The 228,542-nt window shown below is 65.7% G+C and carries 199 protein-coding genes, 1 tRNA gene, 1 other RNA gene and 1 pseudogene (2 of these 202 cut by a window edge); 75 read left to right on the forward strand and 127 right to left on the reverse strand.

The window, feature by feature from the left end; all coding sequences use genetic code 11:
* From proB to rplU, 5 genes are all read right to left on the reverse strand, one after another.
* Window positions 1–1,049, reverse strand: partial view of a glutamate 5-kinase gene (gene proB / locus ACSUZJ_RS20055; RefSeq protein WP_499411092.1) — the 5' portion only. The gene continues 79 nt to the left of window position 1, outside the view; the window shows 1,049 of its 1,128 coding nt (coding positions 1–1,049); its start codon is at window positions 1,047–1,049; its stop codon lies off the left edge, out of view.
* Window positions 1,050–1,059: 10 nt separating this feature from the next.
* Window positions 1,060–1,494, reverse strand: a complete 435-nt coding sequence (locus tag ACSUZJ_RS20060) for a hypothetical protein (RefSeq protein WP_499411094.1) — start codon at window positions 1,492–1,494, stop codon at window positions 1,060–1,062.
* A complete protein-coding gene (gene obgE, locus ACSUZJ_RS20065; RefSeq protein WP_499411096.1) occupies window positions 1,484–2,599 on the reverse strand; it encodes a GTPase ObgE in 1,116 nt (371 codons plus the stop codon). The genes ACSUZJ_RS20060 and obgE overlap by 11 nt, the downstream gene beginning before the upstream one ends.
* A 197-nt stretch (window positions 2,600–2,796) precedes the next feature.
* On the reverse strand, window positions 2,797–3,069 hold the full coding sequence (gene rpmA, locus ACSUZJ_RS20070; RefSeq protein ID WP_312551045.1) for a 50S ribosomal protein L27: 273 nt from the start codon (window positions 3,067–3,069) through the stop codon (window positions 2,797–2,799).
* A gap of 40 nt (window positions 3,070–3,109) precedes the next feature.
* On the reverse strand, window positions 3,110–3,421 hold the full coding sequence (gene rplU / locus ACSUZJ_RS20075) for a 50S ribosomal protein L21 (protein ID WP_082493710.1): 312 nt from the start codon (window positions 3,419–3,421) through the stop codon (window positions 3,110–3,112).
* Between the two features lie 277 nt (window positions 3,422–3,698).
* On the opposite strand from rplU, the gene ispB reads away from it, so the two are divergent.
* The 5 genes from ispB (at window position 3,699) to ACSUZJ_RS20100 (ending at window position 7,279) form a co-directional block, all read left to right on the forward strand.
* On the forward strand, window positions 3,699–4,688 hold the full coding sequence (ispB, locus tag ACSUZJ_RS20080) for an octaprenyl diphosphate synthase (RefSeq protein WP_499411099.1): 990 nt from the start codon (window positions 3,699–3,701) through the stop codon (window positions 4,686–4,688).
* Window positions 4,689–4,742: 54 nt separating this feature from the next.
* Window positions 4,743–4,819: transfer RNA gene (locus tag ACSUZJ_RS20085), tRNA-Pro, on the forward strand.
* Between the two features lie 203 nt (window positions 4,820–5,022).
* Window positions 5,023–5,517: a flavin reductase family protein gene (locus tag ACSUZJ_RS20090; RefSeq protein ID WP_499411101.1), complete on the forward strand. Its 495-nt coding sequence runs from the start codon at window positions 5,023–5,025 to the stop codon at window positions 5,515–5,517.
* Between the two features lie 15 nt (window positions 5,518–5,532).
* Window positions 5,533–6,894: an MBL fold metallo-hydrolase gene (locus ACSUZJ_RS20095; RefSeq protein ID WP_499411103.1), complete on the forward strand. Its 1,362-nt coding sequence runs from the start codon at window positions 5,533–5,535 to the stop codon at window positions 6,892–6,894.
* 139 nt (window positions 6,895–7,033) lie between these two features.
* Complete coding sequence (locus tag ACSUZJ_RS20100) at window positions 7,034–7,279, forward strand: hypothetical protein (RefSeq protein WP_499411105.1); 246 nt, start codon at window positions 7,034–7,036, stop codon at window positions 7,277–7,279.
* Between the two features lie 166 nt (window positions 7,280–7,445).
* On the opposite strand, the gene ACSUZJ_RS20105 is transcribed toward ACSUZJ_RS20100, so the two are convergent.
* From ACSUZJ_RS20105 to ACSUZJ_RS20135, 7 genes are all read right to left on the reverse strand, one after another.
* Complete coding sequence (locus ACSUZJ_RS20105) at window positions 7,446–10,130, reverse strand: molybdopterin-dependent oxidoreductase (protein ID WP_499416619.1); 2,685 nt, start codon at window positions 10,128–10,130, stop codon at window positions 7,446–7,448.
* Window positions 10,131–10,141: 11 nt separating this feature from the next.
* Window positions 10,142–11,368, reverse strand: a complete 1,227-nt coding sequence (locus tag ACSUZJ_RS20110) for an NAD(P)/FAD-dependent oxidoreductase (protein WP_499411107.1) — start codon at window positions 11,366–11,368, stop codon at window positions 10,142–10,144.
* Complete coding sequence (gene nirD, locus ACSUZJ_RS20115) at window positions 11,365–11,706, reverse strand: nitrite reductase small subunit NirD (RefSeq protein ID WP_499411109.1); 342 nt, start codon at window positions 11,704–11,706, stop codon at window positions 11,365–11,367. Before nirD ends, ACSUZJ_RS20110 begins: the two co-directional genes overlap by 4 nt.
* 12 nt (window positions 11,707–11,718) lie before the next feature.
* Entirely contained in the window at window positions 11,719–14,244 is a 2,526-nt protein-coding gene (gene nirB / locus ACSUZJ_RS20120; RefSeq protein WP_499411111.1) for a nitrite reductase large subunit NirB, read from the reverse strand.
* Between the two features lie 22 nt (window positions 14,245–14,266).
* Complete coding sequence (locus ACSUZJ_RS20125) at window positions 14,267–15,574, reverse strand: MFS transporter (RefSeq protein WP_499411113.1); 1,308 nt, start codon at window positions 15,572–15,574, stop codon at window positions 14,267–14,269.
* Window positions 15,575–16,061: 487 nt separating this feature from the next.
* Window positions 16,062–17,216: a CmpA/NrtA family ABC transporter substrate-binding protein gene (locus ACSUZJ_RS20130; RefSeq protein ID WP_499411115.1), complete on the reverse strand. Its 1,155-nt coding sequence runs from the start codon at window positions 17,214–17,216 to the stop codon at window positions 16,062–16,064.
* A gap of 18 nt (window positions 17,217–17,234) precedes the next feature.
* Entirely contained in the window at window positions 17,235–17,870 is a 636-nt protein-coding gene (locus ACSUZJ_RS20135) for an ANTAR domain-containing response regulator (protein WP_499411117.1), read from the reverse strand.
* Between the two features lie 491 nt (window positions 17,871–18,361).
* Between ACSUZJ_RS20135 and ACSUZJ_RS20140 the strand changes: the two genes are divergently transcribed.
* The 3 genes from ACSUZJ_RS20140 (at window position 18,362) to ACSUZJ_RS20150 (ending at window position 23,597) form a co-directional block, all read left to right on the forward strand.
* A complete protein-coding gene (locus tag ACSUZJ_RS20140; RefSeq protein WP_499411119.1) occupies window positions 18,362–20,722 on the forward strand; it encodes a S9 family peptidase in 2,361 nt (786 codons plus the stop codon).
* 122 nt (window positions 20,723–20,844) lie between these two features.
* Complete coding sequence (locus ACSUZJ_RS20145) at window positions 20,845–23,088, forward strand: hypothetical protein (RefSeq protein ID WP_499411121.1); 2,244 nt, start codon at window positions 20,845–20,847, stop codon at window positions 23,086–23,088.
* Between the two features lie 317 nt (window positions 23,089–23,405).
* Complete coding sequence (locus tag ACSUZJ_RS20150) at window positions 23,406–23,597, forward strand: YqaE/Pmp3 family membrane protein (RefSeq protein ID WP_312550409.1); 192 nt, start codon at window positions 23,406–23,408, stop codon at window positions 23,595–23,597.
* Window positions 23,598–23,628: 31 nt separating this feature from the next.
* Here the strand turns inward: ACSUZJ_RS20150 and ACSUZJ_RS20155 are convergent, their stop codons facing one another.
* From ACSUZJ_RS20155 to ACSUZJ_RS20165, 3 genes are all read right to left on the reverse strand, one after another.
* Window positions 23,629–23,787, reverse strand: coding sequence for a hypothetical protein (locus ACSUZJ_RS20155; RefSeq protein ID WP_499411123.1), 159 nt, complete (start codon window positions 23,785–23,787; stop codon window positions 23,629–23,631).
* A gap of 111 nt (window positions 23,788–23,898) precedes the next feature.
* Window positions 23,899–24,117: a hypothetical protein gene (locus ACSUZJ_RS20160; RefSeq protein ID WP_499411125.1), complete on the reverse strand. Its 219-nt coding sequence runs from the start codon at window positions 24,115–24,117 to the stop codon at window positions 23,899–23,901.
* A 36-nt stretch (window positions 24,118–24,153) separates the two neighbouring features.
* Window positions 24,154–25,383, reverse strand: a complete 1,230-nt coding sequence (locus tag ACSUZJ_RS20165) for a urate hydroxylase PuuD (RefSeq protein ID WP_499411127.1) — start codon at window positions 25,381–25,383, stop codon at window positions 24,154–24,156.
* Window positions 25,384–25,502: 119 nt separating this feature from the next.
* Here ACSUZJ_RS20165 and ACSUZJ_RS20170 point away from each other — a divergent pair, with 119 nt between their 5' ends.
* Together ACSUZJ_RS20170 and ACSUZJ_RS20175 are read left to right on the forward strand one after the other, a co-directional pair.
* The gene (locus tag ACSUZJ_RS20170) at window positions 25,503–26,441 is read left to right on the forward strand and encodes a LysR substrate-binding domain-containing protein (RefSeq protein WP_499411129.1); all 939 of its coding nucleotides are present in this window, start codon (window positions 25,503–25,505) and stop codon (window positions 26,439–26,441) included.
* A 61-nt stretch (window positions 26,442–26,502) separates the two neighbouring features.
* Entirely contained in the window at window positions 26,503–26,988 is a 486-nt protein-coding gene (locus tag ACSUZJ_RS20175; protein WP_499411131.1) for a GNAT family N-acetyltransferase, read from the forward strand.
* 3 nt (window positions 26,989–26,991) lie between these two features.
* Here ACSUZJ_RS20175 and ACSUZJ_RS20180 read toward each other — a convergent pair whose 3' ends face one another.
* From ACSUZJ_RS20180 to aptA, 9 genes are all read right to left on the reverse strand, one after another.
* Window positions 26,992–27,870, reverse strand: a complete 879-nt coding sequence (locus ACSUZJ_RS20180) for a DMT family transporter (protein WP_499411133.1) — start codon at window positions 27,868–27,870, stop codon at window positions 26,992–26,994.
* Window positions 27,871–28,040: 170 nt separating this feature from the next.
* Window positions 28,041–28,379, reverse strand: a complete 339-nt coding sequence (locus ACSUZJ_RS20185) for a hypothetical protein (protein ID WP_499411135.1) — start codon at window positions 28,377–28,379, stop codon at window positions 28,041–28,043.
* Window positions 28,380–28,468: 89 nt separating this feature from the next.
* On the reverse strand, window positions 28,469–29,710 hold the full coding sequence (locus ACSUZJ_RS20190) for a Zn-dependent hydrolase (RefSeq protein ID WP_499411137.1): 1,242 nt from the start codon (window positions 29,708–29,710) through the stop codon (window positions 28,469–28,471).
* 142 nt (window positions 29,711–29,852) lie between these two features.
* Complete coding sequence (gene hydA / locus ACSUZJ_RS20195) at window positions 29,853–31,232, reverse strand: dihydropyrimidinase (protein WP_499411139.1); 1,380 nt, start codon at window positions 31,230–31,232, stop codon at window positions 29,853–29,855.
* A gap of 11 nt (window positions 31,233–31,243) precedes the next feature.
* Window positions 31,244–32,758: an NCS1 family nucleobase:cation symporter-1 gene (locus tag ACSUZJ_RS20200; RefSeq protein ID WP_499411141.1), complete on the reverse strand. Its 1,515-nt coding sequence runs from the start codon at window positions 32,756–32,758 to the stop codon at window positions 31,244–31,246.
* A 99-nt stretch (window positions 32,759–32,857) separates the two neighbouring features.
* Window positions 32,858–34,204: an NAD-dependent dihydropyrimidine dehydrogenase subunit PreA gene (gene preA / locus ACSUZJ_RS20205; protein ID WP_499411143.1), complete on the reverse strand. Its 1,347-nt coding sequence runs from the start codon at window positions 34,202–34,204 to the stop codon at window positions 32,858–32,860.
* Window positions 34,192–35,562 carry an NAD(P)-dependent oxidoreductase gene (locus ACSUZJ_RS20210; RefSeq protein ID WP_499411145.1) on the reverse strand — a complete coding sequence of 457 codons (1,371 nt, stop codon included), beginning with the start codon at window positions 35,560–35,562 and terminating at the stop codon, window positions 34,192–34,194. Before ACSUZJ_RS20210 ends, preA begins: the two co-directional genes overlap by 13 nt.
* 306 nt (window positions 35,563–35,868) lie before the next feature.
* Entirely contained in the window at window positions 35,869–37,371 is a 1,503-nt protein-coding gene (locus ACSUZJ_RS20215) for a CoA-acylating methylmalonate-semialdehyde dehydrogenase (protein WP_499411147.1), read from the reverse strand.
* Between the two features lie 13 nt (window positions 37,372–37,384).
* The gene (gene aptA, locus ACSUZJ_RS20220; protein ID WP_499411149.1) at window positions 37,385–38,701 is read right to left on the reverse strand and encodes an omega-aminotransferase AptA; all 1,317 of its coding nucleotides are present in this window, start codon (window positions 38,699–38,701) and stop codon (window positions 37,385–37,387) included.
* A 326-nt stretch (window positions 38,702–39,027) separates the two neighbouring features.
* On the opposite strand from aptA, the gene ACSUZJ_RS20225 reads away from it, so the two are divergent.
* The 4 genes from ACSUZJ_RS20225 to ACSUZJ_RS20240 all read left to right on the forward strand — a co-directional run bounded on the left by ACSUZJ_RS20225 (window position 39,028) and on the right by ACSUZJ_RS20240 (window position 41,627).
* Complete coding sequence (locus tag ACSUZJ_RS20225; protein WP_499411151.1) at window positions 39,028–39,615, forward strand: GNAT family N-acetyltransferase; 588 nt, start codon at window positions 39,028–39,030, stop codon at window positions 39,613–39,615.
* Between the two features lie 96 nt (window positions 39,616–39,711).
* Complete coding sequence (locus tag ACSUZJ_RS20230) at window positions 39,712–39,963, forward strand: hypothetical protein (protein ID WP_499411153.1); 252 nt, start codon at window positions 39,712–39,714, stop codon at window positions 39,961–39,963.
* Between the two features lie 3 nt (window positions 39,964–39,966).
* Entirely contained in the window at window positions 39,967–40,857 is an 891-nt protein-coding gene (locus tag ACSUZJ_RS20235) for a sensor histidine kinase (protein WP_499411155.1), read from the forward strand.
* Window positions 40,854–41,627, forward strand: a complete 774-nt coding sequence (locus tag ACSUZJ_RS20240) for a LytR/AlgR family response regulator transcription factor (protein ID WP_499411157.1) — start codon at window positions 40,854–40,856, stop codon at window positions 41,625–41,627. Before ACSUZJ_RS20235 ends, ACSUZJ_RS20240 begins: the two co-directional genes overlap by 4 nt.
* A gap of 1 nt (window position 41,628) precedes the next feature.
* Here the strand turns inward: ACSUZJ_RS20240 and ACSUZJ_RS20245 are convergent, their stop codons facing one another.
* The 12 genes from ACSUZJ_RS20245 to xapA form a co-directional block, all read right to left on the reverse strand.
* Entirely contained in the window at window positions 41,629–42,672 is a 1,044-nt protein-coding gene (locus tag ACSUZJ_RS20245; protein WP_499411159.1) for a DUF6708 domain-containing protein, read from the reverse strand.
* 9 nt (window positions 42,673–42,681) lie between these two features.
* Window positions 42,682–43,968 (reverse strand): hypothetical protein, encoded by a 1,287-nt coding sequence (locus ACSUZJ_RS20250; RefSeq protein WP_499411161.1) that lies wholly within the window; start codon window positions 43,966–43,968, stop codon window positions 42,682–42,684.
* Window positions 43,969–43,971: 3 nt separating this feature from the next.
* A complete protein-coding gene (locus ACSUZJ_RS20255) occupies window positions 43,972–45,159 on the reverse strand; it encodes a T6SS effector BTH_I2691 family protein (RefSeq protein ID WP_499411163.1) in 1,188 nt (395 codons plus the stop codon).
* Window position 45,160: 1 nt separating this feature from the next.
* Entirely contained in the window at window positions 45,161–46,039 is an 879-nt protein-coding gene (locus ACSUZJ_RS20260) for a DUF4123 domain-containing protein (RefSeq protein WP_499411165.1), read from the reverse strand.
* 12 nt (window positions 46,040–46,051) lie between these two features.
* Window positions 46,052–48,853 (reverse strand): type VI secretion system Vgr family protein, encoded by a 2,802-nt coding sequence (locus ACSUZJ_RS20265; protein ID WP_499411167.1) that lies wholly within the window; start codon window positions 48,851–48,853, stop codon window positions 46,052–46,054.
* 330 nt (window positions 48,854–49,183) lie between these two features.
* Window positions 49,184–50,089 (reverse strand): PEP-CTERM sorting domain-containing protein, encoded by a 906-nt coding sequence (locus tag ACSUZJ_RS20270; protein ID WP_499411169.1) that lies wholly within the window; start codon window positions 50,087–50,089, stop codon window positions 49,184–49,186.
* Window positions 50,090–50,360: 271 nt separating this feature from the next.
* Window positions 50,361–50,765, reverse strand: a complete 405-nt coding sequence (locus ACSUZJ_RS20275; RefSeq protein ID WP_499411171.1) for a cytidine deaminase — start codon at window positions 50,763–50,765, stop codon at window positions 50,361–50,363.
* A gap of 10 nt (window positions 50,766–50,775) precedes the next feature.
* Window positions 50,776–52,101, reverse strand: coding sequence for a thymidine phosphorylase (gene deoA, locus ACSUZJ_RS20280; protein WP_499411173.1), 1,326 nt, complete (start codon window positions 52,099–52,101; stop codon window positions 50,776–50,778).
* 213 nt (window positions 52,102–52,314) lie between these two features.
* Complete coding sequence (locus ACSUZJ_RS20285) at window positions 52,315–54,693, reverse strand: aldehyde dehydrogenase family protein (RefSeq protein WP_499411175.1); 2,379 nt, start codon at window positions 54,691–54,693, stop codon at window positions 52,315–52,317.
* A gap of 18 nt (window positions 54,694–54,711) precedes the next feature.
* Window positions 54,712–55,668 (reverse strand): deoxyribose-phosphate aldolase, encoded by a 957-nt coding sequence (gene deoC, locus ACSUZJ_RS20290; RefSeq protein ID WP_499411177.1) that lies wholly within the window; start codon window positions 55,666–55,668, stop codon window positions 54,712–54,714.
* Entirely contained in the window at window positions 55,665–56,858 is a 1,194-nt protein-coding gene (locus ACSUZJ_RS20295; protein ID WP_499411179.1) for a phosphopentomutase, read from the reverse strand. The genes deoC and ACSUZJ_RS20295 overlap by 4 nt, the downstream gene beginning before the upstream one ends.
* A 21-nt stretch (window positions 56,859–56,879) precedes the next feature.
* Window positions 56,880–57,725, reverse strand: coding sequence for a xanthosine phosphorylase (xapA, locus tag ACSUZJ_RS20300; RefSeq protein ID WP_499411181.1), 846 nt, complete (start codon window positions 57,723–57,725; stop codon window positions 56,880–56,882).
* A 318-nt stretch (window positions 57,726–58,043) separates the two neighbouring features.
* Here xapA and ACSUZJ_RS20305 point away from each other — a divergent pair, with 318 nt between their 5' ends.
* The 4 genes from ACSUZJ_RS20305 to ACSUZJ_RS20320 all read left to right on the forward strand — a co-directional run bounded on the left by ACSUZJ_RS20305 (window position 58,044) and on the right by ACSUZJ_RS20320 (window position 63,020).
* Window positions 58,044–59,144, forward strand: coding sequence for a carbohydrate kinase (locus tag ACSUZJ_RS20305; RefSeq protein ID WP_499411183.1), 1,101 nt, complete (start codon window positions 58,044–58,046; stop codon window positions 59,142–59,144).
* 9 nt (window positions 59,145–59,153) lie between these two features.
* Window positions 59,154–60,068, forward strand: coding sequence for a pseudouridine-5'-phosphate glycosidase (locus ACSUZJ_RS20310; RefSeq protein ID WP_499411185.1), 915 nt, complete (start codon window positions 59,154–59,156; stop codon window positions 60,066–60,068).
* A gap of 13 nt (window positions 60,069–60,081) precedes the next feature.
* Window positions 60,082–60,984, forward strand: a complete 903-nt coding sequence (locus tag ACSUZJ_RS20315; RefSeq protein ID WP_499411187.1) for a LysR family transcriptional regulator — start codon at window positions 60,082–60,084, stop codon at window positions 60,982–60,984.
* 98 nt (window positions 60,985–61,082) lie between these two features.
* Window positions 61,083–63,020 carry a bifunctional diguanylate cyclase/phosphodiesterase gene (locus tag ACSUZJ_RS20320; RefSeq protein WP_499411189.1) on the forward strand — a complete coding sequence of 646 codons (1,938 nt, stop codon included), beginning with the start codon at window positions 61,083–61,085 and terminating at the stop codon, window positions 63,018–63,020.
* Here the strand turns inward: ACSUZJ_RS20320 and pcp are convergent.
* From pcp to ACSUZJ_RS20340, 4 genes are all read right to left on the reverse strand, one after another.
* The gene (pcp, locus tag ACSUZJ_RS20325) at window positions 63,017–63,673 is read right to left on the reverse strand and encodes a pyroglutamyl-peptidase I (protein ID WP_499411191.1); all 657 of its coding nucleotides are present in this window, start codon (window positions 63,671–63,673) and stop codon (window positions 63,017–63,019) included. The two genes, ACSUZJ_RS20320 and pcp, sit on opposite strands and share 4 nt — an antisense overlap.
* A gap of 2 nt (window positions 63,674–63,675) precedes the next feature.
* The gene (locus tag ACSUZJ_RS20330) at window positions 63,676–64,632 is read right to left on the reverse strand and encodes a DUF979 domain-containing protein (protein WP_499411193.1); all 957 of its coding nucleotides are present in this window, start codon (window positions 64,630–64,632) and stop codon (window positions 63,676–63,678) included.
* A complete protein-coding gene (locus ACSUZJ_RS20335; protein WP_499411195.1) occupies window positions 64,629–65,321 on the reverse strand; it encodes a DUF969 domain-containing protein in 693 nt (230 codons plus the stop codon). Before ACSUZJ_RS20335 ends, ACSUZJ_RS20330 begins: the two co-directional genes overlap by 4 nt.
* 184 nt (window positions 65,322–65,505) lie before the next feature.
* Window positions 65,506–65,808, reverse strand: a complete 303-nt coding sequence (locus ACSUZJ_RS20340; RefSeq protein ID WP_499411197.1) for a YciI-like protein — start codon at window positions 65,806–65,808, stop codon at window positions 65,506–65,508.
* Between the two features lie 171 nt (window positions 65,809–65,979).
* Between ACSUZJ_RS20340 and ACSUZJ_RS20345 the strand changes: the two genes are divergently transcribed.
* From ACSUZJ_RS20345 to ACSUZJ_RS20375, 7 genes are all read left to right on the forward strand, one after another.
* Window positions 65,980–67,152 (forward strand): NHL domain-containing protein, encoded by a 1,173-nt coding sequence (locus ACSUZJ_RS20345; protein ID WP_499411199.1) that lies wholly within the window; start codon window positions 65,980–65,982, stop codon window positions 67,150–67,152.
* Between the two features lie 84 nt (window positions 67,153–67,236).
* Complete coding sequence (locus ACSUZJ_RS20350; RefSeq protein WP_499411201.1) at window positions 67,237–67,776, forward strand: DUF2231 domain-containing protein; 540 nt, start codon at window positions 67,237–67,239, stop codon at window positions 67,774–67,776.
* A 186-nt stretch (window positions 67,777–67,962) separates the two neighbouring features.
* The gene (locus ACSUZJ_RS20355; RefSeq protein ID WP_499411203.1) at window positions 67,963–68,832 is read left to right on the forward strand and encodes an alpha/beta hydrolase; all 870 of its coding nucleotides are present in this window, start codon (window positions 67,963–67,965) and stop codon (window positions 68,830–68,832) included.
* A 388-nt stretch (window positions 68,833–69,220) separates the two neighbouring features.
* Window positions 69,221–70,216, forward strand: coding sequence for a BMP family lipoprotein (locus ACSUZJ_RS20360; RefSeq protein ID WP_499411205.1), 996 nt, complete (start codon window positions 69,221–69,223; stop codon window positions 70,214–70,216).
* A 91-nt stretch (window positions 70,217–70,307) separates the two neighbouring features.
* Entirely contained in the window at window positions 70,308–71,837 is a 1,530-nt protein-coding gene (locus tag ACSUZJ_RS20365) for an ABC transporter ATP-binding protein (RefSeq protein WP_499411207.1), read from the forward strand.
* 5 nt (window positions 71,838–71,842) lie between these two features.
* On the forward strand, window positions 71,843–72,928 hold the full coding sequence (locus tag ACSUZJ_RS20370) for an ABC transporter permease (RefSeq protein WP_499416621.1): 1,086 nt from the start codon (window positions 71,843–71,845) through the stop codon (window positions 72,926–72,928).
* Window positions 72,929–72,930: 2 nt separating this feature from the next.
* Entirely contained in the window at window positions 72,931–73,896 is a 966-nt protein-coding gene (locus ACSUZJ_RS20375) for an ABC transporter permease (protein ID WP_499411209.1), read from the forward strand.
* Between the two features lie 125 nt (window positions 73,897–74,021).
* Here ACSUZJ_RS20375 and ACSUZJ_RS20380 read toward each other — a convergent pair whose 3' ends face one another.
* The 11 genes from ACSUZJ_RS20380 to xdhA all read right to left on the reverse strand — a co-directional run bounded on the left by ACSUZJ_RS20380 (window position 74,022) and on the right by xdhA (window position 91,015).
* Window positions 74,022–75,404, reverse strand: coding sequence for a hypothetical protein (locus ACSUZJ_RS20380; protein WP_499411211.1), 1,383 nt, complete (start codon window positions 75,402–75,404; stop codon window positions 74,022–74,024).
* A 90-nt stretch (window positions 75,405–75,494) separates the two neighbouring features.
* A complete protein-coding gene (locus ACSUZJ_RS20385) occupies window positions 75,495–76,337 on the reverse strand; it encodes a MipA/OmpV family protein (RefSeq protein WP_499411213.1) in 843 nt (280 codons plus the stop codon).
* Window positions 76,338–76,479: 142 nt separating this feature from the next.
* Window positions 76,480–77,532, reverse strand: a complete 1,053-nt coding sequence (locus ACSUZJ_RS20390) for a S1/P1 nuclease (RefSeq protein WP_499411215.1) — start codon at window positions 77,530–77,532, stop codon at window positions 76,480–76,482.
* A gap of 23 nt (window positions 77,533–77,555) precedes the next feature.
* The gene (locus ACSUZJ_RS20395; RefSeq protein ID WP_499411217.1) at window positions 77,556–79,259 is read right to left on the reverse strand and encodes a bifunctional metallophosphatase/5'-nucleotidase; all 1,704 of its coding nucleotides are present in this window, start codon (window positions 79,257–79,259) and stop codon (window positions 77,556–77,558) included.
* A 187-nt stretch (window positions 79,260–79,446) separates the two neighbouring features.
* On the reverse strand, window positions 79,447–81,846 hold the full coding sequence (locus tag ACSUZJ_RS20400) for a TonB-dependent receptor (RefSeq protein ID WP_499411219.1): 2,400 nt from the start codon (window positions 81,844–81,846) through the stop codon (window positions 79,447–79,449).
* A 523-nt stretch (window positions 81,847–82,369) separates the two neighbouring features.
* Window positions 82,370–83,881: an adenosine deaminase gene (locus tag ACSUZJ_RS20405; protein ID WP_499411221.1), complete on the reverse strand. Its 1,512-nt coding sequence runs from the start codon at window positions 83,879–83,881 to the stop codon at window positions 82,370–82,372.
* Window positions 83,882–84,049: 168 nt separating this feature from the next.
* Complete coding sequence (locus ACSUZJ_RS20410) at window positions 84,050–84,598, reverse strand: PEP-CTERM sorting domain-containing protein (protein WP_499411223.1); 549 nt, start codon at window positions 84,596–84,598, stop codon at window positions 84,050–84,052.
* Between the two features lie 187 nt (window positions 84,599–84,785).
* On the reverse strand, window positions 84,786–86,096 hold the full coding sequence (gene guaD, locus ACSUZJ_RS20415; protein ID WP_499411225.1) for a guanine deaminase: 1,311 nt from the start codon (window positions 86,094–86,096) through the stop codon (window positions 84,786–84,788).
* Window positions 86,096–87,187, reverse strand: a complete 1,092-nt coding sequence (gene xdhC / locus ACSUZJ_RS20420; protein WP_499411227.1) for a xanthine dehydrogenase accessory protein XdhC — start codon at window positions 87,185–87,187, stop codon at window positions 86,096–86,098. Before xdhC ends, guaD begins: the two co-directional genes overlap by 1 nt.
* Window positions 87,187–89,538, reverse strand: a complete 2,352-nt coding sequence (gene xdhB / locus ACSUZJ_RS20425) for a xanthine dehydrogenase molybdopterin binding subunit (RefSeq protein ID WP_499411229.1) — start codon at window positions 89,536–89,538, stop codon at window positions 87,187–87,189. The genes xdhC and xdhB overlap by 1 nt, the downstream gene beginning before the upstream one ends.
* A 10-nt stretch (window positions 89,539–89,548) precedes the next feature.
* Window positions 89,549–91,015, reverse strand: coding sequence for a xanthine dehydrogenase small subunit (xdhA, locus tag ACSUZJ_RS20430; protein WP_499411231.1), 1,467 nt, complete (start codon window positions 91,013–91,015; stop codon window positions 89,549–89,551).
* A gap of 469 nt (window positions 91,016–91,484) precedes the next feature.
* Here xdhA and ACSUZJ_RS20435 point away from each other — a divergent pair, with 469 nt between their 5' ends.
* The 6 genes from ACSUZJ_RS20435 to ACSUZJ_RS20460 all read left to right on the forward strand — a co-directional run bounded on the left by ACSUZJ_RS20435 (window position 91,485) and on the right by ACSUZJ_RS20460 (window position 99,075).
* Window positions 91,485–92,042, forward strand: coding sequence for a ClpP family protease (locus tag ACSUZJ_RS20435; RefSeq protein WP_499411233.1), 558 nt, complete (start codon window positions 91,485–91,487; stop codon window positions 92,040–92,042).
* A 342-nt stretch (window positions 92,043–92,384) separates the two neighbouring features.
* A complete protein-coding gene (locus ACSUZJ_RS20440; protein WP_499411235.1) occupies window positions 92,385–93,611 on the forward strand; it encodes a hypothetical protein in 1,227 nt (408 codons plus the stop codon).
* Window positions 93,612–93,621: 10 nt separating this feature from the next.
* Entirely contained in the window at window positions 93,622–94,029 is a 408-nt protein-coding gene (locus ACSUZJ_RS20445; protein ID WP_499411237.1) for a hypothetical protein, read from the forward strand.
* Window positions 94,030–94,128: 99 nt separating this feature from the next.
* Window positions 94,129–95,697 carry a methyl-accepting chemotaxis protein gene (locus ACSUZJ_RS20450; RefSeq protein WP_499411239.1) on the forward strand — a complete coding sequence of 523 codons (1,569 nt, stop codon included), beginning with the start codon at window positions 94,129–94,131 and terminating at the stop codon, window positions 95,695–95,697.
* A gap of 405 nt (window positions 95,698–96,102) precedes the next feature.
* Window positions 96,103–97,827 carry a type IV-A pilus assembly ATPase PilB gene (gene pilB, locus ACSUZJ_RS20455; RefSeq protein ID WP_499411241.1) on the forward strand — a complete coding sequence of 575 codons (1,725 nt, stop codon included), beginning with the start codon at window positions 96,103–96,105 and terminating at the stop codon, window positions 97,825–97,827.
* Window positions 97,828–97,839: 12 nt separating this feature from the next.
* Window positions 97,840–99,075: a type II secretion system F family protein gene (locus tag ACSUZJ_RS20460; RefSeq protein WP_499411243.1), complete on the forward strand. Its 1,236-nt coding sequence runs from the start codon at window positions 97,840–97,842 to the stop codon at window positions 99,073–99,075.
* 43 nt (window positions 99,076–99,118) lie between these two features.
* Here the strand turns inward: ACSUZJ_RS20460 and ACSUZJ_RS20465 are convergent, their stop codons facing one another.
* The 4 genes from ACSUZJ_RS20465 to ACSUZJ_RS20480 form a co-directional block, all read right to left on the reverse strand.
* A complete protein-coding gene (locus ACSUZJ_RS20465; protein ID WP_499411245.1) occupies window positions 99,119–100,432 on the reverse strand; it encodes a carbohydrate porin in 1,314 nt (437 codons plus the stop codon).
* 149 nt (window positions 100,433–100,581) lie between these two features.
* Window positions 100,582–103,011, reverse strand: a complete 2,430-nt coding sequence (locus tag ACSUZJ_RS20470; RefSeq protein ID WP_499416623.1) for a glucose/quinate/shikimate family membrane-bound PQQ-dependent dehydrogenase — start codon at window positions 103,009–103,011, stop codon at window positions 100,582–100,584.
* Between the two features lie 161 nt (window positions 103,012–103,172).
* On the reverse strand, window positions 103,173–104,306 hold the full coding sequence (gene lldD / locus ACSUZJ_RS20475; protein WP_499411247.1) for an FMN-dependent L-lactate dehydrogenase LldD: 1,134 nt from the start codon (window positions 104,304–104,306) through the stop codon (window positions 103,173–103,175).
* A gap of 88 nt (window positions 104,307–104,394) precedes the next feature.
* Window positions 104,395–105,201, reverse strand: coding sequence for a FadR/GntR family transcriptional regulator (locus tag ACSUZJ_RS20480; RefSeq protein ID WP_499411248.1), 807 nt, complete (start codon window positions 105,199–105,201; stop codon window positions 104,395–104,397).
* A gap of 223 nt (window positions 105,202–105,424) precedes the next feature.
* Here ACSUZJ_RS20480 and ACSUZJ_RS20485 point away from each other — a divergent pair, with 223 nt between their 5' ends.
* From ACSUZJ_RS20485 to glcF, 4 genes are all read left to right on the forward strand, one after another.
* Window positions 105,425–107,080 (forward strand): L-lactate permease, encoded by a 1,656-nt coding sequence (locus ACSUZJ_RS20485; protein ID WP_499411250.1) that lies wholly within the window; start codon window positions 105,425–105,427, stop codon window positions 107,078–107,080.
* A gap of 26 nt (window positions 107,081–107,106) precedes the next feature.
* Entirely contained in the window at window positions 107,107–108,594 is a 1,488-nt protein-coding gene (locus ACSUZJ_RS20490) for an FAD-linked oxidase C-terminal domain-containing protein (RefSeq protein ID WP_499411252.1), read from the forward strand.
* 121 nt (window positions 108,595–108,715) lie between these two features.
* Complete coding sequence (glcE, locus tag ACSUZJ_RS20495; protein ID WP_499411254.1) at window positions 108,716–109,792, forward strand: glycolate oxidase subunit GlcE; 1,077 nt, start codon at window positions 108,716–108,718, stop codon at window positions 109,790–109,792.
* Between the two features lie 11 nt (window positions 109,793–109,803).
* Window positions 109,804–111,069 (forward strand): glycolate oxidase subunit GlcF, encoded by a 1,266-nt coding sequence (glcF, locus tag ACSUZJ_RS20500; RefSeq protein WP_499411256.1) that lies wholly within the window; start codon window positions 109,804–109,806, stop codon window positions 111,067–111,069.
* Here glcF and ACSUZJ_RS20505 read toward each other — a convergent pair.
* The 4 genes from ACSUZJ_RS20505 to ACSUZJ_RS20520 form a co-directional block, all read right to left on the reverse strand.
* On the reverse strand, window positions 111,005–111,451 hold the full coding sequence (locus ACSUZJ_RS20505; protein ID WP_499411258.1) for a C40 family peptidase: 447 nt from the start codon (window positions 111,449–111,451) through the stop codon (window positions 111,005–111,007). The genes glcF and ACSUZJ_RS20505 overlap by 65 nt on opposite strands.
* 45 nt (window positions 111,452–111,496) lie before the next feature.
* Entirely contained in the window at window positions 111,497–111,751 is a 255-nt protein-coding gene (locus tag ACSUZJ_RS20510; protein WP_499411260.1) for a peptidoglycan-binding domain-containing protein, read from the reverse strand.
* A gap of 115 nt (window positions 111,752–111,866) precedes the next feature.
* A complete protein-coding gene (locus tag ACSUZJ_RS20515; RefSeq protein WP_499411262.1) occupies window positions 111,867–112,823 on the reverse strand; it encodes a hypothetical protein in 957 nt (318 codons plus the stop codon).
* Window positions 112,824–113,007: 184 nt separating this feature from the next.
* A complete protein-coding gene (locus ACSUZJ_RS20520; RefSeq protein WP_499411264.1) occupies window positions 113,008–114,192 on the reverse strand; it encodes a pyridoxal phosphate-dependent aminotransferase in 1,185 nt (394 codons plus the stop codon).
* Between the two features lie 381 nt (window positions 114,193–114,573).
* Between ACSUZJ_RS20520 and ACSUZJ_RS20525 the strand changes: the two genes are divergently transcribed.
* From ACSUZJ_RS20525 to yidD, 5 genes are all read left to right on the forward strand, one after another.
* Complete coding sequence (locus ACSUZJ_RS20525; protein WP_499411266.1) at window positions 114,574–115,437, forward strand: prepilin peptidase; 864 nt, start codon at window positions 114,574–114,576, stop codon at window positions 115,435–115,437.
* A 4-nt stretch (window positions 115,438–115,441) separates the two neighbouring features.
* Window positions 115,442–116,089, forward strand: a complete 648-nt coding sequence (gene coaE / locus ACSUZJ_RS20530; RefSeq protein ID WP_499411268.1) for a dephospho-CoA kinase — start codon at window positions 115,442–115,444, stop codon at window positions 116,087–116,089.
* A gap of 64 nt (window positions 116,090–116,153) precedes the next feature.
* Complete coding sequence (zapD, locus tag ACSUZJ_RS20535) at window positions 116,154–116,909, forward strand: cell division protein ZapD (RefSeq protein ID WP_499411270.1); 756 nt, start codon at window positions 116,154–116,156, stop codon at window positions 116,907–116,909.
* A gap of 18 nt (window positions 116,910–116,927) precedes the next feature.
* On the forward strand, window positions 116,928–117,113 hold the full coding sequence (gene yacG, locus ACSUZJ_RS20540; protein ID WP_499411272.1) for a DNA gyrase inhibitor YacG: 186 nt from the start codon (window positions 116,928–116,930) through the stop codon (window positions 117,111–117,113).
* Between the two features lie 2 nt (window positions 117,114–117,115).
* Entirely contained in the window at window positions 117,116–117,595 is a 480-nt protein-coding gene (gene yidD, locus ACSUZJ_RS20545) for a membrane protein insertion efficiency factor YidD (protein WP_499411274.1), read from the forward strand.
* A 212-nt stretch (window positions 117,596–117,807) separates the two neighbouring features.
* Here yidD and ACSUZJ_RS20550 read toward each other — a convergent pair whose 3' ends face one another.
* The 4 genes from ACSUZJ_RS20550 to argJ all read right to left on the reverse strand — a co-directional run bounded on the left by ACSUZJ_RS20550 (window position 117,808) and on the right by argJ (window position 122,000).
* Window positions 117,808–119,109 carry a D-amino acid dehydrogenase gene (locus ACSUZJ_RS20550; RefSeq protein WP_499411276.1) on the reverse strand — a complete coding sequence of 434 codons (1,302 nt, stop codon included), beginning with the start codon at window positions 119,107–119,109 and terminating at the stop codon, window positions 117,808–117,810.
* 33 nt (window positions 119,110–119,142) lie between these two features.
* On the reverse strand, window positions 119,143–119,553 hold the full coding sequence (locus ACSUZJ_RS20555; protein ID WP_499411278.1) for an NUDIX domain-containing protein: 411 nt from the start codon (window positions 119,551–119,553) through the stop codon (window positions 119,143–119,145).
* 316 nt (window positions 119,554–119,869) lie between these two features.
* Window positions 119,870–120,754, reverse strand: a complete 885-nt coding sequence (locus tag ACSUZJ_RS20560; RefSeq protein WP_499411280.1) for an ATP-binding protein — start codon at window positions 120,752–120,754, stop codon at window positions 119,870–119,872.
* 7 nt (window positions 120,755–120,761) lie between these two features.
* A complete protein-coding gene (argJ, locus tag ACSUZJ_RS20565) occupies window positions 120,762–122,000 on the reverse strand; it encodes a bifunctional glutamate N-acetyltransferase/amino-acid acetyltransferase ArgJ (protein ID WP_499411282.1) in 1,239 nt (412 codons plus the stop codon).
* 146 nt (window positions 122,001–122,146) lie between these two features.
* Between argJ and ACSUZJ_RS20570 the strand changes: the two genes are divergently transcribed.
* On the forward strand, window positions 122,147–123,235 hold the full coding sequence (locus ACSUZJ_RS20570) for a glycosyltransferase (RefSeq protein WP_499411284.1): 1,089 nt from the start codon (window positions 122,147–122,149) through the stop codon (window positions 123,233–123,235).
* A 234-nt stretch (window positions 123,236–123,469) separates the two neighbouring features.
* Here ACSUZJ_RS20570 and secA read toward each other — a convergent pair whose 3' ends face one another.
* Window positions 123,470–126,253 (reverse strand): preprotein translocase subunit SecA, encoded by a 2,784-nt coding sequence (gene secA, locus ACSUZJ_RS20575; protein ID WP_499411286.1) that lies wholly within the window; start codon window positions 126,251–126,253, stop codon window positions 123,470–123,472.
* A gap of 277 nt (window positions 126,254–126,530) precedes the next feature.
* Between secA and ACSUZJ_RS20580 the strand changes: the two genes are divergently transcribed.
* Window positions 126,531–127,001 (forward strand): DciA family protein, encoded by a 471-nt coding sequence (locus tag ACSUZJ_RS20580; protein WP_499411288.1) that lies wholly within the window; start codon window positions 126,531–126,533, stop codon window positions 126,999–127,001.
* Between the two features lie 140 nt (window positions 127,002–127,141).
* Here the strand turns inward: ACSUZJ_RS20580 and ACSUZJ_RS20585 are convergent, their stop codons facing one another.
* From ACSUZJ_RS20585 to ACSUZJ_RS20610, 6 genes are all read right to left on the reverse strand, one after another.
* The gene (locus tag ACSUZJ_RS20585; protein WP_499416505.1) at window positions 127,142–128,464 is read right to left on the reverse strand and encodes an IS4 family transposase; all 1,323 of its coding nucleotides are present in this window, start codon (window positions 128,462–128,464) and stop codon (window positions 127,142–127,144) included.
* Window positions 128,465–128,760: 296 nt separating this feature from the next.
* A complete protein-coding gene (lpxC, locus tag ACSUZJ_RS20590; protein ID WP_499411290.1) occupies window positions 128,761–129,696 on the reverse strand; it encodes a UDP-3-O-acyl-N-acetylglucosamine deacetylase in 936 nt (311 codons plus the stop codon).
* 93 nt (window positions 129,697–129,789) lie between these two features.
* Window positions 129,790–130,632: a DMT family transporter gene (locus ACSUZJ_RS20595; protein WP_499416625.1), complete on the reverse strand. Its 843-nt coding sequence runs from the start codon at window positions 130,630–130,632 to the stop codon at window positions 129,790–129,792.
* Window positions 130,633–130,741: 109 nt separating this feature from the next.
* On the reverse strand, window positions 130,742–131,242 hold the full coding sequence (locus ACSUZJ_RS20600) for a peroxiredoxin (RefSeq protein ID WP_499411292.1): 501 nt from the start codon (window positions 131,240–131,242) through the stop codon (window positions 130,742–130,744).
* Between the two features lie 63 nt (window positions 131,243–131,305).
* On the reverse strand, window positions 131,306–132,058 hold the full coding sequence (locus tag ACSUZJ_RS20605; RefSeq protein WP_499411294.1) for a LytR/AlgR family response regulator transcription factor: 753 nt from the start codon (window positions 132,056–132,058) through the stop codon (window positions 131,306–131,308).
* The gene (locus ACSUZJ_RS20610) at window positions 132,055–133,191 is read right to left on the reverse strand and encodes a sensor histidine kinase (protein WP_499411296.1); all 1,137 of its coding nucleotides are present in this window, start codon (window positions 133,189–133,191) and stop codon (window positions 132,055–132,057) included. Before ACSUZJ_RS20610 ends, ACSUZJ_RS20605 begins: the two co-directional genes overlap by 4 nt.
* A gap of 153 nt (window positions 133,192–133,344) precedes the next feature.
* Between ACSUZJ_RS20610 and ACSUZJ_RS20615 the strand changes: the two genes are divergently transcribed.
* Window positions 133,345–134,232, forward strand: a complete 888-nt coding sequence (locus ACSUZJ_RS20615) for an RNA polymerase sigma-70 factor (RefSeq protein WP_499411298.1) — start codon at window positions 133,345–133,347, stop codon at window positions 134,230–134,232.
* A gap of 87 nt (window positions 134,233–134,319) precedes the next feature.
* Complete coding sequence (locus ACSUZJ_RS20620; RefSeq protein WP_499411300.1) at window positions 134,320–134,784, forward strand: carboxymuconolactone decarboxylase family protein; 465 nt, start codon at window positions 134,320–134,322, stop codon at window positions 134,782–134,784.
* Window positions 134,785–134,908: 124 nt separating this feature from the next.
* Here ACSUZJ_RS20620 and ftsZ read toward each other — a convergent pair whose 3' ends face one another.
* The 15 genes from ftsZ to mraZ all read right to left on the reverse strand — a co-directional run bounded on the left by ftsZ (window position 134,909) and on the right by mraZ (window position 152,074).
* Window positions 134,909–136,108 carry a cell division protein FtsZ gene (gene ftsZ / locus ACSUZJ_RS20625; RefSeq protein WP_499411302.1) on the reverse strand — a complete coding sequence of 400 codons (1,200 nt, stop codon included), beginning with the start codon at window positions 136,106–136,108 and terminating at the stop codon, window positions 134,909–134,911.
* A gap of 147 nt (window positions 136,109–136,255) precedes the next feature.
* On the reverse strand, window positions 136,256–137,488 hold the full coding sequence (gene ftsA / locus ACSUZJ_RS20630; RefSeq protein WP_499411304.1) for a cell division protein FtsA: 1,233 nt from the start codon (window positions 137,486–137,488) through the stop codon (window positions 136,256–136,258).
* Between the two features lie 12 nt (window positions 137,489–137,500).
* Window positions 137,501–138,322 carry a cell division protein FtsQ/DivIB gene (locus ACSUZJ_RS20635; protein ID WP_499411306.1) on the reverse strand — a complete coding sequence of 274 codons (822 nt, stop codon included), beginning with the start codon at window positions 138,320–138,322 and terminating at the stop codon, window positions 137,501–137,503.
* A gap of 4 nt (window positions 138,323–138,326) precedes the next feature.
* Window positions 138,327–139,205: a D-alanine--D-alanine ligase gene (locus ACSUZJ_RS20640; protein WP_499416627.1), complete on the reverse strand. Its 879-nt coding sequence runs from the start codon at window positions 139,203–139,205 to the stop codon at window positions 138,327–138,329.
* A 74-nt stretch (window positions 139,206–139,279) separates the two neighbouring features.
* A complete protein-coding gene (murC, locus tag ACSUZJ_RS20645) occupies window positions 139,280–140,710 on the reverse strand; it encodes a UDP-N-acetylmuramate--L-alanine ligase (protein WP_499411308.1) in 1,431 nt (476 codons plus the stop codon).
* 13 nt (window positions 140,711–140,723) lie between these two features.
* On the reverse strand, window positions 140,724–141,791 hold the full coding sequence (gene murG, locus ACSUZJ_RS20650; RefSeq protein ID WP_499416629.1) for an undecaprenyldiphospho-muramoylpentapeptide beta-N-acetylglucosaminyltransferase: 1,068 nt from the start codon (window positions 141,789–141,791) through the stop codon (window positions 140,724–140,726).
* A 20-nt stretch (window positions 141,792–141,811) separates the two neighbouring features.
* Window positions 141,812–143,032, reverse strand: a complete 1,221-nt coding sequence (gene ftsW, locus ACSUZJ_RS20655) for a putative lipid II flippase FtsW (protein ID WP_499411310.1) — start codon at window positions 143,030–143,032, stop codon at window positions 141,812–141,814.
* A complete protein-coding gene (murD, locus tag ACSUZJ_RS20660; RefSeq protein WP_499411312.1) occupies window positions 143,032–144,528 on the reverse strand; it encodes a UDP-N-acetylmuramoyl-L-alanine--D-glutamate ligase in 1,497 nt (498 codons plus the stop codon). Before murD ends, ftsW begins: the two co-directional genes overlap by 1 nt.
* Before the next feature lie 16 nt (window positions 144,529–144,544).
* Window positions 144,545–145,714 (reverse strand): phospho-N-acetylmuramoyl-pentapeptide-transferase, encoded by a 1,170-nt coding sequence (gene mraY, locus ACSUZJ_RS20665; RefSeq protein WP_499411313.1) that lies wholly within the window; start codon window positions 145,712–145,714, stop codon window positions 144,545–144,547.
* Between the two features lie 2 nt (window positions 145,715–145,716).
* A complete protein-coding gene (locus tag ACSUZJ_RS20670; protein ID WP_499411315.1) occupies window positions 145,717–147,087 on the reverse strand; it encodes a UDP-N-acetylmuramoyl-tripeptide--D-alanyl-D-alanine ligase in 1,371 nt (456 codons plus the stop codon).
* Window positions 147,088–148,623, reverse strand: coding sequence for a UDP-N-acetylmuramoyl-L-alanyl-D-glutamate--2,6-diaminopimelate ligase (locus ACSUZJ_RS20675; RefSeq protein ID WP_499416631.1), 1,536 nt, complete (start codon window positions 148,621–148,623; stop codon window positions 147,088–147,090).
* A complete protein-coding gene (locus tag ACSUZJ_RS20680; protein WP_499411317.1) occupies window positions 148,623–150,398 on the reverse strand; it encodes a peptidoglycan D,D-transpeptidase FtsI family protein in 1,776 nt (591 codons plus the stop codon). The genes ACSUZJ_RS20675 and ACSUZJ_RS20680 overlap by 1 nt, the downstream gene beginning before the upstream one ends.
* The gene (ftsL, locus tag ACSUZJ_RS20685) at window positions 150,395–150,667 is read right to left on the reverse strand and encodes a cell division protein FtsL (RefSeq protein ID WP_499411319.1); all 273 of its coding nucleotides are present in this window, start codon (window positions 150,665–150,667) and stop codon (window positions 150,395–150,397) included. The genes ACSUZJ_RS20680 and ftsL overlap by 4 nt, the downstream gene beginning before the upstream one ends.
* A complete protein-coding gene (gene rsmH, locus ACSUZJ_RS20690) occupies window positions 150,664–151,638 on the reverse strand; it encodes a 16S rRNA (cytosine(1402)-N(4))-methyltransferase RsmH (RefSeq protein WP_499411321.1) in 975 nt (324 codons plus the stop codon). The genes ftsL and rsmH overlap by 4 nt, the downstream gene beginning before the upstream one ends.
* A 7-nt stretch (window positions 151,639–151,645) precedes the next feature.
* The gene (gene mraZ, locus ACSUZJ_RS20695; protein WP_499411323.1) at window positions 151,646–152,074 is read right to left on the reverse strand and encodes a division/cell wall cluster transcriptional repressor MraZ; all 429 of its coding nucleotides are present in this window, start codon (window positions 152,072–152,074) and stop codon (window positions 151,646–151,648) included.
* 454 nt (window positions 152,075–152,528) lie between these two features.
* Here mraZ and ACSUZJ_RS20700 point away from each other — a divergent pair, with 454 nt between their 5' ends.
* Together ACSUZJ_RS20700 and ACSUZJ_RS20705 are read left to right on the forward strand one after the other, a co-directional pair.
* A complete protein-coding gene (locus ACSUZJ_RS20700) occupies window positions 152,529–153,479 on the forward strand; it encodes an AAA family ATPase (RefSeq protein ID WP_499411325.1) in 951 nt (316 codons plus the stop codon).
* A gap of 66 nt (window positions 153,480–153,545) precedes the next feature.
* On the forward strand, window positions 153,546–154,244 hold the full coding sequence (locus ACSUZJ_RS20705) for a fumarylacetoacetate hydrolase family protein (protein ID WP_499411327.1): 699 nt from the start codon (window positions 153,546–153,548) through the stop codon (window positions 154,242–154,244).
* A gap of 52 nt (window positions 154,245–154,296) precedes the next feature.
* Here the strand turns inward: ACSUZJ_RS20705 and ACSUZJ_RS20710 are convergent, their stop codons facing one another.
* The 11 genes from ACSUZJ_RS20710 to ACSUZJ_RS20760 form a co-directional block, all read right to left on the reverse strand.
* On the reverse strand, window positions 154,297–154,827 hold the full coding sequence (locus tag ACSUZJ_RS20710) for a PH domain-containing protein (RefSeq protein WP_499411329.1): 531 nt from the start codon (window positions 154,825–154,827) through the stop codon (window positions 154,297–154,299).
* 21 nt (window positions 154,828–154,848) lie between these two features.
* Entirely contained in the window at window positions 154,849–156,336 is a 1,488-nt protein-coding gene (gene glpK, locus ACSUZJ_RS20715) for a glycerol kinase GlpK (protein ID WP_499411331.1), read from the reverse strand.
* Between the two features lie 101 nt (window positions 156,337–156,437).
* A complete protein-coding gene (locus ACSUZJ_RS20720) occupies window positions 156,438–157,325 on the reverse strand; it encodes a lysylphosphatidylglycerol synthase transmembrane domain-containing protein (protein ID WP_499411333.1) in 888 nt (295 codons plus the stop codon).
* Window positions 157,318–158,247: a glycosyltransferase family 2 protein gene (locus ACSUZJ_RS20725; RefSeq protein WP_499411335.1), complete on the reverse strand. Its 930-nt coding sequence runs from the start codon at window positions 158,245–158,247 to the stop codon at window positions 157,318–157,320. Before ACSUZJ_RS20725 ends, ACSUZJ_RS20720 begins: the two co-directional genes overlap by 8 nt.
* Entirely contained in the window at window positions 158,248–159,708 is a 1,461-nt protein-coding gene (locus ACSUZJ_RS20730; protein ID WP_499411337.1) for a glycosyltransferase family 39 protein, read from the reverse strand. It abuts the gene before it with no gap.
* Window positions 159,709–159,710: 2 nt separating this feature from the next.
* Complete coding sequence (locus ACSUZJ_RS20735; protein ID WP_499411338.1) at window positions 159,711–160,760, reverse strand: NAD-dependent epimerase/dehydratase family protein; 1,050 nt, start codon at window positions 160,758–160,760, stop codon at window positions 159,711–159,713.
* Entirely contained in the window at window positions 160,757–162,124 is a 1,368-nt protein-coding gene (locus tag ACSUZJ_RS20740) for a UDP-glucose dehydrogenase family protein (protein ID WP_499411339.1), read from the reverse strand. Before ACSUZJ_RS20740 ends, ACSUZJ_RS20735 begins: the two co-directional genes overlap by 4 nt.
* A gap of 373 nt (window positions 162,125–162,497) precedes the next feature.
* An RNA gene (rnpB, locus tag ACSUZJ_RS20745) (RNase P RNA component class A) lies at window positions 162,498–162,849 on the reverse strand.
* A gap of 71 nt (window positions 162,850–162,920) precedes the next feature.
* Window positions 162,921–163,331 (reverse strand): energy transducer TonB, encoded by a 411-nt coding sequence (locus tag ACSUZJ_RS20750; protein WP_499411341.1) that lies wholly within the window; start codon window positions 163,329–163,331, stop codon window positions 162,921–162,923.
* 25 nt (window positions 163,332–163,356) lie between these two features.
* Window positions 163,357–163,965 carry a PH domain-containing protein gene (locus ACSUZJ_RS20755; protein WP_499411343.1) on the reverse strand — a complete coding sequence of 203 codons (609 nt, stop codon included), beginning with the start codon at window positions 163,963–163,965 and terminating at the stop codon, window positions 163,357–163,359.
* Window positions 163,966–164,027: 62 nt separating this feature from the next.
* Window positions 164,028–164,708: a hypothetical protein gene (locus ACSUZJ_RS20760; RefSeq protein ID WP_499411345.1), complete on the reverse strand. Its 681-nt coding sequence runs from the start codon at window positions 164,706–164,708 to the stop codon at window positions 164,028–164,030.
* A gap of 203 nt (window positions 164,709–164,911) precedes the next feature.
* On the opposite strand from ACSUZJ_RS20760, the gene ACSUZJ_RS20765 reads away from it, so the two are divergent.
* The 8 genes from ACSUZJ_RS20765 (at window position 164,912) to rpoH (ending at window position 173,903) form a co-directional block, all read left to right on the forward strand.
* Window positions 164,912–166,612 carry a thiamine pyrophosphate-binding protein gene (locus ACSUZJ_RS20765; RefSeq protein ID WP_499411347.1) on the forward strand — a complete coding sequence of 567 codons (1,701 nt, stop codon included), beginning with the start codon at window positions 164,912–164,914 and terminating at the stop codon, window positions 166,610–166,612.
* Window positions 166,613–166,870: 258 nt separating this feature from the next.
* Window positions 166,871–167,656: a hypothetical protein gene (locus ACSUZJ_RS20770; protein ID WP_499411349.1), complete on the forward strand. Its 786-nt coding sequence runs from the start codon at window positions 166,871–166,873 to the stop codon at window positions 167,654–167,656.
* 326 nt (window positions 167,657–167,982) lie between these two features.
* Window positions 167,983–168,750: a DUF4261 domain-containing protein gene (locus ACSUZJ_RS20775; RefSeq protein ID WP_499411351.1), complete on the forward strand. Its 768-nt coding sequence runs from the start codon at window positions 167,983–167,985 to the stop codon at window positions 168,748–168,750.
* 87 nt (window positions 168,751–168,837) lie between these two features.
* On the forward strand, window positions 168,838–169,614 hold the full coding sequence (locus ACSUZJ_RS20780; RefSeq protein WP_499411353.1) for an NYN domain-containing protein: 777 nt from the start codon (window positions 168,838–168,840) through the stop codon (window positions 169,612–169,614).
* A 161-nt stretch (window positions 169,615–169,775) separates the two neighbouring features.
* Complete coding sequence (ftsY, locus tag ACSUZJ_RS20785) at window positions 169,776–170,897, forward strand: signal recognition particle-docking protein FtsY (RefSeq protein ID WP_499411355.1); 1,122 nt, start codon at window positions 169,776–169,778, stop codon at window positions 170,895–170,897.
* A 6-nt stretch (window positions 170,898–170,903) separates the two neighbouring features.
* A complete protein-coding gene (locus tag ACSUZJ_RS20790; protein ID WP_499411357.1) occupies window positions 170,904–171,605 on the forward strand; it encodes a cell division ATP-binding protein FtsE in 702 nt (233 codons plus the stop codon).
* Entirely contained in the window at window positions 171,602–172,531 is a 930-nt protein-coding gene (ftsX, locus tag ACSUZJ_RS20795; RefSeq protein WP_499411359.1) for a permease-like cell division protein FtsX, read from the forward strand. Before ACSUZJ_RS20790 ends, ftsX begins: the two co-directional genes overlap by 4 nt.
* A gap of 481 nt (window positions 172,532–173,012) precedes the next feature.
* Entirely contained in the window at window positions 173,013–173,903 is an 891-nt protein-coding gene (gene rpoH / locus ACSUZJ_RS20800) for an RNA polymerase sigma factor RpoH (RefSeq protein WP_499411361.1), read from the forward strand.
* Window positions 173,904–174,880: 977 nt separating this feature from the next.
* Here rpoH and pstS read toward each other — a convergent pair.
* Window positions 174,881–175,924: a phosphate ABC transporter substrate-binding protein PstS gene (pstS, locus tag ACSUZJ_RS20805; protein WP_499411363.1), complete on the reverse strand. Its 1,044-nt coding sequence runs from the start codon at window positions 175,922–175,924 to the stop codon at window positions 174,881–174,883.
* A gap of 146 nt (window positions 175,925–176,070) precedes the next feature.
* Here pstS and ACSUZJ_RS20810 point away from each other — a divergent pair, with 146 nt between their 5' ends.
* Both ACSUZJ_RS20810 and ggt read left to right on the forward strand, forming a co-directional pair.
* Window positions 176,071–176,457 carry a hypothetical protein gene (locus ACSUZJ_RS20810; RefSeq protein ID WP_499411365.1) on the forward strand — a complete coding sequence of 129 codons (387 nt, stop codon included), beginning with the start codon at window positions 176,071–176,073 and terminating at the stop codon, window positions 176,455–176,457.
* A gap of 39 nt (window positions 176,458–176,496) precedes the next feature.
* On the forward strand, window positions 176,497–178,260 hold the full coding sequence (gene ggt / locus ACSUZJ_RS20815) for a gamma-glutamyltransferase (protein ID WP_499411367.1): 1,764 nt from the start codon (window positions 176,497–176,499) through the stop codon (window positions 178,258–178,260).
* 15 nt (window positions 178,261–178,275) lie between these two features.
* On the opposite strand, the gene ACSUZJ_RS20820 is transcribed toward ggt, so the two are convergent.
* The 7 genes from ACSUZJ_RS20820 to ACSUZJ_RS20850 all read right to left on the reverse strand — a co-directional run bounded on the left by ACSUZJ_RS20820 (window position 178,276) and on the right by ACSUZJ_RS20850 (window position 188,973).
* Window positions 178,276–179,703 carry a hypothetical protein gene (locus ACSUZJ_RS20820; RefSeq protein ID WP_499411369.1) on the reverse strand — a complete coding sequence of 476 codons (1,428 nt, stop codon included), beginning with the start codon at window positions 179,701–179,703 and terminating at the stop codon, window positions 178,276–178,278.
* The gene (locus ACSUZJ_RS20825) at window positions 179,700–180,572 is read right to left on the reverse strand and encodes an ABC transporter ATP-binding protein (RefSeq protein ID WP_499411371.1); all 873 of its coding nucleotides are present in this window, start codon (window positions 180,570–180,572) and stop codon (window positions 179,700–179,702) included. Before ACSUZJ_RS20825 ends, ACSUZJ_RS20820 begins: the two co-directional genes overlap by 4 nt.
* Window positions 180,569–180,967 (reverse strand): GntR family transcriptional regulator, encoded by a 399-nt coding sequence (locus ACSUZJ_RS20830; RefSeq protein ID WP_499411373.1) that lies wholly within the window; start codon window positions 180,965–180,967, stop codon window positions 180,569–180,571. Before ACSUZJ_RS20830 ends, ACSUZJ_RS20825 begins: the two co-directional genes overlap by 4 nt.
* A gap of 386 nt (window positions 180,968–181,353) precedes the next feature.
* Window positions 181,354–183,330, reverse strand: a complete 1,977-nt coding sequence (locus ACSUZJ_RS20835; RefSeq protein ID WP_499411375.1) for a peptidase U32 family protein — start codon at window positions 183,328–183,330, stop codon at window positions 181,354–181,356.
* Between the two features lie 278 nt (window positions 183,331–183,608).
* The gene (locus ACSUZJ_RS20840) at window positions 183,609–184,757 is read right to left on the reverse strand and encodes a glutathione-independent formaldehyde dehydrogenase (RefSeq protein ID WP_499411377.1); all 1,149 of its coding nucleotides are present in this window, start codon (window positions 184,755–184,757) and stop codon (window positions 183,609–183,611) included.
* A gap of 298 nt (window positions 184,758–185,055) precedes the next feature.
* Window positions 185,056–186,045, reverse strand: coding sequence for an acrylyl-CoA reductase (NADPH) (acuI, locus tag ACSUZJ_RS20845; RefSeq protein WP_499411379.1), 990 nt, complete (start codon window positions 186,043–186,045; stop codon window positions 185,056–185,058).
* Between the two features lie 129 nt (window positions 186,046–186,174).
* The gene (locus ACSUZJ_RS20850; RefSeq protein WP_499411381.1) at window positions 186,175–188,973 is read right to left on the reverse strand and encodes an EAL domain-containing protein; all 2,799 of its coding nucleotides are present in this window, start codon (window positions 188,971–188,973) and stop codon (window positions 186,175–186,177) included.
* Between the two features lie 328 nt (window positions 188,974–189,301).
* Between ACSUZJ_RS20850 and ACSUZJ_RS20855 the strand changes: the two genes are divergently transcribed.
* The 4 genes and pseudogenes from ACSUZJ_RS20855 to ACSUZJ_RS20870 all read left to right on the forward strand — a co-directional run bounded on the left by ACSUZJ_RS20855 (window position 189,302) and on the right by ACSUZJ_RS20870 (window position 191,779).
* Entirely contained in the window at window positions 189,302–189,496 is a 195-nt protein-coding gene (locus tag ACSUZJ_RS20855) for a DUF1059 domain-containing protein (protein WP_499411383.1), read from the forward strand.
* 377 nt (window positions 189,497–189,873) lie between these two features.
* Window positions 189,874–190,209, forward strand: a pseudogene (locus ACSUZJ_RS20860) (L-dopachrome tautomerase-related protein); the annotation flags it as partial.
* A gap of 83 nt (window positions 190,210–190,292) precedes the next feature.
* The gene (locus tag ACSUZJ_RS20865; protein ID WP_499416682.1) at window positions 190,293–190,805 is read left to right on the forward strand and encodes an L-dopachrome tautomerase-related protein; all 513 of its coding nucleotides are present in this window, start codon (window positions 190,293–190,295) and stop codon (window positions 190,803–190,805) included.
* A gap of 140 nt (window positions 190,806–190,945) precedes the next feature.
* Entirely contained in the window at window positions 190,946–191,779 is an 834-nt protein-coding gene (locus ACSUZJ_RS20870; RefSeq protein WP_499411385.1) for an aldo/keto reductase, read from the forward strand.
* Window positions 191,780–191,813: 34 nt separating this feature from the next.
* On the opposite strand, the gene ACSUZJ_RS20875 is transcribed toward ACSUZJ_RS20870, so the two are convergent.
* A complete protein-coding gene (locus tag ACSUZJ_RS20875) occupies window positions 191,814–192,986 on the reverse strand; it encodes a zinc-dependent alcohol dehydrogenase (protein WP_499411387.1) in 1,173 nt (390 codons plus the stop codon).
* An 18-nt stretch (window positions 192,987–193,004) separates the two neighbouring features.
* Complete coding sequence (locus ACSUZJ_RS20880) at window positions 193,005–193,748, reverse strand: SRPBCC family protein (RefSeq protein WP_499411389.1); 744 nt, start codon at window positions 193,746–193,748, stop codon at window positions 193,005–193,007.
* Window positions 193,749–194,059: 311 nt separating this feature from the next.
* Between ACSUZJ_RS20880 and ACSUZJ_RS20885 the strand changes: the two genes are divergently transcribed.
* Window positions 194,060–196,876 carry an EAL domain-containing protein gene (locus ACSUZJ_RS20885; protein ID WP_499411391.1) on the forward strand — a complete coding sequence of 939 codons (2,817 nt, stop codon included), beginning with the start codon at window positions 194,060–194,062 and terminating at the stop codon, window positions 196,874–196,876.
* Window positions 196,877–197,021: 145 nt separating this feature from the next.
* On the opposite strand, the gene ACSUZJ_RS20890 is transcribed toward ACSUZJ_RS20885, so the two are convergent.
* The 4 genes from ACSUZJ_RS20890 to ACSUZJ_RS20905 form a co-directional block, all read right to left on the reverse strand.
* Window positions 197,022–197,603, reverse strand: a complete 582-nt coding sequence (locus tag ACSUZJ_RS20890) for a TerD family protein (RefSeq protein ID WP_499411393.1) — start codon at window positions 197,601–197,603, stop codon at window positions 197,022–197,024.
* A gap of 16 nt (window positions 197,604–197,619) precedes the next feature.
* Window positions 197,620–198,315, reverse strand: coding sequence for a TIGR00266 family protein (locus tag ACSUZJ_RS20895; protein ID WP_499411395.1), 696 nt, complete (start codon window positions 198,313–198,315; stop codon window positions 197,620–197,622).
* Between the two features lie 58 nt (window positions 198,316–198,373).
* Window positions 198,374–198,949, reverse strand: a complete 576-nt coding sequence (locus ACSUZJ_RS20900; protein ID WP_499411397.1) for a TerD family protein — start codon at window positions 198,947–198,949, stop codon at window positions 198,374–198,376.
* Window positions 198,950–199,225: 276 nt separating this feature from the next.
* Complete coding sequence (locus ACSUZJ_RS20905; protein ID WP_499411399.1) at window positions 199,226–200,293, reverse strand: DUF475 domain-containing protein; 1,068 nt, start codon at window positions 200,291–200,293, stop codon at window positions 199,226–199,228.
* A 105-nt stretch (window positions 200,294–200,398) separates the two neighbouring features.
* On the opposite strand from ACSUZJ_RS20905, the gene nhaR reads away from it, so the two are divergent.
* The 4 genes from nhaR (at window position 200,399) to ACSUZJ_RS20925 (ending at window position 205,210) form a co-directional block, all read left to right on the forward strand.
* Entirely contained in the window at window positions 200,399–201,307 is a 909-nt protein-coding gene (gene nhaR, locus ACSUZJ_RS20910; RefSeq protein ID WP_499411400.1) for a transcriptional activator NhaR, read from the forward strand.
* A 46-nt stretch (window positions 201,308–201,353) separates the two neighbouring features.
* Window positions 201,354–202,700 carry a hemolysin family protein gene (locus ACSUZJ_RS20915; RefSeq protein WP_499411401.1) on the forward strand — a complete coding sequence of 449 codons (1,347 nt, stop codon included), beginning with the start codon at window positions 201,354–201,356 and terminating at the stop codon, window positions 202,698–202,700.
* Between the two features lie 120 nt (window positions 202,701–202,820).
* Window positions 202,821–203,630 (forward strand): alpha/beta fold hydrolase, encoded by an 810-nt coding sequence (locus ACSUZJ_RS20920; RefSeq protein WP_499411403.1) that lies wholly within the window; start codon window positions 202,821–202,823, stop codon window positions 203,628–203,630.
* A complete protein-coding gene (locus ACSUZJ_RS20925) occupies window positions 203,627–205,210 on the forward strand; it encodes a hybrid sensor histidine kinase/response regulator (protein ID WP_499411404.1) in 1,584 nt (527 codons plus the stop codon). Before ACSUZJ_RS20920 ends, ACSUZJ_RS20925 begins: the two co-directional genes overlap by 4 nt.
* On the opposite strand, the gene ACSUZJ_RS20930 is transcribed toward ACSUZJ_RS20925, so the two are convergent.
* The 6 genes from ACSUZJ_RS20930 to ACSUZJ_RS20955 are packed head-to-tail and all read right to left on the reverse strand — an operon-like array spanning window position 205,207 to window position 210,322.
* On the reverse strand, window positions 205,207–206,286 hold the full coding sequence (locus ACSUZJ_RS20930) for an AI-2E family transporter (protein ID WP_499411405.1): 1,080 nt from the start codon (window positions 206,284–206,286) through the stop codon (window positions 205,207–205,209). The genes ACSUZJ_RS20925 and ACSUZJ_RS20930 overlap by 4 nt on opposite strands.
* 35 nt (window positions 206,287–206,321) lie before the next feature.
* Window positions 206,322–206,909: an SCO family protein gene (locus tag ACSUZJ_RS20935; RefSeq protein WP_499411407.1), complete on the reverse strand. Its 588-nt coding sequence runs from the start codon at window positions 206,907–206,909 to the stop codon at window positions 206,322–206,324.
* Between the two features lie 2 nt (window positions 206,910–206,911).
* The gene (cyoE, locus tag ACSUZJ_RS20940) at window positions 206,912–207,802 is read right to left on the reverse strand and encodes a heme o synthase (RefSeq protein WP_499411409.1); all 891 of its coding nucleotides are present in this window, start codon (window positions 207,800–207,802) and stop codon (window positions 206,912–206,914) included.
* Complete coding sequence (locus ACSUZJ_RS20945) at window positions 207,799–208,947, reverse strand: COX15/CtaA family protein (RefSeq protein ID WP_499411410.1); 1,149 nt, start codon at window positions 208,945–208,947, stop codon at window positions 207,799–207,801. The genes cyoE and ACSUZJ_RS20945 overlap by 4 nt, the downstream gene beginning before the upstream one ends.
* 3 nt (window positions 208,948–208,950) lie before the next feature.
* On the reverse strand, window positions 208,951–209,559 hold the full coding sequence (locus ACSUZJ_RS20950; RefSeq protein WP_499411412.1) for an SCO family protein: 609 nt from the start codon (window positions 209,557–209,559) through the stop codon (window positions 208,951–208,953).
* Window positions 209,552–210,322 carry an SURF1 family protein gene (locus tag ACSUZJ_RS20955; RefSeq protein WP_499411413.1) on the reverse strand — a complete coding sequence of 257 codons (771 nt, stop codon included), beginning with the start codon at window positions 210,320–210,322 and terminating at the stop codon, window positions 209,552–209,554. Before ACSUZJ_RS20955 ends, ACSUZJ_RS20950 begins: the two co-directional genes overlap by 8 nt.
* Before the next feature lie 35 nt (window positions 210,323–210,357).
* Here ACSUZJ_RS20955 and ACSUZJ_RS20960 point away from each other — a divergent pair, with 35 nt between their 5' ends.
* The gene (locus ACSUZJ_RS20960; protein WP_312548384.1) at window positions 210,358–210,558 is read left to right on the forward strand and encodes a twin transmembrane helix small protein; all 201 of its coding nucleotides are present in this window, start codon (window positions 210,358–210,360) and stop codon (window positions 210,556–210,558) included.
* A 68-nt stretch (window positions 210,559–210,626) separates the two neighbouring features.
* Here the strand turns inward: ACSUZJ_RS20960 and ACSUZJ_RS20965 are convergent, their stop codons facing one another.
* From ACSUZJ_RS20965 to ACSUZJ_RS20995, 7 genes are all read right to left on the reverse strand, one after another.
* Window positions 210,627–211,484: a cytochrome c oxidase subunit 3 gene (locus ACSUZJ_RS20965; protein ID WP_499411415.1), complete on the reverse strand. Its 858-nt coding sequence runs from the start codon at window positions 211,482–211,484 to the stop codon at window positions 210,627–210,629.
* Between the two features lie 79 nt (window positions 211,485–211,563).
* Complete coding sequence (locus tag ACSUZJ_RS20970; protein WP_499411416.1) at window positions 211,564–211,788, reverse strand: DUF2970 domain-containing protein; 225 nt, start codon at window positions 211,786–211,788, stop codon at window positions 211,564–211,566.
* A complete protein-coding gene (locus ACSUZJ_RS20975; RefSeq protein WP_499416633.1) occupies window positions 211,788–212,267 on the reverse strand; it encodes a cytochrome c oxidase assembly protein in 480 nt (159 codons plus the stop codon). The genes ACSUZJ_RS20970 and ACSUZJ_RS20975 overlap by 1 nt, the downstream gene beginning before the upstream one ends.
* Before the next feature lie 76 nt (window positions 212,268–212,343).
* The gene (locus ACSUZJ_RS20980) at window positions 212,344–212,463 is read right to left on the reverse strand and encodes a cytochrome oxidase small assembly protein (RefSeq protein ID WP_499411418.1); all 120 of its coding nucleotides are present in this window, start codon (window positions 212,461–212,463) and stop codon (window positions 212,344–212,346) included.
* The gene (gene ctaD / locus ACSUZJ_RS20985; protein ID WP_499411419.1) at window positions 212,460–214,073 is read right to left on the reverse strand and encodes a cytochrome c oxidase subunit I; all 1,614 of its coding nucleotides are present in this window, start codon (window positions 214,071–214,073) and stop codon (window positions 212,460–212,462) included. The genes ACSUZJ_RS20980 and ctaD overlap by 4 nt, the downstream gene beginning before the upstream one ends.
* 21 nt (window positions 214,074–214,094) lie before the next feature.
* The gene (gene coxB / locus ACSUZJ_RS20990; protein ID WP_499411421.1) at window positions 214,095–215,282 is read right to left on the reverse strand and encodes a cytochrome c oxidase subunit II; all 1,188 of its coding nucleotides are present in this window, start codon (window positions 215,280–215,282) and stop codon (window positions 214,095–214,097) included.
* A 522-nt stretch (window positions 215,283–215,804) separates the two neighbouring features.
* Window positions 215,805–216,695, reverse strand: a complete 891-nt coding sequence (locus tag ACSUZJ_RS20995) for a methyltransferase domain-containing protein (RefSeq protein ID WP_499411423.1) — start codon at window positions 216,693–216,695, stop codon at window positions 215,805–215,807.
* A gap of 89 nt (window positions 216,696–216,784) precedes the next feature.
* Here ACSUZJ_RS20995 and ACSUZJ_RS21000 point away from each other — a divergent pair, with 89 nt between their 5' ends.
* The 4 genes from ACSUZJ_RS21000 to ACSUZJ_RS21015 all read left to right on the forward strand — a co-directional run bounded on the left by ACSUZJ_RS21000 (window position 216,785) and on the right by ACSUZJ_RS21015 (window position 221,420).
* Window positions 216,785–217,531, forward strand: a complete 747-nt coding sequence (locus tag ACSUZJ_RS21000; RefSeq protein WP_499411425.1) for a phosphoribosyltransferase family protein — start codon at window positions 216,785–216,787, stop codon at window positions 217,529–217,531.
* Window positions 217,532–217,549: 18 nt separating this feature from the next.
* On the forward strand, window positions 217,550–218,020 hold the full coding sequence (gene trmL / locus ACSUZJ_RS21005) for a tRNA (uridine(34)/cytosine(34)/5-carboxymethylaminomethyluridine(34)-2'-O)-methyltransferase TrmL (protein ID WP_499411427.1): 471 nt from the start codon (window positions 217,550–217,552) through the stop codon (window positions 218,018–218,020).
* A gap of 68 nt (window positions 218,021–218,088) precedes the next feature.
* Window positions 218,089–219,318 (forward strand): ABC transporter substrate-binding protein, encoded by a 1,230-nt coding sequence (locus ACSUZJ_RS21010; RefSeq protein ID WP_499411429.1) that lies wholly within the window; start codon window positions 218,089–218,091, stop codon window positions 219,316–219,318.
* A 2-nt stretch (window positions 219,319–219,320) separates the two neighbouring features.
* The gene (locus ACSUZJ_RS21015) at window positions 219,321–221,420 is read left to right on the forward strand and encodes a hybrid sensor histidine kinase/response regulator (protein WP_499411430.1); all 2,100 of its coding nucleotides are present in this window, start codon (window positions 219,321–219,323) and stop codon (window positions 221,418–221,420) included.
* 40 nt (window positions 221,421–221,460) lie between these two features.
* Here ACSUZJ_RS21015 and ACSUZJ_RS21020 read toward each other — a convergent pair whose 3' ends face one another.
* From ACSUZJ_RS21020 to ACSUZJ_RS21035, 4 genes are all read right to left on the reverse strand, one after another.
* Window positions 221,461–222,225 carry an alpha/beta hydrolase gene (locus ACSUZJ_RS21020; protein ID WP_499411432.1) on the reverse strand — a complete coding sequence of 255 codons (765 nt, stop codon included), beginning with the start codon at window positions 222,223–222,225 and terminating at the stop codon, window positions 221,461–221,463.
* 33 nt (window positions 222,226–222,258) lie between these two features.
* Window positions 222,259–223,482, reverse strand: a complete 1,224-nt coding sequence (locus ACSUZJ_RS21025) for a DUF819 family protein (protein ID WP_499411434.1) — start codon at window positions 223,480–223,482, stop codon at window positions 222,259–222,261.
* A 289-nt stretch (window positions 223,483–223,771) separates the two neighbouring features.
* Window positions 223,772–224,248, reverse strand: a complete 477-nt coding sequence (gene rfaE2, locus ACSUZJ_RS21030; RefSeq protein ID WP_499411435.1) for a D-glycero-beta-D-manno-heptose 1-phosphate adenylyltransferase — start codon at window positions 224,246–224,248, stop codon at window positions 223,772–223,774.
* A 19-nt stretch (window positions 224,249–224,267) separates the two neighbouring features.
* Window positions 224,268–225,458, reverse strand: a complete 1,191-nt coding sequence (locus ACSUZJ_RS21035; protein ID WP_499411437.1) for a PilT/PilU family type 4a pilus ATPase — start codon at window positions 225,456–225,458, stop codon at window positions 224,268–224,270.
* A gap of 186 nt (window positions 225,459–225,644) precedes the next feature.
* Between ACSUZJ_RS21035 and ACSUZJ_RS21040 the strand changes: the two genes are divergently transcribed.
* The 5 genes from ACSUZJ_RS21040 to ACSUZJ_RS21060 form a co-directional block, all read left to right on the forward strand.
* Window positions 225,645–226,586, forward strand: a complete 942-nt coding sequence (locus ACSUZJ_RS21040; protein WP_499411438.1) for a hydrogen peroxide-inducible genes activator — start codon at window positions 225,645–225,647, stop codon at window positions 226,584–226,586.
* A gap of 277 nt (window positions 226,587–226,863) precedes the next feature.
* Complete coding sequence (gene ubiA, locus ACSUZJ_RS21045; RefSeq protein ID WP_499411440.1) at window positions 226,864–227,718, forward strand: 4-hydroxybenzoate octaprenyltransferase; 855 nt, start codon at window positions 226,864–226,866, stop codon at window positions 227,716–227,718.
* A gap of 73 nt (window positions 227,719–227,791) precedes the next feature.
* Window positions 227,792–228,106, forward strand: a complete 315-nt coding sequence (locus ACSUZJ_RS21050; RefSeq protein ID WP_499411441.1) for an ElaB/YgaM/YqjD family protein — start codon at window positions 227,792–227,794, stop codon at window positions 228,104–228,106.
* A complete protein-coding gene (locus tag ACSUZJ_RS21055) occupies window positions 228,106–228,486 on the forward strand; it encodes a phage holin family protein (protein WP_499411443.1) in 381 nt (126 codons plus the stop codon). The genes ACSUZJ_RS21050 and ACSUZJ_RS21055 overlap by 1 nt, the downstream gene beginning before the upstream one ends.
* On the forward strand, window positions 228,476–228,542 hold the start of the coding sequence (locus ACSUZJ_RS21060; RefSeq protein ID WP_499411445.1) for a YqjK family protein. The gene runs 275 nt beyond the window's last position; only the first 67 of its 342 coding nucleotides appear in the window; its start codon is at window positions 228,476–228,478; the stop codon falls past the right edge of the window. The genes ACSUZJ_RS21055 and ACSUZJ_RS21060 overlap by 11 nt, the downstream gene beginning before the upstream one ends.

Raw genomic sequence — 228,542 nt, forward strand, 5'->3', positions numbered from 1 at the left:
GAGTGACGCATGATGCGGCGTACTTCGCTGGCTGTATAGCTGGTCAGGCCGCGCGCCACCGGTACGCCGTCCTCGCTCACGCAGGTGATCACCTGGCCGCGCCCGAATTCGCCACGCACGGCGACGACGCCGATCGGCAGCAGGGACTTGCCTTCCTGCGTGAGCTTCTGCACGGCGCCGGCGTCCAGCACCACCTCGCCGGAGGTGTGGAGGTGGTCGACCATCCACTGGCGGCGCGCGGTCAGGCGCGTGGTCGCCGCTTCGAGTTGGGTGCCGATCGCCTCGCCGGACGCCAGGCGCGTGAGCACGTCCGGCTCGCGGCCCCAGGCGATCACGGTGTGGGCGCCCGAGCGCGCGGCGCGACGCGCAGCCAGCACCTTGGTCAGCATGCCGCCGCGGCCGATGCTGCTGCCGGCGCCGCCAGCCATGGCCTCCAGCGCCGGATCCCCGGCCGGCGCCTGCTGGATCAGGGTTGCGTTCGGGTCCTTGCGCGGGTCGGCCGAGTACAGGCCGCGCTGGTCGGTGAGGATAACGAGGGCGTCGGCCTCGATCAGGTTGGCGACCAGGGCGCCCAGGGTGTCGTTGTCGCCGAACTTGATCTCATCGGTGACGACGGTGTCGTTCTCGTTGATGATCGGGACCACGCCCAGGCGCAGCAGGGTCGTGAGGGTGGCGCGCGCGTTCAGGTAGCGTTCGCGGTCGGCCAGGTCGGCGTGGGTCAGCAGCACCTGGGCTGTTTTGACGCCGTGGGCGGCGAAGCTGGTTTCGTAGATCTGGGCCAGGCCCATCTGGCCGACGGCGGCGCAGGCCTGCAGTTCGTGGATGTCGTGCGGGCGGGCAGTCATGCCCAGGCGCAGCATGCCTTCGGCGATCGCGCCGGAACTGACCAGCACGACTTCCTTGCCGAGGCCGCGCAGGGCGGCGATTTGAAAGGCCCAGCGCGCGATCGCGCCGTGGTCGAGGCCGCGGCCTTCGTTGGTGACGAGGGAGGAGCCGACCTTGACGATGATGCGGCCGGCGTTCTGGATGACGGAATTCGGGGAATTCATGGCGGAAGTCTCATGGTGTGAGTCTGTCCTTCCGCGGGCGCAGGGCCAGCAGGGCCAGGCCCGCCAGCAACTCGATCCCGCAGACGACGAACAGGAACCCGCGCGGCAGGCCGATCGCGAATGCCGCGACCATGCGCCCGGCCGGTTGGGCCAGCAGGAACAATGCAACGAGGTCGCCGAGGATGGGCTGGTCGCCCCGCCTTGCCGCCAGCAGAGCCAGCCCCGCGGTGGCGAGACGCACTCCGACATAGATGGCGTAGAACTGGCTGTAGCCGTTCACGCCGACGAGAAACAGGCCCATGGCGGTCGCGACCCGGTCTGGGTCGAGCATGGCCACGAGCGCCGCCAGCGAACTGGCGGTGGCCACCAGCTGCAGCAGCTGGGTGCGCGCCCAGGCCCGTGTGAAGCCCTGGCGCTGCCTGATGATGGGATCCTTAGTCTTCAAGGATCTTGAAGCGGGGATCGTCCGGATCGATCGAGTTGATGCCGCGTGCTTCCTCGGTCATCTGGGTCGTTTCGTCCACGCGGACCTCGGTAGCGCGCTTTTCTTCCAGGTGCAGGTAGATCGCGTTGATCAGCTCCTGACAGCCTTCGCGGTTCAGAGCCGAGATCTCGAAGACGGGACCCTTCCAGGCCAGCTTCTTGAGGAAATCCTTGACCTTCTTCTTGCGCTCTTCTTCCGGCAGCATGTCGAGCTTGTTGAGCACGAGCCAGCGCGGCTTGTTCAGCAGCTCTTCGTCGTACTTTTCCAGCTCCTTGATCAGGGCCTTGGCTTCCTTCACCGGATCGACCGTCGCCTCGAACGGCGCCAGGTCGACGATGTGCAGCAGCAGGCCGGTGCGCGACAGGTGGCGCAGGAACTGGTGGCCCAGGCCCGCGCCTTCGGCCGCGCCCTCGATCAGGCCCGGGATGTCGGCGATCACGAAGCTCTTCGCGTGCGAGACACGCACCACGCCGAGGTTCGGATGCAGGGTCGTGAACGGATAGTCCGCGATCTTCGGCCGGGCGTTCGAGACGGCCGTAATAAAAGTAGACTTGCCGGCGTTCGGCATACCCAACAGGCCGACGTCGGCCAGCACCTTCAGTTCCAGGCGCAGCTCGCGGCGTTCGCCTGGTTTACCGTCGGTCTTCTGGCGCGGCGCGCGGTTGGTCGAGGTCTTGAAATGGATGTTGCCCCAGCCGCCCTCGCCGCCCTTGGCGAGCAGTTCGGTCTGGCCGTGTTCGGTCAGGTCGGCGATGATCTCGCCGCTGACGTTATCGACGATCAGCGTACCGACCGGCATGCGCAGGACGACGTCGTCCGCGCCCTTGCCGTAGCAGTCCGAGCCGCGGCCGGCTTCGCCGTTGCGCGCGGTGTGCACTTTCGAATAACGAAAGTCGACCAGGGTGTTGATGTTACGGTCGGCAACCGCCCAGATCGAGCCGCCCTTGCCGCCGTCGCCGCCGTCGGGTCCGCCGAAGGGGCGGAACTTCTCGCGACGGAACGAGGCGCACCCGTTGCCGCCGTCGCCGGCGATGACTTCAATTCTTGCTTCGTCGATAAACTTCATGATGACCGCCAAAAAACGATAGCGCCTAACAAAGCGCTCAGGGCAAGGCGCAGTGTCGAAGACAGTACGCTTAGAACGGCGAACGCCGCCATGAGGACTTTGTTAGGCGCTAAAAAGGCCCTACCGTGGGCAGAGCCTCTTGATGGAAGGCTTGCGCCTTACAAGGAAGCGCCGCTGGGCGGCGCTTGCGTAGCCAATTAGGCTGCGACTGCTTCGTTCGCGACGACGGTGACGTACTGCTTCGAACCGACGCCTTGCTTGACGAACTTGACCGTGCCGTTCACCAGGGCGAACAGGGTGTGGTCCTTGCCGAGGCCGACGTTGACGCCCGGACGAACCTGGGTGCCACGCTGACGCACGATGATGCCGCCGGCGTTGATCGCCTGGCCGCCGTACACTTTCACGCCGAGGCGCTTGCTTTCTGAATCACGGCCGTTACGGGTAGTGCCGCCGCCTTTTTTGTGTGCCATGGATGTACTCCTTGATGACTTTGAAAATTAGACCGGGCAATTAGCCGTTGATCGAAACCACTTGGATTTCGGTGAAGTTCTGGCGGTGGCCCTGACGCTTCTGGTAGTGCTTACGACGACGCATCTTGAAGATACGAACCTTGTCGTGGCGACCGTGGGAAACGACCTTCACCAGAACCGTAGCACCTTCGACCAGCGGAGCACCAAACTTGATGCTTTCGCCCGCGCCAACGGCGAGGACCTGATCGATCGTGAGTTCGGAACCAATGTCTGCCGGTATCTGTTCTACTTTGAGTTTTTCGCCAGCGACAACTTTGTATTGCTTGCCACCGGTTTTTATGACCGCGTACATGATTGAAACCTCATCAAATGTTTAAAGAATTCCCGCCGGCGACTTGCGCTGGGCTGGTCTGATGCCGGGGAACAGAGGATTATACATGGATCGACCGAAGGCGTCAAAAGCCGGGATCGGTCCTTGATGAGTGTGGCAGCCCGGCAACGACGTCCCAAGGGACGCTCTGCCGGCACAGGAAAGCCATGGCTTTTCGGTACAGTTGGGCAAATGGCACGGCTTATGCATGCTTGTCGTATAATCGCCGCACTCAACGCACACTTATCGCAGGTTCGCCTTGTCCGCCGCTACCCAACACGCCCAACAGAACAACATTACCCAGACGATCGCCGACGACATGGCGGCGGTGAACACGGTGATCCGCCAGCGCCTGCATTCCGAAGTCAGCCTGGTCAACCAGATCGCCGAATATATCATCAGCGCCGGCGGCAAGCGCATCCGCCCCGTGCTGGTGCTGCTGCTGGCGAACGCCTATGGCTACCGGGGCACGGCGCACCACGAACTGGCGGCGGTCGTCGAATTCATCCACACCGCAACGCTGCTGCACGACGACGTCGTCGACGAATCCTCGATGCGCCGCGGCCGCCAGACCGCCAACGCGCTGTTCGGCAATGCGGCCTCGGTGCTGGTCGGCGACTACCTGTATTCGCGCTCGTTCGAGATGATGACCAGCCTGGACAACATGCGCGTGATGCAGATCCTGTCGCGCGCCACCACTGTCATCGCCGAAGGCGAAGTGCTGCAGCTGCTGAACATGCACGACCCGGACGTGACCCACGAGAGCTATCTCACCGTGATCCGCTCGAAGACCGCCAAGCTGTTCGAGGCCGCCGCCGAGCTGGGCGCCCTGATCGCCGGGGCCAACGACGTCCAGATCGACGCCGCGGGCGAATACGGCCGCTCGCTGGGCACGGCGTTCCAATTGATTGATGACGTGCTCGACTATGCCGGCGACGCCACCGAGATCGGCAAGAACGTCGGCGACGACCTGCGCGAAGGCAAGCCGACCCTGCCGCTGATCTACCTGATGGAACACGGCACCCCGGAACAGCGCGAACTGGTGCGCACCTGCATCGAACAGGGCGACGAACAGCATTTCGACGCGGTGCTTGCCGCCGTGACCTCGAGCGGTGCGCTCGACTACACCCGCCGCGAAGCGGAGACCGCGGCACGCCGCGCCGCCGAGGCCATTTCCGACCTGCCGGAGAGCGTCTACAAGCAAAGCCTGCTGCAATTGTGCAGCTTTGCTGTTGACAGGAACCATTAAGGCAACTATAGTAATGCCTTCCCGAGATTTCGGCTCCCGAGATCTCAAACCCGTCGGGGTGTAGCTTAGCCCGGTAGAGCGCTACGTTCGGGACGTAGAGGCCGGAGGTTCGAATCCTCTCACCCCGACCACAGAATTCGTGTTACACAACACCATCAACAGCGGACAATTGTCCGCTGTTTTTGTTTGTACCTGGTCCTCGGGCGCTGCCACTGGCACGGCGGCAAGGAAGTGCTCAGCAGCATTTCATATCCTCGTCCGCTTGTGGCGAATCAGCGTTGCCCTGAGCGGATGGGCTACGCTGGTCGGCAAGTCCACCATGCCGGCTACGCCTATGTCCGCACTCTGCGCCCTCCCCCCGGATTTCGACTCCACCTATTTTCGCAGCGCGCTCTCGCAGTTCGCCACCGGCGTCACGGTTGTCATTACCCGTGGCGCCGATGGCGCTTTCCACGGCCTGACGGTCAATTCGTTCAGCTCGGTCTCGCTGGAGCCGCCGCTGGTGCTGTGGAGCCTGGCCAACAAGGCACGCAGCATGCCGGCCTTCCAGGAATGCTCGCATTACATCATCAATGTGCTGGCCGAGCACCAGGTCGACCTGGCCCTGCGCTTCTCGCGCCAGGTCGAGAACCGTTTCGAGGCGCTCGCGTTCAACACCTCGCGCACCGGCCTGCCCATCCTGGACGGCGTCGCCGCCTGGTTCGAGTGCCAGAACCGCAGCCGCTACCAGGAAGGTGACCATGTGATTTTTGTCGGCCAGGTCGAGCGTTGCCAGATGAAACCGAGCCGCATGCTTGGTTTCCTTGGCGGCCGTTTCGTTGCCATCTAACCCGGGGAGTCATCCATGAGCCGCAATACCCTGACGTTCGTGAACCACGCATGTTTCCAGGTGCAGAACGACAGCGCGCTGCTGCTGGTCGATCCCTGGCTGGAAGGTCCTGTCTTCAACAACGGCTGGAGCCTGATCGACCAATCGACCAGCAATGCAGCGATGGTCGAGCAACTCAACCGTGCGGGCGTGCCCATCTACATCTGGTTCTCGCACGAGCATCCGGACCATTTCTCGATTTCCTTCATCAAGAAATTCAAGGAAGCCTTCCACGGCGTCGCCACCTTCCTGTACCGCCACACGCTCGACAAGCGCGTTGTCGACTTCCTGCGCCGCAACGGACTCGAGGTGAAGGAGTGCGAGGAAGGCAAGCCGGTGGCGCTCGGAAACGACATGCGCCTCACCGTGTTTCCCTACAGCGAAGGCGATTCCTGGTGCGTGATCGAGTCGGGCGGGCGCACCATCCTCAACCTGAACGATTGCGTGGTCAACTCGGCGGCCCGCTGCCAGGCAGTCAAGGCAAAACTCGACACGGTCTCCCCACGCGTGGACCTGATGCTGACGCAATTCGGCTACGCCAGCTGGGTCGGTAATCCCGACGAGCTGGCGAAGCACCAGGCCGCCGCTGCCGACAAGATCGAACGCATCGCGCTGCAGATCGACCATCTGCAGCCGGCGCTGGTGGTGCCCTTCGCCTCGTTCGTATATTTCAGCCATCCCGAGAACGCCTACCTGAACGAAGGGCAGAACTCGCCGCGCGCCATCGCCGACGCGCCGCGTCTGGCGCGCCACACCTCGCTGATACGCTTCCTGCAGCCAGGCAGCGTGGTCGACCTCGACAATGACACCCCCGCCAGTCTCGCGAACGAGCACGAACGCGCGCTGGCGCACTGGATGGCGCTGAAGGAAAAGGGCCACGCACTCTTGCCCACCCCGCCGGTGGCAGCGCTGGACGAGGTCGAGGCGGCATTCATGAAGTACCGCGAGACGCTCGGGACCAGCCTGCACGGGCTGCCGCGCCTGCTGGAAATGACGCGCCGCATCATGCCGCTGGTGATTCATCTGTCCGACCTGCAGCAGACAGTGAAATGTTCGTATCGCGAGGGCATGACCAGGCTCGATCGCAACGCTCCCTGGCATGTGTCCATGAGCTCGGGTAACGCGATTTTCCTGTTCAAGAACGAATACGGCTTCGACACCACCATGGTGAACGGCCGCTTCCGGATTGGCCAGCCGGGCGCCGCGTCAAGCTTCAGCCGCTTCTTCCTGCCCCAGCGCATGGCCAAGAACGGCTACTACAAACGCCACCCGCTGGCGACGCTGCGTTACCTCGTCGCCAGCGTGCTGGCGCGGATGGGCCGGCAGGCGACGGGGTAATGGACTCTTGCTGCGTTGTGATATCTGCGTGCCAATCATTCGAAAAACGTATCGCCGGTATCACAAACCGAAAGTTTATTTATAGCTCCAAAGAATTTATACTGCACCGCAACATCACACAGTATTTACGGAGCTAATCATGACCGCAGCAACGATCACCCAGGCGCAGAGCAAGGGACTGCGCCACCAATCCGGCCTGTTCGCCACCATCCGTGGCTTCTGCGAACAGCTCTACGTCGCCCATGGCGGCTGGCTCTTCGGCGCGCGCAAGGACGCCGCCAAGCAAGCCATGATCGCCCGCAGCGAACTGCTGTCGCTGGCGGCGCAATCGGAAGCATACTCGCCGAACCTGGCCGCCGAACTGCGCCACCTGGCCAACCGCTAAGCAACACCTGCCTGCGGCAACGCCGCGGCCGTGCATCGGTACCATACCGCGTGGACACAGGTGTCCACCCTACGAACCCTGCTTTTGTAGGGTGGACACCTGTGTCCACGCGGTCGTACTTCTGCAAACCACCAAAGTCCTTCGCGCAGACGCCAGCAGCGCGCCGCTACTCCCCCGTCACCGCCGCCAGCAAACTGCCGATCTCCGGCAAACACGACCCGCAATTGCTCCCCGCCTTGAGACAGGCGCTCACCTCCGCCCTCGTCTTCAAACCCCGCTCCCGGATCGCCGCACAGATCGTATTGCGCCCCACCCCGAAGCACGCGCACACGGTCGCCCCCGGATCGACGCCCCGGCGCGGCGCGCGTCCCGCAAGCAGGGTAGCGCGCTCCACCGGCGTCAGGGCCTCCGCGGCAAACAGGCTGCCCAGCCAGTCGCGCGGCGGCAGCGCGCCGCGCTGGCCCACCAGCACGCAGGCCTGCAGGCGGCCCTGCGCCAGCGCTGCCGCGCGGTAGACGCCCGCGCCGCGATCCTCGTATTCGATCCAGTCGGCGCCCTCCTCTACCTCCAACAGCGCGCGCGCCCAGGCGCCGTCTACCTTTCCGCGTCCGCCCAGTTCGTAGCGCAAGTAACCATCGCCCTGCACCCGGGTCCAGTACGCGACCACATCCAGGGTCAGTGGCGTGCGGCTCAGGACAAAGGCATGCCATTCGACGACGAAAGGCGCGACCCGCACCGGGGTATGCTTGAATTCCGGCTCGCCCGAGACCGGGTCCACCACCGGATTCACCAGCGCGCCGACGCGCGCGTCCGAGGCATTCGACGCACTCCAGTGGATCGGCACGAAGACCTCGCCGCGCGCGATGCCGCCGCCGTGCACGACGCGGCCGACCATCTCGCCCCAGGGGCTCGTCACCCGCGCCAGCTCGCCCTCGCGCACGCCGCACAGCAGGGCGTCGTGGGGATGCAGGTCCACGAAGGGCTCGGGCACGTGGCCGGCCAGGCGCGGCGCCTTGCCGGTGCGCGTCATGGTGTGCCACTGGTCGCGCACGCGGCCGGTGTTCAATGCCAGCGGATACGCGGCATCCGGCGCGTGCACCGGCCCGCGCGGCACGGTCGCGACAAAGCGTGCACGGCCGCCGGCATGGGCGAAACGGCCGTCGCCGAACAGGCGCCGTGTCCCCCCCGGCGCGGCGGATGTTACCGGCCACTGCACCGGTTCCAGCTCGTCATAGCCCTGCGCGTCGAGACCGGCCAGCGCCGACACGTCGAACAGGCGCGCATGCTCGCCCGCGTTGCGCCAGCCCGACAGGCGCGCGTGCTCGTCAAAGATCTCGTGCGCGGATGCGTAGTCGAAGCCTTGATAACCCATGCGCTGCGCCACCTCGCAGACGATGCGCCAGTCCGCTTTCGCCTCGCCCGGCGCCGGCAGGAAGGCGCGCTGGCGCGAGATGCAGCGCTCGGAATTGGTGACGGTGCCGTCCTTCTCAGCCCAGCCCAGGGCTGGCAGCAGCACGTCGGCAAAGCCGTTGGTGTCCGTCGCGCCGGTGATGTCGCTGACGACGACCAGCTCGCACTTTTCCAGCGCACGGCGCACCTGGTCGGCGTCCGGCAGGCTGACCAGGGGATTGGTCGCCATGATCCACACCGCTTTCACCTTGCCCTCTTCCACCGCGCGGAACAGGTCGACGGCCTTGAGGCCAGGCTTCTCCGCCATGCGCGGTGCGTCCCAGAACGTGCGTAGCGCCTCCCGGTGCGCGGCGTTGTCCAGCTCCAGGTGCGCGGCCAGCATGTTGGCCATGGCGCCGACCTCGCGCCCGCCCATCGCGTTCGGCTGGCCGGTCAGCGAGAACGGTCCCATGCCGGGCTGGCCGATGCGGCCGGTGAGCAGGTGGCAGTTGATGATGCTGTTGACCTTGTCGGTGCCGCTCGAGGACTGGTTCACGCCCTGGGAATAGGCGGTGACCACCTTGCGCGTGGCGGCGAAGCTTTCGTAGAAGGACAGCAGCGCATGCACCTCGACGCGGCAGGCGCGCGCCACCTCTGCCGGATCGGCGCAGTCCACCTCGGCCGCGGCCAGGGCGGCGTCCAGGCCCTCGGTGCGGGCGGCCACGAAGTCCCTATCTGCGGCGCCGTGGCGCGCCAGGTAGCTGAGCAGGCCGTTGAACAGCCAGACATCGGCGCCGGGCTTCACCGGCAGGTGCAGGTCGGCCAGCTCGCAGGTCGCGGTACGGCGTGGATCGATGACGACGATGCGCAGCGACGGCCGCGCTTCCTTCGCACGCAGGACGCGCTGGAACAGGGTCGGGTGGCACCAGGCGGCGTTCGAGCCGACCAGCACGATCATGTCGGCCAGCTCGAAGTCTTCATAGCAGCCCGGCACGATGTCCTCGCCGAAGGCGCGCTTGTGGCCGGCCACGCTGGACGCCATGCACAGGCGCGAATTGGTGTCGATGTTGGCGCTGCCGATCCAGCCCTTCATCAGCTTGTTGGCGACATAATAATCTTCGGTCAGCAGCTGGCCTGAGACGTAGAGCGCCACCGCATCCGGTCCGTGTTCGGCGACGATGTCCGCCAGCCCGCCGGCGACACGGCCGAGCGCCTCGTCCCAGCTGGCCTGGCGCAACTGCCCGTTCTCGCGCAGCTGCGGATGCAGCAGGCGCCCCTCCATTCCCAGGGTTTCGCCGAGCGCCGCGCCCTTCACGCACAGGCGCCCGCGGTTCGCGGCATGTGCGCTGTCGCCGGCGATGACGGGAATCGTCCCGGGGCGCACCGTCGCGGTGACGCCGCAGCCCACGCCGCAGTAGGGGCAGGTGGTGCGTACCGTCGCTGTTGGCAGTGTCATGTCCATCATTCATCCTTTCAGGCCGGCTCGCAGAGCGCGCGGCCGAACAGCAACTGGTCGCGGATCGCCGAGATGTCGGCGCCGCGCTGGATCAGGTCGAAGTACCAGGGACCGTCGCCGACGTCGCCGTAGAGCACGGCCCCGGTCACGCGCGCGCCGTCGAGCACCAGGCGCTTGTACACGCCGCCCGCGCCGTCGCGCAGCACCAATTCCTCGTTGCCTGCCCCGCCACCGATGTCGCCGGCCGAGTAGAGATCGACCCCGCTCACCTTCAGGCGCGTCGCGGTGGCGGCCTGCACGTAGCGCCGATGGCCGCTGCCGGCCAGGTGGGCCGCGCACACGCGCGCCTGCTCCCATACCGGCGCGACCAGTCCGAAGGTGGCGCGGCGGTGCTGCACGCATTCGCCGACGGCATAGATACGCGGATCGTAGCTCTGCAGGGTGTCGTCGACCACGATCGCGCGCTCGCAATGCAGGCCCGCCGCGCGCGCCAGCGCCACGTTCGGACGCACGCCTGCCGCCATCACCACCAGGTCGGCCGGCAGCTCGCTGCCGTCGTGCAGGCGCACCGCGCGCACCCTGCCCTCGCCCGCGATCTCGCGGGTCTCGGCACCGAGCAGGATGCGCAGTCCCGCGCGCTCGAGCGATTCCTTCAGCAGGCGGCCGGCCTCGGGGTCGAGCTGCTGGTTCATCAAGCCTGGCGCCAGGTGCACGACGGTGACCTCCATGCCGCGCCGCTTGAGCGCGTGCGCGGCTTCCAGCCCCAGCAGGCCGCCGCCGATGACCACCGCGCAGCCGCCGCGGCGCGCCGCCGCCAGCATGGTGTCGACGTCGTGCAGGTCGCGAAAGCCCACCACGCCATCGAGCTCGCTGCCGGGTACTGGCAGGATGAAGGGCGTCGAGCCGGTGGCCAGCAGCAGGCGGTCATATTCGGCCTGGCGTCCGGAGCGTGCGGTCACGACGCGCCTGCTGCGGTCGATGGCCACCACCGGGTCGCCCGCGTGCAGGACAATGCCATGCTCTTCATACCAGGCGCGCGTGTGAATCATGATCTCGTCCACCGCCTTGTCGCCGGCCAGCACCGGCGAGAGCAGCACCCGGTTGTAGTTCCCGTGCGGCTCGGCGCCGAACACGGTGATCTCGTACAGGTCCGGCGCCAGCTTCAGCAGTTCCTCGACGGTGCGCATGCCGGCCATGCCGTTGCCGACCACGACCAGGCGGGGCTTGTTCGACTCGCTCGTCATGCCGCCACCCACACCCTGCCGTCCTGCAGGCGCACCGGGTAGCTGGCCACAGAGTGCGTCGGCGCTTCCAGGCATTCGCCGGTGTGCAGGTCGAAGTGGTGCTTGTAGATGGGCGAGGCGACGACCACGCGTTCGCCCAGGCTGCCGACCAGGCCGCGCGCCAGGACGGCCGCGCCGGCGTTCGGGTCGACATTGTCGATCGCAAACAGGCGGGATTCGCCGACGCGGAACACGGCCACCTGACGACCGCCCAGCAGTGCGCACACGCCGGTGTCGGGCAGGATGTCATCCAACGCGCACACGGCGCTCCAGTTCTGCAGTTCGATATCGCGATGCATGGCTCTTCTCCTTCAGGCCGACTGCACGATCGGGATCGTGCGGCGGCGTTCTTCGATCGTGGCCGGGCGGATCTGGCCGCGCTCGGGCATGAACACGACGTTCGCATCGCGCGCGTCGCTGTTGACGAAATGGCGGAAGCGCCTGCGCACCGCCGGGTCCTCGACCGCGTTCTTCCACTCGCAGGCATAGGTGTCGACCACGCGTTGCATGTCCGCCTCGAGCTCGGCGCCGATCCCCAGGCTGTCCTCGACCACCACCTGCTTCAGGTAGTCCAGGCCCCCTTCCAGGTTCTCGCGCCAGGTGCTGGTGCGCTGCAGGCGGTCGGCGGTGCGCACGTAGAACATCAGGAAGCGGTCGACCAGCTTCACCACCGCCGCTTCGTCCAGGCCGCTCGCCAGCAACTCGGCGTGGCGCGGCTTCATGCCGCCGTTGCCGCAGACGTAGAGGTTCCAGCCCTTCTCGGTGGCGATCAGGCCGACGTCCTTGCCCTGCGCTTCGGCGCATTCGCGGGTGCAGCCGGATACGCCGAACTTCACCTTGTGCGGCGTGCGCAGCCCCTTGTAGCGGTTCTCCAGGGCGATGGCGAAGCCGGCGCTGTCGCCCACGCCGTAGCGACACCAGGTCGAACCGACGCAGGATTTCACCGTGCGCAGCGCCTTGCCGTAGGCATGGCCCGACTCGAAGCCGGCGGCGATCAGTTCTTCCCAGATCAGCGGCAGCTGCTCGACGCGCGCGCCGAACAGGTCGACCCGCTGGCCGCCCGTGATCTTGGTGTACAGGCCGTACTTTTTCGCCACCTGGCCGACCGCGATCAGGCCGTCAGCCGTCACCTCCCCGCCCGGCATGCGCGGTACCACGGAATAGGTGCCGTCCTTCTGGATATTCCCGAGGAAGTAATCATTCGAATCCTGCAGGCTCGCATGCTCGGGCTTCAGCACGAAGTCGTTCCAGGTCGAGGCCAGGATGTTGGCGACGACGGGTTTGCAGACCTCGCAGCCCAGGCCGGAACCGTGGCGCTGCAGCAGCTCGCCGAAGCTGCGGAGTCGTTCGACGCGCACCAGGTGGTGCAACTCCTGGCGCGAGTACGCGAAGTGTTCGCACAGGGCCCGGCTCACGGCCACGCCCTGCTTCGCCAGCTCGGCATTGAGCACCTGGGTCACCAGCGGCACGCAGCCGCCGCAGGCGGTGCCGGCGCCGGTGCATTTCTTCAGCGCGCCGATGCTGGTGGCGCCGCCGGCAACCGCTTCGCACAGGGCCCCTTTCGAGACGTCGTTACATGAGCAGACCTGGGCGCTGGCCGGGAGCGCCTCGACGCCCAGGCCACGTTGCGGCATGCCTTCAGGCTGCGGCAGGATCAGGAATTCGGGCGCGGCCGGCAGTTCGATGCCGTTCAATGTCATCTGCAGCAGCGTGCCGTACTGGGCCGCGTCGCCCACCAGCACCGCACCCAGCAGGCGCTTGCCGCAGCTGGATACGACGATCTTCTTGTAGGTCTGCTTGCGCTCATCCAGGAACTGGTAGCTGCGGCTGCCTTCGCTGGCGCCGTGGGCGTCGCCGATGCTGGCCACGTCCACGCCCATCAGCTTCAGCTTGGTGCTCAGGTCGGCGCCGGCAAAGCCGCCTGGCGCGCCCAGCACATGACGCGCGCAGGTACGCGCCATGTCGTAGCCGGGCGCCACCAGGCCGTACAGCTGGCCGTTCCAGGCCGCGCATTCGCCGATGGCATAGATGTGCGGATCGGAGCTCAGGCAGTCGGCATCGATGGCGACGCCGCCGCGTGGGCCCAGCGCCAGGCCGGCGCCGCGCGCCAGCTCGTCGCGCGGACGGATGCCGGCCGAGAACACGATCAAATCGGTCTCCAGCGCGCTGCCGTCGGCGAACTCCATGCGGTGGGTGGCCTGGTCGCCGTCGACGATGGCGAGCGTGCTCTTCCCGGTATGGGCGCGCACGCCGAGCTCCTCGATCCGCCCGCGCAGCACGCGCGCGCCCTGCTCGTCGACCTGGGCCGCCATCAGGCGCGGCGCGAATTCGACCACGTGGGTCTCGAGCCCGAGGTCGCGCAGCGCCTTGGCGCACTCCAGCCCCAGCAGGCCGCCGCCGACCACCACGCCGCTGCGTGCGCGCTGGCCGCAGGCGCGCAGCGCTTCCAGGTCCTCGATAGTGCGGTAGACGAAGCAGTCGCGGCGCTCGCGTCCGGGCACCGGCGGCACGAAGGGCATGGAACCGGTCGCCAGCACCAGCTTGTCGTAGGCGAGCACCTCGCCGCCCGCAAGCGTTACCGTGTGTTCGGCGCGGTCGATGCTGACGACTTTCGCGTTCAGCTTCAGCGCCAGGTTGGACCGGTCGAAAAAGCCTGGCGCGACCAGCGACAGGTCCTCCGCCGTCTTCCCGGCGAAAAATTCGGACAGGTGCACGCGGTCGTAGGCCGGGCGCGGCTCTTCGCCCAGCACCGTGATCTGCAGGTGCGGCGCCGCCGCAGCCAGGGTCTCGACGAATTTGTGGCCCACCATGCCGTGGCCGATGACGATGATCTTCATGCTGTTCTCCTTACTTTCTTGCTCAAGCCCGGTTCAGGGCCGGTACGGTCGCTGCTGCGCTGCCGAAGCGAGCCCCGAGCGCGCACAAACTCGACGCCACCACCAGCGCGCCGAGGATCATCAGGGTCTGGCGCAGGTCGCCGGTGCCCTTCATCAGGAAGCCCGCCAGCACCGCGCCGACGTTCCCTCCGGCGCCGACGATGCCGGCCACGCCGCCCAGCGCCTGCGGCGCAACAAACGGCACCAGGGCATAGGTGGCGCCGCAGGCCATGTGGGTGAACAGGCCGAAGCAGAGCATCGCGACCAGCGCCCAGGCCACGCCATCGGCGTTCGCGAACCACAGCAGGCCGATGCCCTCGCCGATCATCAGGATGAAGAGGACGGTGACACGGCTGTTCAGGCTGCCGCGCGCTGCGCTGCGGTCCGACACCCAGCCGCCCAGCGCGCGCGCGAACAGCGCCAGCAGGCCGAAGGTCCCCGCCGCCAGTCCGGCCGCGCCGAGCGAGAGACCGAAATGCTCGACGTAATAGATGGCGGCGATGTTGTGGATGAAGATCTCGATGCCGAAGCAGGCGCCGTAGGTGACGAAGAGCAGCCAGGCGCGGTGGTTGCGGCAGGCGGCGCGAAAGCTGGCCCAGCCGCCCTTGCCGCCACCCTTGCCATCGTCACCAAGCGGCAGCCCGGCCGCGCGCAGTTCGCTGTAGTTGCCGGCCGGGCAGTCCTGGGTGTAGCGCCAGTAGACGAAGGCCATGACCAGCATCGCCAGGCCCGGCACGACCAGCGCGATGCGCCAGCCCAGGGTTTCGCTGACGCCGGCCATGACCAGGGCGCCCAGCAGCAGCGGCATCAGGGCCTGCGCTGCGCCGCCGCCGCTGTTGCCCCAGCCGGCCGCGGTGGCGTTTGCGGTGCCGACCACCTTCGGCGCGAACATCACCGAGGTGTGGTATTGGGTGATGACGAAGCTGGCGCCGACCGCACCGATGCCGAGCCGGAACAGCAGGAAGCTTTCGTAGCTCTGGGCCAGGGCCACGCCAAGCACGGGAACCGCGCCGAGCACGAGCAGGCCGGTATAGGTCTTGCGCGGGCCGTAGCGGTCGCACAGGGGGCCGACGACCAGGCGCACCAGGATCGTGATGGCCACCGCCGCGATGTTGATGTTGGCGACCTGCTCCACCGAGAGGCCGAATTCCCCCTTGATCACCGGCATCAGCGGCGCGCAGGCGAACCAGGCGAAGAAGCACACGAAGAAGGCCACCCAGGTCAGGTGGAAGGCCCGCATCTGCGGGGTGTTGAAGGAAAAGAGCTGGATACTGCTTGCTTTGCTGGCCATGTCGTCCCTCGTTTCTGAAAACAAAAAGGCGTCCGCGTCCCATCGCTTGCAGCGCGGGAGGCGGACGCCGTTGTCCGGGTGCCGGCCCATCGTTGGGCTGGCGGAATATGGAAGGGATCGCCGTTGATCCTGTTTCAGGTAATTGCAAGACACGTGCCAGCGGCGGCGCGGGGCAGGCGCCCAGCGACGCCCGGCCGCTACGCCCTGTTGCAGTGCACCAAGCGCGAAAATGATGCGGCCAGGTGCACCGGGAGCGCGCCTGACTACATGTCGTGGATCGCGAATGAGCTGGCATAGGCTTGTAGGGTGGGCACTCCGTGCCCACGCGTTACGCACGTTGCCGATGGACACGTGCGGCGATGTACCGCCCGCAACGTATGCGATGGACGCGAACCGGGCTGGAATCGACGTTAGCGGGCGATCAGTTCCAGCTAACGCAGAAAGGATGCGCACGTAACGCGTGGGCACGGGGTGCCCACCCTACGATTTACCGGAGGTCGTGGATGGGGAAGGACCGCGCATAGCCGCTCGGGTCGCTGCCATCCCAGACCTTGCCGTCGATCAGCGTGGCGCTGCGCAGCACTGAAGCCGGAGTCTCGACGCCGGCCAGCAGCGCCGCTTCCCGATACAAACCGACGTAATTGACGGCCCCGGCCACGGCCAGGTAGTCAGGATCGGCGCGCAGCAGTCCCCAGCGCCGCTGCTGGGTCAGGAACCACATGCCGTCCGAGAGCCAGGGGAAGGTCGCCTCGCCCCCGCCGAAGAAGCGCAGCAGGGGCCAGTCGCCGCGGCGCGGCAGCAGGCATTCGCGCAGCAGCCGGGTGTCGGCGTTGACGTAGGCCGCGCCGGCCAGCACTTCGGCGGCCGCTTCGCGGTTGACGGGCGAGGCGTCGAGCCAGCGCGCGGTGTCGAGCAGGGCCGCCACCAGGGCGCGGCAAGCGTTCGGGTGGCGCGCCACGAAATCAAGACGTGCGCCCAGCGCCTTGCCGGGGTGGTCCGGCCAGACCTGGCTGCTGGGGGCGGCGAGCAGGCCGGCGCCGTCCAGCACGGCGCGCCGGCTCCAGGGTTCGCCCGCGCAGAAGCCGTCCATGTGCCCTGCCTCCAGGTTCGGCGCCATCTGCGCTGGCGGCACCGTGACCAGCTTCGTCTCGCGCAGCGGATCGATGCCGGCCGCGGCCAGCCAGTAGCACAGCCACATTGCGTGATTCCCGGTCGGGAAGGTGTGGGCGAAGGTATAGCGGCGCGGTTCCCGGCGCATCACCGCGGCCAGGCCTGCGCCGTCGCTGGCGCCGCGTTCGGCCAGCGCGCGCCCCAGCACGATGGCCTGGCCGTTCTGGTTCAGGTTCATCAGGACCGCCACGTCGCAGGGCGCCGAGCCCACGCCCATCTGCAGGCCGTACAGCAGGCCGTAGAGCGCCTGGGCGGCGTCCAGCTCTCCGCCCGTCAGGCGGTCGCGCATCGCCGACCAGGAGTGCTGGCGCTCGAGCACAAGCTTGATGCCGTACTTCTCGTCGAAGCCCAGCACCGACGCCATGACCAGCGGCGCGCAATCGGCCAGCGGCATGAAGCCGACCCGCAGTGTGTCCTTCTCGGGCCGGTCCGATCCGCCCGCGTATGCGCCCTGTCCAGCCAAGCCTGTCATATGCTTCCTTTTGCCGGGTCAGCCCAGCAAGTCCTCGACGTCCAGGATGCGCTGCGCGATCTCGGCCAGTCTCATGTTCTTGTTCATCGCCATGCTGCGCAGGCGTCCATAGGCTTCCTCTTCGCCCAGCCGGTGGCGCGCCATCAGCACACCTTTCGCGCGCTCGACCACCTTGCGTTCGGCCAGCTTCTGGCGCGTGTCGGCCAGCTCGCCGAGCAGCTTCTGCTCGCGCCGGAAGCGCGCCAGCGCCACGTCGAGCACGGGCCGCACGCGCTCGGCCTGCAGGCCGGCCACGATATAGGCCGATACGCCGGCCGCCACCGCGGCTTCCATCGCCTGGGCGCTGTCGTCCTCGGTGAACAGGACGATGGCGCGGCGCGCATCGCGGGTGGCGATCACGATGTGCTCGAGCACGTCACGGGCGTCGGACTCGCTGTCGACGATGATCAGATCCGGCTGCAGCTGGGCGATGCGCTCGGGCAGGAAGATGTCCGGCGGCAGCGAGGCGACGATGTCGTAGCCCGATTCGAGCAGCCCGATGCGCAATGCCGTGTTGCGCTGCGCACGCGCCGTGCACGCCTGGTCGCCGCCGGCGCCGGGGTCGGCCGTGACGACGACGATGCGTAGCTTGGGTGGCTTGTCGGTGGAGGTCATGCCCGTAGCGAATGCAAGAACCGGGCCATACCCCGTACATACGACCAGCCCGCAGTCGGGATATTCCCGAGTTAAATATCTCTTGGTGCCAGAGCAACAAAATCATTCATGAAATTTATCGCCGGCATCACAAACGAAAAGTTTATTTATGTCTGGGTCCAATTTATACTGCACCGCAACATCACACCAATTAAGAGGAATTGATCATGGAAGCATTCGAATACCTGCCGGTCGCTATCGCCATCGTTGCCGTCGTTGCACGCATCACCCTGTTCCTGCCGCGCCAGCGCAACACCGCAGGCCGCGCCGCCTGAACGCTGCGGCGCAACAGCCGCTTTTCTCTCCCGCGCTGGCGTAAGTACTTACGCCAGCAGCGTTTTCTCCTGCGGATAAATCCCCCGCAGACCTCCCCGTCGCATGGTGGCTGAGCTAGAATGCATTCGCATTTTTTCTAGCCAGAAAGCTATTTCGTTCACCCACCACTATCCACGATGCGACTTCCTGCACTTACGATCTTTGCCGCGTTCGGCGCCTTGTCTGCCGCCGCTGCGGCCGCGCCCACGCCCGTCACCCTCGACCAGGCCATGGCCCACCCCGACTGGATCGGCAACCCCGCCGAACAGGCATGGTGGAGCTGGGACGGCAAGCAGGTCTTCTTCAAGCAGAAGCGCACCGGCTCGCAGCTGCGCGACACCTTCGAGGCGGTCCAGGGCGGCCAGCCGCGCCGCGTGGCGGACGCGGAGCTGGCAAAGCTCGACAGCCCGAACGTGGTCTACGATCGCGCCCACACCCGCGCCATCCTGGTGCGTAATGGCGATCTGTTCGAACGCGACCTGAAGAACGGCGCCCTGGTCCAGATCACGAAGGGCGTGAAGGCCGAAGATCCGCAATTCTCGAGCGACGAGCGCGCGGTGCAGTTCCGCGTCGGCCACGAGTGGTTCAGCTGGGACCGCGCCAGCCGCGTGCAGGGTCCGGTGGCGCTGCCGCGCGCCGCGAAAGACCCGGCAGCCTCGGACCCGGATGCGCTGCGCGAAATGCAGCTGCGCCTGATCGCCACCCTCAAGCGCGCCAAGGACGACCGCGACGCCGCCCGCGCCCGTCTTGATGAAGAGCGCCGCGCCGATCCGACCCGCGCACCTGGCCCGATCTACCTGGGCGACAAGGTCACCATCGAAGGCAGCGCCCTGTCCCCGGACGGCCGCTGGCTGGTCGTCGTCACCGCGCCGAAGGGCGGCGACAAGGGCCGCGTCGGCAAGATGCCGCGCTACGTGACCGAATCGGGCTACGAGGAAACCGACGACGAGCGCACCCGCGTCGGCCGCAACAACCCGGCGCCGCATGCGCTGAAGCTGATCGACCTCGCCAGCGGCAAGGTCCAGGACATCCCCTTCGACAACCTGCCCGGCATCGCCGCCGACCCGCTGGCCCAGCTGCGCGCCGCCGCCAAGCTCGACCCGCTCAAGGGCAACCGCCCGCTGCGCATTGCCGACCGCGCCGACGCCGTGCGCTGGACCGCGGATGGCAAGCAGGCCGCGGTGATGCTGCGCGCGGTCGACAACAAGGACCGCTGGATCGCCACCATCGACCTGGGTGCCGCCAAACTCAAGCCCATGCACCGCCTGACCGACGAAGCCTGGGTCAACTACGACAACACCGACTTCGGCTGGCTGCCGGACAACCGCACGCTGTGGTACCTGTCGGAAGAAAGCGGCTATTCGCACCTGTACACCATGGACGCGAACGGCCATGCACGCGCGCTCACGAACGGCAAGTGGGAAGCCGGCGACGTGCAGTGGAACTATGAGGGCACGACCGCCTACATGACCTGCAACCGCAAGAACCCCGGCACCTACGAGGTGTGCGCGGTGAACGCGAAGGATGGGGCCACGCGCGAAGTGACGGGCCTGGAAGGCGTGGAGCGCTTCGCGCTGTCGCCGGACAACCGCAAGCTGCTGGTGCACTACTCCTCGAGCTACATGCCGACCCAGCTGGCCACCGTGCCGGTCAGCGGCGGCGCGGCCGTGAAACTGACCGACACCCGCACGCCCGAGTACAAGGCGCGCGAGTGGATCCAGCCCGAGTACGTGGCCGTGCCGTCGAGCGACGGCGGCGACCCGGTATGGTCGAAGCTCTACCGCCCGGCGAAGCTGGAGCCCGGTAAAAAATACCCGATCGTGATGTTCGTGCACGGCGCCGGCTACCTGCAGAACACCACCAGGCGCTTCCCGACCTACTTCCGCGAGCAGATGTTCCACAACCTGCTGGTCGAGCGCGGCTACATCGTGCTGGACATGGACTACCGCGCCTCGAAAGGCTATGGCCGCAACTGGCGCACGGCGATCTACCGCCAGATGGGCCACCCGGAACTGGTCGACTACAAGGACGGCGTGAACTGGATGGTGCAGAACCTGCAGGGCGACCCGCAGAACGTCGGCATCTACGGCGGCAGCTATGGCGGCTTCATGACCTTCATGGCGCTGATGCGCGCACCGGAGATGTTCAAGTCCGGCGCGGCCCTGCGCCCGGTGACCGACTGGACCAGCTACAACCACGAGTACACCGCCAACATCCTGAACACGCCCGACCTCGACCCGCAGGCCTACAAGGTCTCCTCGCCGATCGAGTACGCCGAGAACCTGCGCGGCAACCTGTTGATCGGCCACGGCATGGTCGACGACAACGTGTTCTACCAGGACTCGGTGCGCATGGCCCAGCGCCTGATCGAACTGCGCAAGGATAACTGGGAACTGGCCAGCTACCCGCTGGAGCGCCACGCCTACACCCAGCCGGAAAGCTGGTTCGACCAGTACCGCCGCATCCTGAAGCTGTTCGAACGCACCCTGAAACAGTAAACAACACGAAGTAAGCGAGCGCCCTGCGGGGCGCTTTTTGTTTTACTGTTCGCTATTGCCCAGACCGGTAGCGCCGTCCTCGCTATCATGCGGCCATCGCTACGCGTATTTCATTCACGATCATGATGCCTGCCTTCGCTGCTTCACCACTTCGCTTCGCCGTCCTCCTCGCCCTCGTCTCGCCTTTCCTGCATGCCCAGGAGGGAAAGCAAGACAAGGCGCCCGGCTTCGTCGGCCTGCCGAACACCGGCAGGATCGACGCCAGCCAGGTGGTCGCCGAGCGCCACGGCGCTGCCGCAGCGAACGCCGCACCGAACGCCACGATCAAAGGCTCAGCGGGCGTTTCGCGCAAGGCCGTCATTCCCGCTGGCGGCATCACCGGCGTGGTGGTGGAGAACACGGGCGGAGAGCAGACCCGGGTGCCGCTCACCTTCGGCCAGGTGTTCGCGCCGGGCGACCTGCCGCGCGGCGCGGGCCTGGCCGGCAAGCTGGCCGACGGCAGCACCCTGCCCCTGCAGGTGGACGTGAAGGCGACCCACGCCGATGGCTCGGTGCGCCACGCGGTGATCTCGGCGCTGCTGCCACGGCTGGGCAAGGGCCAGCTGGCCGGCATCGCCCTGGTCAGGACAGCTGCACGCGGCAGCGATGACGGCGCAGGCAAGCCCGAAGTCGACTCCGCTGCGACGGTGTCGATCACGCTCGACGGCGAACGCTATACCGCATCCAGCGAGCGCCTGCTCAAGGACCAGAAACCCCAGGTGTGGCTGGACGGCCCCGTGGTCACCGAAGTGCAGGTGGCCGCGCCCCTGCGCAACGCGAAGGGGGAAGAACATCCGCACCTGGCGGCGCGCTTTGCGATCCGCTCCTATCCCGGCGCAAAGCGTGCGCGCGTCGACGTCGTCATCGAGAACAACTGGGCCTACGAGCCATCGCCGCGCAATTTCACCTACGACGTCGAGATCGAGGCCGGCGGCGAGACCGTGTACGCGAAGAAGGACCTGACCCACCTGCACCATGCGCGCTGGCGCACGCTGGCCTGGATTGGCAACGCACCCGCCGTGCACCTGCGCCATGACACGCATTACCTGATCGAGACGCGCGCCCTGCCAAACTACGACCGCTCGGTGGTGGTGCCGGACGGCGCGCTGGCGGCGCTGGCCGCGAAATGGAATGGCCCGCGCAGCGAACCGATGGGCGTCGGCGCGGCATCGCCGGCCATGCCGAATACGGGCGGGCGCAACGACATCGGACTGCTGCCGGGATGGGCGGCGATGTACCTGCTGAGCATGGATGCGCGCGCCAAGGAGGTCACGCTCGGCACTGCCGATCGCGCCGGCAGCTGGTCCGCGCACTACCGCGACAAGCGCACCGGCCTGCCCGTCAGCCTGATGGACTACCCCTACATGACCCTGCTCGGCAATCCGGGCGACACGCGCAACCCGAAGACCGGCAAGCAGGAGGCCTTCCCGCGCTGCCCGCGCGACGCCTGCAAGACGCCGTATAAAGTCGACAGCGCGCACCAGCCGGGATTTGCCTACCTGCCCTACCTCGTCACCGGAGACTATTACTACCTGGAAGAGCTGCAGTTCTGGGCGATGTGGAACGTGTTCGCCACCAATCCGGGCTACCGCAAGAACATCCAGGGCCTGCTGATGTCGCACCAGGTGCGCGGCCAGGCCTGGAGCCTGCGCACCCTGGGCGAAGCGGCCTACATCACGCCCGACAGGCACCCGCTGAAGGATGATTTCACCACGCTCCTGAAGAGCAACCTGGCGTGGTACAACGACAGCTACAGCAACAATCCGGCCGCCAACGGGCTGGGCGTGATCGACGACAAACCAGCCGTGATCTACAAGGGCAAGACCGCGGTCGCGCCCTGGCAGGACGACTTCTTCACCCAGGCGGTCGGCCACGTCGCCGAACTCGGTTTCAAGGAGGCGCAGCCACTCCTGAAATGGAAGGCGAAGTTCCCGATCGCGCGCATGGTCGGCGAAGGCGCCTGCTGGGTCGACGGCGCCAACTACACCATCACCGTGCGCGACTCGCCCACCGCGCCGACCTACGACACGATGGCCAAGGCCTATGCGCGCACCGTCGGGCCGGAACTGGCCGCCCTGCCCTGCGGCGGCCCCGAGCTGGCCGCCGCCACCAAGCGCAAGCCGGGCGACATGGGCGGCTATTCGAGCGCCGCGATGGGCTTCCCCTCCAACATGCAGCCGGCGCTGGCCTATGCGGCCGACGTCGGCGGCGAGGCCGGCAGGAAAGCGTGGGAACGCTTCATGTCGCGCAGCGTCAAGCCGGACTACGGGCCGGCGCCGCAGTTCGCCATCGTGCCGCGTTCGATCGATGGCGTTAACGCTCGTTAAGCAGGATTTCAAGGACGACAAGGAGGAGGCGGGCGACATGGGCGCCGGCCACACTGTCACCGCCATCCACGAGATCACGCCGGCCCTCGAAGCCGACAGGCTGGTCGATCCGCGCGCCGAGTTCGTGCGTCTGGTGCGGATGGCCGAAGCAGGGCAAGACGAGTCCGGCCGGGCAGCCGTAGCCGGGTCGTTTCAGGGGGCGTTGCGGGGTCGGCAACGGTGCGATGAGCCCGATAGTGCCTGTTATATGATAGACACTTCGGATGGACAGACACTCCGGGCCGCCCCGGCCGATGCACCACTATCCAGGAAACCGTATGCGCCTGCTCATCGCCCTCATCCTCCCCTGGCTCACCTTCTTCACCATCGGCCGACCGATTGCCGGCATCATCTGCCTGATCCTGCAGGTGACGCTGATCGGCTGGCTGCCCGCCGCCATTTGGGCGGTCTACGCGCTCAGTCAATACAACACCGACAAGAAAATCGAGCGCGCCTACAGGGAACGCTGAGGTGTTTTCACGCCGGCACGGCGCCGGCGGCTTACTTCGCGCGCGTGCGCGGGGTCTCGACTTCGGCGCGCAGGTCGGCCAGCTGGGCGTCCTTGCCATCGCTCGCCAGCCGGTCCTTGGCTTTGCCGACCAGGGCGTCCATCGCGACCTGGCGTGCGTTGCGCAGCTCGGCGTTCAGGCGCTCGATCATTTCGCTGCGCTCGCACTGGCATCGCGCACGGCCTCGAGGGTGACGGGCTTGCCGTCGTTTCAACGACAGGCCCGTCAGTCTCATTGGAAAGACGGCGTCTCCGTGATTGCCTCAGCGCCGCCGCGTCCTGGCCGAAGCCTTGCCCATCTTGTCGCCGCCGTCTTCCACCAGCGCATCGACCGCCACACCCGCGTCCCGGGCAATCGCCAGGATCTGCTCGCGCGCTTTTCGGATCTCCTGCCGCTCGCGCTTCCTGAGCTCCTGCTCGATGTCGAACTGAAGTCCCTTCAGTTCGCCCAGGTTATAGGTCGATAAGTCGATCTGCGCCATCTCGTGCTCCGCCGTGGTTCGTGCCCGCAAGCCTACTCAGTTCTTTCCGTTCCTGGCGCCGGCTTCGAACCATGCCTTGATCTGCGCCCGTTCGGCATCGGTCATGTTGGTGAGGTTCGCCAGCGGCATGGCCTTCAGTTGCACGGTCTGCTGGTAGATGCGCGCCGCGTTCTGCTGGATCGACTCGGGCGACTCCAGCATCACGCCGGCCGGCGCCGTGGCAAAGCCGGGCTGGGTCGGTTTGGCCGCATGACAGCTCACGCAGCGCTGGTCGACGATGTGCTTCACTTGCGTGAACTGGGCCATGCTGTCGACGCCGGGCTGCTGCACGCTGGGCGCCGGCGGCGCGATCAGCACCGCCAGCACGGCCAGCAGCGCCACGCCCGCCGCCGGGTACTTCCATTCGATGCGACCCTTGTGGCGCAGGTTGAAGAAGTGGCGGATCAGCACACCGGCCGCCATGATCACGCCCAGCACCGCCCAGGCATGCGGGTGCCGGTAGGTCATCGCGTAGTGGTTGCTGATCATGAGGAAAAGCACCGGCAGTGTGAAGTAATTGTTGTGCACCGAACGCTGCTTGGCCTTGATGCCGTAGCTGGGATCGGGCTTCTGGCCCGCCATCATGGCCTTGACCATCTTGCGCTGGCCGGGAATGATCACGTGGGCCACGTTGGCGACCATGATGGTGCCGATCATCGCGCCGATGTGCAGGTAGGCCGCACGGCCGCTGAGCAGGTGGGTAAGCACATAGGCGCTGCCGACCAGGAAGGCGAAGATGACGAGACCGAAAGCCAGGTCGTGCTTGCCGAGCGGCGACTTGCACAGCAGGTCGTACACCAGCCAGCCGACCACCAGGCTGCCCAGGCCGATGCCGACCGCCTGCCAGCTCGACAGGTCGGCCACGCTGCGGTCGACCATCATCGCCTGCGCGTTCAGGTAGTAGACGATGAACAGCAGCGCGAAGCCGGACAGCCAGGTCGAGTAGGCTTCCCACTTGAACCAGTGCAGTTCCTTCGGCAGCTCGGGCGGGGCGACGAGGTATTTCTGCGGGTGGTAGAAGCCGCCGCCGTGCACGGCCCACAATTCGCCGGCCACGCCCTTCTTCGCCAGCTCGGAGCCGGGCGGCGGCGGTTTGATGGTGTTGTCGAGCCAGACGAAATAGAAGGAGGCGCCGATCCAGGCGATGCCGGTGATGATGTGCAGCCAGCGTACGAGCAGGTTGAGCCATTCGAGGCCGTAGGGAGCCAGGTATCCGAACACGTCCATGCACAGTTCCTCATCTTCGTCGTGGCAGTCTTTCAACGACGATAAACGGTTTTCATTTTCTACAACATGAAATATACCGTATATTCCACATAATCGAACCGATATACACCAGATACCCCATGGCCAGCCTGCCCCAGCATCTCGACCTGCACCTGATCCGCATCCTCTACCTCTTGCTCGTGGAGAAGAATGTCTCGCGCGTGGCGCTGAAACTGAACCAGCCCCAGCCATCGATCTCGGCTTCGCTGCGCAAGTTGCGCGAGCTGACCGGCGACCCGCTGCTGGTGCGCGGCGCGCGCGGCATGGTGCCGACCCAGCACGGCGAAAGCCTGCTGAAACCCGCCAAGCGCATCCTCGACGAGACCGAGAGCCTGTTCGTCAAGAAGTCGCCCTTCGTGCCGGAGGAGACGGCGCGCACCTTCCACATCGCCGCGCCCGACTACCTCGACACCCAGTTCCTGCCCAGCGTCGTGGCATCGATCCGGCGCGGCGCACCCAACAGCCGGGTGGCGATCCACAGCCTGGGGCCGGGCACCGACTACCTGCGCATGCTGTCGGACGGCGAAATGGACCTGGTGATCGCCAACTGGGACGAGCCGCCGGCGCACCTGCACATCTCCAAGCTGTTCGAGGACCCGATCGTCTGCACCATGCGCGCCGACAGCCCCTACGCCAAACGCACGGCAAGCGACGCCATGACGATCGAGGATTACCTGAACCTGCCGCACGTGGCGCCTTCGCAGATGCTGCCCGGTTACCACGGCGTGATCGACTCCTTCCTGGCGCGCGAAGGGCACCACAGGAAGATCGCGGTCGAGTCGCCCTACTTCGGCCTGATTCCCTACATGCTGACCCAGACCGACCTGGTGCTCACCACCGGCCGCCAGTTCATGCGCTTCTACGAGAAGACGCTGCCGCTGAAGACCTTCACCATGCCGATCAAGTTTCCGCCGATGCGCTTCTACCAGCTGTGGCACCAGCGCGTGCACCAGTCGTCGGAACACAAGTGGCTGCGCGACCAGGTCAGTCAGGCGGCGCGCGCGCTGGCGCAGAACTAGCTGCCGACGACAGCGCGCTTGCCGACCAACGCCATCCGCACCCGACCATGGAGAGTTGAAGATGACAGTGACGCACGCGATCACCCTGCGGGCCGCAAGCCCTGACGATCTCCCCGTCCTCTGGGAGTTGAGGACACGCGCGGTCGCGCATGGCTGCGCGGCGCATTATCCCGAGTCCGTGCTGGCCACCTGGCTTGCCACGCCGGCGCCGGCGTCCCTGCCCCGCCTGCTCTCGACGGGCGGCGGCGTGGCGGCCCTGGAAGCCGGACGCATGCTCGGCTATGCGGTGCTGGACGCCGCCAGCGGCGAAGTCGATGCGGTCTTCGTCGAGCCGGCCGCGCAGGGCCGCGGGGTCGGCGCGATGCTGCTCGAAGCCCTGGAACAGATGGCGCTGCGGGCCGGCCGCGAACGCCTGTTCCTGTCGGCCTCGCTCAATGCCGTTCCCTTCTACCGGCGCGCGGGCTTTCAGGCGGTGCGCGAAGAGCTGTACCCGCACCGCTCGGGCATCGCGATCGCCTCGGTCTACATGGCAAAGCAGATCGCCTGATGCCTACTGCGCGCCCTGCTTCTTCGTGCGCACCGCCAGCACGAGGGCAATCCCGCCCAGGATCGCCACCGAGGCCAGCGCCAGGCGCAGCGTCACCGGCTCGGCCAGGAACACGACCGCGCCGACGGCCGTGATCAGCGGCACCGACAACTGCACCGTCGCCGCACGCATCGCGCTCAGCTCGCGCAGGGCCGTGTACCAGAGCGCATAGCCGACCCCGGAAGTGACGGCGCCGGACGCGACGGCCAGCGCGATGCCGGCAAGGCTGGCATGCGCCATCCCGACGAAAGGCAGCCAGAGCAGGAGCGCCAGGGGCGTCGCGCGCAGGAAGTTGCCGGCGGTCGCGCCGAGCGGATCGGGCGCGCCGCGCCCGCGCAGCGAATACACGCCCCAGGCCGCCCCGGCCAGCGCCATCAGCGCGGCGCCGAGGACGGGCGGCGCGCTCACGCCCGGCAGCACCAGGTAGACCAGCCCCGCCGCAGCCATGCCCAGCCCGCCCCAGGCCTGGGGCGCGAAGCGCTCGCCGGCGCGCAAGGCCGAGCCGAACATGGTCAACTGGACGGCGCCGAACAGGATCAGGGCGCCGGTGCCGGCCGCCAGGCTGACATAGGCGAACGAGAAGAAGGCGACATAGGCGAACAGCATCGCCGCCGACATCCAGTCGCCGCGCGCAGCCGTGGCCCCGGCTGCGCGCCAGCGCACGATCAGCAGCAATGCCAGCGCCCCGGAAGCGATGCGGACGGCGCCGAAGCTGGCCGGATCGATGCCGCCCGTTTGCAGCGCCAACCGACACAACAGCGAGTTGGCGGCAAAGGCGAGCATGGCCGCCGCCGTGAAGGCCAGCGTGGCCAGTCGCGGGCGTCCAGCGGCCAGGTCACGCATGGCGGCCTCCCTGTGGATGGCGTTCCGGACGATAGCGCATGACAAAGCTCCTCGTGACAAACTGCGCCCGCTTCCTACAAGGTAGGCCGCGATGCAGGGTCCAGACAAGCGCGGCAGGTTGCAGACGGCAGCAGCGGCAGCAAGGGCTTGCGGGACGTCGACAGCGACGCCTACCCTGCCTGATCCTCCAGCCGGGCCAGCCCGCGCCTTGCCTGCTTCCTCGACCTCAGCCAGTCGCGCCCGCCCCGCTCCAGCGCGGCATCGATCACGCCCTGGGGCAGGCTGTACACCGTGGCCCAGGTGGCGCGGCCATCGGCAGCGTTGGCCGGAAAGCTGTGCGTCTCGATCGGCCAACCGTACTTGCGCTTGAGGGTCCGCACGATGGCGGCCAGGGTCACGCGGCCCTGCAACGGTTCGGCGCCCGTCTGGTCTTCGTTCGACAGCAGCACCGCCAGCACGGCGCCGCGCGCGGTCAGGGGGCCAGGGAAAGTGGGAAGTTTGCTCGGCATGCGGGCATTCTAGCCGCGTTTACCGATGGGCAGCATTGGCTGCGCAATTGTTCCCCGCGTCCTCCCTGCCCCACCCCTGCTCCACCGGATCAACCGGCGACCTGGGCGCGCTCCAGCATCGCGTGCAGCAGCACATTGCAACCGGCTTCCAGGTGCTCGGGCCTGGCGTCCTCGATCTCGTTGTGGCTGATGCCGTCCTTGCAAGGCACGAAGATCATGCCGGACGGGGCGACGCGGGCGGCGTAGATGGCGTCGTGGCCGGCGCCGGAGACCACGTCCATGGTCGAGTACCCCAGCCTGTCGGTGGCGGCGCGCACGGCGTTCACGCAATCCGGATGGAACGGGCAAGGCGGATAGTAGGAAACGCGCTCGATCTCGATGCCCAGGCCGGTGTCGGCACGGGTCTTCGCAACAAAGGCCAGCATTTCCTCGTGCATGGTGTTGAGCAGCTCATCGTTCACGTTGCGCAGGTCGATGCTGAATTTCACCTGGCCCGGGATCACGTTGCGGCTGTTCGGGAACACCTGCACCATGCCGACCGTCCCGCGGCCATAGGGCGGATAGCGGTTCGCGATCGCCACCGTCTCCTGCATGATGGTGGTCGCCACCTGGAGCGCGTCGCGGCGCAGGCCCATCGGCGTCGGCCCGGCGTGCGCTTCCATGCCGGTAACAAGGCAGTCGTACCACGACAAACCCATCACGGCCGGCACCACGCCGATGACCTTGTCGGCATCCTCCAGCACCGGTCCCTGCTCGATGTGGGTCTCGAAATAGGCGCCAATCGGATGCCGGCCGGGCTCTTCCTCGCCCAGGTAGCCGATCCGTTCGAGTTCCTCCCGCACCGTCTTCCCGTCGACATCCTTGGCCGCATAGGCGGTCTCCAGGCTGAAGGCGCCGCAGAACACGCCGGAGCCCATCATGACGGGCACGAAGCGCGAGCCTTCCTCGTTGGTCCAGAAGGCGACCTCGATCGGCGCGCAGGTAGCGATGTTGTTGTCGTTCAGGGTGCGCACGACTTCAAGTCCGGCCAGCACGCCGTAGTTGCCGTCGAACTTGCCGCCGGTGGGCTGGGTGTCGACGTGGCTGCCGGTGACGATCGGGGCGAGTTCCGGGTTGCTGCCCTCGCGGCGCATGAAGACGTTGCCGATCTTGTCGACCGTGATGGACATGCCGGCTTCGCGACCCCATTGGACCACCAGGTCGCGGCCCTGGCGGTCGAGGTCGGTCAGGGCGAGGCGCTTGACGCCACCCTTGTCGGTGGCGCCGATCCGGGCCAGTTCCATCAGGGAGTGCCACAGGCGTTGGCCGTTGATACGTAGGGTGTCGGGCATGGTGTTCTCCGGTTGTTGTCGTGGCGACGGTCGTGAACGTAGCGGTCGGACGTCCGGTCGTACCGCGACGTGCATGCGATTGTTGAACGCGTGGACGGCGGAGCCGTCCACCCTACGGGTCGGACAGATACGGTGCGGTCGGTCAGGCGAACGCGGGGCGGTCGACGTGGCGGCCGGCGCCTTCTTCGGCGCACAGTTCACCGCGCTCGAAGACCAGCTTGCCGGCGGCGACCGTGTGGGTCGGGATGCCACGCACGGTGCGCCCCTCGAACACGTTGAAGCCGCCCTTGGCGAACTGGGTCTTGCTGGAGATCGTGCGCGTGCCGTTCGGGTCCCAGACCACGATGTCGGCGTCCGCCCCGACCGCGATCACGCCCTTGCGCGGGTACATGTTGAAGATCTGGGCCGCGTTGGTCGAGGTCACGCGCACGAATTCGGATGGCGTGAGGCGCCCGGTGGTTACGCCGGCGTCCCAGACCACCGCCATGCGCTCCTCGACCCCGCCGCAGCCGTTCGGGATGCGTGTGAAGTCATCCTTGCCGGCGGCCTTCTGCTCGGCGCAGAAGGTGCAGTGGTCGGTCGCGGTGGTGTGCAGGTTCCCGCCCTGCAGCCCCTGCCAGAGCGCGTCCTGGTGGTGGCGGCTGCGAAACGGCGGGCTCATGACGTGGCCGCGCGCGAAGTCCTCGTCCTCGCTCTGGTAGACGCTGTCGTCGATCACCAGGTGGCCGGCCAGGGCTTCGCCATAGACGCGCTGGCCCTTGGCGCGGGCGCGCACGATGGCGTCGAGCGACTCGGCGCAGGACACGTGCACGATGTAGATCGGGGTGCCGAGCACGTTGGCGATGGCGATCGCGCGGTTCGCCGCTTCGGCCTCCACTTCGGGCGGGCGCGACAGTGGATGTGCTTTCGCGCCGCGGATGCCCCTGGCCAGCAGCTCCTGCTGCAGCTGGAACACCAGTTCGCCGTTCTCGGCGTGCACGGTCGGGATGGCGCCCAGTTCGAGCGCGCGGCGGAAGCTCTTCACCAGCGTCTCGTCGTCGGCCATGATGGCGTTCTTGTACGCCATGAAGTGCTTGAAGCTGTTCACGCCATGCTCGCGCACCAGGGTGCCCATCTCGGCGTGCACCGAGTCGTCCCACCAGGTCACGGCCACGTGGAAGGTGTAGTCGGCGGCCGCCTTGCGCGCCCAGCCGCGCCAGGTGCGGTAGGCGTCCAGCAGCGACTGCTTCGGGTCGGGAATGACGAAGTCCATGATGGTCGTGGTGCCGCCCGCCAGGCCCGCCGCGGTGCCGGTGAAGAAGTCGTCGGCCGTCACCGTGCCCATGAAGGGCAGCTGCATGTGGGTGTGGGTGTCGATCCCGCCCGGCATTACGTACAGCCCGCCCGCATCGATCACCGTGGCGTTGGCCGGCGCGTCGATACTCTCGCCGACGGCCACGATCTTGTCGCCGTAACAGAGCACGTCGCCGCGGAATGCACGGTCGGCGTTCACGATGGTGCCGCCACGGATAATCGTCGTCATGGACACTCCCTTCAGGTTGGATAGTTGTTCGCCCTGCTGTTCGCCGCGCTGTTGGCAGCATCGAGCGCCGGCGCCGTGCGGCCCTTCATCATCAGGCCGTACACGATTGCCGCGATCACCACGCCGACGAACCAGGCATAGGTATAGATGCTCTTGAACATGTCGCTCACGTCCGGGAACGAGGCAGGCAAGGCCGCGTTCAGGAAGCCCGGAATGTTCGGCAGCACGCCGGCCGCGAAGGCCACGACGGCGGCGATGTTCCAGCCGCCCTTGTACGAGTAGGTCCCACCTTCGCGGTAGAGCTGATCGACGTCGAGCCTGGTCTTGCGGACAAAATAGTAGTCGATGATCATGATGCCGGCGATCGGCCCGAGCAGCGCCGAGTAGCCGGTCAACCAGATGAAGATGTAGTTCTGGGTCGTCTCCAGGATCTTCCACGGCATCATGGCCAGCGCGATGCCGGCGGTGATGTAGCCGCCCACGCGGTAAGAGATGCGCTTGGGCGACAGGGCCGAGAAGTCATAGGCCGGACCGACCAGGTTGGCGGCCAGGTTGACGCTGGCAGTGTCGATCAGGAGGATCAGCAGGGCGACGAGCACGGCCACGCCGGTCATGCGGCTGGCCACGTCGACCGGGTCCCACAGGGCTTTGCCGTAGAGGACGATGGTGGCCGAGGTGACGGTGACGGCCAGCGCGGCCAGCAGGCCCATGGGCAGCGGCAGGCCCAGGGTCTGGCCGACCACCTGGTCGCGCTGGGTTTTCGCAAAGCGCGTGAAGTCGGGGATATTCAGCGCCAGCGTCGCCCAGTAGCCGATCATGGCGGTCAGCGAAGGCCAGAACACCGACCAGAACAGGCCGGCCTTGGGGCCGCCTTCGACAAAGTGCGAGGGCTGGGCCAGCAGCGGGCCGAAGCCGCCGACCTTGTCGTACACCCACCACAGCAGAAGAAAGCAGATCGCGATCTTCAGGGGTGCGGTATAGGTCTCGAGCTTCCTGATCGATTCCATGCCGTGCACGATGAAGTACATCTGGATCGCCCAGAAGCCCAGGAAGCATGCCAGCTGGCCGCCATTGATGCCCAGGCCCGGCAGGTTCGCGCCACCGATCGGGCCGCCCAGCAGCACGCCGAGCAGGGTATAGATCATGCTGCCGCCGAACCAGGTCTGGATGCCGTACCAGCCGCAGGCGACGACCGCGCGCAGGAAGGCGGGAAGCCGGGCGCCGCGGGTGCCGAAGGAGGCGCGCGCCAGCACGGCGTAGGGAATGCCGTACTTGGTGCCGGCGTGGCCGATCAGGAGCATCGGCAGCAGCACGATCACGTTCGCCAGGAACACCGTCACCACTGCCTGCCAGGCCGACATCCCGCTTTCGATCAGGCTGGATGCGAGCATGTAGGCGGGAATACTGATCACCATCCCGACCCAGAGCGCGGCGAAGTGATACCAGCGCCAGGTGCGCTGTGCGACGCCGGTGGGGGCGAGGTCGTGGTTCCAGAGGTCTTGACTGGCGTCTTGTGGTGCGGTCACAGTGTGTTTCTCCAATAGGTTGCTGTTGCAACCCAGTGTAGCGCAAACGTACGTACGGACGCGAGCATCAAAGCCCGCATCCGCAAGCCAGCAAGCCTGTCAGGCCGGCAGCTCGGCCGCCAGCGGCGCTTGCGTTTCGGCCGCCACCGGCGCAGCCGCGGTCTCCGGAACCGGCCGCGTTTCGGCGCGCGGGTTGCGCGGGTCCTGCGTCCAGTTCATGTAGGGCTTGCCGGTTTGCTGCGGCAGCATCGCGATGCAGCCCTCGACCGGACAGGTGATCTCGCACAGGTTGCAGCCGACGCACTCGGCCTCGATCACCTCGTAGCGGCGCGCGCCGTTCTCGAGAACCTGGCGGCCGATGGCCTGGTGCGAGGTATCCTCGCAGGCGACGAAGCACTTGCCGCACCCGATGCACTTGTCCTGGTCGATGTGCGCGATCACCTGGTAGTTCATGTCCAGGTACTTCCAGTCCATGGTGTTCGGCACCGCCTTGCGCGAAAACGCGGCGACATTCGCGTAGCCCTTGCTGTCCATCCAGCGCGACAGGCCATCCTTCATCTCCTCGACGATGCGGAAACCGTGCAGCATCGCGGCCGTGCACACCTGCACGCAGCCGGCGCCCAGTGCGATGAATTCCGCCGCATCGCGCCAGTTGCCGATGCCGCCGATGCCGGAGATCGGCAACCCGGCGGTGACCGGATCGCGCGCGATCTCGGCCACCATGTTCAGCGCGATCGGCTTGACCGCCGAACCGCAGTAGCCGCCATGGGTGCTGGCGCCGCCGACGATCGGATACGCGACCATGCGATCGAGGTCCAGGTGGGTGATCGAGTTGACCGTGTTGATGAGCGAGACCGCGTCCGCCCCGCCTGCCAGCGCGGCGCGCGCCGGCGCCCGCACGTCGGTGATGTTCGGCGTGAGCTTGACGATGACGGGCAGGCGCGTGTGCTGCTTGCACCAGCGCGTCACCATCTCGACGTACTCCGGCACCTGCCCCACCGCCGCCCCCATGCCTCGCTCGGGCATGCCGTGCGGGCAGCCGAAGTTCAGCTCGATGCCGTCGGCGCCGGTGGCTTCCACCAGCGGCAGGATCGCGGCCCAGGGCGCCTCCTCGCAGGGCAGCATCAGCGAGACGATCATGGCGCGGTCGGGCCAGGCCTTTTTCACGGCGGTGATCTCGCGCAGGTTGATGTCCAGGCTGCGGTCGGTGATCAGCTCGATGTTGTTGAAGCCGATGACTTCGCGGTTCCTGCCGTAGTGGGCCGAATAGCGCGAGGACACGTTCACCGCCGGCGGGTCTTCGCCCAGCGTCTTCCACACCACCCCGCCCCAGCCCGCCTCGAAGGCGCGCACCACGTTATAGGCCTTGTCGGTCGGCGGCGCGGAGGCCAGCCAGAAGGGATTCGGCGCTTTGATTCCGCAGAACTCGATGCTCAGGTCGGCCATGCTGCCCCCGCTTGGAAGTCGTTGTGGATCGCCAGCGCGGCCAGCTTGCCGTGCTGGACCGCCTGCACCGTCAGGTCCTGGCCCAGGGCCACGCAGTCGCCGCCGGCGTAGATGCCCGGCACCGCCGTGCGCAGGGCCGCATCGACGCGGATGCGTTCGCCGTCGCGCCACAGGCCTTGCGCGAGCGTGTCGGACTCGGGCGGCGGCGCGATGGCCTGGCCGATGGCCTTGAACACGGCGTCGGCGCCCATGTCGATGAAGGCGCCGGTGCGGGCCAGGCGGCCCTCGTCGAGGCGCGTCTCCTCGAAGCGCATGCCGGCCACGCGGCCCGCGTCGTCGAGCAGCACTTCCAGCGGCGCAGCCCAGGTGCGGATGCGCACCCCGTTGATTTTCGCGATCTCGATCTCGTGGCCGGTCGCGCTCATCGCCTCGAAGCCTCGGCGGTAGACCAGGGTCACCTCGTCCGCGCCCAGGCGCTTGAGCTGTACCGCCATGTCGATGGCCGTGTTGCCGGCGCCGACCACGATGGCGCGGCGCGGCACCGGCAGGCGCGACAAGTCCTCGGCCTGGCGCAGCGTGGCGATGTAGTCGGTGGCCGCCATCAGGCCGGGCGCGTCTTCGCCTACCAGGCCCAGGCGGCGGCTCGCGCCCAGGCCGATGCCAAGGAAGACGGCGTCGAAGCGGGTGTGCAGGTCGCGCAGCTGCAGGTCTTCGCCGAGCGCCTGCCCGTACTGGATATCGATGCCGCCCACCGAAAGCAGGAAGTCGACTTCCTGCTGGGCGAAGTCGCCGGGCAGCTTGTACTTGGCGATGCCGTATTCGTTCAGGCCCCCGGCCTTGGGGCGGGCCTCGAAGACCACCACGTCGTGCCCCAGCATGGCGAGGCGGTGCGCGCAGGACAGGCCGGCCGGGCCGGCGCCAACCACGGCGACCGTCTTGCCGGTGGAGGGTGCGCGCAGGAAGGGGTGATGGGTGAAACCGGCGTTGTCGATGGCGTGGCGCTGCAGCAGGCCGATTTTTACTGGCTCGCGTTCGGCGGCATTGTTGCGCACGCAAGCGTCCTCGCACAGGATCTCGGTCGGGCAGACGCGCGCGCAGCTGCCGCCGAAGATGTTCTGCTTCAGGATGCCGACCGCTGCGCCCGTGATGTTCTGGTCGTGGATGTTGCGGATGAAGCTGGCCACGTCGATGCCGGTCGGGCAGGCGCGCGTACAGGGCGCGTCGTAGCAGTACAGGCAGCGGGCTGCTTCGATGGCGGCCTGGCGCGCGGTCAGTGGGGGCGCCAGGTCGGTGAACTGGGCCGCGAGCGCGCCGTGCGAATCGGCTGCCGGCGGCAGATGCTGGAGAGTCTCGATCATGTGCATCCCTTCTTGTTGTAGAGTGAAATGCTGGTGCTCGAACTTCTGCTGCGGGTGGTGCTACTACGTGTGTTGAAATCCGTCTGTTTGTTTATTTGTTCGTTTATCGAAGGGCGTAGGGTGGGCACCTGTGCCCACGCGGTCGTGCCCATGAATACCGCACCGTGATTTCTGGCCCGGCGGTCAGCATATCGGACGCAGGCAAGACCACGTTGATCGACCGATCACCGTTGCACCGCGTGGACACAGGTGTCCACCCTACGCCCTCCGATTACTCCTCGCGAAATCAAACGTTGCGGGCTTCGCTCACTTCATCTGCGGAAACGCGAACTCCACGCCGGCACTCGCCGTATTCGGCCAACGCTGCATCACCGCCTTGTGGCGCGTATAGAAGCGCACCCCTTCCGGCCCGTACGCGTGATGATCGCCGAACATGCTGCGCTTCCAGCCGCCGAAGCTGTTAAAAGCCATCGGCACCGGCAGCGGCACGTTGACGCCGACCATGCCGACCTGGATCTGGCGCACGAACTCGCGCGCCACGCCGCCGTCGCGCGTGAACACGGCCACGCCATTGCCGTACTCGTTGGCGTTGATCAGCTCCACCGCGCTGCCCACGTCCGGCAGGCGCACCACGCACAGCACCGGGCCGAAGATCTCTTCCTGGTAGATGCTCATCTCGGGCTTCACGTGGTCGAACAAGGTGCCGCCGACAAAGAAGCCGTTCTCGCGCCCTTCGACCTGGTAGCCGCGGCCGTCGACCACGAGCGTCGCACCCTGCTCCACGCCTTCGCCGATCAGGCGCTCGATGCGCTGGCGCGCTGCCTGGGTGACGACCGGCCCCATTTCCGCGCCCTCGCTCATGCCGTCGCCGATCTTCAGTTTTGCAGTGCGTTCGGCCAGCGCGGCCACCAGTTTGTCGCCGGCGTCGCCGATGGCCACCGCCACCGAGATCGCCATGCAGCGCTCGCCCGCCGAACCGTAGGCCGCGCCGATCAGGGCGTCGACCGCCATGTCCATGTCGGCGTCCGGCATGACGACCATGTGGTTCTTGGCGCCGCCCAGGGCTTGCACGCGCTTGCCGGCCGCGCTGCCGCGGGCGTAGATGTACTCGGCGATCGGGGTCGAGCCGACGAAACTGATCGCCTGCACGTCGCGATGGTCGAGCAGCGCGTCGACCGCGACCTTGTCGCCTTGCACCACGTTGAACACGCCGTCCGGCAGTCCGGCTTCCTTCAGCAGGCGCGCGTGCAGCAGCGAAGGCGACGGGTCGCGCTCGGATGGTTTCAGCACGAAGGTGTTGCCGCAGGCGAGCGCCACCGGGAACATCCACATCGGCACCATCACCGGGAAGTTGAAGGGCGTGATGCCGGCCACTACGCCCAGCGGCTGGCGCATCGACCAGGCGTCGATGCCGCGCGCGATCTGGTCGGTGAATTCGCCCTTGAGCATCTGCGGGATGCCGCACGCGAACTCGACCACCTCGATGCCGCGCGCGACTTCACCCTGCGCATCGCTGAAGGTCTTGCCGTGCTCGCGCGTGATCATCGCCGCGAATTCGTCGGTGTGCTGCTGGCACAGCTGCAGGTATTTGAACAGGACGCGGGCCCTGGCCAGCGGTGGCGTCGCCGCCCAGGCCGGGAAAGCGGCGTTGGCCGCGAACACGGCGGCGTTGACTTCATCGACGCTGGCCAGCGTGACGCGGGCGCAGGGCTCGCCCAGGGCCGGGTTGAACACGTCGGCGTAGCGCTCGCCGGCGCTCTCGACCACATGGCCGCCGATGAAGTGGCCGATGATCTCAGTTTGATTCATGGTGTTGTCTCTTCTAGTCCAGGTTTTTCAATACGTTGGCCAGCTTGCCGAACAATTCGTCGATATGCTGCTTTTCGAGGATGAGGGGCGGCGACAGCGCGATGATGTCGCCGGTGGTGCGGATCAGGATGCCGTCGGCAAAGGCGCGCTTCAGGGCCTGGTAGGCGCGCGCCCCGGGTTTACCCGGAATCGGTTCGAGCTCGATGCCCGCGATCAGGCCGATGTTGCGCAGGTCGATCACGTGCGGCAGGCCCTTCAGGGCATGCACGGCGTCTTCCCAGTAGGGTTGGATCTCCTTCGCATGATCAAGGATCTGCTGCTCGCGGAACACCTCGAGCGTGGCCAGCGAGGCCGCGCAGGCCACCGGGTGGCCGGAATAGGTATAGCCGTGGAACAGTTCGATGCCGGCCGGCGCCTCCATGAAGGCGTCGTGGATGTGGCGCTTGGTGAAGACCGCGCCCATCGGGATCACGCCGTTGGTCAGGCCCTTGGCGGTGGTCATCATGTCCGGCTCGACGTCGAAGTAATCGGCCGCGAAAGGCGTCGTCAGGCGCCCGAAACCGGTGATGACTTCGTCGAAGATCAGCAGGATGCCGTGCTTGTCGCAGATCTGGCGCAGCTTCTTGAGATAGCCTTTCGGCGGTACCAGGACGCCGGTGGAACCGGACACCGGTTCGACGATGACGGCGGCGATGGTCGAGGCGTCGTGCAGCGTCACCAGGCGTTCGAGTTCGTCGGCCAGTTCGGCGCCGAAGTCCGGCTCGCCGCGCGAGAAGGCATTCTTCAGCAGGTTGTGCGTGTGCGGCAGGTGGTCCACGCCCGGCAGCAGCGGACCGAAGCTCTTGCGGTTCGGACCAATCCCGCCCACCGACAGCCCGCCGAAACCGACGCCGTGGTAGCCACGCTCGCGTCCGATCAGGCGGGTGCGCCCACCCTCGCCGCGCGCCTTGTGGTACGCGAGCGCGATCTTCAGGGCGGTGTCGACCGCCTCGGAACCGGAGTTGGTGTAGAAGACGTGGCCGAATTTGTGGCCGGTGTAGTCCATCAACTGCTCGGCCAAATCAAAAGCGGCCGGATGGCCCATCTGGAAGGTCGGTGCGAAGTCGAGCTGGCCGATCATCTCGCGCACCGCGTTCACGATCCGGGGCTGGGCATGGCCGCAGGGGACGCACCACAGGCCCGCGGTGCCGTCGAGGATCTGGTTGCCGTCGACATCCTTGTAGTACATGCCTTCGGCCGAGACCAGCAGGCGCGGATCGACCTTGAAGTCGCGGTTGTTCGTGAAGGGCATCCAGAATGCGGACATCGACTTGGGTCTGGACTCGTTCATGCAGGCTCTCCCTTTGTTTGCAGCCCAATAATGGACCGGATGGCAAAACGATGAGGCAATCATAGCAATGTGCGCGTCCGCGCCGCGAAAGTAAAGCCGGCAGGCGCCAGACCCCTCAGCTTGCACAGGGTAGTGCGTTGCAAAAATGCAAAACGAGCTGACGATCCGTTAATATAAACGCGCGCCGTGGACTCGTCATATGCAATTGCATATAAACGAAGTCGACAGCGATAACTGGACAATGCTAAAGCAGTTGACTGCTCGCCAGTGCCAACATGCCGCGGCGTTTGATCCAACGCAAACCCAACCATCGCCCGGAGACCGTCATGTCCGACTCCCTGCCCCCTGTGCTGCGCACCGCCCGCCTGGCCCTGCGGCCTTTCGCCGACACCGACGCCGGGGACCTGCTGCGCATCTTCGCCGACCCCGAGGTGGTGCGTTACTGGTCGAACGGCGCCTGGACCGACATCGCCCAGGCCGAAGCGATGATCATGGAAACCCAGCAAGCTTACCGGGAGGGCGGCCTGTACCGCTACGCCATCGCCCTGCGCGAGACCGACCGCCTGATCGGCATCTGCAACCTGCGCGGCTTTTTCGAGCAGAACCGGCGCTGCGAGCTCGGCTATGCCCTGGCACGGGAGCACTGGGGACGCGGCTACGCGGCCGAGGCGCTCGAAGCCCTGCTCGGCCATGCTTTCCACGAGCTCGACATGAACCGGATCGAGGCCGACATCGACCCGCGCAACGACGCCTCGGCGCGCCTGCTCGAACGGCTGGGCTTTCGCCGCGAAGGTTACATGCCCGAGCGCTGGATCGTACACGGCGAGAAGGCCGACACCGCCTTCTACGGCCTGCTGAGAAGCTACTGGAACGAACGTGAAAGCTCCCGTTCGTCCGCCCACGCTACCGGTTAAGCCATGAATTCCACAGTTCGTCGCGCCGGGCTCGCACGGACACGACGGTGGGCCTAGAGTGCAGCTATCCGAACTTCTTTTGACAGGAGCAGTCGCATGAAAACCACCACCTTCCGCAGCTTCGCCGCCGAACTCGAAGACGCCGCCGAGGCCTGCTTGCGCACCGTCCGCGGCGGCCTGCGCACCTTCGCCGCCCTGCCCTGGCCGGCCCTGCTGCTGGCCGCCGTGCTGGTGGCCTGTGCGATCACGGTCATCCCGCTGGCCTTGACCCTGTTCGCAATTTTCCTGGCGGTGAAATACGCGGTCCTAGCCATCAACAACGACAAGAAGACACCGATCGAGGATTAACAAGTGCAGGCAAGCCAGATCAACCGGGCGCTCGACCTCATGCGCGAAGCCTTTGCCGAAGCGAGCAAGCTCTGGTGGGCGTTCTTCGACTGGCTTGCCGTCGTCGAGTGGCGCCAGCTCTACCTCACCTGGTTCCTCGCGATCGTGTTCTTCATTATCGTGAACACGCCCGAGCCCGCGTTCTGGTATGTCTTCATCTCCTTCGGCGTCAAGGTGCTGGCCGGCGGCAAGCGCCGCGCCGAACTGGTGGCGCGCGACGCCACCCTGAAGGCCGACGTCGCCACCCTCGAGCGGCGCCTGACCGAAGCGCAGATGGCCGCGCTCCAGGCCCAGGTCGAGCCCCACTTCCTGTTCAACACCCTGGCCCTGATCGGCCGCCTGATCGAGACCGACCCGCCCGAAGCGGCCAAGGTGCACGCTCACCTGATCGCCTACCTGCGCTCGGCGCTGCCGCAGATGCGCTCCTCCGGCGGCGCCACGCTCGGCAAGCAACTCGAGCTATCGAAGGCCTATCTCGCCATCATGCAGGCGCGCATGAAGGAACGCCTGGCCGTGCGCTTCGAGGTGCCCGACTTCCTCGGCAGCGCCCCCTTCCCGCCGATGATGCTGCAAACCCTGATCGAGAACGCCATCAAGCATGGCCTGGAGCCGAAGATCGAGGGCGGCACCATCCTGGTCCGCGCCCGGGTCGACGGCGCCACCCTGGTGGTGGACGTCTGCGACGACGGCGTCGGCATCGACCTGCATGCCGACGAGGGCGTGGGCCTGGCCAACATCCGCGAGCGCCTGCAGCTGCTGTATGGCGCGCAGGCCGAACTCGTGATCGAAGCGCCGCCCGGCGGCGGCGCCTGCGCCTCGGTGCGCATACCGTACAAGATGATGGAGGATGCATGATGGCTTCTGCCCCTACCGCGTTGATTGCCGACGACGAGGCGCCAATGCGCGAGCAACTGCGCGCGCGGCTGCAGGAGGCCTGGCCTGGACTCCAGATCGTGGCCGAAGCGGCCAACGGCGTCGAGGCCGTGGAGCTCGCCACGCGTTTCAAGCCGCAGATCGCCTTCCTCGACATTCGCATGCCCGGCATGGGCGGCATCGAAGCGGCGCGCCAGCTCTACAACCGCTGCCACATCGTCTTCGCCACCGCCTACGACCAGTACGCGGTCGACGCCTTCGAGCACGGCGCCATCGACTACCTGCTGAAGCCGGTTACGTCCGAACGGCTGGCGACCACCTGCGAACGCCTGCGCAAGCGCCTGCCGCAAGCGCCGCAGGACATCGGTTCGCAACTGGCGCAATTGAGCTCGCTGCTGCAACAGCAAGGCGCCGCGCCAAAGCGCAGCTACCTGCGCTGGATCCAGGCGCAGGTCGGCGGCAGCCTACGCATGATCAGCACGCGCGAGATCCTGTTTTTCCAGTCCGACGAAAAGTACACGCGGGTGCAGACTGCGACTGCCGAACTGCTGATCCGCAAGACGCTCAAGGAGCTGGCGGACGAACTCGACCCGGACGAGTTCTGGCGCATTCACCGCTCGACCCTGGTACGGGTGGATGCGATTGCCGAGGTGTCGCGCGATATGCGCGGGCGGCAGATGCTGAGGGTGCGGAATTATCCGCATGAGCTGGAGGTGAGCAGGAATCACTCGCATTTGTTTCAGCAGATGTGATTCAACAGTGGGGGGTCCTATCAGATTGATTCCAAGCGCTGGTCTTTTTGGTAGCGCCTGGAAACAGGTCTACTCGTTCGCCTGCTGAGTTCCCTTCAAACGCGTAAGGGTCACCAATTTCCATCTGGCAGCTCATCTCAACATCATCGGGCCACCGTGGAATTTTGCTGGTACGCATTGCAATCAGCCTAAAAAAACTTATCGCTACGCAGACTGGGAAAAGCAGCCAATAAAAAATCAATGGAGCTCCGGAAATGTTAGCAAATATTCGCTCGATACTTACACGAACTTTCTCATGCCGATCATTAACCGGCATACAGAATTCGACCTGCTCCGATACCGCTTCCGGCCCCTCTTCCATATAGCGCCGAATGAATTCCCAATGCGCCCGCACGAAATCTCTGGGAGAAAATTCGGTAGCTCCAGGTATGGCATCTTTTGCATCAAGCGAACCAACGTAACTCAGGGCAAAGGTTTCTTTAACGGTAACACCGTCCGCCTCTAGGACATGCCCGCGCACCTCCCATTCGTCCCAAGGCGGCATTTTCACTAACGTAAAAAACACCTTATCCCAAGAAGTAGAGAGTATGGTTCCATCTGTGCGAAACACGTGAATAGTACGCGTTTTTCGGTTAAACCGTATCGGATAATGGGTATAGGCGAACGATTCTTTACGTAGGAGCCAAATAGCTCCCCAGTCCAGACAAACGACAACCGCAGCCATACCAATCCCATTTGCGTAAAGGAACTCGGAACTAAATGGGGATGGCAGAACTCCAGCGGCCTCGAGAATCCATTTGAACGCCCCCCATCCCAACGTTGCATTAACCATGACCAAGACGACAAGGGCGAACATCGTGACCATTCCCTTCCAAGGGAACCACTTGTCCACCGACTCCAAGTACGTCGAGTTCATTCTGATAACACTCAGTTGATAACGTGGCTCCAAAGATAATCTCTGCTTTTGTCGAAGCTGAAATCCGAAAGCAGTTTGCGAAAGCTGGTGCCCGACCGGATAGCGCGTAATTAACCCAGAGAATTCCATCTTCGCCTCTTATTTCAGGGCCAGCAATAATTGAGCCTGCTCAGTTGCCATATCTGGATAACGTTGAGAACTGAGCATCCCCCAAGGGCAACGCTCTAACCAATCCTGTATCGGGTTATCTTTAATATTTTCGACAAGAAGTCCGATACCAACACACAATAAGATCAAAAGACCTATTACTGGAATTGCCGCCGCACCCAAAATGGCAGGACAAAACAATACAAATGCAAGGGCTAGCCCAGAAATGGCTGAGGCACCATATAGCCATGCCAAGCCTGGTTGATTTTCATTTCGCGCCTCAGTGTACTTCCCCATATCAAGATAGGCCATGTACAAACCTCCCCCAAGACCTGTCACGCGCCCTATAATCGCCGTATATCTTCCTACGTTGGCAACTATTCCTTGTCCAAACCGCATTCCGAGCACAGCTCGGTTTTTTAGAAAATTTCCAAGCGCTTCAGATGTAGATCCAGCTATTGCGCACATCCCAGCCTCGACCCTGCCGGACGCGTCCCCCCTTTCGTTTGCCAGACTCTTTTCCTTATCTGCCAACAGTTTTGTTAAAGTAATTGTTTGCAAGATGGCAGCGACAATACCCGAGCCCATTTCTTGGTTTATAACGGATCGCCACCGATTAAGATTTATGTTTTCAAGCGCCTCGACAGTTCTAAAAGAAGAAACCAAATGATTCGCCATTTGCTGCTGACTAAGCCCGCTCGGTATATTCCGAAGTGTCAATTGATCCAAATTCAAAGCAAAACGCATCCGGGCATTTCCTTCAAGGCGAACACCACGGATCTGCTGTCGTTTTAGCTCAGCTGCCACAGCTTTTCCCAGTACTTTATTACTGACTGCCTGCCCACTGGCGCGCAGCAATTCTCGAATTGCCAGTTTGCGAAACTCTTTCCGGCTACCAGTCACCTCAATGAAGATCACGGGATGGCCCGACACTAATCCAGTAGCCATGATTGCAGCTCTAAAACCCGCACTACCGTCCAACACCTTGTTAAAAACCCTCGCTAATGGACCACCAATCTGAACAATAAGTCGTGCAGCAGCATCTTGGGCCCCTGCCGCAAGCAGCGCACCGGCAGTGTTATATGCAGCAAAGATATTATCCCATGGTATCTGGCGAAGATCGGCACTCACCTTTATTGCAGCTTTCATGGCCTCTTCAGTAATTTTTTGATTTCCAATCATCGCCCGCAATAAGATGTTTCCCTTATCCGAGATATCGCCCCCGAGCCATTCTTCATACAACCTCGAGCATGCTTGCTTATCTTGTGTGGCGGTCACACATTAAGCGACGACCATGGTATACACGGTACCAGAGTCCACACTATGGACGTCGTAATTGCACTCAAAATATGCAGCAAGCGCTTCAGTTTTCATCCAGGCCGCATGACTCAATGCCAAAGGGGCAATGTAATCCTTGTTAAAATTTTCGAACCTTTGACTGAAGGGTTTTAGCCAAGCCTGACGGCTTTTGTTATCAAATTTGCTGGCATATTTCTTCCACCCATCGTTCGAAGCGCGATCCAATTGGTTAGATGTGACTTCTCGCAGGCGCTCTGTTTTTTCGCGAGTCGATACGGAAAACCAGTGCCCGAACGGGTTTTCCGCGATTTGCTCGTCTGCCAACTGCTCCGTTGCGACAATTTCAGTATCTTCAAAACTTTTTCGGTACGCTTCTTCGATACGGTCGATCGCGGCGCTGGCTGCCAGATTGCGTTGGTCTACGGGATTCTTGGATATGAATGACTTGATTTTCCATTCCATCAGAAGTGCAAGTTCCTGTATAATACCCGCCGGATCTGGCAGCGTTACAACTAACCCCTTTTCAGGAGCAAGCGCATTGCATTCCTGAACGAGACTTTCGGCTCGTCCGTAGCGCGTTTCGAAGCTGAAAGGGCTTGCCGAAAAGGCGGCTTTTGCATCTTTTGGTGTCATCGCATATTCGGCAACTATAGTTTTGATTTGCGCCATCGGCCTGTGTAGCGCTTGTTTCCCTTTAAGTGCTCCCTGCACGTCAATTTCTACCATGTGTCGCTTGCGATATGTCAGGTCATCATTTGCTTTGCGTACTGCCTCAGTCCACAACACATCGCTAAACCCTATCCATACTTTAGACGCATTTTTCGGGTCCGAAATGGTGATGCAACTTGCCACTGCCCGATGAGATTCATCTGGACAATTGAAGGGTTTCGAGGGAACGACAGGGGCGATACCAGGCGTTTGCAGCAGCTTGAAGAAGTAACCATCGGCCGTAACGAAATAAGCTTCCCATCGCCGTCGAGCTTCGTCGTAGACGTTGACATAACCACTGCGAAGCAATCGCTTGGTATAGTGCGCTGTCGTTGGCGCAAGCTCTATCGGCAAGCTTGGTGCCAGCGGAGCCCCCGCTCCTGCGGCAGCGACGGCATCACGCACGAGTAACAGTGGCAAACCACGCTTGTCGCAGAATTCGCATTTGGTCGACGTCGTCATTTCAGAATTCTCCCTGCATCGGCTTGGTTTGGCGAAGTTCGGTCCATACATGGTCCGGGATTAATGCGAAGCGGTCTGACAAACTGGAATCCCCGTCAGGCGATGGTCGTATGGCCCGGGTGACAACCGGGTGATCGTCAAACCCGGGACTGGTGAGCAGTCCGCGGGTCGCAAACTCGACCAAATCTGCCTGTTCAACGAGCCCATGCTTGATGGCGCGCTCGATGAATTGCTCAGCTAACGCCCCTTGGCTCGTCAAGGCCGCTGCCCCGACTACGCCGGCATCATGAAGAGCCCGATTCACAAGACCGATACGTTCGATCCGTCCCCAATTCCAGGTCATGGGCCATGCTGCAGAAGGCGACGAGAAGTCGCTTCCGGCAGTGTGAATGGGCAAGCCATCCATTTCCCGCGTGGCTGACACCCAAGCTCCGCCGACCCAATAGGTGAATGCTTGCGACGACCCGAGAAGCTTCCTACGCTGCGTCAAGCTGAGCACACGTAACATTTGGTGCAGGACACGTGGATCATGCAAACGTAGCCACCACCTGACTCCCGGCCGGAGCTCAACCAATTGCACTGCATTCCAATGACGTACAACGGTCATTGCGCTGGCGCTTGTTCTGATCAGCAGCGCTACGGGAGGCAGCGAGTGACTATCAGCTGACAGTTCGGACATACACTCAAACAAGGCGTCCGAGCAGGCCCGTGGAGTACGCTTCAGGTTGATCAGCGTCGGCATCAAATGCGCACTTGCTGCCAGCCTCTTCGGCACAAGCGCTTCGGCCGCTAGCCCAGCCGGAAGGTGCTCGACCATCCCTGCATCGGCAACGGCAAATGCATGTTCCTGAAACGTCTGGTAATCGAGAACTTTAGTCATGACGATCCTTTATCAGGACAATGGCACGGTACTGTCTCCTGCCGCAGAAGCACCGGCCGCGCGCAGTTCGCACAACTTGAGCTCACCCGGCTTCGGCAAACGCGCCTCACCGTTTGCACTCTGCGGCCCGGTCAGCTCCTTCTTGCTGGCCTTGAAATCAACCTTACCCGGCGCATGAACCTCTATATTTCCACCCTCGAGCCTGATATACGCCCCCTGCGCCGTCAGCAGCACGTGCTTCTTCGGCGCGCTGATCGACACCATCTTGGTGACACTCGCCACCGTCACGGTTTTATCGGCGACAAAAGAGGTCAAGCCGGACTGGCTCTGACTGCTCCACTTCCCACTCGCCGCATGCAGCTTGAGACCCACCTCCTGGTTCGGCTTGGCCTTGTTCCCGGCCTTCCCATAGCTGAACAGACTGATACCATGCGCCACCGTCGTGAGCGTATTCCCCTGCGCCACAACATCGATATCCTGCCCAGCGCTCACGCTCCCCGTCGTCCCCGCCGCAAGCACGGCGTTGGCCGGCGTCCCCGCAACGATCCCTGCCGGGCTCGACATCTGCAGGTGAGGCTGCTCATACGCATTCACCTTGCCCTGTCCATCCGCACCAGCAGCCAACGCCGAGACCACCTCCAGGCTGTGCGCCATCTCCTTCAAAGCCGGCATCTCTGCCGGCTCCGGCTCATCCTTGATCTTCGCGTTATGCTTCTGCGCCTGCGTCGCCAATCCAATCTGGAGCTGATTGCTTTCCTCGATCTGCCCCTGCGCCTCCCGCGAATCGAGCTGGCTCCCGCTACCGCCCCGGCGCGCGTCGGACGACAGCAGCAAACCCTGCCCTGCCCGCACGCCCACGCTATGCGCCGTCTTCAACTCCGCGCCAAACCCGGCGGGCCCGAGCCGCCCGTTGTCACTCTGGTGCCGCAGATGCCCGAGATTCAGCTCCGCCGAGCCATCGTGCGCTTTGCCATGGCGCTGCAGGACCACGCGCGACTGGCCCGCGCTGTCGTCGAACACCAGCTGGTTGTAGGCGCCCGCGCCCGTCTGGCTGTCGCGCATCGCCTGCGACTTAAAGCCCGACAGCACGGCCGGGTGCGCATTTGCACCGCTTTCGCCCGGAAACCATGGCGACGCGTTGCCTGTTGCTGCGCCCGGCCCCTGCGCGACCTGGTTGTGCTGGGCATCGGGCTGCCCGCGCCCGTTGTACAGGCACCCGATCACCACCGGCCGGTCGATGTCCCCCTCCAGGAAATCGACCAGCACTTCCTGGCCAACGCGCGGCACCATGTTGCTGCCCCAGTTCGCGCCCGCCACCGGCGTCGCGACGCGCACCCAGGTCCCGGCCATATCGTTGCCGGGCGCCCCGGTGTGCCCATCGGGATGCGGGTGGCTCATCCGGCTGTGGCTGTTCAAACCGCGTTGCCAGTGGAACTGGACCTTGATGCGGTGATCGCGGTCGGTGTGGATGACCGCGCCGGACGGTCCGACCACGATCGCGGTCTGCTGGCCCTGCACGGTCGGACACGGATGCAGGATCCGGCCGTGCGCATCCAGCCCGCTGCTGCGGTAGGGGACGCTGGCCGGCAAGGCGTCGATCCGGTTGCGGTAGAGCGGGCGTTCGCCGGCACCCTCCCCGACGGCATACTGGCCGGGCTCCGCGTCCACGGCCGCCGCCACATCACCTTTCCCCAGCAGTCGATGCGCGCTGCCCAGCACCTCGGCCGACAGGTTGTTGTGCATCAGGTGCACCACGCGCGTGATCGTGAAGCTGCGGTCGGCGTCGGTCCGCGCTTCATCGAAGCGGGCATGGCCATGGAGCGAGAACGTCGTCCCGGGCGCGAAGCTGCGCACGGTCCCGGCGGCGACGTGCACCTGGCGCGTAGCCTCCAGCGCCTCGATCTGGTTGGTGGCGATGCGCTGGCCCTGTTCGCGGTCCGGCCAGGCATAGGCGCCGGGTGCGTCGCGGCTCGTCAGCGAAGCCGCCTGCTCGCCCACGCCGGCGGCGCCCGCCTGACGCTGGCGCAGCGTGCGGTAATCCCAGCTCCCCATCTCGACCGCATTGGTGCGCAGGCGCGACTCGGTACGCCAGCGGTCGATACTGTCCGCCCGCATGACGGCGCCCGGACGGGTGAATTGCACTGGCCCCTGTGCGTTCGGCCTGAAGGCGCCATTGTGGTCGGCGATCACCATCGCATGGCTGCCGAGCGAAGGGTTGTCCGGGTCGCCAGTGTGTTCGAAGAAGTAGAACAGGCCCTCCTCGTGCATCAGGCGTTCCACGAAGGCCAGGTCGCTTTCCTGGTATTGCGTGCACAGGCTGCGCTTCGGATACAGGCTCCGGTCGGCGATCTCGTAACGCCATACGGGCATCAGCCTGCCCCGGCCCTGCCAGGCGGCGAAGACGGCGTCGAGGATGTCGAACACCGTCATGTCCTGGAACACCCGGCTATCCCGGCCGTATCCGAGGAAGGCGCTCCAGGGCTGGAGCCGGAGGTGATAGCGGGCGAGACCGCCGTTGGCGCCGCTCATCCGCACCGCCGTGATGTGACCGTGGAAGGGACGCAGCGCAGCGCGGCTGGTCGCAGTCAACAATTGCAGGAGGGCCGGCTGGCCGGCCAGGGTCTTCAGCTGGAGGTGCGAGTCCTCGCTCAAGGCGTCGATGCTGAAGGAATACCCCTGGCTGATCCCTTCCTCGCCGCGCACGCATTCCGCCAGCAGTGCGTCGCCCAGCGGGGTCGTCAGCCTGAGCAGGCGCGTGTCCTGCGTGTAGCGGCTGAACGACGCGAGAAGACCTGCGTGGACGTGCTGCGGCATTGTCGACCTCCCATGGCATGCTTTGGTGCACAAGTGCACCGTGAACCCAGCGATTACACTACGAGTCGGCCATCCTGCTCTTGCGAAGGATCAGGTCAGTTGCCACTGCAACATAGATCGGCATACCGAAGCGAGACGCGTCCGCGCCGCGGTCGGCATCCTGGAAGAATCAGCTCGGAGAAATCCGAACGCGAACCCGACAGACGAAAAAAAGCGCTGCTCCGCTTTCGCGTGCAGCGCTTCGCCTCGAAGGAGGAAGGCGCCCCGGGCGTGTAGCGGCGGGCCCTGCGGTCGATGGTCCGCGCCAGCCGCAAGGCGCATCGCGACCGGCTATACCGCGCGGCTGCCCCGCCGGCGACCCAGCGCCATGCCGGCCACGCCCGCGGCCAGGAGCGCAATGCCGGCCGGCTCCGGCACCTCGTTCGGCGACCATGCCGGCAGGCCGAGACCGGCGAAACCGTAGCCGAAGGCCGGCGCCGGATGCATGTCGTCCCCGGTCAGGTTCCCCGTCGTATAGGTGAATGCCTCGATGCCGACCGACTTGAAGGCATCCATCAGTTCGCTCACCGAGTCGGTGGCGCCGATGTACATGTCGAAGCTGATCGACTCGCTGCGCCCGAGGTCGCCGAACGACAGGACGAAATAGCTGCCGAGGTCGCCGCCGCGGTCGGTCAGGTTGACGTTCTGGAGTTCGGGACGCAAGACCATCGGATCGGGCGCGCCGACCGGATTCGCCGAGGTCGACAGCACCGGTCCGGCCGGGCCATTGGGCGAGCCGCCGTAGATGGTCGTGTAGTTGTCGTCGAAGAATCCGGGCGCGACGTCCAGGTCGAGGGTGCGCGCGTAGCGCACGTCGCGCAGGGTCTGGAGCTCCACGTTCCAGAGTGTCACCTGGACCCGGAACAGCCGGCCGTCGGCGACGGACGTGTAGGCGTGCGACACTTCGAGGCCGTTTTCCAGCGTCGCCAGGCTGCGCCCGTACAGCGGAAAGCCGGGCAGGTTCGAGACCGCATTGGCGCTGCGAATATTGCTGGTTACGCCGCCATAGGTATAGGCGGATACGGAATCGGCCGACGCGCCCCATCCCTCGCACAGGCAACCGCGCATGACCGCGTCTCCGCCCGGGCCGATCAGCCCGACACCGCCCCCGCCAAGGCCGCCGTACTCGTCGATGCCGATTGTGATACGGCCGTTATCGAGTACGAAGGGATCGGCCTGGGCAGACATCGATGCCATGGCAAAGCTTGCCGCCAGAAGAGTCTGGAAAATCCGTTTCATCTGCTTGTTCCCCCAAAGGTAGGCGCCCCGGAAGAGTCAGGACTGCCGCGAGGCGCGGTCGGCCCTCTTGAACAAGCAAACCTTGTGCCGCTTGGCGAAACGCAAGGCAAATCAGCGATTTAGGGAGAAAGGCGGGAGGAAAGCCGCGTAGGCTGTAAGACAAACCGACAGCGGCGTGCAGAGTGATGCAGGAGGAATGCGGGCAAGGCGCCCAGGCCGGGCGCCTTGCCTACTTGTTCAGGTCCCAGCCGCCAAACGCGCTCGGCAGCTGGCCGGCCGCCGTGGTCTCGTGGATGTCACCCTTCAGGTTGGTCAGCACGACCGGCAGCTCGTTGCCGCCCAGTTCCAGGATCACCTGGCGGCAGGCGCCGCAAGGGGCGATCGGGCCGTCGGTCTGGCCGATCACGGCCAGCGCGGTGAAGTCGCCCGGCTTGTAGCCGTGGGCGATCGCCGAGAAGAAGGCGGTGCGCTCGGCGCAGTTGCACAGGCCGTAAGAGGCGTTTTCGACGTTACAGCCGCGGAAGATGCGGCCGTCCTTGCACTCCAGGGCGGCGCCGACCTGGAACTTCGAATAGGGCGTGTAGGCCAGCTCGCGCGCAGCGCGGGCTTCCTCGATCAGTTTTGCGTATTTCATGGGGCCTCGTTTATTGCGGACGGATGACACGGTGGATCATCGGCTCGGCGGCCGGCTTGTTGGCGCCGATCCGGTAGGCCGCCTGCACCTGGCGCACGGCCTGCTCGGCTGCCTCCTGGGTACGCGCATGGACCATGCCCAGCGGCTGGCCGACCTCGATGCGGTCGCCCAGTTCGACCAGCCCAGTCAGGCCGACGGCGAAGTCGATCGCATCCTGCGGACGCACGCGGCCGCCGCCCAGCGCGACCACGGCCAGGCCCAGGCCGCGGGTGTCGACCGAGCTCGCATAGCCGGCCTGCAGTGCCGGCACCGGCACGATGACCGGTGCGGTTTCCAGGTAGGCGTCCGGCTTGTCCATCAGGTCGGCCGGGCCGCCCAGTGCGGTGACCATGCGCGCGAAACGCTCGGCGGCTTCGCCCGAGTCGAGCGCGGCCTGCAGTTTGGCGCGGGCCTCTTCTTCGGATTTGGCCAGGCCCGAGATGACCAGCATCTCGGCGCACAGCGCCATCGTCACTTCGTGCAGGCGCGCCGGGCGCGATTTACCCGTCAGGTAGTCGATGGCGACGCGCACTTCGACCGCGTTGCCGGCGGCGTGGCACAGCGGCTCGTTCATGCCGGTCAGGATGGCCGAGGTGCGCGTTCCCGCGCCATTGCCGACGCTGACGATGCTCTCGGCCAGTTCGACCGACTTCTCGTAGGTCGGCATGAAGGCGCCGCTGCCCACTTTCACGTCCATGACGAGGGCGTCGAGGCCTGCCGACAGCTTCTTCGAGAGGATGGAGCCGGTAATCATTGCCACCGATTCCACGGTCGCCGTGGTGTCGCGGATGCTGTAGAAGCGCTTGTCGGCCGGCGCTAATTTGGATGTCTGGCCGATGATGGCCACACCCACGTCCTTGACGACCTTGCGGAACAGCTCGGGATCGGGCACGGTGCTGTAGCCCGGGATCGAATCGAACTTGTCGAGGGTGCCGCCGGTGTGGCCCAGGCCGCGGCCCGAGATCATCGGCACGAAGCCGCCGCAGGCGGCGATCATCGGGCCGAGCATCAGCGAGACCACGTCGCCGACGCCGCCGGTCGAGTGCTTGTCGACCACCGGGCCCGGCAGGTTGAGCGATTTCCATTCCAGGACCTGGCCGGAATCGCGCATCGCCAGCGTGAAGGCGACGCGTTCGTCCATGGTCATGTCGTTGAAGTAGACGGCCATCGCGAGGGCCGCGATCTGGCCTTCGGTGACGCTGCCGTCAGGGATGCCGCGCACGAAGAAGCGGATTTCTTCGGCGCTCAGGATGCCGCCGTCGCGCTTCTTGCGGATGATTTCTTGGGGAAGGAACATGGATGTTCGCCTCTCTGATTTAAATAATTCAAATGGACGCAACCGTATCGATTACGCCGGAAACGACGTAGGGTGGGCGCCCCTGTGCCCACGCGGTGATAGGCAGTGGTTCCGATTTCGTGATCGAACCGGCATACGCTAACTATCACCGCGTGGGCACGGGGCGCCCACCCTACCCGTCACGCGTTAACGTGACGGTCATTCATATCAACCTCAGACGCCGTACGGAATCCAGACATTCTTGACCTGGCTCGCGTGCTGCAGCACGCTACGGCCGCAGGCCTGCTTCGCATCGAACCAGTCGCGGCCCTTGCCGCCACCGACCCAGGTTCGCTTCAGGGTCTCGGCCGACAGACGCTCCACTTCCGCGCAGCCCTCGGCAGAGCCGTCATGGCGCCACACCGCATCCACGTCGCCGTGGGTCGCCAGGGTGCGCGCCAGCTCGTCGGCCGAACCGGTCACGATGTTCAGTGCGCCGCCCGGCAGGTCCGAGGTGTCGAGCACCTGGTACAGGTCGGTGGCGGACAGCGGGTAGGCTTCCGACGGCACGGCGACGACGCGGTTGCCCAGCGCCAGCGCCGGTGCGACCAGCGAGATGAAGCCCAGCAGCGGGTTCTCGTTCGGGCAGATCACGCCGATCACGCCGACCGGCTCGTTCAGGGCCACGGTGATGCCGTGCATCGGCGGCTGGTGCGCCAGGCCGTCGTACTTGTCGGCCCAGGCCGCCCAGTAGAACAGGCGCTCGATCGAGGCCTGCACTTCGCGGGCCGCGTCCTTCGAACCGGTCTGCGCGGCGATGCGCTGGGCGAATTCGTCGGCGCGGATCGCCAGGTTCTCGGCGATGTAGTACAGCACCTGGGCGCGGTTGTGCGCGGTGGCCTTGGTCCAGCCGGCCGCCTTGTGCGCCGCTTCCACGGCGTTGCGGATGTCCTTGCGGTTGCCTTCGCCGACGTCGGCCAGGAAGGCGCCGTTCGCGCCAGTGATCGCACGGCTGTAGGCGCCGTCCGGGCGCGCCTGCTTGCCGCCGATGTAGAGCTTGGCGGTGCGGTCGACGGCGAACGGGCTGTCACCCTCGGCCGCTTTCACCTTGCCTTTCTCGGCGATGACCGGCGCGGCCGGGCGTGCGTCTTCCGACAGGTGGGTCAGGTATTCGTACATGCCTTCCTTGCCGCCTTCGCGGCCGAAGCCCGATTCGCGGTAGCCGCCGAAGCCGCAGGCCGCGTCGAACTGGTTGGCGGTGTTGATCCAGACCACGCCGGCCTTGATCTGCGGCGCCACGTCCAGCGCCAGCGAGATCGACTCCGACCACACGCAGGCGGCCAGGCCGTAGACGGTGTTGTTGGCCAGCTGGACCGCTTCGCCCGGGGTGCGGAAGCTCATCGCGACCAGCACCGGGCCGAAGATCTCGGTCTGGGCGACCGAGGCCGAGGTCGAGGCGCCGGTGATCAGGGTCGGCAGGTACCAGGAACCGGCTTGCGGTGCTTCGCAGGCCGGCTGCCAGATCTCGCAACCCTCGGCGCGTGCCGCTTCCACCAGGCCGTGGATGCGCTGCTGCTGCACCGGATCGACCAGGGCGCCGATGTCGTTCGATTTGTCGAGCGGCGAGCCGACGCGCAGGTTCTGCATGCGCGCCTTGACCTTGGCAATGAAGCGGTCGTAGACCGATTCCTGCACCAGCAAGCGCGAGCCCGCGCAGCACACTTGCCCCTGGTTGAACCAGATCGAGTCGACCAGGCCTTCGACGGCGGCGTCGAGGTCGGCGTCGTCAAACACGATGAACGGCGACTTGCCGCCCAGTTCCAGCGACAGCTTCTTGCCGCTGCCGGCGGTCGCCTTGCGAATGATGCGGCCGACTTCGGTCGAGCCGGTAAAGGCCAGCTTGTCGATGCCCGGGTGGTTGACGATGGCCTCGCCCACGCGGCCGTCGCCGGTGACGATGTTGACCACGCCCGCCGGCACACCTGCCTGCTGGCAGATCTCGGCGAACAGCAGCGCGGTGAGCGAGGTGAACTCGGCCGGCTTGAAGACGACGGTGTTACCGGCAGCCAGGGCCGGGGCGATTTTCCACGCCAGCATCAGGAGCGGGAAGTTCCACGGCACGATCTGGCCGACCACGCCCACGGCGCGGTAGTCGGCGAATTCCTCGGCCTGCAGCGCGGCCCAGCCGGCATGGTGGTAGAAGTGGCGTGCCGCCAGCGGCAGGTCGGCATCGCGGGTTTCGCGGATGGTCTTGCCGTTGTCCAGGGTTTCCAGCACCGCGAACAATCTGGCGTGCTTTTGCAGCAGGCGCGCCAGCGCGTACATGACCTTGGCGCGGCCGTGGCCACCGAGGGCGACCCAGCCCGGCTGGGCGCGGCGTGCGGCCGCCACGGCGCGCTCCACGTCCTCGTTGGACGCCTGGGTGACTTGCGCCAGTTCCGAACCGTCGGCCGGGTTGTTCGAGGCGAAGGTGTCGCTGGCTTCGGTCCAGGCGTTGTCGATGAAGAGGCCGAAACGGCGTCCATGCTGGTCCAGCCACGCGTGCGCTTCTTTGGTGCTCTCGGGTGCGGGGCCGTAATCCATAGTTTGCAGAATCTCTTTAATTGTTGGCATGACGAATCCGTTCGGTGTTTAAGGTTGCGCGTGGCGGTGGGCTGCCGAGTAGGCGCCGGTGACGTAGTGCTCGAGCTGGCGCTCGATGTCGGTCAGCAGGCTCGACGCGCCGATGCGGAACAGGTGAGGCTGCAGCCACTCGTTGCCCAGCTCTTCCTTCATCACGGTCAGGTATTGCAGGGCCGACTTGGCGGTCGAGACGCCGCCGGCCGGCTTGTAGCCGACCATGAAGCCGGTCTGCTCGTAGTATTCGCGGATCGCGCGCACCATCACCAGCGACACGGGAATGGTGGCGTTCACGCCTTCCTTGCCGGTCGAGGTCTTGATGAAGTCGGCGCCGGCCATCATGCAGACCCACGAGGCTTTCGCCACGTTATCCAGGGTGACCAGGTCGCCGGTGGCGAGGATCGCCTTCACATGCGCGTCGCCGCAGGCCTGGCGGTAGGCGACCATCTCGTCGTACAAGGCCTGCCAGTTGCCGGTCAGGACGTGCTGGCGCGTGATGACGATGTCGATCTCGGTGGCGCCGGCGGCGACCGACAGCTCGATTTCGCGGATCTTGGTTTCCAGGCTCGACAGGCCGGCCGGGAAGGCGGTCGACACGGCGGCGATCGGCAGGCGGCCCTGCAGGATCTTCGCTGCCGGCTGGATCATCTCGTGGTACACGCACACGGCGCCGGTCTGCAGGCTGTCCAGGCCCAGGGCCTGCATCAGGTCGGCGCGCAGCGGGCGCATCGCCTTGCGGCACAGGCGCTCGACGCGGCCCGGGGTATCGTCGCCCGACAGCGTGGTCAGGTCCATGCACTCGATGGCGCGGACCAGCCAGGCGGCCTGGTATTCCTTCTTCACCGTGCGGCGGTTCGCCAGGCTGGCGGCGCGGCGGTCGGCCGCGTTGCGGTTCACCTTCAGGCTGTTGACCCAGCCGAGGTCCAGCCCGACGGCGGTATTACGTTTGAAGTCCAGGTTCTGGGTCATAGCAGTGCGGTTCCGTTCGAGAGGGGTTTGACGCCGAGGTGTTTCGCCAGGGTGGCGCCGATGTCGGAGAAGGTCGACGCCGTCGGCAACGCCTGCGGCGCGACGTTCGGGCCGAAGAAGATCATCGGAATGTGTTCGCGGGTGTGGTCCGAGCCCGGTGCGGTCGGGTCGCAGCCGTGGTCGGCGGTGATCACGACCAGGTCGCCGTCCTTCAGTTTCGCCATGAATTCCGGCAGGCGCGCGTCCAGCTCGTGCAGCGCGTTCGAGTAACCGGCGACGTCGCGGCGGTGGCCGAAGTGCATGTCGAAGTCGACGAAGTTCACAAAAGTGAGCGACTTTTCAGGCGCGTCTTCCGCCACTTCGACCAGGCGGTCGAACAGGGCCATGTTGTCCGGGCCCTTGACCAGGCGGGTCACGCCCTGGCCGGCGAAGATGTCGCTGATTTTACCGAGGGCGATGACTTCGCCGCCCGCGTCCTTCACGTGGTCGAGCAGGGTCGGCGCAGTGGGCGGCACGGCGTAGTCGTGGCGGTTCGCGGTGCGCTTGTAGTCGCCGTTGGCGCCGGTGAACGGACGCGCGATCACGCGGCCGATGTTGTAGGGCTTGACCAGCTCGTAGGCCGCTTCGCACACTTCATACAGGCGCTCCAGGCCGAAGTGCTCTTCGTGCGCGGCGATCTGCAGCACCGAGTCGGCCGAGGTGTAGAGGATCGGCTTTCCAGTGGCGACATGCTCGTCGCCCAGCTCGTTGATGATCGTGGTGCCGGAAGCGTGGCAGTTGCCCAGCCAGCCCGGCACGCCCGTCATCTCCTGCAGCTTGTCGGTCAGCTCTTGCGGGAAGGACGGCACGGTCTTCGGGAAGTAGCCCCAGTCGAACAGCACCGGCACGCCGGCGATTTCCCAGTGGCCGCTCTGCGTGTCCTTGCCGGTCGACTGCTCGCGCGCGACGCCCCAGGCGCCGGTAAAACCGTCGCGCTGGCTGAAGCCGGGCGCCCATTCGCCGCTGGCCTTGTGCGCCGCGGCCGCCAGGCCCAGGCGCTCCAGGTTCGGCAGCGACATGGGCGTGCCCTCTTTCGCGGCCCAGGCGGCGATGTGGCCGAAGGTGTTGGCGCCAGTGTCGCCGTATTTGTCGGCGTCGGGCAGCGCGCCCAGGCCGAAGGAGTCAAGCAGGAGGATGAATGCGCGTGACATGGTATCGCTCGTGTTTGTTGTTTAGTTGGCGACCGAACGCGGCACCGAGGCCAGGCGCTCGACGAAGGAGTAGATCAGGGTGACCAGGTCCTTGGCGGCGACGGCCGCGTACTTCAGGGTCTGCTCGTGCGACAGCGGGAACGGGGTCAGGCCTTCGGCCAGGTTGGTGATGGCCGACACGCCGACCACCTTCAGGCCGCAGTGGCGGGCCGAGATCACTTCCGGCACCACCGACATGCCGACCACGTCGGCGCCGAGGGTCCTGAAGGCGCGGATTTCGGCGGCAGTCTCGAAGTTCGGGCCCGGGGCGGCCAGGTAGACGCCTTCGGCCAGGGTGATGTCCTTGGCGGCTGCGGTCTCCTTGACCAGGTTGCGCAGGTCGGCATCGTAGGCGTTGGCCATGCTGAAGAAGCGCGGGCCGAAGCGCTCGTCGTTCGGGCCGGCCATCGGGCTGCCCGGCAGCAGGTTGATGTGGTCGGTCAGGACGACGACGCTGCCGGCGTCCACTTCCGCGCGCAGGGAACCTGCGGCATTCGTCACGAGCAGCATCTCGCATCCGAGCAGCTTGAAGGTGCGCACGGCCGAGGTCATCACGGCGGCGCCATAGCCTTCGTAGAAGTGGCCGCGGCCCTTCATGCAGACCACCGGCACGCCGGCCAGGGTACCCAGCACCAGTTCGCCCGCGTGGCCGTGCACGGTGCTGATCGGGAAGCCCGGCAGGTCGGCATAGCTGATCGAGACGGCATCAAGCATCTGTTCGGCCAGCACGCCGAGGCCGGAACCGAGGATCATCGCGACGCGCGGCTCGAAGCCCGGCTTGCGGGCGCGGATGACGTCGGCGGCTTCGAATGGGGTATTGCTGGACATGGTATTCCTTCGTATGAAACTGAAATCGGGGGAGAGGCTGTCGTGCGGACCTGCTATGCGGGGAAGCGGCCCGGCGCCGCTGCGACGAGGGCGCGATGAAGCCAAAATTGTTCTAACTATGCATTATCCCGGATATGTATGGCAAATACCATTTTTGTTAGGCATTTATATGAGGCGAAAATAAATCCATGTAAAAGCAGGTGAGGACGACCGAAAAGTGTTGGCTTAGAGATACAATTTGATTAACACGACAATACGTATTGACTTCAGTCAAACATTTGTCTAGTATCGACCAACATTTGTTTATAAGTGCCGACCGTGACTGAACTCTCGAAGAAAGAACAGTTGTACGAGCTGATCCGCGCCAATCCCTTCATTGCGCAGCAGGACCTCGCCGCCGAACTTGGCCTCTCGCGCTCGGCCGTGGCCGGCTACATCGCCACCCTGGTGCGCGAGCGCCGCCTGCTCGGGCGCGCCTATGTATTGCCCGACAACCGCCCGATCGTCTGCGTGGGCGCGGCCAACCTCGACCGCAAGCTGCGCGCCGAGGGCACGCTCGTGATGGGCACCTCGAACCCGGCCAGCGGCATCGAGTCCTTCGGCGGCGTGGCGCGCAACATCGCCGAGAACCTGGCGCGCATGGGCGCGGCCGTCTCTCTGATCACGGCGGTCGGCAACGATTCGTCCGGACGCGCCCTGCTCGCCCACGCCGAGAGCGTCGGCATCGACGTGCGCGGCTGCCTGAAGCTCGACGACGCCGGCAGCGGCACCTACACCGCGGTGCTCGACCGCGACGGCCAGATGGTGGTGGCCCTGGCCGACATGGCCCTGTACGACCGTATCACCCCGGCTTTCCTCGACACCCGCCAGCGGCAGCGCGCCGGCGCTTCGCTGATCGTGGCCGACCTGAACCTCAGCATGGAGGCCATCGCCGCCCTGCAGCGCGATGCCGCGCGCGACAGCGTCTCGCTGATCGTGGTGGCGGTGTCGGAGCCGAAGATGAACCGCCTGCCGGACTCGCTGGCCGGCGTTCGCCTGCTGATCCTGAACGAAGGCGAACTGGCCGCACGCCTCAAGCGCCCCTTGCACGGCGACGCCGAACTGGCCGCCGCCTGCCGCGAACTGCAGGCGCAGGGCGCGGAGGATGTGGTCGTCACGCTGGGCGCGCGCGGCGTGCTGTTCACCGTGCCGGGCGGCGGCGCCGAGCGCCTCGATGCGCCGCCGGCCGAGGTGGTCGACGTCACCGGCGCCGGCGACGCCTTTGCCGCCGCGGTCGTACTATCGCTGCACAGCGGTGGCGCCGACCTGGCCTTGGCCTGCCGCCGCGGCCTGCAACTGTCGGCCATGACGGTCGAGTGCCGCCAGACCGTCTGCCCGCAACTCGCGCCTGACACTTTCGGCGCCCTGACTCAAGAATAAGGTAATACCATGCAATCCTTCCTGCTGTTCTCCCCCGAAGTCGCCGCCGCGAAGAGCGCCGGCCGTCCCGTCGTCGCCCTCGAGTCGACCATCATCTCGCATGGCATGCCCTACCCGCAGAACGTGCAGACCGCGCGCGAAGTCGAGCAGATCATCCGCGACGCCGGCGCCGTGCCGGCCACCATCGCCATCATCGACGGCAAGATCTGCGTGGGCCTGAACGACGAACAGCTCGAGCGCCTCGGCACCGCCCAGGATGCGATCAAGGTCAGCCGCCGCGACCTGGCCTACGTGCTGTCGCAGAAGCTGCTGGGCGCGACCACCGTCGCCGCGACCATGATCTGCGCCGAACTGGCCGGCATCGAAGTGTTCGTCACCGGCGGCATCGGCGGCGTGCACCGCGGCGCCGAGACCAGCTTCGACATCTCGGCCGACCTGCAGGAGCTGGCTTCCACCAACGTCGCCGTGGTCTGTGCCGGCGTGAAGTCCATCCTCGACATCGGCCTGACCCTGGAATACCTGGAAACCCACGGCGTGCCGGTGGTGAGCGTCGGCCAGCCGGGCTTCCCGGCCTTCTTCACGCGCGAATCCGGCTTCAAGGCCGACTTCCAGCTCGACTCCCCCGAAGAGCAGGCGGCGTTCATCCGCACCAAGTGGCAGCTCGGCCTGGACGGCGGCGTGGTGGTCAGCAACCCGGTCCCAAGCGAATCGGCGATGCCGAAAGAGGAAATCGACCGCATCACCGAGCAGGCATTGCAGGAGGCCGGCCAGCAGGGCGTGACCGGCAAGGCGGTCACGCCATTCCTGCTGGCGCGCATCAAGGAACTGACCGAAGGACGCAGCCTTACCACCAATATCGCACTGGTCAAGCACAACGCCCTGGTCGGCGCGCGCCTGGCCGTCGCCCTGAACGGCAAGGCCTGAACCGAGAGCAGCCATGTCGATCGACCTGAAACAGCTGAAGTACTTCCTCGCCGTGGCCGAGGAAAAGAGTTTCAGCCGCGCCGCCGAGCGCCTGCACATCTCGCAGCCGCCGCTGTCCCAGCAGATCATGAAGCTCGAATCCGAACTCGGGGTGCGCCTGTTCGCGCGCACCACGCGCAGCTTCGAGCTGACCATGGCCGGCAAGGCGCTGATGCAGGAAGCGACCGAGCTGCTGGGCCGCATGCGCATGACGATCGACACCATCCGCCAGATCGACCGCGGCGAAGTCGGCCGCCTGCGCGTGGGCATCGTCGGTTCGGCGATGTGGGGCCCGATCCCGAGCCTGCTGGAGCGTTTCCAGACCGAGTTCCCGCGCGTGACCTGGACCCTGCACGAGCTGGGACCGGACCAGCAGCTCGAAGCCCTGCGCTCGAAGCAGATCGACGTCGGTTTCTGGCGCGAGCCGCGCCTGGACGAGGAGGATCTCAGGCAATCGCACCTGCGCCAGGACCTGTGCTTCCGCGAGGACTTCTGCGTCGCCGTGCACAAGGAGCACCCGCTGGCGCGCCAGGAAGCGATCGAGCTGATCGACATCGCGAACGAGCCGATGCTGACCCTGCACCTGAACCAGTCGGCCGAGCCGCGCTACCTGATCCAGTGCTGCGTGAACGCGGGCTTCCAGCCGGCGATCTTCCAGGAGGCGGCCGAGCCCCAGACCCTGCTGGCGATGGTCGGCGCCCGGCTCGGCGTGGCCCTGATGCCGCAGACCACCAGCCGCATCGGCTGGCCGGGCGTGGCCTTCCTGCCGATCCGTACCAATGCCCCGTCGGCCAACCTCTACATCACCACCACCAGCCAGGACGACGCCCCGGTGGTGCGGGCCTTCCTGAAGATCCTCGAACGCGGCGCCGAATAGGAACCTGTCCCGGTGGGCGCTTCTGCTACAGTGGCAGGACGGGCGCCTGGCCAGCCGGTTGTCGGCGGCGGCCCGCCAGCCAACAGGAATGCCGTTTCATGCCCGCAGCACCCCTGCCGCCCAACGAAGCCCGACGCCAGGCCCTGCTCGATTCGCTCGGCCTGCTCGACACCGCGCCCGAGCCGGTGTTCGACCAGATCACCCGCCTGGCCAGCCGCCTGCTCGGCTTTCCGATCACCCTGTTCACGCTGATCGACCGCGACCGCCAGTGGTTCAAGTCGCGCGTCGGCCTGCCCATGACCGAAACGCCGCGCGCGCATTCCTTCTGCGCGCATGCCCTGCTGCAGAGCGACCCGATGGTGGTCCCCGACGCCTCGGTGGACGAGCGTTTCCACGACAATCCCCTCGTCACCGGCCCGTCCCACGTGCGCTTCTATGCCGGGGTGCCGATCCGCAGCCTGGACGGTCTCCCGCTCGGCACCCTGTGCGCGGTCGATACCTGCCCGCGCACGCTCGGCGCCGAGCAGCTCCTGATCCTGATCGAGCTGGCCGAAATCGTTGCGCGCGAAGTGCACTACCGCGAACGCCTGGCGCTGGCCGGCCACCAGGTGGTGGCCTCGAACGACGCCCTGCAGGCCACCGAGGCGCGCCTGCGCGCGATCTTCGACCTGGCCAGCGTCGGCATCGGCCTGATCGACCGCGATTTCCGCTTCCTCGGCGTCAACCCCGCGCTTAAGCGCATCATCGGCTACGGCATCGAGGAGCTGGAGCGGCTGACGGTGCGCGACCTCACCCATCCGGACGACATGCCCGCCAGCGCGGCCTGGTTCCAGCGCCTGCGCGACGGCGAGATCGAAGAGTACGCGATAGACAAGCGCTACCTGCGCAAGGACGGCGCCACGGTCTGGGTCAGCCTGCATGCGAGCCGCAAGACAGACGCCGCCGGCGAAGTGGAATACTTCATCGGCTTCATCAACGACATCAGCGCCCAGAAGGCGGCCGAACAGGAACTGAACGCCCTGCATGCGAGCCTGGAAGCGCGGGTGGACGAACGCACGCGCGAGCTGCAGGAAGCGAACGAGCGCCTGTCGGCGGCGCTGGCGCGCCAGCAGGCGGCCGAACAGGCGCTAAAGACACGCGAAGCACAGCTGAGCAGCGTGATCACGAACGCCAACGACGCCTATATCGCGCTCGACCAGGCCGGGCGCGTCACCGCCTGGAACCGCGCGGCCGAGGAGACCTTCGGCTGGAGCGCACAGGAAGCAGCCGGCGCCACGCTCGACCGCCTGATCATTCCGCCCGAGATGGCGGCGCAACACAGCGCCGGCATGGAACGCTACCTGCGCACCGGCGTGGCCCAGGTGATCGACAGGCGGCTCGAATTGCCCGCCATGCGCAAGGACGGCAGCCGCCTGATGGTCGAGATCCGCATCCGTGCGCTGGAGCTGAACGGAGAAACCCTGTTCAGCGCCTTCCTCAACGATATCTCGGAGCGCAAGCGCGCCGAGGCCCAGCGCGAATACGAGAGCCGGCACGACGCGCTCACCAACCTGCTCAACCGCCGCGCCCTGATGGAGATGCTGCCGCTGGCCCAGGCGCGCGCGGCGCGGCGCCAGTCGACGCTGGCCCTGCTCTTCCTGGATCTCGACGGTTTCAAGGCGGTCAACGACAGCTTCGGCCACGATGCCGGCGACGCGCTGCTGCGCGTGGTCGCGCAGCGCCTGCTGGCATCGGTGCGGGTGAACGACAGCGTGTTCCGGCTGGCTGGGGACGAGTTCACCCTGGTGCTCGAAGACCTGGACGGCACGGCCGCCGGCGCCCAGTGCGTGGCCGCGAAACTGCTGAAGAATATCGCGGAGCCGATCCCGGTCGGCGCGGCAAGCGCCCACGTCGGCGCCAGCATCGGCATCGCGCTCTACACCCCGGGCAGCGGTCGCAGCGCGGAGGAGCTGATCAAGGAAGCCGACAGCGCGATGTACGAAGCGAAGAAGGCCGGGCGCGGCCGGATCTGGCCAGCGCCGGCAGGCTGCATCTAGTGCGTGGCGCCGCCGGTGACGGCGGCGCCCTCGCCCGCACCTTCGCCAGCGTGCACGGCCACCTCGACCGCCACCCGCAGTCCCTCGACGATCTCGCCGAGCGCCATGGACGGCGCATCGGGGAAGGCCGCGGCCTGCTCGGGCAGGTAGGGCACGTGGATGAAGCCGCCGCGCACGGCCGTGCCGTCGATGTGGTGCATCAGGCCATAGAACACGTGGTTGCACACGAAGGTCCCGGCGGTCTGCGATACCGAGGCCTTCAGGCCGCGCTCGCGCATCGCACCGACGATGGCCTTGATCGGCAGGGTCGCGAAATAGGCTGCCGGGCCGCCGGGGACGATGGGCGCGTCGAGCGGCTGCTGGCGGTCGTTGTCGAGGATGGGCGCGTCGTCGACGTTGATCGCCACGCGCTCGACGGTGAGGTCGGCGCGCCCGCCGGCCTGGCCGACGGCGATGACCACGTCCGGCTTGATCTCGTCGATCGCGCCGGCCAGCACCCGGTTGGCGAAGCCGAACACGCAAGGCAGTTGCAGCACCTCGACCAGGAAGTCGTCGCCGCTCCAGCCCTTGAGGGCGCGCACCGCTTCCCAGGCGGGATTGATGCTCGCTCCGTTGAATGGCTCGAAGCCGGTCAGCAGGACAGTCTTTTTCATCGCTATCGATTCATCAGGAAGTAGAGAAGGACGATGTTCGCCGCCAGCAGCGGCAGCGCCGTCGGTATTTGCGCCTTGATCACCGCGTTCTTGTCGGGCAGCTCGAGCAGGGCCGCCGGCACGATATTAAAGTTCGCAGCCATCGGCGTCATTAACGTACCGCAATACGCGCTGAACATGCCGATGGCAGCCATCACCGCCGGGTCGGCCCCGTACACGTTCACCAGCACCGGCACGCCGATGCCGCCGGCGATCACCGGGAAGGCCGCAAAACCATTGCCCATGATAACCGTGAACACGGCCATGCCGATGCAGTACAGGGCCACGGCCGCCAGGCGCGAGTCGACGTCGAACCAGGACGTGCTCACCTGCGCCACCGCCTTGCCCACGCCGGCTTCCGTGAACAGCAACCCGAGCACGGCCAGCATGTGCGGCAGCGTCACCGCCCAGCTCATCGCGTCGACCAGGCGCCGCGCCTCGCGCACGCCCTGCACCGGGCTGGAACGGGTGAGCCAGCAGGCGGCCGCCACCGCCAGCAGTGCGCCGCAGCCGAGGCTGGCCAGGGTCAGGTGGGCCTTGTCGAACAGCAAATAGTCGCCGATGCGGACATCCTTCAGGACCGTGGCCCCGAGCACGGTGACGACCGGGATCACCAGCGCCGGCAGGAACAGCCTGTTGCCCAGGCGCGCGGCGCTGGCGCGGCGTTCGGCTTCGGGCAGCGTGCCGTGGCGCCCCTGGCGCACTAGGCCGCAGCCGGCCAGCAGCGCCATCGCGAGCATGACCGCGCCGGCCAGGGCGGCCGGGATATGGTCGCCGGCCAGGTACACGAAGGCGTACAGGCCCCAGAACAGCGCGCTCGTGAAGCGGCGCGGATGGTCGCGGTCAAGCAGGGTCAGGAGCGCAACCACGCCCAGCAGCAGGCCGACCAGCACATACAGGAAATCGAGCGAGAAGATCACTTGCCCTCCCCTTCGCGCAAGATGGCGGCGTCGAGGCGGCGCAAATTCCAGCTATGGATGACGAAGGCGCAGACCGCGGTCGGGATGCCCCACAGCGCCATGCGCAGCGGATCGACTTCGATGCCCTCGGCGCGCAGGATGGTCTGCATCAGCACGATGGCCCCGAAGGCGACGAAGATGTCTTCGCCGAAGAACAGGCCGACGTTGTCGGTGGCCGCCGCCATGGCGCGGATGCGGTAGCGCAGCTTGTCGGACAGCTTGCCGTTGCGCGCCTCGGCCGCGCCTTCGGCCAGCGGCGCGACCAGCGGACGCACCATCGATGGCTGGCCGCCGAGGCTGGTGAGGCCGGCGGCGGCCGAGGTCTCGCGCAGGAACAGATAGACGATCAGGAGACGCCCGGCGGTGGCCGAACGGATCTTCGCGATGCTGGCCATCGCGTGCTCCTTCAGGCCGAAGCGCTCGAGCAGGCCGACCGCCGCCAGCGGCAGCAGCAGGACCAGCGGCAGGTTGCGCGTCTTGACGAAGGCGGTGCCGAGCGACTCCAGCACCCCCAAGAAGGGCATGGCGGCAGCCGCCCCGGTCACGCCGCAGGCGGCGACCACGACCAGGACAGGGTTGGCGCGCAGCAGGAAGCCGGCGGCGATGACGGCCACGCCCAGCAGCGGCCACAGGTTGACAGCGGTTTGCAATACGGTCTCCGGCTTGGAGCGCCTGACAAAACCTCCATCGTTGTGTTGCGTCGTCTCGCCGTACGCTCGTACTGACTTCGACGACGCGCCTTGCGCTAGAGCTTTTGTCAGGCGCTCTTGTTCATCATTAGCCGGACAAGTGTAATCGAAGGCTGCTTGCGCCAGTGAAACAATAAGGGTGGGCTTACTCCGGCCGCACCGGGTTCGTCGCCAGGTCGCCGACCACCGTATTCCAGCGCCGCACGTGGAAGGCGCGCACCAGGCCGTGGGTGACGTAGGGGTCTTTTGCCGCGAACAGCTGCGGCACCTGCGGGCTGTCGCACTGGAACAGCAGCATCGCACGATCGGTCGGCTCGTCGAGGGCGCCGGCCAGCACCATCTCGCCACGCTCCTGGGCTTCCCAGGTCAGGCGCAGGTGTTCGTTGCGGAATTCGCCACGGCGTTCGAGGTAATCGGGAGCGAGATCGTAGATGAGAAGGTAATGCACGTGAACTCCTGTTGGTGCGGACGGATGGATATGCGATAGTACCTCAGGCGCAGTGGGGAGGGGCGCCCCCGGACTGCACTGGCGTGTACCCGCGCACGCTTGATCGCGCTCATGGCCGCCGTGATCCCGGCCATTAATCTCGATGCGGTCACGAAAGCCTCAGGAGATGCCATGACCCTGACTCTCTTTTCCCGCTTCCTGCGCCATCCAACGCTGCGCCTCGGCGCGCTCGCGCTCTCGGCTGCGCTGGCCGGCTGCGGCGGCGGCGTCTCGCTGGGATTCGGCTACGTCGACTATGACGACGACTATCCCGACTACCCCGACGGGCCGGGGCATGGCGGCTCTCCTTCCGACCCCGGCATTTTCCTAATCGCCGGCGGCCTGTGCCCGACCTGCGGCGGTTCGCTCGACGGTTCCGGCTCCGCCGCCCGTTTCGACGCGCCCGACGGCATCGTGCTCGGGCCCGACGGCAACCTGTATGTGGCCGAGCGTAACAGCGGCACCATCCGCAAGGTATCGCAGCAGGGCGTGGCTGTCACCGTGGCGGGCAGCGCAGGGGCGCCCGGCAGCGCCGACGGCGCCGGCGGCGCGGCGCGCTTCAACGCACCGACCCGGCTCGAAGCCGACATCGACGGCAACCTCTACGTCACCGACACCGGCAACTCGACGATCCGGCAGGTAAGCGCCAGCGGCGCCGTCACCACCCTCGCCGGGGCGGCTGGCCAGTGCGGCAGTGCCGACGGCAACGCCGGCAACGCGCGCTTCTGCAACCCGCAGGGCATCACGCTCGACCGCGATGGCAACCTCTATGTCGCCGACACCGCGAATCACACGATCCGCCGCATCGACCGCGCCAACAACGTCACCACCATTGCCGGCGTGGCCGGCGCCTGCGGCAGCGCCGACGGACGCGGGGCGCAGGCGCGCTTCTGCGAACCGCAGGACATCGAGGTCGACGACGATGGCTACCTGTACGTGGCCGACACCGCCAACTCGACCATCCGCGAAATTTCCCCCTCGGGCGAGGTGCGCACCATCGCCGGCGCCGCCGGGCAATGCGGCAGCGTCGACGGCCAGGGCGCCTCGGCACGCTTCTGCCGCCAGGCCGCGCTGACGATCGACGGCGCCGGCAACCTGTTCGTGGCCGATACCGGCAACGGCACCATCCGCCGCATCGGCACCTCGGGCGAAGTCAATACCGTGATCGGCGTGGCCGGCGCCCAGAACGTGGTGCTCGGGCCCCTGCCTGGCAGCCTGAACGCGCCGCGCGGCATCACGGTGCTGGCGGCCGGCTCGCTGGCCGCGACCTCCCAGAACATGGTCCTGAGGCTCGTTCCGCGCTAGCCGCGCCAGCCGCCCTACCGTGCGTGACGGCAGCCGCGCTTGTGTCAGACTGTCCTTCGTTCCCGACAACCCAGGAGATCCGTCATGCCCAAGTCCACGCTCGCCGGCCATCCGCTGCACCCGATGCTGATCGTCGCGCCCGCCGCCCTGATTCCCTTCGGTTTCATCCTCGACGCAATGCACCGCGCCACCGACAACGACGACTACGCCACCGCTTCCTACTACAGCCTGGCGGGCGGCCTGATCGGCGGCCTGGCGGCGGGCGTTGCCGGGGCCATGGACTACATGGCGATCGAGCGCGACACCGACGTGAAACGCACGGCGAACGTGCACGCCCTCCTGAACACCGGTGCGCTGGCGCTCACCGCCGCCAACGTCATCGCCCGCAAGGACACGCGCCACCACCGCGGCGGCTCGCTGGCCATGTCGGCCCTGGCGGCTGCGGGCGTTCTGCTGTCCGGCTGGTTCGGCGGCAAGATGGTCTATGAACAGGGCATGCGCGTGAAAGGCGTGAGCCCGGTGCAGGACGTGCCCGAGCTGAAGGCGCCGGGCGACGAGGCGATGGAACATGCGATGAGCGCGGCCGAGAAGTACATTCCGGCGAATGGTCCGGTCATGCGCTGAGGAAGCGGCCGACAACCACAGGCGCGGCGGACAGCACGGCGCCTGCCTGCTCCTTGCGCAGCGGCCTGATGCCGTTGCGCAGAACGTGTTGCACAGAACACACTTTCCCGTCCACTCAGCCATATGCTGCAATGCATTGCGATATGGCGCACAGACCAGTTTCGACCGCCGAGGTAGACTGGCACCATGAACACTTCCAAGAAAATGGCAGCAGGGATGGCGGGTTTCGCCAGCGTGTTGTGGCTGGGGCTGACCGCCGCGGTGGCGGCAAACCAGCGCCGGCTGGTGTTCAATCCCACCATCGTCCCCGAGGTCAACAGTCCACGCAGCAGCGGCCACCGCACCCGCCCCATCGTCCTGCGCGCGAAAGATGGCACCCGGCTGTGCGGCTGGCTGATGACCCCGCGCGTGCCCGGTCCGCGTCCCGCCGTCCTGTACTTCGGCGGCCGTTCCGAGGAAGTGTCCTGGGTAGTGCGCGACGCCGGCACCCTGTTTCCGAACATGACCGTGCTGGCGATGAACTACCGCGGCTACGGCAATTCCCACGGCGACCCGGCCGAAACCCACATGGTCGAAGACGGCTGCACCCTGTTCGACTGGCTCGCCGCCCTCGGCCAGGTCGACGCATGCCGCATCGCCGTGGTCGGGCGCAGCCTGGGCTCGGGCGTCGCGGTGCAGGTGGCCAAGGAGCGCGCCGCCCACTCGGTGGTCCTGATCACGCCCTACGATTCGATCCTGGCGATCGCCAAGCGCAAGTTCCGCGCCATGCCGATCGAGTACATGCTGCGTCACCGCTTCGAGTCGATCAAACACGCGCCGTCGCTCAAGGTGCCGACCTATGTGCTGCGCGCGGAGAGCGACGACATCGTGCCGCATTCGCATACCGACCAGCTCTGCCAGAAGCTGGCCAACCTGATCGCCGACGATGTCGTGCCCGGTTCTGACCACCTGAACATTCCCTACCTGGAAGCGACGCAGGCGCGCATCGCCGGCTTCCTGACCGAGCGCTTCAGCCAGCCCCTGGCGGCCCCGCAGATCATTGAAACTGTGGCGTGAAGGAAAAAAATGCCGAATCTTGTCGGCATTTATATTTCCCTCGAATAAATTGCCAAGTAAAATCGTATTTGTCATGCATCCCTAGACTGATGCATATTTGACAGGTTGAGCTGCGAGGGTTCCCGCTACCCGGCGCCACGCAGCGCATGGCCGGCCTAGGCTCTCCTTTGTTGTTGCGACGGTGCGACATTCGCACGCGCAAGAGCTGGGAGTAAAGGCCGCGATACAAATCGACACCCCATGAAACGTCCGGGGCTGACACAATCCGCACGGCATCAGACTGCGCCAGCACAAATCGTGCAACCGAGCAGCATGCCTTGCCTTTGGGCCGCCCCTCCCAACGCAGCCGTTGCGCCGGGTACAATATCGAAATTCCAGGAGCCATTTCATGAAATTCAAGCAACTCAGCATGACGATTGCAGCACTGTGCATCGCCGGCACGGCAAGCGCAGCCAATCCGAAACTGGGCATCGTCTATGATGCCGGCGGCAAGTTCGACAAGTCGTTCAACCAGTCCGCTTTCGAAGGCGCCGAGCGCTTCAAGAAAGAGACCAGCATTCCCTACATCGAAGTCCAGGCCAACAGCGATACCCAGGCCGAGCAGGTGATGCGCGGCCTCGCGCGCAAGAAGCTCGACATGATCGCCGCGATCGGCTTCTCGCAGACCCAGGCCGTGGCCAAGGTCGCCAAGGAATTCCCGAAGGTCAAATTCGTCCTGATCGACTCGATCGCGCCGGGCGCGAACGTCAACTCGATCATGTTCAAGGAACAGGAAGGCTCCTACCTGGTTGGCGTGGCCGCCGCCATGGCATCGAAGTCGAAGAAGATCGGCTTCGTCGGCGGCATGGACATCCCGCTGATCCGCGCCTTCTCCTGCGGCTACAACCAGGGCGCCAAGGCCCAGTATCCGAAGATCGAGATCATGTCGAACATGGTCGGCACCACCGCCGCGGCCTGGAACGATCCGGCCAAGGGCGGCGAGCTGGCGCGCCAGCAATTCGACCGCGGCGCCGACGTCGTGTTCGCCGTTGCCGGTGGCTCGGGCATGGGCGCGCTGCAGATGGCCAAGGAAAAAGGCAAGCTGGCCATCGGCGTCGACTCGAACCAGAACTACCTCCACCCGGGCAACATGCTGACCTCGATGGTCAAGCGCGTCGACGTCGCGATCTATGACTCTTTCATGCAGGTCAAGAACGGCACCTGGAAGGGCGGCGTCACCTATAAAGGCCTGAAGGAAGGCGGCGTCGACTGGGTGCTGGACAAGGACAACCGCAAGGTCGTCACCCCGGAAATCGAAAAGCGCGTCAATGGCGTGAAAGCCGACATCATCAACGGCAAGATCAAGGTCATCGACTACCGCGCAGCAAGCAGCTGCCCGGTCTAATCCATTTCGTTTCACAAGAGGCGCGCCGCACCGGGTTTCCGGTCCGGCGCGCTTTTGAATACAAGCATCCACATTTTCACTACTGATCGCTATGCAGCCAGCCGTAGAATTTCGCAACATAAGCAAGGCCTTCGGGCCGGTGCAAGCGAACGCTGACGTCAGCTTCACGATCGCCAAGGGTTCCATCCATGGCGTCATCGGGGAGAACGGCGCCGGCAAATCCACCCTCATGAGCATCCTGTACGGCTACTACCACGCCGACAGCGGCCAACTCCTGATCGACGGCCAGGCGCGGAGCATCCGCAACAGCCAGGAAGCCATCGATCTCGGAATCGGCATGGTGCACCAGCACTTCATGCTGGTCGAGAACATGACCGTGCTCGACAACGTGATGCTCGGCGCCGAGGGTGGCTTCAAACTGGCTGCCAATCGCAAGCAAGTCGAAAACAGGCTGCGCGAGATCTGCACCCGCTACCGCCTCGACGTCGATCCGCTGGCGACCGTCCACGACCTGTCGGTGGGCGCCCAGCAGCGCGTCGAGATCCTCAAGCAGATCTACCGCAGCGCCGAGATCCTGATCCTGGACGAGCCGACCGCCGTGCTGACCGCCCAGGAAACCGCCTCCCTGTTCGAGATCCTGCGTCTCTTCAAGGACCAGGGCAAGACCATCATCCTGATCACGCATAAACTGCAGGAGATCATGGACATCACCGACCAGGTGACGGTGCTGCGCGCCGGCCGCGTGTCGGGCGCGGTCGCTACCCGCGAAACCTCGAAGGAGCAGCTGGCCAACATGATGGTGGGCCGCCCGATCGAGGGCAACCTGCCCCGCAAACCCTTCAATCCGGGCGCGCCGGTGCTGAACGTGAAGAACCTGCAGCTCAAGGACGCGAACGGCGTCCAGCTGCTGGCCGACATCGACCTGAACGTGCGCGCGGGCGAGATCGTCGCCATTGCCGGCGTCTCGGGCAACGGCCAGAGCGAGCTGATGGAAATCCTGGCGGGCATGCGCCTGCCGACCTCCGGCCAGGTCGAACTCGAAGGCAAGGCTCTGCCCTTTGGGCGCCGCAGCAACGCCGACGGCCTGCCGGCCACCTTCCGCGAACTCGGCATCGGCCACGTGCCGGAAGACCGCCTGCGCGACGGCGTGATCAAGGATTTCTCGGTGATGCAGAACACCGTGTTCGGCTACCAGGACCGTGTGAAGAACCGCTGGGGCCTGTTCGACTTCGAGGCGATTGCCAAGCGCTGCGCCCACCTGCTGCAGGCGTTCGACGTACGCCCGAACAATCCGGACCTGCGCATCGGCCTGCTCTCGGGCGGCAACCAGCAGAAGGTCGTGATCGCGCGCGAAGTCTCGGCGGCACCAAAACTGATGCTGGTCGGCCAGCCGACCCGCGGCGTCGACATCGGCACCATCGAATCGATCCACACCCAGCTGCTGCGCCTGCGCGACGAAGGCGTGGCGATCCTGCTGGTCTCCGTCGAACTGGAAGAAGTGCGGGCGCTGGCCGACCGCATCGTCGTCATGTCGGGCGGCCGCGTCACCGGCGAACTCAATATCGACGAATTCGACACCACCCGCATCGGCCTCCTGATGGGCGGGATGCACAAGTCATGAAACAGATGAAAACCACCGAACTGCCACGCTGGGCGACAGGCTTCGCCCTGCCGCTCCTGAACCTGCTGTCGGCGCTGCTGGTCGCCGCGCTCGTCATCCACCTGCTGGGCGAAAGCCCGGTCGAGTCGATGCAGATCCTGATCAACTCCGCGATCGTCAATCCGGAAGGCCTGGCCTATACGCTGTTCTACGCCAGCACCTTCATCTTCACGGGCCTGGCGGTGTCGATCGCCATGAAGGCGGGCCTGTTCAACATCGGCGCCGAAGGCCAGATGTACTTCGGCGGCCTCGGCCTCACGCTTGTCGTGCTGGCCTTCGACGCCAGCCTCTCGCCCTGGCTCCTGATCCCGCTGGCGATGATCGGCGCCGCGCTCTTCGGCGCATTGTGGGCTTTCCTGCCAGGCTACCTGCAGGCCAGGCGCGGCAGCCACGTGGTGGTCACGACCATCATGTTCAACTTCATCGCCGCCAGCCTGATGAACTTCATCATCGTGAAGTACCTTATCCCCGAAGGCGAACAAAATCCGGCGAGCCGCGTGTTCTCGGACGCCGCCGCCCTGCCGACCCTGAACACCTGGTTCCCCTTCTTCGGCGACACGCCGCTCAACATCGGTTTCCCGATCGCGATCGTGGCGCTCGTCGTCTACGGCGTGGTGGTCTCGCGCTCGACCTGGGGCTACCAGCTGCGCGCCACCGGCCTGAACCAGCACGCCGCCCACTACGCCGGCGTGCGCATCAGCCGCATGATCATCGTCGCGATGCTGATTTCCGGCGCCCTGGCCGGCCTGGCCTCGGTCAACTCGATCATGGGCTCGACCCACTACCTGAGCCTGAACTTCCCGGCCGGCGCCGGTTTCGTCGGCATCGCCATCGCCCTGATGGGCCGCCAGCACCCGGTCGGCATCTTCCTGTCCTCGGTGCTGTTCGGCGCGCTGATCCAGGGCGGTTTCGACCTGTCGCTGGAAAAACCGAACATCCCGGTCGAGACCTTCGTCTTCATCCAGGGCCTGATCATCCTGTTCTGCGGCGCCATGGAAAACCTGTACGGCCCGGCGCTCCTGAAACTGATCAACGCAACACGCAAGGGTTAATCATGGAAGGCTTCGATATCCTCAACATCATCGTCTCGACGGTCCGCAACGCGCCGGTGCTGATGTTCGCCGCGCTGGCCGGCCTGTTCGCCGAGCGCAGCGGCGTGGTCGACATTGGCCTCGAGGGCAAGATCCTCGCCTCGGCCTTCGTCTCGGCCGCGGTCGGCTACACGACCCAGAACCCATGGTTGGGCATCGCCGCCGGCATCGCCGTCTCTGTCGCCCTGGCCATGGTCCAGGCCTTCGTCTCGATCACCCAGAAGGGCAACCAGCTGGTCGCAGGCATCGCGATCAATATCGCCATGAGCGGCCTGACCTTCGTGGTCGCCCAGTACATCTTCCAGCAGGGCGGCCGCACGCCGGACCTGGGCGCGGCGCGCCTGTCGAACGTGGTGCTGCCGGGTGCGGAAGCGGTGGCCGGCGTGCCGGTGCTGGGCTGGATCTGGAACAGCCTGATCGGCGGCCACTCGCCGCTGGTCTATCTCGCCTTCATCCTGCTGCCGATCGTGCACTGGGTCGTGTACCACAGCCGCTTCGGCTTGCGCCTGCGCGCCTGCGGCGAGAACCCGCATGCCGCCGACGCCGCCGGCGTCTCGGTCGAGAAGACGCGCTACATGGCCATGCTGGCCGCCGGCGTGCTGTGCTCGTTCTCGGGCGCCTACCTGTCCATCGTCCAGAGCGGCTTCTTCCTGCGCGACATGTCGGCCGGTGCCGGCTACCTGGCGCTGACGGCGCTGGTGTTCGGCAACTGGCGTCCGCTGCAGACCGTGCTCGGCTGCCTGATGTTCGGCTTCTTCTCGGCCGTGCAGATCCAGATCGAGGGCGTCGACCTGCCGGTCGTGGGCCGCATTCCGGGTTCGCTGATCCAGATGATCCCGTACGTCGTGACCGTGATCGTGCTGGCCGGCCTGATGGCCAAGTCGGTGGCGCCAAAGGCGATCGGCAAACCGTTCGTGAAGTCGCGCTGATCGGCGCAGCGCAATGATGAAGGGCGGCCCGCGGGCCGCCCTTTTTTTGTCCGGACAGGATGGTGGGCTCGGGACGCCCGGTGAAACCGTGGGCCAGGCCATTGGCCTGGCCCACCCCTACCCCATCACTCCCGCTTTAGTGGTACGCCGCCCGCATCCAGCTTTTGCAGCGCATGCTTCTTGCCGCTCTTCGCCTCGTGCCAGGCCGGCAGCACGCGGAAACTCAGCGCCAGGTCGTAGTCGCCGGCTACGCTGCCGGTATCCATCGGCACGTCGCCGGGACGGTTCTGGAACCAGCGCAGCCATTCGCTGGACCCCGGTGCGGGCGAATCCAGGTAGGGTGCCCCCGCCTTCGAGTCGCCTGGCACCAGCGGCATCATGAAGGAGGCCATGCCTTTCGCCGGGTTGGCGGCGTTCCACTGCGAGGCGCCGTGGCAGCTCAGGCAGGAGGAATTGCCGGCGCGCCGCAGCAGCACGCGCTGGCCGCCGCTGGCCACCGAGATGTCGTTCACGCCGTGGTCGTTCGGTCCCGACAGCCGCCCTCCCCAGCCCAGGGTTTCAAGGGCATACAGGGGCGCGTGCGGGTTGACCCAGGTTTCGAACAGGGGCGCGCCCGGGTTGGCGGCGCTGTCCACGCGCGGGTCGTTACCCCACTGTGCGCCCAGCGGCACCATCTGGTCCCACACGCCACGGCTGCCGGGACGCGTGTTGCGGTCGTAGACCAGGGTCGTGAACACCCAGCCCGTCTGCGGCGCCGACTGCGTATCCTTGACCACGATATCGACCTGCATCAGGTAAGCCTTGGCGAGCGTGGGACGGTCGAACTGGCCGGTGGTGGCGTTCGCCGTCATCATCATCGGCCAGGCCAGCGCGCCGCGCATCGCCGGCCATTCGGCGGGGCCGGCCGTCGTGAAGGCGAGTTTCACCGTGACGGAACCATCGGCATACTGGGTAGCGCCGCCGCCCAGCTGCGGGCTGTGCGGGTCGCGCCAGATCGCGCCCAGGGTCTGCGCCCCGATGCGGTTGTAATAGGTGATCACATAAGTGGTGAACGGCTTCTTCAGGCCGCTCTTCGGGAACAGCTCGGCCTCCACGCGTTCGAGTCCCACCAGCATGCCGTGGACCGCCTCGCGCTGCGCGCCCAGCCAGGGATCGTTGTACCAGCCGCGCCGGCCGGCATCCCACTCGCCCTCGTCCAGCAGCAGGGCCACCATGTCGCGCGCGATGCTGTCCTTCAGCGCCTGGGTGTAGGCGGCCGCGTTGCCGGTGCCGATCGGCCCGTTGTTGATGGCGGTGCGCCAGGGCATGTGCGGAACCGGCAAGCCGGACGGATAGTCATGGCTGAGCTTGAACAGCGGTCCGGCGTAGTCGGAGCGGGCCGGCGTGTGGCCATTGTGGTCGAGATACGGGTCGAGATACGGGCCGGGCGTGGTGGCGGCCGCCGGCAGGGCCAGCAGCACGCCGGCCACGGACAGGCAGTAGCAGAGATACAAGGTTCGAATGCGCATGTTCGTTTCCTGAACGGAAGTGAAAACAGCCCATTCTTCTCCCCGCCCATCCGTGTGAATTGCGAAGGCACAAGGTCTGGCGAAATGTCCTTAATCGCTGGCCAACGCCGCCGAGCGCTTGATCGTCCACGTCAACCCAAATCCCGCCGACACCCCGTTGTCGCGCAGGTGCAGCGGACTCTTGTCGTTCTTGCCGACGCCATAGTTCTCCGCGCGCAGGAAGGCGTAGGCGCGCAGGTCCGGGTTGATCACGCGCGCGGCGAACACCCCGGCGCGCACCAGGATCAGGCCGGCGTCGGCGCCGTAGGCCGGACGGGTGGCGGTCGCGAATTCCGGGCGCACTTCATAGAAATAGCGGTTGATCTTGCCGTCGCCGACGACGGCGGCGAGCTGGGTGTCGAACATCCACTTGCCGTCCGCGCTGCGGCGCTCGTAGACCAGGCGCGGCTCGAAGATATAACCCTGGTGGCGCACGCCGCTCCTGACTTCCATCACCGCGCGCAGGGGCAGTTCGGCGCGCAGGCCGCTGTAGCGGTCGAAGCGCGCCAGCCGCAGTTTCAGGCGCGGTCCGAATTCGGCCAGCGCGCCCAGGTCGGGCATGCCGGCGCGCGCCTCGACGTTGTCGGAACGGGCCGGCAATGAAGCGGCAAGGCCGATGTCGAATTCCGCACGGTCGCTCTTGAACAGGCGCGCGCCGATGCCGCCCTGGTCGGAGCGGAAGACCTTGCCGCGATAGATGATGAGGGGCAGCGCCAGCCCGCGCGTCTCGCGGTCGGCCGCGCCCGGATACGAGGGTGTGCTGACGACACCGCCTCCCAGGCCCAGCTCCCACAGCGGCTGGCCCGGACGCGACTCGGGAATGGCATCCTGCTGGGCGTGGGCGGCGGCTGCGGCCAGGCAGAGCCCGATGCCGGCGTAGAGACGAGGGTGCATGCGGTGTCCGGTAAAAGGCGGCGCGGTGCGCCGGAAGCGCCATTCTAGCCGTGGCCGGGCCAGGCCAGCCGCACGGCATGACAAATCGACAAAAAAAGGCCGCGAGCGTCTCCGCCGCGGCCTTCATGGGAACCGGGTCTGCTTAGCCGTAGATGGCCTTGAGCACCTCGGCCAGCTTGTAACCGCCCTTGATCAGCTGTTGCTTGGCCACTTCCGAGCTCGGCACCGGATAGTCGTTCGGCACTTCCAGCGCGAAGGTGTAATAGGTGTCGCCCTTCTTGCTGGTCTGCTGGGTGATCTTGCCTGGCACCACGTCCTTGTAGGCGAACTTCGAGACGGCGAGCGCGTCGTCCGCCCACTGGTAAGGCCAGGTCGCCGGCTCGCCGCTGTTGGCGGTGATGGCCGGCTTGGTGCCGACCGCATACTCCGCGAATTGCTGCGGCGTCTTCGTGCGCACGCGGCGGAAGGCATAGTCGACCGTGGTGCTGTCCCAGTACGAGTGGAAAGGCTTGGTCAGCGCCTTCGGCACGCCTTCCTTGACCGGCTTCGGATCGCCCGGTGGAATGACGCCGGCGGACAGCTCGCTCAGGCGCTGGTCGTCCAACAGCAGGTTGTTGCCGCCGCGCGAATCGAAGATCGCCGCTTCGTCGACTTCCGCATGCGTCTTCGGCACGACGAACTTGCCGTCCTTCGACACGAAGGCCGCGCCCACGTGCAGCGGCTGGTGGATGTCGCCGGTCATGTGGGTCAACAGGATCAGGGCCTGGCGCTTGGTGAACTTGTGCGGGTTCAGGCTTGGGTCGGTCTTGCCTTGCAGGACCGCAATGGCCTGCTTCAGGGTCTGCACGATGTCGACGTCGGTGGTGCCGACCGCGCCGTCATGGTAGTGCGACAGCTGGAAAGGCACGTCGGTGTAGTGGTATTCGCTGTGGCGCGGATTGGCATCGGTGTACTCGATCATGTCGGGCGATTGCGGGCCGCAATACGTGCCTTTCACGCAGTCCGGCCAGCTGGCGATCGATTGCAGGGATTCGCCCGGCAGCAGCAAGGCGGCAATCTGCTTTTCGGCATTCGTGCCCTTTAGCAGCTTTTCGGCGATGGCCGCGACCGCGCGGTGGCCGTCGCCGCCCCAGGCGAGTGCGTTGGAGGAAGCAAAGGCGCCGGCAAGCGCGAGGACACAGGCTAGTTTTTTCATGATAGTTCCGTCGATGGAATTGATTATTGGTTACGCACTTTGTCGATGCGCGTCGTTGGGGCCAGGCCGGCTTGCGCGCCGCCCGCACCCGGGTTCCTGGCGATGTAGTCGCTCAGGGCATCGAGGTCGACGATCTGCGTGTCGACGCGCTTGGTCCCCTTGGCAAATTCCGGGAAATTGTCGCCGCCTTCGGCCAGGAAGTTATTCGCCACCACGCGATAGGTTTGGTTGTCGTCGACCGGCTTGCCGTTGAACTTCAGGCTGCCCGGCACCAGGCGCTGGCCGACCGGACGCTTCTCGTCCCAGGTGTAGCTCAAGCCTTGCGAGACTGGCAGGATGGTGGCACCGGAGGCGCTCGGACGCTGCCACTGCTGCTCGAGCAGGCGGCGCAATTGAAAGCCGGTCAGGTCCATCACGACCAGCGTGTTACCGAACGGGAGCACCGCCTGGGCGTGGCCGAAATTCGTGGTCAGCGCGGCGTCCGAGGTCTCCAGGTCCTTGCGGATGCCGCCATTGTTCATGAAGCCGATCTGCGCGCCTTGCGCCCGGGTTGCGGCCAGCACGGCGTCGGCGATCAGGTTGCCCAGCGGCGATTCGCCGGCATCGTTGGCCCGGCGCGCCACGGTGGCGGTACCGAGCTTGCCCAGCGGACGCGCCAGCGCCGCGCGGCTGCGCTCCTTCACGCCGGCGAGATAAGCGCTGACCTTCGGGTCGGCCGGGAACTTCGCCGGATCCATGACGACGTTTTTCACGTCGATGTGGGAAACAGCGCCGCTGTTCGCATCCACCTTCAATGCGATGCGCGACAGCAGGTGCCCCGCCGCATCGGCCTGGGTGACGATCCGGCCATCGACCGTGCACAGGTAGCCCTGGTGCGAGTGGCCGGTGATGACCAGGCGGATCGCCGGGTCGAGTTTCTTGACGATGTCGACCACGCCGCCGGTCAGGCCCTTGCAACCCGGCTGGTCGGGCGACTCGTCGGTGCGGCCGCCTTCGTGGATCAGGGCGATGAAGACCTTGGCGCCCTCGGCGCGCATCTGCGGCAGGGTCTTGTTGATGGCTTCGGCTTCGTCGATGAAGTCCAGGCCGGCAATGGCGGAGGCCACCGCGACCGAGGCGGTGCCCTGCAGCACGGCGCCGGCCACGCCGACCTTCACGCCCTTCACGCTTTCCACGCGGTAGGCAGGCATGAAGGGCTTGCCGGTCGCGCTGTCGAGCACGTTCGCGGCGAGATAGGTGAAGCGCGCGCCGCGGTAGTCCGGGCTCAGGCGGCAGGCCTTGCCGGGGCGCGGCGAATCGCAGCCGCCGGCCTGCTGGCGCAGCAGTTCCTTGCGGCCCTGGTCGAATTCGTGGTTGCCGACCGACGACAGGCGCAGGCCCATCAGGTTCATCGCCTCGATGCTCGGCTCGTCGGCCCACATCGAGGACAGCGCCGGGCTGGCGCCGATCAGGTCGCCCGCGCCGATGAACAGCAGGTCCTTGTCTTCCTTGCGCCAGGCGCTTAGTGCGCCGCTCAGGGCTTCGATGCCGCCGGCGCGCAGGGTCTCGCTTTTACCGGTGGCCGCACTGGTATAGGTGTACTTGCTCGGTTCGAGGTTGCCGTGGAAGTCGTTGATGGCGACCAGGTTCAACGTGACCGGGCCGCTCGGCGCGGTGGCGCAGCCGGCGGCAAGCAGGGACAGGGCGAGGAGGGACAGGGAAGCGCGGGCGCGCGGGGAAACAATCATGAAAATCTTTCGCTGATGAACAGGGGCGCCTGCGGCGCTCCGAATTATTGCACGCGGGATCGCGAACGGCCATCTTTACAGGGGCCCGCTCACCGCATCCGTCCCCCATAAAAAAACAGGCCCGAAGGCCTGTTTTTGTCGTGCTCGACTACGGTCCGCCACGCCGGCGCGGCGGACCCGGTGCGACTTAGATGTCGACCGACAGGGTGACCGACGCGAAGCGTGGTGCGCCCAGGTAGTAACGCAGGGTGCCAGGATTCACGCCTGGGAACTGCGTCGTGTTGTTGACGCTCTGCGACGACGGGTTACGGTACTGCTTGTTGGTGATGTTGCTGACGTTCACGGTCAGCTTCGGACGCTTGAAGATACCGAAGTTGGCGAAGGTGTAGCCGGCATCGAAACCATAGGTCGTGTAGCCAGGTGCCCACTCGTCGTTGACCAGGGTCGCGGCTTGCTTGCCGGTTGCCTTGGCTTTCACACGAGCCCAGAACGCGCCGGTCTGGTATTCAGCCGACAGGCCAGCCTTCAGTTTCGGGGTCAGTGGCATTTCCTTGCCGGCGGTCGGCAGCGATGCCGTTGCGCTCACCTGCAGGTCGTCCTTGATTTCGCTGTCGGTGTAGCCGAACGAGCCGTAGAATGCCCAGCCGTTGATCGGGGTATTACCCGCTTCCAGTTCGAAGCCGCGGGTCGAGACCTTGCCAGCGTTGGTGTAGCTGCTGGTGTTGGTGATCGGGTCGAACGCGGTCGCCTGACGGTTACGGAAGTCGACGTTGAACACGGTCACCGTAGCGATGAACTTGTTGTCCTGGTGACGGTAGCCGATGTCGGTGTTGTACGAGGTCTCTTCCTTCACGTCGCCGCGCAGGGTTGCCACGCCGTTGACGACCGACACGTTCGAACCGACGTTGCTGAACACGAAGTTCGGCGGCGCCTTCATGTTCTTCGCAACCGATGCGAAGAACTGGTCGTCGTTGGTCACGCGGTAGCGTGCGCCCAGCTGCGGCAGGATGTCCTTGTACTTCTTGGTGATGTTGTAGGTCGGACGCAGGTTGGCTTCGCTACGGTAGTTCGTGAAGTCACGCTCGATGAACGGGGTACGGATACCGATGTTGATCTGACCCTTGTTGTCGGCGAAGCTGATCGTGTCCTGGATGAACGCCTGGTAGGCGGTCGAGATCGTGTTCCAGTCGCGGCTCTGGTACAGGCTACCGTCGCTGCGCGTCACCGCCTGGTCTTGCAGGTAGACGTCGACCGGGTTGCCTTCGGCCGTCACAGGCACCATGGTGCCGGTCTGACGGTGACGTGCACGCTCCCACCAGAAGCCGCCCAGGATCTGGTGATCGCCATAGTTCCAGGTCAGCGACGAGGTCAGGCCAGGACGCTTGGTGTTGGTGACGCTGGCGTTGGCCATGATCACGGTGTCGTCGGTGTCGCCGTCGCCGTTCAGATCGACGCGGCCGGTCAGGGTGCCGGTTACCGGATCCATGAAGGTCGCGTTGGTACGGGTACCTTCACGACGTGGGCTTTCGTAGGCCAGCTTCTGCTGCAGGCCGCCGTTGCCGAAGCCGTACCAGAAGTAAGGCACGATCTTCAGGGTCAGGTCGTCGTTCAGGCGGAACTTGGCTTCAGCCGAAGCGATCGCGTTCTTGAACGGGTTCAGGTACAGGCCGTAGTACAGCGGCGATGGCACGACGGCGTTCTGCGCGCCCGGGCCTGGCGTCGGCTGGGTCGGGTACACGCTGGTGGTGTCGTAGTAGTAGCCGAAGTTGTTCAGTTCGGTCAGCGTCAGGTTGTTGATGCTGTGGTTCTTGGCTTCATTCCACAGGATGGTCGCGTGGATGTAGTTGAACTTGTCCCAGTCGTAGTTGAAGCCGGCGTCGATGTGCTCGCGCTTGGCCTTGCCTTCGCCCTTCCACTTGTCAGCCTGGGCTTTCGATGCCGAGATGAAGAACTTCGAACGGTTGTCGGCCAGCTTGCCGCTGTCGAAACGCACGAAGGTCTTGTAGCTGTTCAGCTGGCCGAGGGTCTGCATGAAGCGCCAGCGGCGGGTATTTTCAGGGTTGCAAGTGACGATGCCGAAGTTACCGCCGGTTGCGCCGACCTGTGGCGAATCGACGTCGGTCGAGCCCTGGGTGACGAACTGCGAGCAGGTGTTTTCCTGGTCGACGTATTCTTGCGGGTAGACTGCGAACGAACCCGAGTCGTTGACCGGAACGCCGTTGATGGTGGCGCCGATCTGGTCGCTGTTGAAGCCACGCAGGGTCAGGCCGCCGCCGAACAGGCCGGTTGCGTCATGGTTATAGCTGTTCACCGACGGCAGCATTTCCAGTGCCTCGTAGGCATTGCCGGTCGGGCGCTGCTTTTCCAACTCTTCCGCGGTCACGGTCGAACGTGCCTTCGGCGCATCTTCCGTTACCATCAGGCCCATGCCGAGCTTCTTGCCGGTGATGATCACCTGACGGGTCGGCTGAGCATCCGAAGCCGTGGTCGTTTCCTGGGCGTGAACGACGCCCACACATGCCACGTGGCATGCCAGAGCGATCAGGCTCAGGCGCAGCTTCGGTTGTTGAATCAAAGCGGATTGCATTCAAAACTCCTAGAGTGTTTAAAAAATTTCAGCAGCAAGCTTGAACCTGCATGACGGCATAGGGAACCGGGGTTCCTGCTTCAGGGCACGTTAATGTAAAGGCTTGATGTGTCGGGCTGATGACAGCTCGCAAACTCGCTGACCCAAGTGACGACTGCGGCAAAGTTGGTCGGTTGACTTACCATCCTGTCAACACGAGAAACTATGCACGCCTGGATGCCCAAGACAAATACCGTTTCAGTTAGGAATTAATACGTTGCAACTAAATCCAGCCCCAGAGCGTCCAAAACCTCCAACAACCACTGGTTTTGGCGATCTACGCTACGGCGGCGATTATAAAGGAGGCATTCTGGCCGGAAATAAAAGTGGCAATATTTTTTTGAAATGCCCAATAGCGGATCAGAATGTGTAGCGCTTTGACCACAGGCGCCCGGAAAAGAGGCAGGAAACGCCTCATAAAAGCAACAAAGGCGAGCATCCTTGCGGTGCTCGCCTTGCTTTATTTGCAACCCTCCGGATCGATTCAGCGCTTGCGCTGCCTGCTTGCGGCATCGCGGGCCAGCCCCGCCACCGCGGCTTCAAAAGCGGCGAAGCGCGTATCGAGCTGGCGCGTCAGGCGCGCTTTCTCGGCGGCCGGCAGGAAGGCGTAGCGGATGCTGTTGTACGAGGTCTTTTTCATTTCCGCATAGTCCGGCTTGTAGCGGCTGGCGAACAGCACATACTCCTGCGACAGCGTGTGACGGGTGACGCCGGCGTCGTCGGTCGAGATCACGTAGGGCACGCCATACTTGCGGTACAGGGTGACCGGGTGGTTCTCGCCCTTGACGCCGCTGATGAAGGCGTTCGAGGTCAGGTTGATCTCGACCGGGATGTCCTTCTCGCGCATCGTGCGCAGGATGGCCGGGGCGTTCGCCTCGTGCGCCAGGTCGATGCCGTGACCGATGCGGTCGGCGCCGGCCACCGTCAGGGCCTGGTCGATGTGGAACTTCAGGCCTTCCGGCGGCACCTCGCCCAGCGCCAGTTCGCCCGCATGCAGGGCGACCTTGACGTCCGGGTAGAAGGGCTTGAGGAAGCGGAACATCTTCATGTGCAGCGCGTAGTCGCGCATCGACACCATCGTGCTTTCCTGGCCGACGATGTTGACGCCGACGACCTTGCCGCCGCTTGATGCCGACTTGAAGGCGGCGACCATCGCGGAAAACACCTGCGACGGGTTCAGCAGGCGCAGCACATAGGTCTGGTAGCGCATCGTGAAGCGCTCGTCGTCGATGCCGGCGGCGGCTTCCTCGATCTTCGCCGTGAAGTCGGCGATCGATTTCGCAAAGGCCGGGTCGCGCTCCAGCGCTTCCATTGCGCGGCGCAGTTCGGCGTCCAGGCCGGCGTCGTCGTTCACCAGCTGCCAGGCGCGCGCGTCGAATTCCGGATTGGCGACCGTCGGCGCCATCTTGAACATGGTTTCGATGTAGCTGACGTTTTCCGCGATCGCGCGCTTCTTGAGTTCCTGCAGGCCTTCCTTGAAGTTCGCGTTCGAGACCGGGCCGAAGTAGCCGAAGGTCTGGAAGAACAGGCGGTCCGGCGGCGGGTTCAGGACGCCGTGGTTGTCGAAGTCCTTGTTCGACCAGCGCTGCACCAGTTCGCGCCAGGTATGGTCGTCGGCATAGACCTCGGCGCTGTTCAGGCAGTTGCGTTCTTTCGCCGGTTTCGCGCGTTCGGCGGCGATCACGGCCTTGTCCTGCTCGATGCGGTAGGTCTGCTTGTTCACGCACAGGCCCTGGCGGTCGAGGAAGTCGAGGTATTGCTCGACATAGATCGCGCCCGAGTAGTGGTGGTGCAGGTCGCCCCCCTTCGGCATCTGCGTGAAGAACATGGTCAGCTCGGCCAGCTTCGGATCCTGGCCGGCGACGAGCGCGGCGTAATGACGGGCGGTGGCCGCCTCGTTGGCCTGGCGCGAAGCCGTGGCCGGCTCCCTGGCCATGGCGGCGCTTGGCGCGGCGACGGCCAGGGCAAGCAGCAGGCTGCTGAAGGTGTTCTGCATGACGGGGTCTTTCTTGATGGGTTGACGTGGCCGCGCAACTTTAACGGCTTCGTTCACTATTGGCAATGCGGGGGGATCGTACGGAGGGAGATGCGGAAGCTGCGCGAGCGGCAGGAGCGGAAAGCCCCTGCCCTGCTCTCGCTTACTTGCAGACTTTACTTGCAGACTTTACTTGCGTGCCTTGCGGCGCACGCCTGCCAGGCCGACCGCGCCCAGCAGCATCAGGGCCATGCTGGCCGGTTCCGGCACGTCGCTGGCGGCGGCGCCGAACACGACATTGTCGAGATAGCCGCCCGCATTGCCGGTGGCATAGATGTAGATCGGGCTGCTCGAGGTCAGGTTGATGTTCTGGGTGATCCAGCTGCCGAAGGCGGTGTTGTAGGTGGTGCCGCTGCCGTCGTTCAGGCCACTGACGGTCCAGGTGCCCTGGAAGTCGAAGGAGCTCAGGGTCAGCGCACCGCCGGCGACGCTGGAGAAGCGCAGGCCCTGGTAGGCCTGGCCGTGGCCCATCTCGAAGAGGTTGCCGCCAATGCTGGCCAGGTGCGAGTGGCCGTCGGCGGCGCCGGTGGACCAGACGTATTCGACTTTCACGCTGCCGTCGCTGCTCAGGAACGAGGTGTTGATGGCGCCCGCTTCGCTGAAGGTGATGGTGGACGCACCGGCGCTGCCGGCGAGAGACAGGCCGGCAAGCGCCAGCGCGACTGCAAATTTTTTCATGCTGTTCTCCTTGTTGGTTTTGGACGGGTTGAGACCCGAGCGCAACTCAGCAAGGAACATGCCAACGCAACAACATTCCGAAAAAACAAGGACTAAGCGCCGCCTCGTCCGCCTTGCACAACCACACGTGTAATATTTATCGACAACTCCCGGTAGCAAATCCGGGCGCTCATGCCGGTGGCGCGCCTCAGGCGCCGCGCGCGTGGACCAGGCGCCCGGCCGCGTAGGTGGCCCGGATCGCGCGGTCGTCGCCCAGCAGCGCCAGCGCGAACAGCTGCTCTTCCAGCGTGTCGCAATGGCTGCTGCGGCGCGCCAGCAGCGGCGTCGACTGCGGATCGAGGACGATGAAGTCCGCTTCGGCGCCGGCGGCGAAACTGCCGATCGTGCCTTCCAGGTCCATCGCGCGCGCCGCGCCCAGGGTGGCAAGATAGAACATGCGCAGCGCCGGCAGGTAGCTGCCCTTCAGGCGCGCGACCTTATAGGCCTCGTTCATGGTCTGCAGCATCGAGAACGAGGTGCCGGCGCCGACGTCGGTGCCGAGGCTCACCTTGACGCCCGCGCCGTCCGCCTTTTCGAAATCGAACAGGCCGCTGCCCAGGAACAGGTTCGAGGTCGGGCACACCGAGGCGCTCGAGCCGGTGGCCGCCATGCGCGCGAAGTCCTCGTCATCGAGCCAGATGCAGTGGCCGAACAGGGCGCGCGGACGCATCAGGCCATAGCCGTCGTAGACGTCGAGGTAGCTGCGCGACGCCGGATAGAGTTCGCGCACCCAGCTGCACTCGTCCCTGTTTTCCGAGACGTGGGTCTGGATGAAGGTATCCGGATAGGCCTTGGCCAGTTCGCCGATCGCCTGCAATTGGGCCGGGGTCGAGGTCGGCGCGAAGCGCGGCGTGATCGCGTACAGCGAGCGCGCGTGCTTGTGCCACTTGTTGATCAGGGCTTCGCTCTCGCCCACCTGGCCTTCGAGGTCGCGCAGGAAGTCCGGGCAGTTCCGGTCCATCAGCACCTTGCCGGCCACCATGCGCAGGTTGCGCGCCTCGCTGGCCTCGAAGAAGGCGTCGACCGATTCGCGGTGTACGGTGCAGTAGACCACCGCGGTGGTGGTGCCGCAGCGGGCCAGTTCGTCGAGGAAGAACTCGGCCGTCGCGCGCGCATGCGCCGGGTCGCCGAACTGGCGCTCGGTCGGGAAGGTATACGTGTCGAGCCAGGGCAGCAGGCCCGGCGCCGGCGACGCGATCATGTCCGTCTGCGGGTAATGCAGGTGGGTGTCGATGAAGCCGGGCGTGATGATCTGGCCGCGGTAGTCGTGCGGTTCCAGGCCGGCCGGCAGCGTGGACACGAGCTGCTCGTAATCGCCGGCGGCGTTGACACGACCGTCTTCGATGACGAGCAGGCCGTCCTGGTGCCAGGCGTAGGCGTCGCTGGTGAAGGCCGGGTCGGCGTGAAAATGCAGCAAGCTCGCACGGTAGGCTTGCACGGTAGTGGGTGCGGTGGACATCAGTTGGATTCCGGAGAATTTTGCAGGTGGCTGGCGGCCTTGACGGCCTCCCAGACGGTGAGCAGCTGCGCCGCGCAGGATGCGGCGATCACGGCAGGCGCCTTGCCGCCGATGCCGGGCAGGCCGATCGGGCAGACCATGGCGCCGATGCGCTCGTTCGCGATGCCGCGCTCGCGCAGGCGGTGCTCGAACTGGCGGCGCTTGGTTTCCGACCCGATCAGGCCGAACCAGTCGCGCCGTCGCGTCGATTCGGGGCGGGACAGTATCGCAATCGACAGGCGCAGGTCAAGCGCGTGGCTGTGGGTCATGACGAGGAAGCTCGTGCCGGGCGCGGCCTGCTCGACCAGCGCCTCGGGGATGTCGGTGGCCTCGATCGTGACGTTGGCCGGCACCGCGGCCGGGAACAGGTCCTCGCGCTCGTCGACCCAGGTGACGCGGCAGGGCAGTTCGGCCAGCGCGCGTACGATGGCCGCGCCGACGTGGCCGGCGCCGAACAGCATCACATGGGCGCGCGGGGCGAGGATGGCGTCGACGAGCCAGCGCTGGCCGCCGGCGTCGGTGAAGACGTGGGTGCCGAGGGTCCGGTCGAAGGCGGGCACGGGGGCGCCGGCGATTTGTCCGCCGGAGCCATCGAATAATGCCCACGTAGGGTGGACGGATTCTCCGTCCACGCGTTCAGCGGACGCCCGAAAAGCGGATTGCGCGACTCGGCTACCGCCTGTTGAACGCGTGGACGGGAGACCCGTCCACCCTACGACGCGCCAAGTATCCTCATTGCGCCGCTGATCGAGCAAAGCCACCTGCTCGCGATCCACTGGCTCGAACACCAGGTGCGCAATCCCGCCGCAGCACTGTCCCAGGCTCGGGCCGAGCGCAAAACGCTCCAGTCGCGGCTGGCCGCCCTCTTCCAGCATCCCGCGCGCGATCCCGATCGCGCGGTGCTCGAGGTGGCCGCCGCCGATCGTGCCCGCAAAGCCCGCGGACGTGACGAGCATCTTCGCCCCCGGCTCACGCGGCACCGAGCCTTCGACGATGGCGACCGTGACCAGCACGGCCGGCGCATGCTGCGCGGCTGTCAGCCAGTCGTCCATCACGCGGGTTGGTTGGCTGCAACTGCAGCCGCCGCTTCGACTGCGGCGATCGCGTCGAGGATCTCCTCGCTCGTCGCCGGCGCGTTCAGCGGCGGGTTGACCCGGTGGCCGCCGACGCTGGAAATCGCATCGCGGATCGCGAAGAAGACCGAGAACGGCAGCAGCAACGGCGGTTCGCCCACGGCTTTGGAACGGTGGATGCTGTCTTCGACGTTGCGGTTCTCGAACAGGCGCACGCGGAAATCCTGCGGGCAGTCCGACACGCCCGGGATCTTATAGGTCGAGGGTGCATGCGTCATCAGCTTGCCGCCCGCGTTCCACCACAGTTCCTCGGTGGTGAGCCAGCCCATGCCCTGGATGAAGGCGCCTTCGACCTGGCCGATGTCGATCGCCGGGTTGAGCGAATTGCCGGCGTCGTACAGGGCGTCGGCGCGCAGCAGCTTCCATTCGCCGGTGAGGGTATCGACCACCACTTCCGACACCGCCGCGCCGTAGGCGAAGTAGGAGAAGGGCCGGCCGCTCATGGTTTTCGCATCCCAGGACAGGCCCGGGGTCGCATAGAAGCCGTCGGACCAGAGCTGCACCCGCGCAAGATAGGCCTTCTGCACCAGGTGCTCGAAGGGGACCTCCATGCCGTTGACAAAAACGGTGTCGGCCGCGAAGCGCACGTCGCCGGCCTCGCCGCCATAGGTCGTCGCCGCGAACGCAGCCAGCCTTTCCTTGATCTGGCGCGCCGCGTCCTGGGCCGCCTTGCCGTTCAGGTCGGCGCCGGTCGAGGCGGCGGTGGCCGAGGTGTTGGCCACCTTGCTGGTATTGGTGGCGGTGGCGCGCACGCGCTCCACGTCCACGCCCAGCTCGTGAGCGACGACCTGCATCACCTTGGTATTGATGCCCTGCCCCATCTCGGTGCCGCCGTGGTTGACCATGATGGAGCCGTCCACGTAGACGTGCACCAGCGCGCCCGCCTGGTTCAGGTGGGTCACGTTGAAGGCGATGCCGAATTTCACCGGCGTGAGCGCCAGGCCCTTCTTCAGGACCGGGCTGGTGCGGTTGAATTCGGCGACCGCTTCGCGCCGCGCGCGGTATTCGCTCGAGGCTTCCAGCTCGGCCACCAGTTCGTGGATGACGTTGTCGACCACGGCCTGGCCATAGGGCGTGACGTTGCGCTCCTCCTTGCCGTAGAAGTTCAGCTTGCGGATGTCGAGGGCGTCGCGTTTCAAATTGCGCGCGATCTCGTCGATCACGTATTCCATCGCGATCGCGCCCTGCGGGCCGCCGAAGCCGCGGAAAGCCGTGTTCGACTGGGTATTGGTCTTGCCGCAGGCGGCGCGGATGTCCACGTCCGACAGGTAATAGGCGTTGTCGTAGTGGCAGACCGCGCGGGTGGCGACCGGTCCCGACAAATCGGCCGAGAAGCCGGCGCGCGAAACCATGTCGACTTTCGCGGCCAGGATGCGCCCCTGGTCGTCGTAGCCGACTTCGTATTCGTAGTAAAAACAGTGGCGCTTGCCGGTGACCATCATGTCGTCGTCGCGGTCGGCGCGCAGCTTCACCGGGCGCTTGAGTTTCGCGGCGGCGATGGCGGCGGCGGCGGCCCATAGCGCCGACTGCGATTCCTTGCCGCCGAAACCGCCGCCCATGCGGCGGCACTCGACGGTCACATGGTGCGAATGCAGGCCGAGCGCATGGGCGACCACGTGCTGCATTTCGCTCGGGTGCTGGGTCGAGCACTGCACCAGCATCCCGCGGTCTTCACCGGGAATCGCGTAAGCGATCTGGCCCTCGAGGTAGAACTGTTCCTGGCCGCCCACGAACAGCTGCCCTTTCACCTTGCGCGGCGCGTTCGCAAACGCGGTGTCGGCATCGCCGCGCGCCAGGCGCATCGGCGGCACCACATAGGACTGGGCGGCGTGCGCTTCCTGCGGGGTGAGGATGGCCGGCAGCTCCTCGTAGTCGACTTTCGCCAGGCGCGCGGCGCGGCGCGCATTGTCGTGGGTGTCGGCGACCACGATGAACATCGGCTGGCCGACGTATTCGACCTTGCCGTTGGCAAGAATCGGGTCGTCATGGATGATGGGGCCGCAGTCGTTGGTGCCCGGGATATCGGCCACCGTCAACACCGCCACCACGCCGCGCGCGGCGCGCACCGGCGCCAGGTCGAGCGAGACGATGTTCGCGTGCGGCTTGCTCGACAGGCCGAGGGCGGCATGCAGGGTCCTCGCCACCTCGGCGATGTCGTCGGTGTAGGTGGCCTGGCCGAGCACGTGCAGCGTGGCCGATTCGTGCGGCCGCGGGCGGCCGACCGCGCTCCACGCCGCCGCTTTCAATGCTGGTGCGCCTGCGTCGTTCATGGTGTTCTCCTTACGCCAGGGCTGCGAATGCGTTCACTGCCTGCGGCGGCAGCGGATTGTCGGGACGGGTTTCGAGCCAGAAGCGCCGCAGCAGGTTCTGCGCCGTCTTCAGGCGGTAGCTGCTGGACGCCCGCATGTCCGACAGCGGCTGGTAGTCCCGGGCCAGCGCGGCCATGGCCTCGACCAGCGCGGCCTCGTCCCACACGCGGCCACTGAGCACGCCTTCGGCCGCCGCGGCGCGCTTCGGGGTCGCGGCCATGCCGCCGAAGGCGATGCGCGCCTCCTGCACGATGCCGCCCTCGAGTGTCAGGGCGAACGCAGCGCAGACGGCCGAGATGTCCTGGTCGAAGCGCTTGGCCAGCTTATAGGTGCGGAAGTGCAGCCCGGTGCGCGGCAGCGGCACCCTTAGCGCGCGCACGAACTCGTCGGCACGCAAATCCTTCTGCTGGTAGCCGAGATAGAAATCCTCGAGCGCCAATTCGCGTTCGCCGTTTGCCCCGCGCAGCACCAGGCGCGCGCCGAGCGCGATCAGCCAGGGCATCGAATCGCCGATCGGGGAACCGTTGGCGACGTTGCCGCCCAGGGTGCCGGCATTGCGGATCGGCAGGGAAGCGAAGCGCTGCCACAGTTCCTTCAATTCTTCCGGATAGTGGCGGCAGAGTGCGGCGTAGGCGTCCTGCAAGGTGACGCCGGCGCCGATCTCGAGCATGCCGCCCTCTTGCGCCACCGTCTTCAGTTCTTCCACGTGGCCGAGGTAGACGATGTCGTTCAGCTCGCGCATCTGCTTGGTCACCCACAGGCCCACGTCGGTCGAGCCGGCCAGGATCAGGGCCTCTGGAAACGCCGCGCGCAGGGCCACGAGTTCGTCGAGCGTGCGTGGCGAATGGAAGCTGCGGCCTGCGTATTCATACGTCGCGCCGGCCTCGCGCTGTAGTGCGCGCAGTTGTTCGGCCAGGCCTGCGCGGTCGAATTCGGCCGGCGGCAGCTCGGTCATGCGCACGGCGGCGTCGATGATGGGACGGTAGCCGGTGCAGCGGCACAGGTTGCCCGAGAGCGCGTCGTCGATCTGGCAGCGCGAGGGGGCTTGCCCCTCCTGCTTGAGGTACATGCCCCACAGCGACATCGCAAAGCCCGGGGTGCAGAAGCCGCACTGCGAGCCGTGGCACTCCACCAGGGCCTGCTGGACCGGGTGCAGGCGGCCGTCGGGCAGCTGCAGGTCTTCGACCGTGAACAGGGCCTTGCCGTCGAGGGTGGGCGTGAACTGGATGCAGGCGTTGACCGCCTTCAGCGCAAGTTCGCCGTTCTCCAGGGAACCCAGCACCACCGTGCAGGCGCCGCAGTCGCCCTCGGCGCAGCCTTCCTTGGTGCCCGTACAGCGCAGGTCCTCCCGCAGGTGCTGCAGGATGGTTTGCGTCGGCGCCACGTCCGTCACTTCGTGGACGGCGTGCCGGAAATAGAAGCGGATCGGTTCGGCCATGCTTGTCTCGGATATAACCCAGCGTGAAGCTTAGCGTATTCAGGCCGGGGCCAACTATTAGAGAAATATGATATTGAATATCACCGTTTCAACATACTGCAGCAGTGCTTCATCCTGCGAAAGAATGGGTATGGCGTCCCTGCCGAACACTGCCGCTGCAGCGCCCCACTCACACGAAGCTTGCATCGCAGCACGCCATGCAGGAAGCGAAAGGATTCCACGGTTTTTCTTGGCAGGATGACAGCTACGTCGTCGATCTTATATTGTCGCAAGCACAATGGCATATCATCGGGCGAATAGGCATCCTCGCCTTTCTCGTATAGGGGGAAAAAGATGGGCCAGACTCAGCGTTGCCCTGGTCCTGCTCGACCTGGCGCGGCAATTGACGGCGCTCCGGGGCCAGGAATCCGAGCCGGGCGCTGCGCGCGTGGCGGAATTGCTATCCTGAGCATTCACGACGGGAGCGCCAATGACTTTGCACATCGTTCACTTCATCGGGCCAATCAACCACAGCTCCGCCTGCGCAGTGCGCAACCTGTGCCTGCAGGCGCTGCAAAGCGGCGCCAGCGAAATCGAATTGCATATGTCCACCGAAGGCGGCAACATGACGGCCGGCTTCGCGCTTTATTTTTTCCTGAAATCCCTGCCGATACCATTAACGACGTTTAATATCGGCAGCGTCGAATCGGTCGGCGTCGTGATTTTCCTTGCCGGCCAAAAGCGCTATGCCTGCCCGGGTGCGCGTTTCCTGATCCATCCGTTGCACTGGGGCTTCGGCAACCTGGTGGCGGCCGACCATGCCCGGGTCTCCGAATGGCGCGACTGCCTCGACTTCGACGCGGAACGCTACGCCGCCATCTTCGACGAAGCTACCGCCGGCGCACCCGAACATGCCGACATCCGCCCCCATCTCTTCGGTAACGCGCGCATCTACACGGCCGAGCAGGCCGTGCGCGCGGGACTCATCCACGAGGCCGTCCAGGCCCGCCTGCCCGCCATGGGCGCCACCACGCACTGGTGGAATTAACAAGCATGGTTACAAACCATGGTTAAGTTAGTTAACCCGTTTAACCCATTTAACTGATTTAACGGATTCAACCGATTTAACCGATTTAACCTGCCTCGCGCGTGCGCGACACATTCTTAATGCGAAAAACGCATTTGCTTATTACCTTTTTGCCGCTTTGTTTCAACAAAACAACGACCTGAGCGCGCAACTCTTCTAGTTTTTCTTACCAATACTACTTTCCCTTGTCTTTACTTTTGCTCAATGGATAGAATTGTTTCTTTCTATTCATGCTACATGCATGCGGAAAAGAAATAACTAGAAGTAAATCTTATAAACACAGTACACGTTACAGGTTGTCTTATGAATAAGCAGATTCTCGCCACCGTCCTGGCCCTGCCGCTGGCGCTCTCGTCGGCCTTCGCCCAGGAAGCCGATGGCCCCGCCGTCAAGGTCCGCGGCTTCGGCACCGGCGCCCTTACCTGGACCAATACCGACCAGGCGGAGTTCGGCCGTCCGAACCAGGCCGCCGGCGCGAAGAAAGACCCGCGCACGGGCGTCGATTCCAACCTTGGCCTGCAGGCCGACGTCACCGTCAACAGCTGGCTGTCGCTGACCGGCCAGGGCGTCGTCCGCCGCGATGCCGAAGACGACTACGGCGCGGACCTGACCTGGGCATTCGCCAAGGCACGCCTGAGCGATGAAGTGAGCCTGCGCATCGGCCGCACCGGCCTGTCGGTGTTCATGATTTCCGACTACCGCAACGTCGGCTACGCCAGCACCTTCCTGCGCGCCCCGAACGAGATGTACTCGCAGGTGCCGTTCGAAAGCGTCGACGGCGTCGACCTGACCTGGCAGCACGGTTTCGGCGACACCACCGTCACCACCCAGGTGACCTACGGCCGCGCCAAGGGCAAGCTGGCCTACGGCCTGCGCGCCAAAGGCGAACAACTGCTGGGCCTGAACGTGGTGGCCGAACATGGTCCGTTCACCCTGCGCTTCGGCCGCACCGACGCCAAGGTCACCGTGACCGGCTCGGCCAGCCTGGCCGGCCTGCTGACCACCCTGCGCGGCACCGGCGCCACCTACAACCTGCCGCAGCTGACCACCTTCGCCAACGAACTCGATGCCCGCGACAAGGACGCCTCGTTCACCTCGCTCGGCCTGGGCATGGACTGGAACAACATCGTCCTGCAGAGCGAGTACGCCAAACGCAAGACCGACACCTACGTGAACGACACCAGCTCGTGGTACGCGATGGGCGGCTACCGCTTCGGCAAGGTGCTGCCGTACGTCATGCACGCCAAGCTGGCCATCGACGGCCACCCGACCAATACCGTGCCGGCGAACGTGGCCGCACTGGCGCCGCTGCGCGCCGGCGCCGCCCGCGTGCGGTACACCGGCGTCGGCCAGGGCGAGCAGAGCACGACCTCGGTCGGCGTGCGCTGGGACCTGTACCGCTCGATCGCCCTGAAGGCGCAGATCGACCGCGTCAAGCCGAAAGTCGGCAGCGGCCTGCTGCTCAATGCGCAGCCGGGCTTCCACCGCGACGTGACCGTCGGCGCCGTCGCCGTCGACTTCGTCTTCTAAGGAGCACCCCATGAAAAAACTGATCAACGCCGCAATCGCCGCCGCGCTTCTTTCCGCCGCCGTCCCGGCCCTGGCCGAAGTGGTCGTGGTGGTCAACCCGAAGGCTGCCGAAGCCTCGATGACGAAGGAACAGGTCGCCCAGTTCTTCCTCGGCAAATCGACCGCGATGACCCCGATCGACCAGCCGGAAGATGCGCCCGTCCGCGCCGAGTTCTACAAGAAGGTGACCGACAAGGACGCCTCGCAGGCCAAGGCCTTGTGGTCCAAGCTGGTCTTCACCGGCAAGGCCTCGATGCCGAAGGAAGTCGCCAACAGCGCCGCCGTGAAGGCACTCGTGGCCGGTAACCCGAAGGCGATCGGCTACATGGAAAAGAGCGCGGTCGACGGCAGCGTCAAGGTCGTCTATACGGCGCAGTAAGCAGTAAGCAGTCAATAAGCAGTCAACAAGCTGTTTTCCGAACCCGCCCCGCCAGCGCTACGCCGGCGGGGCGTTTTGCTGATAGTGAGAGACAAGAACATGAGCATCAAGCGCAGGATTTGGGCACTTCCGGTCATTTCGACCCTGATTTTCGGCCTCGGCGTGGGCGTGAGCGCGATGATCGCGACCGACGCGCTGAAGTCGATCAATTCCACCGAGAGCGTGGACTACCCGCTGCTGGACGCGTCCAAGACGCTGACGCTCGAGATCGGCGAAGTCACCGCCGGCCTGCGCGACGCCGTCAGCGAAGGCGACAAGGACCGCCTCGGCCAGGTCAACGAGCAGGCCAACAAGGTGCGCGCGCACCTGCAGCAGCTCGGGCAGATCGAGGGCCAGCATGAAACCGGCGCGCGCCTGCTGAAGGAATTCAACGATTACTACGCGCCGGCGCTGTCCGCCGCGCGCATCATGCTCGAGATGGAGGAAGGCGACCCGCAGGCCGTGGTCGGCAAGATGCAGAGCACCCTGGCCACCCTCAACGCCGACCTGGACAAGACCCAGGCAAAAGCCAAGGAGCAGTTCGCCGCCGGCGTCGAGCGTAGCGCGGCCAACGTCAACCGCGTGCTGTGGACCATGATTCTCACCGCCGTTGTCGTCGTCGCTGCCCTCGCCCTGGTGTCCTGGTTCGTGGTGCGCGCCATCTGGCAGCAGCTCGGCGGCGAGCCCGAGTATGCCCGCGAGATCGCCCGCGCCGTCGCCGCCGGCGACCTGGCGATGGACATCCGCACCGATGCGAAAGACACGGCCAGCCTGCTGGTCGCGCTGAAGGACATGCGCGCGCGCCTGGCGACGATGGTCGCCGAGATCAAGGATTCGGCCGAGACGATCGCGGTTGCCAGCGCCGAAATCGCCAGCGGCAACGCGGACCTCGCCGGCCGCACCGAATCGCAGGCCGCCAGCCTGGAGCGCACCGCGCGCGCCATGGACGAACTGACCGGCGCCGTGCGCCAGAACGCCGCCAACGCCAACGAAGCCAACGCCCTGGTGGTCAACGCGACCGACATCGCGACCCGCGGCGGCCAGGTGGTCGGCGGCGTGGTCACGACCATGGGCGACATCAACACCTCGGCCAAGAAGATCGTTGAGATCATCTCGGTCATCGACGGCATCGCCTTCCAGACCAACATCCTGGCGCTGAACGCGGCAGTGGAAGCGGCGCGCGCCGGCGAGCAGGGCCGCGGTTTCGCCGTGGTGGCCGGCGAAGTGCGCAACCTGGCCCAGCGCAGCGCGGCGGCGGCCAAGGAAATCAAGGAACTGATCGGCGACTCGGTCTCGAAGGTCAACGCCGGCAGCGCCCTGGTCGACCAGGCCGGCGTGACCATGGGCCAGATCGTCGAATCGGTGAAGAAGGTGCAGGACATCATGGTCGAAATCGCCATGGCCGGCCAGCGCCAGAGCGAAGGCATCGAGGACATCGGCCGCGCGATCGACAGCATGGACGAGATGACCCAGCAGAACTCGGCCCTGGTCGAGGAAGCCTCGGCCGCAGCCGAATCGCTGACCGAGCAGACCGGCCAATTGACCGGCGCCCTGTCGGTGTTCAAGCTGGCCGACGCCGGCCATTCCGTGGCGTTGGCCTCGCGCCCGACGCCGCTGGCGCTGCGCTGAGCGGTTCTCTCTCTATATATATAGAGCACAGGCGCCTGCGGGCGCCTGTTTTTTTGGATGCTGCCAAAGTTGCCGACGGCGACCGTAGGCCGCGTGGGCAGCGCATAAGCTGCCTGGACCCAGGCACCAGGGTCGAGCTGCCCACCCTACGGTCACCGCCGCAAGCCAGTTCATGCGCCGCGTCAAACCAGATTCCGGATATATCAATGGATCAGTCTGGTCAAATCGTCCACATCATTGACGCTGCAATAACAAACCCCGGCCTGCCATTTCGTCTGCGTCGCGTCAGCGCATCGTGCCCTATGGAAACGCTTTACAAACTTGATGCCCATAGGCATGATCCGAAGAGTTCTCCCGCACGGTCCCGGCCCCCGCGCGGCCTTATTGTCCTTCCTTCAATCGACTATGGCAGCAGTCCTCCCGAACCCGACTTCAGGCACACCGATGTCGGGTTTGGCGCGCGCCCTGGTCCAGGCCGGCCGCCTGACGCCTGCCCAGGCCGAGGCGCTGCAGAAGAAGGCGGCGGCCGAGCGCACTCCCTTCATCGATGCGCTGGTGGTCGGCGGCACGATCGACGCCGCCTCGCTGGCCGTGTTCTGCGCCGAGACCTTCGGCTATCCGCTGCTCGACCTGTCCAGCTTCAGCCTGGACGCCCTGCCCCCTGGCGCCATCGACGCCAGGCTGATGGCGGCGCAGCGCGTGATCGCCCTGGCCAAGCGCGGCAACCGGCTGTCGGTGGCAATCTCGGATCCCACCAATTCCCAGGCCCTGGACCAGATCAAGTTCCAGAGCGAGGCCGCGGTCGAGCCGGTGATCGTGGCCCACGACGCCCTGCTGAACCTGCTGGCGACCATCGCCAAGGGCGCCGAGCAGAGCCTGGCCGAGCTGGCCGGCGAAGAGGCCGAGATCGAATTCGCCGAAGAGGAAGCGCCGGCGCCCTCGCCTGAAGCCACCAACGAGGTCGAGGACGCGCCCATCGTGCGCTTCCTGAACAAGATCCTGATGGACGCGGTGAACCTGGGCGCCTCGGACATCCACTTCGAGCCCTACGAAAAGCACTACCGCATCCGCATGCGCGTGGACGGCGTGCTGCGCGACCACGCGATGCCGCCGCTGTCGATCCGCGACAAGCTGGTCTCGCGCATCAAGGTGCTGGCCAAGCTCGACATCTCGGAAAAGCGCGTGCCCCAGGACGGCCGGATGCGCCTGATCCTGTCGCCCACGCGCACCATCGATTTCCGCGTCAGCACCTTGCCCACGCTGTTCGGCGAAAAGACCGTCATGCGTATCCTGGACGCGACCCAGGCGCAGATGGGCATCGACTCGCTCGGCTACGATCCGGACCAGCGAAACCTGCTGCTGGACGCCATCTCCCGCCCCTACGGCATGGTGCTGGTGACCGGGCCGACCGGCTCCGGCAAGACGGTGTCGCTGTACAGCTGCCTGAACGTGCTGAACAAACCCGGCATCAACATCTCGACCGCGGAAGACCCGGCCGAGATCAACCTGCCCGGCGTGAACCAGGTGAACGTCAACGAGAAGGCCGGCCTGACCTTTCCGGTGGCCCTGAAGTCCTTCCTGCGCCAGGACCCGGACATCATCATGGTCGGCGAGATCCGCGACCTGGAAACGGCCGACATCGCGATCAAGGCCGCCCAGACCGGGCACATGGTGTTCTCGACCCTGCACACCAACGACGCGCCGTCCACGCTGACGCGCCTGATGAACATGGGTGTCGCGCCCTTCAATATCGCCTCCTCGGTGATCCTGATCACGGCCCAGCGCCTGGCGCGCCGCCTGTGCAGCTGCAAGCAGCCGCTCGAGATGAGCCGCGAGGCCCTGCTCGGCGCCGGCTACCGCGAGAGCGACCTGGAGGGCGAATGGCAGCCCTACGGTCCGGTCGGCTGCGAGCGCTGCCTGGGTTCCGGCTACAAGGGACGCGTGGGCATCTACCAGATCATGCCGATCACCCCCGCGATCGAGGCCTTGATCCTCGCGCACGGCAACGCGATGCAGATCGCCGCCCAGGCCGAGAAGGAAGGCGTGAATTCGCTGCGCCGCTCGGGCCTGCTGAAAGTGAAACAGGGGCTGACCAGCCTCGAAGAAGTGTTCGGCTGCACCAACGAATAAGACAGGATTCATATGGCTACATCCCTCCCCACTCGCAGCCGCGGCGGCGCGCAGGTCAAGGAATCGGTCTACGCCTGGGAAGGCAAGGACAAGACCGGCAAGACCGTGCGCGGCGAACTGCGCGCGGGCGGCGAGGCGATCGTCAACGTGACGCTGCGCCGCCAGGGCATCATGGTCACCCGGGTCAAGAAGAAGATCTACCGCTCCGGCCGCAAGATCACCGACAAGGACCTGACCATGTTCACGCGCCAGCTGGCGACGATGATGAAGGCCGGCGTGCCGCTGCTGCAATCCTTCGACATCGTCGGCAAGGGCCATGCAAATCCCTCGATGTCGAAGCTGATCCTGGACCTGCGTTCGGACATCGAGACCGGCACCAGCCTGAACAACGCCTTCCGCAAGTACCCGCGCTACTTCGACCCGCTGTTCTGCAACCTGGTGGGCGCCGGCGAACAGGCCGGCATCCTGGAGGACCTGCTGCACCGGCTGGCCGTCTACAAGGAAAAGACGCTGGCGCTGAAATCGAAGATCAAGTCGGCCCTGACCTACCCGATCGCGATCCTGGCGATCGCCTTCATCGTCACCGCCATCATCATGATCTGGGTGGTCCCGGCCTTCAAGTCCGTGTTCTCCAGCTTCGGCGCCGACCTGCCGACGCCGACCCTGGTCGTGATGGCCATCTCGGAGTTCTTCGTCCAGTGGTGGTGGGCGATCTTCGGCTCGATCTTCGCGTCGATCTACTTCTTCTTCCAGGCCTGGCGCCGCTCCCTCAAGATGCAGCAGGCGATGGACCGCATCCTGCTGCGCCTGCCGATCTTCGGCGACGTGATCCGCAAGGCCACGATCGCGCGCTGGACGCGCACGCTGTCGACCATGTTCGCCGCCGGCGTCCCGCTGGTCGAGGCCCTCGACTCGGTCGGCGGCGCCTCGGGCAACAACGTCTACCTGGAAGCGACCAAGCGCATCCAGACGGAAGTCAGCACCGGCACCAGCCTGACGGTCGCCATGCAGAACGTGAACGTTTTCCCCAGCCTGGTGACGCAGATGGTCGCCATCGGCGAGGAATCGGGCGCGCTCGACGCGATGCTGGGCAAGGTGGCGGACTTCTTCGAGGAAGAAGTGGATGAGGCGGTCAGCGCGCTGTCGTCGCTGATGGAGCCGCTGATCATGGTGATCCTGGGGGTGCTGATCGGGGGGCTGGTGGTGGCGATGTATCTGCCGATCTTCAAGCTGGGGTCGGTGGTGTAAGCGTGCTTGTAAGCGTACTTCCTGCAAGTACCCGGCATACCTCCTAGAACGCAACGATGGTTTTCAGGCCGATCACGAAGGCGTCATTGTTGCGCGTCGTCCCGCCCGGATGCACGATGTACTGCACATTCGGGCGTACCGACACCGAGGGGACCGGCGCCCACGCGTAATAGAGCTCGCTCACGTACTCGTAGCTCCTGCCCGCGATGACATTCCCGCCGGTGCGGAGATTGTTCTGGTTCGCGAAATCGGCGTAGCGCCCATTGTTATGGGTGGCGCCCACGGCAAGGCCGAGGGAGTCCTGTGGGCGCCCCTCGAAGAGCCCCTTGTACTGCACGCCCATCGCGAGCTGGCGATCCAGCTGCGCCGTGTTGCGATCGGCCTGGGTGAAGTTCAGGAAGACCGTGGCGCCGCGGCCGCCGGCGCTGCCCGTGACCTGCTGCTGCAAGCTCAGGTAGGCGCCGTACTGGCCGTTGCGTTCCAGCGGCTCCAGGCCGCTAAGGCCGCGCGGCTGGCGGTTCACGTCGAAGTACAGGTCGTCGCCGTTCGAGGTGTTGTACCAGGCGCCGATCTTGTACGATCCGGGCAGGCCGCGCCAGCTCGGTTGCCAGCCCGCTTCCAGCGGGATCAAGGCCCCGGTCGTGCCGCTTGGGTTGTTCGGCTTCCAGCCGTTGTGGCGCGCGTACTTGTCGTCCACGTACTTCGGGTTGACCTGGTATACGCCGACCTGCATGTAGCTGTTGCTCGAGGTGTGATACTTGACGCGTGCGGCCCACTGGCTGGTTGGCCAGTTGACCCAGTAACTGCCGACCAGGTTGCCAGGCTGGGCGCTGCAGAAGGTCAGGTTCTGGAAATCGCAGGAAAAGCTGAAGAAATCCTCGCCGACGGTCATGCGGCCGAATTTGAGTTCCATCCGCTCCTCGAGCAGCTTCTGTTTCAGCCACAACTGCGTCAGGTGCCAGGTCTGCCCGCGTCCGTAGACTTCCTGGATCAGCATGTTGTTGCCGATGTTGGCGTCCGCCCCGAGATTGCGTCCGTTGCGGTCGGTCATGGTGAACTGGAAGGTGGCGCCCTGCCATCCCCAGCGCTTGCCCAGGTCCAGCGTGGCGCCGAACTCCCACTGGTCGGTATAGCGCGTCAGGCGGTCGGTGCCGCCGCTGAAGTTGTGGGCCACCTGGCTGCCGTAGGCGAAATTGAACACCACCCCCCGCTCGGCCAGGCGCTCGCGTTGGCCGCCCCAATCCCCCAGCAGATGCGGTCTGCTTGCGATGTCTTCGGCATGGGCGGTGGCCGCGCCCACGGCAGATGCTGCCGCGGCAACGACGCCGAGCCTGGCCAGGCCGCGTCGAAAACACATGAGCCGGTTGTGCTTTGCCATGTTCGGCCACCGATTCGGGCTGGTGTCATCGACCGTTGGAGTGGCATCGCGCGCCAGAGTTCATCCGCGCCGCTTCACACCCGGTCAAGAAAGCGCGGCCGGTCCTGCGCCGCGCCCGCCTGCCCCTGCTAGGGCAGCGCGTAGGCGATCACATAGTCGCCGAGCTTGGTGCCGAAGGAACCATGTCCGCCCGCGGCGATCACGACATACTGTTTGCCGTCGACCGCATAGCTCATCGGCGTGGCCTGGCCGCCGGCCGGCAGGCGCGCCTCCCATAGCTGGGCGCCGTCCTTCACGTCGAAGGCGCGCAGATAGTTGTCCGCCGTCGCGGCGATGAACGCCACGCCGCCTGCCGTCACGATCGGCCCGCCCAGCATCGGCATACCCACCTTGAACGGCAGCGGCACCGGCGCGCTGTCCCGGGTCGTGCCGATCCGCTTCTTCCACACGATCTGGTTGGTCTGCAGGTCGATCGCCGAGATGTAACCCCATGCCGGCTGCCTGCACGGCAGGCCGAGCGGCGAGAGGAAGGGATTGAGCATCACGCCGAACGGCGTACCGTATTGCGTCTGCAGGCCCAGCTCGGAACCGCCGCTCTTCGTGCCCGGCTTCGGCTCGACCGGATTGTCCGGGCCGCGCGGAACCAGGCGCGAGACGAAGGGTAGCGAGATCGGGTTGGCGATGGCGATCTTGCGGTCGGTGTCGACCGCAAGGCCGCCCCACTCGAACATGCCCAGGTTACCGGGGAAGACCAGCGTGCCCTGGATCGAGGGCGGCGTGAAGGTGCCTTCGTAGCGCAAGCGATGGAAAATGATGCGGCACATCAGCTGGTCGTACATGGTCGCGCCCCACATGTCGGCGTCGGTCAGCAGCTTCGGCGGGCGGTAGGTGAGTTCGGAGAACGGCTGGGTCGGCGAGACGCGGTCGCCCGGCGCCGCGCCCTGCGGCACCGGTTTCTCGGGCGCGGGCACGACCAGCGCGCCGGTGCGGCGGTCGAGCACGAACAGGTTGCCGGTCTTCGTCGGCACGTACACGACGGGCACGATGTTGCCGTTCCTGTCGGGGATATCGGCGAGTGTCGGTTGCGAAGGCAGGTCCATGTCCCACAGGTCATGGTGCACCGTCTGGTAGAACCAGGCCAGCTTGCCCGTCGACGCATGCAGCGCGAGCAGGCCGTTGGCATAGCGCTCCTGCTCGGGCGTGCGGTTGCCGCCCCAGATGTCCGGTGTCCCCACGCCCATCGGCACGTAGACGATGTCGAGCGCCTTGTCGTAGGCGGAGGGCGCCCATGAGTTCGGCGAATTCCACGAATAATGCTCGCCCGGGCCCGGGATCCTGTTGGGGTCTTTCGCGCCCGGGTCGAAGGCCCACAGGAAGGCGCCCGTACGGACGTCGTAGCCGCGGATCACCCCCGAGGGCTCGCGCGTCGAGTAGTTGTCTTCGACCGAGCCCGCCACGACGATCACCCTGTCGGTGACGATCGGTGGCGACGTCGGCATGTACATGTTCCTGCTCTGGTTCGTTACCGGCATGCCGGGCTGCAGGTCGAGATCGCCGCGGTTGGCGAAGTCCGTGCAGCGCTTGCCGGTAAGCGCGTCGAGCGCGTAGAGATGGCCGTTGTTGACAGGCAGGTAGATGCGGCGCGTGCAGGCCGCATCGGCGTCGGCAACCGTTGCGGCTGGCGCGGCGTCCCCCGCCGGTGCGGCCGGGGCAGCCGGTGCGGCGCCTGCCGCGAGATCGACATACGACACGCCGCGGCAGGTCACATGCTGGAAGGTCGGATCGGTCTTCAGTTGTGGATCGAATTTCCACTTGAGCGTACCCGTCTTCGCGTCGAGCGCGAACAGGATCTGGTGCGGCGAGCACAGGTAGAGCAGGTCGCCGATCTTGATGGGCGTGACCTCATCGGTGATCTCGACGGGGTCGTTCGGCCCTTTCATGTCGCCGGTGCGGAAGGTCCAGGCCACCTGCAGGTTCTTCACATTCTCCGGCGTGATCTGCTGCAGCGGCGAATAGCGGGTCCCTTCCTGGGTGCGGCCGTAGGCGGGCCACTCGGAAGGCGCGATGGCATCGGCATTGGCGTTCTCGTTCGCGGCGGGCACGGCGGCGGTGGCGGCGAACGCGCCATCGACGGTCTGCGGATCGTTGAAGGACGCGTAGACCAGGACGCCTGCCCAGATCACGAGCGCGCCCAGGAGCGAACCCAGGTCGAGCCTGCTCCGCGGCGGATGACGCAGGCTCACGAGCAGCAGCCATACGCCGAAAATGACCAGTACCCCGGAGCGCGGCGCGAGCGCCCAGAAATCGGGCCCCGACTCCGACAGCGACCAGATGGCCGTGCCGACAAGCACGAGTGCATAGAGCGCGAGCGCCCCGGGACGGCGGCGGTACAGCAGCCAGGTCACACCGAGCAGCGCCACACCGGCCACGACGTAATACGCCGATCCGCCCAGCGAGAGCAGCCATGCGCCGCCGACCAGCAGATACAGCCCCGTGAGCGCGGTGAACAGCAGGCTGAGAATGTCGAGAAATCCCCTCGAGCTCGATTGCGTGACCACGGTGACCTCCACCTTGCTCCAGAACACGTGCGTCAGGCTGGAATCGACGCAGATGGGGTCATGATACACGCCATAGAAAGACGTAGCGCACCGCAGGCAAACCGGCTGCTTGCAACAGGATGGCAGGCCTGCCGCGCACGGACCGGAAGGCCCGGCGTGCGCTAGCGCGCCAGCAAATGCGGCCCGATCTCGCGCACGCTCTTCACCCCGGTCAGGACCATGTTGGTGCGCAAGTCCTTTTCGAGGATGGCGAACAGGCGTTCGACCCCGGCCTGGCCGCCGACCGCGAGCGCGTAGACGAAGGCGCGGCCGAGCAGCACGCCGTCGGCGCCGAGGGCCAGCATGCGGAACACGTCAGTGCCGGTGCGCACGCCGCCGTCGGCGAAGATCGTCATCTTGTCCTTCACCGCCTCGGCAATCGCCGGCAAGGCCTGGGCGGTCGAGATGGCGCCGTCGAGCTGGCGGCCGCCATGGTTCGAGACGACGATGCCGTCTGCGCCGAAGGCCAGGGCGTCGCGCGCGTCGTCGGTGTCGAGGACGCCCTTGATGATCAGCTTGCCCGGCCACTCGTCGCGGATCCATTGCAGGTCCTGCCAGGTGATGGCCGGATCGAAGTTCGAACCGAGCCAGCCGATATAGTCTTCCAGGCCGGTGGCGTGGCCGCGGTAGGCCGAGATGTTGCCCAGGTCGTGGGGCCGTCCCAGCAGGCCGACATCGAGGGCCCAGCGCGGATGCAGCATGGCCTGGAACACGCGCCGCATCGGGCCGTTCGGCCCGCTCATGCCGCTGTGGGCGTCGCGGTAGCGCGCGCCGGGGACCGGCATGTCGACCGTGAACACCAGCGTGGTCGCGCCCAGTTCGGCCGCGCGCCGCATGACGTCGCGCATGAAGGCGCGGTCCTTCAGCACGTACAGCTGGAACCAGATCGGTCGCGAGGCCTGGGCCGCCACTTCGGCCAGCGAGCACACCGACACCGTCGACTGGATGAAGGGGATCTTGCGCTGGCAGGCCGCGCGCACCGCCTGGATTTCCCCGCGCCGCGCGTACATGCCGGCCAGGCCGATCGGCGCCAGCGCGATCGGCAGCTCGTGACGCTGGCCGTACCAGTCGACCGTCAGGTCGAGGTCTTCCGAGCCGCGCAGCACGCGCTGGCGCAGCTTCACGTCCTGCAGGTCGGCGACGTTGGCGCGCAGGGTCTGCTCGGCGCCGGCGCCGCCGTCGAGATAGTGGAACAGGAAGGGCGGAAGCTTGCGGCGGGCGGCTTCCCGGAAGTCGGTTGCGGATGAAATGATCATGTCAGATAGGGTCCAGGCTGCTAAGGTTATTGTTCGGCGATACGTCACATTGCTGATCCACTGCGTTTGTCGGGCGGGCGCGCCGCGGCTAGCGATGCCCCTCCCCCACCTGCTTCAATACATCCTCTTCCGACTTCGCCAGCTTGCGCGCCACTTCGCGGCTTGCGTCGCTCCAGGATTCGACATCGGCGCCGCGGATGCGCGCCGCGACGTTGGCGATGTGGCCGCGCGCCGCGTTGCGGGCGCCCTCGGCGTCCTGGCGGTCGATCGCCTCGGCCACGGCGCGGTGCTCGTCGCGCAGCAGCGTCTTGATGTCGCCGAAGCGCGGCTCGTTCATGCGGCCGAGCGTGATGGCTTCGCGCAGGAACTGGCGCAGGAAGCCGAGCAGCGAGGTGTAGAGCGGGTTGCCGGTCGCGTCGGCGATCGCGTTGTGGAACGCGAGGTCCTCGTCGACGCCGCTGTGGCCGGCCGCCACCGCCTCGTCGATGGCGCGCAGCGCGCGCTGGATGTCCTCGTTCTGCGTGCTGGTGCGGCGCTCGGCCGCGAGGGCAGCCACCTCGCCTTCCAGCCCGCTGCGTACTTCCATCACGCGCAGCACGGCCGGCACCAGGCCGTCGATGTCGACGTCGATCTGGAAGCGCGGCGGCTGGACCGCGCCGACGATCAGCGTGCCCTTGCCCTGGTGGGTGGCCACGATGCCTTCCGCCTTCAGGCGCGACACGGCCTCGCGGATCACGGTGCGGCTGACGCTGAAGCGCAGCGCCAGCGCCGCCTCCGACGGCAGGCGCTCGCCCGCGGCGAACTCGCCGCTCCTGATCTTTTCGAGGAGTACTTCCGTCACGCGATCGGCCAGGGTCGCAGGCAGGCCCAGCGATTCATTCGGTACGTTTTCCATGCGTGACTCCCTTGCAACATCGACTTCTGTCGTAAAAACTCGATTGACAATTATAAAGGCAGTTACATAAACTGTAACGGAGAACTTGTATGACATGTGATTGTCATACAAGCTGGAAAGGACTGCTGATCAAGAGTCCTGCCCGGCGCCAACATCACCAGCCCACCTATTACAAGCAACAAGCAAGGGCTGGCCAAATGACTTTCTGAGGAGACCTAGAAGTATGTGGAGCCAAACGTATGACCCGCTGAGCAATGCCGTGCTCTCGACACTGGCGGCGGCGATTCCCGTTGTCGTCATGTTGGCGGCGCTCGCTTTCTTTCATATCAAGGCGCATATCGCCGCCCTGCTCGGCCTCGCGGCCGCGCTCACGGTGGCCATCTTCGCCTACTCGATGCCCGCCAATACCGCGGTCTCGGCCGCCCTGTACGGCGCCGCGAACGGCCTGCTGCCGATCGGCTGGATCATCCTGAACGTGATTTTCCTGTACCAGCTGACCGAGCGCGCGGGTTACTTCAAGGTGCTGCGCGAGTCGATCACCACCATCACCACCGACCGCCGCCTGCAACTGGTGCTGGTGGCGTTTTCGTTCGGCGCCTTCTTCGAGGGCGCGGGCGGCTTCGGCACGCCCGTTGCCGTCACCGGCGCGATGCTGATCGGCCTGGGCTTCGCGCCGCTGGCCGCTTCCGGCCTGTCGCTGATCGCCAACACCGCGCCGGTCGCCTTCGGCGCGCTGGGCTCGCCGCTGATCGCGCTGGCCGGCGTCACCGGCCTCGACCTGCTGGAACTGTCGGGCATGGTCGGACGCCAGCTGCCCTTCTTCTCGATCATCGTGCCGTTCTGGCTGGTCTGGGCTTTCTGCGGCTTTGCCGGCATGGCCGCGATCTGGCCTGCCATCCTGGTCGGCGGCGCCGCCTTCGCCATTCCGCAATACCTGATCTCGAACTTCCACGGCCCATGGCTGGTCGACGTCGGCGCCTCGATCTCGTCGATGCTGTTCCTCACCCTGTTCCTCAAGGTCTGGAAGCCGGCCACGATCTGGACCAACGCCGCCGGCAAGTTCACCGGCAGCCAGCACGCCGCCGCGACCGAGTCGGTCGCCGTGACCCACCACTCGCGCAGCGCCGTGTTCAAGGCCTGGCTGCCCTGGCTGATCCTGTCGGTGCTGGTCTTCCTGTGGGGCGTGCCCGAGTGGAAGAAAATGCTCGATGGCCTGTCGGTCTTCAAGTTCGAGTGGCCTTCCCTGCACCTGATGGTGCAGAAGATGCCGCCGGTGGCGACCGCGCCCGAGGCGGAAAAGGCGGTCTACACCCTGAACTGGCTGTCGGCCACCGGCACCGGCATCCTGATCGCCTCCATCATTTCGGGTTTCGTCATGGGCTACAAGGTGCGCAACCTGTTCGCCGTCTACTGGGACACCATCAAACTGCTGCGCTACTCGCTGCTGACCATCGCGGCCATGCTGGCGCTCGGCTACACCAGCCGCTACGCCGGCCTTGACTCGACGCTCGGCCTGGCGTTCTCGCACACCGGCGTGCTCTACCCCTTCTTCGGCACCCTGCTCGGCTGGCTCGGCGTGGCCCTCACCGGCTCCGACACCGCGTCGAACGTGCTGTTCGGCGGCCTGCAGAAAACCTCCGCAACCCAGCTGGGCCTGGACCCGGTGCTGATGGCGGCGGCCAACTCCTCGGGCGGCGTGATGGGCAAGATGATCGATGCCCAGTCGATCGTGGTGGCCTCCACCGCGACCAAGTGGTATGGCCACGAAGGCGACATCCTGCGCTACGTGTTCTTCCATTCGATCGCGCTGGCCTGCCTGGTCGGCATCCTCGTGACTTTGCAGGCCTACGTCTATCCGTTCACCGCGCTGGTCAAGTAAGCGCAGCATCACTGTAAGGAAACAGCATGAAGATGTCCCTCGATACCGACAAGCTGGCGGCCCGGCGCCGCCAGGTCGCGGAGGCCCTGCGGCGGGTGCTGCCGGCGCGTTGTGTGCTCGCCGACACCGAAGACACCCGCCCCTATGAATGCGACGGCCTGTCGGCCTACCGCCAGTTGCCGATGGTCGTGGCCCTGCCGGAAACCGAGCAGCAGGTCATCGACGTGCTGGCGGTCTGCCGCGCGCTGCAGGTGCCGATCGTGCCGCGCGGCGCCGGCACCGGCCTCTCGGGCGGGGCGATGCCGATCGCGGACGGACTCGTGCTGTCGACCGCCAAGCTGAACAAGATCGTGCGCGTCGATGCCTACTCGCGCACCGCCGTCGTCCAGCCTGGCGTGCGCAACCTCGCCATCTCCGAGGCGGCCGCGCCCCACGGCCTCTACTACGCGCCCGATCCCTCGTCCCAGATCGCCTGCAGCATCGGCGGCAACGTGGCCGAGAACTCCGGCGGCGTGCACTGCCTCAAATACGGCCTGACCGTGCACAACGTGCTGCGCGTGCGCGTCGTCACCATCGACGGCGATGTCGTCGAGCTGGGCAGCGAGGCGCCGGATGCGCCCGGCCTCGACCTGCTGGCGCTGTTCATCGGCTCCGAAGGGATGCTGGGCGTAGTCACCGAAGTGACCGTCAAGCTGGTGCCGAAACCGGCGGCGGCCCAGGTGATCATGGCTTCCTTCGACGACGTGGTCACCGGCGGCAACGCAGTTGCCAGCGTGATCGCGGCCGGCATCATCCCGGCCGGCCTGGAGATGATGGACCGCACCTCCTCGCGCATGGTCGAGCCCTTCGTGAAGGCCGGCTACGACACCGACGCGGCCGCCATCCTGCTGTGCGAGGCCGACGGTACCGCGCTGGAAGTGGCCGAAGAGATCGAGCGCATGTCGGAAGTGCTGCAGGCGGCCGGCGCCAGCGCCATCGCGGTGTCGCAGAACGAGGCCGAGCGCCTGCGCTTCTGGTCCGGACGCAAGAACGCCTTCCCGGCAGCGGGACGCATTTCGCCCGACTACTACTGCATGGATGGCACCATCCCGCGCAAGCACCTGGCCCATGTCCTGACCAGCATCGAGCAGATGGAAACCGTCTACGGCCTGCGCTGCGCCAACGTGTTCCATGCCGGCGACGGCAACATGCACCCGCTGATCCTGTTCGATGCGAACAAGCCGGGCGAATTCGAACGCGCCGAGGAATTCGGCGCGGCGATCCTGGCCCTGTGCGTGGAAGTCGGCGGGACGATTACCGGCGAGCACGGGGTCGGTATCGAGAAGATCAATTCGATGTGCGTGCAGTTCTCACACGCCGAGCTGGAAGCCTTCCACGCCGTTAAGCGCGCCTTCGACCCGCAGCGCCTGCTCAACCCCGACAAGGCCATCCCGACGCTGAACCGCTGCGCCGAGTTCGGCAAGATGCACGTTACTGCCGGCCTCACCCGCTTCGCGGACCTGCCGCGCTTCTGAAGCGGCTAACCAAACCCTATGGCAGCGTTGCATCGTCTCGCCGTACGTTCGTACTGTCTTCGACGATGCGCCTTGCCCTAGGGTTTGTTAGCCGCTTCAATTTAATTTGAAGGTACAAAGAATGGAACAGGTACTTCAGGAACTCCGAGAGCGCATCGCGGCGGCCCATGCCGCGCGCACGCCGCTGCGCCTGCGCGGCGGCGGCAGCAAGGACTGGTACGGCGGCGCCGCCGAAGGCGAGGTGTTCGATACCCGCGCCTACCGCGGCATCGTCGACTACGAGCCGTCCGAACTGGTGGTGACTGCGCGCTGCGGCACGCCACTGGCCGAACTCGAAGAGACATTGGCGAGCCGGAACCAGATGCTCGCCTTCGAGCCGCCCCACTTCGGGCCCGACGCCACCGTCGGCGGCATGGTCGCCAGCGGCCTGTCCGGTCCGCGCCGCCAGGGCGCCGGCGCCCTGCGCGACTTCGTGCTCGGCGTCCACCTGGTCGACGGGCGCGGCGAGCTGCTGCGCTTCGGCGGCCAGGTGATGAAGAACGTGGCCGGCTACGACGTGTCGCGCCTGATGGCCGGTTCCCTCGGCACACTGGGACTGGTGGCCGAGGTCTCGCTCAAGGTGCTGCCGCGCCCGGTGTGCGAAACCACCCTGGTCTTCGAGCTCGGCGAGCAGCAGGCGCTCGAGAAACTGAATACCTGGAGCGGCCGCGCGCTGCCGGTCTCGTCCAGCGCCTGGCAGGACGGGCGGCTGGCGCTGCGCCTGTCGGGCGCGAATGCGGCGGTCAGCGCCGCCACGCGCGAGCTGGGCGGCGAGACCATGCCTGAGGCCGACCGGTTCTGGCAAGACCTGCGCGAACAGCGCACCGATTTCTTCGCAGGCGCCGGCGAGACGGCCGGCGGCCTGTGGCGCCTGGCGCTGCCGACGACTTCCGCACCGCTGGCCCTGCCGGGCCGCCAGCTGATCGAGTGGGGCGGCGGCCAGCGCTGGCTGCGCAACGAGGCCGGCCTGGACGGCGCTGCGATCCGTGCGGCGGCGCTTGAGCGCGGCGGCCATGCGACCCTGTTCCGCGGCGGCGACAAGCGGTCGGGCGTCTTCGCTCCCCTGCAGCCTGCACTCGCGCGCGTCCACCAGCGCCTGAAAGAAAGCTTCGATCCGGCCGGCATTTTCAACCGCGCCCGTATGTACAACGAGTTCTAACGAGTTCCATCATGCAAACCAATCTTGCCGATTTCATCAAGGGCAGTGCCGAAGGCGACCAGGCCGATGCCATCCTCCGCAGCTGCGTGCACTGCGGGTTTTGCACGGCCACCTGTCCGACCTATCAACTGCTGGGCGACGAGCTCGATGGCCCGCGCGGCCGCATCTACCTGATCAAGCAGGTGCTGGAAGGCCATCCGGCCACCGCCAAGACCCAGCAGCACCTGGACCGCTGCCTCACCTGCCGCAATTGCGAAAGCACCTGCCCGTCGGGCGTGCAATACGGGCGCCTGCTCGACATCGGCCGCAAGGTGGTCGACCGCCAGGTCGCGCGGCCGCTGCGCCAGCGCGCCGCCCGCGCGGCGCTGGCCGAGCTGCTGCCGCGACGCTGGATCTTCTCGCCCGCCATGAAGGCCGGCCAGGCCCTGCGTCCGCTGCTCCCGGCAGCGCTGCGCCAGAAAGTGACACGGCCTGCCGCCGCCACCGCCTGGCCCACGCGTTCGCACGCGCGCCGCATGCTGGTGCTGGACGGCTGCGTGCAGCCGGCGATGGCGCCGAACATCAACGCCGCGACCGCACGCGTGCTCGACACCCTCGGCGTGCAGCTGGTGGCGGCGCCCAAGGCCGGCTGCTGCGGCGCGCTGCGCCACCACCTCGACGAACAGGAGGCGGCGCTGGCCGACATGCGCCGCAACATCGACGCCTGGTGGCCGTATATCGAGGGCGTGGATGGCGGCGGCGCGGCGGTCGAGGCCATCCTGATGACGGCCTCGGGCTGCGGCGTGATGGTCAAGGATTACGGCCACCTGCTGGCCCACGACCCGGCCTATGCGGAAAAAGCGGCGCGCATCTCGGCGCTGACCCTCGATCTGTCGGAAGTACTGGCGCGCTTCGAACCGGAACTGGGCCCGCTCCTGGCAGGGCGCCAGGGCCCGCGCGTGGCCTACCATCCGCCGTGCACCCTGCAGCACGGCCAGAAGATCCGCGGCACCGTGGAACGCCTGCTGGGGCTGGCGGGTGTCGACGTCAAGCTGTGCCAGGACAGCCACCTGTGCTGCGGCTCGGCCGGCACCTATTCGGTGCTGCAGCCCGAGCTGTCGCACCAGCTTCGCGAGCGCAAGGTGGCGAACCTGGAAGCCACGGGTGCACAGGAGATCGTCTCGGCCAACATTGGCTGCATGAGCCACATCCAGGGCGGCACCGAGCTGCCGGTCAGCCACTGGATCGAACTGATCGACCGGACGCTGGCTGCCCGGCCCGTCGCCAGGGCCGCCTGATCGCCTGCCCGGCATTGTCACGTTGGCGGGCAACGAACGACAGCTTCGCTCCCGGGCGGGACGGGTATGCCTGGGCCTCCGCCGTCGACATCTCCGCGCTCCGTTCGACCTCGACGATCGCCGTGCCGCCGCCCAGCGACGCGGCGGTGCGCGGCCAGCGCGCCTTGGGCAGGCGTTCCTTGGCGACCCACGCCAGCGACACGCTGTCGCTCTGGTTGCCGCCGAGGATGCGGTAGGCGTCGCTGGACTCGCCGCTGTAGAAGCCGACGCGGCCCTTGGCGCCGTCGCGCTTCTCGCGCCAGAACACCATCACGAAGTTGAGCCACTGGCGTGCCCCGAGCGGATCGTTCGGCAGGATTTCGTCCTGCATCGACGAGCCCATGCAGTGCGCCACGAGCAGGCCGCACCAGGGCACGTCGTCGCCCGGTTAGTGCAGGTCGAGATTGTCGGCCCATAGCAGGATGGCGCGGTTGCTGCCGGCGCCGGCCACCTCCTTCGTGCCCAGCAGGCTCCGGGCCTGCGCCATCCACGGCAGCAGCGGCGACTCCATCCGCGGCAGGTCGCCGCGAAACAGCCTGGCCATGGTCCGCGGTCCGACGATGCCGTCTACCAGCAGGCCTTCGCTTTCCTGGAACTCGCGCACGGCCGCAATGGTGCGCCGGCCCCAGACGCCATCGACCACTCCGGGAAGAACCCGGCCAGCACCAGCGCCTGCTGGATCTTTGCCGCGTCAGCGTTGCTCATCCTCGCCTCCATCGATTCGACACATCGCTTCGTTCGTGGTTGCGATGGCGTCCTCAGTTGTTGTCCTGGGAACGCTCTTCCCTGCTTTTCTCGTGCGGCTTGACGGTTGCGCGGATGACCATGACCTTGTTCAGGACGTCGAACCAGAAGGGAGCGCCCAGGGTTGCGGCAAAGGCCGTGAACAGCCAGCCGGCCAGGTTCTGGACACCGGCCTCGTCCCAGGCCTGCGCGAGCGTCTTGCCGCCCCAACCGACCGGGAAGGTCTTGCTACTCAGCCTGTCGAAGGCTTTCTTCCGGTCGGTGAGCATGGTTTGGTCGGGCATGGCGCTCTGGGCATAGGCCAGGACCATGGCGCGCTGGGCGTCGTCGTTGTACAGCTCCCTGCTGACCCGGATCAGGTCGACGTTCAGGAACACCGCCAGCACAAGGGCGATGCCGAAGATGATCCGCGAGCTCAGCCGCTTGTACCAGCCGGAGACCCGGTCCATGCCGCTGTCGAACCAGGCCTCGACGTTCGCCAGCGCCCGGTTGAGGTCGCCCTCGGCCAGGTCGATGGCGTTGAGCAGCACGCGCGCGACCCTGGGGTTCTCGATCTTCCCGACGCTGTCCTTGATCGTGTCGAGGTCGATCTTGCCGGGGGCCTTGGACGGCGGGTCACCCCCGACCTGCCCGCGCACGGCGATGTCGATCAGGGCCGAGGCGAAGTTTTTTGCGGGAATATAGGAAGGCAGGTTGCGCCGTCCCCAGGAAAACATCGAGCGCGCGCTCGCTTCGGCCGGCTTGTAGTCGCCGGCGAACAGCCCGGCCACCACGGGATGGGTGTAGAGCTGCGTGACCAGCCCGCCGGCGCTCTTGTCGTTCAGCAGCTCGCGGATGCCGTATTCGAGGTAGGAGGCGCGGGTCTTGAGCAGCGAATCGACCGATTCGCGCACGGCCGCGCAAACGGTACTGAACAGGATCACCACGAAGACCACGCCGATGACGGTGTCGAGGACTGCGGAGTCGAACATGCCTGCCTCCATTTGCTGGCCTGCCTGTCGATACTACGCGCTTGGCCGGGAGGCGGCGGGAAATCGAGGACGGCGTCCACTGCCGAGTGGCCAAACCGCGACTAGGTCGCGTTGGCGGCGTACGTCACGCGTCGGCGCCTCCTGCCGGATCCGGAACAGCCGTGTCCGGATCCGCTTGCGTGCCCTAGACGGACTCGCCCTTCAGGCGCGCCATGAAGCCGCCCAGGCGCCGGATCGCCTCCTGCAGGCTTTCGGCGCTGGCGGCGTACGACAGGCGCACGTACTGGTCCGCTCCGCAATGCCCGAAATCCTTGCCGGGCGTGAGCGCCACGTGGGTTTCCTGCAGCACGCGTTCACAGAACTCCCATGAGCTCAGGCCCGTCCCGCTCACATCGAAATAAACGTAGAAGGCGCCGTCCGGCGGGACCGGAACCGGCAGGCCGATGCCGGCGAGCCCCTCGAGCACCAGCGCCCGGCGCCGGGCGAACTCGACGCGCCGCTCTTCGCACACGGCCAGCGACGCCGGCGTGAAGCAGGCCAGCGCCGCCTGCTGCGACAGGGTCGACGCGCAGATGTAGTAGTTCTGGGCCAGGCGTTCCATGGTCGGCACCAGCGCCTCCGGCACGACGGCCCAGCCGAGACGCCAGCCGGTCATCCCGAAATACTTCGAGAAGCTGTTGATGACGATGGCGCCATCATCGACGGCCAGCACCGTCTGCGGCGGCCGGCCGGCGCCGTCGCGGTCGCCCAGGTTCAGGTAGATCTCATCGACGATGCGCCAGGCGCCGTGCTCGCGCGCCCATTCGCAGATCGCGCGCAGTTCGTCGGGCGGCACCGAGGTGCCGGTCGGGTTCGAGGGCGTGGCGATCATCAGGCCGCGCGTATCGGCCGTCCAGTTGGCGCGCACGCTGTCGCTGCTGAGCTGGAAACGGCTGGCGGCGTCGGTCGCGACCAGCTTCACCCGTGCGCCGAAGCTGCTGAGGAACTGGCGGTTGCAGGGGTAGGACGGGTCGCCCACGATCACTTCGTCGCCGGCGTCGACCAGCGCCGCGGTGACCAGCAGCAGCGCCGCCGAGGCCCCGGCGGTGACGACGATGCGGTGCGGCGAGATCGTGACGCCATGCTCGCGCAGGTAGAAGCCGGCGATGGCCTCGCGCAGGGCCGCGGTGCCGAGCGCCCCGGTGTAGGGCAAGGGACCGTCGACCGCCATGCGCGCCGCCTCCAGCACGGCGGGAGGCGGACCGAAGTCGGGCTCTCCCAGGCTGAGCTTGATCACGTGATGGCCTTGTGCTTCGAGCGCGGCGGCATGCTTGCCGAATTCCATGGCGAAGAAGGGATCGACCGCCTGGGCGCGTTGGGATATTTTCATGTCGGTTTTCCGGTGTAATACTGTGCTTCCGCATTTTAGAACCTATCTCAGTAGGCAGGGGGAAGCGGATGGCGATGCCTGGCGAGCGCGGGCAAGGCGCGAGGAGGCCGCATGGCGAGCCATGCAACGACGAGCAACGCAGCCCCCGCTTGCCAGGCGCGCCAGCAGCGACTCCGGCCTGCTGAGATAGGTTCTTATAGGGCGCAGCCTGACTCCGCTTGGCAGCGCCCGCACCGGCGGCGCCGAAGGCGCCCTGAGCCCTGCACGCCACAACCGGGCGGCGGAATGAGCGCACGATGCACGGCGCCTTCGCCAAAACGCCGGAAACACCCTAAAATAGGTTGATCTACGGAACTATCTCGATTTCACGGAAGCCAGCCTTTGGACACTCTTCTCTTTGCCGCCCCCGCCTCGCTAGTCCCCACCCTCGTCGCGGCCCTGTTCGGCCTGTTGATCGGCAGCTTCCTGAACGTGGTCATCCACCGCATTCCGAAGATGATGCAGCGCGAATCCGACAACTACGTGGCGCACGAGAGCGGCAAGGAACTGCCCCATACCGACCGCTACAACCTGATGGTGCCCCGCTCGGCCTGCCCGCACTGCGGCCACCAGATCACGGCGCTGGAAAACATCCCGGTCGTGAGCTGGCTCGTCCTCGGCGGCAAGTGCCGCAAGTGCAAGGCGCCGATTTCGCCGCGCTACCCGGCGGTCGAGCTGGTCACCGGCCTCCTGTCAGCCCTGCTGGTCTGGACCTTCGGTTCCGGCTGGGCCGGCCTGGGCGCCCTGCTGTTCGCCTACCTGCTGATCGCGATGACCTTCATCGACTACGACACCAAGCTGCTGCCGGACGACCTGACCTATCCGCTGCTGTGGGCAGGCCTGATCATCAACATCGACGGCACCTTCGTGCCGCTGCGCGACGCCGTGATCGGCGCGGCGGCCGGCTACCTGGTGCTGTGGGCCGTGTACTGGCTGTTCAAGCTGGTCACGGGCAAGGAAGGCATGGGCTACGGCGACTTCAAGCTGCTCGCCGCGCTGGGTGCCTGGCTTGGCTGGGCGATGCTGCCGACCATCATCCTGCTGTCCTCGGTGGTCGGGGCGATCGTCGGCATCAGCCTGATCGTGTTCGCCAGGCGCGGACGCGACAACCCGATTCCCTTCGGCCCCTACCTGGCGGCCGCCGGCCTGATCGCCCTGCTCTGGGGCGAGCAGATCGGCTCCGTGTTCCAGGGCTTCGTCGCCTGATCCCATGGAAGCGGCGCCCCCCTCCCCCTTTTCGGTCGGCTTGACCGGCGGCATCGGCTGCGGCAAGACGACCGTGGCCGACATGTTCGGCGCGCTCGGCGCGTCGATCGTCGACACCGACCAGATCGCCCACGCGCTCACCGCGCCGCAGGGCGCCGCCATGCCCGCCCTGCTGGCCGAATTCGGCGCGGACTTCGCCACGCCCGAGGGCGCGCTCGACCGCGCGAAGATGCGCCAGCTGGTGTTTTCCGACTCCGGCGCGCGCGCCAGGCTCGAAGGCATCCTGCATCCGCGCATCCGCGAGGCGACCGCGGCCGCCGCGGCGATCGCCAGCGGTCCGTATGTCATCTTCGTCGTGCCCCTGCTGATCGAGTCCGGCACCTGGGTCGGGCGCGTCACGCGGGTGCTGGCCATCGATTGTCCGGAAGCGATGCAGGTGGCGCGCGTCATGGCAAGGAACGGCCTGAGCGAGGAGCAGGTGCGCGCCATCATGGCGGCCCAGGTCACGCGTGAACAGCGCCTGGCGGCGGCCGACGACGTGGTCGTCAACGACGACGGACTGGACGCCCTGCGGCCCCAGGTCGAGCGCCTGCATGCGTTTTACATCGACGAAGCCCGCCGCATGGCAAGTTCTGCAATCCGGGATTTGTAATTTTGCGTCGCATGGTTCAGAATCACGAAGTTGCTTGCCAGCCCACATTCAGAGGAATGTCACTTTGATCGTCTACGAATATCCTTTCAACGAGCGGATTCGCACGTTGTTACGGCTGGAAGACCTGTACGAGAAGTTCAAGTTCTTTGTGCACCAGGAACACCCGATGCAGCACCACGTCGCCCTCGCGACGATCTTCGACATGCTGGAAGTGGCCGGCCGCGCCGACCTGAAGTCCGATCTCCTGCAGGAACTCGAGCGCCAGAAGCAGAGCCTGCTGGCCTACCGCAGCAATCCCAATGTAGCCCCGGAAGCCCTGGATGCCGTGCTCGCCGAGCTCGACCAGGTCAGCAGCGCCCTGGGCAGTGCCCAGGGCAGGACCGGCCAGAACGTGCGTGAAAACGAATGGCTGATGAGCATCCGCGGGCGCACGATCATCCCCGGCGGCGCCTGCGAATTTGATTTACCCTCATACTACGCCTGGCAGAAACGCCCGGCGGAGCAGCGCCATGCCGACATCATGGCCTGGTTCGGCCCGCTCGCCCCCCTGTTCGACGCCCTCGCCCTGGTGCTGCGCCTGTTGCGCGACTCGGGCCGGCCGACCAAGATGATCGCCGTCGGCGGCAACTACCAGCAGATGCTGCAAGGCAAGATCTACCACATGCTGCGTCTGGGACTGGACGAATCGCTGGGCGCGATTCCGGAAATTTCGGCCAACAAGTACATGCTGTGGGTACGCTTCACCACCCAGGACGGCGACCTCAAGCCGAAATCGCTGGAAGAAGACGTGCCCTTCGAGCTGACGCTCTGTAACTTCTAACGCTTTATACGTATTGCCATGACCGTTGTAGCCTGCCCCACCTGCGGCAAGAAAGTCGAATGGACGCCAGCGAACAAGTATCGCCCGTTCTGCTCGGAACGCTGCAAGCAGATCGACCTGGGCGCCTGGGCCGAAGAGAAATACACCATCCCGGGCTCCGCGCCGAACGAGGCGCAAGATAACCCGCTCGACGACCAGCACTGAGCTTGGCGCGGCGCTCCGGATTGCTTGTCGGGATAGCCCTGTCTGCGATCCGCGGCTACCAGCGCCATCTCTCCCCGCATAAAGGATTCAACTGCGCCTATCGCTGTGCGACCGGGTGCGACAGCTGCTCGGCCCACGGTTATCGCGTCATCGAACGCTTCGGCCTGTGGACCGGGCTGGCGCTGCTGCGGCGCCGGCTGCGGCTGTGCGGGGACACCTACCGCAGCCGCATCCTGGTGCGCAATCCAGTGCTCTACCACCAGCGCGGCGATTGCGTACCTTGCGACTGCGACACGGGCTGCCTGCCCGACCTGCCCTGCAGCGGCAAGAGCGCCGCGCGCGGCATTGGTCAATGTGCGGGCGAGTGTGGCTGTGATGCGCTGGGAAGTTACCTGGAGTACAAGTGCGAGCGCGCGAAGGAACGCTGGAAACGCTGGCGCGAACGGCGCCGTGCGGGACGACGACAACCACCGCCGAGATAACGTAGGGTGGGCACGCCGTGCCCACGCGTTACGCACGTGTCCGCAGTCGTCAGCGGAAACCTGTCGCCCGCAAAGCTTCCGAAAACCGTTAACTCATGCCATCCGGCTTCGCTTGGCGTTGGCGGGCGAATTGTCGCGGCCAATGGTGCAAGGAGGCGCCCGTAACGCGTGGGCACGGAGTGCCCACCCTACGGGTCGCCGTTCCGGGCTTCTTATGCCGTAACGACGATTCCGCCCGGCACCTGCACCGGCTTGTTGACGCTGCCGTAGCGGTCCATGAACAAGCCTTCCAGGCCGATCTCCGGCTGGCGGCCCGAGACGATGTCGGCCAGGACGCGGCCCGAGCCGCAGGCCATGGTCCAGCCCAGGGTGCCGTGGCCGGTGTTCAGGAACAGGTTGCGGAACGGGGTCGGGCCGACGACCGGGGTGCCGTCCGGGGTCATCGGACGCAGGCCGCACCAGAACTCGGCCTTCGAGACGTCGCCGCCCTGTGGGAACAGGTCGGTGACCGAGTGCTCCAGGGTGTCGCGGCGCGCCTGGTGCAGGCGCAGGTCGAAGCCCGCCAGTTCGGCGGTGCCGCCGACGCGGATGCGCTCGCCCAGGCGCGTGATCGCGACCTTGAAGGTCTCGTCCATCACGGTCGATTCCGGCGCGCCCGAGGCGTCCGTGATCGGCACGGTGATCGAATAGCCCTTGACCGGATAGACCGGGATCTTGATGCCGATCTGCTTCAGGATGAAGGGCGAATAGCTGCCCAGCGCCATCACGAAGGAATCGGCCTTCAGTTCGCCCTGCGAGGTGACCACGCCGGTGATGCGGTCACCCTCGGTGGACAGGCGCTTGATCTCGACGCCGTGGCGGAATTTCACGCCCAGCGCCTTGGCCATTTCAGCCAGCTTCTGGGTGAACTTGAAGCAGTCGCCGGTCTCGTCGTTCGGCAACAGCAGGCCGCCGACGAACTTGCCGCGTACCTTGGCCAGCGCCGGTTCGTAGAGTTCGCAGCCGGCCGGGTCCAGCACTTTATACGGCACGCCATACTGCTCGAGCACGGCGATGTCGGTGGCGGCGCCATCGAGCTGCTTCTGGGTGCGGAACAGCTGCAGGGTGCCCTGGCTGCGCTCGTCGTAGGCGATGCCGGTGTCCTTGCGCAGCTGGACCAGCACGTCGCGGCTGTACTCGGCCAGGCGCACCATGCGGCCCTTGTTGATCTGGTAGCTCTTGTGATTGCAGTTGGCCAGCATCGACAGCATCCAGCGCCATTGCGCCATGTCGAGCTGCGGACGCACCACGAGCGGGCTGTGCTGCATCATCAGCCATTTCACGGCCTTCGCAGGCACGCCCGGGCCGGCCCACGGGGAGGCGTAGCCGGGCGAGATCTCGCCGGCGTTGCCGTAACTCGTTTCCATGCCGGCGCCCGGCTGGCGGTCGATGACGGTGACGTCGTGCCCTGCCTGGGCCAGGTAATACGCCGTGGTGGTGCCGATGACACCACTACCCAAGACGATGATTTTCACAGGAGTCCTTCAACAGATTGGTTGACTGCTTTTTTACCTTGCGTAGCGCAGCTGATCGAGCCACTCGAGCAAGGGGATGGTTGCGGGCAGCAGCGGGGTAACGCCGACTGCCCCTTGCCACGCAAAGGCCTGGCCTTCCAGGCTTTGCGGTTCGCCGCACCAGTCGCGGCTGATATAAAAGTGAAGCCGCACGTGAGCGTGCTCGTAGACGTGCTCGACGCAGCACCATGCTTCGGCGCTGATGATCTCGACGCCCAGTTCCTCGACGAATTCGCGCTGCAGGGCGGCAAAGATGGCTTCGCCCGGCTCGACCTTGCCGCCTGGGAATTCCCAATAACCGGCATACGGCTTGCCCGCCGGACGCTGGCCCAGCAGCACGTCGCCGTTCGGGCGCATCACGATCCCGACCGCCACGTCGATCGGCTTGGCCTTCGCTTCCTGCATTCGATTGTCCCGTCCGGAAAACCCGATATTGTACGCCAGGCTGGGGCGTAGCGAATCACGGCTGTTGCGTGCAGCCGATAGAAAATCGTGCGCGAGGATAACCTGGGCGCATGGGCTCAGGCTGAAGTTATTGAACGATACACGGGGTTGTAGGGTGGACACCTGTGTCCACGCGGTATGGCACGGCAATGGTATCGAGACGCTTGACGAAGTAGCAGCACCCCGCATCTGCGATGTTCGTACGACATCATGCAAACACGTGTTCGATTTTCATGAGGTGCACCGCGTGGACACAGGTGTCCACCCTACGAAACCCCTATGAAGGCAGCTTGCCGGCGTAATCCTTTGCGAACTGCCACGCCACCCGTCCCGAGCGCGAGCCGCGTCCCAGCGCCCATTGCAGCGCCAGCGGCCGCGCCGCCTCGATCTGCTCCGGCGTGCAGCCGAAACTGGCCAGCCAGTGCGCCACGATGCCGAGGTAATCGTCCTGGCGGAAGGGATAGAAGGACAGCCACAGCCCGAAGCGCTCGGAGAGCGAGATCTTCTCTTCGACCGTCTCGCCCGGATGCAGGTCGCCGTCCTCGCCATGGGTATAGCCGGCGTTGTCGGACATTTTTTCCGGCATCAGGTGGCGCCGGTTCGAGGTGGCGTAGATCAGTACATTGTCCGACTGCGCGGCCACGCTGCCGTCCAGCGCCACCTTGAGCGCCTTGTAACCGGCCTCCCCTTCCTCGAACGAGAGGTCGTCGCAGAAGATCACGAAGCGTTCCGGGCGGCTCGCCACCAGGTCGACGATGTCGGGCAGGTCGGCGAGATCGGCCTTGTCGACCTCGATCAGGCGCAGGCCCTGGTCGGCAAAGCCGTTCAGGCAGGCCTTGATCAGGGAGGACTTGCCGGTGCCGCGCGCGCCGGTGAGCAGCACATTATTCGCCGGGCGGCGCTGCACGAACTGGAGCGTGTTCTGCTCCAGCTGGCGCTTCTGGGCGTCCACGTGCTGCAAATCCTCGAAGCGGATGGTCGAGGCGTGCGCCACCGGCTGCAGGAAATTCCCGGATCCACCCACCCCGCCGGCGCGCCGGCGCCAGCGGAAGGCGAAGCTGCGCTTCCAGTCCGGTTCGCGCGGCACGGGTGGCGGCAGCACCGCCTCGAGCCGCGTCATCAGCGCTTCGGCGCGGTGCAGAAACTGTTCGAGCGGCGTCATCGGCGGCTTACGAACGGTAGTCCGCGTTGATGCTGACGTAGTCGTGCGACAGGTCGCAGGTCCAGACGGTGGCGCTGGCGTCGCCGCGCGCCAGCTTCACGCGGACCGTGATCTCGGCCTGCTTCATCACGCGCTGGCCGTCCGCTTCCTGGTAGTCCGGGTTGCGGCCGCCCGCCTTGGCGACCCAGACGTCGTCCAGGTAGAGGTCGAGCTTGGTCACGTCGAGGTCGTCCACGCCGGCATAGCCGACCGCTGCCAGGATGCGGCCCAGGTTCGGGTCCGAGGCAAAGAAGGCGGTCTTCACCAGCGGCGAGTGGGCGATCGCGTAGGCGATCTTGCGGCACTCTTCCAGGTCGCGGCCCTCTTCCACCGTGATGGTGATGAACTTGGTCGCGCCTTCGCCGTCGCGGATGATCTGCTGGGCCAGGTTGCGCGAGATGTCGGTGACCGCATCGCGCAGCGCCTCGTACTCCGCGCCGCTGGCCGCGTTGACTTCCAGGCTGCCGGCGCCGGTGGCGATCAGCATGAAGGAGTCGTTGGTCGAGGTGTCGCCGTCGATGGTGATCGAGTTGAAGGAACGGTCGGCCGCGTATTTCACCAGCTCGTCGAGTACCGGCTGCGCCACTTTCGCGTCGAAGGCCAGGTAGCCCAGCATGGTCGCCATGTTCGGCTTGATCATGCCGGCGCCCTTGCTGATGCCGGTCATGGTGACGGCATGGCCGCCGATGGTGACCGTACGCGAAGCCGCCTTCGGCTGGGTGTCGGTGGTCATGATCGCTTCGGCGGCGTTGAACCAGTTGTCCGCCTTCAGGTTCGCCACCGCGGCCGGCAGGCCGGCGACGATCTTCTGGACCGGCAGCGGCTCGAGGATCACGCCGGTCGAGAACGGCAGCACCTGCTGGGCCTCGCAGCCGAGCAGTTTCGCCACTTCGGCGCAGGTGGCCTGGGCGTTGGCCAGGCCGGTTTCGCCGGTGCCGGCGTTGGCGTTGCCGGTGTTCACAACCAGCGCGCGGATCGGTGCGCCGCCGGCGGTCACGGCCGCCAGGTTGGCCTTGCTCACCTGGACCGGCGCGGCGCAGAAACGATTCTTGGTGAACACGCCGGCGACGGTGGCGCCATCGGCCAGCTTCATGACCAGCAGGTCCTTGCGGTTGGGCTTCTTGATGCCGGCTTCGGCAAAACCGATCTCGATACCGGCAACCGGTTTCAGGTCGGCGGCGACGGGCAGGGGGGAATTCACGGCCATGGTGGTCTCTATGGAAAGATTACGAATCCAATATTGTACTGCCGGCAGGCCGCAAGGCGTGCAGCATTGGCAGCCGGGCCGGCAAGTCCGCCGAAAACTAGCCTTGCGAGGCCTGGCATGCGATCATCGACATTTTTCCTCTCAACATGAAGATCACGTTTGTCGACGCGAAGTGCCCCCGCCCTTATGACAGCGAGGTGCTGCGCACCCGCGGGCTGGGCGGCACCGAAGCCAGCGTCATCCGGGTCGCGCAGGCACTGGCGCAGACCCACGACGTGACCGTGGTCCAGCACAACCGCGAGCAGCCGTCAATCGACAGCGCCAGCCTGCGCTTCCTGCCGCTCGCCGGCCTCGAAGACGCGGTGCGCGACGCCCAGCACGTGGTGCTGGTCCAGAAGACGCGCCTGCTGCGCCGCATCGCGCGGCATTCGTCGGCCCGGCTGTGGGTATGGCTGCACAATTACCTGAAGGACGAGGTCCGCTTCGGCTGGTCGGAATACCTGACCCACCGGATCGGCATCATCTGCGTGTCCCGCACCCATGCACAGCACACGCGCGACTACATCCGCCGCTTTCCGCTCAACCGGATGCTGGGAGGCATGCTCGGCCGTGGCGGCGTGCTGTATCAATACAATCCGCTTTCCGAGGCCTGCGTGCGTCCGGCGCAGGTGAACCGGGATCCCCACAAGCTCATCTCGCTCAGTTCGCCGCACAAGGGCCTCGACCAGGTCGTCCAGGCCTTCCGCGCCGTGCATGCGGCCGACCCGAGGATGAAGCTCTACGTTGCCGATCCCGGCTACAAGCATGCGGATCCTGCGCTGCTGGATGCGCCGGGCATCGTCAAGCTCGGATCGCTGCCGCAAGCGGCCCTGATGGAACATGTCAAGGATGCACTCTGCGTCTTCTACCCCCAGCGCAAGCAAGCCGAAACCTTCGGCCTGGTGTATGCGGAAGCGAATGCCGTGGGCACGCCGGTGCTGGCGCATGATTTCGGCTCTGCCCGTGAAATCCTCGTCCCGGCCAACCCGCCGCTCGATGCGAACGACCCGGCCCTGGTGACCGATACCGTCAGGCGCTGGTCGGCCGAGGGCGGCCCGGTGGTGGGACCGGATCCGCGCTTTGCACTGGACAACGTGGCGGCGCAGTGGGAAGCCTTCTTCGCCGCCCCGGACCGTTTCATGGCCGAACAGGCCGGCACGGCACACCAGGCCACCGACCCGTTCCCGGGCCGCTAAGACCAGCCGCCGCGCCCCGGCGTTCGTCGGGGACAATACCTGGAACAAGATGGCCTGGTAATCGCCCACTGACCAGCCCGCCCGGCCCGCGCCCGGCGGGCTTTTTTACGCCTGTTCCCATAAGCCGCCCCACCCTGGGGATCCCTGCATCCTTGCCCCACGAAAGATGGTCCTCAACAGGAAACATAAAAAAAGGCGTCCCGCGGGACGCCTTTCCGGTTGTATTGAGCAGCCTTATGCCAGCTTGCCGTGGCACTGCTTGAACTTCTTGCCGCTGCCGCAAGGGCAAGGATCGTTGCGGCCGACCTTCACGCCCATGTAGGTGTTGTGGTCTTCGGCCGCCACCGGCGCCGCGGAGGTGCCGGTCGGGCTGGGGGCCAGCAGTTCTTCCGGCGCGGCCGACGGATTGAAGTCGGCATGCTGGAAGTTGATGTTTTCCAGGTGGGCCGCCTGGGCCGCCATGGCCGCTTCCGCCGCCTCGACTTCCTCGCGGGTCTGGATGCGCACGGTCATGACGGTGCGGATCACTTCGTTCTTGATCTGGTCCAGCATGCTGCCGAACAGCTCGAAGGCTTCGCGCTTGTACTCCTGCTTCGGGTTCTTCTGGGCGTAGCCGCGCAGGTGGATGCCCTGGCGCAGGTGGTCCAGCGCCGCCAGGTGCTCGCGCCAGTGGGTGTCGACGCTCTGCAGCATGACGTTGCGCTCGAAGCCGCCGAAGGATTCCTTGCCGACGATGGCGACCTTGGCGTTGTACGACTCGTCGGCCGCGGCCAGCACCTTTTCCAGGATGTCGTCGTCGTTCAGGTTCGGCTCGTCCACCAGCATCTGCTGCAGCGGCACGTTCAGGGCCCATTCGGACGCCAGCACGGACTCCAGCGACTTGATGTCCCACTGTTCCTCGACCGACTCGGCCGGCACGTAGCTGCGCACCACGTCGGTGAACACGCCGGTACGCAGGGAGGCGATCAGCTCGGAGATGTCGGCCGCTTCCAGCAGTTCGTTACGCTGGGTGTAGATCACCTTGCGCTGGTCGTTGGCGACGTCGTCGTATTCGAGCAGCTGCTTGCGGATGTCGAAGTTGCGGGCTTCGACCTTGCGCTGGGCGGTCTCGATGGAGCGGGTCACGATGCCCGCCTCGATCGGCTCGCCTTCCGGCATCTTCAGGCGCTCCATGATGGCGCGCACGCGGTCGCCGGCGAAGATGCGCAGCAGCGGGTCGTCCAGGCACAGGTAGAAGCGCGAGGAGCCCGGGTCGCCCTGGCGGCCCGAACGGCCGCGCAGCTGGTTGTCGACGCGGCGCGACTCGTGGCGCTCGGTGCCGATGATATGCAGGCCGCCGGCGTTCACCACGTGGTCGTGCAGCGACTGCCATTCGTCGCGCAGCTTTTGCGATTGCGCCGCCTTGTCGGCTTCGCTCAGGGACGAATCGGCCTCGATGATCTGGATTTGCTTCTCGACGTTGCCGCCCAGGACGATGTCGGTACCGCGGCCGGCCATGTTGGTCGCGATGGTGATCATCTTCGGACGGCCGGCCTGGGCGATGATTTCCGCTTCACGGGCGTGCTGTTTCGCGTTCAGCACATTGTGCGGCAGGCCTGCCTTGGTCAGGATGCTGGAAAGCAGTTCCGAGTTCTCGATCGAGGTCGTACCCACCAGTACCGGCTGGCCGCGCTCGTAGCAGTCGCGGATGTCGTTCAACATCGCGTTGTACTTTTCCTGCGCCGATTTATACACCTGGTCCTGGCGATCCTTGCGCTGGGACGGCTTGTTCGGCGGGATCACCACGGTCTCGAGACCGTAGATTTCCTGGAATTCGTAGGCTTCCGTGTCGGCGGTGCCGGTCATGCCGGACAGCTTGGTGTACATGCGGAAGTAGTTCTGGAAGGTGATCGAGGCCAGGGTCTGGTTCTCGTTCTGGATGCGCACGCCTTCCTTGGCTTCGACTGCCTGGTGCAGGCCGTCGGACCAGCGGCGGCCCGTCATCAGGCGGCCGGTGAATTCGTCGACGATGGTGACTTCGCCGTTCTGCACCACGTAGTGCTGGTCCTTGTGGTACAGCACGTGGGCGCGCAGCGCCGCGTACAGGTGGTGGATCAGCGTGATGTTGGCGGCGTCGTACAGCGAGGCGCCTTCCGGCAGCAGGCCCATCTTCGTGAGGATGGCCTCGGCCTTCTCGTGACCGGCTTCGGTCAGCAGCACGGTGTGCGCCTTTTCGTCCTTGGTGTAGTCGCCCGGGACTTCGATCTGGCCCTTGCCGTCCGGGGTTTCCTCGCCGATCTGCAGGGTCAGCTGCGGCGGCACCTCGTTCATGCGGTAGTACAGGTCGGTGTGGTTCTCGGCCTGGCCGGAAATGATCAGCGGGGTACGCGCTTCGTCGATCAGGATCGAGTCGACCTCGTCGACCACGGCGAAGTTCAGGCCGCGCTGCACGCGCTCGCGCGCGTCGTAGACCATGTTGTCGCGCAGGTAGTCGAAGCCGAATTCATTGTTCGTGCCGTAGGTGATGTCCGAGCCGTAGGCCTGCTGCTTGGTGTCGTGCGGCATCTGCGACAGGTTCACGCCCGTGGTCAGGCCGAGCCAGCCGTACAGGCGGCCCATCGAATCGGCGTCGCGCTGGGCCAGGTAGTCGTTGACGGTAATGACGTGCACGCCCTTGCCCGACAGGCCATTCAGGTAGACCGGCAGGGTTGCCATCAGGGTCTTGCCCTCACCGGTGCCCATCTCGGCAATCTTGCCCTCGTGGATGACCATGCCGCCGATCAGCTGCACATCGAAGTGACGCATCTTCAGCACGCGCTTGGCGGCTTCGCGGCAGACGGCGAAGGCTTCGGGCAGGATGGCGTCAAGCGTCTCGCCGGCGGCGATGCGCGACTTGAATTCCGGGGTCTTTGCCTGAAGCTCGGCGTCCGAGAGCTTTTCCATCTGCGGCTCGAGCGCGTTGATCTGACGCACGGTTTTTTGATATTGCTTGAGCAGCCGCTGGTTTCGGCTGCCGAAAATCTGGGTCAGGAATGACATGCTAAGTTTCTTATAAAGACGCCGCAAAAAGAGCCAGGGATGTTATCAAAAAGATACCCATCGAAGACCGCCCAAGGCAAAAAGCGACTGATTTTATCATGCGATGCGGCCACACTTGGGGCTTATCGGCCGGATAACAAGACTGGTGCCAGAAAGAATGTTATCAAATTGCATCGCTTTGCACGCGTTCGCCGCGCGCCGTGCGCCCGGTGTGCACGCTGTGCGCAGTCTATGGTATGTTGCGCACTGATCGTCACCTGCTCCACACAGCGTCCTCATGCATATCTACGGCACCCGCAACCGCCCGACTTCGTTCGAAGCGACCGATTTCCTGCGCTCCAACGAGCGCATGGCGCGGCTGCTGCCGACCGCCATGCGCATGGCCGACCTGCAGCGCGACGTCGGCATGGCCCTGCCGGCCATGGCCGGCAACTGCGACGTGCTCTCGTTCCAGGAAGGGGTGCTGGTGCTGGCCGTACCCAGCTCGGCCGTGGCGGCGCGCCTCAAGCAGCAGCTGCCGAAGCTGCAGGCCAGCCTGCAGGGACGCGGCTGGCAGGTCACGTCGCTGCGCCTGAAGGTGCAGGTCACGCGGGCAATGCCGGAACAGGTGCAGACGCGCACGCTGGAACTGCCGGAGACGGCGGTGCATGCCTTCGAAGAGCTGGGAGAGAGTTTGCCGGAGACGCCGCAGAACGCGGGCCTGGTGGCGGCGATCAAGCGGCTGGCGGAGAAGCGGCGGCGCGGGTGAGCCCTTGGAACGCAACCGGATGACGTAGGGTGGACACCTGTGTCCACGCTGTCGTACCCCAGCACACCCCAAAGTAAATTCAATACGGCTGCGCCAGCACAGGGCGTAGGGTGGGCTCTCGAGCCAGTCCTTTAAAGGTGTCAGCTGACGGACCCTGCCTTGAGCACACGCGCCGTCGATACGTGACGGCGCTTTTCTGCAGCTGACACAGTAGTTTTCTCCTTCGGTTTTTTGGGGGCACTGGGGTTCTTGCGCAGCGCCTTGAGCCGTGCATGGACGGCGATTTCCAGCAGGAGGCAGCTTAGCTGCGGGGCGTCGATGGCATCGTAAGGCGCCCAGGCGTCTGCCGTTGTCGCCAGCATCATGCCTGCATAGCAGCTTCTCACTTCGAGCGCGACATAAAATGGCGACAGCTCGATGCCGCTGTCACGTAAATGATGCGCCGCCGAGACGGCTGCCTGGATGACGCTGAGGATGTTGTAGGCCATGACGGCGATGCCGAAAGCGAGCAAGGCCGCGCGCGGATGACCAAGCGTCTTCACTTCGCTGTGCAAAACAGATTCGAGGCGTTGGAACAGCGTCTCGATTTTCCAGCGCTGCCGATAGAGACGCGCTATTGCAGGAGCCTCGAATTCCTGGCTGGGCAGATTCGTCAGGATCCGGATGACTTTCTCTCCACTGTCGGTCTCCCCGTTCAGGCGCAGTTCAATACGCCGCAGCGCGATCGTTTCCCCGGCTTCCCCCTCAAACTCGACTGTCTGCTCGAACACGACTCCCGTTTCCACAATCCCTTGAGAAGACAGATCGCCGAGCGTAGCTGGATTCGGCGTGCTGCTGTGCTCACGCACGATGAAATGGCAGCCGCGGCGGCTCCATTCGCCCAGGATGGCACGTGTGCTAAAAGCGCGATCGGCGATCCATAGCTCGCCCGGCATGGCGCGTTTGAGCAACGACGTCATCACCGCCCGTTCCTGTGTATAAGCGTCTTCGCACGGCTCGATATCGATGACCAGTTTCCGGTCCGGATCGTAGACGACCAAGGAGTGGCCCGGCAGAGGTGCGCCGCCAAAACCCCGCAATGGCTTGAGCCGCTTCTCGGTCGCTGCCAGGTGGCTGCCGTCGACGATCCGTACTCGGTATCCCGGCACTGTGAGCGGCTCGTCTATGATCATCGGCGCCAGCACCGCGTCCAGGCGCGTTGCGCTTTCGGTGACCAGGGCACGCACCAGATTTGGCTCGGTATGGTTGATCTTGTCGTACAGTGCCTGCACCGACACGCCTAAGTCTGGGCACTCTCGCGCAGCAGCATGCAGCGATGGACGTAACCCAACTGCTACCAGCGACATCAGGTCTACTGTCGTCGAGAACAGCAACTCCCTTTCATATTGCTTGCCGCGCTTGCCGTTAAATAATTTGTCGAGCCAAGCCGGCTCCAATGCATGCTGGAGCGCCAGTCGTGTCATCACCGTGACTGGACTTCCCTTGGCGCAGTGCGCTATCACCTCGTTCATCAACATGGCACATTCCTCCTGTACCACTTGGACGGAATCTGCAGATAATAGTGCCACGCTATTGCGATTGCTTCAGGGAAGCCCACCTTTAAAAGACTGGCTCTCGAGCCCACGCGGATTCACACGTCGCATTCACGCAAAACTTGAACCGGCTGCCTACGCATGCGTTTCGCATTCCAGCCGGCCGTGCGGCGCGCGGAGGTACGACCGCGTGGGCACAGGTGCCCACCCTACAACGGCAACACCGCTTACGTCAGCGCCCACTCCTCGCGCATCTGGCGTACATACGACGGTGGCGCGCTGTCGAGCGCATCGAAGGACACGATCTCGTAGGCATCCGGCCGCGCCAGCAGGGCGCGCAGCAGGTCGTTGTTGAGCGCGTGGCCCGACTTGTGGGCCTCGTAGGCCGCCAGCAACGGGTGGCCGACCAGGTAGAGGTCGCCGATCGCATCGAGGATCTTGTGGCGCACGAACTCGTCGTCGTAACGCAGGCCGTCGGCGTTCAGGATGCGGTATTCGTCCATCACGATCGCATTTTCCAGCGAGCCGCCCCGAGCCAGGCCCATGCCGCGCAGGCTTTCCACGTCCTGCATGAAGCCGAAGGTGCGCGCGCGCGCCACGTCGTGCACATAGGACACCTGGGCAAAGTCGACCGAGGCGTTCTGCGTCGTGCCGTCCACTGCCGGGTGGTTGAATTCGATAAAGAAATCGAGCTTGAAGCCGTCATGGGGCTTCAGGCGCGCCCACTTCTCGTTGTTGCCGCTGCCCTGGCGCACTTCGACTTCCTTCAGTACGCGGATAAATTTCTTCGGCGCCGGCTGGTCCTCCACGCCGGCCTGCTGCAGCAGGAACACGAAGGACGAGGCCGAGCCGTCCATGATCGGGATTTCCTCGGCGGTGACTTCGATGTACAGGTTGTCGATCCCGAGACCGGCGCAGGCCGACATCAGGTGTTCGACGGTCGAGACGCGCGCCGAATCCTTGACCAGGACCGACGCCATGCGGGTATCGCCGACGACTTCCGCGCTCGACGGGAATTCGACCATGGGGTCGAGGTCCACGCGGCGGAACACGATGCCGGTGTCGACGGGGGCCGGGCGCAGCGTCAGTTCGACCTTGCGGCCCGAGTGCAGCCCGACGCCGGTCGTGCGCACCAGTTGTTTGATGGTTCGTTGTTTGAGCATGGACCGATTATATCCGTGCTTGACCAAGCTTGCCGGGCCCGCCTCTTGCAGTCTGGCAACCTCGCCGAGAACCGATGCGCTGGCGCGACAGGATCAGGGATGCTCGGATTCGGCGTGCGTCTTCTCGTGGCGGATCAGGTACAAACCGCTGCCGATGATGATGGCCGCGCCGACCAGGGTGTAGCTGTCCGGCAGGGTCTGCCACAGCAGCCAGTCGATCGCCACGCCCCAGGCCAGCGCCGAGTATTCGAAGGGCGCCACCACCGAGGCTTCGCCGTGGCTGAAGGCCTCGGTGATCGCGAGCTGGCCGAAAAAGCCGCTCACGGCGAGGGCGCACAGCAGCCACAGGTGGCCGCGGTCGACGCTCACCCACTCGGGCGCCGCCAGCGCCGTCGCGCCGAGCGCCATCAGCAGCATCAGCCAGAACATCATCTGTTGCGTATTGTCGGTGCGCGCCAGGATGCGCGCGGCGATCGCCGAGATCGCGTAGCACACGGCCGAGCCGAGAATCGCCAGGCCGCCGAGGGTCAGGAAGCCGCCCCCTTCGGGACGCAGCACGACCAGCACGCCGGCCAGTCCGACGACAATGGCTATCCAGCGCGCCAGGTTGACGCTCTCCTTCAGGAAGAATACGGACATTGCCGTGATCAGGGCCGGCGCGATGAAGAAGACCGAATAGGCTTCGGCCAGGCTCAGTTTCTTCAGGCCGTAGGCGAACAGCGCCAGCATGCCGATGCCCAGCGCGCCACGCAGCACATGCAGCGACCAGCGCGCGCGCATCATGGTCTTGAAACCGCCGCGCCAGGCGACATAGGCGCATACCAGCGGCAACGAGGACAGCGAGCGCAAGGCGGCCACCTGCATCGCCGGATAGTGGGCGGCAAGCAGCTTCATCGCCGTGTCCATCAGCGAAAACATGAAGACGGCGATCAGCATCGCGTAGATGCTGCGCAGGTTGCCGGAGACTTTACTCACTGATTCACCTAACTTCTTACTCGGAACAAAAAACGGCGCCGTGGCGCCGTCGGGTGATGCGGAATTTACATTACAGCTGGGCCAGCAGCGCCTCGGCCTTCGACACTTCGAAACCGCCCTGCTCCACGTTCAGCTGCTTGACGACGCCGTCCTCGACCAGCATCGAGTAGCGCTGCGAGCGCGTGCCCATGCCATGCTTCGAGAAGTCCGCGTCCAGGCCCAGCGCCTTGGTGAAGGCGGCGTTGCCGTCGGCCATCATGCGCACGATGCCGGTGGCCTTCTGCTCGCGGCCCCAGGCGCCCATGACGAAGGCGTCGTTCACCGAGATGCACCAGATTTCGTCGACGCCCTTGGCCTTGAAGGCCTCGGCGTTCTCGACGAAGCCCGGCACGTGCTTGGCCGAGCAGGTCGGCGTGAAGGCGCCCGGCAGGCCGAAGATCGCGATCTTCTTGCCCTTGACGAGATCGGCCACCTGGAAGGTGTTCGGACCGAGCGTGCAGCCCTCGGTTTCAGTCTCGATGAATTCGGCCAGGGTGCCGTCCGGCAGGTGCTCGCCAATCTGGATGGTCATGCGTACTCCTCAGGTGTTATTTTGGAAATCCCGCCAGTATGCCCGATCCTCGGCGTTCCTGCATTACATCGCCCCGAACAGCGGCACGTAGGCGCGGCTCACCGGCAACTCGGTGTCGAAGCCGCGCATGCGCAGGAACAGCCGGCTGGCCTCGTCGCGCCGGGTGCCGGCCAGGTGGGCCAGGTTGACGATGGTGGCGCGGTGCACCTGCCGGAATTCGTCCGGATCCAGGCGCGCGGCCAGTTCGGCGATCGGCGTGCGGATCAGGTACTCGTCGTTCGCGGTGCGCACCACCGTGTACTTGTCGTCGGCCTGGAAGAACAGGACCTCGGCCACCGCGATGTTGTGGACCATGCCGCCCTTCCCCGCGCGCAGATAACGTAATTGGGGCTGGCCGGCCGGCTGGCCGAGCAGGCGGCGCAGGGCCTGGGCGAGCGCGGCGTCGTCGTGCGGCGGCGCGGCCAGGCTGGCGCGCACGCGCTCGATGGTGCGCTGCAGGCGCTCGGTACGCAGGGGCTTGAGCAGGTAGTCGAGGGCGGCGTGCTCGAAGGCCTGCACCGCGTACTCGTCGTAGGCGGTGACGAACACCGCGCGCGTGCGGCCCTCGATGCCTTGCGCGACGTCGAGTCCGCTCATGCCCGGCATGCGGATGTCGAGGAAGGCCAAATCGGGCTCGAGATCGGCGATGAGGGAGGCAGCCTCGATGCCGTTGCCGGCCACGCCCACGATCTCGAGTTCGGGCCAGAGGCGCGCCAGTTGCTGCCCCAGGTGCTGGGCGAGATGGGGTTCGTCGTCGGCGATCAGGGCGCGGGTCATGATGTGGTTCGGTACGGAAGTTCGATGGTGGCGCTGGCGCCGCCGGTATTGGCCAGGCTCAGATTCAGGTCCAGGCGGGCGCGGTCGCCGAAACGGTGCTGGAGGCGCGCGCGGATGTTCGCCAGCGCCATGCCGGCGCCCTTGCCATCGCGCGGCGCGTCCTGGCCGAGGCCATCGTCCAGCACCCGGATGCGCAGGCGTCCCGCGTCGACCTCGGCCACGATGCGCACCTCGCCGCCCGCCACTTTCGGCTCCAGGCCGTGGCGGATCGCATTCTCGACCAGCGGCTGCACCAGCAGCGGCGGCAGCAGCGCGGCGCGCGCCTGCGGTCCGGCATCGACCGCGAAGCGCAGGCGCCCGCCCATGCGGATCTGCAGCAGGCGCAGGTAGTTGGCCGCCATCTCGAGTTCGGCGCCGAGCGTGGTCTCCTGGACGCGCAGCTGGCCCATGCCAGCGCGCAGGTGGTCCGAAAACGCTTCCAGCATGGCGCGGGCGCGCGGCGGATCGGCATCGAGCAGGCTTTCGATGTTGGCCAGCGTGTTGAACAGGAAGTGCGGTTCGATCTGGGCCTGCAGCAGGCGCAGCTGGGCTTCGGCGGCCTGATCCTTGATTGTCTGGCGCTGCAGGTGCTGGCGCCAGAAGATGGCGCCGACGATGCCGATGAAAGGCAGGAATTGCAGGAAGCGCAGCTGGCGCCGCAGGGCCGACGAGGCGAACAGTTCGCTGTCCGGATACAGCCAGGAGAGCAGCGCGCTCCCGAGCAGGTTCCCCAGCATGACGCCGGCGATCAGCAGCAGGCTGACTGCCAGCGCCGCGCTCCGGCTGCGCACCGGCGACAGCCGGGCCAGTGCAGCTTCGGACAGCAGGCACTCCGCCAGGCGCACTACGGCCAGCACGCTCCAGGCGATGACGAGAAAGAGCTGCAGTACGCCGGTCACCAGGCGGCGCAGGAAGGCCGGATCGCGCGTCTCGGTCGTCAGGACCCCGGCCATGCTCAGCAGGCCCAGGCCAGCCCAGGCAAGCAGCGCCAGGCCGGATGCAATCAGGAGCTGCGCCCACCAGTCGCCGGGCCTGCGTTTGCGCAGGGTCCAGAACGACTCCCAGTTGCGCGCGATTGTGGAACAAATCATCATGTTTCTAGTCTACAACACAAGGACCGGCTTGCCGAACCCGATGCGACGGATCGACAGTTGCGCCGACGAACGGCAAGCTGTTACAAATGCGTTGTCACAACGGCCCCGCGCCGGCCGTCTTGCAGGGACGATCAACCCGACCGAGAATGCGCCATGCCTTCACCCTCCTCCAGCGTCCCCGTCGCCGCCTTCGCCGCCGTCCGCCCGCGCCTGTTCGCCATCGCCTACCGCATGCTCGGCACCCGGGCCGACGCCGAGGACGTGGTGCAGGACGCCTGGCTGCGCTGGAACGCCGGCGAGCGCGGTGACGTCGCCACGCCCGAGGCCTGGCTGGTCACGGCGACGACGCGCCTGGCGATCGACCGCCTGCGCAGCCGCAAGCTCGAGCGCGAGGCCTATATCGGCTGGTGGCTGCCCGAGCCGCTGGTCGAGCTCGACGAGCGCACGCCCGAGTCCGCGGCCGAACTGGCGAGCGACGTCTCGGTCGCCTTCCTCTGGGTGCTCGAGCGCCTGGGGCCCGAGGAACGCGCCGCCTTCCTGCTGCGCCAGGTGTTCGACCAGGACTACGCCGAGATCGCCGCCATGCTCGGCAAGTCGGAAGCGGCCTGCCGCCAGCTCGTGCACCGCGCGCAAGCGCGCGTGAAACAGGCGCAGCCGCGCTTCACGGTGCCGCAAGCCGCGCACCGCGAACTGCTGGCGCGCTTCATGCGGGCCGCGAGCGCGGGCGACCGCGCGGCCATGAAAGCCTTGATGGCCGACGACGTGCAACTGGTGTCCGACGGCGGCGGCAAGGCCAAATCCTTCATGCGCGTGCTCGAAGGCGCGGGGCGCGTGGCCGGCGTGTACTGGTCGCTGGAGCATGCCTATCCCGGCCGCGTGGCCTACCGCCATGCGCTGGTCAATGGCGAACCGGGCCTGCTGCGCTATGTGGACGGGCGCATCGAATCGGCCCAGTCCTTCATCGTCGACGCCGGCCGCATCGTGGCCGCTTTCGTGATCCGCAATCCGGACAAGCTCGTGGGCGCGCCGCAAACGATCTGACGGCGGCCGTCACAAACCGGGCCGCCGGATCGTCTTGAGGGGATGGAGGCCGCATGGTGCGCCTCCCTTTTCCTGAAAGGACAGATCATGTCGCACGAAGCACGCATCCCCCTCTTCCAGTACGCCCAGCCCAGCCTGCACGCGATGATCGCGCTGTCGAACAGCGTGAAGAAGAGCTCCCTCGGCCCGCGCCTGGTCGAGCTGGTCAATTTGCGGGTCTCGCAGATCAACGGCTGCGGCGTCTGCATCGACATGCACTGGCGCGACCTCATCAAACAGGAAGCCGACCCGCGCCACCTGAACGCCCTGGCCGGCTGGCGCGAGGCGCCCTTCTTCAGCGCACGCGAACGCGCGGCCCTGCGCTGGGCGGAAGCGGTGAATGCCATTCCGCAGTCGACGCCGACGGACGAGGACTTCGCCGAACTGCGCGCGCACTTCAGCGACAACGAGATCGCGGAGCTGGGGTACGCGATCGCCGTGATCAAGGGGTGGAATACGCTGAACGTCAGTTTGCGCAACCAGATTCCGGAAGTGCCGGCGCCGGGTTTTTGAGAGCCAGCGCGGAAACATCGTAGGGTGGGCACAGGGCGCCCACCCTACGTTTTTGCGAGACATAAAAAAACCGGGACCGGAGCGTCAGCTCCGAACCCGGTTTTCGTTTGAACCTTCTAAACGCTTAGTCGGCTTGCTTGCGCAGGAAGGCCGGGATGTCGTAGGTCTCGACACCGTTGCGCTGCATCGCCTGCACCTGCTCCGATGCCTGCTCGCGGCGCCACACGGCCGGCTGCTTCATGCCGTCGCCGGCGCCGCCGACGCTGGCCTGGCCGATGGTCATGCCGCCGGTCAGGCCGGCGGTGCCCATCATCGGCGCATTGTAGGTGCCGGTCTTGAGGACCTGCTGCGGCTGGACCAGCTGCATCTTGCCCTTGTTCTTGCCCAGGCCGGTCGCCACGACGGTCACGCGGATCTCGTCGCCCATCGCGTCGTCGTAGGCAATGCCCTGTGCGATCGATGCGTCCGGCGCGGCAAAGGCGCGCACGGCGGCCATGACTTCCTTGATCTCCTTACCTTTCAGGCCGCGCGATGCGGTCACGTTGACCAGCACGCCCTTGGCGCCCGACAGGTCGATGCCGTCCAGCAGCGGCGAGGCCACGGCCTGCTCGGCGGCGATGCGCGCGCGGTCCACGCCGGCGGCGGTCGCGGTGCCCATCATGGCCTTGCCCTGCTCGCTCATGATGGTCTTCACGTCGTTGAAGTCGACGTTGATGTGACCCGGCACATTGATGATCTCGGCGATGCCGGCCACGGCGTTGTTCAGCACGTCGTCGGCATGCTTCATCCAGTCGAGCATCGATTCGTCTTCGTAGATCTCTTCCAGCTTTTCGTTGAGGATGATGATCAGGGAGTCGACGTGCTTGGACAGTTCTTCCAGGCCGGCTTCGGCGATGTCCATGCACTTCTGGCCTTCGTAGGAGAAGGGCTTGGAGACGACGGCGACGGTCAGGGCGCCCATGGTCTTGGCGACTTCGGCCACGATCGGCGCGGCGCCGGTGCCGGTACCGCCGCCCATGCCGGCGGCGATGAAGACCATGTGCGCGCCGCGCAGCGAGTCCTCGATGCGCGAGCGGGTCTGCTCGGCCAGCTGGCGGCCGATTTCAGGACGCATGCCGGCGCCCAGGCCCGATTCGCCGATCTGGATGATGTTGTTCGCGCTCGATGCCGCCAGTGCCTGGGCATCGGTGTTGGCGGCGATGAACTCGACGCCGGAGACGCCCTTGTTGATCATGTGCTGCACCGCGTTGCCGCCCGCACCACCCACGCCGACGACCTTGATCACCGTGCCCAGTGCCGCGTTATCGACCATATCGAACTCCATGATGTGACTCCTAATTTTCAAATTGCCCTAGCCAAGCGCCAAACCTCATAAGGTTATCAGGACTGACACTTGAGTACGACTAAGTATTGTAAAAATATGTGTTTTTGTACCGAAACAAAGACGCCAAGTGAGTACGCCAGTTGCTGCTTAGAAATTCCCTAAGAACCATTCCTTCATGCGCTGCCAAACTGCCTTCACCGAACCATCCTGGCGAGTCACGATGTGGCCGCGCAGGTACTGCTTTTTCGCTTCCAATAACAGGCCCAGCACCGTTGCGTAGCGCGGGCTGCGCACCACGTCGGCGAGCTGGCCGCGGTACTCCGGCGTCCCCAGGCGCGTCGGCTTGAGGAACATGTCTTCGGCCATCTCGATCATGCCCGGCATCAGCGAAGTGCCGCCGGTGAGGACGATGCCCGACGAGAGCACGCCTTCGTAGCCGGATTCGCGCACCACCTGGTGCACCATCGCGAACAGTTCTTCCACGCGCGGCTCGATCACGGCGGCCAGGGCCTGGCGGCTCAGGGCGCGCGGACCGCGGTCGCCCAGGCCCGGCACTTCCAGCGTCTCGCCCGGATCGGCCAGCACCTGCTTGGCCACGCCGTAGCGCAGCTTGATTTCCTCGGCTTCGCCGGTCGGCGTGCGCAGCGCCATCGCGATGTCGCTGGTGATCTGGTCGCCCGCGATCGGGATCACGGCGGTGTGGCGGATCGCGCCGTCACTGAAGACCGCAATGTCGGTGGTGCCGCCGCCGATGTCGATCAGGACCACGCCCAGTTCTTTCTCGTCGTTGGTCAGCACCGCGTCGGCCGAGGCCATCGGCTGCAGGATCAGGTCCGACACTTCCAGGCCGCAGCGGCGCACGCACTTGACGATGTTCTGCACCGCCGACACCGCGCCGGTGACGATGTGCACGCGCACTTCCAGGCGGATGCCGCTCATGCCGATCGGCTCGCGCACGTCTTCCTGGTTGTCGACGATGAATTCCTGCGGCACCGTGTGCAGCAGCTGCTGGTCGGTCGGAATGTTGACCGCCTTGGCGGTCTCGATCACGCGCGCGACGTCGGTGGCGGTGACTTCCTTGTCCTTGATCGCCACCATGCCGCTCGAGTTGAACGAGCGGATATGGCTTCCCGCGATGCCGGCATAGACATTGCGGATCTTGCAGTCGGCCATCAGCTCGGCCTCTTCGAGCGCGCGCTGGATCGATTCGACGGTGGCCTCGATGTTGACCACCACGCCCTTCTTCAATCCCTTCGACTCGTGCTGACCGAGGCCGATGACCTCGTGGCGTCCGTCGGACATCACCTCGGCCACGACGGCCACCACCTTCGAGGTGCCGATGTCGAGGCCGACGATCAGGTTTTTCGCGTCTTTTGTCATTGCTCGCCTGCTTTAGATTTGCTTGGTTGTTTTGTTGGTAGTTGTTTTATTCTTCTTCGACGGCTTCACCGGCTTGGTCGCGTCGGCCGGCACGGTCAGTGCCGCCGACGACAGGGCCAGGCCATTCGGATAGCGCATGTCGATGGTGTCGATGCGGCCTTCCTGCAGCCGGGCCACCAGCTGCGGGTAGACCCCGACCAGGCGCTGCACGCGCGCCTTGACGGTATTCTTGTCCCGCTCGCGGCCGAGCTCAACGCTCATGCCGTTGTCCAGCTTCACGGTCCACGCGTAACGCGAGGACAGCGACAGTTCCTGCGGCACCAGCTTGACCGGCGCGAACCAGGCGCGCAGTTCGGCAAAGCGCGCCAGCACTTCCTTTTCGCTGCCAGCCGGGCCATAGAAGGCCGGCAGCGCGTGGTCGTCGTCGGCCTCGGCCAGGTTGGCGGTGAAGACGTCGCCCTTCACCGACAGCAGGCGGCCTTCGCCCCAGGTGCCGAGCGCCTCGTGCTCCTCGACCTCGACGATCAGCTGGTTCGGCCACTCGCGGCGCACGGTGGCGCGCCGCACCCAGGGCACGGCTTCGAAGGTCGAGCGCACCTGCTCCAGGTCCGTGGTGAAGAAATTCCCGCGGATTTTCCCCAATACGCTGTTGCGCACGGTCAGTTCGTTCACGTGGCGCAGGTCGATGCCATACAGGCTCTCGACTTTCACCGCGCGCAGCGTGAACATTGGCCGCTGGCTCAGCCACCATACGCCGCTCGCGATGCTCGCAAGCAGCGTCGCCGCCAGCAGCGTGCTGGCGGTGGCGTTCAGGGCGCGTACGTCATGCCACATCTTGTCAGCCTTGTGCCTTCACCATCTTGCAGCGCGCCGAGCGCAGGATCTCGACGCACAGGTCTTCGTAGCCGATGCCGACCGCACGCGCGGCCATCGGCACCAGCGAGTGGCCGGTCATGCCTGGCGAGGTGTTCACCTCCAGCAGGAAGGGGCGGTTGTCGCTCTCGCGCAGCAGCACGTCGATACGGCCCCAGCCCTCGCAGCCCAGCGCGCGATAAGCGTTCACCGCATGCTTCTGGATCTCTTCGGTCAGTTCCGGCGACAGCGGCGCCGGGCACAGGTACTGGACGTCGTCCGTGAAGTACTTGTTCTGGTAGTCGTAGTTGCCCTGCGGCGCCACGATCTCGACGATCGGCAGCGCGCGCGCGTCCTTGCCCGAGCCGAGCACGGCGACGGTGAACTCGCGGCCGGTGACGAATTCCTCGGCCAGGATGACTTCGTCGAAGCCGGCGGCCAGGGCGACGGCCGCCTCGAACTCTTCGGCTTTTTCCACCTTGGTGATGCCGATGGTCGAGCCTTCCAGGGGCGGCTTGACGATCAGCGGCAGGCCGAGGTCGGCCACGACCTTGCCCAGGTCGTCGCCCGGGGAAACCGTCGCGTATTTCGGCGTCGGGATGCCTTTCGACAGCCAGATGATCTTGGTGGTGATCTTGTCCATGCCGACCGACGAGGCCATGACGCCGCTGCCGGTATAGGGAATGCCCAGCTGCTCGAGCGCGCCCTGCAGGCTGCCGTCTTCGCCGTAGCGGCCGTGCAGCGCGATGAAGACGCAGTCGAACTTTTCGGCGGCCAGCTCGGCCAGCGAACGTTCGGCCGGATCGAAGCCATGGGCGTCGATGCCGCGGCTCTTCAGGGCCTGCAGCACGCCGGTGCCGGACATGATGGAGACGTCGCGCTCGGCCGAGCGGCCGCCGTACAGGACGCCGACCTTGCCGAAGTTGGTGATGATGTCGCTCACGATGTAACCTTTTGAGAAATCGCTTGCGCAGCTGGCTGCGCGCTGGTTTGCGAAATTAACTGATGCGGAACGCCGCTGATCGAGCCCGCGCCCATGGTCAGCACGACGTCGCCGTCACGCACCACCTGGCGGATCGCGTCGGGCATCTCGGCGATCGTTTCCACGAAAATCGGTTCGACCTTGCCGCCGGCGCGCAGCGCGCGCGACAGCGCACGGCCGTCGGCCGCGACGATCGGCGCCTCGCCTGCCGGATACACTTCGGACAGCAGCAGCACGTCGGGCGCGGCCAGGACTTTCACGAAATCCTCGAACAGGTCGCGCGTGCGGCTGTAGCGGTGCGGCTGGAAGGCCAGCACCAGGCGGCGGCCCGGGTAGGCGGCGCGCGCGGCGGCCAGGGTCACCTCGGTCTCGACCGGGTGGTGGCCGAAGTCGTCGACCAGGGTGAAGCTGCCGCCGCTCGCCAAGGCCACCTCGCCGTAGCGGGTGAAGCGGCGGCCGACGCCGCGAAATTCCAGCAGGCCCTGCGCGGTAGCGGCGTCGTCGATGCCGATTTCGCGCGCGATTGCAATGGCCGAGCAGGCGTTCAGCACGTTGTGCATGCCCGGCTGGTTCAGCACGAATCTGGTGTCCGGATAGCCGTCCTGGCGCACCGTGAAGTGCATCTGCACACCTTCGGCGTGGGCGTCGAAGGCGCGCACTTGCGCGTCTTCCGAGAAGCCGTAGGTCGTCACCGGCTTGGTCACCTGCGGCAGGATGGCGCGCACGTGGCGGTCGTCGATGCACAGCATTACGCGGCCGTAGAACGGCAGGCGGTGGGTGAAGTTCACGAAGGCGCCCTTGAGCTTCTCGAAATCGTGCTCGTAGGTCTCCATGTGGTCGGCGTCGATGTTGGTGATCACCTCGATCATCGGCGACAGGTTCAGGAAAGACGCATCGGATTCGTCGGCCTCGGCCACGATGTAGTCGCCGGTGCCGAGTTTCGCGTTGGCGCCGGCGCTATTGAGCCTGCCGCCGATCACGAAGGTCGGGTCCAGGCCGCCCTGGGCCAGCACCGATGCCACCAGGCTGGTGGTCGTGGTCTTGCCATGGGTGCCGGCAATCGCGATGCCGCGCTTCAGGCGCATCAGTTCGCCGAGCATGATGGCGCGCGGCACCACCGGAATCTGGGCGGCGCGGGCGGCCATGACTTCCGGGTTCGCCTCGTTCACGGCGGTCGAGGTGACCACCGCATCGGCGCCCGCGATGTGCTCGGCCGCGTGACCGAGGTAGACGCGCGCACCCAGTTCCTGCAGGCGCTGGGCCGCCGCGTTGCTCGACAAATCGGAGCCCGACACCTTGTAGCCCAGGTTGAGCAGCACCTCGGCGATGCCGCTCATGCCGCTGCCGCCGATGCCTACGAAATGGATGTGCTTGATCTTGTGTTTCATGTTCCTGATCGTCTTATTTCTTATTGTTGGCGAGTTGTTCGAGCACGGACGCGATGGCCTCGTTGGCGTCGCGCTTGCCGACGCGCTGGGCCGCCTCGGCCATCGCCAGGCAATCCGCGCGCGTCGTCGTTTGCAGCAGCTGGGCCACCCGCGCGGCGGACAGCTCGCCCTGCGGCAGGTGGATCGCCGCCTTCTGCTTGTCCATCCACACCGCGTTGTCGCGCTGGTGGCTGGTGGTCGACGCCACGAAAGGCACCAGCACGCTGGCCACGCCGGCGGCGGTCAGTTCCGACACCGTGATCGCGCCGGCGCGGCAGATCACGAGATCCGCCCCGGCATAGGCGGCCGCCATGTCGTCGATGAAGTCGACCACGTTCGCGTTCACGCCCGCCTGCGCGTAGGCCGCGCGCAGGGCCTCGATGTTCTTCTTGCCCGACTGGTGGGTCACGATCGGACGGTTGGCAGGATCGATCTGCGCCAGCGCGGCCGGCACGCTGTCGTTCAGCACCTTGGCGCCCAGGCTGCCGCCGACCACCAGCACGCGCAGCGGACCGCTGCGGCCCGCGAACCGCTCGGCGGGGCTTGGAAGATCGAGGATGGCCTGGCGCACCGGATTGCCGGTGACCACGGCCTTGCCCGCGGCCGCGCCGAAGTCGGCCGGGAAGCCGAACAGCACGCGTCCGGCCAGCGGGGTCAGGGTCTTGTTCGACAGCAGCAGCGCGGCGTCGGCGTTCACCAGGGCCAGCGGAATGCCGCGCGTGCGCGCCATCATCCCGCCCGGCACGGTGACGTAACCGCCCATGCCCAGCACCACGTCGGGCTTGCGGCGGCCGAGCACGCGCAGGCAGGTGGCGAAGCTGGCCGCCATCTTGAAGGCGCCCTTCACCGTATGGCCCAGGCCCTTGCCGCGCAGACCGGCGAAATCGATGGCGTCCATCGGAATGCCGTGCTTCGGCACGATCTCGCCCTCCATGCCGTGGGCGGTGCCCAGCCAGCTCACTTCCCAGCCGCGCTCGCGCATGGTCTGGGCGATCGCCACGCCAGGGAAGATGTGGCCGCCGGTACCGGCCGCCATGATCATCAGTTTTTTAGCAGGCGTCTTCACAGCCGCCCTCCCCGCATCAGCACGCGGTTCTCGTAGTCGATGCGCAGCAGGATCGCCAGGCCAATGCAGTTGATCAGGACACCGGTGCCGCCATAGCTCATCAAAGGCAGGGTCAGGCCCTTGGTCGGCAGCAGGCCCAGGTTCACGCCCATGTTGATAAAGGTCTGCACGCCGATCCAGATGCCGATGCCCTTGGCGGCCAGGCCCGCGAAGAACTGGTCGAGGGCGATCGCCTGGCGGCCGATGTCGAAGGCGCGCTTGACCAGCCAGTAGAACAGGGCCAGCGTCACCAGCACGCCGGCCAGGCCCAGCTCTTCGCCGATCACGGCCATGATGAAGTCGGTGTGCGCTTCCGGCAGGTAGTGCAGCTTCTCGACGCTGTTGCCGAGGCCCACGCCGGCCAGTTCGCCGCGACCGAAGGCGATCAGCGAATGGGTCAACTGGTAGGCCTTGTCGAGCGCATTGTCCTCCTGCCATGGGTCGAGGTAGGCGAACATGCGCGCGCGGCGGAAGGGCGACAGCGCGATGATCGAGGAGAACACGACCACCAGGATGGCGCCGATGCCGCCGAACCAGATCATGTTGAAGCCGCCCAGGAACAGGATGCCCATGGCGATGCAGACGATCACGCCGAAGGCGCCGAGGTCGGGCTCGAGCAGCAGCAGCATGCCGACCACGCCGACGGCGAATGCCATGGGCATGAAGCCCTTGGTCAGCTTGTGCATGAACTGCTGCTTGCGCACCGTGAAGTCGGCCGCGTACAGCACCACCACGATCTTCATGATCTCGGACGGCTGCACCTGGAACACCTTCAGCGACAGCCAGCGGCGTGCGCCGTTGACCGAGGTGCCGATGCCGGGAACCAGCACCAGCATCAGGAGGAACAGGGTGCCGACGAACATCAGCGGCGCCAGGCGCTGCCAGACCGCGACCGGAATGCGGAAGGCGAAATACCCCGCCGCGACCGAGACGGCGATGAAGCCGGCCTGGCGGTACAGGAAGTATTCGTGACGGCCCTGCAGGTAGGAGAACTTGGGCGAATCCGGCAGCGCGATCGAGGCCGAATACACCATCACCATCCCGAACAGCATCAGGATCAGCACGACCCAGACCAGCGGCTGGTCGTAGTCCATCATCTTCGACGGACGCGTGCGCTCGGCGATCGCCTCGCTCGCATTGGCCGTGCCCGAGAACTTGAAGGGAATCTGGAAGGCCATCAGATCTCCATTCCCTTGTCCAGCGCAATCTCGCGCACGGCGTCGACGAACACCTGGGCGCGGTGCGCGTAGTTGGTGAACATGTCGAGGCTGGCGCAGGCCGGCGACAGCAGCACGCAGTCGCCCGCGCGCGCAAGACCGGCGGCGCGGCGCACGGCCTGCGGCAGGTCTTCGAGGTCGAAGCAGGGCACGCCGGAAGGTTCGATCGCCGCGCGCACGGCCGGCGCGTCCTTGCCGATCAACAGCACGGCTTTCACGTAGCGCGACACCGGCTCGGCCAGGGGCGCGAAGTCCTGGCCCTTGCCGTCGCCGCCGGCGATCAGGAGGATCTGCTGTTCCGGGTTGCCGAAAGCCTTGCCCAGGCCCTCGAGCGCGGCGACGGTGGCGCCGACGTTGGTGCCCTTGCTGTCGTCGTAGAAGTCGACGCCCTCGATGCTGGCCACCAGTTCCACGCGGTGCGGCTCGCCCGCGTACTCGCGCAGGCCGTGCAGCAGCGGTGCCAGCGGCAGGCCGGCGGCGCGGCACAGGGCCAGGGCGGCCAGGGCGTTCGAGGCATTGTGCAGGCCGCGGATCTTCAGCGCATCGGCCGGCATCAGGCGGTTCACCGTGATCTCGACCGGTTCCGGCGTTTCGCCCTTTCTCAGTTTCTTTTCGCTAGTCTCGCCGGCGACGGCGGTGGCCAGCCACAGCACGCCGCGTTCGTTGACGATGCCCATCGCGTTCGGCTCGTCCGGCTCGCCGGTGCCAAACGTGACATGCGGGACGCCCGGAGCCGTCATGCGCATCACGGTCGCGTCGTCGCGGTTCAGCACGCGGATGGTGTCGGCGCCGAAGATGCGCGCCTTGTCCGCCGCGTAAGCGTCCATGTCGCCGTGCCAGTCGAGGTGGTCCTGGGTGATGTTCAGCACCGTGGCCGCGTCGGCGTTCAGGCTGTAGGTGGTGTGCAGCTGGAAGCTCGACAGCTCGAGCACCCAGGCCTGGGGCAGCTTGTCTTCGTTGATCGCTTCGCGCAGCACGTCGAGCGCGGCCGGGCTGATGTTGCCGGCGACGCGGGTGTCGAAGCCGGCGCGTCGGCACAGCAGGCCGGTCAGGCTGGTGACGGTGGTCTTGCCGTTGGTGCCGGTGATGGCGATGACTTTCGGCGCATAGCCGCGTTCGAGCTTCAGCGCGGCCAGCGCCTGCGCGAACAGCTCGATCTCGCCCCAGACGGGAATGTTCTTCTCTTGCGCAGCGGGGTTGATCGCGGCCAGCTCGCGGTTCGGCGCCAGGCCCGGGCTCACCGCCACGAAGTCGACGCCGTCGAGCAGCTTCGCATCGAACTCGCCGCCGGCGAACTCGGCGCCGGCGACAAGCTCGCGCAGCGCGGGCAGGCGCTGCGGCTCTGCGCGCGTATCGGCCACGCGCACGCGCGCGCCGCAACGGGCGAGCCATTGCGCCATCGCGAGCCCGGATTCGCCGAGCCCCAGGACCAGGGCGAGTTTGCCTTCGTAGTTCATCGCGTTCTATTCTCGATCAGCGCAGTTTCAAGGTAGACAGGCCAACGAGGACCAGGATCATCGTCACGATCCAGAAGCGGACCACGACCTTGGTCTCCTTCCAGCCCTTTTGTTCGAAGTGGTGGTGCAGCGGCGCCATCAGGAACACGCGGCGGCCGGCGCCATAGCGCTTCTTGGTGTACTTGAACCACGACACCTGGATGATCACCGACAGGGTCTCGGCCACGAACACGCCACCCATGATGAACAGCACGATCTCCTGGCGCACGACGACCGCGATGGTGCCGAGCGCGCCGCCCAGGGCCAGCGCGCCGACGTCGCCCATGAACATCTGTGCGGGGTGGGCGTTATACCAGAGGAAAGCCAGGCCCGCGCCCGCCATCGCGCCGCAGAAGATCAAGAGTTCGCCGGCGCCGGCGATGTGCGGAATGAACAGGTACTTCGAATAGGTCACGTTGCCGGTCAGGTAGGCGATCAGGCCCAGGGCGCCGCCGACCATCACGGTCGGCATGATCGCCAGGCCGTCCAGGCCGTCGGTGAAGTTGACGGCGTTCGAGGCGCCCACGATCACGCAATAGGTCAGCGCGATGAAGCCCCACACGCCCAGCGGATAGCTGATGGTCTTGAAGAAGGGGACGATCAGGTCGGCTTTCGGCGGCAGGTCCATCGAGAAGCCCGACTGCACCCAGTTCCAGAACAGCTGGCCGACCTCCCATGGATTGCTGGCCGAGACCGAGAACGCCAGGTAGAGCGAGGCGGCGATGCCGATCAGCGACATCCAGAAGTATTTTTCGCCCGAGCGCATGCCTTCCGGGTCCTGGTAGACCACCTTGCGGTAGTCGTCGACCCAGCCGACGGCGCCGAAGCCGAGCGTGACCACCAGCACCGGCCAGATCAGGCGGTTCGACAGGTCGCACCACAGCAGCGTGGAGATGGCGATCGAGATCAGGATCAGGATGCCGCCCATGGTCGGGGTGCCGTGCTTTTTCAGGTGGGTCTGCGGGCCTTGCGTGCGCACCGCCTGGCCCACCTTCATCTCGGTGAGCTTGCGGATCACGGCCGGGCCGGTAAACAGGCCGAGCGCGATCGCGGTGATGGTGGCGAAGACGGCGCGGAAGGTAATGAAGTTAAAGACACGCATCGGACCGATATAGTCCTGCAGGTATTGTGCAAGCCAGAGAAGCATAGTTAGTGGGCGTCCTTGCCAGTGTTTGTTGAACCAATCAGGTGATTGACCGCGCGCTCCATCTTCATGAAACGCGAGCCCTTCACCAACACAGTTGCGTCAGAATTGCCGCCCAGTTGCTCGTCCAGTGCTGCCAATAATTCGTCAAACTGCTCAAAATGCCTTGCTCCCGCCGCCACCAGGTGGCGCGACAGCTCGCCCGTCGCCAGTACGGACTCGATGCCGCGTGCCTGCGCATAGGCGCCGATTTCTTCCGTAAATTCCTTGCCCTGGGCGCCGACTTCGCCCATGTCGCCGATCACCAGGATGCGCGGCGCCGGGTAGTTCGCCAGCACGTCGATCGCGGCGCGCATCGAATCCGGGTTGGCGTTGTAGGTGTCGTCGATGACCAGGGCGCCGTTGGCGGCCTGCTTGCGCTGCAGGCGTCCGCCGACCGGCGTGAAGGCTTCCAGGCCGCGCACGATCGTGTCGCTGCCGATACCGGCGGCGAGCGCACAGGCGATCGCGGCGAGCGCGTTGCGCACATTGTGTTCGCCGGCGGCCGCAAGTTTCACCTCGAATGCGCCGCCTGGGGAGGTCACTTTCAAATTGTTACCAAAGCCGGTGCTCGTGAAGCTGGCGCGCACGTCGCAAGCTTCGCCCAAGCCGAACGTCAGGCTGCGGCAATGGCCGGCCAGGCCCTGCCACAGCGGGGTGTAGGTGTCGTCGCCCGGGTAGACGGCGACGCCGTCGGCCGGCAGGGCTGCGAAGACCGACCCGTTTTCCCGCGCCACCGCTTCCACGGTGTGCATGAATTCCTGGTGCTCGCGCTGGGCGTTGTTGACCAGGCCGACAGTCGGCTGCGCGATCGCGGCCAGACGGCCGATCTCGCCCGGATGGTTCATGCCCAGCTCGACGACCGCTGCGCGGTGCGTCGCTTCCAGGCGCATGAGGGTGAGCGGGACGCCGATCTCGTTGTTCAGGTTGCCCTGGGTGGCCAGGCGTTCGCCTTCGCCAAAGGCGGCGGCGAGGATGGCGGAAATCATTTCCTTGACCGTGGTCTTGCCGTTGCTGCCGGTGACGCCGACCAGGGGAAGGTCGTACTGGCGACGCCAGCTGTTCGCAATCTGGCCCAGCGCGGCGAGCGTGTTCGGCACGACGATCGCCGGCAGGGTCCAGCCTTCCGGCAGGCGCTCGGCGACGACGGCGGCCACGCCGCGCGCTGCGACCTGGTCGAGGAAGTCGTGGGCATCGAAGGTTTCGCCGCGCAATGCGACGAACAGCGCGCCGGCTTGCGCCGTACGGCTGTCGGTCGAGACGCTGTCAAAGCTGGCATCCGCAGTGAGCTGGGAACCGGGCATCGACGCGATCAGTTGTGCGAGCGAACCGCGCATTCAGTGAGTCCTCATCATGGTGAGCCGCGCGGTCAGGGCCAGCGCGGCGTGGTCTGCATCGGAGAACGGCATCTTCTTGCCCTTGATCTCCTGGTAGGGTTCGTGGCCCTTCCCGGCCAGCAGGATCACGTCCTGCTTGCCCGCGTGCTTGATCGCCCACAGGATGGCGGCGGCGCGGTCCTCGATGGCCTGGTGCTGCGAGCCCGGGTGGTCGGGGTCCATACCGGCCAGGATCTGGGCGATGATGGCGCCCGGCTCCTCGCTGCGAGGATTGTCGCTGGTGACGATCACGTGATCGGCCGCCTGCGCGATCGCGCCCATCTGCGGGCGCTTGCCCGGGTCGCGGTCGCCGCCGCAGCCGAACACGCACCACAGCTTGCCGTCGCGCTCCTGGGCCACCTGGCGCAGCGCGCCCAGCGTCTTTTCCAGCGCGTCCGGGGTATGGGCATAGTCGATCACGACCATCGGCGCATCCTGGCCGCCGAGCTGCTGCATGCGGCCCGGCGCCGGCACCAGGGCCTCGACCGCGTCCACCGCGTCCTTCAGCGCGACGCCCTTCGCCAGCAGCGTGCCCAGCACGGCCAGCGCATTGCTGATATTGAAGTGGCCGACCAGCTGGGTCTTCACGACCAGGCTGCCGTCCGGCGCATCCAGGTGGAACTCGGTTCCCACCGGACGGCTGCGCTTGTGCGAGGCGCGCAGGATGGCCACGCCCTCGATTGCAGGCTGCTCGGCCTGGCTTTTCAGGGTGTAGCCGGTCAGGGCCAGTTGCGGCTGGCTGGCGCGCAGGTATGCGACCAGGCGCTGGCCGGCCGCGTCGTCCAGGTTGATGACCGCGTGCTTCAGGTCCGGCCAGGCGAACAGCTTGCGCTTGGCCGCTTCGTAGCTCTCCATGTCGCCATGGAAGTCGAGGTGGTCGCGTGTCAGGTTGGTGAAGACGGCGACGTCGAAATGCATGCCGGCGGTACGACCCAGCTCCAGGCCGATCGAGGACACCTCGATGGCGAGCGCGCGCGCGCCGGCCGCGCGCACGGCGGACAGGCGCGACGCCAGCAACACCGCGTCGGGCGTGGTGTAGCCGGTTTCGATGAACTCCGGCGCGGCGCCGCCCTTGAACATGCCGACGCCCAGGGTGCCGATCACGGCCGCGGTCTCGCCGAGCTTCGCGAGCGCCTGGCCGAGCCAGACCGCGATCGAGGTCTTGCCGTTGGTGCCGGTGACGCCGACGGTGAACATGTCGGCGTCGGGCTGGCCGAGGCAGGCGTGGGCGATGGTGCCGGCCTGGGGCTTCAGGTCGGGCACGGCCAGGTGCGGCACGTCCAGCGTTTCGTCCCAGGTGAAGTCGCGCGGATCGTAGACCACGGCGGCGGCGCCGGCATCGACGGCCGCCCTGATGAAGCGGCGGCCGTCAAGCGTATCGCCGGGATAGGCGAAGAATACGTCGCCGGGCGCGACCTGGCGCGAATCTGAAACGAGTTTGCCGCCCGGTGCGGCGGCAACAACCCAATGGCAGATGTCGTGGTGACCGGGTGTCATCACAAGCTCTCCTCGAGTGGTTCTGCGGGAATGATAATGTCGGTGACCGATGAATCGGGCGGCACGTTGTCGGCGCGCAGGGCGCTGGCGGCCAGGTCGGCGAAGGTCGGCGCCGCCACCCCGCCGCCGGTGTGGACGGCGCCGCGCGGGTCGTCGATCATCACGGCGATCACGAAGCGCGGCCGCGACATCGGGGCGATGCCGACAAAGGAGCCGACGTAGCGGCTCTGCGAATAACGGCCGTCGACCACCTTCTGCGCGGTGCCGGTCTTGCCGCCGACGCGGTAGCCGGCGACCTGGGCGCGCGAGGCCGTGCCTTCCGGGCTGACCACGGATTCGAGCATGGTGCGCACCTGGGCCGCGGTCTTCGGCGAGATGATCTGCTGGCCGGCCGGCTCCTCGTTCACCTTCACGAACGAGAGCGGGATGATGTCGCCGTTGCGGGCGAAGATCATGTACGAGCGCGCCATCTGCAGCAGCGACACCGTCAGGCCGTGGCCGAAGGCCATGTTCGCGTACTCGACCGGACGCCAGGATTTCCACGGCCGCACGCGGCCGGCGGCCGGGCCGGGAAAGCCGAAGCGCGGCGCCTGGCCGTAGCCCAGCTTGGTGTAGAGCTCCCACATCTCCTGCGGCGGGATCATCTGCGAGATCTTGATGACGCCGACGTTCGAGGACTTCTGGATGATGCCGCTGGTGGTCAGCATCGGCTTCGGGTGCGAGTCGCGCATGGTGCGCCCGCCGATGGTGATGCGGCCGGAACCGGTGTCGAACACGGTGTTCGGCGTGATGCGGTTCGTGTCCAGGCCGAGCGCCACGGTGAAGGGCTTGATGATCGAGCCCGGCTCGTAGGTATCGGTGATGACGCGGTTGCGCAGCTGCTCGCCGGTCAGGTTGCGGCGGTCGTTCGGGTTGTAGGTCGGGTAGTTGGCCAGCGCCAGCACTTCGCCGGTGTGCACGTCCAGCACCACGGCCGCACCGGCACTGGCGTTGAACTTCTCGACCGCGTTCTTGATGCTGTTGAAGGCGATGTACTGCAGCTTGCTGTCGACCGACAGGACCAGGTCCTTGCCGTCGTGCGGCTCGCGCGACAGGCCCAGGTCTTCGACGATGCGTCCCAGGCGGTCCTTGATCACGCGGCGGCTGCCCGGCACGCCGACCAGGGACTTCTGCTGCGCCAGCTCCATGCCTTCCTGGCCCGCGTCCTCGACGTTGGTGAAGCCGACCAGGTGGGTCATGACTTCGCCTTGCGGGTAGTAGCGCTTGTATTCTTTGCGCGTGTCGATGCCGCTGATCTTGAGCTTCTCGATCTGGGCGATCACGTCCATCTCGACCTGGCGCTTCAGGTAGACGAAGGTGCGGTCCGAATCGAGCTTCTTGCGCAGCTCAGCTTCCGGCATCTCGAGCAGGCGCGCCAGCGCCGTGATCTTCTCCGGCGGCGACTGCAGCACGTCCTCGGGGATGGCCCAGACGGCCTTCACCGGCAGCGAGGAGGCCAGCACCTGGCCGTTGCGGTCCATGATCTTGCCGCGCGTGGCCGGCAGTTCGAGCGTGCGCTCGTAGCGGCTCTTGCCCTGCTTTTGCAGGAACTGGGTCGACATGCCCTGCAGCCAGACCGCGCGCAGGCCGAGCGCGGCAAAGGCCGCGAACAGCACGAACAGCATCACGCGCGAGCGCCAGTCGGGCAGGCGCACGGCCAGCACCGGGCTCTTGGAGAAGGCCATGCCTTTGGCGGCCGCGACGCGTCCGGTGTTGAAGGGCTTGTCGCGCTTCATTGCGCGCCCTCCGTCAGGTATTGGGTGCGGGCCGGGGTCAGCGGAGCCATGTTCAGTTCAGTGCGCGCGATCTGTTCGATGCGTTCGTTCTTGCCGAGGGTGGACTGGTCCAGCTGCAGCTGGGCCCAGTCGATGTCGAGCTGGCGCGACTGCTGCTGCAGGCGTTCGAGTTCGATGAACAGGTGGCGCGACTCGTAGCGCGCGTTCACCAGCGTCAGGCCGCAGGCGATCAGGCCGGCCGCCAGCGCGACGTTGAGCTTGTTGCTCATCGGGCGCTGCCTTTCGCAACATCCTCCAGGCGCTCGGCCACGCGCAGCACCGCCGAGCGGGCGCGCGGGTTGGCGTCGACTTCCTCGCCCGATGGCTTGATCTTGGCGATCAACTTCATCTGTGGCTGCGGCAGGTCGACGGCGCGGATCGGCAGCCGGCGGTCCGGCTGCGCCACCTTGGCTTTACTGGCCAGGAACTGCTTGACGATCCGGTCTTCCAGCGAGTGGAAGCTGATGATCGACATGCGCGAACCCGGCGCGAGCAAGGCATAGGCGGCGTTCAACCCTGCCTCGAGGTCCTCAAGCTCTTGATTGATGAAAATCCGGATAGCCTGAAAGGTGCGGGTTGCCGGGTCCTTGCCCTTTTCCCGAGTCTTGACCGCGTCTGCCACGATTGCGGCAAGCTGGCGTGTGCCTGAAATTGGCTCGACTGCCCGGCGAGCAACAATCGCCTTTGCAATCTGAAAAGCAAACCGTTCTTCCCCATAATCGCGTATTACCTTTTCCAAATGTTGTTCGGTGGCCGTCGCGATCCACTCGGCGGCCGAGATGCCGCGCGTCGTGTCCATGCGCATGTCGAGCGGGCCGTCGTGACGGAAGCTGAAGCCGCGCGCCGCATCGTCGACCTGGGGCGACGAGATGCCCAGGTCGAGCAGGATGCCGTCGACATGGGTGACGCCGCGGGCGGCCATGGCGGAACCCATGGTCGCGAAGCTGTCATGGACGATCGTGAAGCGCGGGTCGGTGATCTGTTCGGCGGTGGCGATCGCCTGCAGGTCCTTGTCGAACGCGACCAGGCGCCCTGCCGCGTTCAGGCGCGACAGGATCAGGCGGCTGTGGCCACCGCGGCCGAAAGTGCCGTCTATATAGAGCCCGCCGGCGCGTGCGCCGTCCAGGGCGAGTGCATCGACTGCTTCGTCAAGCAGCACCGTGCGATGCTGCAGGTGTGGCACCGTATCGGGTGTGGTCATCGGTGCCTCAGAAAGAGAAGTTGGAAAGGACATCCGGCATGCCGCCGGCAACCGCCTCGGCCTCGTCCTGGGCCAGTTTGGCGGCGTCCCAGATTTCGAAGTGGGTGCCCATGCCGAGCATCATCACTTCCTTTTCCAGCCCGACCGCCGAGCGCAGTTCGGGGGAAATCAGGATACGGCCGGCGCTGTCGACCTCGACATCGCAGGCGTTACCGAGGAAAATGCGCTGCCACGCACGCGCCGACATCGGCCAAGCGGCGATCTGTTCGCGGTGGGTTTCCCAGACAGGACGGGGGAACAGCAGCAGGCAACCGTGCGGGTGGCGGGTCAGGGTCAGGCGCCCTTCGCACTGAAGTGCAAGGGCGTCACGGTGCTTTGCCGGGATAGACATCCGGCCTTTCGCATCGAGATTGATCGCTGACGCGCCTTGAAACACGTAGGTACCTAGTTTGGAGAGTTATCAGTTTAGTTGTTTTGCGCGCCGGGAGACCCTGACATCTCCCACAAAACTGCACTTTTTCACACCATTTCCCACTTTAGAGGAAGCGTTGTTGCTGGTCAAGCGAATTCCGTGAGGAAACTTACCGATTTTGCTAATGAAACCAAGGACTTAGCGCGCTTCCCTCAAGCGCTGTCAAGACAAAATGTCTCGCAAAATGAAGCACTTAGCTAAAACATTGCAAGTGCTACCTCATCTAGACAAGCTGTCTTTACGATTTGACACATCGCAAAAATAGGCTGAGTTCAGCGCAGACCTGCAACACTGCCGGGCGCGCACAACAGTAGCGTCCAAAATTGCGGATTCATGCGCGGCGGGTTAGGATTGGTTATCGCCCGACGACAGTGTGGGCGCCGGCTGGCGCCGTCGGGCTGCATGAAGGAGAGCCGCCGTGAGCCTTACCCTTGCCCGCACCCGCGCCGTCTACGACCTGCTCGACGTCCAGGACGCCCTCGAGCGCAGCCGCGGGCGCTCGCCGGAACTCGATGCGTTTTACGAACGCATGCTCGAGACCGGACCCGAGCGCTTTGTCACCACCCCCTCTTCCATCGCCGCCATCGACGCCCTGCGCGAGGACTGTCCGAACTTCGACGAAGTCCTGGACGACCTGGCCCGCTACCTGCGCCTGGCCCACGCCGGCAACCGCGGCTTCAACGTGATGCCCATCCTGCTGCTGGGCGGCCCCGGCGTGGGCAAGACCCACTTCGCGCGGCGCCTGGCGCGCGCCATGGGCACCGAGTTCGAACTGATCAGCATGAACGCGCTGTCGGCCGGCTTCGTCATCACCGGCAGCTCGGCCAGCTGGCGCGGCGCCAAGTGCGGCAAGGTCGCCGAGCGCTTGGTGCGCGGCCAGTTCGCCAACCCGGTGGTGGTCCTGGACGAAGTGGAAAAGGCCACCGGCTCCTCGCAGTCCGACCCGCTGGCCGCGCTCTACCAACTGCTGGAGCCGGAAACGGCCCGGGCCTTCCGCGACGAATTCATCGACGTCGAGATCGACGCCAGCCAGATCTGCTGGGTCCTGACGGCCAACTCGACCGAGGGCATCCCCGCGCCCCTGCTGAACCGGATGGCCGTGTACGAGGTGCCGGCGCCGACCCTGGAGCAGGCGGCCGGCATCGCCCAGCGCATGTATGCCTCGCTGCTGAAGGAACTCAACCTGAACAGCTTCGACGAACACCTGGCGGACGCGGTGCTCGACAGGCTGGCGCCGGTCTCGCCGCGCGACCTGCGCAAGACCCTGCTCGACAGCCTGGGCTACGCGGTGGCCGACGGACGCAGCCATGTGACACTCGAGGACGTGCGCCTGAAACAGACGCCGGGCAAGGGGCGGATCGGCTTTTGAAGGGCGCGCGCGGGGGCAAGCCGGGCGCCTGTAGAATAATTGCTCCAACGTTCCACGCGAGTACCCATGACCGACTACGCCATCACGCCACCTGGCATTCCCTCGCTCGCCATCTTCGGCAGCAGCGCCCGTTTCCCGATCCGCCGCGTCTTCTGCGTCGGCCGCAACTATGCCGCTCATGCGCGCGAGATGGGGAGCGATCCGAGCCGCGAGCCGCCCTTCTTCTTCATGAAGCCGGCCGACGCCGTGGTGCCGGCCGAGGGCGCGCTGCCCTACCCGCCCGCCACCGAGGACCTGCACCACGAGATCGAACTGGTGGTGGCCCTGCGCTCGGGCGGCGCCGACATCCCGGCCGACGAGGCGCTGGCCAAGGTCTGGGGCTATGGCGTCGGCCTGGACCTGACGCGGCGCGACCTGCAATCGGTCGCCAAGGAAAACGGCCGGCCCTGGGACATGGCGAAAGGCTTCGACGCCTCGGCGCCCTGCTCGCCGCTGCGGCCGGTCAGCAGCTTCGGCCATCCTTCGGAAGATGCCTGCATCCGCATGACGGTGAACGGCGAAGTGCGCCAGGACGGCTCGCTGACCGAGATGATCTGGCCGATCGCGGACATCATCAGTCATCTGTCGCGCCTGGTGACGCTGGCGCCGGGGGACCTGATCTTTACCGGAACGCCGGCCGGCGTGGGCGCCCTGAAGCCGGGCGACCGCGTGCATGGCGAGGTCGCGGGGGTGGATGAGTTCGACCTCGAAATCGTCGAGAAGTAAAGGTGGACAAAGTGAAGTCCAGCAGCCTGCCCTTCGGGCACAGTGCTGGACTTCAGCCCGGCGCCGGCCGGCTCGCCCGCAGCGCCGCCAGGAACTGCTCGGGCTGCGCCACGCTCACCAGCAGCGAGGGGCCGATCTTCGCCGGCAGGTAGACCACCTGGTTGCGGTCGGTCAGCAGCGCGAACACCTGTTTCTCGTTCGGCGCATTGAAGCGCCCGGCCGCATAGCCCGGCATGTGGATGCCATTCCTGCGCACGCCCAGGCGCGCTTCGTGGATCGCGCCATAGCTGCCGATGCGCGCCCCGTTCAGGTCGAAGTCGGACAGGGGCCGGTCGTGTTCGTAGAAGTGGGCGGCGCGCAGCAGGATCTTGCCGTCGGCAAGCTCCAGGGCATTGTCGTGCACCGAATAGGCCAGGGTCGCCGTGAACGGCACGATCAGGACCGCCGCCAGCAGCACGTTCTTCAGGCTGACGGCCAGGCCGTCGCGCCGGATCACGAGCAGGGGCGCGGCGCAGGCCAGGAAGGTGATCGCCGCCATGGTCCAGAATACGCTGCTGCCTACCGGTGCTATCTCAAACTGCATCGTCTCGCTCCCCCTGATCGTTCAATGTTCCGCCCACCCCTTCGCATGCTCGACCGCGCGCGCCCAGCGCGACGTCAAGGCGGCGCGGCGCTCGGGCGACATGCCCGGCTCGAAGCGGCGCTCGGCGCGCCACAGGGCGGCGATCTCCTCGCGCGAGGTCCAGAAGCCTTGCGCCAGGCCGGCCAGGTAGGCCGCGCCGAGCGCGGTCGTTTCCGTGACCTTGGGCCGCACCACGGGCACGCCGAGCAGGTCGGCCTGGAACTGCATCAGCAGATCGTTGCGGGCCGCGCCGCCGTCGGCGCGCACCTCGGTCACCGGGCAGGCGGCGTCCTTCTGCATCGCCGCCAGCAGCTCCGCGCTCTGGTAGGCGATCGCTTCGAGCGCGGCGCGCGCGATGTGGGCGGCGGTGGTCCCGCGCGTCATGCCGACGATGGTCCCGCGCGCATACGGATCCCAGTGCGGCGCGCCCAGGCCCACGAAGGCCGGCACCAGCATCACGCCGCCGCTGTCGGTGACCGACATCGCGAGCGGCTCGACCTCGTGCGAGTGCCGGATGATCCCGAGCCCGTCGCGCAGCCACTGCACGGTGGCGCCGCCCATGAAGACGCTGCCCTCGATCATGTAGTCGACCCGGCCATCGACCTTCCAGCCGATGGTCGCCAGCAGGCGGTTGCGCGAGACCGGCGGCACGTAGCCGGCATGCATCAGCATGAAGCAGCCGGTGCCATAGGTATTCTTGACCATGCCCTTGTCGTAGCAGGCCTGGCCGAAGGTGGCGGCCTGCTGGTCGCCGGCGATGCCGGCCACGGGAATCGCGCGGCCGAACCACTCTTCACGCGCCTGCCCCACTTCGCCGGAACTGCGCACGACCTCGGGCAGCATCGCCTGCGGAATGCCGAACAGGTCGAGCAGGGCCGGATCCCAGCGCATCGTGTGGATGTTGTAGAGCATGGTGCGCGAGGCATTGCTCACGTCGGTGACGTGGCGTCCGCACAGCTTATAGGCGAGCCAGCTGTCGACCGTGCCGAAACATAGTTCGCCGCGCTCGGCGCGCCCGCGCGCGTCGGGCACGTTCTCGAGCAGCCAGGCCAGCTTGGTCGCGGAAAAGTAGGCGTCGAGTTCGAGGCCGGTGCTGCGTTGAATCAGATGGGCCCGGCCTTCGGCGCGCAGGCGGTCGCAGGCACCGGCGGTGCGGCGGTCCTGCCAGACAATCGCCCGGGCGATCGGTTCGCCGCTGGCGCGGTCCCAGACAATGGTGCTTTCGCGCTGGTTGGCGATGCCGATGGCGGCCACCTGGGCGGCGCTCACCCCGGCCTGCTTCATCACTTGGCGCGCGCAGGCGAGCTGGCTTTCCCAGATGTCGAGGGCGTCGTGCTCGACCCATCCGGGCTGGGGAAAATGCTGGGGAAATTCCTGCTGGGTGCAGGCGACGACCTGGCCCTGGCGGTCGAACAGGATCGCGCGGGAACTGGTCGTTCCCTGGTCGAGCGCGAGGATGTATTGGGGCATCGATGTCTCCGGAGAAGCCAGCATGCTTGGTTCCCGGATTGTAGCTCAAGAAAGCCTGACAAAAACGCCATGGCGGCGCTGCGATCGCCTTGCCCTGTACATCAGGACTTTGCCGTCGCCGACCGGAGCGAAAAACGCCCCAGAAACAGCGAACCGATCATGGACGAACAGGCCGTAACCAGGAAGAAGCAACTGGACGCAACCACACCGTAGGCAGGGTCCAGGCGAAACAGGTCGAGACCGAATAAAAACGTCGCCTCCCGTATGCCAAGCCCGCCGACACTGAGCGGCAACACGGCAGCGACCGACGACACCAGGAAGAGCGCAAAATAGGCCAGGTAATGCATTGGCGGCGCGCCCAGGTAAAGGAGCAGCATCCCCATGCATATCAATTGCAGGCATTGCACGGCGAGTCCCAGCGCAACCACACCGGCGAGCCTTGGTACGTCGAGCTTGATCAGCCAGCGGTGCCAGAATACGAATACGGCGATTACCGCGGCGACCGATGCCAGCGTGAACCCGATGACCGTCGATGCTGCCCAGGGCAGCGCCAGCATCGGCATGAACAGACACAGCATGAACAAGAGGACCAGGATGCCGCTGACACGGTCTGCCAATGTGGTCGTGATGAGTGCGCGCAGCGGCAAGGCATGGCTGCGATGCAGCACCAGGATTTTATAGGCATCGCCACCGATCCCGCCCGGCAAAAACAGGTTCAGGAACATGCCCGCATAATACAAACGCAGGTTTTCTGCCTCACTTAACTGCATTCCCGCATGGCGCTGGTATATATTCAATCGCAACGCGCCTGCGATCTTGGATACATTGAATGCGATGAATGCGGCGACCAGCATGGGCGCTCGCTGCGGATGAAACGCCAGGGTTTGCACCTGGCTGAGGTCAAGCTGGCGAAAGACGAAAACGACCAGGCAGGCCGATATCGCCACCTGCAAAACGGCTTTCCATTTCTTGCGAACAGGCTCAGACACCGGTGTTTTTCTTGATCTGGTAGGGCTTCTTGTTCTGGGATTCGTAATACGTCCTCATGATCAGGTCCGCGACAAAGCCGGTGGTGATCAACTGGATGCCCGCCACCGTCAGCAACAGGCCAAGGAACAACAGCGGCCGCCCGGCACTGCTTGCGCCCCTGAGCTTATCGAACAACACATAGGCGTTCAGAAGACAGCCCGTACCAAACGAGACAATGCCGGCGGTGCCGAACAGATGCATTGGGCGCTGCCCATACTTGCGAATGAAGACCATGAGCATCAAGTCGCTGGCCACTTTCAGCGTGCGATTGATGCCGTACTTGGACACGCCGGCATGGCGCGCATGGTGGCGCACCTGCATCTCGGTCATCCTGGCGCCATACATCGTGGCCAACACCGGAACATAACGGTGCAGTTCGCCATACAGGCCCAGGTTCTTTGCGACGTCGCGCTTGAAAAGCTTCAGCGTGCAGCCGTAATCGCTGATATGCACGCCGGTCACGCGCCGGATCAGCCAATTGGCCAGCTTGCTCGGGACCCTGCGCAGCAGCAGACCGTCCTTGCGCCTGGCGCGGATGCCGGCAACGACGTCCCAGTCGCCTTCCCGCATGCGCTCCATCATGAGCGGGATGTCGAGCGGATCGTTTTGCAGATCGCCGTCCAGCATGACGATCAACTCGCCATTCGCGGCATCGATGCCCGCAGCCATCGCCGTGGTCTGGCCATAGTTACGGTTCAAGACCAGGACGCGGGTATTGGGCGTGGCAAAGCGTTCGATTTCCGCCACCGTGGAATCGCTCGAGCCGTCGTCGACGAAGATGACCTCATGCTCTATTCGCGCCAGCGCCTCGGCAATACGCGCAATCAGGGGCTGGATATTGCCCTCTTCATTCATGACTGGAATAACAACCGACAATAGCATTTACTCGTCCTTTACCGAGACAAGCGCATAGTCAACCGCCATGGCGCCTTGTCGATCCTGCGGCTTGCCGATAGCGAGCCGTCCGCGCTGGCGGATCACGCTCGATGGATACGCGTCGAGAAAACGGCCGAAGCGGTCGTTCGCGTGGCCGCCGGAGTCGATCAACAGGACCTCGCCACGGATGGCGGGCCGGCTTCGCACGATCGTCGGCAACAGCATGACCGTCCATGCCGGGTGATGCAGGTACAGGTTGCCCGCGTCCGTCAGCTCGCTGGCGACCACCGTTGTCGTTTGGGGAAAGCGCAGCATCAGTTGGGCCGACAATTCACCGAACGGTGCGCGTGTGTTCTTCCCGACGTGGGCACGTGCCGACAGCCCCGCCAGGATGAGGATGGCGAATACGCCCGCCAGCCACAGTATGCTTCGTTGCACTGTGGGTCGCGCGAGCGATGGAAAGATGGCAAAGAATGCAAGCGGCAACAGGAACAGGATCGGCTGCATCCAGCGGCTCTTGACCTTGATGAGCTCGCCGCTGAGCACCAGCGCCGTCACGCATGCAAACGCCGCGAGAAAAAACCAGAGAAAAAACCGGGCTTCGGGACGATCGAGCCTGGCCCCTGCCCCGTCCCGGTGCCGCCACCAGATCCAGCCGTACACGATCCAGAGTGGCGTGGCAAACAGGAAGCTCGCGCTGACCAGGCTGCCGAGACCGCGCGCCAGGTTACCGGCGTGGTTTCCGTCAAGGTCATGCATTTTCTCCAGCGTGGAGCCGGTTGCGACATCGAGGTGGTCGAGCAGCCAGAGCCCGTGCGGCGCGAGGGACAGCATCGACACGGCAAGCGTGATCCAGACATCGCGCTTCCATACTGTCCGCCGGTGTTCGGGAACCAGCAGGCTGGCCGCGAACAGTCCGAGCGCAAACACCGCAAAGTTATATTTCGACTGCAGCCCAAGCCCGATCAGCAGGCCGAAGAGCGCATAGCGCGTTTTGCTCCGATGCCGCAGCAGGCTGACGTAGCACCACAGCGTGAGCGCGGCCACGCAGGTCACCAGCACCGAGTGCGTCAGGTCGCGCTGCGATTCCCAGCCCAGCTGCGGAAACAGCACGAGCGAGGCGGGGGCCATGATGGCGCTGCCCATGCCGAGGAAGGACCTGGCCGTATGGAACACCGCCAGGTAGGTGCAGAACAGCAGCAGGTTCTTCTGGATAGACAGGGCAAGGAGATTGACGCCAAACAGGGAAAACATGAACCATTGCAGCCAGGCGTAGAGCGGTGGCTGGCTGCCATAGCCCAGCTGCAGGTGCTGCGAGGTCAGGATGGATTCCGATTCATCCAGGTCGAGCACGGCAGGCGATGTCACGCGCAGCACAACCTGCAGCAGGAAATAAGCCGCAAGTACCAGGAGAAAATGCACCCCTGCGCGCTCTTCGCAAGCCGGCGGCATACCATCGTTTCGCATGGCTAGCTGGTCTTGTTATGGCTCATCCAGGCGACCAGCCACTCCCGGAAGTGGCGCAACCCATCCTTGAGAGGTGTCGCCGGCGCGAACCCGACCCAGTCCCGCAACCTGCTGGTATCGGCACACGTCAGCGGCACGTCGCCCGGTTGCATCGGCAGGAACCGGATCCTTGCGCGGACCCCGAGCACATCTTCCAGGGCCGCAATCAAATCCAGTACCCGGACCGGCTGGTGATTACCGATGTTGAACACCAGGTGCGGCGCGGCGCCGCCAAGGGCAGCGGCCGGTCTATTCGCCAGTTCGTCGGGCGGTTTCGCCAGCACGCGGACGATCCCTTCGACGATGTCGTCGATATAGGTAAAGTCCCGTTCCAGTGCGCCTTGGGCGAAGACGGGAATCGTCTCGCCTTCGAGCATCTTCTGCATGAAGCTGAAATACGCCATGTCCGGGCGGCCCCAGGGGCCATATACGGTAAAGAAGCGCAGGCCGGTTGCCGCCAGTCCGAACAGGTGGCTGTAGGAATGCGCCAGTGCCTCGTTCGCCTTCTTGGTCGCGGCATACAATGAGACGGGCTCATCGGTCCTGTCGCTCTCCCGGAAGGGCGGCCTCAGGCCCGCCCCGTAGACGCTGCTGCTGCTCGCATAGACCAGGTGGCGTGGCTTGCACTGCCGGCAGGCTTCCAGGACATTGGCAAACGCAACCAGGTTCGATTGCACATACGCGTCGGGGTTTTCGATCGAATACCGCACGCCGGCCTGCGCCGCCAGGTGCACGACATACGCAGGCCGGACGCGTTCGAACAGGCGCTCCACCTGAAGCATGTCCGCAAGCTCCACGGCTTCGCAGCATACGCCATGCGGCGCCAGCAAGGCCTTGACGCGCCCGTGCTTCAAGTCGAGCGAGTAATAAGCACTGAAATTGTCGCAAGCCGCAACACGCAATCCCATGCGCGCGAGACGCGAGGCAAGCGAGCTCCCGATGAAGCCGGCGGCGCCGGTAACCAGGACAGCCGTATCAGGAGGAAAATGAGCAGGGGAATGAGCAGGAATCATGGCTGCCCCACCGGCACGGGCCTGCCGATACCGTGGTATGCAAGCCCGAAGGAAGCAACAAACTCCGGATCGTACAGGTTTCTGCCGTCAAAAATCGCCCTGTGCCGGAGCGTGGCGGCCAGGAAGCTGAAATCGGGCGAGCGGAATTCTTTCCACTCCGTCGCGATGGCGAGCACATCGGCGCCCTCGACGGCCGCCGCCGCGCAATTCGCCAGCCTGAGCAGCTCCCGGCACCGTGCTTCGCCATGCTCCCTGACCAGGACCTGTCTTGCCTCGTTGCCGGCAACCGGATCGTAAGCCTGCACGCGGCAATTCGCCGCAAACAGCTCCCATATCAGCGCAAGGCTGGGCGCCCCGCGCACATCATCCGTATTCGGTTTGAAGGCCAGGCCCCACAGCGCAATGGTTTTTCCCGCCAGCTGGTCGATGCCCTTGAAGAAGCGGGTGATTTTCTTGAACAGGACATTCTTTTGCGATGCGTTCACCGCTTCGATGGCATCCAGGATGCGCAGAGGCTGCCCGTGGTCGGCCGACGTTTTCAACAGCGCCCTGACATCCTTGGGGAAGCAGGAGCCGCCGTAGCCCAGGCCGGCATACAGGAAATCCGGGCCGATGCGTGGATCGGATCCGATCCCGCGCCGTACCTGCTCGATATCGGCGCCCAGGGCCTCGGCCAGGTTGGCCAGTTCGTTCATGAAGCTGATGCGCGTCGCCAGCATGGCGTTGGCGCCGTATTTCGTCAGCTCGGCGCTGCGCACATCCATTTCAACCAGTTTTTCGTGATTGCGGCTGAATGGCGCGTAAAGATGGCGCATGGTCTTCGTCGCCCGCGGACAGTCGCTGCCGACGATAATCCGGTCCGGGCGCATGAAATCCTCGATCGCCGCCCCTTCTTTCAGGAATTCCGGATTGCTGACCACCGAAAAACCGATGCCTAGGCCTCGTGCGGCGAGTTCACTGGCGATGACGCTTTTCACCCGGTCGGCGGTGCCGACCGGGGCGGTCGACTTGTTGACCACGATGGCCGGCCGTTGCATCCGGCCGCCGATGCTGCGCGCCGCAGAAAGAACATGGCTGAGATCGGCCCTGCCCTCTTTATCCGGCGGCGTGCCCACGCACAGGAAGATGACGTCGGCGTGCGCAACCGCTTCATCGTAGCTGGTGGTGAACATCAGTCGCCCGGCCGCCATGTTCTGCGCTACCAAAGTGTCGAGGCCAGGCTCGAAGATCGGCAGTCGGCCCGCATTGAGCAGCCCGATCTTTCGTTCGTCGACATCGAGGCACAGCACGGTATTGCCGACATCGGCGAAGCAGGCGCCTGAAACCAGTCCGACATATCCTGCGCCGATCATTGTTATCTTCATGTGGTGTGCGAACCAATGGACAACAAAACATGAACAACCCCGGAGAAGGTTGGCCTTCTCCGCGCCGGCTGCGCCCCTGCCGCGTGCGGCGGCGCCGTCCCAAGGCACCGGACACCCGGCCGACATGCGTGATCACGACGCAAGTGATCACGACGCAACGCATTGCAGGCGTTGCCGTCTTTATGGCTCAGTGTTCTGATCCTTTACGGCCCCCGAAGTTCCTGACGAGCCGGGACCGGCCGCGCGTAGCGCGTGTGTGGATGGCTGTGTCAGGCGCGCCAGGGCGCTGCCGCGCTCGGGGCGTGACCGGTCTGTACGGGGAGTGTCGAGATGTCGTCCCGCGCCTGCCGGCGCGCGGGAGATGAAGAATTCAGTGTAAAGCAGGCCGATAGGCCGGATTCTGTGTAGTGGTCTCCCTTGCGGGACGCCCCTATGACAGCCATTCCTCTAGGCGCCGAATTACTCCGGCGCTCAAGCTTCCTACCCGCACGCTCCGCGAGCAACATCAACGCGTGCCTATTTGGAATTGCTCCAGGTGGAGGTTACCGCGTTTCACCGTAACTTAATACGCTCGTCTCTGTGGCCCTATTCCTCGCCTTATACCCCCGGCTTGCGCCGGAAGGCTTTCGGCGGACGGCCGTTAACCGTCACCCCGCTCTGTGGAGTCCGGACCTTCCTCCCGCCGGCGCCTTGCGGCGCCAGCCAGCGACTGTCTGGCCTGCTTCACGGCATCATTGTAACCGATGGCGGGGCGCCGGCTCCAGTCGGCGTGGCGGATGGACGACGGAACGGCCCGTTACGGTTTCCATTCGTACTGAAAATGGATCCAGGCGTCGACAGGCTTGCCGTTCACCATTGGCGGGTTGAAGCTGCATTTTCCAATCGCGGCAAGCGTGGCCTCGTCGAGCTCCGGGGAACCGGAGGACCTGGCGATCGACGACTGCTTTACCTTACCGTCCGCGCCCAGCAGGAGGCGCAGCGTGACGATGCCACGGTGCTGCCGGAATTCCTGTCCAGGATAGGCCGGGCGGGAGCAGGTGTCGGTCCTGATCATGCCCGGCGCATCGGCGGCGAGTTTGACTGGCATTACCTGGTCTGCGCCGGCCCATCCAGTGACGGCCAGGAGCGCCAGCCCGACACTGGCGACAGCTGCGTTCCGGCCGCTCCATGGCATTGCGACGGCGGCGACTTCCTTCACATCCGGCACGTGAGCTCCTTGTTCGATGAGCGAATCAATTGTGGATGTACCTGGCAAACACGTCGCTGAAATCGCGCTTGGTGTGGGTATCGAACATGGCCGTGTTCAAGGCCGACAGCAATTGGCCGTACTGGCTGACGAGGCCGCCCTCGCCCGGCGCGATATTCAGCTTGTGCACGGAGGCGGTGGCGTCCAGCGCGCGCAGCGCATTCTCGCGGCAGGCCGCGTCGCGCCGCTGCTGCTTGCCGATCGAAATCAGGGCCTTGTAGATGTCCTTGAGCTGCTCGATGAAGGTCTTCTTGACGTCGATCGAGAACACCGTGCTGTCCAGGTTGAATTTCAGTTCGATGTCCATGTCCAGCGTGCCGGCCGTCTCGATGCTGACATTCGAGATCTGGTGCGAGGCATAGTCGTAGCGCTTGATCGAGCGCTTCGACGACACGGCCGAATCGCCGTCGACATGGATCAGCGCCAGGTTGGTGAAGCAGTACTCGTCCTTCTTGCTCTTGATGAGAAAGAAGATCTGTTCGCCGTCTTCGCTGAACAGGTAATCGTCCGCATCGACCTTGTTGTAATCCGCAGGCCCGACGATGACGCCGATATCGCTGATTCCCAGTGCTTCCGCCGCCAGTCTCTTGAACATGATGATCCTCGTATAAAACAGCTATATTGAAAGACGTGAAAAGCCGGGATGGTATTCCCCGGCTAAGCTGAAATCGTCGCGCCGCCCTCGCGCGGCCGGTCACGCGGCACGGGCCGCAGGGGCGCCGCCGGCTCCTCCTCCCGATGTTTGTTGCCGATCCGGTCCAGGTCCTCGACGCTCATCAGCGGCGCATACATCAGGTCCCCGGGATCGGTCGAACGGCGCCAGCCCAGGTGCAGCTCGCCCACCGCGCGCTTGGCCAGCTTGACCATGCGCTCCCCGGTGCGCATGGTCACGCGCGGCGCGCCGTTGTCGATGTCGACCAGGCGCGCCATCGACAGCACCGAGCAATGCAGGTTCGGACTGTGCAAGGAGAACTGATAGCGGAAGCCGCCCGATTGCGAATTGATGTCGCGCGTGGTGAGAAACAGGCGGTAAGTCTGCGGCCCCAGCCCGGGCAGGCGCGCGCTCGCACGCACGGCGCGTTCGAGCAGCGCCTCGGCGGCATATTGGCCCGTCCCCGGCAGCACCGGGATACGCAGCGGCGGCAGGCGCATGCCCGCCCGCACGCGGATGCCAAGCTGGCTCGCCAATGCCTGGGCGACATTGGCCGCGTACTCCTCGGGAAAGTCCTCGAGCGGCACGACGTAGACGGGCACGGCCTCGCCACGCGGCCTGACGGCGAAGGCGGCGCCGCTGCCCAGCAGCGCAATGCCGGTCAATAACAAGTAACGTCTCTGCATGGCTTCCCTGGATATACTTTATTTTTAGCAAGTCTAGCCTGAGGAAATCCCGCCGTCCAAGCACCCTGCATACCAGGCAGGTTTTGTCAGCTCTACATTTCTGAAATTTGGTGTCGCCATTTGAAAAGCCTGAGCCCGACTGCTGGCATAGAATATTTCGATGCCTGGCATGGCCCGGCCAAACCAACAAGGATGACAGAGACATGACGCACCCTTCCCGCACCGGCGGCCAGATTCTGGTCGACGCGCTCCACGTCCACGGCGTCGACACCGCCTTCGGCGTGCCCGGCGAAAGCTACCTCGACGTGCTCGACGCACTGCACGATTCGCAGATCCGCTTCGTCATCAACCGCCAGGAAGGGGGCGCGGCGTTCATGGCCGAAGCCTACGGCAAGCTGACCGGCAAGCCCGGCATCTGCTTCGTCACCCGCGGCCCCGGCGCGACCAATGCCTCGATCGGCGTGCACACGGCCTACCAGGATTCCACCCCGATGATCCTGTTCATCGGCCAGGTCGGCAACGACTTCGTCGACCGCGAAGCCTTCCAGGAAATCGACTACCGCCGCATGTACGGCGAGATGGCGAAATGGGTGGCCCAGATCGACCGCGCCGACCGCATCCCCGAATACATCGCACGCGCCTTCCAGATTGCCACCAGCGGCCGTCCCGGTCCGGTGGTGCTGGCCCTGCCGGAAGACATGCTGGTGTCGAAAGCCGAAGTGGCCGACACCCGCCGCTACACCCCGGTGCAGGCCGCGCCCGCAGCGAGCCAGATCGAGGCGCTGCGCGCGCTGCTGGCGGAAGCGAAGCGTCCCCTCGTGCTGCTGGGCGGCGGCACCTGGAACGATCAGGCCTGCGCCGACCTGGAGCGCTTCGCCGAAGCGAATGCGCTGCCGGTGGCCTGCACCTTCCGCTTCCAGGACCTGATCGACAACGCCCACCCGAACTACATCGGCGACGTCGGCATCGGCATCAACCCGAAGCTGGCCGCGCGCGTGAAGGAAGCCGATCTGGTGATCGCGATCGGCCCGCGCCTGGGCGAGATGACGACTTCCGGCTATTCCCTGCTCGATTCGCCGGTGCCGAAGCAGCGCCTGGTGCACATCCATGCCGACCCGGAAGAACTGGGCAGCGTCTACCAGGCCGAGCTGATGATCGCCAGCGGCGCGCCCCAGGCCTGCGCCATGCTGGCCGCGATGGAGCCGGTCGATGCCGGCGCCTGGCGCCACACGCTGGAAGAAGCGAAAGCGGAACTCGCCGCATGGCAGGCGCAGCCGCCGGTGTTCAAGGACGGCCAGGCCCCGCTCGACCTGTGGCAGGTGGTGCAGGACCTGCAGGCCGCGCTCCCGGCTGATACCATCATCACCAATGGCGCCGGCAACTACGCCTCCTGGGCCCACCGCTTCTGGCGCTACGGCGCCATGCGCACCCAACTGGCGCCGACCAATGGCGCGATGGGCTACGGCGTGCCCTCGGGCGTGGCGGCGAAGATCGTCGCGCCGGAGCGCACGGTCGTCACCTTCGCCGGCGACGGCGAATTCATGATGACGGGCCAGGAGCTGGCCACTGCGGTGCAGTATGGCGCCGGCGTCATCATCATCGTCTTCAACAACAGCATGTTCGGCACCATCCGCATGCACCAGGAGAAGACCTACCCGGGCCGAGTGTCCGGCACCACGCTGCACAATCCCGACTTCGCGGCGCTGGCGCGTGCCTACGGCGGCCACGGCGAGATCGTCGAGCGCACCGCCGACTTCGCGCCGGCCCTGGCCCGCGCCCTCGAGCACGCCAACGGCAAGCAACTGCCGGCGCTGATCGAGCTGCGCTACGACGGCAACCTGATCACGCCGAACGCGACGCTGGAGGCCATGCGCAAGGCGGCCGAGGCGGCGCAGGCTGGCTGACATCGATTCCCCTCATCCTCCAGGCCCCTGCAATACAGGGGCCTTGTTGTTTCCGGGCTCGCCAAACAGCACGGTGCAGCACTCGGAATATGCGCCGCCCCGAATTTCATCGAGCGACAGAGCTGACGGAATCGGCGGTCATGCAATATTCACAAAGGGTAATTAAAGCATCATATTATCCTGATGCGGCATGTTTTTCGGTACTCGACATGCGCATCTTGCCTATCAGAGCGATGTCACCTTAATGGGATGGAGAATATGGAATTTCTGGTGGATAAATCGATTTCATCGTATCTCAAGCAAATGCTGCCAAAGGATTCCGTCGATAACTGCCTGGTGCTGGCATATGGCTATTTCGACGCCGACAGCTTGCCAATGACCGAGGTCTGGGAGTGGTTGGAGGGCGCGGACGATCGACATCTCCTGCTGGTGGTCGGCGTCCATGGCAAACCGGGTTTCAGCGCTTATCTCGCGGCGACCGAGGGCGAGGGAACGATACCGATGACGACCGTATCCGATGAGGACATCGACAAGCTGACCCGGAATCTCACGCGCCTGTTCAGCGCATGCGAATGGGGACTCGAAACGCTCGAGGACCCGCTTTCCCCGTCGCTGTCCGCAAGAATCCATATCGTCATCGCCGAGCATTTCCATGCGAAATTGGCCATGACGGCCCAGATCAGCTCCCCGGTGAATTTCTACCGTGCCTGGCCCGCGCAATGGGTGCCGACCGCCGCCCTGTTCGGCAGCTCGAACATCACCTACGCCGCGCACCATTACAACATCGAATTCGATACACGGCTGGACCGACAGGACACGGCCGCCTTGAAGGCACTGGCGCCCGCAAGCCGGGCCTTGATCAAGTCAGCGATCGCTGCCGCCCTGGTGGACGAGAGCGTTTCCGAAAAACTCACTCGACACGTCATCGACGCCATCGCGGAGTGCCTGGACGAAGCGGAGGCGAAACGCCGCCAGGCCACCGGGCGAAAGGAACAGGCAGCGTATGAAGCCGCCCGGATCGAGGCCGACCGGGAACTCGACTAAGTACTCGGCCAGAAATGAATGAGACAACGCAGCAACGCGCCGGCGAGGTTCCAAAAGCGGGCAGCCAAAAACACATTTATTCATGGGTGAGTACTTGGGGAACGCAGCCAGGAGATGCTCTGTTCGCCTGAAACGGGCGCCGATGGGGGAGCGACCGGAACTCAAGGCAGACGCGAACAGGATGTTCGGCACGCGACTGCTCCGGTGGGACCACGCGGCGACAGCCGGGCCAGGCGCCGTCCGATCGCGCGCAAGGAAGCTCATCGGATAGGTTATGCTCTCATCGACCAGCTTCGATGCTGTGCACGACCAAGAGAAGACGCACCGTGATCACTACGCCAGAATTAGTCTTGTGCATACCCGGCCCCTGGACCAGCCGCGAGGAGCTCGTACGCAGCGTCGCCGCAAGCGATGCCGGCTACCTGTTCGCCGGCCACATCCTGATGGAGATGGCGACCCGGTTCGGCTGCGAACTGGTGTTCGAGCATGCCGACCCGCGCCTGGCGGATGCCTTCAAGGCGGCGGGTCCCCACTGGGCCGGTTCGGAGGCGATGGACGCCATCGCCGGTCACGCGAGCGTCGTCTACCTGGTCGGCTCCGGCGGCGCGCGCGAGGCCGCCGAAGCGATGATGCGCGCCGGCGCGGCCCTGGTCGAGGCGGGCGGCCTGGGCGTGAAGGTGGAGAGCACCGGCATCGCCCACGGCCCAGCCTACTGGCTCGACCTGTGCGACCAGCTGGCCATGCTCACCGCCCACCGCGCCCTCGTGGTCTACCTGACCGGCCAGGAGGTCTATTCCTGCGGCATGCACAACTTCGGCCTGCCGGATGCGATCGTCAGCCCGGCCGGCGGCGACAAGGGCGCGGCCGCCGAGCTGCTGCGCACGTTTACCCACTACCTGTTCGCCCAGGCGCCGGTGTTCGAGGACGGGCATACCTTCTCGGTCAGCGAAGGCGCGCCCGTGTACCGGGTGCGCGCCGTGGCGGCGATCGACTACGGCCCCGACTCCCTGTTCAACAACCCCTACGGATGCTGGCGGCTCGAACCCGTGCTGCCGGAGAAGAAGGCGGCCTGGTGGAGCAAGCTGAGGCATTGAGACGCTGCCTTTCCGCACAAAATATTCCCTCAGGGTAACAAAACTGGCCTATCATCTGGCGCTATCAAAGCCGAATGAGAGCGACAGATGCCACAGCCTGTTTCACCATCCGCGCGCATTGCGGTCCTGGCCGATTGCGACAATTCCTCGCCCGAGGCGCTGGCGTTTGCGCTGAGCCTGGCTCCCGCGCAGTCGCGCATCGTGCTGCGCCAGGGGTATGGCAACGACTTCACGATGGAACAGCCACGCTGGCGCGATGCCCTGAACCGGCTGGCCTTTACTCCGCTTCACCAGTTCGGCACCGGCAAGAACGCGGCCGACATCGCGCTGGCGCTCGACGCGCTGGAACTGCTGATCGACAACCGCGCCGACACCTTTTATCTGCTGACCAGCGACGCCGACTTTACTGCCCTGTGCCGCAAGCTGCGTGTCCGCGGCGCTTCCGTCGTCATCGTCGGCCAGGCGAAAACGCCGGCGATGCTGCGCGACGCCTGCGACGCCTTCCACGAATTCGTGCCGGCGACGGCTGCGGCGGCGGAGCAGGCAATACCGGTCCCGGCTGTACAGACAGAGACGAAGGAACTGCTCGAATCGATTGCGCTTGCGTCGCTGCGCGAGGAATCCAACCAGCAATTAATCCAGGCAGTCGCCTTGCTGGCGAAAGACAGCAAGAGCGGCTGGGTGGGGATGGGTGCGCTCGGCCATCACATGAGCACGGCCTATCCGGCGTTCTCGGCCAAGAAATGTAAACACACCGGTCTCGCCGCGATGGTCAAATCGCTTCCGGAACACCTGTCCGTGCAAAGAATGGATGGGGGCGACTGGGTGCGGCCCGCGACAAAGAAGAGCCCGCGGCCTGCATGAGGGCCCTCCGCCATGGCGCGCCAAGGCAGCAGCGGCACGACGCACGGCCCGGCTCTTGCCGATTCGTCAGTACTGTGCTCTGGTAAAATACCCGCGACCCTTTTCGTCGTGCCGGTATCCCATTCCGGCATGTGCATGCAGCAGCCGCCACCACTCAACCCATGTTTAGTTTCTTTAAGAGAAAAAAAGCCGCCCCCGAAACGCCGGCGCCGGTCGAAGCTGTCGAGCAGGCGGCGACGCCGGTCCTGCCCGTCCCTACCGCTCCCGCCCCCGCCGCTCCCGCGCCTGCTCCCGCAGCGGCGCCAGCCCCTGTCCCGGCCCTGAGCGCCGAGCCTGAACTCGTCATCGAGGAAACGGCCGAACGCCCCACCACCGAAGCCGAGAAGAAGAAATCCTGGATGGCGCGCCTGAAGGCGGGCCTGTCCAAGACCTCGAGCAACCTGTCGCTGCTGTTCGTCGGCGCGCGCATCGACGAAGACCTGTACGAGGAACTCGAATCCGCGCTGCTGATGTCGGACGCCGGCATGGACGCCACCGAGCACCTGCTGAACAACCTGCGCCGCAAGGTCAAGGAAGACAAGCTGCTCGACGCCGCCGCCGTCAAGGCCGCCCTGAAAGCGCTGATGATCGAGATGCTCAAGCCGCTGGAAAAGCCGCTGGAGCTGGGCCGCCACGAGCCGCTGGTGATGATGATCTCGGGCGTGAACGGCGCCGGCAAGACCACCACCATCGGCAAGCTCGCCAAGCACATGCAGCGCGAGGAGCAGTCGGTGCTGCTGGCCGCCGGCGACACCTTCCGCGCCGCCGCGCGCGAGCAGCTGATGGTCTGGGGCCAGCGCAACAACGTCACCGTGATCTCCCAGGCCTCGGGCGACCCGGCCGCCGTGGCCTTCGATGCGGTCCAGTCGGGCAAGGCGCGCGGCGTCGACGTCGTCATGGTCGACACCGCCGGCCGCCTGCCGACCCAGCTGCACCTGATGGAAGAACTCAAGAAGATCAAGCGCGTGATCGGCAAGGGCATGGATGGCGCCCCGCACGAGACCCTGCTCGTCATCGACGGCAACACCGGCCAGAACGCCCTGGCCCAGGTGAAGGCCTTCGACGACGCCCTGCAGCTCACCGGGCTGATCATCACCAAGCTGGACGGCACCGCCAAGGGCGGCGTGCTGGCCGCGATCGCGCGTACGCGCCCGGTGCCGGTGTACTTCATCGGCGTCGGCGAAAAGCTGGACGACCTGCAGCCCTTCAATGCAGAAGAGTTTGTCGAAGCGCTGCTGGGATAAAGGCCGATGATCGAATTCCACAACGTATCGAAGAAATACTCGGTCGACGCCACCGCCCTGCGCGACGTCACCCTGAACATCGACAAGGGCGAACTGGTCTACCTGGCCGGCCCTTCGGGCGCCGGCAAATCGACGCTGATGAAGATGGTCGCGGCGGTCGAACGCCCGAGCAGCGGCCGCGTGGTCGTGTTCGGCCAGGACATCGGCAAGATCAGGAAAGCCGGCATTCCCTTCCTGCGCCGTAACCTCGGCCTGATCTTCCAGCACCAGCGCCTGCTGAACGACCGCAACATCCTCGCCAACACCATGCTGCCCCTGCTGGTGACCGGCGCGCCGAAGGCCCAGGCCGAGCAGCGCGCCCGCGCCGCCCTCGACAAGGTCGGGCTGCTCGAGCGCGCGAAGGCCCATCCGCTGGAACTGTCCGGCGGCGAGCAGCAGCGCGTGGCGATCGCGCGCGCCATCGTCAACCGCCCGCAGATCATCCTGGCCGACGAGCCCACCGCGAATCTCGACCGCGTGGCGGCCGACAAGGTGATCGACGCCCTGCGCGCCTTCAACGCCGTCGGCGTGACCTGCGTGATCTCGACCCACGACGAGCAGGTGCTCGACCAGGCGGGACGCGTGATCCGCCTGGAGCACGGCCAGCTGGTGTCGGGCGGCATGGCCGGCGCCGCCGGCATGGCCGACGCGACCGGAGGTGCGGCATGAGCCCGTGGTTCCGCCAGCACCGCTTCGCGCTCGGCGCGGCGCTCTCCACCGTGCGCAAGGCGCCGGGCAGCTTCCTGTTCAACGTGCTGGTGATCGCGGTCGCGCTGACCCTGCCCTTCGCCGGCATCACCCTGCTCGAGAACGTGCGCCCGATGTCCGAGCAGCTCTCGGTCGATCCCGAGGTCAGCCTGTTCGTGCAGCCGGAGGCGACGCGCGAGGAAGCCCGCGCGATCGAGCCGCAGCTGCGCCAGATCCTGGAAGGCATGGGAGACAACAAGGCCAGCATCAGCTTCATTCCGCGCGAGCGGGCGCTGGAAGACCTGAAGGCGCGCAGCGGCCTGTCCGATGCGCTCGACACGCTGGGCGACAATCCCCTGCCCGACAGCTATGTGATGAAGCTGGCCGGTTCCTCGAACACGGCCGACGCCGCCCGTATCGACGCCGTGGTCGAGCAGCTGCACCAGCTGCCGCACGTCGACACCGTGCAGGTCGACTCGGCCTGGGTCAAGCGCCTGGCCGCGCTGATGGACGTGCTGCGCCTGGCGCTGCTGCTGCTGGCGGTCACGCTGGGCGTGGTGGTGATCGCGGTGGTGTTCAATACCATCCGCCTGCAGGTGCTGACCCAGCGCGAGGAAATCGCGGTATCGAAGCTGCTGGGCGCGACCGACAACTTCATCCACCGCCCCTTCTACTACACCGGCGCCCTGTTCGGCCTGTGCGCCGGCGCGCTGGCCCTGGCGGGCGTGGCGCTGGCCCTGCGGCCGCTGAACACGGCGATCGCCGAGTTCGCGCGCCTGTACGCGTCGGAATTCCAGCTGGCTTTCCTGGGGCCACTGGAGCTGGCCGCCCTGCTCGCGATCAGCGCCGGCCTCGGCCTGATCGGGGCCATGCTGTCGGTGCAACGTCACCTGGCGCGCCTGAACTGAGCGCGCGCTCCTGACTGTCCTTCTCCGGGCGGGCCCATGGGTCCGCCCGCGTCGTTTTCCAGCCCTCCCATGCTTCCGGCTTGTGCGTCTACTTCCCTCGCCGAAGTAGGAATTTGCCTCGCCATGCCCCGAACTCGGTGCTTCGTGCGCCAACTAACAGAAACGGGCTTTCGACCGCCCTTAGTCTGTGGCCTAACGCGACCCACAAGAGGTAAGTACTTGAGATAGCTCAATAAATCTGCGCCGTTTCACTCTACAGTAAAGCGGGCATGATTAATGCTTATAAGCAATACTTTGACGAGACTTAAACGACCCTGGCATACGGGGGCGTCGCTAGCACTCACCCCTAGAGAGTGCTAATATATGACTCAAGTGAATGTAAATGGGTTCGCTGGCATCCGGAATCAAGCCGAAAAAATCGGCAGCGGGAATTGTCCCGTTGCGCGAGATGCAGCACAAATTACTTACGAGGGAAAACATAATGTCCGCACAATCCGCATTGGTTCCAACCGGCAGCCGTGCTCTGGGACTTGGCTTCACTGGCAATCTCGGTAACATCGACGCGTATATCTCCGCGGTGAACCGGCTGCCGATGCTGTCCCACGAGGAAGAAGTCTCGCTGGCAAAGCGGCTGCGGGAAAAGAATGATCTCGACGCCGCGCAGAAACTGGTGCTCTCGCACCTGCGCCTGGTGGTGTCGATCGCGCGCGGCTACCTGGGCTACGGCCTGCCGCACGCCGACCTGATCCAGGAAGGCAACATCGGCCTGATGAAGGCCGTGAAGCGTTTCGACCCGAACCAGGGCGTGCGCCTGGTGTCGTACGCGATGCACTGGATCAAGGCCGAGATGCACGAGTACATCCTGAAGAACTGGCGCCTGGTGAAGGTCGCGACGACCAAGGCCCAGCGCAAGCTGTTCTTCAACCTGCGCAGCAACAAGCAGGGCCTGGACGCGATGTCGCCGGGCCAGGTCGACGACCTGGCGAAGCTGCTGGGCGTCAAGCGCGAGGAAGTGATCGAGATGGAAACCCGCCTCTCGGGCCGCGACATCGCCCTGGAAGCGCCGACCGACGACGAGGACGACAAGTTCTCGCCGATCGCCTACCTGTCCTCGGACCAGCAGGAACCGACCAAGGTGCTGGAAGCCGAGCAGGTCACGCGCCTGCAGTCCGAAGGCCTGGAGACGGCGCTGGGCAAGCTCGACCCGCGTTCGCGCCGCATCGTCGAAGCGCGCTGGCTGGCCAACGACGACGGCTCGGGCGCCACGCTGCACACCCTGGCCGAGGAATTCGGCGTGTCGGCCGAGCGCATCCGCCAGATCGAATCGGCGGCGTTGAAGAAGATGAAGGGCGCGCTGGCGGCGTACGTGTAAGCCGGCGGCAGCATCATGTGAAAACGGCGGTCCAGCGATGGGCCGCCGTTTTTTATTTCTTGATGTCGCTCGCGGCGACGGGTCTGTTTTTCGTAGGGTGGGCACCTGTGCCCACGCTGTCTCACCAGTTGATCGGCGGCGCCTCGTGAACTCGCCGAGATTTTCGTAGGCTGGGTTCTTGAACCCACGCGGTACGACGCATGATCACCGTTTGCCACGAGCTCGTGCGGCACCGCATATCGACCGATGAGACCGCGTGGGCTCGAGAGCCCACCCTACGAGATCAGCGGCTAGATCATATGGCGCCACAGAGCGGCTGATGCGACTGTTTTTCGTAGGGTGGGCACCTGTGCCCACGCTGTCTCACCAGTTGATCGGCGGCGCCTCGTGAACTCGCCGAGATTTTCGTAGGCTGGGTTCTTGAACCCACGCCGTACGACGCATGATCACCGTTGGCGGCGAGCTCGTGCGGTGCCGCATATCGACCGATGAGACCGCGTGGGCTCGAGAGCCCACCCTACGAGATCAGCGGCTAGATCATATGGCGCCACAGAGCGGCTGATGAGACTGTTTTTCGTAGGGTGGGCACCTGTACCCACGCTGTCTCACCAGTTGATCGGCGGCGCCTCGTGAACTCGCCGAGATTTTCGTAGGCTGGGTTCTTGAACCCACGCCGTACGACGCATGATCACCGTTGGCGGCGAGCTCGTGCGGTGCCGCATATCGACCGGTGAGACCGCGTGGACACAGGTGTCCACCCTACAAAAGCACTGCAGCGGTGAAGCAACGTTTGCGGCGATATCATACGGCGCCGCAAATCGATCAGTGAAACCGCGTGGGTTCAAGAACCCACCCTACGGCCGACCACCACGAAAAAACGGCGGCCCCATCCCTGGAGCCGCCGTGAACCTGGCCGCAAGTCACCAGCGGCCAGCCCGACGCGGGGTTGTTGAGGCCCCGTCCTGTGATCGATCCGATCAGTAGATCGCGTTGCCCGACGCGTCCTTCAGCTGGGCTTTCCACGCGCCCTGGACCAGCTTGACGACCGACGGCGGCATCGGCACGTAGTCCAGTTCGGCGGCGGCAGCGGCGCCGTTCTTGAAGGCGTAGTCGAAGAACTTCACGACTTCCTTGCCTTTGGTGGCGTCGGCCTGGGTCTTGTGCATCAGGATGTAGGACACGCCCGTGATCGGCCAGCTGTTCTTGCCGGCGGTGTCGGTCAGGATCACGGCGAAGCCCGGGGTCTTGGTCCACTCGGCGCTGGCGGCGGCGGCCTTGAAGTTCTCGTCGTCCGGCTGCAGGAACTGGCCGTCCTTGTTCTTCAGCTGGGTGTGCGACAGCTTGTTCTTCTTGGCGTAGGCCCACTCGACGTAGCCGATCGAGCCCTTGATGCGCTGCACGTTGGCGGCGACGCCTTCGTTGCCCTTGCCGCCCACGCCCACGGCCCACTTCACCGAGGTGCCGGCGCCGACCTTCTGCTGGAAGTCCGGGTTCACCTTCGACAGGTAGTCGGTGAACAGGAAGGAGGTGCCCGAGCTGTCGGCGCGGTGCACGACGGTGATGTCGGCGGCAGGCAGGTTCACGCCAGGATTGAGGGCGCTGATCTCGGCGGCGTTCCACCTGGTGATCTTGCCCAGGTAGATGTCGGCCAGGACCGGGCCGGTCAGCTTCAGCTGGCCCGGGCTCACGCCCTCGACGTTGACGACGGCGACCACGCCGCCCATGATGGCCGGGAACTGCATCAGGCCGGCTTCTTCCAGCTCGGCTGCCTTCAGCGGCATGTCCGACGCGCCGAAGTCGACGGTCTTGGCCTTGATCTGCTTGATGCCCGCGCCCGAGCCGACCGACTGGTAGTTCATGCCAACGCCGGTGGCGGCCTTGTAGCTTTCCGCCCACTTGGCGTAGATCGGGTACGGGAAGGTTGCGCCCGCGCCGGTCACGTCGGCAGCGAAAGCCGAGGACATCACCATCGCGGCAGCAGCGCCGGCGATCATCGTTTTGAACATGTGCTTGATTTTCATATTGTCGTAACTCGGGGTTGGTTAAGTGACGAGCGAAAGTCTAGCCAGCGAATGTGACCGCTGTATGACCGACAATGAGCTGACAATGAACGCCGTGGCATGGGCGTTTTTGCTAAGATCGGGCGGTCGAACCGCCCGGATGCCCGATGCGCCACCTGCTCGCCCTGCCCTTCGCCTGCCTCATGCTGACCGCCTGCGCCGCACCATCGGGGCCGACGGCGCGCGCCTTCACGCTGGTCCCCGGCGGCAGCGTCCAGGCCGCGCCCGGCGTGACGCTGCGCTTCGAGGAGGCCGAGGACAGCCGCTGCCCGCCGGGCGTGCGCTGCGTCTGGGCCGGCAAGCTGGACTGCCGCTTCAGCCTGCTGCGCGAAGGCGCGGCGCCCGAGTCCTTCGTGCTCTCGCCGGGCGCCCCCGGTCACGCGTCAAGCCTGCTCGGCGGCGCGCGCCTCATGCTCGACGAAGCTTCCCTTCCCGCCCCGGCCCCGCAGGGCGCCGTTGCCAACCATCGCGTCACGGTGAAGGTGCTGCCGTGACCTTCCGTTCACCTTCGCCCTCACCCTGACACCGTATCCATGAGCAGATCCGTCCTCGCCCTGACACTCACCTTCTCCATCATCCTGCACGCGCCGCTGGCAAGCGCGAAGACGCCGGTGGCCACCGGCAGCGGCGGCGCCGTCGCCACCATCAGCGAACAGGCATCAACATCGGCGCTGACCATCCTGAACAAGGGCGGCAACGCCATCGACGCCGCCGTGGCGGCGGCCGCGACCCTGGGCGTGACCGATCCCTTCAGCTGCGGCATCGGCGGCGGCGGCTTCATGGTCATCTACCTGGCAAAGGACAAGCGCGTGATCACGATCGACCACCGCGAAATGGCGCCCGCCGCCTTCACGCCGGCGGTCTTCCTCGATAACGGCAAGGAGATCGATTTCGAGAAGGCGGTCGCAAGCGGCGCGGCGGTCGGCGTGCCCGGCACCGTGCGCGGCTGGCACGAGGCGCTGGAACGCTATGGCACCATGGGCTTCAAACAGGTGCTGGCCCCGGCCATCGATGTCGCCAGCAAGGGCTTCACGGTCAATGAAACTTTCTTTCATTTAACGCGCGAAAATGAAAGAAAATTTCAGCAATTCGCGACCACCAGCGCGCTCTACCTGCGCAACGGCAAGGCGGTCACGCCCGGCACCCTGCTGCGCAATCCGGACATGGCCAAGGCCTACCGCGAGATCGCCGCGCGCGGCTACAAGGCCTTTTATGCAGGACCGATGGCGCGCGCCATCGTCGACGCCGTCAACCGGCCGCCTGTGACAGCCGGCGCCAGCGTGCGTCCGGGCCGCATGACCCTGGCGGACCTCGCCAACTACGAGGCGCGCATCCGCCAGCCGGTCGTCAGCAGCTACCGCGGCTACGACATCTACGGCATGCCCCTGCCGAGCAGCGGCGGCGTGGCGGTGGCCGAGGCGCTGAACATCCTCGAAGGCTACGACCTGAAGTCCATGCCGCGCGCGAACGCCGAGCACCTCTACCTGGAAGCGAGCCGGCTCGCCTTTGCCGACCGCGATGCCTATCTCGCCGATCCGGAATATGTCGACGCGCCGATCGCCGGCCTGCTCTCGAAGGAATTCGCGGCGCAGCGCCGCGCGCTGATCGATCCGCAACGCGCCGCGGCGCCGAAGGTGGCGGCCGGCGATCCCTACGCCTTCCAGCAGGACCCGAGCATCCCGCTGCGTCCGCAACTGCAGCCGCAGCAGCGCCCGCTGCAGAAGGAAAGCGCCCACACCACCCACCTGACGGTCTCGGACAAGGACGGCAACGTGGTGTCCTACACCTTCACCATCGAATCCTGGGGCGGCAGCGGGATCGTGGTGCCGGGCTATGGCTTCCTGCTGAATAACGAGATGACCGACTTCGATTTTTCCGGTCCACGCCCGAACGTGCCGGAAGCGGGCAAGCGCCCGCGCAGCAGCATGGCGCCGACCATCGTGCTCAAGGACGGCAAGCCCGCCTTCACCATCGGCAGCCCGGGCGGCTCGACCATCATCACGACCGTGCTGCAGACCATCGTCAACCACGTCGACTTCGGCATGCCCATGAACGAGGCGATCGATGCGCCGCGCCTGTCCGAGCGCAACGGCGCGTCGACCTCGGTCGAGCCGGGCTTTGCCGGCAGCGCCCAGGCGAAGGCGCTGCAGGCTTTCGGCCACAAGTGGGAAGAGCCGGCCGAGGAGATCGGCGCGGCGAACGCCATCGTGTTCAATCCCGACGGCACGGTGACGGCAGTCAGCGAAGGCCGCCGTCACGGCGTCGGCACGGCGCTGGTGCAGCGCCGCGGGCACTGAGTCGGAGCCGAACCGTCAGGCCAGGCGGCCGACCGGGAAGGCATAGGGCGCGGTCGCGGCGCGGCTCAACCCGCGAGCGACAAGGGCGGCGGCGACGGCGATGCTGACCAGCGCCGCTCCAGCCGTCAGCGGCAGGCCGACAGCGCGCTGGGCCGCCATGGCGAGGCCGAAGCTGATCCCGAGTGACAGTGCGAAGCCGCACAGCAGGCGCCAGCCGAGCAGGCCGCTGCGGCGTGCATGGTCGCGCAGGTTGGCGGCCACGAGCGGCAAGGTCAGGCAGCAGATGCAGGCCTGCATGAACAGATTGGCTGCCGAGGCGCCGGTCATCACGCCCAGGCCCAGCACGGCTCCCGCCAGCATGACCCACTCGAGCAGCGCCGCACGCAGCAGCGTATCGGCCAGCTTGCGGTTGAAATCCGGTGCGCCGGCCGGCATCGGCGGGACCAGCCGGATCAGGGCCTGTTCGGCTGCGGTGTCCTTCAGGCGCACACTTCGGAGCTCGCTGCCGAACAGCGGCATCAGCAGCAAGGGTAAGGCGAACAACCAGCCGATCGCCGTGATCATGTCGTTCGTCTCGGCGCTGCCGAACAGGCGAAATCCGACCAGCGCAATGGCCACCGTCGCGCCAACGATCGCAAGCGTCAGCAGGCGATTGAGCCAGTGGGTCGACGAGCCGAGCAGGTGGCCGAGCAGCCTGCCGACGTCGCGCGCTTCGCAATCGCGGCGCAGCGCCCTGGCGTAGATCGACGCGCCGAGATTGTGCTGCTTGCGCTCCCTGAACTGCCCATCGGCCGAGAGGCGTTCGATCTGCAGCTTCTGCGCCTCGCGCGCCGCATAGTGGCGCTCGCCACCGTTCATGTACATCGCCTGCAGGGCGAACGCGCCGAATGCCAGCATCAGGAGTGTGGCGGCGACGAGGCCGGTGCCGCCCTTGACCTGGTCGATCAGGCCGGGAGGCAGGCTGTCATGGAAGACGACGAGCATCCAGGCCGCGAACTGGACCCATGCGCCGACGCGGTGACCGCTCTGCCCTAGACCGTATGCCGCGAGCCAGGTACCGGTGCCCAGGAAAACGAGCGCAGGCGACAGGCGCGTGTCGAGCGACATCAGCGTGGCCGAGCCGAGCGCGGTCAGCCAGACCAGTATCGTCAACTCGATCAGCAGGCGGCGCAGGCGCGGCACCAGGCGCGCGGTGAAGGGTGAGTTCAGCTTGACCGCGCCGGGGACGAAGTACAGCATCCACCCACCCAGCAGGCCGCCGAGCGCCACGCGCAGCGCGAAGCCGGCCGTGAGTATCCAATCCCCTTCTTTCATCTGGGCCAGCGCCGCCACCAGGACGGTGCCGATGGCGGTCAGTCCCAGCACGATCATGCTGGCACGCGGGTGGCGGGTGCTGAGCGCCATGCGCCACACCAGCCAGTAGTCCTTCAGCAGCGCGTTCATTGGGTCACCTCGATGAACAGGTCTTCCAGGCTGAGCGGCTCGACGCGTACGCCCGCTTCCTTGCGGAGGCCCTCGAGCGCGCCGGCGCCGTGGGTGACCACGCTGACTGTGCCATCAAGCGCGCGCTGGCGCCGCAGTTCCCCCGCCAGCGGTTTACCGTCAAGCAGCGCCGCCGGCCCCACCACGCGGCGCGCGCCTTCGAGCAGCTCGTCGAGCCGGCCCTGCAGGGCAATCTTCCCGTCGCGCAGGAAAGCGAGATCCAGTGCGACGCGTTCCAGGTCCGACAGGATGTGGGTCGAGAACACCACCGTGGTGCCGCGCTCGATCACGCCGTCGATCAGCTCGCGCAGGAAATCGCGCCGGCCGACCGGATCGAGGCTTGATACCGGTTCGTCCAGCACCAGCAGTTCCGGATCGTGGGCCAGCGCGCGGATGATGGACAGGCGCTGCTGCTCGCCGCCGGAGAGCTTGCTGATCGCCTTGTTCTGCATCAGCTTGTCGAAGCCCCAGCGTTCCAGCAGGGCATCGACCTTGGCCGCGTTCCAGCGCGGGTACAGCGCCTGGAAGTAGCCGAGCATCTGGCGCGGCGTCATCCACTCGAACAGGTCGGATTTCTGCGGCACGTAGCCGATGCGCGCGCGGGTGGCGTCGGACAGGCGCGCCACGTCTTCGCCGTAGATGCGGACCGAGCCAGCATCAAGTTCGCGCAGGCCGAGCAGGCATTCGAGCAGGGTCGACTTGCCGGCGCCGTTGCGGCCCAGGAGGCCGATCACCTGCCCCGGCATCACCTGCCAGTCGAGCTTGTCCAATACCGTGGCGCTGCCGAAATGCTTGCTGATCGAACTGCTCTGGATGATCGGTGTAGTCATGCTTGTTCCTTCAGGATCTGGGTAAAGAGGGAAACAACGGTGTCGGGATCGAGTTCGAGCTGGCGCGCCTCGAGGGCGGCGCGTTCCAGGGTCGGGCGCAGCAGTGCGGCGCGCTCAAGCGCGCTCTGGCCGCCGCCGGCGCGTTCGGCCACCTCCATGCCGAGCCCGCGGCGGCGCGCCAGCACCCCTTCCATCTCGAGCAGGCTGTAGGCCTTGGAGACGGTCATCGGGTTCAGGGCCAGCGCCTGGGCCAGCTCGCGCACGGAGGGCATGCCGTCGCCCGGCGCCATCTGGCCGGCCGCGACCAGGCGCTTCACCTGCTCGACGAGCTGGCGATAGATCGGCTCGGGCGACCCGGTGGAAATCGAGAACAGGTGGGCGGAATGGGTGGTCATGGTGTCTACTGTATTAGTTGATTAATACAGTAGACGACAATATTGAACATGTCAACAAGAAATGTTGACTGGAAGGCGGAAACTGAAGATGCGGTCCTGGTTGCCATGAGATGCGCAAAAAACGTAGGGTAGGCACTGTGTAGTGCCGGCATTTAGCCGGCCCTACTGCCCACGCGTTACGCACGTGGCCGACAGTCACGGACGGTGAGATATCGCCCGCAAAGCGTGCAATGAATCGAGAACCCGGCCGAGCTTGACGTTAGCGGGCGACATGCCCCTGCCAACGCAGAAGGGAAACGCACGTAACGCGTGGGCACAGCGTGCCCACCCTACGGGACTCGGTAACTCGGCGCGTGACGCCGCGCAGAAGCGCCGCTTACGGCACCTTACCCAGGCCGCCGCCGATGGAAGGTCAGCGGGCTCACCGAACCATACGGCACGGCGGACGGTGGCGGCGAGTGTAAAATGCCGGGCTTCATGGCGCCGACGACGTGCATCTCGCAGGGCTTGCAGTCGAAGCGCAGCGTGTAGGTGTCCTCGCCCGTGCTCAAGGTCATCGGCTCGGCCTTTACCTGCCCTTGCACGCCCTGCACGCCCTTGGCCTGTTTCGGGCACAGGTTGAAGGAGAAGCGCAGGCAGTGCTTGGTGATCATCAGCGACACCTCGCCCGCCTCTTCGTGCGCTTCATAGGCCGCGTCGATCAGGCCCACACCATGCTTGTGGTAGAACGCGCGCGCCTTCTCGTTGTAGACGTTGGCGAGATACGACAGCTGGGTCGCCGGATAGACCGCGGGCGGCTCCACCGGCGCCTTGCGCTCCGGGCGCTCCCATGCGGCCAATCGAGCCGCCTCGTGCGCCGCCACGGCGTCGCGCCGCAGGGCATTGATGGCGGCGGCGGGCACGAACCAGGGCTGCGACAGCGCCAATGCGATGCCATCGGCTTCGAACATCGTGTTGCCCAGCTTGGTCAGGCTGGTGCGCAGCGCCGCGTCGGCCTGGTCAAGGTTATGCGCCGGCTGTAGCGCCAGCTGCGCGGTCGTGACCGTCTCGATGCCGTCCTCGTCGCGCAAGCGCAGAGCAAGGCCGCCATCGACTTCCGACAGGGTCAGGTGCAGCGCGACCTTGCGGTCGGCCGAGCGCTTACTCAGCGCCGCTTCCCACTGGTGGTCGCGGTTGCGGTGGACCTGCGTGCCCGGCTTCAGGCCCGGCAAGGCGCTGACGGGTTCATTAGGGAAGACGCGCCAGCGCTGGCCTTCCTCGCTCTCGCCCAGCTTCTGCACGGTGTTCACCTGGACGCCGACGCTGGTGCGCTTGTTCATGTAGTTCAGGCCGTCGCCGTTGGCCAGGGCCACGTCGGTCATCATCTCGAAGTGGTCCGCGCCGACCTTGCTGACGGCGCCCACTTCCACGCCCAGGTACTTCGGCGAATCGAAGGCGCCGATGTCGTCCTGGCGGCCTTGCGCGAAATAGTCGGTGTGGCCGCGGTTGAAGTTCTTGTCGACGTCCGGCGTGAAGAAGATCTGCGTGTGGCCGCTGGCGGCGCGCACGAAGCCAGCGCGCCGTTCCAGGATCTCGTCGAGCAGCAGGCGGTAGTGGGCCGTGATGTTCTTCACGTAGCCCATGTCCTTGTAGCGCCCTTCGATCTTGAACGAGCGGATGCCGGCGTCGATCAGCGCTTCCAGGTTGCGGCTCTGGTCGTTGTCCTTCATCGACAGCAGGTGCTTGTCGTAGGCCACGACCCCACCCTTGCTGTCCGTTAGCGTGTAAGGCAGCCGGCAGGCCTGGGAACAGTCGCCGCGGTTGGCGCTGCGGCCGGTGTCCGCGTGCGAGATATAGCACTGGCCGGAGAACGCGACGCACAGGGCGCCATGGATGAAGTATTCGAGCGGCGTATCCACCTCGGCGCGGATCTTGCGGATCTGCGCGATCGTCAGCTCGCGCGCCAGCACCAGCTGGGAGAAGCCGACGTCGCCCAGGAACTTCGCCTTCTCCACGGTGCGGATGTCGCACTGGGTGCTGGCATGCAGCTGGATCGGCGGCAGGTCGATTTCGAGCAGCCCCATGTCCTGGACGATCAGGGCATCGACGCCCGCCTCGTACAGCTGCCAGACCTGCTTGCGCGCCAGATCGAGCTCGGCGTCGTGCATGATCGTGTTCATCGTCACGAAGATGCGCGCGCGGTAGCGGTGGGCGAACTGTACCAGGCTGGCGATATCTTCGAGGGAATTGCTGGCGTTGTGGCGGGCGCCGAACGCGGGGCCGCCGATATAGACGGCATCGGCGCCATGCAGGATGGCCTCGCGGCCGATCTCGGCGGTTTTCGCAGGCGACAGCAGTTCGAGCTGGTGCTCAAGTAGAGACATGGCGCATTCCTCTTGGACGAAGGCGCAAATTATAGCTTTGCAGGCATCGCGTGTCATGGTTGCCGGAGCCGGACAAGGTGCAGGCAATTCCCGGGCGCCTGGGAGCGAAACGAAAAACCGGGGCGCGTATTCCCGGTTTTTTCTCAACGCCGACGAACCACGACGACAGGTGTGGGGTCAGCGCCGCCATCGGGTCGTCGAAGGCGCTGGCCGCTGGCGTTTTCGCCGATGGCCTGCGTGTTCCACCGGCGTGACGGCAGGGAGCCGTCAGTAAATATTCAAGAACCAGGATGCAATATCACCTTGGTCCAACCGTGCTCGCGCGCGTCGAAGTGCTTGTAGGCGTCGGGTGCCTGGTCCAGTTTCAGCTCATGGGACACGATGAACGAGGGCTTGGCGCGGCCGGCGTGGACCAGGTCGCGCAGTTGCCGGTTGTAGGCCTTGACGGGGCACTGGCCGGTGGCGACGCGCTGCCCCTTGAGCCAGAGCATGCCCCAGTCGAGCGCGATCTTCCCCTCTTTCTCCAGCGCGTCCGGACCGTTCGGGTCCTGCGGAACGAACACGCCGACCACCCCGATTCCGCCGGTGAACTTGACGGAGTTGACCAGGTTGTTCATCGTGAGGTTGGGACGCTCCTGGCGGTGATGATGGTGGTCGTGACACTGGTAGCCGACGCATTCGCACCCCACGTCCGCGCCCCGCCCATGGGTCAGGTCCATGACCCGCTGCACCGGGTCTTCTTTCGAATAATCGATCGCGATCGCGCCGATCGACTCGGCCAGCTTGAGCCGGTCCGAATGGCAGTCGACTACCATCACGCTGCAGGCCCCCTTGATCATCGCGGAGTGGGCGGCCATCAGGCCCACCGGCCCGGCGCCGTAGATGACCACCGCGTCCCCGGGCTTCATGCCGGCCAGCTCGGTCGCATGCCAGCCGGTCGGGAAGATGTCGGCCAACATCACGTAGTCGGACTGTTTTTCCTCGGCGTCCGGCGGCAGCTTCAGGCACATGAAGTCGGCCCAGGGCACGCGCAGGAATTCGGCCTGGCCGCCCTGCCATGGCCCCATGTCGGCAAAGCCGAAGGCGCCGCCGGCCATGCCCGGCTCGTTCGCCTTCAGGCAGTAGTTGGTCAGGCCGCGTTCGCAGTTCTTGCAGTGGCCACAGCTCACATTGAAAGGCAGGCACACCCAGTCCCCGGGCTTGAGCCGCTCGACCGCCGGCCCGACCTCCATGACCACGCCAAGGTTCTCGTGGCCGAAGACGCGGCCCTGCTCGAAATCGGTGCGGCCCTCGTACATGTGCAGGTCCGAGCCGCAAATGTTGGTGCTGGTAATCTTGACGATGGCATCTGTCGGACGTTCAATCTTGGGATCCGGCACGTCTTCGACAGCTACCTGGTTGGGTCCTCGATAGACAACAGCTTTCATATTCTGCTCCAGTGAACCGCCGGGATGGAGCCCTGCCCTGCGTGACAGGACGCGGCGCGTCGTCCGGCAGTTGTTGATGAAACCCGCAGCAAGGGCCCGCAGGCTCTCTACCACCGCGGGAGCATCATCGAGCCACCGCGGGAGTATCCATCCACAGAACGCGGATCGCTCAATCACAAGGGAGCTGTCACCTAATTTTTTTACATCGATTTGTCCATTTGAATAGCTCGCATGACGTCCTGCCCCGCGACATTGCTTGCGCTGAAGACCATGCGGCCCCTGCCCTGGTTTGCTTTACTCATGCATTGACGTTCACCACCAGTCGGCCACGCACCTTGCCGGCGAGCAGTGCCGGCGCTTGGTCGAGCGCCTGCGCCAATCCGATTTCCTGCGTAATCGTCGCCAGTTTGCCGGCGTCCAGTTCGTTCGCCAGCCGCTCCCATGCCGCCACCCGTTTCGGCAAGGGGGCCATTACACTGTCGATGCCGATCAGCCTGACGCTGCGCAGGATGAATGGCGCAACGGACGCCGGAAAATCCATCCCCTGGGCCAGTCCGCATGCCGCGACGGCGCCGCCGTAACGGGTCTGGGCGACCGCGTTGGCCAGCGTGTGCGAGCCGACGGAATCGACCACCCCGGCCCAGCGTTCCTTCTGCAGCGGCTTGCCCGGCGCGGACAGCGCGGCGCGGTCGATGACCTCGGCCGCGCCGAGGGACTTGAGGTAATCGGCCTCGGCCAGCTTGCCGGTGGACGCGACCACGCGGTAGCCCAGGCCGGCGAGGATCGCGATCGCAATGCTGCCGACGCCGCCCGACGCGCCGGTGACCAGGATCTCGCCGCTGTTCCTGTCGATGCCCTGCTCTTGCAGGGCCATCGCGCACAACATCGCGGTGTAGCCCGCCGTCCCGATCGCCATCGCGGTCCTGGCCGACATGCCCGGCGGCCGTGGGATCAGCCACGCGCCTTTCAGCCTGGCGCGCTGCGCCAGGCAACCCCAGTGCGATTCGCCGACACCCCAGCCGTTCAGGATGAACGCGTCGCCCGCCTTCCAGTCCGGATGTGACGACGCAATGACCTCGCCCGCGCCATCGATGCCGGGCACCATCGGCCAGCTGCGCACGACAGGCGCCTTGCCGGTGATGGCCAGGCCATCCTTGTAGTTGATCGTCGAATAGTCGACGCGCACCGTCACATCGCCGTCGGCTGGCAATTGCGCGTCGTCGAGCTGGGCAAGCTGGGCGGTGGTGGCGCCGTCATCATTCTTGTCGAGCAGGATTGCCTTGAACATGCTGGATCTCCAAAAAAGTGCGTGGGCGGAAGGCGAGAGCAAGGAAAGTCCGGATGAGCCTGGATCAACACGATACTACACTGCTGCAGTGCCGGTGCGGTAGCGGCGCGGTGCCGCACAGCCAGCGTCTCAGAATTGCTCCGCCGTCACCGGCCGCCCGAACAGGTAACCCTGGAACGCGCGGCATCCGTGCATGGCGAGAAAGTTGCGCTGGTCGGCCGTTTCGACGCCTTCCGCGATCACGTCCAGTCCCAGCGTGTGGCCCAGCCCAAGAATCGTGCGCGCGATCGCGGCGTCGTTCGGGTCGGTGAGTACGTCGCGCACGAAAGACTGGTCGATCTTGAGCTGGTCGAGCGGAAGACGCTTCAGGTAGGTGAGCGAGGAATACCCCGTGCCAAAGTCATCGAGCGCGAACCCGATGCCCTTCGCCTTGAGCGCGTACATGGTGTCGATCGTATTCTCGACATTCGCCACCAGCAGGCTCTCGGTCAGCTCGAGCTTGATCCGCCGTGGATCCGCGCCGGTGCGCTCGATGACCTGCAGTACCTGGTCCACGAAGGCCTGCTGGCGGAACTGGCGCGCGCTCACATTGACGGCCATCGTCAGGTGCGCGGTTTCCGGCCGGCTGCCCCAGGAGGCGAGCTGGCGGCATGCGGCTTCCAGGACCCACTCGCCCAACTGCAGGATCAGCCCGGTCTCTTCGGCCAGCGGAATGAACACGGAGGGCGACACCTGCTGGCGGCTCGGGCGCTGCCAGCGCAGCAGCGCCTCGGCCCCCACGGTGTGGCCGTTGCTGTCGGTCTGGCGCTGGTAATGCAGGGTGAATCCGCGGGTTTGCAGGCTGCGGCGCAGGTCGGCCTCCAGCTCGACGCGCGCATTGATCACTGTCTGCATGTGCAGGTCGAAGAACCGGATCGTATGCCGGCCGGCCGCCTTGGCCTGGTACATCGCCAGGTCTGCGCGCTTGAGCAGTTCGTCGATGTCCTTGATGTCCCTGTCGAACAGGGCCACGCCGATGCTCGGGCTCGAGTGGTGCTGGTGCCCATCGAGCTGGAACGGCTCATTGAATGCCCCGAGCAATTTTTCCGCCACCCGCTCGGCCTGGGCTGCCGCCTCTTCCGGGTTCGCGCTCAGGTCCTCCAGCACGATGACGAATTCGTCCCCGCCGTGCCGTGCCACCGTGTCGCTGCCGCGCGGCACCCGCGCTTCGAGCCGCCGCGCGACCTGCTGCAGCAGCTGGTCACCCTTGTCGTGCCCCAGCGTATCGTTCAGGGTCTTGAAGTTATCCAGGTCGATGAAGAGCAGCGCGCCGCCATGGCCGTCGCGCTTGGTCGCCGCGACCGCGTGCCGCAGGCGGTCCAGCAGCAGGCGCCGGTTCGGCAGGCGCGTCAGGGGATCGAAGAAGACCAGGCTCAGGATCGCGTGCTCGTCCTGCTTGCGCTGCGTGATGTCGGTTTCGATCTCCAGCACCGCTTGCGGCTGGCCGTCGCCGCCGCGCACCAGGGTCAGGTGCGATTCGACCGGCACCGGGCGGCCATCCTTGCGCCGCTTGGTAATTTCGCCGCGCCACTCGCCCTTGCGCAAGACCTGGTGATAGGCCCGTTCCAGGTCCTCCTTGTCCAGCATCGGAAGCTCGTCCCTGGTCCTGCCGATGACCTCCTCAGCGGTCCAGCCGAACAGGCGTTCGGCGCCCTGGTTCCAGTAGGTGATCCGCAAATCGGTGCCCGATACCGAGATCGCATCGTGGGCCTTGTCCAGGAGCGATGCCAGCAGCCGGTTGCGTGCTTCGACCTCGCGGCGCCCGGCCTCGGCCTGCTTCTGCGCGGTGATGTCGAGTATCGAACCGATCACGTTGAGCGTTGCACCTTCGGCGTTGCGCCGGAACACGCCCTGGTCCCGTACGGTGGCGTAGGAGCCGTTCCCGCGCAGGAAGCGGTATTCCGCGCCCCAGGTTTCCCGCCCGCCATGCATGGCCGCATACAATCCGCCGACGACGCGCTCGCGGTCTTCCGGCGCGATCCGCGACGCCCAGTCGTCGATGCCGTCCTTGAAGGCGTCCGCGCTGTAGCCGAAGACCGATTGCACGCCCTCGCTCCACCAGAGGCGGTCGTGAGGGACATCCCAGTCCCAGATGATGTCGCTGGTCACTCCGGCCACCATCATGAACCGTTCGGCGGCCTCGCGTTCTATTTCCTGCAGTCGCTTGCGCTCGCTAATTTCGGTGGTATAGGTGGCCAGGCCTTCGTCCGTGGGGAAGATGCGCACGTCCTTCCATGCCTGCAGCGGGGCATAGTATTCCTCGAACGCGACCGCCTGCCGGTGCTCCATCGCGAATTCGTACTGTGCCCCGAAGTGCGTCCCTACCAGGTCCGGGTACTCGTCCCACAGTACCTTGCCGAGCAGCTCATGGCGCGGGCGCCGCAGCAGGCGCTCGGCTGCTTCGTTCAGGTAGGTAAAGCGCCATTGCCTGTCCAGCGTGTAGAACGTGTCGGCCATGGCCTCCAGCGTTCCCAGGAGCTTGCGCGACATCGCCTGCAAGGCTTCGGTCGACTGGCGTGTCTCGGTGATGTCTTGCAAGGTGCCTGCCAGCATCAGCTGGCCGGATTCGTCGCGGTAGGGCACGCCATGCACGCGCACATGCCGTACCGTACCGTCCGGCCAGACGATACGGTGTTCGAGCTCGGTCTGGCGTGGCTGCTGCCGGTTTTCCCGGATCGCGGCCACCACCGCGTGCCGGTCGTCCGGATGAATCAGTGCCAGCAAAGTCTCGATCCTGCCGTCGAAGCCGCTGTCGTCGACTCCCATGATGCGGCAGGTCTCGGCGGACCAGACCAGCCTTTCGGCGGGCGGGTGGAATTCCCAGGTGCCGACGTGACCAATGGCCTGGACCTCGGCCAGCTGCCATGCGATCAGCTGCTGGCGGTTCAAGACGCCAGGCCGTTCGCCGCTTGCTGATCCGTTGTGTCCCGTCATGCCGTCGCTCCGCCATCTGCGGCCGATCGGCCGCGCGTATTGTCGCGCTGTCATCCCTCGCAGCTGGTGTCGTGCATAGTGAAAGCGGCAAGCTGTAAGACGGGCACTGGAGAGCTAAGTTCCGCTTTTGTTTTCAGAAAGCAGGAAGGAAAAGGCCAGGAAGGATAAAAGGGAGATACGCAGGCGTGCCGGTTGGCCGCCCCCAGGTTCGCTTGAACCTGGGGGGAGCGTGCCTATACTTCGATGCAGGTACCGATCAAAACCTGGCAAGCAGGAGCGCATCATGGCACGCAAATACATCGATTGCCGCGAGATCCCCAGCACGACCAACTGCAGCGTGACGATCGCGGCCGACAGCGAACAGGAATTGCTGAACGTGGCGGTCCAGCACGCCGTGGCGCAGCACGGTCACCAGGACACCCCGGAGTTGCGCAGGCAGCTGACGCAGGCGATGCGCGAAGGCGCGCCGCCTCCCTAGCCGGTGCGGACATGCCACCTTGCCGACCCTTGTTCGCCCGGATCGGGATGGGCGCCTGCGTGGACGCAGCGTGTCTCGCGCCAGAATCAAATCCATGCAGCCCAGGCTGTTGTTTCCAGAAAGGAAGAGTCATGCGAATCACACCCATGTTTCTGGCACTCGTCTTTGCAGGCGCCGGCTTGTCTGCCGGGTCGGCCCCGGCACAAACGCAGACGGCAGGCGCGGACCAGCCGGCGCATCGCCGGACCGATACGGTGCTGCAGCAGGCGGCCCAGTTCGAACACCAGGTCACCGGCGTGACCGTCAGCGAACGGGGCCGGCTCTTCGTCAACTTTCCACGCTGGACGGAAGACTCGCCCGTATCGGTGGCCGAAGTCATGAAGGATGGGAGCCTGCGGCCTTATCCGGACGAGCGATGGAATGCCTGGCGCAACGTACGGCGCGATGAGCTCGATCCAGCGGCTCACTGGGTGTGCGTGCAGAGCGTGGTGGCCGACGGCCGCGGCAGCGTATGGGTCGTCGATCCCGCGGCCCCCGCCGTGGACGGCATCGTGCCCGGGGGACCGAAGCTGGTGCGCATCGATCTCGCCACCGACCGGGTGGTCCAGGTGATCCGCTTCGGCCAGGATGTCGCGATCCCCGGTTCCTACCTGAACGACGTGCGCTTCTCGAACGACGGCAAATATGCCTATCTGACCGACGCCGGGCAGCGCGGCGCCCTGGTCGTGGTCGACCTGGCCAGCGGCCAGGCGCGCCGGGTGCTGGACGGCCATCCCTCGACCCAGCCGGAAAAGGCGTGGTCGTGCGCACCGACGGCAAACCGCTGCGCTATCCGGACGGACGTCCGGTGCTCTTCGCCGCCGACAGCATCGCCCTGTCGTCCGACGGCGCCTGGCTGTACTGGAAGGCGCTCACCGGCAACACCCTGTACCGCATCCAGACCACGGCGCTCACGCGAAGAGGCCTGGCCGGAGAGGACGTCTCCAGCCAGGTCCAGTCCTACGGCAAGGTCGGGCCCACGGACGGCTTGTGGATCAGTCGCCGCGCGGATACCGGCAGCGATACCCTGTACCTCACCTCCATCGAGGACAACGCCATCAAGGCGCGCGACCTGGCCCAGGGCCCGGCCGGCGGCCTGCGCACGGTGCTGCAGGATCCGAGGCTGCGCTGGCCCGACACCTTCAGCCAGGGCCCGGACGGCAGCCTCTACGTGACCACCTCGCGCATCCAGGACTCGGCCTTCTTCAACCGGGATGCGCCGCTGGCCCTGCCGACCCAGCTGTGGCGCCTGCCTCGGCCACGCCAGTAATATCGCTGCCTGGACGTTCACCCGCGCGTCAAGCCCATCTGCGTAACAGTAGTATCGCAGGAGAGCGCCCATGCGCGACACGATGCGTTGCGCATGGGCGCGGCCCGGTTGTGGCGGGCCCGAACACGACAGGAGCAATCATGCGCAACACGCAACTACCGTCCGGAGAGCAGCTGCCCGTGCTCGGCCTGGGCACCTGGCACATGGGCGAACGTCCGGCCAAGCGCCAGGACGAGCTCGATGCGATACGGTCCGCCATCGACCACGGAATGAAACTCATCGACACCGCGGAAATGTATGGCAACGGCGCCGCCGAGGAACTGGTCGGCGAGGCGCTCGGCGGCCGCAGGAACGATGCCTTCATCGTCAGCAAGGTGCTTCCCCACCATGCGACGCGGCGTGGAACGGTCACGGCCTGCGAGAACAGCCTGCGCCGGCTTGGCACCGATTACCTTGACATGTACCTGCTGCACTGGCCTGGCGCGGTGCCGCTCGACGAGACGCTGGAGGCCTTCGAGGCACTGCTGCGTGCGGGGAAAATCCGTTACTGGGGCGTCAGCAATTTCGACACGCCGGACATGGAAGAACTGCTCGCCCTGGCTGGAGGGAATGCAGTGGCGGCCAACCAGGTGCTGTACAACCTGGTGCGGCGCGGCATCGAGTTCGACCTGACGCCCTGGTGCCGGCAGCGCAAGCTCCCCATCATGGCCTACTCCCCACTCGAGCAGGGCCGCCTGCTCGGCGATCCCGAGCTGCTGCGCCTTGCCGCGGAATATTCCGCCACGCCCGCACAGATCGCCTTGCGCTGGGTGCTGCGCGACGACCTGACGATCGCGCTGCCGAAGGCCGGCACGCCCGCCCACGTCAGGCAGCTTCGCAGCGCGCTCGACCTGCCGCTGTCGGCGCAGGACCTGGCCGCGCTCGATCGTGCCTTCCCGCCTCCGCAACGGAAGGTGCCGCTGGAAGTGATCTGACAGTGAGCTGACCCCGGCGCCGTGGCGGCGGCCTCTACGGTGCGAACACCGCCCGCACGCAGCCGTCCTTCTTGTGCTTGAACATGTCGTAGCCGAGCGGCCCGTCCTCGAGCGAGAAGCGGTGCGTGGCCAGGTAGGCCGGGTTCAGCTCGCCCTTCTGCGCGTGCGCAAGCAGCCGCTCCATGTAGGCTTGCCCGTGCTGCTGGGCGCTGCGCACCGTCATGCCCTTGTTCATGATGACGCCCATCGGGAACTTGTCGATCAGCCCGTAGACGCCGAGCACCGACAGCGTGCCGCCCTTGCGGCAGGCCATGATGGCTTCGCGCAGCGCCTGGCCGCGGTCGGTCTCCAGGCGCAAAGCCTGCTTCACGAGGTCGTAGGCGTATTGCGGTCCGGTGCCATGCGCTTCCATTCCCACCGCGTCGATGCAGGAATCGGGGCCGCGCCCGCCAGTCATTTCCTTGAGCACGTCCAGGACGCTGTCGACCTGCGTGTAGTCGATCGTCTCGGAGCCGGCGTGCTCGCGCGCCATCTGCAGGCGCTCGGGAAAACGGTCGATCGCGATCACCCGCTCGGCGCCCATCAGCCGCGCGCTCTGCTGCGCCATCAGGCCGACGCCGCCGCAGCCCCAGACCGCGACCGTGTCGCCCGGCTGGATGTTGCAGAAATCGGCGCCCATGTAGCCGGTCGGCGCCGCATCCGAGAGAAACAGCGCGGTCTCGTCCGCCACGCCGTCAGGGACCTTGAAGCAGTCGTTGTCGGCAAACGGTACCCGCACGTATTGCGCGTGCGCGCCGGCGTAGCCGCCGAAGGCGTGGGTGTAGCCGTAGATGCCGGCCGTGGGATAGCCGCCGAGCAGCGGCTCCTGCAGCTCGGGCTTGGGATGGGTGTTGTCGCACAGGGAGTAAAGGGAATGCTGGCAATACCAGCATTGGCCGCACACGATGAAGGAAGGCACGACCACGCGGTCGCCCTTCCCGACGCGCTTCACCGCGGGGCCGACTTCCTCGATCACGCCCATGAACTCGTGGCCGATCACGTCGCCGGCCTTCATGGTCGGGATGTAACCGTCGATGAAGTGCAGGTCCGAGCCGCAGGTTGTCGACAGGCTGACGCGCAGGATGGCGTCGTGGGGGTTCACGATCTCGGGGTCCTTTACCGTGCCGACACGCAGGTCGTTCACGCCGTTCCAGTAGAGTGCGCGCATGTCTGCTCCTCAGTGTGCTCAGTGGGTATCAGCGCGGGCAGCGGGCTGGCGCTCGGTGGTCGGGATCTCGCCGGTTTCGACCAGGTTCTTGAAGCGCCGCAGCGCCGTGTCGGCAACCATGTCCAGGGGGGTGGTTCCGAGGAGTTTGAGGAGCCCTTCGCCGAGCGCGCCAGCGGGCGGGTCGAAGCGAAAGCGCAGGGTGGCCACGGTGCCGCGGCCGGCCGGGGCGGGCTGGAAGCGGACCCATCCTTCGTTCGGGATGGCGGCGTCGGGAAGCGAGCGCCAGCCGATGTCCTCGCCGGGCCGGTCCACCGTCTCGCGATCCACCGTCTCGGTCTCCCATTCCCAGGCGTTACCGAGCGGCCCCTCGACCTTCCAGTGCATGCGGCCCTCGCCGCTGGCACGTACGGTTGCAAAGCCTGCCATGACCTGCGGCAGTGTCTTCGGGTCGAGCCAGTAGTGGCGAAGCTCGTCCGCGGTCTTGCCGATCGTGATCGAGCGTTCCACCTCCGGCTCGCCGCCTGCTTTCTCACGCTCGGTCTGCGCGCTGCGCATTGCACCAACCGCGCCGGCGACAGCGGTGACCGCGAGCGCCGCGGCGCCCTTCCTCCGGCCGCCGAGACCGGCCAGGATGGCTGCGGCGCCGAGCGCGAGGGGAATCCAGCCAAGGTCTTGCACCGTTCCACCGCCCGGGGCATCGGTGGAAGAGCGGCCGTGCCGCGATGACTTGCCCTGTTGCGCACCGACGACGTCGCTTGCCATGATCGATCCTCCCTGCTCACTGCCTGCTCACTGCCTGCTGCGCGGACTCGCCCGTGCGACAGGTACGCTAAGAAATGTTCGGACACCTGGCCCCATTCCGGCATGCGCATGGGTCGCCCCAACGGCGCCGTGGCCTGCATCGGGTAAGGGGCCCACAAGGTATTCGCCTCAGTGTAGACGCCTTCGAAAAGGGTTCAAGCAGGTTTTGGCCAGGTACTTTTCTTCGGGGCAGCCCACACTCCTGAGGAACAGACTCGTGGGCTGGCGGTCTACAATCTACAATGTAGGCGTCATGTCACCATCTGCTTGCCATGCCCCAAGACCCGCGTTCAGACGATCCGCCGGACATCGGCGAGCCCCCAGGCCAGTTCGGTTTCTGGGAAATGGACCTGCGCGACATGGCGCTCACCCTGTCGGATACGACCTGCGCCATCTACGGCCTCGCGCCGGCAGCCTATCGCCTGGACGACTTCCTGCAGCTCGTGCACCCGGACGAGCGGCAGCAGGTGAGCGACACGGTGTACGCGGCGCTGCGCGGCGGGGAGCGGCTCGATATCGGGTACCGGATCGTGCGCCCCACAGGCGAGGAGCGGCACATGCGCGCGCGCGCCGAGCTGCTGCGTGCGGACAACGGCCGCGTGCACTACCTGGGCACGGTCCAGGACGTGACGGAACAGGTGCGGCGCCAGCGCGAAGCCGAACTCAATGCGCGGCTGCTGCAGATGGCAAGCGGCGTCGCGCACTTCGGCGGCTGGACCTATGACACGGCGCAGGGCCGCGTGATCTGGTCCGACGAGGTGTGCCGCATCCACGAGATGCCGGTCGGAACCGCGCCCACGGTCGAGGAAGCGATCGCCTACTTCACGCCGGAATCGCGCGACAGGCTGCGTCCGCTGGTCGAGGCCTGCCTGCGCGACGGCACGCCCTACGACGAAGAGCTGAGGCTCATCACCGCGCGCGGTCGCAACGTGTGGGTGCGCTCGACCGGCGAGCCGGTGCGCGGCGCCGACGGAACGATCACCGGGCTGCAGGGCGCGTTCCAGGACATCAGCGACAGGCGCAAGGCCGAGCAGCAGGCGGCCAGCATGGCCGAGCGGCTGTCGGCCACGCTCGAGTCGATCACCGACGCGTTCTATACCCTCGACCGCGAATGGCGCTTCACCTACCTGAACCGGGAAGCCGAACGGCTGTTCAAGCGCCCGCGCGCCGAGCTGCTCGGCAAGGTGCTGTGGGACGAGTTCAGCGCGCTCAAGGGCGAGATCGGCTACTGCGAATTCCATCGCGCGCTGCGCGAAAACCGCACCGTCGTGTTCGAGGAATACTATGCGCCGCACCAGACGCTGTCCGAGGTGCGCGCCTATCCTTCCGACGAAGGGCTGACCGTCTACTTCCGCGACGTGACCGAGGCGCGCAAGACCGAGGAATCGCTGCGCATCAGCGAGCAACGGTTCCGCACCATCGCCCGTGCCACCACCGACGTGGTCTGGGACTGGAACCTGGAAGACGACACCTTGTGGGCCAGCGACAGCATCGAAGCCGTGTTCGGCTACACGACGCTCGATTTTTCCGGGCCGATCCGCGCATGGTCCGACCATATCCACGCGGACGAGCGGGAACGCGTCGTCAACCACATCAGGTCGGCCATCGAGGGCGGCGGGGACGAGTGGATGGACGAATACCGCTTCCTGCGCAAGGACGGCTCGGTCGCCCTCGTGCTGGACCGCGGTTACATCATCCGCGACGCCGGCGGGCGCGCCACGCGCATGATCGGCGCCATGGTCGACCTGACCGAACGCCGCCAGGCCGAACGCCGGATCGAATACCTGGCCTATTACGACGCGCTGACCCAGCTGCCGAACCGCCAGCTGCTGATGGACCGGCTGCAGCAGGCGCTCGAGCACTGCGCGCAGCATCGCTGCACCAACGCGCTGTTCTTTATTGACCTCGACAATTTCAAGTCGCTCAACGACACCCTCGGACATGCGCTGGGCGACCATTTGCTCAAGCAGGTGGCGCAGCGCCTGAGCGGCTGCGTCAGCCACCGCGACACCATTTCGCGCTTCGGCGGCGACGAGTACGTGGTGCTGCTCGAGGGGATGAGCGCCGACATGGAACAGGCATGCGGCCAGGCGCGGGCGGTGGGCGAGCGCATGCTCATGACGCTGCGCCAGCCGTACAAGCTCGACCAATTCTGCCACCACAGCACGGCAAGCATCGGGATCGTCCTGTTCGGCGACGCCAGGGACGACATCGGCGAGCTGCTCAAGCGCGCGGACATGGCGATGTACGAGGCCAAGGCCGCGGGCCGCAGCACGCTGCGCTTCTTCAACCCGGGCATGCAGGCCGCGCTGTCGGCGCGCATGGCGCTCGAGAACGACCTGCGCCAGGCCTTGCGCGAGTGCGAACGCGAGTTCGACCTGCAGTACCAGCCGCAGATCGACCGCCACGGCCGGGTCAGCGGCGTCGAAGCACTGGTGCGCTGGCGTCATCCGGTGCGCGGCCTGGTCTCGCCGGTCGAGTTCATCCCGCTTGCCGAGGAAACCGGGCTGGTGCTGGGGCTCGGGCAGTGGGTGCTGAAGAAGGCCTGCGAGCAGTTGCTGGCCTGGGCGGCCAGCCCGGCGACCGCGCAGATCGAGATCGCGGTCAACGTCAGCGCGCGCCAGTTCCACCATCCGCAGTTCGTTGCCCAGGTGCTGGAGCTGGTGGCGGCGGCCGGGATCGATGCGCGCCTGCTCAAGCTCGAACTGACCGAGACCTCGCTGCTGGAGAACGTCGACGACACGATCGCCAAGATGAATGCGCTCAGGACGCACGGCGTGAGCTTCGCGCTGGACGACTTCGGCACCGGCTATTCCTCGCTCGCCTACCTCAGGCAGCTGCCGCTGGACATGCTCAAGATCGACCGCTCCTTCGTGCTCGATCTCCTGACCAACCAGAACGACGCGGTGATCGCCCGCACGATCATCGCGCTGGGACGCAGCCTGGGCCTGCGGGTGCTGGCCGAAGGCGTCGAAACGGTCGCCCAGCGCGACTTCCTGTTCGAGCACGGCTGCGACGCCTACCAGGGCTACCTGTGCGCCCGGGCATTGCCGGCCGACGCCGCGGCCTCGGTCGTCTGCAAGCCATGACCGGGCCTTGCCGCTAGCCGCCGTTCGCTGAATGACGGCAAGGTCGGCCAGGGTTCACAACCCAGAAATAAAAAATGCCGTTCAGGCGAGGCTGAACGGCATCGGGGCTCAAGGCCCGGTTTTACTTATGCTGCGATCGACGCGATCACAGGTGCGGCGTGATTGCCGGCATCAGGTCGTCGAAGGTGCGGCCGCTGGCGTTTTCGCCGATGGCGTGCATCTTCCACTCGCCGTTGTGGCGGTACAGCTTGGCCATCACCTGGGCGGTATGGGCGCCCTGCACCGACAGGTCGTAGCGCGCCACTTCCTTGTTGCCGTTGGCGTCGAGCAGGCGGCAGTAGGCGTTTTGCACTTGCGAGAAGTTCTGGCCGGTGAAGCTGTTCACGGTGAACACCAGCGACTTCACGTTGGCCGGGACGCTGTTCAGGTCGACGTTGATCTGCTCGTCGTCGCCGTCGCCCGCACCGGTGCGGTTGTCGCCGGTGTGGACGACGCTGCCGTCCTTGCTCTTGAGCTGGCGGAACCAGACCACGTCCACCGGACGATTCGACTCGTCGAACATCACGACCGAGGCGTCGAGGTCGACGCTTTCGGTCTTGCCGCCGAAGCCGAAGAAGCCCTTCGACTTGATGGCGTCCCAGCCCAGGCCCATGGTGACACGGCTGAGCGAACCGCCGCCCTCTTTCGAAAGCGAAATCTTCTGGCCTTTTTGCAGATTGACTGACATTGCTTATCTCCTCGTTTTAGCGCGCGGGCGCCTGCATCCAGGCCTTGAAGGCGGCGCGGTTACGCGAACACACGTAGACCTTGCCGCGGCCGGAAAAGCGCAGGACCATGCCCTCGCCGCTGGTTTGGCTGTTGATCAGGTTACCCAGGAAGCCGCCACTGGTGCCGGTCGTGATCGAGATCTCGTACTGCAGCGTGCTGTCCCAGCACACGACGTGCGAGTTGTCGATGATCGCGTCCTTGCCCGGCTCCACCTCCAGCATCGACATCGAGCCGAATCCCGACACCACCACCTGGCCCTGCCCCGTCGTCTCGGTCACAAAAAAGCCGCCGCTGTTGGCGAACAGCGCGTTGCCGATGCTCTGGGTGCGCACTTTCAGGTCCACGCCCGAGCTGGCGGCAACGAAGGCGCCGTCGCTGATGATGTACTGGTTCGGACCGCAGTCGACGATCTGCATCGCGCCCGGCAGGGTCGGCGACAGCAGGCAGTCGCCGTCGCCGCGCGCCGCTTCGATGTGCTGCTGGAAGAACGATTCGCCGTTGGCGAAGGTGCGCATCAGCGCGCTGCCGAGCCCGCCCTTCATCTTGCCTTTCAGGTCGAGCGTCGATTCCATCATCACCATTGCGTCGGATTCGCAATAGATGGTCTCGCCCTTCCTCATCGACACGTGCAGGAAGGGATCGACATCTCCGGTCACGGTAAAAGTTGGCATTTTCTTTTGGCTTCCTATTAAAAGCGGCCCCGGTCATGGGGACCGCGAACCTTGATGTTTAAACGTTGACGCCGTAGTTCTTGGCGAGTGGGCCCAGGCCGCCCTGGAAGCCCTGGCCAATGGCGCGGAACTTCCAGTCGGCGCCATTACGATACACCTCGCCGAAGATCATCGCCGCTTCGGTCGAGCCGTCTTCCGACAGGTCGTAGCGGGCGATCTCCGCGTCGCCGTTGGCGTTGACGCAGCGGATGAAGGCCTTGCCGACCATGCCGAAGTTCTGGCGGCGGGTCTCGGCGTCGTGGATGGTCACGGCCAGCACGATCTTGTCGACGTCGGCAGGGACTTTCGTCAGGTCGATCGCCACGACTTCGTCGTCGCCCGCGCCTTCGCCGGTCTTGTTGTCGCCCGAGTGGACGACCGAGCCGTCGGCCGACTTCAGGTTATTGTAGAAGATGAAGTCGGCGTCCGAACGCACCTTGCCGGACGAGTTCAGCATAAAGACTGCGCCGTCGAGGTCGAATGCTGCGCCGTCGGTGGCGCGGGTATCCCAGCCGAGGCCGACCTTCAGGTTGGTCAGGCCAGGCGCTTCTTTCGACAGGTTGACGTTACCGCCTTTTTGCAGACTGATTGCCATGATGTGTTTCTCCTAAAGTTAAGGACTTCTTGTGAACACCGGGGTTTAACGCGCAGCGAGCTGGTGTTCTGCCACTCGCCGGGCGGTTCCTTGTGCGGGGCGCCCGTGTTTCGGGCGCTCTCGCGTTGTCTTGTAACTCTGTTCTGCCGGGGAGACAGCGTGGACACAGGTGTCCACCCTACAAGTGCCGGGTTTCGTAGGGTGGACACCTGTGTCCACGCGGTACAACGTTTCCCCATTGAGGCGGTGGCATCCATCGCCACCGCCCGTACTCCATTACGCCAGCTGCTTCTCTTCAGCCGCGGCCAGCGCAGCATGCTTCTTCTTGTACTGGATCGACGACCACAGCGAAGCCGCGATGAACGCCACACCCGTCAGGCCGGTGATCAGCTCAGGCACATGGACATGCATACTTGCCAGCATGATCACAGCCAGGATACCGATCGCGTAGTGCGCGCCATGCTCCAGGTAGACGAACTCGTCCAGCGTGCCTTTCTTGACCAGGAAGACCGTCATCGAACGCACGAACATTGCACCGATCGCCAGGCCCAGCATGATGATCACGACATCCGAGGTGATCGCAAAGGCGCCGATCACGCCGTCGAAGCTGAACGATGCGTCGAGCACTTCGAGGTAGAGGAAGCCGCCGATACCGCCGCGCTTGACCATCTCGCCCACGTTGCTGTTCTCATCCGACTCGCTCTTCTCCAGCAGGCTGCTGATCATGTCCACGCCGACGTAGACCAGGATGCCCCAGATACCGGCGACCAGAACAATCATCCTTTGGCCAGCGTCAACGAAGGTCGATGCGAACAGCAGGGCCGCGAGCGACACCATCACCGAGATCGAGGACACCTTGCCCAGCGAACCGAGCTTCTTCTCGAAGTTGCCCAGCCAGTGGGTTTCCTTCTCATCGTCCAGCAGGAAGTTCAGGAAGACCAGCAGCAGGAACATGCCGCCAAAGGCCGCCACTTCCGCATGGTGCGCCGTCAGGTGACCCGAGAACGACTTCGGATCGGAGAGCGCCAGGTTCCAGACTTCGGTCAGTCCCAGGTCGGCCGCCACCGCGACGATCACGATCGGAAACACCAGTCGCATGCCGAACACGGCGATGATCATGCCCAGGCCGAGGAACAGCTTCAGCCAGAATTCATCCCAGCCTTTCAGGACCGAGGCATTCACCACGGCGTTGTCGAACGAGAGCGAGACCTCCATGATGGACAGGATGGTCGCGACACCGATCGCGGTCAGCGCGCCGGACACGCCGCCGTGTTCGTAACCCCACCAGCCGGCCAGGCCCAGACAGATGATGGTGACGAGGAAAGATCCTCTGAAGTGCTTCATGTTGTTATCCCTTCTATGTGAAAGTTGATAGAACGCAGTGTAGGGCTAGCGGAACCATAGAAAAAGCGAAGATAATCGAAGCATTACTTCGAAAAAACGGAAGATATGAAACACGCGATCACGAATTTCCGTCATCTGCACTATTTCTGGGTCGTCGCCAAGGAGGGCAGCATCACGCGTGCGGCCGAGCGCCTGGGCCTGGCGGTGCAGACCGTCAGCAGCCAGATCACGCTGCTTGAGCAATCCGTGGGCAAGGCCTTGTTCACCCAGCAGGGCCGGCGCCTGACGCTGACCGAGGCCGGCCGTTTGGCCTTGACGTTTGCCGACCAGATATTCCTGCTGGGCGAGCAGATGCAGGAAGCGCTCGACCAGGCCGGCAACATGCGCACCCGCCTGACGGTCGGCATCTCGGATTCATTACCCAAGCTCACCGCCTACCGCCTGCTGGAAGTGACGACGCAGCTGGCCACGCCGGTGCGCCTGGTCTGCTTCGAGGACCAGCACGAGGCCCTGCTCGCCGACCTCGCCCTGCACAAGCTCGACGTGGTGCTGAGCGACCACACCCTGGCCACCGGCAGCACCCTGCGCGTGTTCAGTCACCTGCTGTTCGAAAGCGAAATGCTGGTGGTCGGCAGCCATGCACTGGTCGAGCAATGGGGCAAAGATTTCCCGAAGGGATTGAACAGGGCGCCGTTTTTGCTGCCTGCGCGCAATAATGCATTAAGAGCAAAAATCGACGACTGGCTCGAGGTGCACGGGGTGCATCCGGACGTGGTCGGCGAATTCGAGGACAACGCCCTGCTCAACACCTTCGGACGGCGCGGCCTGGGGCTGTTCTTCGCGCCGGCGGCACTGGCCGCCGACCTGGCCGAGCAGCTGCAGGCCGAGGTCGTGGGCCGCGTGCCCGAGGTGCGCGAGCAGTTCTATGCGATCTCGAACGAGCGCAAGATCCAGCATCCGGCGGTTGAAGCGATCCTGGCCGCGGTGCATGATGGAATGCTCGGCGCCGCTTGAGTTGTACAATGCTTATCGGCTACGCCTTTATCAACTCATCTTTTATATGGAAAATCTTTTATTTGTCGTTCTCGCGCTCTTTCTTGTTGCACTGAACGGCTTCTTCGTGGCGGCGGAATTCGGCATCGTCACGCTGCGTAAAACCCGTGTCCGCGCCATTGCCAAGACCTCCGGCCTGCGCGGACGCATCCTGGCCAAGGTCCATGGCCAGCTCGACGCCTACCTGTCGGCCTGCCAGCTCGGCATCACCCTCGCCTCGCTCGGCCTGGGCTGGGTCGGCGAACCGGCTTTCGCCAGCCTGCTCGAGCCCCTCTTCGCCCTGCTTGGGGTCACCTCGGAACAGGTAATCCATGGCGTTTCCTTCGTGGTCGCGTTCAGCGTCATCTCTTTCCTGCACATCGTGGTCGGCGAACTGGCGCCCAAGTCGCTCGCGATCCGCATTCCCGAGTCGGTGGCGATGTGGTGCGCCCTGCCCCTGTACGGTTTCTACTGGGCGATGTACCCCTTCATCGCCGTGCTCAACGCCAGCGCCAACATGGTGCTGCGCGTGGCCGGCCTGTCCGGCGCCGGCAGCCACGACACCCATTACTCGACCGAGGAACTGAAGCTCATCCTGCGCACCAACACCAGCACCGGCAAGGAAAAGTTCACCCACGACGAGCGCCACATCCTGGCCCAGTCGCTGGAGTTCGCGGACATGGCCGTATCCGACCTGATGCGCCCGATTAACGAGGTGATCGCGCTGCACGAAGACCTGCCGATCGAGGAAAACCTCGACACGGTGCGCCGCAACCGCTTCTCGCGCTACCCCTATTTCGACGCCGAAGGCGAAGAAGTGCTGGGCGTGATCCACCTGAAAGACCTGTTCTTCGCCCTGCAGTCGGGCAAGGACATCAGCGACCTCTCGCAATTCCTGCGTCCGGTCGAAACGATTTCCGCGCGCACCCCGGCCCAGGACATCTTCCGGCGCTTCCGCACCGGCGCCCCGCACTTCGCCCTGATCGGCGAAAAGGGCAAGCGCCCGGTCGGCTTCATCACGCTCGACAACCTGCTCGGCGCCATGGTCGGCGAGATCCGCGACGAGTTCCGCATGAACGAGAACGATTGGCTGCCCCAGGCCGACGGCACCTGGATCGGCAAGGCCAGCCTGCCGATCTTCTCGCTCGAACGCCTGCTCGGCATCGACATCGACAACGAGGAAATGGGCCTGGACGACGTTGAATCGGTCGGCGGCCTGCTGATGGCGAAACTGGGCGACATCCCGAAGCAGGGCCAGCGCATCGAGTTTCCGAAGTTCGACGTGGTGGTCAAGAAGACCAACGGCCCGCGCATCCTGCTGGTGAAGGTGATCCCCCAGCTCGAACGCGGCGGGGACGAGGACGAGCTGGGCTGACTGAGGGGCTGACCTCGCCCAATTCAAACCGGGCTGCTTATTTCGCCGGAAAACGTTCAGCAGCCCGGCCACGACGCTATAATCTGTTTCATTGAACGCTGGCAAATGCCCGGAGAGTCCATGAGTGTGCGCCACCGCAACAATGTCTCCGTCTACGGGAGCGGCCCGACCACCGTCGTATTCGCCCACGGCTTCGGCTGCGACCAGGCCGTGTGGCGCTTCATCTCTCCCGCCTTCGAGGAACGCTACCGCATCCTCGCCTTCGACCTGGTCGGCAGCGGCGGCTCCGATCTCGCCGCCTACGACCGCGGCCGCTACGGCAGCCTGCAAGGCTATGCCGACGACCTGCTGGACATCCTCGACGAGTGCGCCGACGGCCCGGTGATCCACATCGGTCATTCGGTCAGCGCCATGATCGGCATGCTGGCGGGCATCAAGGCGCCGCAACGCTTCCTGGCCCAGGTCATGCTGGCGCCCTCGCCCTGCTACATCAACGAGGACGGCTACGTCGGCGGCTTCACCCGCGGCGACATCGACGAGCTGCTCGAAACCATGGACGCGAACTACCTCGGCTGGTCGAGCAATGTTGCGCCCATCATCATGGGGGCGCCGAACGCGCCCCACCTGGCGGCCGAGCTGACCCGCAACTTCTGCCGCAACGACCCCGACATCGCACGTCACTTCGCCCGCGTCACTTTTCTGTCGGACCACCGCGCCGACCTGCCGCGCGTGAACGTGCCGACCCTGATCGTGCAATGCAGCGACGACCTGATCGCCCCGCGCGAGGTCGGCGACTACCTGCACCGCCACATCGCGGGCAGCCGCCTGCACGTGTTGCCCAACATCGGCCATTGCCCGCACATGAGCTCGCCCGAGGAAAGCGCATGCGCCGTGCTGGCCTTCCTCGACGCGCTGGAGGAGCACAGTTGAGCCTGCCGGACGACGCTACGCTCTACCAGCAGGCCCCCTGCGGGCTGCTGGTGACCGACGCGGCCGGCCTGATCCTGCGCGTCAACGCCACCCTGTGCCGCTGGCTCGGCTACTCGCAGGCGGCGCTGGTGGGCAAGGTGCGCATCCAGGACCGGCTGCCGGTGGGCGCGCGCATCTTCCACCAGACCCATTGCCTGCCCATCCTGCAGGTGCAGGGCTCGGTCGGCCAGCTGCAGATGGAAATCCGCGACAGCGGCGGCCAGCGCATGCCGGTGCTGGTCAACATCGTGCGGCGCCCGGTCGACGGGCAGATCTTCGACGAATGGTCGCTGGCGGCCATGAACGAGCGCCGCTCCTACGAGCGCGAACTGCTGGCCGCGCGCAAGACCGCCGAGCAGGCGCTCGAGGCGCGGCTGGAAGCGGAAACCCAGTTGCGCGACCTGAACGAGGAACTGTCGGACGCCGACCGCCGCAAGGACGAATTCCTTGCCACCCTGTCGCACGAGCTGCGCAACCCGCTGGCGCCGATGCGCGGCGCGCTCGAAGTGCTCAAGCTCGACAGGGCGCGCCCTGCCCGGGAAAGCAAGCTGCTCGACGTCTTCGACCGCCAGCTGGCCCACCTGACCCACCTGGTCGACGACCTGATGGAAATGTCGCGCATCACCCAGAACCGCATGGAACTGCGGCGCGAGCCGGTGGCGCTGACCGAGATCCTCGATAGCGCCGTGGAGGACGTGGCTGCAATGATGCGCGCCGCGCGTCATGAATTCACGCTGGAGAACGAGGCGCCCGGTGCAGTGGTCGACGCCGACCCGACGCGCCTGGTGCAGGTGCTGGTCAACCTGCTGACGAATGCCTGCAAGTACACCCCGGACGGCGGCGCCATCGGCCTGCGCCTGCGCGCCGATGGCGAGCAGGCCGTGATCGAGGTGCGCGACAACGGCATCGGGATTCCGCACGATGCGCTGGGCGCCATCTTCGGCATGTTCTCGCAGCTGGAACCGGCGCTGCGCCGCGCGAAAGGCGGGCTCGGCATCGGCCTGGCCCTGGTACGCGGCATCGTCGCGCTGCATGGCGGCAGCGTCGAGGCCGAGAGCGCGGGCGTGGGCCACGGCAGCACCTTCACCGTGCGCCTGCCGCTCGCGCCCGTGCAGGGCATGCCGGAGGAGCGGGCCAGGCCGAAAGACGCAGTCGCGCCCAACAGCGTGCTGGTGGTCGACGACAACGTCGATGCCGCCGAGATGCTGGCGATGTTCCTCCAGATGAGCGGCTGTGCCGCGCGCACCGTGCACACGGGGGAGGCCGCGCTGGCGCTGCTGGAACAATTCCGGCCGCAGGTGGCGCTGCTCGACATCGGCCTGCCCGACCTGACCGGTTACGAACTGGCGCGCCGTATCCGCGCGCTGCCGGGCGGCGGCGACATCCTGCTCGTTGCCGCCACCGGCTGGGGCCAGGAAAACGACCGCCAGCTGGCCTTCGAGGCCGGCTTCGACCACCACCTCACCAAGCCGATCGACTTCGAACGCCTGCGCGCGATCCTGGCCGAACCGCGCCGCACGGACCGGCAAAACGCGATTTAACGCTCCGTCGCTTCCTCGTTATTCTGGCGCGCGATGGGGTCGCGCGTGCCGGTCCAGTCGCTCATCAGGGAGTAGCCCACGGCCAGCAGCACCGGGCCGATGAACATGCCCACGAAGCCGAAGGCGATCACGCCGCCCAGCACGCCCAGCAGGGTGAGCAGGAAAGGCAGGCTGGTGCCGCGGCTGATCAGCATCGGACGCACGACGTTGTCGACGCCGCTGATCAGGACCGTGCCCCAGATCACCATGAAGATGCCCCAGCCGGTCTCGCCCTGGAAGAACAGCCAGACCGAAGCGGCGCCCCAGACCAGGGGCGGTCCGACCGGGATCAGGGACAGCACGAACACCAGCACCGACAGCAGCGGCACCGCCGGCACCCCGGCGATGAAAAAGCCGATCGCCGCCACCAGGGCCTGGGCCAGGGCGGTGCCGAGCAGGCCGTACATGACGCTGCGCACGGTCTGGCTGACGGTGTCGGACACGGATTCGGCGCCCTCGCCCATCACCTTGGCCATCGCGACGGCGATCACGGTGGTCAAGGCCTTGCCGTCGCGGTAGAGGAAGAAGCTGACGAAGGCGGCCAGGCTCATCTGCACCACACCGGTGCCGAGCATGATGCCGCCGGCCATCAGCCAGTGCCGCGCCGGCTCGATCATGCGCTGGGCCAGGGCCAGCATCTGCTCGCGGCTGGCGACGAGCTGGCGCAGGTAGGTGTCGATGGTTTCGCCCAGAAAAGGCAGCTCGCGGATCCATGCCGGGGGCAACAGTTCACCGTGCTCGAGCGCGTAGCGCATCTGGCCAAAGGTGGTGGCGACGTCGTCGGCCAGGTTGTAGGCGACGATGGCCAGCGGGATGATGACCAGCAGGGTCAGGGACAAGGTCATCGTCAGCGCCGCCGGCGTGCGCCGCCCGTGCATTGCCGTGAGCAGGCGCAGGTAGAGCGGCCAGGAAGAGATGACGACGGCGGCGGCGAACAGGATCGCCGGCAGGAAGGGCTTCAGGACATACAGGCAGCCCAGCGTGAGCAGGACGACGGTGGCAATGCGGGTGTAGTTCCTGCCGGGGCGTGGTTCCATGCCGTCCCTGAAATGATGGTGTTTACACCATCACATCATAGCAGCTGGCGCAGGTCGTGGACGATCGGGGCCGGCCCGCCGCCGTGGCGGATGAAGAGGCGCAGCTTGCCTTCCTTGTCGAAGACGTAGCTGCCGGCGGTGTGGTCGACCGTGTAGTTGTCCGCGGTACTGCCCGGCACTTTCGAGACGAACACCTTGAATTCCTTGGCGGTCTGCGCGGTCTGCTCGGGGGTGCCGCGCAGGCCGATGAAGGACGGATGGAAGGCCGGCACGTAGTGTGCCAGCACGTCCTGGGTGTCCCGCTCGGGGTCGAGGGTGACGAACAGGACCTGCACGTCCTTGGCCGACGGACCCAGTTCTTTCATGACGGCGGCCATCTCGGCCATCGTGGTCGGGCAGACGTCGGGGCACTGGGTATAGCCGAAGAACAGCACCACCAGCTTGCCGCGGAAGTCGGCCAGGGTGCGCGGCTTGCCGGTGTGATCCGTCAGCGAGAACCCCTTGGCGTAGTCGAGCCCGGTCAAATCCGTGTTCTGGAAAACGGCCGGGCGCGAAGACAGCTTGTCGCAGCCGGCGGCCAGCAGCGCGGTGGCGAGCATCGCGGCAGTCAGGAGTTTTTTCATCGTCAGAACCTGAAGTAATGGTCGACCAGCAGCGCCGCGAACAGCAGCGACAGGTAGAGGACCGAGTAGGCAAAGGCCTTGCGCGCCACCTGGTCGCTGTAGTGCTTGTGCACGCGCCAGGCGTGGCGCAGGAAGATCGCATTCAGGACGACGGCAGCCGCCAGGTAGATCAGGCCGCTCATGCGCACCGCGTAGGGCAGCAGGGTCGTGGCGGCCAGGGCCAGCGAATACAGCCAGACCTGCTGGCCGGTATAGGCCATGCCGTGGGTGATCGGCAACATCGGCAGGCCCGAGCGCGCATAGTCCTCGCGCCGGTACATGGCCAGCGCCCAGAAATGCGGCGGGGTCCAGACGAAAATGATCAGCACCAGCAGCCAGGCCTGCATCGGCACCTCGCCCGCGACCGCGGCCCAGCCCAGCGCCGGCGGCATCGCGCCCGACAGGCCGCCGATGACGATGTTCTGCGGCGTGGCCGGCTTCAGGTAGATGGTGTAGACGACCGCATAACCGACGAAGGTGATGAAGGTCAGCCACATCGTCAGCGGATTGACGAGGGCATACAGGATCCACATGCCGAGGCCGCCGATGATGCTTGAAAAGACCAGGGTCTGGTTGCGCGTCAGTTCGCCGCGCGCGGTCGCGCGGCGCGCGGTGCGGGCCATGCGCGCGTCGATCTCGGCCTCGATCAGGCAGTTCACGGCAAAGGCGGCGCCGGCCAGCAGCCAGATGCCGGCCGTGCCGGCGATCAGGGCGCGCCAGCCGGGAAAGCCGTCGGTGGCCAGGAACATGCCGATCACGGCACAGAATACGGCGAGCTGGGTCACCCGGGGCTTGGTCAGCGTCCAGTATTGGGCGATACGGCTGGTCGGTTGGAGTACGGTCTGGGTGGTCATCGATACGAGTTCACAGGGACGTCCGCATTCGCGGGCGTGCGCTGCGACACTTCGAGAAGATACTTGACCTTGTAGTTTAACATGGTCACCGTCAGTACGAGGAGAGCAGCCCCGGCGTTATGCAACACGGCAATGGTAAGCGGGAAATCAAAGAACACCGTCGCCACACCCGTGAACAGTTGGACAAGCAGCACGGTCGCGAGCATTTTCCCGGTTTTGCGCAGCTGCGCCTCGCCCATCGCGCGCCAGGCGGCCAGGCCCAGCACGACCGTGACAATGAGCGCGAAGTTGCGGTGCACCCAGTGGATCGCCACCAGGGCCGAGAATTGCAGGTAGTGGCCGGCAGCGGTCTTGCCCAGTTCGCGCCACAGCGTGAAGCCGTGCTCGAAGTCCATTTCCGGCACGAGTTTGCCGTCGCAGAGCGGGAACTCGTCGCAGGCGAGCGTTGCATAGTTAGTGCTCACCCACCCGCCGAGCGCGATCTGCACGACCAGCACCACGGCGGCGACCAGGGCCAGGGTGCGCAGCGAGCGCAAGGCTGCCACATCGCGCACCGGCGTCGGCGGCTTCATCAGGTAGTCCTCGCGTCCGCCCAGCCAGACCAGCATCGCCAGCAAGGCCATGCCCAGCAGCAAGTGGATGGTGACGATGACCGGCTGCAGTTTCAGGGTCACGGTCCAGGCGCCGAAGGCGCCCTGCACGCAGACGAACAGGAACAGCGCCACCGGCATCGCCGGCCTGAAGGCGTCGAGCCTGGTCTTTTTCCATTGGCGGAAGGCCTGGAACATCAGCGCCATGATCAGGACGCCAATGCCCATCGCCAGGTAGCGGTGGATCATCTCGATCCAGGCTTTCACCTTCGTCACCGGGCCGGTCGGCATCAGCGCCTCGGCCGCCGCGATGTGTTCGTGGGCGATGAAGGGATTGGCGGCGCCGTAGCAGCCCGGCCAGTCGGGGCAGCCCAGGCCGGAGTCGGTCAGGCGGGTGAAGCCGCCGAACACGATCAGGTCGAAGGTGAGGAAGGCCATTACCCACACGAGCTTGCGGTACTTGTTGGCGTCGGACGACAGCCAGACCATGGTCAGGGGGATGCTGGCGACGAACAGGCCCATCAGGGCCAACTGGAACAGGGTGGACGGGTGCATGGCTTATCCGATCGCCGAGGCCTTGAGCAGCTTGGCGATGTCCTTGTGGACGCGCTGCGGCTCCGGGTTCTTCGGGAAGCGCATCATGAGGTTGCTGCGCGGGTCGACCAGGAAGATGTGGTCTTCCGCCCTGCCGCCCTGCTCCACCGGCAGCCATTTCGCCAGCTCCTCGGGCTTGACGCGCAGGATGTGCATGTCGTCGTACATGCGGATCAGCATGGTGTCGATCGGCTGGGCGTCGGTGACGAGCCAGACGCGCTCGACGCGGTCCATGTTCTTGCCCTGCATGGTGCGCAGCTGGCGCATCGCGTAGAGCTGGTCCTGGCAGGCCTTGTCGCAATCGCCGCCGCCGACCTTCACCATGATCCACTTGCCGGCGTAGTTCTCGAGCGTTTCCGGCCGCCCGTCCAGCGTGGTGCTGGAGAGTTTCGGCATCGGATGGCTGGCCTGGTCGATGAGGGTGCCGTAGTTGGTGCGCCCTTCCGGCTTGATGACGTAATAGCTCAGGTAGGAGGCGATGATCGGCGCGGCGCATACCAGCAGCACCGCCAGCAGCTTCCAGCGTCCCGTACGGCGCTGCCGGACTGCGGCAGCGGGAACGCGTTCACTCAACTTGTTTTCTTCCACTTCGAAATCCCGTAATCACAAAAAATAAGGCCGCCATCGCCGCCAGCGCATACCACTGGACGGCATAGCCGCGGTGCTTGTCGATGCCAGTATCCGGAGCCGGCCAGTCGCGCACGAGGACCTCGCCGGCCGCCTGCGGCCCGGTCTGCTGGACAAGAAAAGGCTCCAGGCTCAGGCCGCTGGCTCGCGCCAGCGCATTCACCTCCAGGTTCTGCACGAGCGCGCCGGGCTTGAGCGGTGCGGCGGCCCCGAGCTCCATCACATGCCCGGCCGAGGCGACAAGAATGCCCTCGATCGTCGTCGTGCCCCTGGGTGTCTCGTACTTCGGCAGGCGCGTGTACTCGCGAGGATCGCGCGGCAACCAGCCGCGCAACACCAGCACATGTCGGTCCGAACCCGCTATTTTAAACGGCATTGCCAGATAGAATCCGGCCCTCCCCTCATGGGGCCGGTTATCGAGGAAGACCGGCCAGCCGGCAACGAACTCGCCCGTCACCCGCACCCGCCGATATTCAAGATCCTGGGTTTGCGTAGGGTGGGCACCTGTGCCCACGCGGTCGTACCCTTGCGCACCACCACCGCCTCCGAGCACCACCGGCGGCGCCTCACCGCGCTCATGCAGGCGCTGCGCAATCGCCGTCTTCTCCGCCGCCCTGCGCACCTGCCAATTTCCCAACGCAATCCCCAGCGCCACGAGAACGACCGTTGCCAAAAAGGGAATACCTCTAAACCGGAACCGCAAACGCATTACAATGAATCCCTTCCCGATCCCTCGGTGCGACCATGAAAATCTTCGTAGCCATCGCCTTCATCCTGATCATCGCCAGCCTCGGCTCGGCCCTGTTCTTCCTGATGCGGGACAAGGGCCGCAGCAACCGTACGGTCCAGGCGCTGGCGATGCGGGTCGGCCTGTCGATCACGCTCTTCCTGATCGTGCTGGCGTCCTACAAGCTGGGCTGGATCACCCCGACCGGCATCCGCTGACTTTCAAGAGAAACGGGGACAGCCACCAATGGTGACTGCCCCCGTGACATCAAGCAGACAGGCCGCTGTTACAGCCAGTAAACAACGACGTAGAGGCCGAGCCACACGACGTCGACGAAGTGCCAGTACCAGGCCGCGCCTTCGAAGCCGAAGTGGTTATCCGCCGTAAAATGGCCGCGCAGCACGCGGTACAGGATCACCGACAGCATGATCGCGCCCATGGTCACGTGGAAGCCGTGGAAACCGGTCAGCATGAAGAAGGTCGAACCGTAGATGCCCGAGGTCAGCTTCAGGTTCAGTTCCTGGTAAGCGTGGATGTACTCGTAGGCCTGGAAGCCCATGAAGATGGCGCCCAGCAGGATGGTCGCGAACAGGAACACGGCGGTGTTGCGGCGGTGGCCGGCGCGCAGCGCGTGGTGGGCGATCGTCAGCGTCACGCCGGACAGCAGCAGCAGCGCGGTGTTGATCGTCGGGATAGGGAAAGGTCCCATGGTGTTGAAGCTCTCGACCGTGCCGGCCGGGCCGGTGTTGCCCCACTGGGCGGCGAAGTCGGGCCACAGGATCTTGTGGTCGAGGTCGGCCAGCCAGGGCATGGTGATCGCACGGGCGTAGAACAGCGCGCCGAAGAAGGCGGCGAAGAACATCACCTCGGAGAAGATGAACCAGCTCATCGACCAGCGGTAGGAAGTGTCGATGCGTGCGCTGTACTGGCCCGCTTCGGACTCGCCGATGGCGTCGCCGAACCAGAAGTAGAGCACGGTCAGCATCGCGACGATGCCGGCGAGGCAGACGGCCGGTCCCCACGCTGCGCTGTTGACCCAGCCCGAGGCGCCGGCCATCGTCACCAGCATCGAGATGCCGCCGGCCATCGGCCACATGGAAGGGCCGGGCACGAAATAGTGCGGCGCGGTTTTTGACACACTCATCTTCATCTCCTAGATCAATCTTCTGATGCGTTGAATTGGATTGCTTTGAAACTCGTTTGTCTTTTTACTGCGCCACTGCCTAAGGCACCACCAGCTGCACCACCAGGACCAGGACGCCGATGAAGATCAGCGCCCCGAGCAGCCCGGCGAGGATGACGTGCACCGGGCTCAGGTTGGCCGCGTCGCGGTCGTAGTCGCGGCGCTTGCGCACCCCGAAGAAGGACCAGAACACGGCTTTCATCGAGGCCCCGAAGCTCGACTTGCGAACCTGCTGCTGCGGCTGCCGGGGCGGCTGCGCTGCCATCACCTGGCCGCGACCGCGCCGGCGATCTCGAAGAAGGTGTACGACAGCGTGATGTTCTTCACTTCCTTCGGCAGCGCCGGGTCGATGAAGAATACCACCGGCATCTGGCGCGCTTCGTTCGGCTTCATGATCTGCTCGCGGAAGCAGAAGCACTCGACCTTCTTGAAGTGCGGCGTGGCCGACTGCGGTGCATAGCTCGGGATCGCCTGGGCCTTGACCGCCCTGCCCTGGGTGTTGACGACCTCGTAGACCACTGTTGCCAGCTCGCCCGGATGGACCTCGATGCTGCGCTGGGTCGGGCGGAAGCGCCAGGGTCCCTGGGAATTGCCGTCCAGTTCGATCGTGATGGTGCGCGTCAGGTCGACCTGGGTGTTCGCCGGGCGCTCGACCGTGCCGTCCTGCTGGGTCAGCACGTTCACGCCCAGCACCTCGCAGATCTGGCGGTAGACCGGCACCAGCGCGTAGCCGAAGCCGAACATCGCCACCGCCACCACCACCAGCTTGGTGAAGGTGGAGCGGTTCAGCCGCAGGCGGGTGTCGTTATCGTAGGCCACGTCAGCTCAGCCAGATGCGCTTGACGATCACCGAGGCGAAGAAGAACGCGGCGATCACTCCGAGGATCAGGGCAATGCGCAGATTGCCCTTGTGCGGAGGTTTGCGCTGCGCGTTCATCATTTCACCAGCGGCGGGGTTTCGAAGGTGTGGAACGGCGCCGGGCTCGGCACGGTCCACTCCAGGCCCTCGGCGCCCTCCCAGGGCTTCGCTTCGGCTTTCTTGCCGCCGCGGATGGTCGGCAGCACCACCGCGAACAGGAAATAGGCCTGCGACAGGCCGAAACCGAAGGCGCCCACCGACACGATCATGTTGAAATCGGTGAACTGGGTCGCGTAGTCCGCATAGCGGCGCGGCATGCCGGCCAGGCCCAGGAAGTGCATCGGGAAGAAGGTGATATTAAAGGTGATCAGCGACAGCCAGAAGTGGATCTTGCCACGGCCTTCCGGATACATGTGGCCGGTCCACTTCGGCGCCCAGTAGTAGAAGCCGGCGAACAGCGCGAACAGCGAGCCGGCCACCAGCACGTAGTGGAAGTGGGCCACCACGTAATAGGTGTCGTGGACCTGGATGTCGATCGGGGTCACGGCCAGGATCAGGCCGGTGAAGCCGCCCATGGTGAACACGAAGATGAAGCCGACCGCGAACAGCATCGGGGTTTCGAAGGTCATCGAACCGCGCCACATGGTGGCGACCCAGTTGAACACCTTCACGCCGGTCGGCACCGCGATCAGCATGGTGGCGTACATGAAGAACAGCTGGCTCGTCACCGGCATGCCGGTGGTGAACATGTGGTGGGCCCAGACGATGAACGAGAGCACGGCGATCGAGGCGGTCGCGTAGACCATCGAGGCGTAGCCGAACAGGGGCTTGCGGGCAAAGGCCGGGATGATCTGCGAGACGATGCCGAAGGCCGGCAGGATCATGATGTAGACCTCGGGGTGGCCGAAGAACCAGAAGATGTGCTGGTACATGACCGGGTCGCCGCCGCCGGCGGCGTTGAAGAAGGAGGTGCCGAAATGGCGGTCGGTCAGGGTCATGGTGATGGCGCCCGCCAGCACCGGCATCACGGCGATCAGCAGGAAGGCGGTGATCAGCCAGGTCCAGCAGAACATCGGCATCTTCATCAGGGTCATGCCGGGCGCGCGCATGTTCAGGATGGTGACGATGATGTTGATCGAGCCCATGATCGACGAAGCGCCCATGATGTGCATCGCGAAGATCGCCATGTCCATGCCCGGACCCATCTGGGTCGACAGCGGTGCGTACAGGGTCCAGCCTGCCGCGGTGGCGCCGCCCGGCGAGAAGAAGGAACCCGCCAGCAGGATCGCCGCCGGCGGCAGCAGCCAGAACGAGAAGTTGTTCATGCGCGCGAAGGCCATGTCGGAGGCGCCCACCTGCAGCGGGATCATCCAGTTCGCAAAGCCCACGAAAGCCGGCATGATCGCGCCGAACACCATCACCAGGCCGTGCATGGTGGTCAGCTGGTTGAAGAACTCGGGGCGGAAGAACTGCAGGCCAGGCTGGAACAGCTCGGTGCGGATCATCAGCGCCAGCACGCCGCCCGAGAGCAGCATGATGAACGAGAACCACAGGTACAGGGTGCCGATGTCCTTGTGGTTGGTGGCGAACAGCCAGCGCCGCAGGCCGGTCGGATGGTCGTGCGCGTGATCATGATCATGCGCGTGGCCGTGCTGATCGTCGTGGGCGTGATCGAGAGTGCGGGTAGTCATGTCAGTATCCTGGGAAACTTATTACTTGCTACGTGCAGCCAGAACCTCGGCCGGTTGAACGATGTTTTCCGCGGCCTTGTTCGACCAGGTATTGCGGGTGTAGGTGATGACGGCGGCGATGTCCGAGTCGGACAACTGCTTCCATGGCGGCATCGCGCCCGGGTAGGCCGGCGTGTCCTGGCCGTTGAGCAGCACCTCGATCTGGTGGCCCTTGGCGCCGTTCACCACTTGCGAGCCGTCGAGCGGCGCAAAGGCATTCGGGATGCCCTTGCCGTTGGCCTGGTGGCAGGCGACGCAGTTGGCGGCGTACACGGCTTCACCCTTGGTCTTGAGTTCGTCGATGGTCCAGACCTTGTTCGGATCGTCGGCCAGCGCGGCCATTTTCTTCTTCTCGCCGGCGACCCAGGCAGTATAGTCCTCGGCGGAGACCACGCGCACCACGATCGGCATGAAGGCGTGGTCCTTGCCGCACAGCTCGACGCAGTTGCCGCGGTAGACGCCGACCTTGTCGGCCTTGAACCAGCCGTCGCGCACGAAACCGGGAATCGCATCCTGCTTAATGGCGAAAGCCGGAATGGTCCAGGCGTGGATCACGTCGTTGGCGGTGAACACCATGCGGATCTTCTTGCCGACCGGGACGACCATCTCGTTGTCGACTTCCAGCAGGTAGTTCTCGCCGCGCGGCTCGGTGTTGGCAACGCCCGGCTCGCCGATCTGGCTGCGCGGGGTGGCCAGGTTCGACAGGAAGCTGATGCCCTCGCCTTCGCCCTTCAGGTAGTCGTAGCCCCACTTCCACTGCATGCCGGTGGCCTTGATGGTGATGTCGGCGTTCGAGGTGTCCTTCAGCGCGATCACGGTCTTGGTGGCGGGCAGCGCCATGGCGATGACGATCAGGAAGGGAACGACGGTCCAGGCGATTTCGACGGCGGTCGATTCGTGGAAGGTGGCGGGCTTGTGGCCGAGGGACTTGCGGTGCTTGAGCACCGAATAGAACATGACGCCGAAGACGGCGATGAAGATGACCAGGCAGACGATCATCATCCAGTTGTGCAAGCTGTAGATGTCAGCGCCGACGCCAGTCACAGGAGGCTGCATGTTCAACTGGTGTTCCACCGGCCGCCCCGTGATCTCCGGTGCCGCCAGTGCCGGGATGCTGGCCCATACCGCGAGACCGAGCACCATGGCGTGAAGTCGCTTTGCATATGTCATGTTGTCCCCAACCACCCAAAATAAGAATATTTTTAAACGGTCAGCGTTTCCATGAACGAACCGCCGCCGCTCCGAAACCATTACGCAAGTGGCTCCCGGACGGCACGCGGAAATGGCGCGCGACGGACGTTAGCCGTACCGCGGCCACCAGCAAAGCAAAACACACTGACGGGCGCGGAACTTGCTGATGCTGCTTTTCAATTTTCTACTTTTTCTACCGTTTTGCCTGTTTTTTCAGCGTTTATGGCGCTACGGACGAAAAAATAGTCATTGATTATACTCAAATCGCTAATTTTTATTCAAGGAAAATCCTTGCCATGCCGCATGCATGTGATGCGATACAGCACAATAGATTGCCACCAATGCTGACGAAACGCTACTGATAATCGGCGCGGCGGATGCTTCTTGCACACGCTTGTGCCCCCGACCGAATGCGTCTGATCATGGACGTAGGGTGGACGGCTGCGCCGTCCACGCGTTCAACCAGCCTGGATTCTGCCGCGCCGTCTCATCACGCCGTCATCACGGCTTGCGCGGCTGAAACCGCACAATCGCCTCCCCGGCCGCCGTGGTCTTCGGCACCGGCCTGAACGCATGCCCATAGATGACCTCGAAGCTCAGCGAAATCTTCCCGTCCGCCCCGCGCTGGGCTTCGAGCGCATCGACCATGCGCCGCCAGGCCGCGCGCCCGACCAGGCCGCGCCGGCGCGTCGCCAACGGGTTGCCGCCGATTGCGCGCACGTCCGCCAGCAGGGCCTCGACCGTGCCGTAGGTGACGGTGATGCGCTCGACATCCATCACCGGCGTCGAAAACCCGGCCTCCACCAGCTGGTCGCCGAAATCATGCATATCGACGAAAGGCAGGGTATGCGGCGTCTCGTCCATGGTGGCAAACGCGCTGCGCAACTCCTTGAAGGTGTCGGGACCGAAGTTCGAGAACATCAGGAGTCCGTCGACGCGCAGCACCCGGCGCCACTCGGCGAACACGCGGTCGGGCTGGGGATGCCAGTGCAGCGCCAGATTCGACCACACCAGGTCGAGCGAGTTCGCCCCGAAAGGCAGGGTGCCGAAGTCGCCGCAAACCAGGTCGACGCCGGTCTTGGCCGGCATCAAGCGGCTCAGCATCGAACCCAGCGAGCGCGGCGCCGGCGCCGGCGTTGCCGCTGCGGCCAGCATGCCGGGGGCGGCATCGAGCCCGACGATGTGGGCGGCCGGATAGGTCTTCTGCAGCACGGCCAGGTCGGGTCCGGTACCGCAGCCGGCGTCGAGCACGCGCTGGGGCACGATCTTCACCAGCGACAGGCGCTCGTGCATGCGGCTGGCGATCTCGCGGCGCAGGAAATCGGCCGGCGCGACGCGCTGCGGATCGGCAAACAGCGCGCGTACGCGCGCCTGGTCGATTGGGGCGCTCATTTTCGACGGGGATTGGGGAGAAGCCATGGTTCTGATGCGTTCGAATGAGATAATGGCGGGAGTGTACATGTTTGTGGAGAGTCAAGCCGATGCTTGGGGGCCTGCGACTGTGGAGTCACCGTTGGCCGCGCGCGCTGGCCGGCATGCTGCTGCCCTGCTCCTGCGCCCTGTGCGGCGACACGGCGCCGGCCGTCGTCTGCGCGCCCTGCCGGCAACGCTATGCGCCGCCCGGCGGCCCGCGCTGCCCCTGCTGCGCCAATCCGCTCGGCGCGCAAGAAGATGCAGGCCAGCGTTGCGCCGGCTGCCTGGCCGAGCCGCCCGCGTTCGACGCCACCGTGGCCGCCGTCGATTATGCGGCGCCGCTCGACGCCCTGGTGCTGGGCCTGAAGTTCGGCGCCCGGCTGCCGCTGGCGCCCTGGTTCGCGCAGCAAATGCTCGACGCCGTGCTGGCCCGCCCGGGCTGGCCCCTGCCCGAGCTGCTGTGTCCGGTTCCGCTGGGGCGGCAAAGGCTGGTCGAGCGCGGCTTCAACCAGGCGCTCGAGATCGCCCGGCCGCTGGCGCTGTCGCTGGGTGTGCCCTTGCGGCCGCGCCTGGTGCAGCGCAGCATCGAGACGCTGGCCCAGTCGGGCGTGGCGCCCAGCGAACGGGCGGACAACATCCGCGGCGCCTTCGCGCTCGCCGACGAGGCGCCCGACCTGGTCGAGGGCCGCCACGTCGGCGTGGTCGACGACGTCATGACGAGCGGGCACACATTGAATGAACTGGCGGCCACGCTCAAGCGGGCCGGCGCGGCGCGCGTGTCGAACCTGGTGTTCGCGCGCACGCCGCCACATTGATTATTGAAGGAGAAGCTTTTGTTCCACGTCGTCCTGGTCGAACCGGAAATCCCGCCCAACACGGGCAACGTCATCCGCCTGTGCGCCAACACCGGCGTCCAGCTGCACCTGATCGAGCCGCTCGGCTTTCCCCTCGACGACGCCAAGATGCGCCGCGCCGGGCTGGATTACCACGACTACGCGACCATGAAGGTGCACAAGAACTGGGAAGCCTTCCTGGCCGATGCCCGGCCCGATCCGGCGCGGATGTTCGCGCTGACGACGCACGGCTCCTCGCCATTTGCCAATGCTTCCTTCAAGCCGGGCGACGTCTTCGTGTTCGGCGCCGAATCGCGCGGCCTCGATCCGGCCCTGCGCGAGAGTTTCCCGCCGGCCCAGCGCATCCGCCTGCCGATGATGCCGGATAACCGCAGCCTGAACCTGTCGAACACGGTGGCGGTGGTGGTGTACGAGGCCTGGCGCCAGAACGGGTATGCGGGCGGGGCCTGATGTTGCAACCCGATCAGCAGTGCCGGGCTGTCGCGGAATTGCAGATTACAATATCGGACTTCTTGTCCATGATCGCTATGCCTACCCCGATCGCTTCTCGCCTGAGCAATTCCTTCGCCGGCATGCTGGCCGGCGCCCTGCTGGCTGTATTGCTGGCTGTGTGCACCGCCGCTGCGGCCGCGCCTGCGCCTGTTCCCGTGCGCATCGGGCTCGACGCCGAGTTCGGCCTGGACAACAGCACCTCGGCCCAGGCCGTGGAGTTGGGATTACGCACCGCCATTGGTGAAATCAACCGCGCCGGCGGCGTGCTGGGTGGCAGGCCTGTCGAGCTGGTCACGAAGGACCACCGCTCGCTCCCGGCGCGCGGCATCCGCAACATCCAGGAGTTCGCGCGCATGCCGGAGCTGGTCGCCGTGTTCGGCGGCAGGTTCAGCCCGGTGATCATCGAAGAGCTGCCGACGCTGAAGGCGACCCGGACCCTGTTCATGGCGACCTGGTCGTCGGCCGACATGATCGTCGATAACGGCATGCATCCCAATTATGTCTACCGCCTGTCGCTGCGCGACAGCCTGGCGATGCCCAAGTTGCTGGACACGGCGCGCAAGCGCGGCTTGCGCAACGTCGGCCTGCTGCTGACGAACACCTCCTGGGGGCGCAGCAACCTGGCCGCGGCCGAGAAATTCGTCGCCGCCAACAAGGACATCCGGATCGTGCAGACTGCGTGGTACAACTGGCGCGACCAGACGCTGGTGGCCCGGTACAAGACCCTGCGCGACGCCGGCGCCCAGGTCGTCGTGCTGGTGGCCAACGACGACGAAGCGGCTGTCCTGGTGCGCGAGGTGGCAGCCTTGCCGCAAGCCGAGCGGATGCCGATCCTGAGCCATTGGGGCGTGACGGGCGGCGAATTCACCAGGCAGGCCGGGCCTGCCCTGCACGAGGTCGACTTTTCGGTGATCCAGACCTTTTCCTTCTTCAAGGCGGACAAGAAGCAGCTCGCACGCTTCATGAGCAGCGCGGCGGCGGTCTCCCCGGTCCGCAGGATCGAGGACATCCAGGGGCCGGTGGGCGTGGCGCACGCCTACGACCTGATGCATATCCTGGCCAGGGCAATCAATCTGGCGGGCAGCACCGACAGGAAAGCGGTGCGCGACGCCCTGGAAAAAGTGCGCGAACACCGCGGACTGATCAAGACCTACAGGCCGCCGTTCACGCCGGCGCGCCATGAAGCGCTGGGCGAGCGCGAACTGCTCATCGCCCGCTACCGCACCGACGGCGTGCTGGTGCCGACGGCCGACTGACCATGTGGTTCCTCCTCCAGGCCGGCAGCCTGACGCGACGCTTTGCGATCGCATCGGCCATCCTGACCGCGGCGGCGGTGCTGCTGGTGGCGGCTACCTCGTTCTGGCTGGTCGATCGCCAGCATGATGCGGCGGTGGCGCTGCTGCAGCAGCGCGAGACCGCCTTCAATGCGCGCACCGTCGGCAACACGCTCGCCACGCTCGTGACCCGCATGAAAGAGGTCGCCGACAGCCCCATCCTGGCCACCGGCCTGGTCGACAGCGCGGGCAAGGAGACCTACCTGGGCCCCTTCCTGAACAGCCTGCGCCAGATTAACGGTATTCCGGTCCAGGTCCTGTTTACCGATTTCGAAGGCAAGCCGATCGCAGGCAACGGCCTGGAGCGCTTCGATCCCGAACAAATGGACTGGCTGCGCGCCCGGATCGACCGGGGCGCGGAGACCGGCGCCATCTTCGACCGGCCGCAGGGCGCGGAGCTGGTCGGTGTGAGCCTGCTGCGCTATTCGCGCACGAATACCCCGGAGGGCGCACTGGTCTACAAGATCCGCCTGCAGGACCTGCGCCCCGTCCCCTCGTCCACCCTGGCATGGAAGGGACAGGCGCCGGCGGCGGACGAGGACAGCATCGAGCTGCCGGTCAAGGCGCCCGCCGAATTCGCCCAGCTCGGCCTGAGACTGAAAGTCGACACCTCCGGTTTGAGCCATACGCTGGGTACGCCCTGGTCCCAGTACAGCCTGATCGGCGGCATCGCGGCCCTGCTCGCCCTGGTGGTGTTCCTGCTCGGCTCGCGCCTCTCGCTCGGCCTGACCCAGGACCTGCGCAAGCTCGAGCAGTTTGCGGGCGAGCTCGGCGAGGAAGGCATCGGCGAGCGCCGCGCCGAGCTGGCCGGCAGCAGCGAGACCATCACTCTGGCGCGCTCCATCAACCGCATGCTCGACCACCTGCACCGGCAGCAGGCGCACCTGCAGCGCGAGCACGAGCGCAAGGATGAATTCCTGGCCATGCTCGCCCATGAACTGCGCAATCCGCTGGCCCCGATCAGCAGCGCCGCGCAGCTCCTGCGTGTGCTGTTTGCCGATGTGCCGCGCATCAAGGAGATCAGCGGCGTCATCAGCCGCCAGGTAACGCACATGACCCACCTGGTCGACGACCTGCTCGATGTCTCGCGCGTTACGCGCGGCCTGGTCACGATCAACCAGGGCAGCGTGGAACTCGGCGCCGTGCTGCGCGAAGCGGTGGAGCAGATCAAGCCCGTCATCGACGCCAGGAAGCACCACCTGACGCTGGACATCGCGCCCCACCCCATGCCCGTGTGCGGCGACCGCACCCGCCTGATCCAGGTGGCGGCCAACCTGCTCAACAACGCGGCGAAATACACCCCCGACGGCGGCGAACTGCGGGTCTCTCTCCAGCAGTACGAGGGCGCGGCGGTCCTGCGGGTCAGCGACAACGGCATCGGCATCGGCGCCGACCTGCTGCCGGTGGTGTTCGACCTGTTCACCCAGGCGCAGCGCACGCCCGACCGCGCCCAGGGCGGACTGGGGCTGGGCCTGGCCCTGGTCAAGAAACTGGTCGAGCTGCACCGCGGCACGGTCGAGGCGTACAGCGAGGGGCTCGGGCACGGCAGCACCTTCACCATCCGACTGCCGCTGCTGCCCGCGGACCAGGTCGCCGCTGCGGCGCCGGCCGCCGCGGCCAGCCCGGCGGCCTCCCGGCCCAGGCGCATCCTGGTGGTCGACGACAACGTCGACGCGGCGCGCACCCTCGGCTTGTTGCTCGAGAGCGCCGGGCACCAGGTGACGATCGAGCATTCGGCGCACGCGGCGCTGGCCCGCTCCGAGCAGGACCGGTTCGAGGTCATCCTGCTCGATATCGGCTTGCCCGACATGAGCGGGCACATCCTGGCTGGCGCACTGAAGCGCCTGCCGTGCTGCAGCAGCAGCGCCCTGGTCGCCGTCAGCGGCTACGGCCAGGAACAGGACCGCCGGATGTCGCAGGAAGCCGGCTTTGCCGCCCACCTGGTCAAGCCGGTATCGGCCGGCGCGCTGGTCGACACCATTGCGCGTGTCACGGCGGAGCCGAACGAACACACGCCGGCGTGACGGCGCCCGGCGCTCGCCCCCGGAGCCGGCCGGATACCCCTTACTGCGCCCACTGCAGCGCCGCGATGTACGCAGCCGTCTCCGAAATCGTGTTGTGCCCCGCCCCGCCGATCACCTGCATCGTCGCCACGCCGTTTGGAAAGTGCGCCAGCAGCCGTTCGCTGCTCTGCGCCGGGATGATCTCGTCACGCTCGGCCACGAGCAGCAAGGTGGGCGCCTTCACCTGCGGCGCATGACGCCAGGACTCGTACTTGTCCCGCAGTAGCCAGCGCACCGGAAAATATGGGAAGTGGCGGGCCGCCAGCGCCGCCAGGCTGTCGAAGGGCGTCACCAGCACCAGCTTCCTGACCGGGCGAGCGGCCGCCACCTGCACCGCGATGCCGCTCCCGAGGCTGCGCCCGATCACCACGATCTCCCTGTGTTCGGCGGCGACACGGTCGAACAGCACCAGCGCATCGGCCACGAGTGCGCGCTCGCTCGGCTTTCCCGTGCTGCCCAGGTAGCCCCGGTAGTGCGGCAGGTAGAGGGCGTGATCGGGGAAAGCCGCATTCAGCAGGGGCAGGCTGGCCGACACATCCTCGGCATTGCCGCCGAGATAGATGACGGCCTTGTCGCCCTGGAGCGGCCGTTCGGAGACCCGGAGCACGGCGCCCGGCACCTCCAGTGTCGAGGTCCTGGGCGCCGGGAACATCGGCGTCGCCAGCGGATAGTAGATGAAGGAGCGCTGGGCGGCGAACAGCGCCAGGCCGGCCGCCGCGTAGGCGCCCAGGCAGGCCAGCAGGATGAAACCCAGCGCTTTCGGCATGCGACTCCTCGCTCGCAGGCGCCGGCCCCTGCGTCAGGCCGCCAGCGCGCGCAACATCAAACCGGTCAGGTAGGCGCCATAGGTGCCAAGCGCGTAGCCGAGCACCGCCAGCAGCACGCCGACCGGCGCCAAGGCAGGATGAAAAGCGGTCGCGACCACCGGGGCCGATGCCGCGCCGCCCACATTGGCCTGCGACCCCACCGCCATGAAGAACAGCGGCGCCCGGATCAATTTTGCCATGAGCAGCAGCAAACCGCCGTGCACGCTGATCCAGATAAGTCCGAGCAGGAACAGCCAGGGCCTGTCGAGCAGCGCATTCAGGTCCATCTGCATGCCGATGGTCGCCACCAGGAAATACAGCATGGCCGATCCGATGGTCGAGGCGCCCGCCCCCTCCAGGCTGCGCACCCTGGTAAAGCTGAGCAGCAGGCCGAAGGTGGTGGCGAACACCACGATCCAGAAGAAGGACGAGGTCAGGCTGTAGTCCTGCAACCGCCATTCCTGGGGCAGGCTGGCGATCCAGCCCACGGTCGGGCCGGTGAACGCATGCGACAGGCCGGTGACGCCGATGCCGACGGCCAGGATGATCATCACGTCGGTCAGGGTCGGCATGCGCGCGTGCTCGGCCTGGTAGGTTTCGATGCGCGCCTTGAGCGCGTTGATGGCGCTCAGGTCGGCGCCGGTCCAGCGGTCGAAGGCCTGGGCGCGGCTGGCCAGGAACAGCAGCACGGCCATCCAGACGTTCGCCACCAGCACGTCGACGGCGACGAACTGGCCGAACAGGGTCGCGTCGACCTCAAACACTTCCTTCATGGCTGCCTGGTTGGCCCCGCCGCCGATCCAGGCGCCGGTAATCGTGGTCATGCCGCGCCAGGTCTCGCCCGCGACCGTTTCCGGATGAATCAAACGCATGATCTCGAACGAGGCGATCGCGCCGAACATGATGCCGACGGTGCCGGTCAGGAACATGACAATGGCCTTCGGACCCAGGCGCACGATGGCGCCGAAGTCGATGGCAATGCACAGCAGCACCAGCGCGCTGGGCAGCAGGTAGTCGCGCGCCACCGGATAGAGCTTCGAGGCATGGCCGTCGATCACGCCCAGGGTGTTGAGGATCGCCGGGACCAGGTAGCACAGCAGGAGCGCGGGCACATAGGTATAGAAGCGCTTCCAGAAGCCGCCGGGCCGCGCCGAGGTCCAGAACACCAGGCCGAGGATCGCCGCCAGGATACCGAGCACGACGGCATCGTTTGTCACGAGGGGAGCTGCAGTTTGCATGGAAATATCGTCAAAAGGTCAGGTCGGCCGTCCGCCATCCTGCGGTGTGCACCGCATGGAAAATACCCGCGGCCCGCGCAGGCTGGGAATAGAGAAAGAAGACGGGAGAAGCGTGGTGTGCAGCCGGGGCGCTGCAAGGGATGCAAGGTGGACGAATGCTGTTCATGATGGACGCGCGCGGACCCGCGTGGCGGCCCGACCATCGCGCATCCTGTCATGCCGGCGGCATGATCACCCTTGCCAAATTATAACTCAGCTATACAACGGTTCAGCCGGCGCGGACTTTCTTCAGCAGCTTGGTCGTCGACCGGTCATGCGCGAAATCGATCGCCGCCACCTGCCCGCCATAGGCCAGCACAGCCTGCCCTTCGGGAATCGCGGTCATGTCGTAGTCGCCGCCCTTGGCGTAGATGTCGGGCCGTGCCTCCAGCACCACTTCGAGCGCCGTGTCCTCGTCGAATTCCACCACCAGGCTCACCGATTCCAGCGCCGCCAGCACCGCCATGCGGTCGTCCAGGGAATTCAGGGGCCGGTCGTCGCCCTTGCCGAGGCGTTTGACGGACGCATCGGTATTCGCGGCGACCACCAGCGAGGCGCCCAGTTCGCGCGCCTGGGCGAGGTAGGTCACGTGTCCGCGGTGCAGGATGTCGAAGACGCCGTTGGTGAGGACGACGGGCTTGGGCAGCGCGGCCACGCGCGCCTGGAGCTCGGCGCGCGAGCAGATCTTGTTCTCGAAATTCGGCATAGGGTTCAGCTTTGGGACTTCAGGTGGGTGTTGCGGGGTCTTGCGGTTCGTCTTCTTCCAGCGCCATCGACAGCATGGGCGACTTCTTCCCGCCGCCTTCGTCTGGCTCGCGACGGTCGCCCGAGAGCTTGATCTGCAGGCGCAGGCCGTTGGCGGAATCGGCGTTGCGGATCGCCTCGTCGTAGCTGATGTAGCCCTTGTTGTAGAGCTCGTACAGCGCCTGGTCGAAGGTGCACATGCCGAGCTCGCGCGACTTGTGCATGATTTCCTTGATGCTGTGGAAGTTCCCCTTCAGGATCATCTCGCTGATGGTCGGGGTGTTCAGCAGGATCTCGATGGCCGCCTTGCGGCCTTTTCCATCTTCCGTGCGCACCAGGCGCTGCGAGACGATGGCGCGCAGGTTGGCCGACAGGTCCATCAGCAATTGCGGGCGCCGCTCTTCCGGGAAGAAGTTGATGATGCGGTCCATGGTCTGGTTGGCGTTGTTCGCGTGCAGCGTACCCAGGCAGAGGTGGCCGGTCTCGGCAAAGGCGATGGCGTGCTCCATGGTCTCGGTATCGCGGATCTCGCCGATCAGGATCACGTCCGGCGCCTGGCGCAGCGTGTTCTTCAGCGCGTTGTGCCAGGAGTGGGTGTCCACGCCCACTTCGCGGTGGGTCACCAGGCAGTTCTTGTTCTTGTGCACGTACTCGACCGGGTCTTCCACCGTGATGATGTGGCCGGCCGAATTGCTGTTGCGGTAGTCGATCATCGCGGCGAGGGTCGTCGACTTGCCGGAACCCGTGCCGCCGACGACCAGCACCAGGCCGCGCTTGGTCATCACGACCTCTTTCAATACGTCCGGCAGGTCGAGCTTCTCGAAGGTCGGGATTTCCGAGGCAATCGTGCGCACGACCATGCCCACGCTCTGCTGCTGCACAAAGACGTTGACGCGGAAACGGCAGACACCCGGCAGCGAGATCGCGAAATTGCACTCCATCTCGGCCTCGAACTCGGCGCGCTGGCGCTCGTTCATCAAGGATAGGGCCAGGGCCCGCGTGACCTCGCCGGTGAGGCGCTGCTGGCTCATCGGCTTCATCGCGCCCTGGTGCTTCATGCTGGGCGGGAAGTCGGCGGAGATGAAGAGGTCGGATCCGCCCTGCTGGTGCATCACCGTGAGCAGCTTGTGGATATAGGCCTGGGCGTCGGCCGGGCCGAAGGGTGTGGACATGCTTGCCTTTCTGAGCGGGGCGTCTTTACGTCTCACATTTACATCGCATAAGTACGCCGCAGACGATATCCGCCCGCGGGGCAATTATATCGACTAAGATTATCGGTAAAATACTATTTCTTTGGCTGACCACGCCACTCAGGCCGGATAATCATTGCAGACCCGCAATTCGACTACCATACGCCCATGACACTCACCGAGCTGAAATACATCGTCGCCGTCGCCCGCGCCAAACACTTCGGCCATGCCGCCGAATCCTGCTTCGTCGCGCAGCCGACGCTGTCCGTCGCCATCAAGAAGCTCGAAGACGAGCTGGGCGTGACACTGTTCGAGCGCGGCGGCTCCGAAGTCTCGGTCACTCCGGTCGGCGCCCAGATCGTGGCCCAGGCCGAGCGCGTGCTCGAGCAGACTGCGGCGATCAAGGAACTGGCGAAACAGAACAAGGACCCGCTGGCCGGTCCGCTGCGCCTGGGCGTGATCTACACCATCGGGCCTTATTTGCTGCCGCCCCTGGTGAAGAACCTGATCGACAACGTGCCGCAAATGCCGCTCGTGCTCCAGGAGAACTTCACGGTCAAGCTGCTGGAACTGCTGCGCCAGGGCGAGCTCGACGCCGCCATCATGGCCCTGCCCCTGCCCGACCACGGCATGCAGATGCAGACCCTGTACGACGAGCCTTTCGTGGTGGCCATGCCCAAGACCCATCCCTGGGCCAAGCGCAAGGAGATCGCGGCCGACGACCTGAAGGCCGAGACCATGCTGCTGCTGGGCAGCGGCCACTGCTTCCGCGACCAGGTGCTGGAAGTGTGCCCGGAAATGGCGCGCTTCTCCTCGCCCGGCAACGGCATGCAGCGCACCTTCGAGGGCTCCTCGCTGGAGACCATCCGCCACATGGTGGCCAGCGGCATTGGCCTCACCGTGCTGCCGCGCGCCTCGGTGCGCGACATGGAAGACCCGAACGGCCTGCTGACCTTCGTGCCCTTTTCGCACCCGGCACCCTCGCGCCGCGTGGTCATCGTCTGGCGCAAGAGTTTTACCCGCAAGGCCGCGATCGATGCCATCGTCAATGCTGTGGCGGAATGCGACCTGCCGGGCGTGGAGCGCATGGCGCTGGAAGCGGCCGCCTGATACGTTAGCGCAAACCGTAGGGCGGGCACCCTGTGCCCACGCGAAATGCCGCGTCGCGTTGGCGTGATTCCGGACGAAACCGACGTACCGTTGCAAGCGTATCCGAATGATCATTCGATACGCCGCCATTGACCGACCCGCGCGGCAAGCACGGCGGCCAACACCGGTCAAACGTTCGCGTGGGCACGGAGTGCCCACCCTACGAGTCGTTCGCGATCAAACAAAGTAAAATCGCTGTCTTGTACACAATATTCTTGCAAGACAAGACCGCGATTTCATGAACAAGCTGGCGCTCTACTTCCGGCTGGTCCGCGCTGACAAGCCGATCGGCATTCTTCTCCTGCTCTGGCCCACGCTGTGGGCCTTGTGGATGGCCGCTGGCGGCACGCCCGACTGGGGCGTGGTCGCCATCTTCGTCGTCGGCACCGCGCTGATGCGCTCGGCAGGCTGCGCCATCAACGACTACGCCGACCGCGACTTCGACCGCCACGTCAAGCGCACGGTCGACCGCCCGGTCACCAGCGGCCGCATCAAGGCCTGGGAAGCAGTGATGGTCGCCGCCGTGCTGGCGCTGATTTCCTTCCTGCTGATCCTGCCGCTCAATACGCTCACCAAGCAGCTGTCCGTGGTGGCCCTGGTCGTGGCCGGCACCTATCCCTACTTCAAGCGCTTCTTCGCGATCCCCCAGGCCTACCTCGGCATCGCCTTCGGCTTCGGCATCCCGATGGCGTTTGCCGCTATTCAAAATCAGGTGCCGGCGGTGGCCTGGTGGCTGCTGGTGGCGAACATCTTCTGGGCCGTGGCCTACGACACCGAATACGCCATGGTCGACCGCGACGACGACCTCAAGATCGGCATGCGCACCTCGGCCATCACCTTCGGCCGCTACGACGTCACCGCCGTGATGCTGTGCTACGGCGTGGCCCTGGCGATCGACCTGGTCTGCGGCTGGATGCTGGGCCTGCGCTGGTGGTTTGTCGGCGGCGTGGCCGTGGCTGCCGGCATGGCGCTCTACCACTACACCCTGATCCGCGACCGCGACCGCATGCGCTGCTTTGCTGCGTTTCGTCACAATAACTGGTTGGGTGCGGCCCTCTTCGCCGGTGTCGCGTTAGACTATGCATTAGGATAATATTGTCCGAAATACACTTACCATTTCCGCTCATAAGGCAGCGGCCAACCACTCCACATAACGAGGTACGACAATGATGGAAAAAATCCCGACCCAGACCGGCGCCCGCGACCAGCTGATGGCAGACCTGAAGACCGTGATCCAGGACGCGGAAGCCTGGCTGCGCCACGGCGGCCAGCTGACCGGCGACGAACTGAAGGCCGCCAAGGAAAAATTCGAGCGCACCCTGGGCGCGGCCAAGGAAGGCCTGGTGAACCTGGAAGTGGTCGAGAAGACCAAGGTCGCCGCCCGCGCCACCGACGAATACGTCAAGGAAAACCCATGGAAGGCCGTCGGCCTGGGCGCCGCTGTCGGCGTCGTGATCGGCATGCTGATCGCCCGTAAATAATGGCCCTCACCGCGGCGGTCGGCAGGATCGGAACCACCCTGGTCGCCATGGCGCGTACGCGCCTGGAACTGGCGGCCGTCGAGGTGCAGGAGGAAGCGCAGCGGGTGCTCGGCTACGTGGCCTGGGCCCTGCTCGCGGCCTTCCTCGGCGCGGGAGCGCTGATGCTCGTCGCCCTCTTCGTCATCGTCCTGTTCTGGGACTCGCACCGCCTGCTGGCGATCGGCACCATGGCCGGCGTGTTCGCGCTGGCGGCCGTCGTGATTTTGATGCAGGTGCGCGCACGCTTTGCCGCGCGGCCGCGCATGATGTCGGCGACCCTGGCGGAACTGAACAAGGATCTCGCCTTCATCAAGGGCACGGGAGCGCCGGATGAACAGTGAAAAAACACCGCTGGCCGTGCGCCGCGCCCACCTGGTTGCGCAGTGCGCGCAGCAGC

This window comes from Telluria sp. B2, from assembly GCF_051789535.1.
Lineage (GTDB): Bacteria > Pseudomonadota > Gammaproteobacteria > Burkholderiales > Burkholderiaceae_D > Telluria.

Excerpts from the sequence above, each read along its gene's own strand:
- obgE (WP_499411096.1), bottom strand. The coding sequence starts at position 2,599 with ATGAAGTTTATCGACGAAGCAAGAATTGAAGTCATCGCCGGCGACGGC.
- rpmA (WP_312551045.1), bottom strand. The coding sequence starts at position 3,069 with ATGGCACACAAAAAAGGCGGCGGCACTACCCGTAACGGCCGTGATTCA.
- rplU (WP_082493710.1), bottom strand. The coding sequence starts at position 3,421 with ATGTACGCGGTCATAAAAACCGGTGGCAAGCAATACAAAGTTGTCGCT.
- ACSUZJ_RS20090 (WP_499411101.1), top strand. The coding sequence starts at position 5,023 with ATGTCCGCACTCTGCGCCCTCCCCCCGGATTTCGACTCCACCTATTTT.
- ACSUZJ_RS20095 (WP_499411103.1), top strand. The coding sequence starts at position 5,533 with ATGAGCCGCAATACCCTGACGTTCGTGAACCACGCATGTTTCCAGGTG.
- ACSUZJ_RS20100 (WP_499411105.1), top strand. The coding sequence starts at position 7,034 with ATGACCGCAGCAACGATCACCCAGGCGCAGAGCAAGGGACTGCGCCAC.
- ACSUZJ_RS20105 (WP_499416619.1), bottom strand. The coding sequence starts at position 10,130 with ATGGACATGACACTGCCAACAGCGACGGTACGCACCACCTGCCCCTAC.
- ACSUZJ_RS20110 (WP_499411107.1), bottom strand. The coding sequence starts at position 11,368 with ATGACGAGCGAGTCGAACAAGCCCCGCCTGGTCGTGGTCGGCAACGGC.
- nirD (WP_499411109.1), bottom strand. The coding sequence starts at position 11,706 with ATGCATCGCGATATCGAACTGCAGAACTGGAGCGCCGTGTGCGCGTTG.
- nirB (WP_499411111.1), bottom strand. The coding sequence starts at position 14,244 with ATGAAGATCATCGTCATCGGCCACGGCATGGTGGGCCACAAATTCGTC.
- ACSUZJ_RS20125 (WP_499411113.1), bottom strand. The coding sequence starts at position 15,574 with ATGGCCAGCAAAGCAAGCAGTATCCAGCTCTTTTCCTTCAACACCCCG.
- ACSUZJ_RS20130 (WP_499411115.1), bottom strand. The coding sequence starts at position 17,216 with ATGACAGGCTTGGCTGGACAGGGCGCATACGCGGGCGGATCGGACCGG.
- ACSUZJ_RS20135 (WP_499411117.1), bottom strand. The coding sequence starts at position 17,870 with ATGACCTCCACCGACAAGCCACCCAAGCTACGCATCGTCGTCGTCACG.
- ACSUZJ_RS20140 (WP_499411119.1), top strand. The coding sequence starts at position 18,362 with ATGCGACTTCCTGCACTTACGATCTTTGCCGCGTTCGGCGCCTTGTCT.
- ACSUZJ_RS20145 (WP_499411121.1), top strand. The coding sequence starts at position 20,845 with ATGATGCCTGCCTTCGCTGCTTCACCACTTCGCTTCGCCGTCCTCCTC.
- ACSUZJ_RS20150 (WP_312550409.1), top strand. The coding sequence starts at position 23,406 with ATGCGCCTGCTCATCGCCCTCATCCTCCCCTGGCTCACCTTCTTCACC.
- ACSUZJ_RS20155 (WP_499411123.1), bottom strand. The coding sequence starts at position 23,787 with ATGATCGAGCGCCTGAACGCCGAGCTGCGCAACGCACGCCAGGTCGCG.
- ACSUZJ_RS20160 (WP_499411125.1), bottom strand. The coding sequence starts at position 24,117 with ATGGCGCAGATCGACTTATCGACCTATAACCTGGGCGAACTGAAGGGA.
- ACSUZJ_RS20165 (WP_499411127.1), bottom strand. The coding sequence starts at position 25,383 with ATGGACGTGTTCGGATACCTGGCTCCCTACGGCCTCGAATGGCTCAAC.
- ACSUZJ_RS20170 (WP_499411129.1), top strand. The coding sequence starts at position 25,503 with ATGGCCAGCCTGCCCCAGCATCTCGACCTGCACCTGATCCGCATCCTC.
- ACSUZJ_RS20175 (WP_499411131.1), top strand. The coding sequence starts at position 26,503 with ATGACAGTGACGCACGCGATCACCCTGCGGGCCGCAAGCCCTGACGAT.
- ACSUZJ_RS20180 (WP_499411133.1), bottom strand. The coding sequence starts at position 27,870 with ATGCGTGACCTGGCCGCTGGACGCCCGCGACTGGCCACGCTGGCCTTC.
- ACSUZJ_RS20185 (WP_499411135.1), bottom strand. The coding sequence starts at position 28,379 with ATGCCGAGCAAACTTCCCACTTTCCCTGGCCCCCTGACCGCGCGCGGC.
- ACSUZJ_RS20190 (WP_499411137.1), bottom strand. The coding sequence starts at position 29,710 with ATGCCCGACACCCTACGTATCAACGGCCAACGCCTGTGGCACTCCCTG.
- hydA (WP_499411139.1), bottom strand. The coding sequence starts at position 31,232 with ATGACGACGATTATCCGTGGCGGCACCATCGTGAACGCCGACCGTGCA.
- preA (WP_499411143.1), bottom strand. The coding sequence starts at position 34,204 with ATGGCCGACCTGAGCATCGAGTTCTGCGGAATCAAAGCGCCGAATCCC.
- ACSUZJ_RS20210 (WP_499411145.1), bottom strand. The coding sequence starts at position 35,562 with ATGATCGAGACTCTCCAGCATCTGCCGCCGGCAGCCGATTCGCACGGC.
- ACSUZJ_RS20215 (WP_499411147.1), bottom strand. The coding sequence starts at position 37,371 with ATGAATCAAACTGAGATCATCGGCCACTTCATCGGCGGCCATGTGGTC.
- aptA (WP_499411149.1), bottom strand. The coding sequence starts at position 38,701 with ATGAACGAGTCCAGACCCAAGTCGATGTCCGCATTCTGGATGCCCTTC.
- ACSUZJ_RS20225 (WP_499411151.1), top strand. The coding sequence starts at position 39,028 with ATGTCCGACTCCCTGCCCCCTGTGCTGCGCACCGCCCGCCTGGCCCTG.
- ACSUZJ_RS20230 (WP_499411153.1), top strand. The coding sequence starts at position 39,712 with ATGAAAACCACCACCTTCCGCAGCTTCGCCGCCGAACTCGAAGACGCC.
- ACSUZJ_RS20240 (WP_499411157.1), top strand. The coding sequence starts at position 40,854 with ATGATGGCTTCTGCCCCTACCGCGTTGATTGCCGACGACGAGGCGCCA.
- ACSUZJ_RS20245 (WP_499411159.1), bottom strand. The coding sequence starts at position 42,672 with ATGGAATTCTCTGGGTTAATTACGCGCTATCCGGTCGGGCACCAGCTT.
- ACSUZJ_RS20255 (WP_499411163.1), bottom strand. The coding sequence starts at position 45,159 with ATGACGACGTCGACCAAATGCGAATTCTGCGACAAGCGTGGTTTGCCA.
- ACSUZJ_RS20260 (WP_499411165.1), bottom strand. The coding sequence starts at position 46,039 with ATGACTAAAGTTCTCGATTACCAGACGTTTCAGGAACATGCATTTGCC.
- ACSUZJ_RS20265 (WP_499411167.1), bottom strand. The coding sequence starts at position 48,853 with ATGCCGCAGCACGTCCACGCAGGTCTTCTCGCGTCGTTCAGCCGCTAC.
- ACSUZJ_RS20270 (WP_499411169.1), bottom strand. The coding sequence starts at position 50,089 with ATGGCATCGATGTCTGCCCAGGCCGATCCCTTCGTACTCGATAACGGC.
- ACSUZJ_RS20275 (WP_499411171.1), bottom strand. The coding sequence starts at position 50,765 with ATGAAATACGCAAAACTGATCGAGGAAGCCCGCGCTGCGCGCGAGCTG.
- deoA (WP_499411173.1), bottom strand. The coding sequence starts at position 52,101 with ATGTTCCTTCCCCAAGAAATCATCCGCAAGAAGCGCGACGGCGGCATC.
- ACSUZJ_RS20285 (WP_499411175.1), bottom strand. The coding sequence starts at position 54,693 with ATGCCAACAATTAAAGAGATTCTGCAAACTATGGATTACGGCCCCGCA.
- deoC (WP_499411177.1), bottom strand. The coding sequence starts at position 55,668 with ATGACCCAGAACCTGGACTTCAAACGTAATACCGCCGTCGGGCTGGAC.
- ACSUZJ_RS20295 (WP_499411179.1), bottom strand. The coding sequence starts at position 56,858 with ATGTCACGCGCATTCATCCTCCTGCTTGACTCCTTCGGCCTGGGCGCG.
- xapA (WP_499411181.1), bottom strand. The coding sequence starts at position 57,725 with ATGTCCAGCAATACCCCATTCGAAGCCGCCGACGTCATCCGCGCCCGC.
- ACSUZJ_RS20310 (WP_499411185.1), top strand. The coding sequence starts at position 59,154 with ATGCAATCCTTCCTGCTGTTCTCCCCCGAAGTCGCCGCCGCGAAGAGC.
- ACSUZJ_RS20315 (WP_499411187.1), top strand. The coding sequence starts at position 60,082 with ATGTCGATCGACCTGAAACAGCTGAAGTACTTCCTCGCCGTGGCCGAG.
- ACSUZJ_RS20320 (WP_499411189.1), top strand. The coding sequence starts at position 61,083 with ATGCCCGCAGCACCCCTGCCGCCCAACGAAGCCCGACGCCAGGCCCTG.
- pcp (WP_499411191.1), bottom strand. The coding sequence starts at position 63,673 with ATGAAAAAGACTGTCCTGCTGACCGGCTTCGAGCCATTCAACGGAGCG.
- ACSUZJ_RS20345 (WP_499411199.1), top strand. The coding sequence starts at position 65,980 with ATGACCCTGACTCTCTTTTCCCGCTTCCTGCGCCATCCAACGCTGCGC.
- ACSUZJ_RS20350 (WP_499411201.1), top strand. The coding sequence starts at position 67,237 with ATGCCCAAGTCCACGCTCGCCGGCCATCCGCTGCACCCGATGCTGATC.
- ACSUZJ_RS20355 (WP_499411203.1), top strand. The coding sequence starts at position 67,963 with ATGAACACTTCCAAGAAAATGGCAGCAGGGATGGCGGGTTTCGCCAGC.
- ACSUZJ_RS20360 (WP_499411205.1), top strand. The coding sequence starts at position 69,221 with ATGAAATTCAAGCAACTCAGCATGACGATTGCAGCACTGTGCATCGCC.
- ACSUZJ_RS20365 (WP_499411207.1), top strand. The coding sequence starts at position 70,308 with ATGCAGCCAGCCGTAGAATTTCGCAACATAAGCAAGGCCTTCGGGCCG.
- ACSUZJ_RS20370 (WP_499416621.1), top strand. The coding sequence starts at position 71,843 with ATGAAAACCACCGAACTGCCACGCTGGGCGACAGGCTTCGCCCTGCCG.
- ACSUZJ_RS20375 (WP_499411209.1), top strand. The coding sequence starts at position 72,931 with ATGGAAGGCTTCGATATCCTCAACATCATCGTCTCGACGGTCCGCAAC.
- ACSUZJ_RS20380 (WP_499411211.1), bottom strand. The coding sequence starts at position 75,404 with ATGCGCATTCGAACCTTGTATCTCTGCTACTGCCTGTCCGTGGCCGGC.
- ACSUZJ_RS20385 (WP_499411213.1), bottom strand. The coding sequence starts at position 76,337 with ATGCACCCTCGTCTCTACGCCGGCATCGGGCTCTGCCTGGCCGCAGCC.
- ACSUZJ_RS20390 (WP_499411215.1), bottom strand. The coding sequence starts at position 77,532 with ATGAAAAAACTAGCCTGTGTCCTCGCGCTTGCCGGCGCCTTTGCTTCC.
- ACSUZJ_RS20395 (WP_499411217.1), bottom strand. The coding sequence starts at position 79,259 with ATGATTGTTTCCCCGCGCGCCCGCGCTTCCCTGTCCCTCCTCGCCCTG.
- ACSUZJ_RS20400 (WP_499411219.1), bottom strand. The coding sequence starts at position 81,846 with ATGCAATCCGCTTTGATTCAACAACCGAAGCTGCGCCTGAGCCTGATC.
- ACSUZJ_RS20405 (WP_499411221.1), bottom strand. The coding sequence starts at position 83,881 with ATGCAGAACACCTTCAGCAGCCTGCTGCTTGCCCTGGCCGTCGCCGCG.
- ACSUZJ_RS20410 (WP_499411223.1), bottom strand. The coding sequence starts at position 84,598 with ATGAAAAAATTTGCAGTCGCGCTGGCGCTTGCCGGCCTGTCTCTCGCC.
- guaD (WP_499411225.1), bottom strand. The coding sequence starts at position 86,096 with ATGTCCACCGCACCCACTACCGTGCAAGCCTACCGTGCGAGCTTGCTG.
- xdhC (WP_499411227.1), bottom strand. The coding sequence starts at position 87,187 with ATGGACGACTGGCTGACAGCCGCGCAGCATGCGCCGGCCGTGCTGGTC.
- xdhB (WP_499411229.1), bottom strand. The coding sequence starts at position 89,538 with ATGAACGACGCAGGCGCACCAGCATTGAAAGCGGCGGCGTGGAGCGCG.
- xdhA (WP_499411231.1), bottom strand. The coding sequence starts at position 91,015 with ATGGCCGAACCGATCCGCTTCTATTTCCGGCACGCCGTCCACGAAGTG.
- ACSUZJ_RS20435 (WP_499411233.1), top strand. The coding sequence starts at position 91,485 with ATGACTTTGCACATCGTTCACTTCATCGGGCCAATCAACCACAGCTCC.
- ACSUZJ_RS20440 (WP_499411235.1), top strand. The coding sequence starts at position 92,385 with ATGAATAAGCAGATTCTCGCCACCGTCCTGGCCCTGCCGCTGGCGCTC.
- ACSUZJ_RS20445 (WP_499411237.1), top strand. The coding sequence starts at position 93,622 with ATGAAAAAACTGATCAACGCCGCAATCGCCGCCGCGCTTCTTTCCGCC.
- ACSUZJ_RS20450 (WP_499411239.1), top strand. The coding sequence starts at position 94,129 with ATGAGCATCAAGCGCAGGATTTGGGCACTTCCGGTCATTTCGACCCTG.
- pilB (WP_499411241.1), top strand. The coding sequence starts at position 96,103 with ATGGCAGCAGTCCTCCCGAACCCGACTTCAGGCACACCGATGTCGGGT.
- ACSUZJ_RS20460 (WP_499411243.1), top strand. The coding sequence starts at position 97,840 with ATGGCTACATCCCTCCCCACTCGCAGCCGCGGCGGCGCGCAGGTCAAG.
- ACSUZJ_RS20465 (WP_499411245.1), bottom strand. The coding sequence starts at position 100,432 with ATGTGTTTTCGACGCGGCCTGGCCAGGCTCGGCGTCGTTGCCGCGGCA.
- lldD (WP_499411247.1), bottom strand. The coding sequence starts at position 104,306 with ATGATCATTTCATCCGCAACCGACTTCCGGGAAGCCGCCCGCCGCAAG.
- ACSUZJ_RS20480 (WP_499411248.1), bottom strand. The coding sequence starts at position 105,201 with ATGGAAAACGTACCGAATGAATCGCTGGGCCTGCCTGCGACCCTGGCC.
- ACSUZJ_RS20485 (WP_499411250.1), top strand. The coding sequence starts at position 105,425 with ATGTGGAGCCAAACGTATGACCCGCTGAGCAATGCCGTGCTCTCGACA.
- ACSUZJ_RS20490 (WP_499411252.1), top strand. The coding sequence starts at position 107,107 with ATGAAGATGTCCCTCGATACCGACAAGCTGGCGGCCCGGCGCCGCCAG.
- glcE (WP_499411254.1), top strand. The coding sequence starts at position 108,716 with ATGGAACAGGTACTTCAGGAACTCCGAGAGCGCATCGCGGCGGCCCAT.
- glcF (WP_499411256.1), top strand. The coding sequence starts at position 109,804 with ATGCAAACCAATCTTGCCGATTTCATCAAGGGCAGTGCCGAAGGCGAC.
- ACSUZJ_RS20505 (WP_499411258.1), bottom strand. The coding sequence starts at position 111,451 with ATGGGCTCGTCGATGCAGGACGAAATCCTGCCGAACGATCCGCTCGGG.
- ACSUZJ_RS20515 (WP_499411262.1), bottom strand. The coding sequence starts at position 112,823 with ATGTTCGACTCCGCAGTCCTCGACACCGTCATCGGCGTGGTCTTCGTG.
- ACSUZJ_RS20520 (WP_499411264.1), bottom strand. The coding sequence starts at position 114,192 with ATGAAAATATCCCAACGCGCCCAGGCGGTCGATCCCTTCTTCGCCATG.
- coaE (WP_499411268.1), top strand. The coding sequence starts at position 115,442 with ATGGAAGCGGCGCCCCCCTCCCCCTTTTCGGTCGGCTTGACCGGCGGC.
- yacG (WP_499411272.1), top strand. The coding sequence starts at position 116,928 with ATGACCGTTGTAGCCTGCCCCACCTGCGGCAAGAAAGTCGAATGGACG.
- ACSUZJ_RS20555 (WP_499411278.1), bottom strand. The coding sequence starts at position 119,553 with ATGCAGGAAGCGAAGGCCAAGCCGATCGACGTGGCGGTCGGGATCGTG.
- ACSUZJ_RS20560 (WP_499411280.1), bottom strand. The coding sequence starts at position 120,754 with ATGACGCCGCTCGAACAGTTTCTGCACCGCGCCGAAGCGCTGATGACG.
- argJ (WP_499411282.1), bottom strand. The coding sequence starts at position 122,000 with ATGGCCGTGAATTCCCCCCTGCCCGTCGCCGCCGACCTGAAACCGGTT.
- ACSUZJ_RS20570 (WP_499411284.1), top strand. The coding sequence starts at position 122,147 with ATGAAGATCACGTTTGTCGACGCGAAGTGCCCCCGCCCTTATGACAGC.
- secA (WP_499411286.1), bottom strand. The coding sequence starts at position 126,253 with ATGTCATTCCTGACCCAGATTTTCGGCAGCCGAAACCAGCGGCTGCTC.
- ACSUZJ_RS20580 (WP_499411288.1), top strand. The coding sequence starts at position 126,531 with ATGCATATCTACGGCACCCGCAACCGCCCGACTTCGTTCGAAGCGACC.
- ACSUZJ_RS20585 (WP_499416505.1), bottom strand. The coding sequence starts at position 128,464 with ATGACACGACTGGCGCTCCAGCATGCATTGGAGCCGGCTTGGCTCGAC.
- lpxC (WP_499411290.1), bottom strand. The coding sequence starts at position 129,696 with ATGCTCAAACAACGAACCATCAAACAACTGGTGCGCACGACCGGCGTC.
- ACSUZJ_RS20595 (WP_499416625.1), bottom strand. The coding sequence starts at position 130,632 with ATGCTGATCGCCGTCTTCATGTTTTCGCTGATGGACACGGCGATGAAG.
- ACSUZJ_RS20600 (WP_499411292.1), bottom strand. The coding sequence starts at position 131,242 with ATGACCATCCAGATTGGCGAGCACCTGCCGGACGGCACCCTGGCCGAA.
- ACSUZJ_RS20605 (WP_499411294.1), bottom strand. The coding sequence starts at position 132,058 with ATGACCCGCGCCCTGATCGCCGACGACGAACCCCATCTCGCCCAGCAC.
- ACSUZJ_RS20610 (WP_499411296.1), bottom strand. The coding sequence starts at position 133,191 with ATGATGATTTGTTCCACAATCGCGCGCAACTGGGAGTCGTTCTGGACC.
- ACSUZJ_RS20615 (WP_499411298.1), top strand. The coding sequence starts at position 133,345 with ATGCCTTCACCCTCCTCCAGCGTCCCCGTCGCCGCCTTCGCCGCCGTC.
- ACSUZJ_RS20620 (WP_499411300.1), top strand. The coding sequence starts at position 134,320 with ATGTCGCACGAAGCACGCATCCCCCTCTTCCAGTACGCCCAGCCCAGC.
- ftsZ (WP_499411302.1), bottom strand. The coding sequence starts at position 136,108 with ATGGAGTTCGATATGGTCGATAACGCGGCACTGGGCACGGTGATCAAG.
- ftsA (WP_499411304.1), bottom strand. The coding sequence starts at position 137,488 with ATGACAAAAGACGCGAAAAACCTGATCGTCGGCCTCGACATCGGCACC.
- ACSUZJ_RS20635 (WP_499411306.1), bottom strand. The coding sequence starts at position 138,322 with ATGTGGCATGACGTACGCGCCCTGAACGCCACCGCCAGCACGCTGCTG.
- ACSUZJ_RS20640 (WP_499416627.1), bottom strand. The coding sequence starts at position 139,205 with ATGTCCGGCACCGGCGTGCTGCAGGCCCTGAAGAGCCGCGGCATCGAC.
- murC (WP_499411308.1), bottom strand. The coding sequence starts at position 140,710 with ATGAAACACAAGATCAAGCACATCCATTTCGTAGGCATCGGCGGCAGC.
- murG (WP_499416629.1), bottom strand. The coding sequence starts at position 141,791 with ATGATCATGGCGGCCGGTACCGGCGGCCACATCTTCCCTGGCGTGGCG.
- ftsW (WP_499411310.1), bottom strand. The coding sequence starts at position 143,032 with ATGGCCTTCCAGATTCCCTTCAAGTTCTCGGGCACGGCCAATGCGAGC.
- murD (WP_499411312.1), bottom strand. The coding sequence starts at position 144,528 with ATGAACTACGAAGGCAAACTCGCCCTGGTCCTGGGGCTCGGCGAATCC.
- mraY (WP_499411313.1), bottom strand. The coding sequence starts at position 145,714 with ATGCTTCTCTGGCTTGCACAATACCTGCAGGACTATATCGGTCCGATG.
- ACSUZJ_RS20670 (WP_499411315.1), bottom strand. The coding sequence starts at position 147,087 with ATGCGCGGTTCGCTCGCACAACTGATCGCGTCGATGCCCGGTTCCCAG.
- ACSUZJ_RS20675 (WP_499416631.1), bottom strand. The coding sequence starts at position 148,623 with ATGACACCCGGTCACCACGACATCTGCCATTGGGTTGTTGCCGCCGCA.
- ACSUZJ_RS20680 (WP_499411317.1), bottom strand. The coding sequence starts at position 150,398 with ATGAAGCGCGACAAGCCCTTCAACACCGGACGCGTCGCGGCCGCCAAA.
- ftsL (WP_499411319.1), bottom strand. The coding sequence starts at position 150,667 with ATGAGCAACAAGCTCAACGTCGCGCTGGCGGCCGGCCTGATCGCCTGC.
- rsmH (WP_499411321.1), bottom strand. The coding sequence starts at position 151,638 with ATGACCACACCCGATACGGTGCCACACCTGCAGCATCGCACGGTGCTG.
- ACSUZJ_RS20705 (WP_499411327.1), top strand. The coding sequence starts at position 153,546 with ATGACCGACTACGCCATCACGCCACCTGGCATTCCCTCGCTCGCCATC.
- ACSUZJ_RS20710 (WP_499411329.1), bottom strand. The coding sequence starts at position 154,827 with ATGCAGTTTGAGATAGCACCGGTAGGCAGCAGCGTATTCTGGACCATG.
- glpK (WP_499411331.1), bottom strand. The coding sequence starts at position 156,336 with ATGCCCCAATACATCCTCGCGCTCGACCAGGGAACGACCAGTTCCCGC.
- ACSUZJ_RS20725 (WP_499411335.1), bottom strand. The coding sequence starts at position 158,247 with ATGCTATTGTCGGTTGTTATTCCAGTCATGAATGAAGAGGGCAATATC.
- ACSUZJ_RS20730 (WP_499411337.1), bottom strand. The coding sequence starts at position 159,708 with ATGCGAAACGATGGTATGCCGCCGGCTTGCGAAGAGCGCGCAGGGGTG.
- ACSUZJ_RS20735 (WP_499411338.1), bottom strand. The coding sequence starts at position 160,760 with ATGATTCCTGCTCATTCCCCTGCTCATTTTCCTCCTGATACGGCTGTC.
- ACSUZJ_RS20740 (WP_499411339.1), bottom strand. The coding sequence starts at position 162,124 with ATGAAGATAACAATGATCGGCGCAGGATATGTCGGACTGGTTTCAGGC.
- ACSUZJ_RS20755 (WP_499411343.1), bottom strand. The coding sequence starts at position 163,965 with ATGTTCAAGAGACTGGCGGCGGAAGCACTGGGAATCAGCGATATCGGC.
- ACSUZJ_RS20760 (WP_499411345.1), bottom strand. The coding sequence starts at position 164,708 with ATGCAGAGACGTTACTTGTTATTGACCGGCATTGCGCTGCTGGGCAGC.
- ACSUZJ_RS20765 (WP_499411347.1), top strand. The coding sequence starts at position 164,912 with ATGACGCACCCTTCCCGCACCGGCGGCCAGATTCTGGTCGACGCGCTC.
- ACSUZJ_RS20770 (WP_499411349.1), top strand. The coding sequence starts at position 166,871 with ATGGAATTTCTGGTGGATAAATCGATTTCATCGTATCTCAAGCAAATG.
- ACSUZJ_RS20780 (WP_499411353.1), top strand. The coding sequence starts at position 168,838 with ATGCCACAGCCTGTTTCACCATCCGCGCGCATTGCGGTCCTGGCCGAT.
- ftsY (WP_499411355.1), top strand. The coding sequence starts at position 169,776 with ATGTTTAGTTTCTTTAAGAGAAAAAAAGCCGCCCCCGAAACGCCGGCG.
- ACSUZJ_RS20790 (WP_499411357.1), top strand. The coding sequence starts at position 170,904 with ATGATCGAATTCCACAACGTATCGAAGAAATACTCGGTCGACGCCACC.
- ftsX (WP_499411359.1), top strand. The coding sequence starts at position 171,602 with ATGAGCCCGTGGTTCCGCCAGCACCGCTTCGCGCTCGGCGCGGCGCTC.
- rpoH (WP_499411361.1), top strand. The coding sequence starts at position 173,013 with ATGTCCGCACAATCCGCATTGGTTCCAACCGGCAGCCGTGCTCTGGGA.
- pstS (WP_499411363.1), bottom strand. The coding sequence starts at position 175,924 with ATGAAAATCAAGCACATGTTCAAAACGATGATCGCCGGCGCTGCTGCC.
- ACSUZJ_RS20810 (WP_499411365.1), top strand. The coding sequence starts at position 176,071 with ATGCGCCACCTGCTCGCCCTGCCCTTCGCCTGCCTCATGCTGACCGCC.
- ggt (WP_499411367.1), top strand. The coding sequence starts at position 176,497 with ATGAGCAGATCCGTCCTCGCCCTGACACTCACCTTCTCCATCATCCTG.
- ACSUZJ_RS20820 (WP_499411369.1), bottom strand. The coding sequence starts at position 179,703 with ATGAACGCGCTGCTGAAGGACTACTGGCTGGTGTGGCGCATGGCGCTC.
- ACSUZJ_RS20825 (WP_499411371.1), bottom strand. The coding sequence starts at position 180,572 with ATGACTACACCGATCATCCAGAGCAGTTCGATCAGCAAGCATTTCGGC.
- ACSUZJ_RS20830 (WP_499411373.1), bottom strand. The coding sequence starts at position 180,967 with ATGACCACCCATTCCGCCCACCTGTTCTCGATTTCCACCGGGTCGCCC.
- ACSUZJ_RS20835 (WP_499411375.1), bottom strand. The coding sequence starts at position 183,330 with ATGTCTCTACTTGAGCACCAGCTCGAACTGCTGTCGCCTGCGAAAACC.
- ACSUZJ_RS20840 (WP_499411377.1), bottom strand. The coding sequence starts at position 184,757 with ATGAAAGCTGTTGTCTATCGAGGACCCAACCAGGTAGCTGTCGAAGAC.
- acuI (WP_499411379.1), bottom strand. The coding sequence starts at position 186,045 with ATGTTCAAGGCAATCCTGCTCGACAAGAATGATGACGGCGCCACCACC.
- ACSUZJ_RS20855 (WP_499411383.1), top strand. The coding sequence starts at position 189,302 with ATGGCACGCAAATACATCGATTGCCGCGAGATCCCCAGCACGACCAAC.
- ACSUZJ_RS20870 (WP_499411385.1), top strand. The coding sequence starts at position 190,946 with ATGCGCAACACGCAACTACCGTCCGGAGAGCAGCTGCCCGTGCTCGGC.
- ACSUZJ_RS20875 (WP_499411387.1), bottom strand. The coding sequence starts at position 192,986 with ATGCGCGCACTCTACTGGAACGGCGTGAACGACCTGCGTGTCGGCACG.
- ACSUZJ_RS20880 (WP_499411389.1), bottom strand. The coding sequence starts at position 193,748 with ATGGCAAGCGACGTCGTCGGTGCGCAACAGGGCAAGTCATCGCGGCAC.
- ACSUZJ_RS20885 (WP_499411391.1), top strand. The coding sequence starts at position 194,060 with ATGCCCCAAGACCCGCGTTCAGACGATCCGCCGGACATCGGCGAGCCC.
- ACSUZJ_RS20890 (WP_499411393.1), bottom strand. The coding sequence starts at position 197,603 with ATGTCAGTCAATCTGCAAAAAGGCCAGAAGATTTCGCTTTCGAAAGAG.
- ACSUZJ_RS20895 (WP_499411395.1), bottom strand. The coding sequence starts at position 198,315 with ATGCCAACTTTTACCGTGACCGGAGATGTCGATCCCTTCCTGCACGTG.
- ACSUZJ_RS20900 (WP_499411397.1), bottom strand. The coding sequence starts at position 198,949 with ATGGCAATCAGTCTGCAAAAAGGCGGTAACGTCAACCTGTCGAAAGAA.
- ACSUZJ_RS20905 (WP_499411399.1), bottom strand. The coding sequence starts at position 200,293 with ATGAAGCACTTCAGAGGATCTTTCCTCGTCACCATCATCTGTCTGGGC.
- nhaR (WP_499411400.1), top strand. The coding sequence starts at position 200,399 with ATGAAACACGCGATCACGAATTTCCGTCATCTGCACTATTTCTGGGTC.
- ACSUZJ_RS20915 (WP_499411401.1), top strand. The coding sequence starts at position 201,354 with ATGGAAAATCTTTTATTTGTCGTTCTCGCGCTCTTTCTTGTTGCACTG.
- ACSUZJ_RS20920 (WP_499411403.1), top strand. The coding sequence starts at position 202,821 with ATGAGTGTGCGCCACCGCAACAATGTCTCCGTCTACGGGAGCGGCCCG.
- ACSUZJ_RS20930 (WP_499411405.1), bottom strand. The coding sequence starts at position 206,286 with ATGGAACCACGCCCCGGCAGGAACTACACCCGCATTGCCACCGTCGTC.
- ACSUZJ_RS20935 (WP_499411407.1), bottom strand. The coding sequence starts at position 206,909 with ATGAAAAAACTCCTGACTGCCGCGATGCTCGCCACCGCGCTGCTGGCC.
- cyoE (WP_499411409.1), bottom strand. The coding sequence starts at position 207,802 with ATGACCACCCAGACCGTACTCCAACCGACCAGCCGTATCGCCCAATAC.
- ACSUZJ_RS20945 (WP_499411410.1), bottom strand. The coding sequence starts at position 208,947 with ATGCACCCGTCCACCCTGTTCCAGTTGGCCCTGATGGGCCTGTTCGTC.
- ACSUZJ_RS20955 (WP_499411413.1), bottom strand. The coding sequence starts at position 210,322 with ATGCGTTTGCGGTTCCGGTTTAGAGGTATTCCCTTTTTGGCAACGGTC.
- ACSUZJ_RS20960 (WP_312548384.1), top strand. The coding sequence starts at position 210,358 with ATGAAAATCTTCGTAGCCATCGCCTTCATCCTGATCATCGCCAGCCTC.
- ACSUZJ_RS20965 (WP_499411415.1), bottom strand. The coding sequence starts at position 211,484 with ATGAGTGTGTCAAAAACCGCGCCGCACTATTTCGTGCCCGGCCCTTCC.
- ACSUZJ_RS20970 (WP_499411416.1), bottom strand. The coding sequence starts at position 211,788 with ATGGCAGCGCAGCCGCCCCGGCAGCCGCAGCAGCAGGTTCGCAAGTCG.
- ACSUZJ_RS20975 (WP_499416633.1), bottom strand. The coding sequence starts at position 212,267 with ATGTTCGGCTTCGGCTACGCGCTGGTGCCGGTCTACCGCCAGATCTGC.
- ACSUZJ_RS20980 (WP_499411418.1), bottom strand. The coding sequence starts at position 212,463 with ATGATGAACGCGCAGCGCAAACCTCCGCACAAGGGCAATCTGCGCATT.
- ctaD (WP_499411419.1), bottom strand. The coding sequence starts at position 214,073 with ATGACTACCCGCACTCTCGATCACGCCCACGACGATCAGCACGGCCAC.
- coxB (WP_499411421.1), bottom strand. The coding sequence starts at position 215,282 with ATGACATATGCAAAGCGACTTCACGCCATGGTGCTCGGTCTCGCGGTA.
- ACSUZJ_RS20995 (WP_499411423.1), bottom strand. The coding sequence starts at position 216,695 with ATGAGCGCCCCAATCGACCAGGCGCGCGTACGCGCGCTGTTTGCCGAT.
- ACSUZJ_RS21000 (WP_499411425.1), top strand. The coding sequence starts at position 216,785 with ATGCTTGGGGGCCTGCGACTGTGGAGTCACCGTTGGCCGCGCGCGCTG.
- ACSUZJ_RS21010 (WP_499411429.1), top strand. The coding sequence starts at position 218,089 with ATGATCGCTATGCCTACCCCGATCGCTTCTCGCCTGAGCAATTCCTTC.
- ACSUZJ_RS21015 (WP_499411430.1), top strand. The coding sequence starts at position 219,321 with ATGTGGTTCCTCCTCCAGGCCGGCAGCCTGACGCGACGCTTTGCGATC.
- ACSUZJ_RS21020 (WP_499411432.1), bottom strand. The coding sequence starts at position 222,225 with ATGCCGAAAGCGCTGGGTTTCATCCTGCTGGCCTGCCTGGGCGCCTAC.
- rfaE2 (WP_499411435.1), bottom strand. The coding sequence starts at position 224,248 with ATGCCGAATTTCGAGAACAAGATCTGCTCGCGCGCCGAGCTCCAGGCG.
- ACSUZJ_RS21035 (WP_499411437.1), bottom strand. The coding sequence starts at position 225,458 with ATGTCCACACCCTTCGGCCCGGCCGACGCCCAGGCCTATATCCACAAG.
- ACSUZJ_RS21040 (WP_499411438.1), top strand. The coding sequence starts at position 225,645 with ATGACACTCACCGAGCTGAAATACATCGTCGCCGTCGCCCGCGCCAAA.
- ubiA (WP_499411440.1), top strand. The coding sequence starts at position 226,864 with ATGAACAAGCTGGCGCTCTACTTCCGGCTGGTCCGCGCTGACAAGCCG.
- ACSUZJ_RS21050 (WP_499411441.1), top strand. The coding sequence starts at position 227,792 with ATGATGGAAAAAATCCCGACCCAGACCGGCGCCCGCGACCAGCTGATG.
- ACSUZJ_RS21055 (WP_499411443.1), top strand. The coding sequence starts at position 228,106 with ATGGCCCTCACCGCGGCGGTCGGCAGGATCGGAACCACCCTGGTCGCC.